Here is a 179,234-nt window from a genome sequence, read left to right on the forward strand (position 1 = left end):
GGACCGGCAAACCACGCACCCGCCCACGGGACCCGGCTGGCAGGCGCTGGCGGGACGGATCGGAGACCACCTCCTGGGCCAAACCTGCTGCCCCCACGCAGGGCTGTCGTACCGGCCCCACGGACCCGTCAAACGAGCCATCTCGAGAAATACCAAAGCCACGGCGCCACCAAACCCCAGGGGGGGCGGGGGGGGGGGGGGGGGGGGGGGGGGGGGGGGGGGGGGGGGGGACCAACCCAACCAGCCCGGCTCACCAATAGAAATCATCATACTCCACGGTCGGCGTTGACAGAATCAACCCGACCTTAACTTCAACGGCACATTGCGGCTGCCGTGACCATCGGCGGGCTACTGCAATTGGGCCCTCGAGCCGTGCGGGGCGCGCTGGCTTGCAAAGCCGCGCTCCGATGGAGCGTACGGTCTGCGCTGGGTCCCAGGAAAGTCCACGCAGAGGCTGCCGGTGTGGGCCGTGGGGATTGTGGATGGGGGCAAGCAATGGCGGAGACGCCGGGCAGAAAACTTCGTCGTGGCTCTGGTGGCGGTATCCGGCCAACTAGGCAGCGTCCGCGCCTCGGGCGGGTTTTGTAGGGAGCAGGCCCGGGGCCAGTCGCTGCCCACGCTTCCGCGCTGATGGCGGACTGGATGGCGTATGCCCGGAGCCTCGGGAGCTGAAGGAATGTCGGGTGGTGTGACGGGGCGTGGGGCTTCACAGGGTGTGGGCCGGAAATTGCCGCGGTTCACGGTCAGCAGGGGAGGGACCGAATCACGATGGTCCCATACGCGATGAACGCGGTCATGCTCAAGCAGCTCGTTCGCCATTGGGTGTGAGTTACGGCCCAGCCACCAGGGCGGCCGTTTGACAGGTCGGTCGCGGGGAAGAGCCGCGGGCCAGGGCCTCCAGCCCGGGGCCCGCCTGGACCAGGCACGGATCATCCCTAATGAGCAGCGAATGGTCCTCGAGCGTGCGCAGGGATCCGGTAGGCAATGGAGCGGTGGACGCCCAAGGCCTGCGGACCAGTTCGGTGTGATGGTCATGGGCGCCTGGGCGTCCGCCAGGATTTCGAGTGGCACGGGATGCCGCGCGCAGACGAGGGTTTGTGCAGTGCGCCGGGCCTTCCGCGGCGTCGCCAGTTGAAGCGATCGTGGCCCACGTATCATCTTTTCAGGCGGCCGGCAGGCTGAAGTACCTGGGTTCCACCAGCCATTGTTCCGTTATCAGGTAAGGCAGTTCAACTATTGAACTCCGGGAAAGGCCGGGGTTGCGTGGTGCCATTTCAAACGCACCCCGGGGGTCACGGATGTCGCTCTCCCGGACATTTGAGTCAAGTATCTCGTCCGCTCAAAAGAGTCTGATTCGGGCATTCCTCGCCGGGTTGTGTGCTCAGGTGCGCCTAGTGTCCCTCCGAGCTCGGCGCGGCACAGGGGTCTCGATTCAAAGCCGGCAGCGAGCGAGGTAGCGTCAACCGTGGAGGGTGGTGATGGTGAGCACATCCCTCCAGACAATCTCACCGACTCGGGCGGCCGCTGGCGCTGCGACACGGGCCCATAGTGGCGACACAGGAACTGGCCGGGAATTGTCGGTGACAGCTGCTGCCGGGCGCTCTCGGCCGAAGCCGCGCGATGCGTAGGCCCGGAATCCACGGCCTGGACGGCATCAGTCCTTGTGTCTACCCCAGCTAGGGAACGGGCCGTGCTGGTCCGCCACGACGGGGTGGCTGTGGGTGGAGCGCGGGCAGGGCAAGACAAGACTGCCCTCCGCACTAGGGCCGGGCTCTCTGGACGAATGGCTAGCGGTGATCGCGCGGTTCCTCGAAGCTTGAACGAAACACCCCGACGACAACCCCATTACTGCGCTAGTCCTGGTCCCGCGTCCGCGAGGAAGGCGGATGCGCTGCCCGATTGGAGTGGCGAGCACGCAGCGGAGCGGGGTATCTGGAGACTGCTGGCCACCCGGACACCTCCGTAGGCGCCTGACCTCATCGGCGTAAGTGGACCCCATGCGCGGGTGGCCGAAAGGGCCGGCGGCTGGGTGGACCGGAAACATCCACTTCGGCCTGGTGCGGCAGCCCAACCGCGGGCATTTGGCCATCAATCGAACTGCCCGACCTCGCCGAGCGGGCCAGGTGGCCCTGAGCAGCTGCTGAACGTCATGGAGGGAACGGGACATCCAGTATCCGCGGGGCTACGTGCTTCCGCCTGCGCTGGGACGTCCTGGTGGTGGCTAAGCGAACCGGAGGACTACACAACGCGGCCGGATCATCACGCCGCTGGAAGGAGCCGGCTTCGGCCGCCGAGATCCGCACCCACTATTCAGCTGGAATGGCAGACGAAATCGCCGTTCATCGGAGGAGGGCAGCTGGAGGCGGACGTTCCCGCTGTCATCCTGGGAGATCCTGGCCCCGTACACCCGTGCGCTGCTGCGCCAGTCCCCGGCCATCAACCAGAGTTTCCGGCGTTTCGGCGAGTGGTTCGCCATTGCCGGCGCCGAACCGTGGCGGGCCAGGCGCCTGCGCAGGGCGGCCCGTGCGCGGGGGAGGACGCGGCCGTGGCTCGACACGATCGACGACCTGAGAGAGGCCGGTGGACGTGCGGTCAGGCAAGCTGGCGTTTGAATCCGGCGAGGAGGGGCGCGAGAGGGAAATTCTTGACCCCCCAGCCTGCGCACCGCCACGGCCCCGCAGCACAGTACGAGACGAAGCGCGCACAAATACTACGCCGGGGCCTGGACTTCGCCCGGCTGGTTTGCCGCCTGCCGGACGGCCGGCCACGAATGTGACAGAACCGGTGAACACGCTCCGTCACGGCGGCCGGGAGTGAGTATCCTGGACAACCTCCGGCACTCAACGGCCTCCGGCCTGTATCGAGGCGATCTCGGCGCGCACCTCCAGGCCGGAAACGACGGACAGCGCGCCCCGCCCCGCACCCATTGAACTGTGCATTGGAAAGTTGATCCTTCCTTGGCCCGCCGGATTTTCCCTAAGGATTCCGACGGCGGGGAGTGGGGAGAGACGTACTACGGAATAAGAGGCATCATGGGGTCATTTGCGCTCACGCGGAACACACCTGTCACGGTTATTGTTCGGCCGCTCATTGCCGGCGGCCCGATTCCTGCTGGCGCCGCCGGTGTGGACCTGGCCGTCGTCCCTCGACGCCATTGTGAAGACGTCATGGCGGATACTCGCCGCGGCGGGGCTCCGGGAGTACCTTCGGGCGGTCGTCTTCCAGCGCGGCGCGCAAGCGTGCGAAGGTGGTGCGTGTGCCGACCATGGCGACCAGCCGGAAGATCAGCGGAAAGACGAAATAAATCGCGGTTGGCAGGAAAATCGCGGCGACGGCGGTAACGATCCAGCAGGACATATTGGCCAGGACCGAACGCTGCTCGGTATCCACCAGTGCCTTGAGGACGGCGCGCTGGACCTCGTCGCGACCGGGCACCGGGGCTGCTTCAGGAAGCTCCTGGTCGCTCCGCATCTCCACGAGTGCGCGGTCGTCCTTCCTAAATCTTTTCATGGTTGATGAATGTTTAGCGGCGCCGCTTTGGGAGGGGGTTAGCGCGCGCTAAGGGTTTGTCCCTAGGCTAGGGCCCGAGGGCAGGTTCTTGCCGGCCCCGAGGGGCAGCACCTAGTCACTCCGCCGCGAGCAATTCCTCGGCCCCGCCAAGATCGACGCTGACCAGGCGGCTGACGCCCTTTTCGATCATCGTGACGCCGAACAGGCGGTGCATGCGGCTCATCGTCACCGCATTATGCGTGACGATCAGGTAGCGGGTCTGCGTTTCGCGCGTCATCGCGTCGAGCAGGTCGCAGAACCGGTCGATATTGGCATCGTCCAATGGCGCGTCGACCTCGTCGAGCACGCAGATCGGCGCGGGATTGGTCAGGAACAGCGCGAAGATCAGCGCGGTCGCGGTCAGCGCCTGTTCGCCGCCCGACAGCAGCGTGAGCGATTGCAGCTTCTTGCCCGGCGGCTGCGCGAAGATCTCCAGCCCCGCTTCCAGCGGATCGTCGCTGTCGATCAGCGCCAGATGCGCCTCGCCGCCCTCGAACAGGCGCATGAACAGCCGCTGGAAATGGTCGTTAACCTGTTCGAAGGCAGCCCGCAGCCGCTCACGCCCCTCGCGGTTGAGATTGCCGATCGACCCGCGCAGCCGGCTGACCGCTTCGCGCAATTCCTCCTGTTCCTCGACATTCGCGCCATGCTCGCTCTCGATCCGCGCGAGTTCCTCCGATGCGACGAGGTTGACCGGACCGATCCTCTCGCGGCTGGCGGTGAGCCGGTCCATCTCATCGCTCTCGGTCTCGGCCGACTTGATCGCGTCCTCGTCGAATTCGAAGCGCTGCGGCAGCAGCGGGGGCGGGCACTGGAACCGCTCGCCCGAAATCCGTGCCATCTCGATCCGGCGGCCGTCCTGGCTTTCCGCGCGGGCAGAAAGGCCGGCGCGGTTCTCGCGCGCTGCGGCCAGCGCCTCGTTGGTCGCGGTGAAGCCGCGGTCGGCCTCCTGCGCCAGCGCATTGGCTTCGGCGACCGCCTGCTCGGCTGCGGACAGCTCGCGGGTCAGGCGCTCGCGTACCTGGTCGCCCTGTTCGATTTCGAGCATCAGCCCCTCGGGCTTGGCCGCGATGACCGCGCGCTCCTGCGTGATTTCCTCGGCGCGGGTCTCCATTTCGGACAGCCGCCGCGCCGCATCGCCGCTGCGCGCCTGCCAATTGGCCATGTCGCTGCGCTGCGCCGAGGCGCGTTCGCGCGCCACCGCCAGTGCCTGGTCGTGCGCCGCCAGCGCGGCAGCGCGCGCCTGCATCGCGGTGCGCGCGGCTTCGTTCTGCGCGCGGGCGGCTTCGAGCGTGGCGCGCCCCGCGGCAGGGTCGGGCAGCGCATCGCGCTTGGCCTCGGCTGCGGCAAGGTCGGCCTGCGCCGCGGCGACCAGCTCGCCATGCTCGGCCTCGCTCCGGTCCAATTCTTCGAGCCGCGAGGCCAGCCGCTCGCGCGCGGATTCGGCCTGGTCGAGCGCGCGCAGCGCCTGCCGCTCGGCCTCCGCCGTCCCGGTCAGCTCGCGCTCGGCGGCGACCAGATCGCGCTGCAAGCGTCCCAGTTCCTCGCTTGCCGTGTCCATCGCCGCCTGCGCCGCAGTCGCCGCGTCGCGCAGCGCGGGCAGGCGCGCGTCGAGCTCGGCAAAGCGGTTCTCCGCTTCCAGTCGCGCCGCTTCGGCCGATCCTTCGCCATGTACGACAAGCCCGTCCCAGCGCCGCAACCGCCCATCCATCGTGACCAGCGAATGGCCGGGGGCGAGCGTGCGTCCGTCGTCTGCCTTTGCCACATGCATCAGCGCCAGCGGCGCGCGCAATTCTTCTGGACAGGTCTCGACATGCGCGGACAGGCTGTCGGCGACGGGCGAGGGGGCCGCGGCCCCGGTCCAGTAGCGCCCCTCGGCATCGCCTTCGGGTAGGCCGAGCAATGCCTTGCCGTCTCGTCCCAGCGCCGCTGCGACCGCGCGTTCATAGCCCTTCGCCGCGCGCACACCGTCGATCGCCTGTTGCCGTCCGCTGCGCTTGGCCGCGGCGCGTTCGCGTGCTTCGCGGTCGCGGGTGAGCGCTTCCCATTCGCGTTGCACGCCGGACAGTTCGGCGCGCGCTTCGGAGAGGGCGGATGCGGCGCTATCGCGGCTGGCCTGCAGCTCGGCCTTGCGCGCTTGCATCTCCTCGAGCGTGCGCCGCCGCTCGGCCAGCGTCCGGGCGGCTTCCTCGGCTGCAGCCTTGGCGGCATCGACATCGGCGTCGGGATCCTCGCCCGCCAGCGCCGCGCGGCGTTCGGCCATCCGGCGCCCCTCCGCCGCAGCGCGGTCGAGCCGGGTCCTGATCTGCGCGATTTCCGCCTCCGCGACGCGCCATTCGGCTTCCACCCCGGCATTGTCGGCAGTCGCGCGCGCCAGCGCGAGTTCGGCGGCGCGGCTGTCGCGCTCGGCCTGCTCATGCGCGCGTTCGAGCGCGGGGCGCTGTTCTTCATCGCCCGCTAGCGCCTGTTCGCTCGCCGCCAGCTCGCGTTCGAGCCGCGACAGCGCTTCGGCGGCATCCTTGGTCAGCCGGTCGGCTTCGCCGCGGTCGGCCTCGAGCCGTGCCTGCTGCCGGTCGAGATCGGCGAGCCGCTGCTCCGCCGCTTCGAGCTGGCTGCTCAGCGCCGCCATGCGGTGGCCATGCGCGCTGGCATCGTCGCGGCGATCGGCTTGTTCGTCGCGCGCTTCGGCCAGCGCCTCGGCGGCACTGCGCTGCGCATTCTGCGCCGCATCGGCTTCCTGCTGCGCTTCGGCCACGCGCGCATCGGCCTGCGTGGCGGCGGCCTTGGCTTCCTCCGCCGCCGCAGCGGCTTCGCGCCAGCGCGCAAACACCAGCCGCGCCTCGGCGCTCTTTATCTCGTCCGACAGTTTCTTGTAGCGTTCGGCCTGCTTGGCCTGCCGCCGCAGCGAGGCGATCTGGCTGTCCAGCCCCGCCATGATGTCTTCGAGCCGTTCGAGATTGGTCTCGGTCTGCCGCAGCTTGCTTTCCGCATCGCGGCGGCGGACATGCAGCCCCGCGATCCCCGCTGCTTCCTCGAGCATCTGGCGGCGTTCGGTCGGCTTGGCGGCGATGACCTGCGCGATCTTGCCCTGGCTGACCAGCGCGGGGCTGTGCGCGCCGGTCGCCGCATCGGCGAAGATCAGCGCCACATCCTTGGCGCGCACATCGCTGCCATTGAGCCGGTAGGCGCTGCCCGCACCGCGCTCGATCCGGCGGACGACTTCCATCTCGTCGCCGTCATCGTCGGCGCCCTGCAACACGACTTCGGCGAAATCGCGTTGCGGGCGGCTTTGCGTGCCGGCGAAGATGACGTCTTCCATCCCGCCCGAGCGCATGGATTTGGGCGAGTTTTCGCCCATCACCCAGCGGATCGCCTCGAGCAGGTTGGACTTGCCGCAGCCATTGGGGCCGACGACCCCCGTCAGCCCCGGCTCGATATGCAAGGTGGCAGGTTCGACGAAGCTCTTGAAGCCGCTCAACCGGAGCTTCGAGATGCGCATCGTCGTCCTGTCCCCCCGGCGCCGGACTTACCTGGCGCCGGCGCGCTGGAGGATGGGTTCCAGCGCCGCCCAGGTGTTGGCATCGACATCGCGGCCGTTCAGCTTGAAGGTCGGCGTGCCCGAGATGTTGTATTCCTGGCTGTAGCGCTGCGTGTGATCGGCCTGTTCCTCGAGCTTGGCGACATCGGCCAGGCACTGGCGGCCCTGGTCTTCGCTGATCCCGCGCGCGGCGAAGAAATCGAGATAGCCGAGCTGTTCGGCGGCGACCACGAAGCGTTCCTCCATCGGGCGCTGCATGGCGGCTTCGAAAGCGGCCTGGTTGGTCTGGACCGGTTCCATGATGCTTTCGAAATTGCCCCACACCTGGTCCGACAGCGGGATGACCGCTGAGGCGGGACCGCATTGAGTCAACCGGCCCAGCATCAGGTCGATCGGCCCGTGAATCGCGAACTGGCGCAGTTCGAAGCTGACCACGCCGCTGTCGACATATTCCATCAGCGGTTCCGCGCCTTCCATCGAGAAGCGCGCGCAGGTGCCGCAGGTGAGCGAGCCGTATTCGATCAGCTTGAGCGGCGCGTCGGGATTGCCGACCAGCGTGCCGCCGTCTTCGGTCATGACCGCGGTGGTGCGCCATTCGCTGCCCTCGGGCGCGGGGATGGCGGCGATCGCTTCGCTTTCGATGTCGCCGGTTTCCTCGGCCGCGGACCCACAGGCGGCGAGCGCCAGGGCGAGCGGGGCGGCAAGGGCGAAACGCAGGGTCTTGGTCATGAATATCCTCGTGTCTGGACTGGAGAAGCTAGGCCCGGGGGTGCAGCCGTGAAAAGGCGGAGGCAGGCGTATCCACAGGGCTTTCCCCCGAAAACCGGTTCGAACGCGGTCAGATGGCGTCCTTGAGCTGCTTTTCGAGCGTGGGCCAGTCATGCGTACCCTCGAGCAGCTTGCCGTCGAGCACGAAGCTGGGCGTGCCGGTGATGCCATAGCGTTCGGCATCGGCAGCCGAACGGTCGGCCATCGCATTGGCCTTGGCCTCGTCCGACAGGCAGCGGTTCATCTCGGCGCGCGAATAGCCGCGCGTTTCCATGATGTCGTAGAAATCGAGATCGCTGGCGATCGCCTGCAAGCGGGCCGACAGCGAACCGAACTGCCAGCGCGATTTCTGCGCCTGCGTCGCGGTGCGCGCCTTTTCGATCCATTCGTCGTAGCGATAGGTGATCGCTTCGTGATTGCGGCCGAATTTCTTCGGGTCGCCGCAATGCGTGAGCAGTGCCGCGGTCAGGTCGACCGGGTCGCGGATCAGGTGGCGGATTTCATAGCTGATCTTGCCCGTGGGGACATAGGCCAGCTTGAGCGCGCCATCGCCCCGCCGCGCGAATTGTGCGCAATGCGAGCAGGTGTAGCTCATGAATTCGATTAGCTTGGTCTCGGCGGCGGGATTGCCGAAGCGGTGCCCGCCATCGGTCCGGTCGAGCATGGCCGCCCAATTGCCGCCCGGCAGGACCAGCCGTTCCTGCGCGCTGGCGGTGATCGCCAGCGTTCCGGCCCCGGCCAGCGCCAGCGCGGCCAATGTCAGCTTGTTCTTCGTCACGTGTCCTCATTCCCATTCTCTTGCGACCCCATGCTGCGCGCCAGCGATTCGAGCACGGTGCGCAATTCGGGGTCGCCGATGTCGCGCAGGCTGTCGCCCAATTCCATCGGAATGGGCTTGAGCGATGGCGGCGCCTTGGGCTTTTCCCTGTCGGGCGGCGGCTTAACCTCGCCTTGCCGCAGCTTGATCCGCGCGACCGCGCGATAGCCGAAGAAGCGGTTCACCCGCTCGATGATCTCGGGCAGCACCTGCTGCACCAGCGGCGCATGCGCGGGTTTGACCACGAGATGCATGATTCCCTCCGCTTTCTCGCCGGGAGGAAAGCGGATCATCTCGGGCGTGCAGACGCGCGCATGGGTCGGGCCGACGATCTCGGGCCAGCGGCTGACGACCGAGCTCTGGACGAAGCCGAACCGGCGAAAGGCGCTGCGTCCGATCTGCGGCATCAAATCGCTGATCGGCTTGGCCAGCCCCCCGCGCGGGCGGGAATACTGGCGGCCGCGCGCGCCCTTGTTCGAGCCCGGCGTGCCGGATCTGGTGGTGTCGCTTCCCATGGTGCGAAAGCTCATGCCATAAGCGCGCCGTGGCCGCTACTGTCTCCGAACATCTGCTCGACTGGTACGATGCGCATGCACGCGACCTGCCGTGGCGCGCGCGGCCCGGTGCGCCGCACTCCGCCGATGGCAGCTGGCCGTACCGGGTGTGGCTGTCCGAAGTGATGCTGCAGCAGACGACCGTGGCGGCGGTAAAACCCTATTTCGAAGCCTTCACCACGCGCTGGCCGACGGTCGAGGCGCTCGCCGCCGCGCCCGAGGAGGACGTCATGGCGGCATGGGCGGGGCTGGGCTATTACTCGCGCGCCCGCAATCTGGTGCAATGCGCCCGCGCCGTGGCGCAGCGCGGCGGGTTTCCGCAGACCGAGGCGGAATTGCGCGAATTGCCCGGGCTGGGTGCCTATACCGCGGCGGCGGTCGCCGCGATCGCATTCGGGCGGCGCGCGGTGGTGGTCGATGCCAATGTCGAACGCGTGGTCGCGCGGCTGTTCGCGATCGAGGCGCCGCTGCCGGGGGCGCGCAAGCCGATCCGCGTAGCCGCCGATGCGATCACTCCCGATGACCGCGCGGGCGATTTTGCGCAGGCGATGATGGATCTCGGCGCGACGATCTGCACCTCGCGCGATCCCAGGTGCCTGCTGTGCCCGCTCAGCCAGGCCTGCCGGGGCCGCGCGGCGGGCGATCCGGCGCGGCTGCCGGTCAAGGCGCCGAAGAAACCCAAGCCGCTGCGGCAGGGGCAGGCCTACTGGATCGAGCGCGACGGCGCGGTGTGGCTGGTGAAGCGCACGGGCACCGGCATGCTCGGCGGAATGCGCGCGCTGCCCGATGACGGCTGGAGCGCGCGCGGCGACGGATCGGGCAAGCCGCCGTTACAGGGCGTGTGGGAAAGCGCGGGTCTGGTGCGTCACACCTTCACGCATTTCGCGCTTGAACTGTCGGTGCACATCCAGCGCGATGCACCGGCGGCCGGGGGTAGCGGCGAATGGTGGCCGCTCGACCGCCTCGACGAAGCGGGGCTGCCGACATTGTTTGCCAAGGCCGCGCGGCTGGCGCTGGCAGATTAGATAAACCCGCCGCCCAGTGACAGGCGGATCGCCGCGATCAGCAGCACGACGATGCAGAAATTGCGCCCGCCATTGCTCGACGACATCTGCCCTACCAGGATGCCCACCACGATCAGCGGCAGCGCGAACCAATTGGCCCAGCCGAGCATCGGAATGGTCGCCGGAATGACGATTACGAGCGAGACGATCCCGAACAGGATGGAGAGGATGTTGAGCATGTGTTCTACATAGATAGGACACCGCGCTTTGACAACCGTTTCGATTCGCAATTGACGCTCCCGCATGCGTCCCGCACAAACGCGCGCACATACAGATACGGAGAGATACGCATGGCCTTTCGCGAGTTCGACACCCCCCAGGTCTCCCGCCGTGCGCTGCTGCGCGGGGGCGCGTGGCTTACCGCCGGCGCGGCGCTGGCGGGCAATCCGATGGGCCGCATGGCGCTGGCGCAGGGCGGCGCGGCGAACTGGCAGGCGGTCACCGCGATGGTCGACAAATACGTGTCGGAGCGCAAGGTCGCGAACATGGTCGCCACGCTCGGCTGGGGCGCGCGCGATCCGCAATATATCGCCCGCGGCACGCTCGCACTCGGCGGCCCGGTCAAGGCCGATGCCGACAGCCTCTATCGCATCTATTCGATGACCAAGCCGATCACCGGTATGGCCGCGATGATGCTGATCGACGAGGGCCGGCTCGGGCTCGACCAGCCGATCGCCGAACTGCTGCCCGCCTATGCCAATATGCAGGTACAGAAGACCTATGACGGGTCGATCACCGATGTGGTCCCCGCCGAACGCCCGATCACCGTGCGCCAATTGCTCACGCATACGGCGGGGCTTGGCTATGGCATCGTCCAGAAGGGGCCGATCACCACGGCCTATACCGATCAGGGGCTGATCCCCGGACAGGTGAGCCGCATCCCGATCCCCGGCATCGGCCGCGCAACCCCGGTCGAGGGGCTCGATGTCTTCGCCGACCGGCTCGCCACGCTGCCGCTGGTGCTGCAGCCGGGCAGCAAGTGGAGCTATTCGGTCAGTCTCGACCTGCTCGGCCGCGTGATCGAAGTCGCCTCGGGCATGGCGTTCGACGAATTCCTGCATAAGCGGATCTTCGAACCCGCGGGCATGACCAGTACCTGGTTCACCGTCCCCGCAAGCGAAGTGGGGCGCTTCACCACCAACTACGGCATCATGAATGGCACGCCGATCCCGATGGATCCGGCCAAGGCGTCGATCTACCTCGACAAGCCGCCGTTCCCCTTCGGCGGCGCGGGGCTGGTGTCGAGCCCGCGCGATTACGACCGCTTCCTCAAGATGCTGCTCGGCTACGGCGTGATCGACGGCAAGCGCGTGATGGGCGAGCTGGCGGTGCGCGTGGGCACCTCCAACCTGCTGCCCGAAACCGCCACCACCGAAGGCACCTGGGTCGAAGGCCAGGGCTTCGGCGCTGGCGGACGCGTGACCGACGGGTCCTATGGCTGGGGCGGCGCGGCAGGCACGGTCGCTTTCGTCAATTACAAGGCCGGGCTGCGGGCCAATCTGATGACCCAGTACATGCCGTCGGACAGCTATCCCATTCACGAAGGTTTCCCCGAAGCGGTGACCGCCGATCTGGCCGCGATGCAGGGGGCGAAGGCGTAAGCCGTGCTGTCGTTTACCGGGTCGCGGCTCGACCGCGCCGATCACGTCCGCGCCGATCCCGAGCGGCTCGCGGGCTATATGAACTGGAAGGCCCGGGTGCTCACGCTCGACGGGCTGATGCCCTCGCTCGACGAGACCAACCGGCTGGTCTGGGGCACGCTCGCCGATGTCCCCGAGGATGCCGAACTGTGCTTCCTCGGGCTGGATGAGGGCAAGGCCTGCTTCGCCGCGGTCCCGCCGCGCGGCGATGCGACCCCGCGCATGGCGAACCCGCAGCTGTGGTCGCTGATGTCCACCCTGCAACCCGACGATCTGGCGATATATGGCGGCGCGCGCAGCCTTGCCGACTGGCACGCACGGCACTGTTTCTGCGCGCAGTGCGGCGGCGACACCAAACTCGCCAAGGGCGGCTGGCAGCGCAATTGCACTGCCTGCGAAGCCAGCCATTTTCCGCGCACCGACCCGGTCACGATCATGCTGGTCGAACATGAAGGCCGGCTGATGCTGGGCCGCGGGCTCGGCTGGCCCGAGGGGCGCTTCTCCGCGCTGGCGGGCTCCGTCGAGCCGGGGGAAAGCATCGAGGAAGGCGTCGCGCGCGAAGTGCTCGAGGAAGCGGGCGTGCGCGTGCGCGACGTGACCTATGTCGCCAGCCAGCCATGGCCCTTTCCCAGCCAGCTGATGATCGGCTGCCACAGCCATGCCGACAGCGACGAACTGACGATCGACGAGACCGAAATGGCCGAAGTCGAATTTTTCACGCGCGAACAGGTCGGCGCGGCGCTGGAAGGGAACGGTCCCTTCGTCGCCCCGCCGCCGCATGCTATAGCGCATCACCTGCTGCAGTGGTGGATGGAAAGATGAGCGAACCCAGAACCTTGCGGATCGATATCTGGTCCGATGTCATGTGCCCGTGGTGCCTCGTCGGATGGGGCAGCCTGCAGAAGGGTCTCGCGCAGCTCGAGGGCGAGATCGAGGCCGATATCCGCTGGCATGCCTTCGAGCTCAATCCCGACATGCCGCCCGAGGGCGAGGAAAGCACCGCGCATATCGCGCGCAAATACGGGTCCACCCCCGACCAGTCGAAGGCGGTGCAGGGGCGCATGCGCGAAGCGGCGCAAAACGCGGGCGTATCGCTCGATTACCAGGGCGAGGATCCCGAACCGCCGCGGTGGATGTGGAACACCTTCGATGCGCACAAGCTGCTGACCTGGGCGGGCGAGGCGCACGGCCCGGAAAAACAGACCGAGCTCAAACTCGCTCTGTTCGAAGCGCATTTCAACCGGCGGCGCCAGATCGGCGACCACGCGGTGCTGCTCGACGTGGCGGACAGCGTTGGCCTCGACCGAGCGGCAGCCGAAGCCGCGCTGGCAAGCGAGGAATGGGCGCACAAGGTCCGCGCCGAGGAACGCGCGGCGTGGGATTTCAACATCACCGGCGTGCCCGCGATGATCGTCGAGAACAAGTTCATGATCCCCGGCGCGCAGCCACCCGAAGCCTATGCCGACGCGCTGCGCCGGGTGGCACAGAAGACCGCCGCCTGAACGCAAACGCCCCGCCGGTGAGGGCGGGGCGCTCGGTCATCGGTCGCGTCTGGAAGCTCAGCCGCGCGAATCCTGGATGGCAGACAGCGTCTTGTCGCCCTTCTGCGCGTCCTGCGCGGGATTGTCCGAACCCGTTTCGGGCTCGCGGTTTGCGGGATCGGTCGCGCGGTTGAGTTCACCCCGCTTGCCGACCTAGCGATTGACTTCGCCGCCGGAGGAACCCTGCTGCGAGGGGGTCGCATTCTCGGTCATCTCGGCGATCAGTTCGTTGTCGGGATGGCGTGATTGGCGTTCGGGCATATGCGTTTCTCCTTTGCCCAACCAACGGGGCGACCTGCCCGGATGTTCCGAGATTGCGCGGGTCAGGCGGCCCGTACCGAGTGGACGAACCCGCGCGAACTCGCATCGAGCGCGCGGGCGGTCCCGTCGAGCTGGTCGGCCGAGGTCAGCACCTGTTCGGCCGCCGCGCCCGTACCGCGCGCCATGTCGCCGATCTGCGCCAGATTGGTCCCCACCGCATCGACGCCATTGGCGGCGAGGTCGAGATTATGGGCCAGCTCGCGGCTCGACAGCGATTGCTCGTCCACCGCCTGCGCGATCGCGGTGGCGGTCATTTCGACCTCGCGGATGCGTTCGCCGATCCGTGCCAGCGCCTCCACGCTTTCGCGCGTCACCACCTGCATGCCGACGATCCGGCGGCCGACATCGCCGGTCGCCTCGCGTGTCTGCCGGGCCAGTTCCTTAACCTCGCTCGCCACCACCGCGAAGCCGCGCCCGGCCTCGCCGCCGCGCGCCGCCTCGATCGAGGCGTTGAGCGCGAGCAGATTGGTACGATCGGCAATCGCGCCGATCATATCGACCACTTCGCCGATCTCCTCCGCCACATTGGCAAGGTCGGCCATCTTGCGGTCGGCCACTTCGGCGGTCTGGCGTGCATCCTGCACCACGCCCGCCGAATTGCCCGCCTGCCGCCCGATCTCGGCGATCGACATGGCGAACTGGTCGCTGGCGGAGGCGGCTGCGGTCACGCCGACCTGCGTTTCGGCCATGTCGCGCGAAACCTGTTCGACGAAACCGATAGTGCGCGTCGCGGCGCCTGCCATGTCGGTAGAGGTGGCCTGCAGCTCGCGCGCGGCCTGCGCCACGCTGCCCACCGCTTCGCCCACGCCGCCCTGGAAGTTGTCGACCAGCCGCCGCAGCACCGCATTCTGCTCCGTGCGCGCCTTGCGCTGCAGTTCGGCCAGCGCATCGGCGCTTTCGCGGAACACCACCAGTGCGCGCGCCATTTCGCCGATCTCGTCCTCGCGGCCCGTGGCGGGGATCGCGATCGACCGGTCGCCGCGCGCCAGCCGCGTCATCGCGCCGGTGATCTCGGACAAGGAGCCGGAGACCTGCCGCGACAGGCCGCGCGCGCCGGCGATCACCAGCACGATGCAGCCCGCGATCATCGTCAGCGCCAGCACGATCGCCCATGTGCCCAGCGTGTCCAGCGCCTGCTGCGCGGCATCGGCCTGCAGCCGCAGCGCGGTCTCGATCTCTTCGGCCTGCTGGGCAAGCTGGCTGCCCGAAATATCGATCGCACCGGCCAGCGCGTCGCCGGTGGGCGAGGGGCCATGCGCATTGATCGAGGCCTGCAGTGCGCGCAGTTCGGGCGCGAACCCCTCGACCTGCGTCACCAGCCATTCCATCTGTTCGCGCGACTGGCTGCCGCCACCGTCGAGCGCGATCGTGGCGTCGATCTCGCGGCGCGCCTGGTCGAGCGTGGCGAAGGCCGAGGCGATCATCCGGGCCTCGCCCTCCGCCGCATAGCGCGAGGCGAAATAGCGGCTTTCGGCGATCGAGGTCGCCAATTGCGAGGCGGCCAGCGCGCGCGAAGCGCTGACCGAGGCATCGCCCGCACGCGTCGACAGCACCGCCAGCGTGCCGCCCAGCAGCAGGCCTAGCAATGTGAGGATCAGCGTGAAGGAAATGGCGAAGATCCGCACCTTGCCCGCGATGCTCGCGCGCATATGGGCTAACCGGCCAGCCAGCCGGCGACGCGGCGCGGGGCGCTCGTCGGCGGGCGGGGGCAAGGCGGTGGCGGGCTCGACGGACGGCTGCTCGCTATCGGCTGCGCGAGCGAAAGCGTGGGTAAAATTCGGCTGGGCGGTCATCGGGAAAGCCATGTGATTGGTGATGGCGCCCGATTACGCGCCAGCCCTTACCAAGGCGTAAACCATGACAAGAAAAAGCCCATAAAACCAATGACTTAATTCAGAAACGTCGCGGTCGCGTCGATGTCATAAAGCTTTGAATTCAGGCATTTGCATGATGAAGCGCGGTTTTCAGATCAAGCCCAGCCGTTCGAGCTTGCCCGCCAGCTTGCCGGGTAGCGCATCGCCAATGTCTTCGCCGGGTGCCAGGTCGCGCGGAACCTCGCCCTTGAGATAGCGCCAGCCCTGGTGCGCGCGCTTGGGGCGCGGGTGGACGCGGACCAGTACCGGTTCGAGGTCGATCGACCAGCGCCCGTCGGGGGTTTCGCTGAACCCCAGTATCTCGCTGCGCGCGACGATGCTGTGCTGGTGGATCCAGAACAGCGAACCGCCGATGCACTGTTCCCACTTCGTCGGGCGATAGCGCGTGGTCAGATTGGGGCTGCGCCGCGCGGCGTACCAGTTCTCGATATCGGCATAACTCTGCGCACCGAAGGCGATCTTGGTCAGGTTGAGCGGCATGGGGGTGAGATAGGGGATACCAGCGAAACCTCAACTCCCCCGTCGCCCCGGACCTGATCCGGGGCCGGTGCTTCTTTTCATCGGATGCGGGCGAGGCCAGGCAGCCCCGACCCCGGATGAAGTCCGGGGTGACGTGATGGGGACGGCAAAGTCACCACTTTCCTACATCGATCGATCCCCGGCAGGATGCACCAATGCGCGCATCTCTTCCCCTCCAGTTCCCGTATTTCCGCGGTTTCGCAGCGCAGCAACCACCCGCAGCTTTTTTCGCCCTGAACCGTGTAACACGCGGTCCATGTGTAGGCTTGCTACCCCGTCACCCCGCAGGCCACGGCGAGGCCGAGGAAGGCGAAGAAGCCCATCGAATCGGTGATCATCGTCACGAACACGCTGCTCGCCACTGCCGGGTCCTGGTCGAGCCGTTCGAAAGCGACCGGGACCAGCACGCCCGCCAGCCCCGCGGTGACCACGTTGATCACCATCGCCAGCGCGATCACGGCGCCGAGCAGGGGAGTGAAGATCACGCCCGTCGCCAGCCCCACCAGCACCGCGATGGTCATCCCGTTGAGCACCGCCACGCGCATCTCGCGGATCAGGATGCGGCGCGTGTTGCTGCGCGTCAGCTGGTTGGTGGCGATCGCGCGGACGGTTACCGCCATCGTCTGTGTACCCGCATTGCCGCCGATGCTGGCGACGATCGGCATCAGCACCGCCAGCGCCACCAATTGCTCGATCGCCGCGCCGAACAGTGCGATGATCAGCGAGGCAACCAGCGCGGTGCCCAGATTGGCGACCAGCCAGCGCACACGCGCGGAGTAAGCCTCGCGGATCGGCTCGTTGATGTCGCCTTCGCCCGCGCCGCTCATCAGCAGCGCGTCCTCGCCCGCTTCCTCGGAGATGATGTGGACCACGTCGTCGACCGTCATCTGGCCGACCAGCCGCTCGTTCTCGTCGACCACTGCGGCGCTGATAAGGTTGTACTTCTGGAACATCAGCCCGACCTCTTCCTGGTCGAGCATGACCGGGATCAGCGTCTGGTCGCGCTTCATCACATCGGCCAGCGCAATGCTGCGCGGCGCGCGCAGCACCCAGCTCAGCGCGCAGGTGCCGACCGGGTGGTGCTTCTCGTCGACCACGAAGACCTCGAAGAACTCGTCGGGCAGGTCGCGGCCTTCGCGCAGGAAATCGATCAGATCGCCGACGGTCAGATGCTCGGGCACCGCGACGAAATCGCGGCTCATAAGGCGGCCCGCGGTCTCCTCGGGATAAGCGAGCGCGGACTGGATCGCGATCCGGTCTTCGAGCTCGATCTCGGCGAGGATGGCGCGCTGGTCTGCCTCGTCCAGATCCTCGATCAGCTGGACCGCATCGTCAGTCTCGAGCTGGTCGACGATCTGCGCCACCGCCTCGGGCGGCAGCGCTTCCATCATGTCCTCGCGGACGTAATCGTTGAGCTCGGCGACCACGTCCGAGGTCATCAGATCGGTAATCGTCGCGGCGAGCTGGTAGCGTTCCTCGCGCTCGAACAGTTCGAGCAGATCGGCGATGTCGGCGGGGTGGAGCGGCTCGACCAGCTCGTAGACCGCCTTGCCGTCGCCTTCATTCAGCGCGTCGGCGACCGAGCGGACGAACTCCGCCTTGAGCGTGTTCTCCTCGTCCATCCGTTCGTCGTCGATCCGGTCGTCGGGGCGCGCCTCCTCGACGGGCGGATCGGCCAGCATCACATCGTCTTCGGGCGGCGTCGCATCGGCCATGGCCTGCGGTCTAGGCAGACGCGGCGGGATTGCAAGCAGAGGGTGACACGCCGTGCACAATCCCTATGTAGGCGGCCAACCAATCACAGGAGATACCCCGATGGCGGACAAGCTGACCTTCACTCTCGACACTGGCGATGGCGACAACAAGGACGTGGTCATCAAGCTGCGCCCCGATCTCGCGCCCGGCCACGTCGAACGCATCACCACGCTCGCGGGCGAAGGCTTCTACGACGGGGTGGTCTTCCACCGCGTGATCCCCGGTTTCATGGCGCAGGGCGGCGACCCGACCGGCACCGGCATGAGCGGCAGCGACAAGCCCGACCTCAAGGCCGAATTCAACAGCGAACCGCACACCCGTGGCACTTGCTCGATGGCCCGCACCCAGGTCCCCGACAGCGCCAATTCGCAGTTCTTCATCTGCTTCGACGACGCCGAATTCCTCGACGGCCAGTACACCGTCTGGGGCCAGGTCGAGAGCGGCATGGAACACGTCGACGCGCTCCCCAAGGGCGAACCGCCCGCGAACCCGGGTAAGATCGTGAAGGCGACTGTTGGCTAATGCCTGAAAAGCGCCGCCTTTGTCCTGCCGACAAGAAAGCACTGTCCTATGCCAAGGACAGGCGCAATTCGTTCGGTGAGAATGACAAGGCGGCGCGTAAGGCGATTCCTGCTCGCAAGGCCTGCGAAAACCGCAAGAACCGGCGCAAGGCAGTGCAAGCACTCGACACTTACGAGACGTTCGATGAAGCCTCCGCCGATCTGGTCGAAAGCTCTCTTACCAAAGACGTTGAGCGCGTAGGAGGGTGGAAGAAGAGTCCTGATCAAGCGTTGGCAGACCACATTGCTCAACAGAACGGTTCACGCGACTTTCGCGATGGGCGCAAGCAATGGGTCGGCACCAAGCTGATCGACGCCAAGGAACAGGGTCACACCTCGGTCTCCTATAGCTGGCGTGGGGCCAACGTTGATTCGAAGTTCGATTCAAACTGAGATACGCGCTCCCATGAAACCGACCACCACCCCTCCCAAGACCTACCGGGTCAAGAGCTTCGGCTGCCAGATGAACGTCTATGACGGCGAGCGCATGGCCGAGATGCTCGACGCGCAGGGCATCGCGCCCGCGCCCGAGGGCGAGGATGCCGATCTGGTGGTGCTCAACACCTGCCACATCCGTGAGAAGGCAGCGGAGAAGGTCTATTCGGACATCGGCCGCCTGACCAAGGGCAAGACGCAGGACAAGGCGCCGATGATCGCGGTCGCGGGCTGCGTCGCGCAGGCCGAGGGCGAGGAGATCATGAAACGCTCGCCCGCGGTGAGCATGGTCGTCGGCCCGCAAGCCTACCACCGTCTGCCCGAAATGCTTGGCCGCGCGGTGCAGGGCGAACGCGCGACCGATACCGATATGCCCGCGATCGCCAAGTTCGCCGCGCTGCCCGAACGCCGGCGGATCGGCCCGACCGCCTTCCTCACCGTGCAGGAAGGCTGCGACAAGTTCTGCACCTATTGCGTGGTGCCCTACACGCGCGGAGCGGAAATCTCGCGTCCTTACAGCGACCTGGTGACCGAAGCGCGCAAGCTGGTCGAAGCGGGCGCGAAGGAAATCACGCTGCTCGGCCAGAACGTGTCCGCGTGGGGCGGCGAGAACGATAGGGGCCACGCAGTCGGTCTAGCTGGGCTGATCCGCGACATCGCGGCGATCGATGGCCTCGCGCGTATCCGCTACACCACCAGCCACCCGGCCGACATGGACGACGAGCTGATCGCCGCGCATGGCGACACGCCCAAGCTGATGCCGTTCCTCCACCTGCCCGTGCAGGCGGGCAGCGACCGTGTGCTCAAAGCCATGAACCGCAGCCACAGCGTCGCCAGCTATCTCGAGCTGCTCGACCGCTTCCGCGCCGCGCGGCCCGACCTCGCGCTGTCGGGCGACTTCATCGTCGGCTTCCCCGGAGAGACCGATGCCGAGTTCGAGGAAACGTTGCAGCTGGTCGGCGAGGTTGCCTATGCGCAGGCCTTCAGCTTCAAATACTCGCCGCGCCCCGGCACGCCTGCCGCGACGATGGACGGGCAGGTGGCGAAAGAGGTCATGGACGAGCGCCTGCAGCGGCTCCAGGCCGCGCTCAACCGCGACCAGCTGGCTTTCAACCAGAACACCGTCGGCCGCACCTGCGAAGTGCTGGTCGAACGCAAGGGCAAGCTGCCCGGCCAGTGGCTCGGCAAGACGCCGTGGCTGCAGAGCGCGTGGTTCGAAGGCGACGTGCAGATCGGCGACCTCGTGCAGGTCGAACTGGTCGAGGCGGGCCCCAACTCGCTCGCGGGGATGCTGCGCGAAACCGTCGCTGCCTGATTACAGGGGGATGACTATCCACCGTCTCGCAGCGTGGACCAACTTGCGCGCGGTGCGTTGAAGCCTAAACTCCGAGTCGCATTCGAAAGGAGCCTATGGCCCGCAAACCTGTCCAGAAGGACGCACAGACCTTCTCCCCGCCGCCCTCTCCGCAGCGCGAAGTGCGCCGCGCACAGGTCGATCTCGGCTTCGACAACCAGAGCCTGCTTGGCGCGCTGTTCGGCCAGTTCGACGCCAATCTGGTGCAGGTGGAAAACCGCCTCGGCGTGTTCATCTCCGCCCGCGGCAACCAGCTGCATATCGAAGGCCCCGAAGACAGCGTCGCCCGCGCGCGCGACGTGCTCAAGGCGATGTACGACAAGCTGGCCGTGGGGCAGGATCTCGACGCGGGGGCGATCGAGGCGCTGATCACCATGTCGGACGAACCGACGCTCGACGGGATCGTCGGCACCGAACCGGGAAACGACAAGGGCGGCCCGCCGATCATGATCCGCACGCGGCGCAAGACCATCGTCCCGCGCAGCGCGATGCAGACGACCTATATGCGCAGCCTGGTGCGCGACGATATCATCTTCGCGCTGGGTCCGGCAGGGACGGGCAAGACCTATCTCGCGGTGGCGCAGGCGGTCGCGCAGCTGATCACCGGCAGCGTGCAGCGGCTGATCCTCTCGCGTCCGGCGGTGGAGGCGGGCGAAAAGCTCGGATTCCTGCCCGGCGATTTGAAAGAGAAGGTCGATCCCTACCTGCGCCCGCTGTACGACGCGCTCTACGATTGCATGCCGCCCGAACAGGTCGAGCGGCGGCTGGCCTCGGGCGAGATCGAGATCGCGCCGATCGCCTTCATGCGCGGACGCACGCTGGCCGATGCCTTCGTCATCCTCGACGAAGCGCAGAACACCACGCGCGAACAGATGAAGATGTTCCTCACCCGCTTCGGCCAGAACAGCCGGATGGTGATCTGCGGCGATCCGCGGCAGGTCGACATTCCCGGCGGCGACGGGATGAGCGGACTGGCCGATGCGGTCGGCAAGCTCGAAGGCGTGGACGGCTTCGGCACGATCCGCTTCACCGCCGCCGATGTGGTGCGCCACCCGATCGTCGGTCGCATCGTCGAGGCCTACGAGGGGCCGAGCGCCTAATGACAAAAACCATTATGTCGTCACCCCCGCGCAGGCGGGGGTCCCGCTACCTTCGGGCGTGACTTTCGAGAAAGGCGGCTACGTTTACATCATGGCAGACCGCTACCGCGGTACCATCTATGTGGGCGTGACTGCCGATATCGCCGCGAGGGCAGTGCAGCACCGCGAAGGGAAGGGCGGGTCGTTCATCCACCGGTATGGGCTCGCACGGCTCGTCTATCTCGAAGGCTACGATTACATTACCGATGCTATCGCGCGCGAGAAGGCGGTGAAGAAATGGAACCGCGCGTGGAAGATCAGGGCGATCGAGGAGCGGAATCCCGAGTGGCACGATCTGTTCGACACGCTGAACATGTAGCAGGAGCGGGATCCCCGCCTGCGCGGGGATGACGAAGGATTAGAACGGTGGATTTCGACATCGACATCGACGGGTGGCCCGCGGAGGTCGAGTGGGATGCGCTGACCGTGCGCGCGCATGCGGCGCTGTGCGGTGTCGAGCCGGCGCTGGGCAATCCGCGGCTGACCGCTTCGGTGCTGTTCACCTCCGATGCGGATGTCCACGCCTTGAACAAGGAATGGCGCGGCAAGGACAAGCCGACCAATGTGCTGTCGTTCCCCATGCTCCAGCGCGGCGATTTGCTCGACCTCGCCCCCGAGGGGCCGCCCGAAATGCTCGGCGATCTGGCGCTGGCCGCGGGCACCTGCGCGCGCGAGGCGGCGGACAAGGGAGTGCCGCTCGAGGCGCATGCGGCGCACCTGCTCATCCACGGTTTGTTACACCTTGCGGGCCATGATCATGTCGATTCGGACACGCAGGCCGAGGCGATGGAAGCGCTCGAGATCGCAGCGCTTGCAAAATTGGGTATCGCCGACCCATATGGGGACCGCAACTGACTGGAGTGCATAATTAGGGCCATGCCCGATTCGTCATCACCCGCGGGAGACGCGGAGAGTAGCAGCGGGCTCATGCTCGCCATCCGGAAATTCTTCGACCCCGACTACGGCGAACGCTCGCTGCGTGCGCAGCTGGAAGACGCGATCGACGAGCACGAGGACGAAAACGGCGACGACACGCCCGAGCATAGCGGCACAGGCGACCTGTCGCTGGTCGAGCGCCAGATGCTACGCAACCTGCTGCATTTTTCCGAGCACGATGCCGACGATGTCGCGGTGCCGCGCGGCCAGATCATCGCGATCGAAGCCACCGCCAGCTGGGACCAGCTGGTCGAGACCTTCGCCGAACATGGCCATTCGCGCATGCCCGTCTACCGCGACCAGCTCGACGATGTGATCGGCATGATCCACATCAAGGACGTCTTCACCATCCTCGCCCGGCGCGAGGCCCCGCCGAGCGACTGGACCGTGCTGATGCGTCAGCCGCTCTATGTCCCGCAAACGCGCAACGCGCTCGACGTGCTCGCCGACATGCGCGCGCAGCGCATGCATCTGGCGGTGGTGGTCGACGAGTTTTCGGGCACCGACGGGCTCATCACGATCGAGGACCTGGTCGAGGAAATCGTCGGCGAGATCGAGGACGAACATGACGAGGCGCCCGAGGAATGGATCGTCGATATCGGCGAGGGCATGTGGGACTGCGACGCCCGCGCCGAACTCGACGATGTCGCCGAGAAGGTCTCGCCCGCGCTGGCCGAGGTCGAGGAATCGGTCGATACGCTGGGCGGGCTGGCCTTCGTGCTGGCCGAACAGGTGCCCGAGGTCGGGCGTGTGCTCGAACATCGCAGCGGCTGGCGGATCGAGGTCACCGATGGCGACGAAACCCATGTGAAGCGCCTGCGCCTGCACGCACCCGAGGATTCTGCAACAGTCACGTGACGACAGTTGCAGATTATCGCACATTCGCCCTCGACAGCGACGAATTGCGACCATAGCGTGCAACCACATGGCTACCCGGCGACTGCCCCCCTTGCGCGCCCTCGAGGCGTTTGTTCGCACCGTCCGGCTCGGCTCCGCGCGCGGTGCGGCAGACGAGCTGGGGCTCAGCCCTTCGGCGCTGTCGCGGCGGATCGGCAATCTGGAAGAATTCGTCGGCAAGAAGCTGTTCACCCGCGCGCGCCAGTCGATGCAGCTGACCGATGACGGACACGCCTTTTTCGAAGCGGTGAACCCGCAGCTTGAAGCGCTCGCACGCGCGGTCGAAAGCCAGTCGGAGAACCTTTCGCTGCTGCGCCTGCGGCTGGGCGTGCTGCCGCTGTTCGGCACGCAGCGGCTGTTCCCCAAGCTTGGCGAACTGCGCGAACGCCATCCGCTGCTGCATATCGATATCGATACCGGCGCGCATCTGGAGGACCGGGTGGGCGACGTGCTCGACGCCGCGATCATCCTCTCGCGCGGGCCATCGCGCGGGCTGCATGCCGTCCGGCTCGATTACAACAAGGTCCACGCGATCTGCAATCGCGACCTCGCCGACAAGCTCGGGTCCACGCCCGACCGGGACTTGCTCGCCCGGCAGACTTTCCTGATCCACAACGAACTGCCCGAAAGCTTCACCGCCTGGCGCGCGGAAATCGGCTTCGCCGATCTCGAACCGGCGGCGATCGACCATTTCGATTCGGGCCAGATCATGCTCGAGGCAGCCGCGCAGGGGCTGGGCATCGCGATCATGCATGACGACCATATGCGCCGCGCGGCCGACAGCCGGCTGGCGACGCTGTTCGAAGTCGCGGTCGAAAGCCCCTATAGCTACTGGTTCGTGTGCAAGCCCACCGCGTTGGAAGAACGCCCGGTGCGGCTGTTCCACGACTGGCTGGTCAAGGCCGGGCTCTAGCCTCTAGCTTTCGCCGGTCTTTGCATCGGGCGCGAAATAGCGGATCGCTTCGACCGTATGGCGGAAATCGCGCAGCGGTTCGTCGAGCGTCGCGCCCAGTTCTTCCTCGATCTCCTCGCGCGCCTTTGCGGCGATCGCCTTGCGCCCGTGATATTCCTCGGGGCTGAAGGGCTCGAGATAGGTGATCCGCAGGCGGAACGAGCCCTTGCGCGCCATCACGCGCATCGCGTTGTTGAGGCCGTCTTCCTCGCCGATCCAGCCGATGAATTCGGACACCTCGCCATAGTCGAGCACCACCGGCTGGACGAGCACGCCCGGCGGCGGGGGTTCGAGCACCGACAGCATCGAGCTCTTGAACGGCAGCAGCGATTTGCCATCGGTGGTCGTGCCTTCGGGGAAGACGGTGACCGACCAATTGTCCGCCAGCGCCTCTTTCAGCGCATTGATCTGCTGGGCCACGTCCATGCGGTTCTCGCGCTTGACGAAGACGGTGCGGTTGAGGCGGCACAGCCAGCCGATGACGGGCACTTGGGACAGTTCGTATTTGGCGACGAAGGCGGTCCCCGTCGCGCCTGCCAGTGCAAGGATATCGACCCATGAGACATGGTTGGCGATAAAGAACACGTCGCGCCGCAGCGGCGTCCCGCGGATATGCACCCGCGCCCCGACGACCCAGGCGGTATAGCGCAGGAACAGCATCGGGAAGGGCGAGCCATAGGCGAACACCCGGTAGAGGTAATGCAGCGGCACGCTGACCAGCAGCCCAAGCAGGATACCCAGCGTGCGCAAGGCGAAGCGCAGCCATTCGCGCACGGTCAGCGGGGTTTTCTCGCCGCGCATCGCGGCCAGCCGGCGGGCGGACAGGCGGGCCAGCCGCCGTTCGGCCTGCGCGAGGCCCTTAGCCTTCGCGGTCGAGGCGGACGCCATAAAGTTCCAGCCGGTGGTCGACGAGGCGGTAGCCCAGCTTGGCGGCGATCTGCTTCTGCAGCGCCTCGATCTCCGGATCGACGAATTCGACGACCTTGCCGGTCTCGACATCGATCAGGTGGTCATGATGCGCCTCGGGCACCGCCTCGTAACGCGCGCGCCCGTCGCCGAAATCGTGCCGATCGAGAATACCGGCCTCTTCGAACAGCCGTACCGTGCGATAAACGGTCGCGATCGAAATGCCCGAATCGATCTTGTTGGCGCGTTCGTGCAGCAGTTCGACATCGGGATGGTCGTCGCTTTCCGACAACACGCGCGCGATGACCCGGCGCTGCTCAGTAATGCGCAGACCTTTGTCGGCGCACAATTGTTCAAGATCGATTTTCTGGTGCAATTTTGCTTCCTGCATGAAAAAACGCCCCGTACCCTTATCGGGCCGGGGCGTCTTGCTCAAGGCGAACCGAAGGGCTTTACGCTTCCTTCTTCTTACGGCCGCGCTTCTGGCCGGGTTTACGGCCCAGTCCGATCTTGACCGCCAGTTCGCGCCGCTTCTCGGCATAGGCGGGGGCGACCATCGGGTAATCGGCAGGCAGGTTCCAGCGCGCGCGATATTCCTCGGGGGTCATGTCGTAGGCGGTCTTGAGATGCCGCTTGAGCATCTTCATCTTCTTCCCGTCTTCGAGACAGACGATGTAATCTTTCTTCACCGACGAACGAATGGGCACCGCGGGTTCGGGCTTTTCTTCTTCGGGCTCGGTTCCGCCAAGCCCCGAAAGTGCGTTGTAGATGTTCGAGATCAGCGTCGGCACTTCGTCGACCGCGACGCTGTTATTGCTCACATGGGCCGCCACAATATCCGAGGTTAGCGTAATCAGGGTCTCGCCCATGTCGGTCTTGAAATCTTCCATCATTTACCTTCAAAAATTTGGGATGTTACCCGCGTCGCGACCCGCGCTCGCCGCATTGTATAAATTCGACAAGAAAATGCAACGACTGTTGGGAAAGGTTATTCTTGTCGCGCTTTTACAACTTCCGCGCGAAGGTGATGGCGTCCAGCCGAGTGCCATCCGCCGTCCGGTAATAATCGACCCGGCGACCGATCGGTTCGAACCCGCATTCGCGATAAAGTGTCTCGGCGGGATTATTTGCGCGCATTTCCAAGAATATACTCTCGGCTCCGCCGTCGAGTGCCAGGCGGGCGAAAGTCTCGATCAGTTTCCGGCCAAGTCCTCGTCCGCGCAATTCGGGGCGGACGCCGATCAGCAGCATCTCCTCTTCGCCCGGCGCGCGCTTGGCGAGAATGAAGCCCGCGGCGATATTCGTGCCGACTATTGGTTCGCCCTCGGCATCGAGCAGAATCGCGTAGGTGTGCGGCATGGCCAGCGAATTTTCGACCTGCTGGCGCGTCCATGCTTCGCGCCAGTGCGGGTCGAAGGCGGCCTCCATCACCGCCATCAGCTGGTCGAGCTCGCTCATCCCCCCGGCAGTTTCGCATCCGGGGCGCGCCCGTAAAGCGGGGCAAGATCGGCGCGCAGCAGGCTGTCGGGCAGGGCGGGCACATGGCGCGCATCGGGCAGGCGGACCGGATCGGGGGTGCGACCGGCAAGGTCACCGAGCTCTTCGGCCTTCGATCCTGCGAGCCGGTCACCAAGCGTTCGCGCCGCGGCATTGGCGGGCGGGAAGGAAGCGACTGCGCCCAGCGGCAGGCCGTCGCCGCCGAAGTCCTGCACGAACCATTCGCCATGCCCGCCGGTCATGCAGACGGTCACCGTCTGCCCGCTATCCCCCCGCGCCATCGCGGCGACCAGCGCCAGTGTCGGATAGCCGCGGACTTCGGCGTGCCAGGCGATTCCCAGCGCCCGCGCCACCGCCAGCCCGATCCGCACGCCGGTAAAGCTGCCCGGCCCGAGCGAGACGCGGATCTCGTCCGCGCGGCCCTTGCCCGGCAATTCGGCAATCATCGGGACCAGCCGTTCGGCATGGCCGCGGCCCAGCACTTCGTGGCGAGAATCGACCAGCGCACCGTTGTCGAACAGCGCAGCCGAACAGGCCTCGGTGGCAGTTTCTATCGCAAGGACGCGCATGACCGCGCACTGCCCCAGCAAAAGCGCGGCTGCAAGTCAGTCGATACGGTTGAACTTGTCGAAGTCGGGACGCGGGCTGCGCGCGAAGATGCTTTCGCGGTCCCCATAGCCGATGGCGCAGATGAAATTGCTGCGATGGCGCGGCTGGTCGGCGAAGAACGCCTTGTCGACCGCGTCATTGTCGAAACCCGACATCGGGCCGCAGTCGAGCCCCAGCGCGCGCGCGGCGATGATCAGGTAAGCGCCCTGCAGCGAGGAATTGCGGAACGCGCCTTCCTTGCGGCCTTCCTCGTCACCGTCGAACCAGCTCTTGGCGTCGGTATGCGGGAACAGCCACGGCAGTTCCTCGTGGAAATCGATGTCGTAGCCGATGATCGCGACCACCGGGGCCGAGGTGATCTTGTCCTTGTTGCCGTCCATCGCCAGCGCGGCCAGCTTGTGCTTGGCGGCGGCGGACTTGGCCCAGACGATCCGCGCAGGCTGCATATTGGCCGATGTCGGCGCCATCTTGAGCAATTCGTAGATCGCGTGGATCTGCTCGTCGCTGACCGGCTTGTCGAGCCAGCCGTTATAGCTGCGCGCTTCGCGGAAGATCAGGTCGAGCGCTTCGGACGAAAGGGTATCGGCCACGGGAAGAATTCCTTCGGGTGTCGGGGATCAGGCGGCGCGGACTTCGACGACCTCGGGCACGTAATGCTTGAGCAATCCCTCGATGCCATGCTTGAGCGTGGCGGTGGAGGACGGGCAGCCCGAACAGGCGCCCTGCATCTGCAGGTGGACCACGCCGTCGCGGTAGCCGCGATACTGGATATCGCCGCCGTCGCCCGCCACGGCCGGGCGCACGCGGGTTTCGAGTAATTCGTTGATCTGCGCGATGATGTCGCCATCTTCCTCGCGCTCTTCGACCAGCATGCCTTCGTCTTCGGGCGGAACCGCGATGCCCCCGGCGCTGCCCGGTGTGAACAGCGGTGCCTGCGCAACGAAATGGTCGAGCAGGATCGCCAGCACCTGCGGCTTGAGATCGCTCCAGCTCCCCCCGGGCGCGACCGTGACGGTGACGAAATCGCCGCCGAAGAACACGTTCACGACTTCGCCCGTGTCGAAAATCGCCTGCGCCAGCGGACTGGCCTCGGCAGCTTCGGGGGAGGCGAATTCGCGCGTGCCCTGCGCCATGACCTGCTGGCCGGGGAGGAATTTGAGGCTCGCCGGATTGGGCGTCGTTTCGGTCTCTATGAACATGAGCTAGGATGTAGGAAGCATGGGAACCGGGGGCAAGGAAGGAACGCTTGTCCGGCAAACATTCACCTAGCCTTCACAGGTCGCCCTCCTATATGCCCTTCATGACCCATTTTCCGCGCGCCATCCGGCGTCTCGCGCTCGTCCTTCCCGCTGCGCTGCTCGCTTCGCAGCCCCTGCTTGCGCAGGAACCGGCAGCGCCCACGCCGCAATATCTCACGCCCGCCGACGGCACGCCGTGGATCTACGAGGGCAGCGATGTCCCGCGCGACGAGGAATGGACCTTCGGCGAGCTGCCCAATGGTGTGCGCTATGCAGTGCGCAACAACGGCGTCCCGCCCGACCAGGTCTCGGTCCGCGTACGGATCGACGCCGGGTCGCTGCACGAGGAAGAGAGCGAGCGCGGCTATGCCCATCTGCTCGAACATTTGCTGTTCCGCGAAAGCAAGTATCTCGGCCCGGCAGAGGCGATTCCGACCTGGCAGCGGCTGGGCGCGACTTTCGGCAGCGACACCAATGCCGAAACCAGCCCGACGCACACCGTGTTCAAGCTCGACCTGCCCAATATCTCCACCACCAAGCTGGCCGAAAGCATGAAGCTGCTGTCGGGCATGGTGCGCAGCCCGGTGCTGAGCGATGCCAATGTCCGCGCCGAAGTGCCCATCGTGATGGCCGAGAAGCGCGAGCGCGGCGGTCCGGGCGAACGGGCGGGCAATGCCAGCCGCGAAGTGCTGTTCGCCGGGCAACGGCTCGCCACGCGCACCCCGATCGGGACCGAGGAAACGCTGGCCGCTGCCACCGGGGCGAGCGTGAGCGCCTTCTACAAACGCTGGTACCGGCCCGAAAACGTGGTCGTCGTGGCCACGGGCGACATGGACCCCAAGCAGCTCGCCGCCGAGATCGAGGCATGGTTCGGCGATTGGCAGGGCGAGGGGCCGCATGTGCCCGCGCCTGCATTCGGCGATCCGGTTGCCCCCGCGGGCGCCGATGCGGATAATCCGGTCGGCGAGATCGGCGTCATCGTCGAACCCGACCTGCCGCGTTCGTTCACCTATGCGGTGATGCGCCCGTGGCGCCCGGTACAGGACACGGTGGCCTATAACGAAGGCCTGCTGCGCGATGCCTTGGCGCAGGCGCTGATCAACCGCCGGCTCGAATCGCGCGCGCGGGCGGGTGGCAGCTATCTCTACGCGCAGGTGTCGCAGGACGATGTCAGCCGCTCGGCCGACATGACCTTCGTCAATTTCGCCCCGCTGACCGGCGACTGGAAGGCCGCGCTCGACGATATTCGCGGCGTTATTGCCGATGCGCTGGCGACCCCGCCGTCGCAGGAGGAAATCGACCGCGAGCTGGCCGAGTTCGAGATTGTCTTCACCAGCCAGGTCGAACAGCGCCGCGTGCTGCCCGGGCCGCGGCTGGCCGACGATGTCGTCAATGCAGTCGATATCCGCGAGGCGATCGCCGCGCCCGAAACCGTGCTGACGGTGTTCAATTCGATGAAGGCAACGCTGACGCCCGAACGTGTGCTCGACCATACCCGCGCGCTGTTTGCGGGCGATGTGATCCGTGCCGCCTATGTCACCCCGACTACGGGCGAGGCGAGCGAGGCTGCGATCCGCGCCGCACTCAATGAAGACATTGCTGCCGATGGCGAAGCGCGCATTGCCGCGCAGGCGATTTCCTTCGACGAATTGCCGCCGGTGGGGAGCCCCGGCGAAATTGCCACGCAGGCGCCGATCGGCGTGCTCGATATCGAACAGGTCGAATTTGCCAATGGCGTGAAGGCGATCCTGTGGGCGAACGATGCCGAACCCGGCCGCGTCGCGGTCAAGGTGCGCTTTGGTGCGGGCTATCGCGCGATCGACCCCGACGACGCGGTATACGCCAATCTCGGCTATGCCGCGCTGATCGGATCGGGGATCGGCGAACTGGGCCAGGAAGAGCTCGACGTGCTCGCCACCGGGCGCAAGTTCGGCTTCGATTTCCAGGTCGGCGATGGCGCCTTCACCTTCTACGCACAGACGCGCGAACAGGATCTGGAAGAACAGCTCTATCTCTTCGCGGCCAAGCTGGCGATGCCCGGCTGGGACCCGAACCCGGTAATCCGCGCCAAGGCGGCGGGCAAGCTGGCCTATGAAAGCTATGGCTCCAATCCCGGCGGCATCTTGCAGCGCGATCTCGAATATCTGGTGCGCGACAGCGACCCGCGCTTCCGCACCCCGACGCCCGAAATGTACGATGCGGCAACCCCCGCAGGCTTCCGCGAATTCTGGGAGCCCTTGCTCGCGCAGGGTCCGGTCGAAGTGCTGGTATTTGGCGAATTCGACAAGGCCGAAACGGTCGAAGCCCTGCGCCGGACCTTTGGCGCGCTGGCCCCGCGCGAGGCGCCTTCCGCCGCCGTGCTCGAGCGCGCGGTCGACTTCCCCGAAGCGGGTGCGACGGTGGTCCGCCATCACCGCGGCGATGCCAACCAGGCTGCCGCGGTCATCGCCTGGCCCAGCGGTGCCGGAGTCGAGAACCTGCGCGAATCGCGCCGTCTCGAAGTGCTCACCTCGCTGTTCAACAACCGCCTGATGGACGCCATGCGCGAACATGCCGGGGCGAGCTATTCGCCGGTCGTGCGGTCCGACTGGCCGAGCGATGTGAACAGCGGCGGACGGATTGCCGCGCTCGCCCAGCTGCGCCCCGAGGACGTGCCGGTGTTCTTCGCCGAAGCCGAACGCATCGCCAAGGAACTGGCAAGCGCGCCGGTGGGCGAGGACGAGTACAACCGCGTGGTCGAACCGCTGCGGCAATATGTCAGCCGCGCCTCGACCGGCAATTTGTTCTGGCTCTACCAGCTCGAAGGGGCGACCGTGGACGCGCGCCGCATCCCGATGCTGCGTTTCCTGCTGTCCGATTATACGCAGACGACACCCGCCGATTTGCAGGTGCTGGCGCAGAAATACTTCGGATCGCGCGAAGGCTGGCGGCTGGCGGTCATCCCGCAGGGGCAGGAAGTGGTCACCGCATCGGGCGGCGAGGACGCCGTCGCGGGCCGCTGAGGCCGGTCACTGCAATCGGCTTTTTACGCTGGCCAAGCAAATGCTGCTTGCGACATGATGCCGCCTCGTCTGCTACAGGCGGGCAATCTGGCGCCATTCCCGGCGCCGCAAATGGAAGAGACAATGGCGACCAACTGGGCACCCGATAGCTGGCAGGGATACGAGGCAAGGCACTTGCCCGAATATCTCGATCCGGCCGCGCTCGAGGCCGCGACGACCACGCTCGAAACGCATCCGCCGCTGGTGTTTGCCGGCGAAGCGCGCGCGCTCAAGGCCGATCTCGCCGAAGTCGCCGAAGGCCGCGCCTTCCTGCTGCAGGGCGGCGACTGCGCCGAAAGCTTTGCCGAGTTCCACCCCAACAACATCCGCGACACCTTCCGCGTGCTGCTGCAGATGGCGGTGGTGATGACCTTCGCCAGCAAGAAGCCGGTGGTCAAGGTCGGGCGCATGGCGGGACAGTTCGCCAAGCCGCGCAGTTCGAACACCGAAACGCAGGGCGATGTCACGCTGCCGAGCTATTTCGGCGACAACATCAACGGCATCGAATTCGACGCCGCGACGCGCACCAACGATCCGCAGCGCATGGTCCGCGCCTATTCGCAGGCGGCTGCCACGCTCAATTTGCTGCGCGCCTTCGCCACCGGCGGCTATGCCAATCTGCGGCAGGTCCACCAGTGGACGCTCGAATTCATGGGCCGCAGCCCGTGGGCGGACAAGTTTTCCGACGTCGCCGACCGGATCGGCGAAGCGCTCGATTTCATGGAGGCGTGCGGGGTCGATCCGCAGGTGGTGCCGCAATTGCAGCGCACCAGCTTCTTCACCAGCCATGAAGCGCTGCTGCTGCCCTACGAACAGGCGCTCACCCGCCGCGACAGCCTGACCGGCGAATGGTACGATTGCTCCGCGCATATGGTGTGGATCGGCGACCGCACGCGCTTCGAAAACAGCGCGCATATCGAATTCGCGCGCGGCATCGGCAATCCGCTGGGGATGAAATGCGGCCCCAGCCTCGAAACCGACGCGCTGCTCAGGCTGCTCGACACGCTCAATCCCGCGCGCGAGCCGGGCCGGATCACGCTGATCAGCCGCTTCGGCCACGACAAGGTGGAAGACGGCCTGCCGCGGCTGGTGCGCGCGGTGAAGGCCGAAGGGCATCCGGTGGTGTGGAGCTGCGACCCGATGCACGGCAATGTCGTCAAATCGGACAGCGGCTACAAGACGCGGCCCTTCGACCGCATCCTTACGGAAGTGAAGGGCTTCTTCGCGGTGCACCGCGCCGAAGGCACGCATCCCGGCGGAATCCATGTCGAGATGACCGGGCAGGACGTGACCGAATGCGTCGGCGGCGCAGTGGCGATCACCGACGAGGCGCTCAAGGATCGCTATCACACGCATTGCGACCCGCGTCTCAATGCCGCGCAATCGCTCGAACTGGCCTTCCTCATCGCCGAAATGCTCAATGAGGAACACGGTATCCGGCAGGCCGACGCCGCCTGAGCTTGCAGCCCGGGGGCGTGCGCGGGAACCGGGACGCCGGCCCCGCATTCTCCGGTAATGCGCGTCAGTCGATTGTTTGGGCATGCTTTTCCGCCCCCGGCCTTTAAACCGAAACTGAATTGCGCCATGGTGAACCGTGGTTGCCACCTTCCGGCGACTGCAGTTCAAGGGGACCGGCATTGAACCAGGTCCAGCCGCAAGCGCAGCCCGCGCTGGGAGAGGAAATCGAGAGTCGCTACGCCGCGACCCGCGCGCTGAGCGAGGCGCTTGCCGCTCCGCTGTCTGAAGCCGATGCGACGATCCAGTCGATGGAAGATGCCAGCCCCGCCAAATGGCACCTGGCGCATACGACGTGGTTCTGGGAAACCTTCCTGCTGCGCGACCATCTCGGCGGATATACACTGTTCGACGAGCGCTGGCCCTTCGTATTCAATTCCTATTACGAGGCAGAAGGCGAGCGCATCCATCGCTTTTCGCGCGGGATGCTGTCGCGCCCGACGCTGGCGGACATCCGCCATTGGCGCGCGCATGTCGATGCCGCGATGGAGCCGCTGTTCGCACGCCAGGAGCTCGCGCCGCTGATCGAACTCGGGCTCGCCCACGAACAGCAGCACCAGGAATTGCTGCTCACCGATATCAAGCACGCGCTGTTCCAGAACCCGCTCGGCGTGGCCTTGTGGGATACGCCGATGCCAGCCGCACAGCCGCAGGTGGATGACTGGCACGAACACCCCGGCGGCATCGCGCGGATCGGCCACCAGGCGGACGGCTTCGCCTTCGACAATGAAGGCCCAGCGCACCGCGTCCTGCTCGAACCCTTCGCGCTGTCGGCGCGGCTGGTCAGCAATCGCGACTGGGCCGAATTCATCGCCGATGGCGGCTATGACACCGCCAGCCTGTGGCTCTCCGATGGCTGGGCCTGGGTGCGCGAACACGGCGTGCGCGCGCCGCTCTACTGGAACGAGGGCGAGCAGTTCACCCATGCCGGCTGGCATGACCGCGATCCCGGCGCCCCGGTCACGCATATCTCCTATTTCGAAGCCGATGCCTTCGCCAGCTGGGCGGGCCAGCGCCTGCCCACCGAATTCGAATGGGAAGCGATAGCGCGCGGGCAGGAAGGCCAGGCGCCTGCGCACGACCCGCTCGGCGGCAACCAGCTCGACGAGGCCGCGCCGCCGATCCCGCGCGGCAGCAGCGGTCTGTTCGGCGATTGCTGGCAGTTTACCCGCTCGGCCTATCTGCCCTATCCGCGTTTCCAGCCCGCCGAAGGGGCGGTGGGCGAATACAATGGCAAGTTCATGAGCGGCCAGTTCGTGCTCCGGGGGGCCAGCTGCGCCACCGCGCGCGGCCATTCGCGCGCCAGCTATCGCAACTTCTTCTACCCGCACCAGCGGTGGCAATTCACCGGCCTGAGGCTGGCAAAGGACATCTGATGACTACCGAAAAGGGGATCGCGCTCGTCGAACGCGACGAGGACGGCGTCGACAAGGCGTTCCGCCAGGACGTGCTCGCGGGGCTGCGCCAACAGCCCAAGGCCATTCCCGCGCGGTGGTTCTACGACGAGGAAGGCTCGCGCCTGTTCGAAAAGATCACGCAGGTCGAGGAATATTATCCGACCCGCGCCGAGACCGAAATCCTCACCGCGCGCGGGGCCGAGTTTGCGAAGCTGATCGGGCCGGGCAGGGCGGTGGTCGAATTCGGCTCGGGCAGCTCGGTCAAGACCCCGCTGCTGCTCGAGGCGATCGCGCCCGCGGCCTATGTCCCGCTCGATATCTCGGGCGACTTCCTGCGCGAAAGCGCCGCTGGGCTGGCGCAGAAATTTCCCGGCCTGCCGGTCCATCCGGTCGAGGCCGATTTCATGCGCCGCGTGACGCTGCCCGAGGCGGTCGAACCGCTTGCCCGGCTGGGGTTCTTTCCCGGCTCGACCATCGGCAACATGGTCCCGCGTACCGCGGTCGACCTGCTGCGCTCGATGCGCGCGACGCTGGGCGCGGACGAAGGCGAGGGCGACAACGCGATGCTGCTGATCGGCATGGACCTGGTGAAAGACCGCAAAGTGCTCGAAGCCGCCTATGACGATGCCGATGGCGTGACCGGCGCGTTCAACAAGAACCTTGTCACCCGTATCAATCGCGAGCTCGATGGCACTGTCCCTGTCGATGCTTTGGAGCATGACGCGGTGTGGAACGACCGGCTGGCGCGGATCGAAATGCATCTGACAGCCACGCGCGATATCGACTTCGCGGTGTCGGGCGAAAGTTTCGCGATGAAGCAGGGCGACAGCATCCACACCGAGAACAGCCACAAGTTCACCCGCCGCAGCGCGAACATGCTGCTGCTCGCGGGCGGCTGGACCCCGGTCAAGCGCTGGACCGATGGCGCCAAGCGCTTCTCGCTCATCCTCGCGCGCGCCACCGAACAGCGCGAGGCGCCCTAGGGCGCGCGTATTCATGGACGCGACACCGGCGCGTTCCTATATCCCCGGTATGGATTTCGAACCCGTCTTCAGCGCCGCCGCGGATATGCTGCGTGCGATCCCGCGCTCCGAACTGCTGATCGCCGCGGTCGCGGCCATGGTACTCGGCTGGATCGGCGCGATGATCGCCAAGCGCTCGGCGCTCGGCGGGCTGCTGCGCGTGGGCAGCTCGCTCGCGCTCGGGCTGATCCTGCTGACCGTGGTGCTGCAATTGTCGCGTTTCGACCCGCGTTTCGATGTCGCGGTGCCGCAGATCGGCCTGCCCGAACAGCTGGTCGAAGGCGGCGAAACGCAGATCCCGCTGTCCGCCGACGGGCATTTCTGGGTCCGCGCCGAGGTCAACGGCGTGCCCGGCAACTTCATGATCGATACCGGCGCGACGCTGACCGCGATTTCCGCGCCGCTCGCCGAGCGCGCCGGGCTCGAGCCGCGCCGCGGCGGCATCCCGATCATGCTCGGCACCGCCAATGGCACGGTGCAGGCGCATGTCGCGACGATCGACAGCCTGACCTTCGGCAATGTCAGCGCCAGCGGGACCGACGCGGCGATCGCGGAAAGTTTCGGCGATTTCAACGTCATCGGGATGAATGTGCTGGCGCGGCTCGGTTCGTGGCGGGTGGAGGACAACACGCTGATCCTCGTGCCGCGCGCCGAGGATACGATTTCGTGAAATCCCCCGTTGGACCGCGCGCGCCGAAACGCTAGGCAGGCCGCGATGGATGGCCCGAACACGCTTCCGCCCCCGCCGCCGCTGGCGCAGCTGCTTGCCAGCGGACCCGCGGCGCTGTTTCTCGATTTCGATGGCACGCTGGTGGAAATCGCGCCGCGCCCCGGTGACATTCACGTTCCCGATGGACTGCTCGGCCGGTTGCACGCGCTGCGCGACCGGCTCGACGGGCGGCTCGCGCTGGTCAGCGGCCGCGCGCTCGACGATCTGACCGGGCACCTGGGACAGCCGGCGATATGCCGCGCGGGTTCGCATGGCGCCTCGCGCTTTCTTGCCGACGGCACGCGGCTCGGTGACGAACCCCAGCGCCTGTCGGACGCGGCGATTGCCGAATTGCGCGCCTTCGCCGAAGCGCATGGCCTGTTCTACGAAACCAAGACGCATGGCGGCGCGCTGCATTTCCGCGCCGCGCCCGAAAAGCGCGAGGCGACGCTGGCCTTCGCGCGCGAATTCGCCGCCGCGCGCGAATTATGCGTCACCAGCGGCAAGGGTGTGGCCGAACTGGTGCGCCCCGGCGCGACCAAGGCGGCCGCGGTGTCGGCCTTCATGGAAGTCGCGCCCTTCGCGGGCGCCGCCCCGGTGTTCATCGGCGACGATGTGACCGACGAGGACGGCTTCGCCGGTGCGGTCGAACATGGCGGTTTCGGTATCGCGGTCGGCGAACGCGCGAGCAAAGGGGCACGATACGGACTCGACAGCGTTGCTGCGGTGCACCATTGGTTGGAGATATGATGCAATCGGACCTCGAGCTTTCCCCGATCGGCAACTGCCAGGTCAGTACGCTGGTCGATAGCGAGGGGGCTTTCGTCTGGGGCTGCGTCCCGCGCGTCGACGGCGACCCGGTCTTCTGCTCGCTGCTCAACGACAATGCGCGCGATCGCGGCATTTGGCGGTTCGAGCTCGAAGGGCAGGCGCGCAGCAGCCAGCGTTACGAACGCAATACCGCGATTCTGATCACCCGGCTCGAGGCCGAGGACGGCAGCGCGGTCGAGATCCACGATTTCGCACCGCGTTTCGAACGCTCGGGCCGGATGTACCGCCCGGTGGCCTATGCGCGCATCGTGCGCCCGGTGGCGGGCGCCCCGCGGCTGCGCGTCGTACTGGTGCCGATGAACGGCTATGGTGCCTCGCTGGCCGAGACGACCAATGGCACCAACCACATCCGCTATCTGATCGGCCCGCAGGCGCTGCGCCTGTCGACCGATGCGCCGATCGGCTACGTCCTCGAAGGGCGCAGCTACCGGGTCGAGAGCGACCAGCATTTCTTCCTCGGCCCCGACGAGCCCTTCGATGGCAATATCCGCAGCGAAGTGCGGCGGATGGAAGCGATGACCGCGCGCTACTGGCAGCACTGGGTGCGCGGGCTGCATATCCCGCTCGAATGGCAGGAAGAGGTGATCCGCGCCGCAATTGCGCTCAAGCTGTGCCAGCACGAGGAAACCGGCGCCATCGTCGCCGCGCTGACCACCTCGATCCCCGAGGCTGCCAACAGCCAGCGCAACTGGGACTATCGCTACTGCTGGATCCGCGACAGCTATTACACCGTCCAGGCGCTCAACCGGCTCGGCGCGCTCGACGTGCTCGAGAAATATCTCGCCTATCTGCGCAACATCGTCGACCAGGCACGCGGCGGGCAGATCCAGCCGCTCTATTCGGTGATGGGCGCGGACCAGCTGCACGAATTCGAGGCCGAGCACCTCGCCGGCTATCGCGGCATGGGCCCGGTGCGCGTGGGCAATGCGGCCTACAAGCAGGTGCAGCACGATTGCTACGGCCAGATCGTCATGCCAACTGCGCAGGCCTTCTTCGACACGCGCCTGCTGCGCATGGCGGACGAGCGCGATTTCGAACATCTGGAAGAAGTCGGCGAGGCCGCCTGGGCGAAACACGACCAGCCCGATGCGGGCCTTTGGGAGTTTCGCACGCGGCAGGAAGTGCACACCTATTCGGCGGTGATGTGCTGGGCCGCCTGCGACCGGCTGGCCAATGTCGCCGCCCGGCTGGGCAAGGGCGACCGCGTGGTCCACTGGAAACAGCGCGCCGACGCGATCCGCACCAAGATCGACGCGAATGCGTGGAGCGAGGAGGGCGGGCATTACGGCGCCAGCTTCGAAAGCGACTATCTCGATGCCAGCCTGTTGCAACTGGTCGAACTGCGCTATCTCAAGCCCGACGACGAGCGCTTCCTCAAGACCTTTGCCGCGGTCGAACGCGACCTGCGGCGCGGCGACCATATGCTGCGCTACGCCGCCGAGGACGATTTCGGCGCGCCCGAAACCGCCTTCAACGTCTGCACCTTCTGGCTGATCGAGGCGCTGGCGCTGGTCGAGCGGCGCGAAGAGGCGCGCGAAATGTTCGAGGCCATGCTCAGCCACACCACCGCATCGGGCATGCTGAGCGAGGATCTCGACTACGAAACCGATGAATTGTGGGGGAACTTCCCGCAAACCTATTCGCTGGTTGGTATCATCAACTGTGCGGGTCTGCTGAGTAAACCGTGGAGCGAAGTACGCTGACCGATCAACCCCGTCTCGTTGTCATATCCAACCGCGTCGCGGTGCCCAAGGCGCGCGGCGCAGCGGGCGCGCAGGGGGGCTTGGCCGGGGCGCTCCTCGCCGCGCTCAGCGACCGCAAGGGATTATGGTTCGGCTGGTCGGGGCAGGAAAGCGAAAGCGGACGCACCGGGCATATCGACACGCAGACCAATGACGGCGTGACCACCGCGACGATCGACTTGTCGCAGCGCGATATCGACGAATATTACAACGGCTATGCCAATTCGACGCTGTGGCCGCTGTTCCATTACCGGCTCGACCTCGCGGAATACGAACGCGAGACGGGCAAGGGCTACGAACGCGTCAACGAACGCTTCGCCGACCAGGTCACGCCGCTGATCGAACCCGAGGATGCCGTCTGGGTCCACGATTACCACCTCATCCCGCTGGGTGAGCGGCTGCGTTCGCGCGGGCTCAAGAACCGCATCGGCTTCTTCCTGCATATTCCCTGGCCGCCGACGCGGCTGTTCGTCTCGCTGCCCTATCACGAGCGGCTGGTGCGCACGCTGCTCTATTACGACGTGGTCGGCTTCCAGACGCAGGAATGGCTCGAAAGCTTCCTGCATTATTGCGAGAACGAACTGGGCGCCGAAGTCGACGGCGAAAAGGGCACCGTCAGTTTCGAGGGTCGCACCACGATCGCGCGCGCCTATCCGATCGGGATCGACTGGGACCATTTTTCGCAGCTGGGCAATGCTGGCGAAGCGCGGCAGGCCCAGCAGCGGCTGCTCAGCTCGTCGCGCCGACGCACCGCGATGATCGGGGTCGACCGGCTCGATTATTCGAAGGGCATTCCCGAGCGCATCGACGGGATCGGGCGCTTCTTCGACAAGCATCCCGAGCGGGTGCAGGACCTAGTTTTCATCCAGATCGCGCCGCCCAGCCGCGAGGATGTCGATAGCTACCAGGCGATCCGCGCGGAGCTCGAACAGAAATGCGGCCGGATCAACGGCGCGCGCAGCGAAGTCGACATGGTCCCGATCCGCTACGTCAATCGCGGCTACAGCCATGAAGAGCTGTTCGGCTTCTTCCGCGCCGCCAAGATCGGGCTGGTTACCCCCTTGCGCGACGGGATGAACCTCGTGGCCAAGGAATATATCGCGGCGCAGGACCCCGAGGATCCCGGCGTGCTGATCCTCTCGCGCTTCGCCGGCGCAGCGGCGCAGATGCCCGATGCGGTGCTGGTCAATCCGCACAGCCCCGACGATATCGCGCATGCGATCCAGACCGCGCTCGACATGACGCTGGAAGAACGCAAGGCGCGCTACCAGAAGCTGATCGCCACCGTGCGCGACGACAATGTGCAGGACTGGACTGCCAATTTCCTGCGCGATCTAAGCGAGGCCTGAGCGCGAAGCTGCTCGCTGCGATTGCGCATGCCCTGCCGCGCTGCCACCGTCGCGCGCATGATTCGCGAACCATTTCTCGAGACGCAGGGCATCCACAATTTCCGCGATTACGGCGGCTGGCGCACGCGCGGGGGCGGGCAGGTGCGCACCGGGCTGCTGTTCCGCTCGGGCCACCATGTCGAGGCGACCGAAGAGGATCTCGCCGCGATCGCCCCGCTGGGCATCCACACGGTCATCGACCTGCGCGGGGAAAGCGAGCGTGCGGCCAATCCCTGCCGCCGGGTCGATGGGTTCGACGGGCAGGTGCTGTTCTATGAAGGCGAAACCACTTCCAGCCCGCCGCATATGGATATCGGCCCCGACACCAGCGCCGCCGATTTCGCGCGCGAACGCATGCTGGCGGTTTACACGCGCATGCCCGACAACCCGGCGATGATCGACATGTTCGGTCGCTATCTCACCATCCTTGCGCAGCGCGAGGGTGCCAGCCTCGTCCATTGCTATGCCGGCAAGGACCGCACCGGCGTGGCGGCGACCATGCTGCTGCACATCCTCGGCGTGGCCGAGGAAGACCAGCGGCGCGAATTCCTGCGCACCAACGACAGCCCGACCTTCGACGTCCTCGCGCGGCAATCGCTCCCCGGGATCGAGGCGCGGCTGGGCCGCAAGCTCGACGAAGGCGCGGCGAAGGACCTGCTCGGCGTGCGCGAGGAATATCTCGACCGCTATCTCGAGATCGCGACCGAGCGGCACGGCAGCTTCGACACCTATCTCGAAGCCGCGATAGGTGTGGATGACGCGCTGCGCGAGGCGCTGATCGCCCGCTTCGTGGCGTGACTCTGCGGCTGCGGCTTCCCATATAACCGCGAACACCCCTTCAGACTGACGGAAATTGACGACATGGCTACCCATCGCACCAAGATGCTCATCATCGGCTCGGGCCCCGCGGGCTATTCCGCCGCCATCTATGCGGCGCGCGCGATGATGGAACCGATCGTGGTGCAGGGGCTGCAGCCGGGCGGTCAGCTGACCATCACCACCGATGTCGAGAACTATCCCGGCTTCGCCGATGTCGTCCAGGGCCCGTGGCTGATGGAGCAGATGCAGAAACAGGCCGAACATGTCGGCACGCGGATGATGTGGGACACGATCGTCGATGTCGACGTATCGAACGGCTCGCCCTTTACAGCGACTGGCGACAGCGGCGACGAATATGTCGCCGACGTGCTGGTGATCGCCACCGGCGCGCAGGCCAAGTGGCTGGGCGTGCCGGGCGAGATGGAACTGGGCGGCAAGGGCGTGAGCGCCTGCGCCACCTGCGACGGGTTCTTCTACCGCGGCAAGAAGGTCGCGGTGATCGGCGGCGGCAATACCGCGGTCGAGGAAGCGCTCTACCTCACCAACCATTCGGACGATGTCACGCTGATCCACCGCCGCGACGAATTGCGCGCCGAGAAGATCCTGCAGGAGCGCCTGCTCAACCACCCCAAGATCAGCGTGATCTGGAACAAGGCGGTCGAAAGCTTCGAAGCCGGCCCCACCGGCGCGCTGGGGCACCTCAATCTGCGCGATACGCAGACCGGTGAAGACAGCATGCTCGAAGTCGATGGCGCCTTCGTCGCGATCGGCCATGCGCCCGCGACCGAACTGTTCAAGGGCAAGCTGCCGATGGACGAGGGCGGCTACCTGCTAACCGAGGCAGGATCGCCCAAGACCGATGTTCCGGGCGTCTTCGCCGCGGGCGATGTCACCGACCACGTCTATCGCCAGGCGGTCACCGCCGCGGGGATGGGCTGCATGGCCGCGCTCGATGCCGAGCGCTTCATCGCGGGTCTGGAGATCGACGCCGACGGCCACGCGCATGAAGCCGAGGCGGCGGAATAAGCTCTCTACACAGTCATTGCGAGCCGCCGGCGAGGCAATCCATCAACCGACCTTGCAGCGAGTTGCTACGCCGGAAGATGGATTGCCGCGGAGCCTGCGGCTCCTCGCAATGACTTGGTGTTGGCTTACATGGGGGTGCCGAACACCAACATCGCGGCATTGACCGACAGCGCGATCAGCGCGACGCTCGACAGCGCGAACAGCACGAAGCGCACCATCACCACATTCGCGGTCACCTGGACCAGCGAGTGGATGATCCGCAGCCCGACATAGATCCACGCGATCAGCGCGTTCATGCCGTCGCCCGCGCCGATCATCGCCAGCACCAGCGCAACCGCATAAAACACCGTCGGTGCTTCGTGCAGATGGTTGTAATTATGCGCTTTCCACTGGACCTCTGCGGGCAGCGTCTCGTCCAGCGACTTGGTCCGGCGCGCGTCATTGGGGTCGATCCCCGCCTGCGACATCGCCGGGATACGGGTGGCGTACATCCACAGCCACATGATCATCGTCCATACAACAAGCACGACGATGGGCTGGAGGATTTGCGATTGAATCATCGGATAGTCTCCGTCAGGCCAGCACGAGGCTGGGATCGTGGAACAGCGTCAGCGCAAGCGCGCGATAAGCGAGGTAGATCAGCGCGATCGTCGACGCGATAAACAGCAGGAAGCGGATTTTCACCACATTGACGGTTGCCTGCCAGATCGAATGGACGATCCGCAGCGCGACATAGATCCACGCGAATACCGTATCGAGCGCGCTCGCGCCCAGCAGCGCGATGATCACGCTGGCGGCATAGAACAGCGTCGGCTGTTCCATCAGATGCGCGTAATTGTGCGATTTCCAATTGATCTTGTCGGGGATCACTCCCTCAAGATCCTGTCCCCGGCCGCCCGGCTTGGCAGCGCCGAGCCCGCCGGCCTTGCTCAGCGCGGGCAGGCGCGTCAGCGCCATCCAGAACAGGATAAGTAACGACCACGCGATCAGCACCGCCGCGGGTGCGAGCATCTGGGCTAGCATGTGTGGATTCTCCCCTTTGACCCTTATCGGGCAAGAGTGCTGGCCCCGCGGTGGATTGTCAATTGCAACCTAGCGGGCGGGCGGCGCAGAGTCGCGCGCTGGAAATAGTCCCACCGTGCGGTCTCGAATTCGCAATCGAGCGCGTTGATCGTGCAGGCGCGGAGCAATGCCTCGTGCAAATCGGCACGCGGGCTGACGTGGAACCGTGCCAGCCAGCCGCGCAAGCCCTGCGCGAGCGGCGCGGGCATCGCCTCGAGCGAGCCGAAATCGACCACATGCAGCGATCCGCCGGGAGCGACGAGCCGTGCGGCCTGTTGCAGCGCGCGCTCCCAATCGGGAATCATCGACAGCGCGTAGGACAGCACCACCCGGTCGAAGCCGCCGCGCCCGAACAGCGCGGGGGCATCGAAGCGGCAGGCATCGCCCTGCGCCAGCCGCGCCCCGGTGCCCAGCGCGGCGCGCGCGCTCTTGAGCATTTCCGCCGAAATATCGAGTCCGTGAACCGCGGTGCCCGGCCAGCGGCGCTTGATCGCGCCAAGGTTGCGGCCCGTCCCGCAGGCGATTTCGATCACGGTCGCGCCATCGGGCGCCGCGAGCTGTTCGATCAGCCCGTCGCGGCCGAACAGGTAATATTTGCGCGTCATATCGTAGATATGCCGCTGGCCGCGGTAGATCCCGTCCATCAGCGCCGCCTGGCTGGCTGTCCCCGCCTCGCTCATCCGGCGAATTCGTACAGATGCACGCCGCCATAGATCGACGAGCGATCGCGCGCGGTGAGGTCGGCGGATCTCTGTGCGTGATAGGTCCAGCGCGTCGCCAGATCGTCTGCCAGCCGTCCGGGCAGCAGGCTCGGCTCGGCCGCGGTGCGGAACAATACGCGCGCGCGGGGACGGGCAGTGCGGGTGATCTGCGCCCACAATTGGTTGAGCTGGCGGTCGTCCATCCAGTCCTGCGCATCGAGCAGGACATAGCGGTCGTGGCTGCCCGCATCGCTCCCGGCGAGGTAATCCACCATATTGGCATGGCGCATATCGAGCCGGCCGATCCGCTGCTGCATCACCGGCCAATTGCCGCGCTGGAGATAGGGCGGCAGCGGGGCCCCCACGGTGCGGTCGTAACCGCGCCCAAAGGCCTGCCAGGCGAAGTAATTGTCATCCACCGGGAAATCGCAGGCGAGCTTTTCCAGCCGCCGCTTGAGCACCACCGCCATCTTCTCGTCACCCGCCAGCGCCTGGTATTGCGCGGGCGGGATGCCGAGGCCGAACAGCGAGGCGGGATGATCGGTCAGCCAGCGCACGAATGCCTTGTCGAACACCGGGGCCAGCTCGGCCTCGAAAATCGCGCGCTGCTCCGCCAGCGTTTCGGCCCTCAGCACGCGGGCGAGGTCGATGCGGTAGAATTTGGCCGCGAGATGCGCGATGCCGATAAACCCGCCCAGCAGGCCCTGGCGGTAGATTCCGCGGGTGAAATGGCTGATCCGCTTGCGCCCGGTAAGGTCGCGGCTTTCCCAGTATTTGCGGCTTTCCGCGTCCAGGTGCGGCGCGATCATCGTGCGGTAGATCGCGCGGTTTTCCTGGTGATCGGCCTCGGCGAAAAAGCGGCGGAAGCGGTCGTAGCCGGGCAGGTTGCGGATTGCCGCGATCTTGAGCTTGCCCAGCGCGACATGCGCCCGGTTGAGATCGACGGCGACCACTTCGGCAGGGTCGGCGGTGAGATAGGACAGCGCGTTGCAGCTGCCGCTGGCGATACACATCACGCGCATGCCGGGGCCGATTTCCAGCCCTTCCATGTCGATTACCGGGTCTTCCCAGATCTGCGCATAGACCAGCCCCTTGAAGGCCAGCGCGAACGCCCTGTCGAGCAACTTGTCGCCCGCTTTCGCATCCTTGCGGACCACCGCATCGTCGATGATCCGCTTTGCCACTGCCACCATGCGTGTCACGTCCCGAGAGTTACGATCGTCCGACGCCAATAGGGCGCGTGCGTGTCGCTCTCGTGACGGTGTCGGGTGCTAGGCGTTCAGCGTCTTAGCAAAGCTCGCCGCATCGGTGTTGCCGCCGGTCACCATGATGACCGTATCCGCGTCGACCGGGACCTTGCCCGAGAGCGCTGCCGCCAGCGCCGCCGCGCCGCCGGGTTCGACCACCAGGTTGAGCTTGGCAAAGGCAAAGCGCTGGGCCGCGCGGACTTCCTCGTCGGTCACGACCACACCGGGCTGCGCGCGGCCCTGCAACACCGACAGCACCACCGGCGCACTGGCATCGGGCTGCAACGCATCGCAGATGGTGACGGGCGGATTGACCGCGCGTACGACTTCGCCGGCTTCGAGCGCTTGCCCGACCACGTCCCAGCCCTGCGGTTCGATCACATGGATCGCGCTGTCGGGGCAGGCGAGAGCCAGCCCGGCGGACAGCCCGCCGCCGCCGCAACAGACGACCACGCGCGACGGCGCGCGGCCAAGCTGTGCCGCGATCTCGATGCCCGCGCTGCCCTGGCCCTCGATCACCCACGGATCGTTGAAGGCATGGACCAGCGTCGCCTCGCGTGACGCGACCTCGCGCGCGGCGACTTCCTCGCGATCCTCGCCAGGGCGGTCGTATAGCACGATCTCCGCGCCCAGCGCGCGGGTCGCTTCCAGTTTCACCGTGGGCGCATTGCGCGGCATGACGATCGCCGCCGCGATCCCCAGCCGCCGCGCCGCCCAGGCGACGCCCTGCGCGTGATTGCCCGACGATACCGCGACCACGCCGCGCGCCCTCTCCGCCGCGTCGAGGTTCGACAGCCGCCACCAGCCGCCGCGGATCTTGAATGCGCCGATCGGTTGCAGGCTTTCCGCCTTCACATGGCAGCGCACGCCGCCGACCTCGACCGGCAGCAGCGGTGTCGGCGGAAGCAATTCGGCAATGGAGGCGGCCGCGGCGAGAACGCCTTCGCGGGTCGGTTTGCGCATATCGTCTCGGATCATTTGGCCCCTGTAGCGCATTTCGCTAGGGGGCGCGCAAGATTCGAAATTCCACGAAAGAGGTTTACCCATGTCCACAGTCCTGGTGATCGGTGCGGGCGGCGTCAGCTCGGTCTGCGTCCACAAGATGGCGATGAACGCCGATATCTTCGGCGACATCCACCTTGCCAGCCGCACGAAGAGCAAGTGCGACAGCATCGCCGCGAGCGTGAAGGAGCGCACCGGGCAGGATGTGGCGACCTACGAGATCGACGCCGAGGAAGTCCCGGCGATGGTCAATCTGATCAGGAAGGTCGGCCCGAGCCTCGTGGTCAATCTGGCGCTGCCGTACCAGGACCTGCCGATCATGGATGCGTGTCTCGAAGCCGGGGTATCCTATCTCGACACCGCCAATTACGAACCCAAGGACGAGGCGCGGTTCGAATACCACTGGCAGTGGGCCTATCACGACCGCTTCAAGGATGCCGGGCTGATGGCGCTGCTGGGGTCGGGCTTCGATCCCGGCGTCACCAGCGTCTTCACCATGTGGCTCAAGAAGCACAAGCTCAAGACCATCCGCCAGCTCGATATCCTCGATTGCAATGGCGGCGATCACGGGCAGGCCTTCGCCACCAATTTCAATCCTGAAATCAACATCCGCGAAGTCACCGCGCCCTCGCGCCACTGGGAAAACGGCGAGTTCGTCGAGACCCCCGCGATGGGCAAGAAGGTCGAGTTCGACTTCGAGGCGGTCGGCCCGAAGAACATGTACATGATGTATCACGAGGAGCTCGAAAGCCTCGCCAAGTTCAACCCCGAGATGGAGCGGGCGCGCTTCTGGATGACCTTCGGCGATGAATACATCAAGCACCTGACCGTGCTGCAGAATGTCGGCATGACGCGGATCGACCCGGTCAAGTACCAGGGCAAGGAAATCATCCCGCTGCAGTTCCTCGCCGCCGTGCTGCCCAAGCCCGAATCGCTGGGCGAAACCACCAAGGGCAACACCAATATCGGCGTGATCGCGACCGGCGAGGCGCTCGACGGATCGGGCGAGAAGACCTTCTACATCAACAATATCTGCAGCCACGAAGCGGCTTACGAGGAAACCGGCAACCAGGCGGTTTCCTATACCACCGGTGTCCCCGCCATGATCGGCAGCGCGATGATGCTCACCGGCAAGTGGTCCGGCGAGGGCGTGTTCAACATGGAAGAAATGGACCCCGATCCGTTCATGGACATGCTCAACGCGCACGGCCTGCCGTGGCAGGTGAAGGAGCTGGACGGCCCGGTCGGGTTCTGATCGCGGTCGACTGCAACAGGCGAGGGTGGCGGTAACGCTTTTTGAAGTGTCTTTGCTGCCACCATCAGCCACTTAGTCGCGCTGGACTGCGGGCGTTGTTGACGCCGGACTTCGCTTCTTTGTAGCCCCGGGTCGTCTGTTCGGACAACTGGGCGGGTCTCCCGTCCGGGATCATTGAGGGGTCACAATTCCATGAAGAAATCCGTCGCGGCCGTCGCGCTGCTGGGGCTGTCTGCCTGCGCCAAGCCCTATGTCGGCACGCCGTACACCGCGCCTGCCGCACCCGTTACTTCGGTCGCCATCGTCGACGACACGCTGCCCGAAGACGCGGTCGCATACGAAGCCGCGTCGACAATGGGGAATTTCGGGCTGATCGGCGGGTTGATTGACGCCGGGGTCCAGGCCTCGCGCCGTGACCGGGTCAACGAAGCACTCGACAGCGTCAACCACACACCCGAAGCGAATTTCGAAAGCTATCTCGTCTCGGCGCTGGCCCAAAGCGGCATCGCCGCGGTCATGCTGGCCGGACCGGATCGCGAAAAGCGCGAACTCCTCAGCGACTATCCGGACGCGCCGCAGGGCACCCAGGCGCTGGTCGATTTCAACGTCACCGCCTATGGCTATGTCAATGCGGGCAACCAGAACTGGCGCCCGACGGTCTCCGCCGAGGTCAAGATGGTCGATGCGCTGACCGGCAAGACGCTGATGGAAAACCGTATCGTCTACAACGGAGTCGATGCGCAGGCCGGTGTGGTGACCATCGCTGCGAACCCGGCTTATGTGTTCGAGAACCGCGAAGACATGATCACGCAGCCCGAGCGGCTGGCCGCCGGGATCGACGATGCGCTGAGGCGGGTGGCGGACACCGCCGTCCGGCTGATGCGCTAGGCGGGGCCATGAACAGGAACCTGTTTATCGCGCTTGGTGCAGCCGCCCTTCTGGGTGGCTGCACCACGACCACACCGGCCATTCCGCCGACGCTGGCCTATGATCGGCCCGATTGCCCGACTGTGGTCGATACGGCCGGGGCAATCGGCCTGACGCCTGAAAAGGACAAGGCGATCTGGACGGTCGATGCCCATCTCGCCGGTAATGGCGCGTGCCTGCGGCGCGGCGCGGTGGCAGCGCCGTATCTCGTCTTCGCGCTCCCCGATGCAGCGCACGCCAAGATGGTCGAGATCGGTTCGGTGCTCGAACTGGAGCGGGTGCTGTCGCCCAAGGTCGTGCTGCTCGATGCCGCCGGTGCCGAAACGCGCAGCTTCCGCCGCGACCAGTACATGTTCCGCCCCGGGCTGCTGTCGATCCAGTTCGTACCGCAGGAAAACGAGCGGTATGGGCTGGTCACCGTCGATCCCGAACCGGTCGGCGAAAGCCACGATACGATCGTGTCGAACACGTCGACCACCACCGTCTACACGGGCTTCGGTGCCTCCAACTGGCGTAGCGGCCAGGAACGGATGATGTCGCGCGGGTTCTCCTACGAAGGCCCCGTGCGGGCGCTGGTCTATCGTCCCGACAAGGATGATTGAGCGGATCGCGAATTCCCGGCGGGGCGGGGCAGCAAGCGCTGCTCCGCCCCGTTTTCCTTGGCGGTATGCCGCGAGTTTGCGGCCAGAATCCCGCAACGGGTTGACGATTTGATCGAGTGATATAAATTGGCGCGTGAAGGGAGCCGCTTCATGGCCACGCTTGCGCACGTCGAACCGCTCGAACCCGTACCCGCAGCCTTTTCGCCCGAGGTAGTGGCGCAGCGCGAGGCGATCCCCGCGATCTATGGCTCGGTCGATTTCACGCGGCTGCCCGAACGCTTCTCCACCGATCTTGCCGACCAGGTCGAGATGCCCGCGCGCTTCGCCTCGCGCCGGGCCGAATTGCTCGCCGACAGCGAATGCCTCGCCACCATTCGCGCCTATACGATGACCGGCGACCGCACGGCGGATGCCTATGCCGCGCTGATGCCCCAATACGGCTTCCGGGCGCTGGTCGATATGCTCGACCGCGCCTGCGACGGGGGCCTCGAGACGGTTGAGGATGCGCCGCCCGAACTGTGTGCCTTCATCGCCGCGATGGAGGCGACGCCCGAGTGGCTCGACATGGAACTGGTCGAGCAGGGCGCGCGAACCGAGCGCAATGCGCATGTCCACCTGACCCCCTTCGTGCTGCGCGGCGCCTTCATCGCGACCTTCATGAACAAATACAGCGCGTTGCCGATGGCGCTGACCGGCACGCTGTCGAACAACACCGCTTCGCGCCGCGCCTATGAAACCGGCAGCTTCTTCACCTGCACGCTGATGCCCGGTGCGCTGCGCCGCTCGGGGGCGGGGTTCAAGGCGGCGGCCAAGGTCCGGCTGATGCATTCGATGGTCCGCGCCAACATCATGCGCAGCGGCAAATGGGACGTCGGCGTCTATGGCATTCCGATTCCGCAGGTGGACCAGATGCCCGCGGGGCTGATCGGCACCTATCTGATGGCGCGCGAGGTGCTCGACAGCGGCCGCGAAACCTTCACCCCCGAAGAACGCGCCAAGGTCGAACTGGCGCGCTATCGCTGCTTCCTGCTCGGCCTGCCCGAGGATTTGCTGAGCGTTACCCCGCGCGGGATCGAGAAATTGTGGCTGACGCGCTCGGCCACGCTGCGCGCCGAGTTTGAGCCCGAGACCTGCGGCGCGCTGCTACGCGCGACGATGGACGCCGAGATGACCCAGGGAGAGGGGGCCTTGGCGGGGGCGAAGCGCTGGATGGAGGGCGGTTTTTCGAAGCTGTTCTTCATCCAGCATTTCATGGGCGGCGACCGTGAACTGGCCGCCAGCGTGGGCGTTACGATGAGTGCCGCAGACCGGCTGGCGGCGCTGTGCGCGCTGGCCTTCGTCCACGGCCACATCCGCTGGTACAAGGCGCTCGCCGCTATTCCGGCTACGCGCGACTGGGCCGACCGGCGGCTGGTGGGCAAGCTGCGGCAGCTGCTCGAGACCTACGGTCACGCCGATTTCGTCACCGACGCGAGCCAGTACAAGCCCGCGCTGTAACCCGCGCGGGCAGGCTATGGAGCTTGCCCGCCGCTTGCCCTATGGGCCGCGCATGGCCCAGTCCCCACCCGCCAACCGCGGCACCTATGCCAAGAGCAGCGAGACGCGCAGCCTCATCCTCGATGCGGCGATCGTGGCCTTTGCCGAAAGCGGGCTGGAAGGCGCGAGCACCCGTGCGATCGCGGCCGCAGCCGGGGTCAACCAGCCGCTGCTGAACTATCATTTCGGGTCGAAGGACGCGCTCTATCTCGAATGCGCGCAGGCGATTCTCGAACGCTTTGCCGACGGCATGGCGGCCGCCACCGCGCCCGCAGTCGCTTTCCTTGCGCAGGGGCAGGGCGACCGCGCCACTGCGCACGATCTGCTCCGCCAGCTGATGGACGCGCTGGTCGAAACACTGGTCATGGGCGAGGAAGCGGCGCTGTGGGCGGGGTTCGTCGCGCGCGAGATGAACGCGCCGGGCGATGCCTTCGCGCTGCTCTACGAGCGGCTGTGGCAGCCGGGGACCGAACTGACCGCGCAGCTGATCCGCGCCGCGCGCGGCAGCGATCCCGACAGCGAGGACGCGCGTCTCGACGCGCTGCTGCTGATCGCCAACATGATCGCCTTCACCAGCGGCAGGCGCGTGTCGCAGGCGATCATGGGATGGAACGAAATCGGCGCCGAACAGGTTGCCGCCGTACGCCGCTCGATCGCCCGCCAGGTCGATGCGTTGGTGGCCGATACTTCAAGAGAGAATTGAACCCTATGGAAACCAAAGCCGGTGATCCGGGCGCCTTTGCGCAATTCGACCTCGACCGCGTCGACAGCCCCGCTTTCGTCGTCGACGCGGCGAAATTGCGCGCCAATTGCCAGATATTGGCCGAGGTGCGCGATGCCGCCGAGATCAAGATGTTCAGCGCGCTCAAGGCGTTTTCGATGTGGTCGACCGCGCCGATCATCGGCGAATATCTCGATGGCGTGTGCACGAGCGGATTGTGGGAAGCGCGGCTGGCGAGCGAGTTCTACGACGGCGAGATCGCGACCTATTCGGCGGCCTACAAGCCCGAGGAGCTCGACGAGGTCTGCCGCCTGTCCGACCATGTGATCTTCAATTCGCCCGGCCAGCTCGAACGCGCGACGCTGATCATGGAAAACGCGCGCGCCGCGGGGCAGGACTTCGATGTCGGGCTGCGGATCAACCCGCTGCACCCCACGGGCGAGGTGCCGCGTTACGATCCCTCCAGCCCGGGCAGCCGGCTGGGCTTCCCGCTCGACCAGCTGACCCCGGAAATCATGGCGCAGGTCGATGGGATCCATTTCCACAATCTGTGCGAGCAGGATTTCGAGCCGCTGCTGGCCACCTGGGACAAGGTGTTCGACGCGATCGAGCCGTGGTTCGGCCAGCTCAAGTGGATCAACATGGGCGGCGGGCACCATATCACCCGCGCCGATTACCAGCGCGAGGAGCTGATCGAGTTCCTGCGCGATGCGAAGGACGACACTGGCGCCGAAATCCATCTCGAACCGGGCGAGGCGGTGGCGCTCGATGCGGGCATATTGGTGGGCACGATCCTCGATACCGGTTTCAACGGCCTGCCCGTCGCGGTCGCCGACGTATCGGCCACCTGCCACATGCCCGACGTGATCGAGGCGCCCTATCGCCCCGCCATGCTCGGCGAGAGCAGCGACGAGGCCGTCCCCGCGGTGCGGATCGGCGGCCCGTCCTGCCTCGCGGGCGATGTGATCGGCGATTACCGGATCCCCGGCGGGGCGGAGGTAGGCAAGCGTTTCGCCTTCCTCGACCAGGCGCATTATTCGATGGTCAAGACCAACACCTTCAACGGCGTGCAGCTGCCCAGCATCTATCTCTGGGACAGCGACAGCGACCAGCTCGAGCTGGTCAAGGAGTTCGGCTACGACACCTTCCGCGACCGGCTGAGCTGATGCTGCGACCGCGCCATGGAACGCCAGGCGCGCTCGACCTTTGATACAGTGACATAGACAGGGCCGAACCGGCCGATTCCGCTTGCTTTATCGCGCATCTCGCTTATGTGCGCCGCTCCGCTGCCCCAAGGGGATCCGATCCGCAAGGCAGCCTTGTCTGAAACCTAGCCGTTTTGGGGGTCCCTTGAGTTGCACACATTTCCTGACGCCCGGTCCGTAGTTCGCGCGCTCCAGCCGGACGAACCGATCATCCTCAATCGCCCGCACGCCGCCGCGCGCGCCGCCCGTTTCTTCGTCGAGAAGTTTCCGGGCAAGTCGCTCTATGCGGTGAAGGCGAATCCCTCGCCCGACCTGCTGCAGGTGTTGTGGGACAATGGCGTGACGCATTACGACGTCGCCTCGATCGCCGAAGTGCGGCTGGTCCGCGCGACGCTGCCCGGCGCGACGCTGTGCTTCATGCACCCGGTCAAGGCGCCCAGCGCGATCCGCGAAGCCTATCGCCAGCACGGTGTGCGCACCTTCAGCCTCGATTCGGTCGAGGAACTGGAGAAGATCGTCGCCGCCTGCCGTGACGACGAGGGCGAGCCCGCGCAGGATTTGCGGCTGTGCGTCCGCCTGCGCGTGTCGAGCGAATATTCCGAACTCAGCCTCGCGTCGAAATTCGGCTGCGACCTGACCGAGGCGCCGCAGCTGCTGCAACAGGCGCGCCAGCATGCCGACTGGCTCGGCGTGTGCTTCCACGTGGGCAGCCAGGCGATGACGCCCTTTGCCTATGTCCAAGCGCTCGAACGCGTGCGCGTCGCCATCGGCGAAGCCTCGGTGGTCATCGACATGATCGATGTCGGCGGGGGTTTCCCGTCGGTCTATCCGGGGATGGAACCGCCGCCGCTGGAGGACTATTTCCAGATCATCCACCAGAACTTCTACAATCTGCCGATCGCCTACAATGCCGAATTGTGGTGCGAGCCGGGCCGCGCCTTGTGCGCCGAATACAGCTCGCTCATCGTCAAGGTCGAGAAGCGCCGCGGCGAGGAACTCTACATCAACGACGGCGCCTATGGCGCACTGTTCGATGCCGCGCATGTGGACTGGAAATTCCCCGTCCGCGCGCTCGAGGACGACCTCATCAAGCCCGACATGGATTTCGCCTTCTACGGCCCGACCTGCGACGATGCCGACTATATGCAGGGCCCCTTCGTCCTGCCCGAGGACATTCAGGCGGGCGATTTCATCGAGATCGGCATGCTCGGCGCCTATGGCGCGGCGATGAAGACCGATTTCAACGGCTTCGGCGCTGCCGACCGTGTGGTGGTCACCGATGAACCGATGGCGAGCCTCTACGACGGCAGCCGCCAGCGCCCCGCCGCCGACAATGTGGTGAGCCTGCGCTGAGCGGTCAGCCGTATTCGGCGCGGTGCGCGTCGAGTACTGGCTTCACCCGGCCCAGCGCTTCGCCGATCAGGTCGGGCAGTGTCTTCCGGTCGAGCGGCAGCACCGCATTGTGTGCGGCGGCAATGCGCTTTGCATCCGCCCAGTCGACGCCGAGCTTGATCGCCCATTCGCGGAACTGGTCCGCCGCGCCCGCGCGCGGTTCGAGCGCCTTGGCCAGCGTCGGGTGGAAGCCCAGACGGCCGGTGAAGGGCAGCAGCGACAGCGGAAAGCCCTTGCGCAGGTAGACGAAGGTATCGTCGACATGCACCGTCCCGCTGGCGCGGTGCAGCGCGAGAACCGAGGAGAAGTGGACGCTGTCGTCATCGGACACCAGCGTGACGCCGCGCGGCACCGAAAAGGCGAAGTCATCGGCATAAAGCTGCGCCAGCGCATCCTGCTCGCAGCGGACATCTTCCCACGGCAGGTGGGGCAGGATTTCATGATGCCGCGCGGTGCCATACAGCTTCGCCTGCGGGAAGGCAGTGTGCATCCAGTCGCAATGCAGCGTGTGGAACGGATGCAGGTTGATCACGGCCTCGACCTTCGCGCCGCCATCGGTCAGCGAGTCGACCTCGGCGCGGATTTCATCGGTCAGCGTATAGCTGTCGAGGAAGACGAAATTGCCGCTGGCGAGCCGCACCAGCGCGCATTGCGTCCCGACATCGAAGAAGCCGCCGATGCGAAAGCTGCCGCGGACGGTCCAGAAACCGCTGCCCAGGTCGACGAAGCGGTCGCTCATGCGAAGCCTACGAAGCGCGCGGCCTCGTCCACGCTCTTGCGCTCGCTCACCACCGCATTGGCGGGGAAGCTTTCGTCTGGCCAGCCCAGCGCGACCGCCTTCATGATCACCTGGTCGTCGGGGATGCCCGCATGTTCGCGCACCACGGGGCTCTGCATGATGCCCTGGCTGTTGATCACGCAGCCGAGCCCGCGGCTCCATGCGGCATTGACCAGCGCGGTGGTGACTGCGCCGCAATCGAACGGCGTGTCGTCGCTCCCCGACAATTCGCGGTCGTATGTGACGATGACGCAAACCGGCGCGTCGAACTGGCGGAAGCCGCGCAGCACCCAGTCCTGGCGCTTGTCCTTGTCGTCGCGTTCGATCCCCATCGCGCCGAACAATTGCTTGGCGACACCGACCTGGCGTTCGCGGTGGACGCCCGCAAAGGGTTCGCCGCGGCGGAACTCGCGGCTGTCGGGCTCGCCCGCGAGGATGCGTTCGGTATTGCCCTTGCGGATCCGGTCGAGCGGTTCGCCGGTGATGACGTGGAAATGCCACGGCTGCGTGTTCATCGAGGTGGGCGAGCGCATGGCGAGCGTCAGCACTTCCTCGATCACCGCGCGCGGCACCGGCTTGTCGAGATAGCCGCGGATCGAGCGGCGGCCCATCACCACCTCGTCATAGGTCATGTCCGGATTGCCGCTCATTCAGTCTCGCTCCCAATAGTGTTGCCGGTAGGACTAGCGTGCCACGCCAGCGCCGACAAATCCCCTACGGGATTGCGGGCAGGCAGGTTCCGATGTCCGGCGCGGAAAACAGCCGGCAGTCGAAGAACACCGCTTCGCCGCCATTGGCATTTGCCGCGGCGAAGCTGAACCGCAGGCTGCGGCGGTCGCTGTCGGTCAGCGGCAGGCTGGCCGGGACCTGCGCGGGATCGCTCCACCCCTGCACGCGGCAATAGCCGCCGCCCGCGCACAGGCTGCGCGCCCGGTCGACCAGCGCACCCGGCGAATCGCCCGGCGATACGAGGACGAAATGCACGCCTGCGCCCCGGCTGGGCTGGCCGGCGGATGCGGCTGCGCGCGGCGTCTCGCCCGCGGCACGCGCCACGCTGTCGCGGGTGATGCTGCGCACCGCCTCGCCGCTGCCCAGCAGGCCGGGCAGCGGATTGGCGGCGGCGGTGGCGAGCGCGGTTTCGCGCAGTCGCAGCGGATCGGGCTCGCCGCCGGTATAACGTGCCGAGAGCGCCTGCCGGCTGCCCCAGAAGCCGCGCCAGCGGAAGAAGATGTGCGGCCCCACCTTGGCCACCTTGTCGAGCCGGTCGCTCCACCACGGATAGACATAATCGGCATGGAAATGCGTGGCATTGCCGACGGGGGCATGCGTCGCGCCGCCGAGCATTGCCTCCGCCCGCGCGCGCGCCGCGCGCCATGCCGCATCGGAATAGCGCCGCGCGAGCGAGCCGTCGCAGGTAAAGCTGAACTGGCAGCCGGTGGGCCGCTGCGAGCCTTCGAACACCACGCCGCACACGCTGCCCGCAAAAGCAGGGTGGCGCACGCGGTTGAGGATCACCTGCATTACCGCGCGCTGGTCGCCATCGCCGCCGCCCGCCTCGGCCATGCCCGCAAGCGCGAGGCAGTCGCGTGCGCGCAGGCGGTCGGCAGCGCTGCCGCGGAAGGCGAAGGGAGACGCACTGCCGGGCCCGATCGCGGCGAACGCCACGCCTGCATTGCGCGCCTGCGCATCGCCCGCGGGTAGATCCGAGAGAACCACGGTGTCGTCGCCCGTCGCGGGAAGATCGGGCACCGGCATGGGGGCAGTTTCGACTTGGGCATCGCTCGCCCGCGGGTCGCTTGCGGGTACCGGCGTCCCCCCGAACAGCGCGAGCAGCAGGAACGGCAGCAGCACCAGCCCGGCAAGCGCCAGCAGCGGCGCGAGGGCGCGTTCGTCACGCGGGGCAGGGGCGGGGCCGTCCATGGCGGCTATCTAGGGAGGAATGCCTCGCCTACCAAGCTGTTACGATAGCCGCTCAGGGCGTGAAAAAGGGCTTGTCGCCGGCAATCGTGACGCGTTCCATCACGCGGCGCGCGGGGAAATAATCGCTCGCGGCGAAATGCTGGCATACCCGGTTGTCCCAGAACGCGACCGAGCCCGCCTGCCAGCGAAACCGGCACTGGATTTCGGCATCCTTGGCGGTGGCGAACAGGTGATCGAGCAGCCAGCGGCTTTCGCTCTCCGCCAGCCCCTCGATATGCGAGGTAAAGGCGGTGTTGACGTAGATCGCGCGTTCGCCGGTTTCGGGATGCGTGCGGATCACCGGATGGCGCATTGGCGGGTAGGTATCGTGCAGTTCCTCGGGCCGCTTGCCCAGCCGCTTGGCGAACACCCGCGCGATGTCATGCACCGCGGTCAATCCTTCGCAGAAGGCCTTCATCGGGTCGGACAATCGCTCGTAGGCGAGGTGCATATTGGCGAACAGCGTATCGCCGCCGCAATCGGGCACTTCGCGCGCCAGCAGGATCGAACCGAGCGAGGGTTCTTCGCGCCAGGTGACGTCCGAATGCCAGGCGTTTTCCTGTCCGCGGCTCTTGGGCCCATGCTCGATCCGCAGCACTTCGCGGTTCGGCTGGTCCTTCGGCGTGGCGGGATGGATTTCCAGTTCGCCGAACGCGCGCGCAAAGGCGATATGCTGCGCGGTGGTGATGTCCTGGTCGCGGAAGAAGATCACCCCGTGGCTGAGCAGCGCGGCGCGGATCTCGGGGATACGCGCGGCAATGTCGGCGCTGCCGAGGTCGATCCCGAGTATCTCCGCCCCGATCGCCGGGGTCAGCGGACGAATGTCGAGCGTGCCGGTATCGCGCGTCGCGCGGTCGGAAATGGTGGCCATATTCTCTCTCCCTGCCGCGGAGCATGCCACAGGCGGCACGCGATTGCATCGGCTTTCAGGGAGCGACGAATTTGCGCGCGCTGGCGCGGCGGTGCGGGCATCCGGGCCAGCAGCACGGGCGCTTCTTCCCGTCGAGCACTTCCTCGTGCAGCCGAGCGCGGCGCTTGGCGCGGGTGGGTTCCTGCCTGGCCGAGATCGTCCAGCAGATCCATTCGTTGCGTGCCAGCGGGGTCAGCGCCTGCCATTTCGTGGCCAGCGCCGGGTCGCTGTCGAGCAGTGCTTCGAGTTCGGGGGGAAGCGCGTGGCGGAAATCGGGATCAGCAGGTGCTGCCATTCCGGGTCAGGCGGCCTGCGCGAGTTCCAGATCCATGCGGTCCCAGATTTCGACCAGCGCGCCGACCAGATCGTCCATCATCGCCGGCGTATGCGCGGGGCCGGGGGTGAAGCGCAGCCGCTCGGTGCCGCGCGGCACGGTCGGGAAATTGATCGGCTGCACATAGACGCCGTATTCGGCGAGCAGGATGTCGCTGATCTTCTTGGCGCGGACCGGGTCGCCGACCATCAGCGGGACGATATGCGTGACGCTGTCCATCACCGGCAGGCCCGCATCGCGCATCTTGGTCTTGAGCAGTTCGGCGGCGGCCTGCTGGCCTTCGCGTTCCTCGTTGCTCGATTTGAGATGGCGCACCGCGGCCAGCACGCCCGCGACCAGCGCCGGGCTGAGCGAGGTGGTGAAGATGAACCCCGGCGCATAGGAGCGGATGCAGTCGACGATCTTCTTGTCGGCCGCGATATAGCCGCCCATAACGCCGAACGCCTTGCCCAGCGTGCCTTCGATGATGTCGATCCGGTGCGCGGCTTCGTCGCGTTCCGAAATGCCGCCGCCGCGCGGGCCGTACATGCCCACTGCGTGGACCTCGTCGACATAGGTCAGGGCGTTGTATTTTTCCGCGAGGTCGCAGATTTCGTGAATCGGCGCGATGTCGCCATCCATCGAATAGACGCTTTCGAAGGCGATCAGCTTGGGCGTGGCTTCGTCTTCGGCGGCCAGCAATTCCTCGAGATGGGCGAGGTCGTTGTGGCGGAAGACGCGCTTCTCGCAGCCCGAATTGCGGATCCCGGCGATCATGCTGGCGTGGTTGAGTTCGTCCGAAAAGATCACGCAGCCGGGCAGCAGCTTGGCCACGGTCGACAGCGTCGCATCGTTCGAGACATAGCCGCTGGTGAACAGCAGCGCGGCGTCCTTGCCGTGCAGGTCGGACAATTCGTCTTCGAGCTGGACGTGGTAATGCGTGTTGCCGCCGATATTGCGCGTGCCGCCACTGCCTGCGCCGACATCGTGCAGCGCCTCTTCCATCGCCGCGATCACCTTGGGGTGCTGGCCCATCGCAAGGTAATCGTTCGAACACCACACGGTGACCGGCTTGGGGCCATTGTGGCCCGCAAAGCAGCGCGCATTGGGGAAGGCACCCTTGTTGCGCAGGATGTCGATAAAGACGCGGTAGCGGCCTTCCTCGTGCAGCCGGGAAATCGCTTCGTCGAAGATCTGGTCGTAATTCACTGGCGTATTCGCCCGTATCTGCACCGCCCGTCCGCGGCTGACTGTGCCGGTCGCCCTAATCGAATACGTTGCAAATCGCTACCGCGATCTTTGCGAGTGGCTCGCAAGTCAGAAGGGACGCAAATCCTCGATCCCGAGCTGCGCGAAGGCCGGGGCAAGCCGTTTGAAATCATCGAGATCGCCGGTCGTCACGGCGAAATCGGGGGCGCTGCGGGCGAAGGACTGGCCCTCGGTGAGCGAGGCGATGCGCCGCGCGATCCCGCCAGCGCCATGGACGAAGCCGACGCCCGCGCCGAAGGCCTCGCGCAATTCGGCCTCGAGCAACGGGAAATGCGTGCAGGCCAGGATCACCGTGTCGAGCCGCTCGCCATGGTCCTGCAGCACGAGGCCCGAGGCAGCGCGCGCGACATCGTCGATATCGACCTCTTCGCCGCGCAATTTCGCCTCGCCCAGCGCCACGAGGTTGTTCGCGCCGAACCGCAGCAGCGTGCATTCGCGGGCAAATTGCCGTTCGAGGTCGTCGACATAGCGCTGGCGCACCGTCGCCTCGGTGCCGAGCAGACCGATCACCCCGCTCCGGGTCATCGCCGCCGCGGGCTTGATCGCGGGCACCGTGCCCACGATCGGCGTTTCAAGCACGTCGCGCACCATGCCCAGCGCGATCGTGCTGGCAGTGTTGCAGGCGATGCAGATTAGCCGCGGCTGGTAGCGTTCGGCCATCCGCCCGAGCAGCCCGGCGACTCGCGCGGCCACCTCCGCTTCGCTCTTTGCGCCATAGGGCAGGCCGGCCATGTCCGCGGCGTAGATCACCGGCGCCTGCGGCAGCAGCGCGCGCAGTTCGCCCAGTACGGTCAGTCCGCCGACACCCGAATCGAACAGCAGGATGGGGGAATGTTGGTCCAAAGCTCCAGATCCGTTCGAATTGGCAGGCCGGTATCGCAGATGGGTCTTGGCCTAACCCGGTACTTTCTTCTAGGTCGCTAGAACGCAAAAACGGCCGCGGGGCAACGCCCGCCTGCGGTGGTGGGACGCTCGGGGCGTAGCTTGGGGTATATCGTGCCAGCAGAAATGACCACCACCGTGCTCTGGGCGGCGCTGCTCGGCTATGCGATCGGCTCGATCCCCTTCGGGCTGCTGCTCACCCGCGCCGCGGGCATGGGCGATGTGCGCAACATCGGCAGCGGCAATATCGGCGCGACCAACGTGCTGCGCACCGGCAACAAGGGGCTGGCCGCGGCCACGCTGCTGCTCGATTTGCTCAAGGGGTTCGCCGCGGTCACGATTGCCGGGCAATTGTGGGGCGAAGTGGCGATGGCCTTTGCCGCAGGCGCGGCGGTGCTCGGCCACTGCTTCCCCGTCTGGCTCGGCTTCAAGGGCGGCAAGGGCGTGGCAACCAATGCCGGCGTGGCCTTTGGGCTCGCCTGGCCGCTGGGGCTGGCCTACGCCTTCGTCTGGCTCAGCATTTTGGCGATCTTCCGCATTTCCTCGCTTGCCGGAATGGCCGCGGTGGTCGCGGCGGCGGCCGCCGCGCCGCTGTTCGGCCATCCGCAGTTCTTCCCCGTGCTCGGCGCGATCGCGTTGCTGATCATCTATCTCCACCGCGAAAATATTGCGCGGCTGGCCAGGGGCGAGGAGCCCCGCGTCGGCGGCAGCAAGGACACTGCCGGGGGATGACCGGCGCGGCGACCTCGGCCCTGTCGCAGGACGAGGCGTTCGCCCGCATCCGGCTGCTGCGCTCGCCCAATATCGGGCCGGTCAGCTATGCCATGCTGCTGCAGCGCTTCGGCAGTGCGGTGCAGGCGCTCGAGGCGCTGCCCGATCTGGGCCGGCGCGGGGGGCGCCAGTACCGCGCCACCGCCGCCGAGACGGTGGAGCGCGAGGTCGAGGCGGTGCGCCAGGCAGGCGCGAAATACCTGTTCCACGACCAGCCCGATTACCCTGCGCTGCTCGGCCAGCTCGACAGCGCGCCGCCGATCCTCACCTGGCGCGGCGACCTCGCGCTGGCCGCGCGGCCCTGCGTCGCCATGGTCGGCGCGCGCAATGCCAGCGCGGCGGCGGTCAAGCTGGCGCGCGATTTCGCCAGCGGGCTGGCCGAGGCGGGGTTCACCGTGGTTTCGGGGCTGGCGCGCGGGATCGACGGCGCCGCGCATGAAGGCGCCTTCCCGCACACTATCGGCGTGATCGCCAGCGGGATCGACATCGCCTATCCGCCGCAGCACGCCGATCTGCAGGAGCGGATCGCCAGCGAGGGACTGCTGCTGGCCGAACAGCCGCCGGGCACCGAACCGCGCGGCAGCCATTTCCCCAGCCGCAACCGGATCATCGCCGGGCTGGCGGGCGGGACGCTGGTGGTCGAGGCGGCGATCAAATCGGGCAGCCTCATCACCGCGCGGCTCGCGGGCGAGGCGGGGCGCGAGGTGATGGCGATCCCCGGCAGCCCGCTCGAGGCGCGCAGCCACGGCTGCAACCACCTCATCCGCGAAGGCGCGGTGTTGGTGCAGGAACCCGCCGAGGTGGCCGAACTGCTGAGCACCTTCGCCGGCGAACCGCGCTCGACCTTTCGCGAACCGGCCAATGGCTTCGACTACACGCCCGAAGACCTTGCCCAGGCCGAACCCGCGGACATTGCCGGGCTGCTCACCGCCGCCCCCGTCGCAGTGGACGAACTGATCCGCCAGTCGGGCACACCCGCCGCGGCAGTGCAGCTCGCGCTGCTCGAACTGGAGATCGCCGGACAGCTTGAACGCCACGCCGCAGGACGGGTGAGCCTGAAATAAGCGTCCGGCCTGCCGGTCATCCCGCGGCGAGCTCGGGGGTGACGTTACGGAAAGCAGGAAAAATGGCGCATTCTTGCAATTCCATATGTCGTTCTTGTCATATCATGGTGTCTTCCCCGCCCGCGACTCGGGCGCCGAAAGCACACCAGATCAGACAGCGGGCGCTGTTCGCAGCGCGCGCGACGGGCCGCCTCCGTACCTCCTATACGGGCGGCCCGTTCTGCGTTTGGCGCTTGCCCATTGACGGATGCACTCTTACCCGGCCTTCCGGAAACGGGGGCACGATGGAACCGAGAGCGGTCGATTTTCGCACGATTGGGCTGGAGATGCTGCGACTGGCGCGCATGCTGCCGGTGCCGCTGACGCTGTATATCCTGTGCACGACCGCCGCCTACGCCGTGGAGGAATGGCATTACGGCGATGACTTCACGATGGTGGGCACGCTGATCATGCTGGTCGACGGCTATCTGGTCTATGTGCTGATCTTCCTCCTGATGGCGGAGGCGGGGCTGTTCGCGCAGGGCAAACGCGGCGGGTTCCTGGCCTATCTGGTCTTCACCGTCCTTTGGGGGCTGGCGATCACCTTCGGCCTTATGCTCCTGATCGTTCCGGGTCTCATCCTGATGGCGCGGTGGATGCCCGGGGTCTGCGATGTGCTGGTGCGCAATGACGGCGCGGTGCAGGCCATGAAGCAGAGTTGGGAAGCGACCAGCCGCTCGACCGGCGCGCTGATGCTCCACGCAGCGGGGGCATTTCTTCTGAGCGTGGCGGGCGGGGCGGTATGGGCGTTGCCCGCCAGCCTATGGGGGTCTGCGCCGCTGGCCTTCACGATCCTTGCTAACTTGCTTGCCGTGCTTGCCAGCGTCTGGCTGGTCCTGCTGTCGGTTGCGAGCTACGGGCTGCTGATGGCGCCAGCGGCCAAAGATGCGGCGGTGCAATCTCCCGCTTGACGGCGCTCTTACCCGGGCCCCATTTTCGCGCGTATACGCACGTACACACGTAAGGGACTGTTTTTACCTCCATGCAACTGGTCATCGTCGAATCGCCCGCCAAGGCGAAAACCATCGAGAAATATCTCGGCAAGGACTTCAAGGTTCTCGCCAGCTATGGTCACGTCCGCGACCTGCCGCCCAAGGATGGCAGCGTGCGCCCGGACGAGGATTTCGCGATGGACTGGGAGCTCTATCGCGACAAGCAGAAGCGCTTCAAGGAAATCAGCGACGCGGCGAAGGGCGCCGACCGCCTGGTCCTCGCGACCGACCCCGACCGCGAGGGCGAGGCGATTTCGTGGCACGTGCGCGAGCTGCTGGCGAAGCGCAAGACGCTGCCCGCCAAGGTTGACCGGGTGACGTTCAACGCGATCACCAAACAGGCGGTGACCGATGCGATGAAGGCCCCGCGCGAGCTCGACCAGCCGCTGATCGACGCCTATCTCGCGCGCCGCGCGCTCGACTATCTCTATGGATTCACGCTGTCGCCCGTACTGTGGCGGCGCCTGCCCGGCGCCAAGAGCGCGGGCCGCGTGCAATCGGTCGCGCTGCGGCTGATCGTCGACCGCGAGATCGAGATCGAGCATTTCCGCGCCGACGAATACTGGTCGGTGATCGCCAAGCTGCAGCAGGACGGCAGCGAGTTCGACGCGCGGCTGGTCCGGTTCGAGGGCAAGAAACTCGACAAGCTGACGCTCGGTGACGAGGGCAGCGCCGCCGCCGCGAAGCAGGCGGTCGAAACCGCCAACTTCACGGTCGAGGAAGTCGAGACCAAGCCGTTCAAGCGCAATCCCGCGCCGCCGTTCACCACCTCGACGCTGCAACAGGAAGCCGCGCGCAAGCTTGGTTTTTCCGCCAGCCACACGATGCGCTGTGCGCAATCGCTCTACGAAGCGGGCTCGATCACCTACATGCGGACCGACGGCGTCAGCATGGACGGCAGCGCGATTTCCGCCTGCCGCAAGGCGGTCGCCGATCGCTATGGCGGCCATGCGCTCCCCGACAGCCCGCGCATGTACAAGACGAAAGCCAAGAATGCGCAGGAAGCGCATGAGGCGATCCGTCCGACCGACTTCAACCGCGACCGTGCGGGCAGCGGCGACGAGGGCCGGCTCTACGACCTCATCTTCAAGCGCGCGATGGCCAGCCAGATGGCCGCCGCCTCGCTCGAACGCACCACCGTCACGCTGCGCGAGGCCACCGGCCAGCACGAATTGCGCGCCACCGGGCAGGTGGTGAAATACCCCGGCTTCCTCGCGGTCTACCAGGAAGGGCGCGACGACGCGGAGGACGATGAAGAGGGCCTGCTGCCCGCCATCGCCAAGGGCGACAGCCCGCTCAAGAAGGGCGTCGAAGCAAACCAGCACTTCACCCAGCCGCCGCCGCGGTTTTCCGAGGCGAGCCTGGTCAAGCGGCTCGAGGAACTCGGCATCGGCCGCCCCTCGACCTATGCCAGCACGATCCAGACGCTGCGCGACCGCGCCTATGTGCGGATGGAGAAGAACCGCTTCTTCGCCGAGGAAAGCGGGCGCCTGCTGACCGCCTTCCTCGAACGCTTCTTCCCGCAATATGTCGCCTTCGACTACACCGCCGGGCTCGAGGACGAGCTCGATACGGTCAGCGACGGGCGCGAGGACTGGAAGAAGCTGCTCGAGGCCTTCTGGCGCGACTTCAAGCCCAAGACCGAAGAGGTGATGGACAAGAAGCCTTCGGAAGTGACCGAAGTGCTCGACGAATTCCTGTCCGACTACCTGTTCCCCGAACGCGCCGACGGCAAGGACCCGCGCCATTGCCCGCTGTGCGAGACCGAAGGCCGCGAAGGCGGCCGGCTGGCGCTGCGTGGTGGCCGCTACGGCGCGTTCGTCGCCTGCGCCAATTACCCCGACTGCAAGTTCACGCGCCAGTTCGCCAAGCCCGGCGGCGAGGGCGATGACGGCGCCGATGACGGGGTGATGGGCGAGGATCCCGAAACCGGCCTCCCGGTCGAACGCAAGACGGGACGTTTCGGCCCCTACATCCAGCTGGGCGAGGGCAAGGAAGCCAAGCGCGCGAGCATTCCCAAGGACCTCGACGATTTCGATCTCGAATGGGCCCTGAAGCTGCTCAGCCTGCCGCGGATCGTCGGGACGCATCCCGAGACCGGCAAGGAAATCGAAGCCGCGATAGGACGTTACGGCCCGTACCTGCGGCATGATGGCAAATACGCCAAGCTGCAGAGCACGCGCGACGTGTTCGACACCGGCATGAACGCGGCGGTCACGCTGCTTGCCGAAGCCGCCAATCGCAAAGGCGGTGGGCGCGGCAAGGCCGAACCGATCAAGACGCTGGGCGAACATCCGACCAGCGGCGCCGAGATGAAGGTGATGCCGGGCCGCTACGGCCCCTATGTCACCGACGGCACCACCAATGCGACGATCCCCAAGGACATGAAGCCCGAGGACGTCACCGAGGCGCAGGCGATCGAACTGATCGATGCGCGCGCGGCCAAGGGTCCGGCGAAAAAGAAGAAGGCCGCGCCCAAGAAGAAGGCGGCGGCGAAGAAGAAGCCCGCCGCCAAGAAGGCCCCCGCGAAGAATAAGGCTCCGGCCAAAAAGGCAGCTGCCAAGAAGGCGGAGGCGGGCTGATGGCGAAGGAGCGTTTCGAACGCCACAAGCAGCCGTGGAAGTCCGAGGAAGCGGGGCAATTGCGGCTGCTCGCGGGCAAGGGCAAGGGCCTCAGGGAAATCGCCAAGGCGATCGGCCGCAGCGAGGAATCGACCAAGGACTTCGCCAAGAAGAACAAGATCGAGATCCTGAAGAAGCGGTAGGGGAGCGCCCGATCAGAGCCGTACGTAACCTACGGCGAGGCTGGCCGCCAGCGCCACCATGCTGGCCGCCAGCGCCCATGCCGCGGGGCGGGCCTGGCGTCCGCCATAGGCGAGCGTGACACCCAGTTTCACGCTCATATTGGCGAGGATCGTTCCCGCTATGGCGAGCGCGGCGAGCCGGGGTGCGATGGTGCCCGGCTCCAGCCCGCCGGCGGTGACGATGGCGGCATCGACGTCCATGCTGCCCATGAGCAGCAGCAGGACCGCGATCCCTTCTTCGCCGAAGCGCGTTTCGGCCCAGCGCGCGGCGACCGCAGCCACGGCCACGAAGGCGACGAAGGTCAGCGCGGGCAGCATGGCGATCGGATTGCCGGGCGGGGCGGGGCCGGTGGTCGCGGGCGCCGCGCGGTAGAGCCACAGCGCCGCAGCGAAGCCCGCCAGCAGCGCCGGGGCGACGAGGATTGCGAAATCGGCCAGCAGGCTCGTCGCCAGCACCGCGACCAGGATGATCACCCGCAGATACATGACCGCGCTGGCCAGCGCGATGCCCGCATTCTCCGCGCCGTGCCCGGCGCCTGCGCCAAGCCGCTGGGCGAATGAATGCGTCACTGCGGTGGAACTGTAGGCGCCGCCGATGACGGCGGTCGCAATGGTCCCGCGGCGCGCGCCGAACAGGCGGTTGGCGACATAGCCGGCGAAGGAAAAGCCGGTGACGATGATGACCACCAGCCACAGGGTGCGCGGCTCCCACGCGTCGTAGGGGCCATAGCGCCCCTCGGGCAGGAAGGGGAACACCGCCAGCGCGATCACCGCATAACGCGTGAAGGCCTTGATATCGGCCTCGTCGAGCGCGCCGACCCAGCGGTGGACTTCGGTGCGCAGCGCGAGGATCAGCGTGACCACCGCCGCGCCCGCGACCGCCAGTGCCTCTTCGCCGATCCCGGCGAGGAACCCCAGACCCAGCGTGACCATGGCGGCGACCGCGCTGGTTGCATCGGGCTTGCCGCTGTCGAGCACCGCGCGCGAATAGCCGATCGCTACAATGGCGGTGGCCGCTGCAAAGACGAGGCCCGAGGCCACCGCGAAGCCATGGCCCGCGATAACACCCGCCAGTCCCGCTGCCACGCCCAGCAGGGTAAAGGTGCGGACCCCGGCAACCCGCATGCCGGGGGTCTCGTCACGCAGCTTCCATCCCCGCTCGATCCCCACCAGCAGCCCGGCCGCGAGCGCGGCAGCCAACTGGGGGAGGGAATCGAGCGCGAGCATTGCCGGTGCGAAGAGCCCTAGCTCTTCCAGTCCAGCCCGATTTCCTCGAACATTTCCTTGTCCTCGCTCCACCGCTCGTCGGTCTTGACGTGGAGGAACAGGTGGACCTTCTGGCCGAGCAGTTCGGTCAGTTCCTTGCGCGCGGCCTCGCCGATGGCCTTGATTTTCGAGCCGCCCTTGCCGAGCACGATGGCGCGCTGGTTGTCGCGGATGACCACGATCTGCTGGTGGATCTCGACGCTGCCATCGGGACGCTGGATGTATTTCTCGGGCCGCACCGCACTGTCGTAGGGCAGTTCCTCGTGCAGCTGCTGGTAGAGCTGTTCGCGGGTAATTTCGGTGGCGAGCAGGCGTTCGCTGGCATCGCTGACCTGGTCTTCGGGATACATCCACACGCCTTCGGGCATCATGCCGGCCAGCGCTTCCTTCATCTCGGGCACCCCGTCGCCGGTGAGCGCGGAGACGAAATAGATATCGGCGAAGTCGACCTTGCCCACCAGGTCCTGCGCCAGCGCGAGCAGCGGTTCCTTCTTCGCCACATCGACCTTGTTGAGCACGAGGATCTTGCGTTCGGGGCGCTGCGCGACCTGTTCGAGCAGCGGTTCGAGCTCGTGCCGCCGCTGCTTGACCGGATCGACCATCAGCAGCACCGCATCGGCGGCTTCCGCGCCTTCCCAGGCCGCGCTGACCATCGCGCGGTCGAGCCGCCGCTTGGGCGCGAAAATGCCCGGCGTATCGACCAGGATCATCTGCGTGTTGCCGTGCAGCGCGATGCCCATCATCCGCGCCCGCGTGGTCTGCGCCTTGGCGCTGGTGATCGCGACCTTCTGGCCGACCAGCTGGTTGACCAGCGTGCTCTTGCCCGCATTGGGCGCACCCAGCACGGCGACCACGCCGCATTTGGTTGTTTCCTGCGTCACCCGAACGTCTCCATGAATATGCGTGCCGCCTGCTTTTCGGCTTCCTGCTTGCTGCCCGCGGTGCCTTCCGCCTCGCCGACCTTGTGGACCTTCACCCGCACGGTGAACCGCGCCGCGTGATCGGGGCCCGAACGGTCGACCAGCTCGTATTCGGGCGGGCGCCGCTGGTTGCCCGCGGCCCATTCCTGGAGCGCGCTCTTGGGATGCTTGGACTTGCCCGCACCGCTTTCCAGCGCGGGTCGCCACAATAGCTGGACCACGCTGCGCGCAGGCTCGAACCCGTTGTCGAGGAATTCGGCGCCCAGCAATGCTTCCATCACATCGCCGAGGATATTGTCGCTGTCGCGCCCGCCGTCGCTGCTCGCCTGCTTGGAAATACGGATATGCGGCGCCAGCCCGATGCCGCGCGCGACCTGCGCGCACATTTCGCGGCTGACGATGGCGTTGAGCCGCTGCGCCAGCTTGCCCTCGGGCGCATCGCTGCGCGCATAGAGCCAGTCGGCGATCGACAGGCCGAGCACGCGGTCGCCAAGGAATTCGAGCCGTTCGTAATCCTGTTTCTCGCCCATGCTGCCATGCGTCAGCGCGGCGAACCACAGCGTCTCGTCCTTCACCGTGAAACCGGTCTTGGCGAGCCAGTCGCGTGCGGCGGGCTCGAGCGCGCTCATATGTCGGCTCCGATGCGGTTCCAGCGCGCCGCGCTGAACCAGGTCCACGGCAGATGCCATTCGGCCGTCCCGTCGCTCGACCACAACACGCGGCTGGCGCGCCCGACCAGCAGTTCGGCATCGACCAGCCCGACCCCGCCATCGCGCACTGCGGGGAAGCGGCTGTCGAGCGAATTGTCGCGGTTGTCGCCCATCATGAACAGATGGCCCGCAGGCACGATCACCGGCTCGGTATTGTCGGGATCGACGCGCAGCGGATTGCCGCGCGCATCGGTCGCGATCTGGCCGGTCTCGTCGGTCAGCAGGCGCGCGCCGACATTGCCGAAATCGACCGTCAGATAGCTGCGGCCCGAAGGCAATGTCTCGCGGAACTGGCGATAGCGGCAAATCGTCCCGTCCATCACCACGCCCCCATCGCGTCGGCAACCGGTGTTGGCGCTCATCGGGATATCGGCCGCGCCGGCATCCTCCTTGGGCAGCGGGGTGCCGTTGAGGATGACCACGCCGTCCTGCACCGCCACCGTATCGCCGGGCAGGCCGATCACGCGCTTGACGTAATCCACCCCCGTTACCGGGTGCTTGAAGATCGCCACATCGCCGCGTTCGGGCAGGCTGGCGAAGAACCGCCCCTCGAACAGGTCGGGTTCGCCGGGGAGCGAATATTTCGAAAACCCATAGGGCCACTTCGCCGCGACGAGGTAATCGCCATTGCGCAGGTTGGGCAGCATGCTCTCGCTGGGAATGGTGAAGGGCGAGAAGATGAAGCTGCGGAAGATCAGCACCACGAGCACCAGCTTGGTGACGAACCACAGGAAGCTGCCGAGCGTCTCCTTGTCTTTCGGTTCGCTCGAACTGGTCGGGGGCGAATGCGGATCCAGGGCGCGGTCTGTCATGCGGGCTTCTCAATCATCGCGGAGTTCCCTAGTCGCGCACCTGCGGACACGAAAGGATTTTTGCACCATGACCTCTGCTGCCGATATCTGGGACCAGCTTGCCGCGCTCCCGCGCCCGACGCTGGGCGAATTGTTCAGCGCCGTTCGCGACGGCGGCGAAGGCGCGGACGAGCCGGGCGGCGCCGACCGCGTCGCCATGCTCTCGGGCCGGATCGCGCTCGATGAAGGCGGGATCCTGTTCGACTGGTCGAAGACGCATCTCGACCGCGCGGTGATCGCGCGCTTCGAACAGCTCGCCGAGGCGATGGACTTCGCCGGCAAGCGTGCCAGGCTGTTCGCCGGTGAAGTGGTCAATCCGACCGAAGGCCGCGCCGCCGACCACGCGACTTTGCGCGGCACGGGCGAAGGCGCCAAGGTCGAGGAAGCGATGGCGCTGATCGACCGCATGGGCATGCTGGTGGAGGCGATCCACCAGGGCGCGCTGGGCGAGATCGAGCACCTGATCCACATCGGTATCGGCGGCAGCGCGCTCGGCCCCGCGCTGGGGGTCGACGCGCTCGGCCGTGACCTCAGCTATTGCGATGTCCATGTCGTGTCCAACATCGACGGCGTCGCGCTCGAGGCAGCCTTTGCGAAGTGCGATCCGGCCAAGACGCTGATCGCGGTGGCCAGCAAGACCTTCACCACGATCGAGACGATGACCAATGCCGCCAGCGCGCTCAAATGGCTGGGCGACAATGGCGTCTCCGATCCCGGCGGGCGCGTGATCGCGCTGACCGCCAATCCCGAAGGCGCGGTCGAATGGGGCGTTGACGAAACACGCATCCTGCCGTTCCAGGAAAGCGTCGGCGGGCGTTACTCGATCTGGTCCTCGATCGGCTTTCCGATCGCGATGGCGGTGGGGATGGACGATTTCCGCGCCATGCTCGCGGGCGCCAAGGCGGTGGACGAACATTTCCGCGACACCGACGGCGCGGCCAACCTCGTCCTGCGCGCGGCCTTCGCCGATCTCTATTACACCCGCGTGCGCGGCTGCCAGACCCGCGCCGTGTTCGCCTATGACGAACGCCTCGGCCTGTTCCCCGATTACCTCCAGCAGCTCGAAATGGAATCGAACGGCAAGCGCGTCACCGCCGACATGCAGCCGGTCGATGGCCCGACCGCGCCGATCACCTGGGGCGGGGTGGGCACCGATGCGCAGCATGCGGTGTTCCAGCTGCTCCACCAGGGCACGCATCTGGTGCCGGTCGATTTCATCGCCAGCATCGCGCCGGGCGACGAGCTCGACCCCGCGCACCACCGCATCCTGCTGATGAACTGCTTTGCGCAAGGCGCGGCGCTGATGGCAGGCAAGCAGGGCGCGGACCCCGCGCGCAACTATCCCGGCGACCGCCCCAGCGCGACGATCCTGTGCGACGACCTCGACGCCGCCGCACTGGGCGCGCTGATCGCCTTCCACGAGCACCGCGTCTTCGCCAGCGCGGTGCTGATGGGCATCAACCCCTTCGACCAGTTCGGGGTCGAACTGGGCAAGCAGATGGCCAAGGCAATCGAACAGGGCGGCGAGCAATTTGACGCGAGCACCGAAGGGCTGCTGGCAGCGGCGGGATTGGCTTCCGACTGAGGCCGCAACCCACGCAATTCGGGAACTTCGCGGCATCCGGAGTTTTGATGCTGGTAACCGCTCACGCAGAGGCGGCACGTCGCTAGAAGTCGTATGAGACCCACCGGATGTCGGAAATTCCGTCGCACCCCCTGAGCCAGGCGCTTGGCACGCCCAGCGCCGAATTCGATACGCCCGATTCCTTCGACGGCGCCTCGGGCCTGCTGTTCGAGCAGGCGATGGCGCAGACGCGCATGGCGGTCTGCCTGTCCGACCCGACGCTGCCCGACCACCCGATCGTGTTCTGCAACCGCGCCTTCGAACGGCTCACCGGATATAGCGCGGACGAAGTCGTCGGTCGCAACTGCCGGTTCCTCCAGGGCGCGCGGACCGACCAGGAGCAGGTCGCCAAGATCCGCCAGGCGATCCGCGACGAGGAGGTCATCGTTGTCGAGATACGCAATTACCGCAAGGACGGCTCCAGCTTCTGGAACGCGCTGCATCTCGGCCCGATCTACGACGCCGAAGGCAAGCTCAAATATTTCTTCGGCAGCCAGTGGGATGTCAGCGACATCCATCTCGCCAAGTCCGAGGAACGCCACGCCAAGGCGATGGCGCGCGAAGTGTCGCACCGGCTCAAGAACGTCTTTGCGGTGATCGGCGCGATCGTGAACATCACCGGGCGGTCGATGGGTGCGCGCGATGTCGCGCGCAAGGTCAACGACCGGGTGCAGGCGCTCGGCCGCTCGTACGAACCCACGCTCGACGATGCCTTCTTCGGCACGATGGAGATCGGCCAGGCAGTGCGCTCGGTGCTCAAGCCCTATGATCCCGAAGGCGAGCGGTTTGTCTTCAACGGCAATGGCTTGCGCACCGAACCCAATGCAATCTCGGCGATCGGGCTGACGCTGCACGAACTGGCCACCAATGCGATCAAATATGGCGCGCTGTCGAACGACGTCGGCACCGTCGCGGTCGAATGGCTCCACGAGGAAGACAAGCATGGACGCAATTCGGTCATCCTCACCTGGACCGAACGCGGCGGGCCCGAAGTGAGCGCGCCGCCCGATGGCTCCACCGGGACCGGCTTCGATATTTCCGAAAGCCTGCTGCGGCATTCGCGCGGGGTGATCGAACGGCATTGGGACCGCGAGGGGCTGCGCGTGGAAATTGCGCTCCCCATCGGCCGCGCCAGTGCCGGCGGTGGCCGATGAACCGCGTCCTGATCCTCGAGGACGAACCGCTGATCGCGATGGATCTGTCGATGGCATTCGAAGACTGCGCCATCGCGGCGGTCACCGCGGTCACCTGCGCCGAAGCCAGCACGGCCCTGGCCGAACAGGCGATCGACGGCGCGGTGCTCGACGTCAATCTGGGCGGCGGCGAGACCTGCGAGCAGATCGCGCTCGTGCTGAAGGAGCGCGCGATTCCGTTTATCCTCAACACCGGCGATCTCGACCGGTCGGGCGAGCTGCTGCGGGCGATCGACGCGCCGGTGGTGGCCAAGCCAACCCCTGCCGACCGCGTGGTCGAACGGCTGATGGAGCACGCGCGCACCAGCTGATCCCGCCGCGCGGCGCGGCCCATGCTGCACTGCGGCATTGACTTATCGCGCGCCATGCCCCACATGCCGCCCCATCGAAGCGCGCTAGCCAGCGTGAAGCGGCGATCGGCTTACAGCGATCGCCCCGGCCGCGCCTCGGTTCCTTTTTCCAGACTTCCCTATTCACGCGGGTGGTTATTCAACCCCGCGAACGCGCCCGGATTCCGCGATGGAAGTCTGCGCGCGCCGCATCATAAATGCGAGTTTTCATGACACAGTTTTCCGATCTTGGGCTGTCGCAGCCCGTCCTTCAGGCGCTTGACCTCAAGGGCTATTCCACTCCCACGCCGATCCAGGAAGGGGCGATCCCGCCCGTTCTCGAAGGGCGCGACCTGATGGGTATCGCGCAGACCGGCACCGGCAAGACCGCCGCCTTCATGCTGCCCAGCATCGACCGGCTGCGCAACGCCGACAATCAGACGCCGTTCAAGTCCTGCCGCATGCTGGTGCTTGCACCGACACGCGAACTGGCCGGCCAGATCGCCCAGAGCGCCAAGGATTACGGCCAGCTGGCGGGTCTCAAGGTCCATTCGATCGTCGGCGGCACCTCGGTCAACAAGGACCGCAACAAGCTCCACCGCGGCACCGACATCCTCGTCGCCACGCCTGGCCGCCTGCTCGATCTGATCGACCAGAAGGCCTTCACGCTCGACAAGGTCGAAGTGCTGGTGCTCGACGAAGCCGACCAGATGCTCGACCTCGGCTTCATCCACGCGCTGCGCCGGATCAGCCAGCTGGTCCCCGAAGACCGCCAGACGCTGTTCTTCAGCGCCACCATGCCCAAGCAGATCCAGGAACTGGTCGGCAAATATTGCCGCAATCCGGTCAAGGTCTCGGTGACGCCCGAAAGCACCACTGCGGAACGCATCGACCAGTATCTCTTCATGGTCCAGCAGGACGAAAAGCAGACGCTGCTCGAAATGATGCTGTCCGAACGCCATCAGGTGCCGGGCAAGTTCGAACGCGTGCTGATCTTCGCGCGCACCAAGCATGGCTGCGACCGCGTGGTGAAGAAGCTGGCGCAGGTCGGCATCCCCGCCAACGCCATCCACGGCAACAAGAGCCAGCCGCAGCGCGAACGCGCGCTCGACGAGTTCAAGCGCGCCAAGACGCCTATCCTGATCGCGACCGATGTCGCCGCGCGCGGGATCGACATCCCCGGCGTGAGTCATGTGATCAATTACGAACTGCCCAACGTGCCCGAGCAATACGTCCACCGTATCGGCCGGACCGCGCGCGCGGGCAAGGATGGCATCGCGATCGCCTTCTGCGCCGAGGACGAGCGCGATTACCTCAAGGATATCCGCAAGAAGACCGATGCCGAGTTCGAACGCCTGCCGCTGCCGGACAATTTCCGCGCCGTGGTCGAAGGCGTCGGCCCGACCAAGCGCGCGGCCCCCGGCCAGCGCATGGCCAAGCCCAAGGTTCGCCCCACCGGCGACGCGGCGAAGCGGGCCAAGCCCAAGGACAAGCATCCCGCCCGCAAGGGCCGTCCCAGCGGCGCTGGCGGCCCGGGTGGCGGCGGCAATGCCGGTGCCGGCAAGCCCGGTGGCGGGCGCAGCCGCAATCGCCGGCGCAGCAGCGCCGCGCGCGCCTAACTATCAGGGGCGGGGCCGGTCGTTTCCGGCTCCGCTTCCTCGTTCATCAGCCGCAGCCGCGCGAAGGCTGCGGGCTGGTGGTCGGCCAGCCATTCGAGCATCCCTTCGCGGATGTCGCAGCGCAAGTCGAACAGCGTGGGCGAATCCTTTGCGCTCATCAGCAGCCGCACCTCGATTGCATCGCGCTTCGTGTCGGTCACCTGCACCACCTGCACGCGGCCGTCCCAGCGCGGATTGTCCGCGATCTGGCGTTCGAATTCGGCGCGGATCGGGCCGATCCGGGTCGCCGGGTCGAGATAGAGCATCACCGAACCCAGCAATTGCGCGGTCTTTTTGGTCCAGTTCTCGAACGCGCCTTCCAGGAACCGCGTGGTCGGCACGATCAACCGCCGCTCGTCCCAGATTTTGACCACGACATAGGTCGTGCGGATGTCCTCGATCCGCCCCCATTCGCCCTCGACGATCACCACGTCGTCGATATTGATCGGCTCGGTCAGCGCCATCTGCACGCCCGCGATCAGCGATTTGAGCGCGGGCTGCGCGGCCGCGCCCACCGCGAGGCCGGCCAGCCCCGCCGAGGCGACCAGTGTCACCCCGATATCGCGCACGCCGGGGATCGACAGCAGCACCAGCCCCACGGTCACGAAAATGATGATGAAGGTCGCGATGCGGCTCAGCATGGTCAGCTTGGTCCGCTGACGCCGCGCCGCGAGATTGTCCTCGACCGAGATGTCCGCGCGCAGCTTCATCGCCTCGATCAGCGCCTGCAATATCGCCAGCGCGATCCACCCGATCACCGCGGGCATGACGAAACCGGCGACGCGTTCCCACACCGTCTCGAAGGCGGGAATCTCGCGCGCGGTCAGCACCAGTGCCAGCGCCACCAGCGCAAAGCGCGTGGGCATGGCGAGCCGCCGCACCAGCATCTCGTCCGCTTCGCTCCGCGTGCGCCCCACCACGCGGCGCAGCAGGCGGAACACCACCCAGTGCAGCAGCAGCGCGGCCAACGTCGCGGCCACGGCCAGCGCCACCAAATTCCATGGTTGCGGCAGGATCGCCGTGCCGCGGGCGGCGTAATCGGCAAGCGTATCGGTCATGCGGTCTCCCGTTGGATGGCTGCGGACAGGTGCAGCATCCCCTCCCAGGGACTGGCCCTTCAATGGGCCGGCGGGGGGCGTGGTTCCCGCTTGCCCCTTGTGCCGCGCGAAGGCAGGCCCCAAGTGCGGCGCGCATTCACAACGGAGACAGGTTTTGGCGGCAGGCACCAGCGGCGAGTATGATTTCGACCTCTTCACCATCGGCGCAGGCTCGGGCGGCGTGCGCGCCAGCCGCGTGGCGGCGGCGCATGGCGCCAAGGTCGCCGTGGCCGAGGAACACCGTGTCGGCGGGACCTGCGTCATCCGCGGCTGCGTGCCCAAGAAGATGCTCGTCTATGGCGCGCATTTCGCCGAAGACCTGAAGGACGCGCGCAATTTCGGCTGGTCGACCGAGAACGCGACCTTCGACTGGATCACGCTGCGCGACAATGTGCTCAATGACGTCAAGCGGATCGAGGGCGCCTATACCAACACGCTCGAAAGTCACGAGGTGACGATCTTCAAGGAACGCGCCGAGATCACCGGCCCGCATGAAATCACGCTGGCGAGCGGCAAGGTCGTGACCGCGAAAACCATCCTGATCGCCACCGGCGCGCGCCCGCGCATGCCCGAATGCCAGGGCGCCGAACATGCGATCAGCTCGAACGAGGCGTTCCATCTCGACGAACTGCCCAAGAAGATCATCATCGCGGGCGGCGGCTATATCGCCAATGAATTCGCCGGCATCTTCAACGAGTTCGGCAGCGAAGTTCACATCGTCAATCGCGGCGACCGGCTGCTGCGCAGCTATGACGAGGCGGTGCGCGACCGGCTGCTGCAGATCTCGACGATGAAGGGCATCCAGTTCCGCTTCAACACCACCTTCGAATACATCAAGCCGTGTTCGGAAGGCGGCTATTTCGTGAAAATGTCCGATTGCGACGAGGAAAAGGCCGATCTGGTGCTGTTCGCCGTCGGGCGCATTCCCAACACCGAGGGGCTGGGGCTGGAGAATGCGGGCGTCGAATTGGGCGAGGGCGGCGAGGTCAAGGTCGACCGCTTCAGCAAGACCAATGTCGACCACATCTATGCCGTCGGCGACGTGACCGACCGCGTGCAGCTGACCCCGGTCGCGATCCGCGAAGGACAGGCCTTTGCCGACAGCGTGTTCGGCGATGGCGAGCCAGTGGCGGTCGACCACAGCTGCATCCCCAGCGCCGTGTTCAGCCACCCGCCGATCGCCGCGGTCGGCATGACCGAGGGCGAGGCCAAGAACCAGCTCGGCAGCGTGAAGGTCTATCTGTCGGATTTCCGCCCGATGAAGAACGTGCTCGCCGGGCGCAACGAACGCAGCCTGATCAAGATGATCTGCGACGGCGACAGCGGGCGCATCGTCGGCATCCACATGATCGCCCCCGAAGCTCCCGAGATGATGCAGGCCGCCGCGATCGCGGTGAAGGCGGGGCTGACCAAGGAAGACTTCGACGCCACCACCGCGATCCACCCGACGATGGCGGAGGAACTGGTGCTGATGCGCTAGGGCGCCGTCATCGGCCCCAACGCCCGAGCGGCGGGGAAGAGTCGACAGCTGCGCATTGCGAAGCGCTCGGCCCGGTGCTTAGGCCGGTACGATGGAACACCCGTCATCCGCCAGCTTTACGCGTCCCAAGCACGTCGACATCGAGCTTGTGTCGGTGGCTTATCGCAACCGCAGCTTTCCCGTGCACATGCACGACCAGTATGTGGTGGGCGTGGTCGAAAGCGGCGGCGAAACACTGACCATCGATGGCGCCTCGTATGTGGTCGGTGAAGGCGACATGATCACTATCGATGCGGGCACGGCGCATGCCAATGCCACACTCGGAGACGCGACCTTGCGCTATCGGGTATTCTACATTCGCGCAGACGTGGCACGGTCCTATGTCGGCCGCTCGGACCTGCGCTTTCCGGCGCCGGTGCGCTGCGACCCCGTGTGCGCCCAGCGGCTGCTGGAGTTGCACCGCTGGTTCGAAGCGGGGACCGGCGACAGGCTGGAAGAAGACACCGCGCTTGCGGAAATAGTCGGTATCGCGTTCGCCGCAGCTGTCGAACCGGATCGAGACGACCGGCTACCGGAGGCAGTTCGCCGGGCGAAGGGGTATATCGACGCGCGCTATGACGAGAATTTCGGTCTCGATGAACTGGCCGATGCCGCGGGTGTGACCAAGTACAATCTGGCGCGGAGTTTCACGCGCGCGCACGGCCTCAGTCCGCTTGCCTACCGCACGCAGCGGCGCATCCATGCGGCCAAGGAAATGGTGCTGGCGGGTGCGCCCCTGGCCGATGTTGCATCCGATCTGGGTTTCGCCGACCAGAGCCATCTCACGCGCCAGTTCCAGAGCATGGTCGGAATCTCGCCTGCCCGCTATCGTGAGCAATGACGTTCAAGACAGGTCTGGAGCGCCCGGCTAGGCCCCGTTGAAAGGCTTGTCAGGGACCATACCATGAAGAATTTTCGCTCGATTACCGCCACCTTTCGGTCGCGGACGCTGAAAACGGCTGCGCTGGCCGCAGCGGCCTCGGCCTGCGCTGCCCTTGCCGGCCCTGCGAATGCTGCCGAGGCGGGCCAGGACATTGAAGCCAATCGCCCGGCCGCGGGTGAAGCCAGCAGCCCATACGCGACCTTCCTCGCGAATTATGTCGAATGGGTGAGAACCATCGAAATCGAGGGGCAGGCGCGCGGCATCGCGCTGACGCCGGCGCAGGTCGAGCTGGCCACCCGGATCGGGATCGAGCATCCGGAAAAAGTGCGGTTGGTATACGTCGACGAAATACCCTTTCCATCGGAAGATCCGCAAATGCGCAAGATCGGCGAGGAGCTGGGGTTTGTCGGGCCGGGTATCACCAATAACGCGCAGGCGTTCGGTTATACCATCTGGGTGCGCAACGGTTTCGACCTGACATGGCCGCTGCTCGCCCACGAACTGGTCCATGTGCAGCAGATCGAGCGCAATGCGAGTTTCGGAGCCTTCGTGGAAAAATACATGAAGCAACTCATCGCTCACGGGCACGAAAACATGCCGCTCGAGGTCGAAGCCTACGAAGCCAATCGGATCCACGCCTCGCAACCCTGAGACGGGCCGTGCCGTTTGCCGCAATGCCCAGCGACCCGGATTGCGCCTACGGCGTTCCCGGCCTAGCGTGGCGCGGTTCAGCGGCGGGTGACAAGGGGAACTTGCGTGAAGGGTTATTGCGACAATATCGAGCAGCGGACTGTCGAGAACGACAATTTCCGCCAGGTTCTCTACACCGGCAAGCACCTGCAACTCGTGGTGATGACGCTGCCGCCGGGCTGCGATATCGGCGAGGAGGTCCATGAGGACCGCGACCAGTTCTTCCGCTTCGAGGAAGGCAAGGGCGTGGTCGATATCGACGGGGTGGAGAACCCGGTCGAGGATGATTTCGCGGTGATCGTGCCGGCCGGCGCGCGGCACAATGTCCGCAACACCGGCAGCGAACCGCTGCGCCTCTATACCGTTTACGGCCCGCCCGAGCATATGGACGGCGTGATCCACGCGACCAAGGCCGATGCCGAGGCGCGCCACCACGACGAGGAATGGGACGGCGGCACCACCGAGTGATACGCTGCCCCGCGCCGCAGCCGCGCAGGCGCATAGCCCGATCGCAGGAGCACAGCCTATGACCAGCACGCCCGATGCCTTTCACATCCGCGAGGCCGTCGCCTATTTCGATGCGAGCAAGGAGCTCGAGGAAGCGATCGACGAGCTGCTCAGTTCAGGTTTCGACCGTGCGGAGATCAGCCTGCTGGCGACCGAGAAGACGGTCGAGAAGCAGCTTGGCCACCGCTATCACAAGGTCGCCGAGCTGGAGGACGATCCCGCCGTGCCGCGCGCGATCTATATCCCCAAGGAATCGATCGGCGACGCGCAGGGGGCGTTGATCGCCACGCCGCTCTATATCGCGGCGGCGACCGCGATCGGTGCCATCGTGGCATCGGGCGGCTCGCTGCTCGCAGTGATCGTGGGCGCAGCGGTTGCGGGCGGGGCCGGCGGCGCGCTGGGCGCCGGTCTGGCGAAATTGGTGGGTGACCGGCACGCCGAAAACCTGCAGAACCAGCTTGAACATGGCGGGCTGCTGCTCTGGGTGCGCACCTGGGACAGCGGCGACGAACAACGCGCGGTCGACATCCTGACGAAGCATTCGGGTCACGATGTCCATGTGCACGGCGCGCCGCAGAACTAAACGCATGACAGGAGAAGTTCGGTGATCGGGAAGATGGTGGCACTCGGGCTCGCAGGGCTTGCCGGATACTCGCTGTTCAAGCGCAAGGACGCATCCCGCAATGCCGCCTTTGCGGAAGACCAGCCGCATAATTTCCATACCGACGTGCGCGATGCCGGTCCCGGCGCAATGCGCGATCCGGACGCGCGCGAATGGACCGAGACCGACGAGGATCTCGACGAAAGCTTCCCCGCCAGCGATCCGCCGGGTGGCTATTGATCCGCGCGCGGCGTGATCGGATGAACTGAATGCCGGCCAGGCTCGTCCAGATCTACCTGCCCGAAGACCGGGTCCGCGATCTGGAGACCATCCTCGGTCGCCACACGCGCCGGTTCTGGCGGGAAACCGTGCCCGGGGCGCAGGAAAAATACACCTGCATCGTCCAGCAACGCTATACCGAACGCCTGCTCGCCGATCTGGGCGAGGCCTTCGGAGACCTGCCGCAATTCTCCGCGCTGGTGTCCGAGCTGCAGGCGGTCCTTCCGGTGGTCGAAGAAACGCCGGTCACCGAATTGCCGCTGTCGGCCGACCTGCCGACCCCGACGCGGATCGAGCGGTTCTTCAGCCGCGACCGGCTCAGCACCGACGAACTCTACGACGACATCGAGGAAAGCCTGCACCCCGGGCCCGCCTATTTGCTGACGGTGACGCTGTCGGCGATCATCGCCGGCCTGGGGATGCGCAGCGGGCAGACCGCAGTGGTCATCGGCGCGATGATTATCGCGCCGCTGCTCGGGCCGACGATGGGGCTGGCGCTGGCGGCGACGGTCGGCAATGGGAAGCTGGGCCGGCAGGCGGCCGCGACGCTCGCCATCGGCTGCGTCCTCGCGGTGCTGGCGGGTGTCGTCCTCGGCATGACGGTGGCAATCGACCCGCTGGTCCCCGAACTGAAGAACCGCACGCTGGTCCAGCCCGCCGATATCGCGCTCGCGCTGGCCTGCGGCGCCGCGGGCGTGCTGGCTTTCAGTCGCGGCGCCTCGCTCGCGCTGGTCGGGGTGATGATCGCCGTCGCGCTGGTTCCGCCCCTGACCGCGGCGGGCATCTATACCGGGGCGGGCATTCCCGAAGCGGGCGCCAATGCGCTGTTCCTGTTCACCGTCAACCTCGTCTGCGTCAATGTAGCGGGGATCGCGATGTTCTTGATCCAGGGCCTGCCGCCGACCAGCTGGCGGATGACCAGCGGGATCATGCTGGTGTGGGTGGTGCTGCTGATCCTGCTGATGTCGATGATGGCGGGGCGGATTTTCCTCGGCTTCGGCTCGTGGGACCTCGTGATGGACTACCTGACCGCCAGCCGGTGAGGCGCGGGTAATCCGGCACCTGCCAGCGGCCGTTAGCCAGCGCGCGCGCGGAGCCGCTCCGCCGCCAGCATTTGGGGCGTCACGCCCACCGCGTGCAGTTCCTCGGGCCATGCGCTGCCCGCCACCAGCGCCTCTACCGCCAGCGCCATCGCGGGCGAGGTCTGCAGGCCGAAGCCGCCTTGTCCCGCCAGCCAGAAGAAGCCCCTCGCGGACGGGTCGAAACCCGCCACCGGCAGCCGGTCGGGCGCGAAGCTGCGCAGGCCCGCCCATTTGCTCGCCAGCCGCGAAACGGTGAGCGTGGTCGCTTCCTCCACCCGCCAGGCGGCCAGCGCGACGTCTTCTTCCTCGGGCTGCGCGTCGCAGGGCGCGCTTTCGCCTTCGTCCATCGGGCTGGCGAGCAGGCGGCCGCTGCCTTCGGGTTCGATATAGAAGCCCGGGCCGACGGTCTTGGTGAAGGGCCAGCCGGTGACGTCGACCGGCACATCGAAGGTGATGACCGTGCGCCGCAGCGGGGTGATGCCGAGCGCGGCGATGCCGCCCATCTGCGCGACCGTATCGGCCCACGCCCCCGCGGCATTGACCACCACCCCCGCGGCATAGCTTGCCCCCGGCGTATCGACGATCCAGCGTTCGCCCTCATGGCGCAGCGCGGTCACCGGCGCCTTGGCCGCGATCGATCCGCCCGCGGCGAGCAGCGCCTTGCGATGCGCCTCCAGCATTGCATGCGCGTCAAGCTTGCGCGCCTGCAGGTCGAGCAGCGCGCCGACAATCCCGCCGTCGCCCTCGCGCAGCACGGGCACATGCTCCTGTGCCGCGGCTACCGACAGCCGCCGGACATGCGGCGCCCATTCGCGGTAATTCGCCTCCAGCCGGTCGAGCGCTTCCTCCTGCCCCGCCAGCGCCACGAACAGCGCGGGGTGCGGCTGCGCGCCCGGCGCTTCGAACAGCGCGATGCTGGCGGCGGTCAGCGCGCGGACGAGCCAGGCATCCATGTCGAAATGCGCAAAGGCAGCGCTGCGGCCCGAGGAATGCACCCCCGGCGCGTCTTCCGCCTCGCACACCAGCGTTTCCCCATGCCGCGCCACCCGCGCGGCTGCCGACAGACCGGCTATTCCCGCCCCGATCACGAGGTAATCGACCTGTTTCATCGCAACTGCGTTGCCCCTTGCAACCATTCTGCCTAACTCTCCGCTTACCAAATGATGCGGGGGGCAGACAGATGGCAATGACAATATTGGTAACCGGGGGCACGGGCTATATCGGCGGCGAGGTAATCGACCAGCTGCTGGCCAGGGGGCACAGTGTCCACACCACTGTCCGCGACAAGGGCAAGAGCGAGCCGAGACTGCGTGCGCGCTGGAGCGAAGCCGGCGATCGGCTGGCGGTGTTCGAGGCCGATCTGATGAGCGATGCGGGCTGGGCCGAAGCCAATGCCGGCTGCGACGCGGTGGCGCATGTCGCCTCGCCATTCCCGCTCGCCGTGCCCAGCGACAAGGACGAGCTGGTGGTGCCCGCGCGCGAAGGAACGCTGCGCGCGCTCGAATTTGCCGACAAGGCGGGGATCAAGCGCTTCGTCCAGACCAGCAGCGCCGCGGCGATCGCTTATGGCCAGCCGGAAAAGGACCATTTCACCCATCTCGACTGGACCAATCTCACCGCGGGCGTGCCGCCCTATATCGAGAGCAAGACCGTGGCCGAACGCGCCGCGCGCGACTGGGTCGCGACCAAGGCGCCGACCATGGTGTTCTGCTCGATCAACCCGGTGGCGGTGTTCGGCCCGGTCTATGACGTCGACATGTCGACCAGCGTCGAGCTGGTGAAGAAGATCATCGACGGCTCGATCCCGCTGATCCCCAATATGGGCATCTGCGTGACCGATGTCCGCGATGTCGCCGAGGCGCATGTCCGCGCGCTCGAGGCGCCCGCCGAAAAGGTCCGCGGCGAGCGTTTCCCGACCTCGGAGAAATTCCTCTGGCTGCGCGAAATGGCCGATGTGGTCCGCGCGCGCGTGCCCGAACATGCGAAGAAGGTGCCCAGCCGCCCGATGCCCAACTGGCTGGTCCGGCTGCTCGCGCTGTTCATGGACGAAATGAAGCAGATCAAGGGCGAGCTCGGCAATGTCCGCGACGTCTCGGGCAAGCATACCGAACAGGTGCTCGGCTATACCTTCATCCCCGCCGAACAGACCATCGAGGACACGGTCCGCAGCCTGTTTGCCAAGGGTATCGTGAAGCCCTGAACCCACCGCCGCATTGCCAGCCCGCACCGCGCTCGGCAAAAGACGCATGAAACGAATCGTTGACGGGAAAATTACATGAACATGTTGGCGTCGCGCGGGCAATTGCGCGCAAGTTTCATTCGCTGGGCGCTGTTCACCGTCCCGCTCTGTGTGCTGCTCGGCTTCGTCGCCGGCCAGCTGGGCGGGCCCGACACCGCGTGGTTCCAGCAGCTGGAGAAACCGGGCATCTATCCCGAGCCCAAATGGTTCGGGATCGTGTGGACGATCCTCTATGTCATGATCGGCCTGTCGGTGGCGATCGTGGCCTCGGCCTGGGGCGCGCGCGGACGGACCGCCGCGCTGTGGGTCTTCGCGGTGCATTTCGCGCTCAACCTGTCGTGGAGCTACGTGTTCTTCGGCGCGCAGCAGATCTCGGGCGCGCTGATGCTGCTCGGCGCGATCGTGGTGACGCTGCTGGTGGTAATCGCGCTGTTCTGGCGCGTCCGCCGGCTCGCCGCGCTGCTGCTGCTGCCCTATCTCGCCTGGGTCTGCTTCGCCACCGCGCTGAATTACCAGTTCCTCCAGCTCAACCCCGATGCCGATGGCGGGTATGCCGAGGGCGCGGTCGAGCGGGTGCGGATTTAGGGGGGAGTCTTTGATTTTCGAACCCGCATCCACGGCTTCGTCCTCGGGGCTGTTCCTCCGCTTCGCTCCGGGCCCCTGCGGGCGGCCAGTCGGCCTTGCCTCGCCTACGGCTCGGATACCAACGCCACCATGCTGGAGTAGCGCTGGTCCCGTCCGCGACCAGCGGATGGCAAGCGCGACCGCGCGCCCGCAGCGATGCGACCGTCAGGTCGCATGAGCGAGGATAGCCTAAGGCCGCGAATGCGGCCGCCGGCGCTTGAGGCTAGACAAAAACCCCATCCCGTCCCATCTGAACCCTATGCAGAGCCAGAATCCCCTGATCGCCGATTTCGTCAAACTCGCCAATTCGGCAGCCGGCACGCTGGCCGGCATGGGCCGCGAGGCGCGCGACGCCGCGCGCGAACGCGCCAAGGAAAGTTTCGGCGGGATGGATTTCGTCAGCCGCGAGGAATTCGACGCGGTGAAGACCATGGCCAGTAAGGCCCGCGCCGAGGCGGAAGACCTCAAAGCCCGCGTCGAAGCGCTCGAAGCCCGGATCAAGTAGGCTTTGGCCGCTTGGCGGTCTGCGGGCAGAGACCTTATCTAGGCCCCTGCCTTCGCAGGGGCGACGGTTGGGATTATAGTCGCCATCATGGGACAAATCGCCCAATCTACTCTCGTCGCCCCTGCGAAGGCAGGGGCCCAGCTGACTTCTCGGTTCGCAGTCTGAACGATGCCGGGCGGCTGGGTCTATATCATGACCAACAGCCCGCACGGCACGCTCTACATCGGGGTCACCGCCGAGATAGCCGCGCGCATCCATGCGCATCGCGAAGGGCAGGGGTCCGAATTCTGCCGCAAGCATGGCCTCACGCGCTTGGTCTATGCCGAGCAGTATGAGGATATCCATGACGCGATCGCGCGCGAGAAGGCGATGAAGCGGTGGAAGCGGCAATGGAAGCTCAGGCTGATCCGGCGCGACAATCCCGACTGGAACGACCTGTTCGAGACGATCCTGTGATGGTGCAATTTCGCTGATCTTATCTAGGCCCCTGCCTGCGCAGGGGCGACAGACCACCTGAGATATCTCCGTCGCCCCTGCGAAGGCAGGGGCCCAGCTGATGTCGCAGCCCGCAATACGCCGCCCCACAAGTCGAATCCGCCGTCTTCGCAGGATCGATGCGAGCGGCTAAGGCCGCCCCATGCAGCTTTCCGCTCCCGCCATCCTGCTTGCCGCGCGTGCGCATGGCGAAACCGCGGTCATCGCGCGCATGCTGACCGAGCAGCACGGCATGGTCGCCGCTTATGTCGCGGGCGGGCGCGGGCGGCAGCTGCGCCCGGTGGTGATCCCGGGCAATATCGTGCAGGCCGAAATCCGCGCCAGGTCGGACAGCCAGCTGCCCTTCGCGCGGCTCGAACTGGTCACCAGCCGCGGGCCGTGGCTGGGCGAGCCGCTTGCCGCTGCGGCGATCAACTGGGTGACCGCGCTCACTGCGAGCGCGCTGCCCGAGCGCAATCCCTATCCCACGCTCCATTCCGCGCTTGGCGGACTGCTCGATGCAATCTGTTCGTCCGATAGCGCGCGGCAGTGGGTCGAGGCGCTGGCGGTCTATGAGGCGCTGCTGCTGCGCGAGCTGGGCTATGGCGGCCAGCGGCCCGCGATAGCCGACCTTGGGCAGGCCTTGGAAATTCTCGACCGGCAGGAAGCGCTGATCGCGCGCTACCTGCTTGCCGACACCCGCGCCGACGTCCTAGCTGCACGGCAACTCCTCAGGCAGCGGCTGGCACGGATGGTTTCCTGAGTCAGTCATTGCGAGGAGCCGAAGGCGACGCGGCAATCCAGCCATCTCGGGACTGGATTGCTTCGCTTCGCTCGCAATGACTGGATGATGGATGAAAATCGCACTATTCGCCGGCGACGGCATCGGCCCCGAAGTCATCGCGCAGGCGCGCCGCGTGCTCGAAACGCTGGACCTGCCCGGGCTGACGCTGTTCGAGGGCGATGTCGGCGCCGCCGCCTATCGCCGCCACGGGCACCCGTTGCCGCCCGAAACGCTGGATATGGCGCGAGCCGCCGATGCGGTGCTGTTCGGCGCGGTGGGCGATTTTTCCTGCGACGATCTGCCGCGCGAACTGCGCCCCGAACAGGCGATTCTCGGCCTGCGCAGCGAGCTGGGGCTGTTCGCCAACCTGCGGCCAGCGGCCGGCTTCCCGGGGCTCGAACACCTGTCCTCGCTCAAGCCCGAAGTCGCGCGCAGCATCGACCTGCTGGTGGTGCGCGAACTCAATGGCGACGTCTATTTCGGCGACAAGGGCGAACGCGGCAGCGATGGCGGGCGCGAGGGCTGGGACATGATGTCCTATAACGAAGCCGAAGTCCGCCGTATCGCGCACAGCGCGTTTCGCGCGGCGATGGGGCGCGGCAAGAAACTGACCAGCGTGGACAAGGCCAATGTCCTCGAAACCAGCCGCATCTGGCGCGAAACCGTGATCGCCGTCGCTGCCGAATACCCCGAGGTCGAACTCGACCACATGTATGTCGACAATGCCGCGATGCAGCTGGTCAAATCGCCGGGGCAGTTCGACACCATCGTCACCGGCAATTTGTTCGGCGATATCCTGTCGGACCAGGCCAGCGCCTGCGTCGGCTCGATCGGCTTGCTCGCCAGCGCGTCGCTGGGTGAACGGCAGACCGACTACGGCACTTTCGGCCTGTACGAGCCGATCCATGGCAGCGCGCCCGATATTGCCGGGCAGGGCAAGGCCAACCCGGTCGCCGCAGTGCTCAGCCTGGCGATGCTGCTGCGCCACTCGCTCGGCCGCGAACAGGACGCCGCGCGGATCGAACGCGCGGTCGAGGGGATACTGGCCGATGGCGTGCTGGGCGGCGACCTTGGCGGGACCGCTTCGACCGGCGATATCGGCGGTGCGATTGTTAGGAAGATCGTAACCACATCTTGAGGATTGCGGCATAACCGGGTCATGCAATGGATATGACACCGCAGACGCAGCCTTCCATGGCCGATCCCGCCCCTGCCAGCGCCAGCACGCTGGAGCTTGCGATCATCCTGCCGACGCTCAACGAGCGCGACAATCTCGCCCCGCTGGTCGAACGGATCGAAGGCGCGCTGGGCAAGACCGGCTGGGAAGTGCTGGTGGTGGACGACAATTCCGCCGACGGCACCAGCGACGAAGCGCGGCGGCTGTCGCTGTCCGACCCGCGCGTGCGCGTGCTCCAGCGGATCGGCCGCCGCGGCCTGTCGAGCGCCGCGATCGAGGGCTTTTGCGCCACTGCCGCACCCTATGTCGCGGTGATGGATGCCGATCACCAGCACGATCCGCAATTGCTGGTGGCGATGCTTGCCAGCGTGAAGGCGGGCGAGGCGGATGTCGCCGTCGCCAGCCGCTTTGCCGATGGCGCGAGCATGGAAGAATGGGGCCGCCCCGACCGCGAGAAGCTGTCGAGCGTCGCCAACATGCTGGCGCGCAAGCTCACTGGGGTCGACCTCAGCGACCCGATGAGCGGGTTCTTTCTGCTGCCGTCGGCCACCGCGCGGCGGCTGGTGCCCAATCTCTCGGGCATCGGCTTCAAGATCTTGCTCGACCTGCTCGCCACTTCCGAAACACCGCTCAAGGTGAAGGACTTCCCGATGAATTTCTCCGCCCGCCGCTCCGGCGAAAGCAAGCTCGACCGCGCGATCGCGCTCGATTTCCTCGCCGGTCTCTACGACAAGAGCTTCGGCCGCATCATCCCGACGCGCTTCGCGCTGTTCGGCACGGTCGGGGTCATCGGCATCGGCGTGCACATGGCGATCCTCTATGCCTTCCTGCTGGTGGCGGGGACGAGCTTCAGCTGGAGCCAGGCGGTCGCGACCTTCGGCGCGATGACCTTCAACTTCTGGCTCAACAATTTCCTCACCTATCGCGACCGCCGCCTGAAGGAACCCAACCGCGTGTTCTGGGGCTGGGTCAGCTTTATCGCCGCCTGTTCGATCGGCGCCTTCGCCAATGTCGCGGTGGCCACCACGCTCAACGACCGCGGCTTGCACGAAGTGCTCGCCGCGCTGGTCGGCATCGGCATCGGCTCGGTATGGAACTACGCCCTGTCGAGCCGCTTCGTCTGGGGTCGGTATTGAGCGCCAGATAGCCCGGGATTGCCACGGAGCCTGCGGCTCCTCGCAATGACTGGGGAAATAGAGCGCAGTCATTGCGAGGAGCGAAGCGACGCGGCAATCCAGCCGGCGGAGCAAAGGCGGCGCGGCGATATGCTAAGGCATTGGTATGGCCTATCGCGAGGACTTCCAACCGGCGGTGTATATCATGGCGAACCGCCGCAACGGGACGCTCTATACCGGCGTCACCTCGGACCTGCCGCAACGCGCATGGCAGCATCGCGAGGGCGCCGGCGCCGGGTTCACCAAGCGCTACGGCTGCAAGCTGCTCGTCTGGTACGAATGGCACGATGATATCGAGCTGGCGATCCTGCGCGAGAAGCAGCTCAAGGCTGGGTCGCGCCAGCGCAAGCTGGCGCTGATCGAAGCGTTCAATCCGACTTGGCGCGATCTCTATGGGGACATCGCTGTATAGCACTGGATTGCTTCGTCGCTGCGCTCCTCGCAATGACTTCTCGGAAGGGTGATCCTCTCAATAGCACAGTCATTGCGAGGAGCCGCAGGCGACGCGGCAATCCAGCAAGCGCACCGCACCTCCCTACCGCCAGCTTTCCATCCAGGTCCACACCGCGAAGCTGTCGGGGCCCACCAGCGGGGCGCCGCTGATGATCGGGTAGAACCAGCCGAACATCAGCACGCTGCCGAGGAGCGGCGCCAGCGCGCTCTTGCGCCAGCCGTTCTGCCATAGCGCATCGCACACCAGCGCCAGCGCGGCGAGCAGCGCCATGCTCGGCAGCGCATAGTGATAATAGAACTGCACCGGCTTGCTCGCCACGATCCAGAATCCCAGGCTCACCGCATAGACCAGCGCCACCGCCAGCGCGGTCCAGTGGCGGCGCAGTACGCCGTGCCAGGCGCACCACGCCAGCGCAGGCAGGCCGAGCAGCATGGTCAGCGGATTGCCGATCAGCATGATGCCGCGCTGCACCCCCGCGACCGGTTCGTAGAGATACCAGATCGAGCGCGCGTTGAGCACCCATTGCTCCCAGGTCGACTGGTAGGGATGCGCCTTGAGCACCTGCTCCTGCTGCGACAGCATGAACTGGTGGTGGAACACGAGCCCCTCCGAAATCGGGTGGACACGGAAGAAGAAGCCGGGTGCGAAGCTCGCCGCATAGACCGCCAGCGGCACCGCGCCGAGCCAGAGCGCGGCCTCGACCAGCGTAATCCCGGGTACCGGCGCGCCGCGGCGGCTGAAGAACAGGCGGCGGCGTCCCGCCAGCGCGCGCGCGGCGAGGAAGGCCAGGCCCGGCAGCATCGCCACTGCCAGCGCGTTCCATTTGGCGCCCATCGCCAGCCCCAGCGCCATGCCCGCCAGCACCAGCCGCCAGCGGCCTTCCTCGGGCTGGCGGATCGCCGCGGCGAATTGCCAGGCGGCAAGGCTGAGGAAGGCGAGGTAGAAGATATCCAGCATCGCGATGCGCGCATGGATGAACAGGTGGAAACCGGTCGCGAGGAGCAGGCCGTATGCCAGCGTGGCGAAGCGGCTCAGCGTGCCGAACCACAGTGCGCGCATTGCGGCGAACAGCGCCAGCGCGCCGAACAGCGTGGGCAGCAGCCGCCAGCCGACCGGATTGTCGCCGAACAGCGCGATCCCCAGCGCGATCAACTCCTTGCCGACGAGCGGATGCTCGCGATTGGTGAACTCGCCCAGCATCAGCAGCTCGCGCGCGGCGGGCAGGTAGTGGACCTCGTCGAAATAGGGGTGCGGCACCGCGGTCAGGTAGGGCAGGCAGCCGAGCCAGAAGACAAGCGCCAGCGCGGCGCACCAGCGAAGCGGATCCTGGACCTGTTCGGGGGCGCGGCTCATGCGGGGCGATTAAGCGAGCGTTTGCAAGGATACAACAGCCATTGCTTGCCGTTATCCCGGGGCCTGCCTAGACGCCCCTGTCATGAAGAAGACCACCGGCATGGACCGTTCGATCACCGCCAAATGGCGCCCCGCGACGCAGGCGGTGCGCGGCGGTACCTGGCGCAGCGAACATGGCGAGACCAGCGAAGCGCTGTTCCTCACCTCGGGCTATACCTATGACGACGCGCAGACCGTCGCCGACCGGTTCGCGGGCGAGGCTGCGGGCATGACCTATTCGCGCCTCCAGAACCCGACCGTCGCTATGCTCGAGGAACGCATCGCGCTGATGGAAGGCGCCGAGGCGTGCCGCGCGCAGGCGAGCGGGATGGCGGCGATGACCGCGGCGCTCTTGTGCCAGCTTTCCGCTGGCGACCATGTGGTCGGCGCACGCGCGGCCTTCGGCTCGTGTCGCTGGCTGCTCGACCATCTGCTGCCGCGCTTCGGGATCGAGACCAGCGTGATCGACAGCGCCGACAACGACGCATGGGAAGCCGCGATCCGGCCCAATACCAAGGTGTTCTTCTTCGAAACCCCCGCTAACCCCACGCTCGACATTGTCGATCTGGCGCATGTCTGCGGCGTGGCCAAGGCGCATGGCATCGTCACCGTGGTCGACAACGCCTTCGCCACCAGCGCGCTGCAACGCCCGCTCGATTTCGGGGCCGACGTGGTGGCCTATTCGGCGACCAAGCTGATGGACGGGCAGGGCCGCGTGCTCGCGGGCGCGGTATGCGGCTCGCAGCAATGGGTGGACGATGTGCTACTGCCCTTCCAGCGCAACACCGGCCCCAATTGTGCGCCGTTCAACGCCTGGGTGGTGCTCAAGGGGCTCGAAACGCTCGACATGCGTGCACGGCGGCAGAGCGAAAATGCAGTCGCGCTGGGCAAGTTCATCGAACCGCGCGTGCCCAGGCTGCTCCATCCCGGTCTGCCCAGCCACCCGCGCCACGAACTGGCCCGCAAGCAGATGGTCGCCACCGGGCCGATTTTCGCGCTCGACGTGGGCGACCGCGCCACCGCCTTCGCGCTGCTCGACGCGCTCGAACTGGTCGATATCTCGAACAATATCGGCGATACGCGCAGCCTGATGTGCCACCCGGCGAGCACCACGCATGCGGGCATGACGCAGGAGGCGCGCGACGAGATGGGCGTGACCGAAGGCTTGCTGCGGATCAATGTCGGGCTCGAAGACGTCGAGGACGTCAAGGAAGACCTCGACCGCGCGCTGGCCGCCGCGGGGCTCTAGCGCCGCCAGTCGTTGCGGGTTGCGAGCCGCTCCAGCTCGTCGCCCAGCGCATGCGCGGTGGTCATTGCGATGGCGCAGCCGGCATCGTCGGTCAGCACGCCGTGGACATCGAGCCCGCCGCCGCCGATCATCGCCATCAGCAGTCCTTCGTCGCGCGTCATCCCCGCCGCGCAGCACGGCGCGAGCAGGATCCGGCGCCGCGAGGTCCGCGCGAGATCGACCACCAGCGCGCGCGCCAGCACCAGCAGACGGCGGAACTCGGTCCCCCCGGCATCGAGCGCGAGCATGGTCGCGCGCGCATCGTGCAGGCCGTGCCCCGCAAGCCGGCGGACAAGCACCAGCGCAAGCGTCTGGTGCCGCCGCGCGGGGAGGGGGAGGTCGAGTGCGGTCGAATCGTGCGAATGGGCCATGCCGTCTCCTTTGCAGACCCGCATCGTATGCTAATGCAAATCATTCGCAACCCTGTACCGATCGGTCTATCCCCATTTTCCGCGAAGTCGGTCGCAGGATCGCCGGCGGCAGCGACAGGGCGGCGGCAGGAAGCGCCGGGCCGCTAGCGCCCGCGATAGGGCTCGCAGGCCACCCCGTCATTGTCGCGGTCCAGCGCGGGCCGGTAACCGGGCTGCCCGCGATAGATCGGCGCGGCGCCCGCCTGCCGCGCGGCGGTGCAATTGGGAAAATAGACCCCGCCCTGCAGCTGCGCGGTCGGCGCCGGCTGCGTGGTGCGCCGATTGCGATGGCAGTGATACTCGCCCGTCTTGCGGTTGTTGTGGCAGCCCTCGGCATTGAGACCCCCGGGATGCGCAAGCGCCGGCAGCTGGGGGCTGGCAAGCAGCGCCAGCGGGAGAAGCAGGGCGAAGCGTTTCATTCTCGCATCCCTACCACCAAACGGTTACCGCAGGGAAAAGGGAGAGGACCCGCATGACCAAGACGCTGGAATATATTTTCGATCTCGCCGCGCCGAACGGTTATCTCGCATGGTATCCGCTCAAGCAGATCATCGTGCGCACCGGGGCGCAGCTGGTGGTGACGCCGGTGTTCCTCGGCGGGATGCACAAGCTTACCGGCAATGCCCCGCCGATGATGCGTGACGCCGATGTGAAGGGCAAGGTTCCCTATGCCGCGTTGGAATTCCAGCGCTTCCTCGACCGGCACGGCATGGACCAGTTCCGCATGCACCCCGCGTTGCCGTTCAATTCGATCCTGCTCCAGCGCGTTCTGGTGGCTGCATCGGACGAGGCCGAACGCCAGGCGCTGGTCGAGGCGCTGCTGCCCGCAGTGTGGGAGCGTAATATCGATTGCGGCGATGCCGAAGTGGTCGGGGCCGAACTGGCGGCAGCCGGGTTCGACGCCGAGCGCCTGCTCACTGCGACGCAGGAACCGGGCGTCAAAGCGAAGCTGGCGGCCAATACCGAAGCCGCGGTTGCCCGCGGCGCCTTCGGCATCCCGACCTTCTTCGTCGATGGGGAAATGTGGTTCGGCAAGGAACGCCTCGAGCAGATCGAGGCCTATCTTGGCGGCGGCAGGCCCTAGATCGAGAGGTAGAGCATCGCCGGAAGCGGCGAACACAGCACCATCGCCGCCAGCGAATCGCCACCCTGATCGCGCACGAGGCGCCTGATGAATGCGAACAGCATATTCCGACTCCCCCCGTCGTGATCCAATCCGTCGGCCGCGCGACCCGAATGACTTCGGCAATGAATAGGTGCGACCCGTTTGTGCCTTGTGCAGCATAGCCCTTGGGAAAATCTCACCAGTCCCGGTAAACCGAAATTAACCCGATCCCGTGCTTGCCAGTCGCCGCGGACTGGTTAAGTCTGATGGCCAGGGGAATTACTTCGGGGGTCGCATGTCTCGTTTTTCGGTATTTGCAGCGCTGTGTGTTTTGTCCGTGGTCGGGGCACCTGCCGTTCTTGCGCAGAAGGCCGCACCGGCCACCGCCACCAGCCCGCAGGACACGCGTCCGCCCCCGATTCCGACGCGCTCCTTCGCTTCGCGCAGTATGTTTTCCTCGCTCCATCTCTCGCCCGACGGCAAGGCCATCGTCACGCATGTGACGGCGTCGCGAGGCAAGTTCCTGGCGGTGCTCGACGCAGCCGACCATTCGCTGCAGCGGCGTTACGCGCTCAACGATGACGATGACGTCGAATGGATTCGCTGGGCGGGCAACGACAAATTGCTCGTGTCGCTGTCCACGCTGGGGAGTTTCTTCGGCGACGAGGTGCGTTACACACGGTTGCTCCTGCTCGACATGGCGGCGGGGACCTCGGACATCCTTGGTAATGACGAACCCGTCGTCGAAGGCGACGACGTGATCTTCATCGCCGAGGACGGCAGCTATGCGCTGGTTTCGGTCCAGAAGGACGTTCGCGCTTATCCCTCGGTCTACCGGTACGAACTGGCGGCGGGGGGCAAACGGTGGCGGGTACAGGACCCTCGTCCTGGGGTGTGGTCCTGGCATGCCGATAGCAGTGGTGTCGTCCGCCTGGGTACCGGCTGGCGTCTCGGCCGGTTGCGGATTTACTATCGGTCGGGCCCCGATGCGGACTTGCGGCTTATCGAGAAGCTCAAGGCCGACGAAATCGAGGACAAGTTCTGGGATGTCGCGCAGATCGTTAGCGGGTCGGATCACGGCCATGTCCTGCATGAAGGCCCGAGCGGCAGGGTCGGGCTGTATATTTTCGATCTGTCCACCCGCGAGCCGGTGGAGCTGGTTTACGAGCATCCCGAGCATGACGTGGAAAGCGTGCTGTTTCGCGACGGCAAGCCTGTCGGTGCCTTCTTCACCGATGTTCGCGATCGCGCGCACTGGCTCGATGCAGGCTATGCCGAGACCTATGCGCAGCTCGAACGGTCGCTGACCCAAAACGAGATATGGGTCATTTCGCGCGCAAAGGACAATTCGCGGATGCTGGTGCGGGCGGGGAGCGAGGCCGATCCCGGGCTCATCTACAATTACGATGTCACCGGCAAACGCATGGAAGTGCTGGTCGAAATGCGCCCCGAGATCGACATTACACATCTCGCAGTGCCCAAACCCATTGCCTATACCGCGCGCGACGGTACGCGCGTCCACGGTTACCTCACGCTCCCCCGGGGACGCGAAGCCAGCGGCTTGCCGCTCATTATCCTGCCGCATGGCGGTCCCTACGGCATTCGCGACAAGCTGGATTATGACGACCAGGTGCAATTGCTCGCCAACCGCGGATATGCGGTGTTGCAGCCCAATTTTCGCGGATCGGGTGGGTATGGGCAGGATTTCTACGATCTCGGCGTCGGCCAGATCGGCCGCGGCATGCAGGACGATCTCGACGACGGGATGGATTGGGCGGTCGCGCGGGGCATTGCCGACCCGGCGCGGGTTTGCGTGGTGGGCGGATCCTATGGCGGCTATGCCGCGCTATGGGCGGTCATCCGCAATCCCGAACGGTACCGCTGTGCCGCCAGTTTTGCCGGCGTGACCGACTGGAACCTGATCCTCAAATACGATCGGCGGTTCTTCACGCGTGAGGCCAGCCGCAGATGGCGCCAGCGCGTCGAGGGGGAAGAAGAATTCGATCTCGACGACGTGTCGCCTTATCGCCACGCCGAGACGCTCAACCGCCCGGTACTGATCGCACAGGGCAAGAAGGACGATCGCGTCCCCTGGTCGCAGTTCCGCAAGTTCACCCGCGCTGCGCGGAAGGCGCCTGTCGCACCGGTGGAACTCGTGTTCGACGAGGAAGGGCATTCTTTCGACGAGCCCGAAAACGAGCAGCGATGGCTCGATCAGCTCACTGCTTTCCTGGCCAAGCATAACCCCGCCGACTGAGCCCGGTCGCGTATTGGTCGCAAACCGGGGCATGGAAAATTTCGTGCGTTTCCTTGCGCGGGGCGGTGGGGACGCTAGATTGTCCCTCGTGATCAAAGAACTATTCCAGCATGCCGCCATGACCGACGGGATTACCGTCCGCGTCGCGGTGAACTTCCTGCCCGAGCAATCGCGCCCGGAAGCGGGCAAGTGGTTCTGGGTCTATCACATCCGCATCGAAAACGGTTCGCACGAGCGCGTCCAGCTGATGACGCGCCACTGGCGGATCACCGATGGCGCGGGCATGGTCAGCCATGTCGATGGCGATGGCGTGGTCGGCGAACAGCCGGTGCTGATGCCCGGACAGAGCCATGACTATGTCTCGGGATGTCCGCTCGATACGCCGCATGGATCGATGGAAGGCTTCTACACCTTCCATGCCGAAGACGGCTCGCCGATCGAAGTGCGTATCCCCTTCTTCCCGCTCGCGGCGCCGGCCACGGCGAACTGACCCGTCCGGGTTAGCCGCCCGGGTCGAGTTCTTCTTCCATTTCCGCAGTAACCGGGCGTTCGAGCGAAGCCTTCGCCTCGGCCTCCAGCTTGGGCGTCAGCGCCGCTGTGCGCGGGGGAAGGGCAGTGCCGTCACCCAGCTCGCCATTGGCCTCGATATCCGCCAGCAGCAGCTTCATCTCGGCAATTTCCTTGACCTGCGCCTCGATGATCTCGTCGGCGAGCGCGCGCACGCGCGGATCGCTGATTTCGGCGCGTTCGCTGGTGAGGATCGCGATCGAGTGGTGCGGGATCATGGCCTTCATCCAGGCCTCGTCCTCGACCGTCTGCTGGCTGCGGACAAGGAACAGGAACAGGATGAAACCCGCGCCCGCCAGCCCCATGACGACAAGCTTGGTGGCAAGGCTCTTGTACATGCCCCACATGAAGCCGAGCATGATGATGATCATCGCCATGCCCATCATCAGCGCCATCCACATGCGGGTCTGGCTGAAGAAGGCGTGATCCGCTTCCCACAGCGCGGAGTATTTGAGCACGAACATGGTCACGATCGACGTCGCGATCATGGCGAAGAAAGTGGGCCATTTGCCGTGATGGCCGCCGCTGTGTTCACTATCCATCGGTTTTCCCCTTTGTTACCAGGGCCAACGGGCGAGCGACGGGGGTCGTTCCGAGCTGGGGCTAGTCGTCTTCCTGGTCCTCGCCGGCGCCGGAAAAGTTGAAGCTGCCGATCTTGATCTTGGGCTTGAGGCCGAGCCATTGGGCCAAATTGTCGAAATCCTGCGTCGCGGGATAATTGGCCAGCGCGGCGCGGCTTTCGTCGAGCCGCAGGATCAGGCTCTTCTTCTTGCGGCGCAGCGCACTGGTGGTGAGCGAGACGCGGCTGCCCCCGCCAAGCCGCCGGGCCAGGCGGAAACCCAGCCCCCAGGTCACGCCTTCATGCAGATCGTCATCGCTGGCGAGCACGCGCAGCTTGTCGGGCAATTCGGTGTGGCCAAGACTGCCGAACAGCGCGGCGCAGATCATGGCGCGGCCGCGCGCGTCGAGATCGATCCAGCGTTTGCCCAGCGCCCATTCGGCCGCATGGCTCTCGCGCAGATTGGGCTCGACCCGGTGAAGCGCGCCCGACAATTGCGCTGCGGCGAGCCGGAGGCGTTCGTTGAGCTTGCCATCGCCTTCGCTCAGATCGACCGTCCATGCCGCCAGCAGCGTCGCCTCGGTGATCGAGGAATCGCGCGGCGCGGCATAGGCGGTCACCCCGGCGAGCAGCGGATCGGCCTTCATCTGCGCAGGCTCGAGTCGGCTGTAGAGCAGGCCCTCGCGGATGCCCCATGAGGAGAACACCAGCTCGTCGGGCTCGATCCGGTCGAGCAGCGGGCGTAGCAGCGCCGCGGCATCGGGCAGGTAATGCGCGCGCATCGGGCTGATCCCGCTGATTTCGCGCAATTCCTCCGGATCGGCCGCGATCAGTTCGCGGGCCAGCCGCCGCGCATCGTCGGGCAGCAGCGTGAAGCCGTGCGGATCGGTCAGCGGAAAATCGAAGTAGCGCATCGCATAGGCCGCCAGCGCGCGCCAGGTGCCGCCGATCATATACATCGGCCCCGGGTGCTTCGCCGCCCAGCCGACCGCGGCGAGCTGTTCGTGCACCGCGGCCTCGAAGGCGTCGGCGCCGTCGCTGCGCAGCGCGGGCAGGCGCAGCGTGCCCAGCTGCAGGCTGGCTGCCTCGTGACATGCATTGTCCGCGACCGAGACCAGTTCGAGGCTGCCCCCGCCAAGATCGGCAACCACGCCGCGGGCGCCGGGGAAGGCCCCCAGCGCGCCCATCGCCGAAGCGGTGGCTTCCTCCTCGCCCGTCAGCAGGCGCGGTTCCAGCCCGAGCGCGGCGACCTGCTCGAGGAATTGCGCCCCGTTCTTGGCATCGCGCGCGGCGGCGGTGGCGACCGTCTGGACGTCTTCGATGCCCAGATCGCCGATGATCAGCGCATAGCGCGCTAGCGCGGCGAGCGCTTCGTCGGCCGCCTCATCGGGGATCCGCCCGGTCTCGGACAAATCGCGCCCGAGCCGCGCGGCGACCTTCTCGTTCCACACCACCTCGGGTGCGCGTGCAGTGCCTTCGTAGATCACCATGCGCACGGTGTTCGAGCCGATGTCGATGACCGCGCGCGGGGGCTGCATCAGCCGCCGCTGCCATTTGGCCGAGCGCGATCCGCTCACTGCGAGGACCCCCGCAGCGTCAGGCGTGGGACTTCATGGTCGGCAAGCGCGGCACCGCGCCCGGATAGCGATGGATTGGCCATGAAATACTGGTGGCAGTTGAAGCCGCCTTCCTCCTGTCGCAAGCGATGATACTGGCCGTCGGGACCGAGCTGCCAGCTTTGTTCGGTGTCGAGAATATTGGCGAGCATGACCTGGCCCAGGACCTGGTCGTGCACGGTCTTGTTGGTGATCGGGACCATCACCTCGACACGGCGCATCAGATTGCGGCTCATCGCGTCGGCGCTGGTCAGATAGACCTTCGCCTGCCGGCTGGGCAGCGCCTTGCCATTGGCAAAGGCCCAGACGCGCGAATGTTCGAGGAAGCGGCCGATCACCGATTTGACGCGGATGTTCTCCGACACGCCCGGCAGGCCCGCGCGCAGACTGCAGATGCCGCGCACCACCATGTGGATTTCCACGCCCGCCTGGCTGGCTTCGTAGAGCTTGTCGATCATCGGTTTGTAGGTGATCGAATTGAGCTTCACCCAGATGCCCGCGGGCTTGCCCGCATGCGCATTGGCGATCTCGGTGTCGATCAGCTGGTACAGCGTGTCCTGCAGCCCGATCGGCGACAACGCGATCCGTTCGAGATCGTCGGGCTGGATGTAGCCGGTGATGAAATTGAACATCTTGGCCGCATCGCGTCCCAGCGCGGGGTCGGCGGTGAAGAAGCTCAAATCGGTGTAGATCTTGGCGTTGATCGGGTGGTAATTGCCCGTCCCGAAGTGGCAATAGGTGCGGTAGCCATCCTCCTCGCGGCGCACCACCAGGCTGACCTTGGCGTGCGTCTTCCACTCGGTGAAGCCGTAGATCACCTGCACCCCGGCGCGTTCGAGTTCGCTCGCCCAGTGGATGTTGCGCTCCTCGTCGAAGCGCGCCTTCAATTCGACCACTGCGGTGACCGCCTTGCCCGCCAGCGCCGCCTCGATCAGCGCGGCGATCACCGGCGACTGGTCGCCCGCGCGGTAGAGCGTCTGCTTGATCGACACCACTGCTGGGTCGCGCGCCGCCTGGCGCAGGAAATCGACCACCACGTCGAAGCTTTCGAACGGGTGGTGGATGACGATGTCCTTCTCGCGGATGGCGGCGAAGCAATCGCCGTCATGCTCGAGGATGCGCTCGGGGTAGCGCGGGCTGAAAGGTTCGAACTTGAGGTCGGGGCGCGGCTCGTTGCAGATGACCGCAAGATCGGCGAGGCCGAGCATGCCGTCGCTCTTGACGATCATCGCCTCCTCGACCTCGAGCTGTTCGCGCAGCAGCGCTTCGGCGGTCTCGTCGCAATCCTCGTCGAGCTCGAGCAGCACGGTGCGCCCGCGCCGCCGCCGCTGGATCGCGGTGCGGAAATACCGCACGAGGTCCTCGGCCTCTTCCTCGACCTCGATATCGCTGTCGCGGATGACGCGGAACACGCCGTCGCCGAGCACCTTGAAGCCGGGGAACAGCTGGCCCGCAAAGCGCGTGACCAATTGCTCGATCGCGACATAGATCGCCTTTTCCCCCGGCACGCGCACGAAGCGCGGCGCGCCGCTGGGGATCAGCACCATCTCGATCAGGTCCGCCTTGCGCCGCCCGCGCTTGAGCCGGAAGATCACCCCGATCCCCTTGTTGGCGACGAAGGGGAAGGGGTGCGACGGATCGATCGCCTGCGGGGTGATCAGCGGGAGGATGTCGCTTTCGAAGTATTCGCCCAGCCATGTCAGCTGGTCCTTCTCCAGCCGGTCGATCGGCGCGAGCATGATGCCTTCCTCGAACAACAGCGTGCGCAGCGTTTCGAGGCTTTTCTGCTGGCGGTCTTCGAGCGTGAGCAACTGGCCGCGAATCGCCTCCAATTGCTGGCGCGGGCTGGCCCCGTCGATCGCCTGCGTCTCGATCCCGCGCTGGACCTGTCCCTCCAGCCCGGCGATGCGGACCATCGTGAACTCGTCGAGATTGCTCGCCGAAATCGACAGGAACCGCAGCCGCTCGAGCAGCGGATAGCGCTCGTTCTCGCTCTCCGCGAGCACGCGGCGGTTGAACGACAGCCAGCTCAGCTCGCGATTGGTATAGCGGTCCCGCGGCGCGGGCGGCGCCGTCATGTCGGCATCATTGGCCGGGATGTTTCGGGATGCTTCGACAGTCATGCTGGTGTGGCTTGGGCCATGATCCTCATGTGTGACGCTTGGGTTACAAACTGTCCTATCGTCTCGCTAAAGGAAAGGGATGACCGCTGCATCTTGTTTCCTGAGTGTGCCGCATTTAAGTCGCAATGCACCATGAAGCGTACTCACCTGCCTCTCAACGCCCTGCGCGTTTACGATGCCGCCGCGCGGCATCTGTCCTTCACCCGCGCTGCGGACGAGCTGGCAGTGACGCCCGCCGCCGTGGGCCAGCAGATCCGCGCGCTCGAGGATCACCTCGGCACCGTGCTGTTCCGCCGCACGAGCAAGGGGCTGGAGCTGACGCAGGAAGGCGCCGCGGGTCTCGATGCGCTGCGCGAAGGCTTCCTCAAGTTCGAGGAAAGCGTGTCCGCGATGCAGGCGGGCCAGGCGCTCGACAGTTATACCATCGCCTGTCCGCGCGAATTCTACGCGCAATGGCTGGCGCCGCGGCTGGCGCGGTTCGGCGAGAAGAACCCCGAAATCCGCTTTACCTTCGTCGCCGACGAACATGCCGATTTCACCGAGGCGAACCTCGATTGCGCGATCCGGCTGGTCGACGGTCCGGGCGAATTGCAGGGGATCGAGCTCGACGAGGCGCGCCGTGTCACCGTGGCTCGCCCCGAAAGCCACGGCGGGGCGCCCGACAAGTGGATCGACTGGGGCCTGCCGCTGCAGGACGGCGTGGCGGCGCATGTCACCGTGTCCAATGCCGGCCAGGCGCTGTCCTCGACGCTGGCGGGGCTGGGCAAGGCGATCCTGCCCGAACTGCTGGCGAAGGATTCGATCGACGCGGGCCTGCTCGAGGTGCTCGACGGCCCGCATACCGGGCGGCGCGCGTACTGGTTGGTCGCACCGACCCCGCAATGGCGGACGAAAAAGGTAAGAGCGCTTGTTGCGTTTCTTTCCGAATAATAACCCGCGCCAAACTATAAATAGATCAATCGGAAAAGAATGCGACTATGATTAGTTGAGTCGCTTACTCCGATTTTGGTCTTTTTCTTGTAGTTGTTCTATTTATTCCCCGGGTAATCGAACCCGGTTTCCTCACATGCTATACAAATTTTTGCCATTTGTTAACCATGGTGAAAAAGCCGTTCTTAACGGTGCGCTGGCTACCTGCTGTCCCACAGGGGGCTACCTATATGATCTGTATGCTGCGCAATCTCTGGAACGACACGAAGGGCAATACCCTGGCGATCTTCGCTGCGGCATTGATCCCGCTGGTCGTCGTCATCGGGAGCAGTCTCGATCTCAGCTTCGCCTATATGGCCAAGGCCAAACTGCAGAACGCCTGCGACGCCGCGGCGCTGGCCGGCCGCCAGTCGATGGACGGCAACAAGTGGACCACCGCGAACGAGACGGAAGCGAAGAAGTTCTTCCAGTTCAATTTCCCCGAAGGCACACTGGGCGCGCAAGACCTCAACTTCGAGATCGACACCGATCCCAACGACAATGCGCAGATCATCGGCGTCGCCAACGCGGTCATTCCGACCTCGCTGATGCATATCTTCGGGTACGACACCGTGCCGATCCAGGCCAATTGCGACGCCAAGCGCGACCTTGGCCATAACGATGTGATGCTGGTGCTCGATACGACCGGTTCGATGGGCAACCGGCCGTCCACCGGCGGCAGCCTCGACAAGATCGATCTCCTGCGCAACGGCACGACAGGTCTGTACCGCGCACTCGACGACAGCGGCAACGGATCGATCACCCGTTTCGGTATCGTGTCCTATTCGCATACGGTGAATGTCGCGCGCAGTTTGCGAAATATGGATATCCTGCAGGAGCAGGAACATTTCGAACGGGTTTACAAGCAACGGGTCTGCTACGACGTAAAGGTCAATGGCAACTGGCGGGACGACTATTGCACCGTCAACACCTACGATGACCGCGATGACATCAGGAGTTCGGGTTGGCGGTATCCGTCCAACAACCGGCGGAACTATACTTACAATGCATCCACCGAGTATGAATATCGCACTGTCGACATCGAAGATTCGAAATGGGGCAGAGGGTATCGGACTACCGAGCAGAACCTGACTGCTTTCCGGACCAGCGGCGACGGCTGTATCGAAGAACGGTCCAGCATCGGCCAAACCGTAAGCCCGGTCACGCTGCTCAAGACGGTCAGCCAGAACGATATCGATGCGGTCGCGGCCAACAGCAACGACACGACCTATCAGTGGGGACGCTACGATCCCGACAGCCAGGAAGGCGAGTCACAGAGCGGTTGCCCGTCGGAAGCGCAAAAGCTCAAGGTCTACAATAGCGAAACCGCATTCGACAACGCGATCGACGCTGCCACGGCGAATGTGACCGGCGGTACCTATCACGATATCGGCATGCTGTGGGGCGCGCGCTTCCTCTCGCCGACCGGGATGTTCGCTGCCGAAAACCCGACCAAGCATGGCCTTGTCCCGGTGAACCGTCATATCGTCTTCATGACCGACGGCGAACTCGACACCGGCGATACGCTGTACTCGGCCATGGGCATCACCAGGTATCACGAGCGGATCAGCGGGTCGGGTACGCAGGAAGAAAAACATGTCAGTCGGTTCCACTCGATCTGCAACCGGGTGAAGGCGACCGGCACCACCATCTGGGTGATCGCGCTCGACGAGAACGACACCGATGATATCGCGATCTGTGCCACCAGTGCTGCCCATTTCTACACTTCCGACGGTTCCGATCTGGAGCAGATCTTCGAAACGATCGGACGCGGCATCGGCAATCTGAGGCTCACCCGGTGAGCGGGCTGCGTACCAGCCTGCACCGGCTGCGCGGGGACGAGCGCGGTGCGACGATCGTCGAATTCGCATTCGTCGTCGGCCCCATGCTGCTGTTGCTGATGGGCGGGCTCGAACTGGGCTACAACAGCTATGTCCGGTCGACCATGCAGGGCGCGCTCAATGATGCAGCGCGGACCGCGGCGGTGGAATTCCCGATCATCAACGTGCCTGGCAGTACGGTCGAGGAACAGGTCGAAAACCTGATCGAGGAAACGGTCAAGCATGTCGCGCCCAATGCGTCGATCACGGTGACGCAGAAAAGCTATTTCGAATTCTCCGCCATCGGCAATCCGGAGAAACTGATGACCGACAACAATGGCAACGGGCAATTCGACGCCGACGATAACGATTGCTGGGAAGACGCCAACGGTAATGGCAGCTACGATACCGACGCCGGCAAGACCGGCAATGGCGGCGCGGACGACGTCGTGCTTTACAGCGCGTCGATCAGCACTCCGCGGATCCTGCCGCTGCAGAACTTCCTGCCCGGCGTCGGCCCGACCATGGAATACACGCTCCAGACCGCGGTCCGTAACCAACCCTATGACAAGCAGGCAACCGCGGCGGTGATCTGTGCTTGAGTCGTTGCGCACAATCGCCCGCGACACGCGCGGCCTGGCGCTGACCGAGTTCGCCTTCGCGGCGCCGATCTTCCTCATGCTGGTGCTGACCGGGCTCGAACTGTCGAACCTCGCGCTGTCGCATTTGCGGGTCAGCCAGATGGCCATGACCGTGGCCGACAATGCCGGGCGTGTGACCTCGGGCATCGATGAAGCCAATATCTACGAGGTCTTCACCGGCGCGGACTATGCCTCGAGCGGGCTCGATTTCGAACCCAACGGGCGCATGGTGCTCTCCAGTCTCGAACACAATGGCCGCTCGGGTTCGGACGAGGGACAAACGATCGTCTGGCAGCGCTGCTGGGGCGACGATACGTCGGTAACCCCGAGCTATGGCGAACAAGGCGATGGCAAGGACGACGACAGTCTCGAAGATGGGCTGGGCACGGGCAGCGACAAGATCACCGCACTCGAAGATACTGCGGTCATGTTCGTCGAAGTGACCTACGACTACCAGCCGCTGGTCTCGACCGGGTTTTTCGATCCGCCGACCATCCGCTACGAAAGCGCGTTCAACGTGCGTGGGCGGCAAAACAATGAAATCAGCAACACGCAGAACCTGACCCGGCTGACCTGCTGAGGCGCTTGCCTCGCGCCCGCTACGCGCTAGACCTGCGCCGATGACCGCGGTTCCCGAACTTCACACCCCGCGCTTCACGCTGCGCCCGCTGCGCCGTACGGACGCCGCCGCGCTGCTGCCCACGCTGGGCGATCCCGCGCAGTGCCGCTTCCTCACGCGCCCGGCCTTTGCCGACGAGGCCGAGCTGTGGGGCTGGCTCGCCGATCCCGCATGGGACGGGCGCAGCTGGATCGCACAGGATGCCCAAGGCACGGTCGCGGGGCGCTTCGTCGCAGTGCCGGGGCACGAGGCGCACGTGGTCGAGATCGGCTACATCACCTGCGCCGCCTGGCAAGGACAGGGCATCGCGCGCGAATGCACGGCGGCGCTGGTCGCGCAGCTCTTCGCCGAGGGCGCGCGCAAGCTCACCGCCGAGATCGATGCCGAAAACCACGCCTCGCTGCGGCTGGCGGAGGCGCTGGGCTTCACCCGCGAGGCGCTGCTGCGCGCACACGAGACGACGCATGAGGGGCTGCGCGACGTGTGCCTCTACGGCCTGCTCGCCAGCGACCCGCGCCCCGCCTGATCAGACGCCGGCGCCCGCCGCTTCGCGCGCGTCAAAATGCGCGAAGATCGCGGCGAGCCCGCCGGGGCGGCTTTCCTCGCGCAGCCGTGCCAGCGCGGGCGCAACCTCCACCCGGTATTCCGCCTGCGGTCCGTCCTGCGCGACATGCTCGCCGCCCAGCCGCTTGATGAAACTGCGCGCGGCCTCGTTCTCCGACAGCACATGCGCGCGAAACGCCTCGAGCTGGCCGCCTGCGGCATCGAGCAGCAGCGTCGCGGTCAGCAGCCGGCCGATCCCCAGACCGTGATAGGCATCGACCACGCCGACCGAAAATTCGGCAACCGCATCGCCCTTGTCGGGGCGCATCGCGTGGACCACGCCCATTGCGGGATGGTCGGGATCGGACAGGTCGAGCGCGCCCCAGGCGAGGTGGAGCACGCCATCGGCATCGAGCAATCGCTCGATCACCCAGTCGGGCGGGCTCGCGCCGCCGGAAAAGAACCGCAGATAGCGCGAGCGCGGGCTCATCCGCGCGATGCCGGCGCGCAGTCGGTCCTCGTCCTTTGGGGTGACCGTGCGGATGCAGATCGTGCGCCCGTCTTCCAGGCGCGTATGGATCGACGCCCCGCCGCAGCTATGCGAGATCAGATCCAAAGGGATATTCCCGCTTTCCGCCATTCATGACCTCCACCCGCACGGCGCGCGCCGCATCGGGGGATAGCCTAGGCGTATTCGCGGGCCTGTGCCAGCGGGGAAGGGGCACCCGCCGCAGCGGATGCCCCCGATACCGGCATCAGTCCTGCTTGACGCTCTCGCGGTCCCAGAACCGTAGCTTGCCGCAGGTCTCGATGAAGCTCGCCGCAGCATCCTTGCCCGCCGAGACATCGAAGAAGCCGTCGTCGCGGCGGCTCCACACGCCTGCATTTTCGAACAGCGGCTGGACCGCGGGGACATAGGCCACGAACTTGGCATGCGCGAAGGCATCGTTGACGAAGTCGATGCTCGGCTTGTCCTCGGCGTAGCGCTTGCCGCTGTCCTCGCCCATCACCACCGCGACCGCGTCATAGACCACCGAGGGGCCGCCATCGATCTTCTCGTCGGCTTCCATCATTTTGCCGTCAGACAGCTTGGCGCCCGCGACATGCGGGGCAATGATTTCCGCCATCGCGCCGGCATCCTTGGCCGCCTGCTGCAGCGCCTTCACGACATCCGCATCGGCGCCCTCGGCAATGTAGATACCCAGCTTGCGGCCCTTGAAGCTGTCGGGGCCGTTCTTGAGGATCGACAGCGCCGGGCTTTCGGGCAGGTCGGTGATCGGCTTGCGCGCAAAGGGCACCTTGTCGGGCAGTTCGGTCAGGCCGATGCCGTCCGCCACGTCCTGCGCCAGGCCTTCGTCGATATGCCGCAGATGGCCGACCATGCGCTTGCGGATATCCATCCGCTGCACTTTCGACAGTTCGAAGGTCAACGCATTGCCCATATGGGTCTGCTCGACCGGGGTCTGCGAGATGTAGAACTGCCGCGCCTGGCTGTAGTGGTCGGCAAAGGTCGGGCTGCGCTCGCGCACCTTGGCGCCGCTGATCTCGGCCGGATAGGACTGGAAGCCGCGTTCGGCCGACGCGCGCGGACCGGGATCCACGTCTGCGCCGTCGCCGCTGCCCCAGCTGTTGGGTTCGTAATTCACGCGGCCCTTGGGATTGTGCATCGCCATGTGCCCGTCCTGCTGGAAATGCCGCACCGGGCATTTGGGCGCATTGATCGGCAGGTGCGTGAAGTTGGGCCCGCCGAGCCGCTTGAGCTGCGTGTCGAGATAGCTGAAATTGCGGCCCTGCAGCAGCGGATCGTCCGAATGGTCGATACCGGGCACGATGTTCTGCGTGCAGAAGGCGACCTGCTCGGTCTCGGCGAAGAAATTGTCGACATTGGCGTCAAGCGTCAGCGTGCCGATGATCTCGACCGGGACCTGTTCCTCGGGGATGATCTTGGTCGCGTCGAGCACGTCGAATTCGAACTTTTCGGCAAATTCCTCGTCGAACACCTGGATACCGAGGTCCCACTGCGGATAGTCGCCCGCGTCGATCGCGTCCCACATGTCGCGGCGATGGAAGTCGGGGTCCATCCCGTTGACCTTGAGCGCCTCGTTCCAGACCACCGACTGCAGCCCGAGCGAGGGCTTCCAGTGGAACTTGACGAAATGCGCCTTGCCCTCGGCATTGACCAGCCGGAAGGTATGCACGCCGAAGCCCTCCATGAAGCGGAAACTACGCGGGATCGTGCGGTCGGACATGATCCACATGACCATGTTCATCGCCTCGGGGCTGAGCGAGATGAAGTCCCAGAAATTGTCATGCGCGGTCTGCGCCTGCGGGAAGCCGCGGTCGGGCGCGGGCTTGGCGGCGTGGATCAGGTCGGGGAACTTGATCGCGTCCTGGATGAAGAACACCGGGATATTGTTGCCGACGAGGTCCCAATTGCCCTCGCTGGTGTAGAACTTGGTGGCAAATCCGCGCACGTCGCGCGCGAGGTCGGGCGAACCCTTGTTGCCCGCCACGGTGGAGAAGCGCGTGAAGGTCGGCACCTTGACGCCTTCCTGGTTGAAGATCGCCGCGCGCGAATATTGCGGGATCGCCTTCTTCAGCTCGAAATGGCCGTGCACCCCGTAGCCGCGCGCATGGACCACGCGCTCGGGGATCCGTTCGTGGTCGAAGTGGAAGATCTTCTCGCGCGCGATCTGGTCTTCGAGCAGCTGCGGCCCGCGCGGACCCGCGCTCAGCCAGTTCTGGTCGTCGGCCACGGGGTGGCCCTGCGCGGTGGTCATCACGTGGTCGTCGTCTTGCGGCTTCTGGTGGTTTGCGCCGCCGTCGGAGAGGTCGAATAGGTCTGCCATGGGGTTCCTTCCGTCACATCGTCGGGGGTGGGGGGAGGGGGGACGATACGGGACATGAACCCGCGACCCGCCCAATCGTTGCAGAGCCCACAAAAGTTATACCGGGCGCGCCCTAACTTACCTCCCCTTCAGCCACGCCAGCGCGCCGCTCTCCATCCCCTTGAACTTGGGCCAGCCCGCGGGATCGTCGTCCAGCGGCGCGCAGGCGATCGCGGCGTCGCCGGGCAATTGCCACTTGATCCGGTGATAGAGCTTCGAGCGCGTCAGCGGCGAGCGGATCAGCCACAGCCCCTCGGCCAGCGGATGCCCGTCGCCATGCAAATCGAGCGGCGCCTCGGGCGTGGCCGCGGGATCGTGCCACACGAGGTAGAGCGTGGACGCCGCGCCCTCGTCATCGGTGTCGTCGGTCGGGGTTTCGTCGGATGTCATGCGCGCTCAACGCACGGACGGCGCCAAGGTTCGCGCCTCGCGCGCGGCCTGCCTCACAGCAGCGGCCCCAGCACCAGCGCGAGCAGCACGAAGCCGACCAGCCCGGCGATGAAGATCACGCGGTTGCGGCGCCGGGTGAGGATGATCTCCGCCCCGCGCGCCTTGTCGGCGTCGATATGGATGGGCTCGTCGGGGCGCTGCTGCGGGTCTGCCATGATGGTCTCCTTTACCCCTTCATTGCATGGGGCGGCGGGTTGGTTCCGAAAGTCGCGCCCCAAGCCCACGCCCCCCGGTCAGGCCTCCGCATCATCCTCCGCCGAGCCGCGCCCCGCGCGCACCGCGGCCGTCGCCTGCGCACCCACCTCGCGCAAGCGTTCGCGCTTGTCTGCCGCAGTCATCGCCGCCAGCGCGTCCTCGTTCGCGCGCATGTGCTCGAGCTTGGCGTTGAGCGAGGCGAGCACCTCCGCCTCGCCCGCGCCCGCCAGCGGCTCCTGCTCGGCCAGCACTTCGGCGCGGATGCTTTCATAGACCGGGTGGCCGGGCTTCAGATCGTGCACGCCATAGCGGTCGGGCAGCCGGTGGCGCAGCAGGAAGCGCAGCAGCGCATTGTCGGGCTTGTCCCAATGGCCGAGGATTTCGCCGCCCGAGACGATCGGCGTGCGCGTGCCCAGCAGCGCGCGCTCCATCGCGATGTCCTCCAGCCGCGCCGCCCCGCGCTCGAGCGCCGCATCCCAGGCCCCGGCAAACCCCTCCGCCCCCGGCCGCGCGCGCAGCTTGTAGAGCGCCTCGAGGCTCTTCCCGATCCGCTTGGCCGCAAGTTTGACGATGCCGGTGGCGGCGAGCGTGGCGACAAAGCGCCGCTGGAGCTCGGGCGTGATCGAATTGCGGCGCGGGGCGGTGTGGAGGAAGGGCGCGAAGGCGAGGAGGGGATCGTCGTCCTCGGGCTCGGGCGCGACATGCGCGACGACGGAGGTGGCCTGGCGGGCGATCTTGCGGGTGGGGGTGGTCATCTCTCACCCGTCACGGTGATTTGTGGCTTTTCATCAGTCATTGCGAGGAGCCGCAGGCGACGCGGCAATCCATAGAACTGCGCGCTGGATTGCTTCGCTGCGCTCGCAATGACTGGGGTGGAAGCGGCGTACAATATCTACGTGGCGCGCAATCAGAGGGCATCGCGCCGTCGCGGCGCGCACCGAGAAGCGAAGGCATTGCAGGTTTTGTGGGGCGAGGGTGATCCATGAACGCGCACAGAATGCAGAATTCGGGCGAGTAGGAAAATGCTTTCTAGCGCGCGAAACAAGCGCGACCGCGCGTCGACTGCTAAGGCCAAAGTCAAGCGACGCGAATGCGTTGCGCCCGGCGTTTGAGGAACGAGAATAAGGGGCTCGGCCCTCGCCGGGCACTATGAGAAGCTGCAGGTAACGTGGCAATCCAGTTAAGGTGCGGGACGCTGCTTGGAACTGCTTCGCTACCCTCGAAACGACTAAATTTTGTATAAGGTATTTGTGCAGGGCTCCTACCACCGGCGGAGATTAGTTCGCCCCATCATTCGATTTCTGGAAGAGAATTGAACAGACGCGTCAGTTTCAAATCCACAAGGGTAGACGGCGCCGAGCGAGACCGAAAAGCGGCCCTTAGAGGTACCAAGTGCGAGAAGGTCGAGAGCCGAAAGCGACTAAGATTAGTTCGGAATTAGAGCGGCAGCAATTGCCTGTGCGATATCATCGACAAGCGGGGCTTCGATGCCTCTTACAGTCACTTGTTCAGAAAAGGTCTGCTTAATCGAGCTGGGTATGCCTCTGGCGAACAACCAGTCGGGTGTCGCTCTTTCTGCGGAAACGAGTCGTTGATAGGGCCTTTGGCCTATCGCACCAAAATATTGACCGTTTACGTTGTGGAGCCAATCTTCAATGTCTGGCTCCGTCTCCCTGCCCGCGATCAACTCGCTGCATAATTCGGCGGCTTCTTCTGCGTCGTAAAGGAATTCAGCTGTAAAGAAGGCTTGGTTTCTTTTGATTCCATAACGATCAAGAAAAAGGGTGAATTCGTCTGTCATTGGTAAGCAGCGAGCAAACTTTCCTTCACCGAACTCTCTTTGCTGACTGGGGTGTGGATGATTCACGAGTCTAGAAAATGCGGTTCTCCCAGGCTTGTCGTTATCGAAAAGAAAATACGCGCGTTGGCTTGGATGAAGGCCACCGCATTGCATAACTGCCGCTATTATTCCATCGACATTTTCGGGCGCACCCCCAAGATCTCGAATTTCGATGTCATTGCCATCAACTAGTGCGGTGATCGCGTCCTCAAACATGCTGATATCGTGTACACCTTCTACCAATAGTGTCGGTCGCTCTAAGCTAGCCACGAATTCTTGTAATCCTTCGGCTTGGTCCTTGAATTTTGCTATCTGGTCTTGAAACTGTTTTGATCGGCGGATGAGGAAAGGTAATTGAAGTAACCCGGCATTCTCCATTCGAGACTCGGCCTGCTCGATACTGCTTATCTCGCTAGATGCATTGCTTGGGATGGGCGTTCCATCATTGACCAGCTGCTTTGATATGAAGTATCGTTGGACCTCAGCATTCTCATTTTCAGCCAAATAGAATGCTGGAGAATGACTGGTGATAAACACTTGCGTATCATCACGACTCGAAAATTTGGCGAACCGATCCGCTTCAATTTCAGCTGACTTCAAGTCAAGCGAGTTTTCTGGTTCTTCAAACCCCCACAAGTATAGTTTTGGTCTCGCTTCTATATCGTTTATGAAGCGTAACATTTCCGGAATATGGCGCGCTTTGATGCCGTCACCCTTCTGCCTAAGGAGTGAATGGCTGTCTTCTCCATGAGCGAAATCGAGATTTCGAAAAAGGCTTGCCATATCCGCGGGTGCGGAAAGCCGGGCCGGACCCTCGAACATCTCAGTAAGCTGTTCTGAAAGTGGACGGGTTCTCGTGCCGATTGCGTCAACAAATCGTTGGGTTGCTCCCTGAATTGCAACGCTTTCTGCAGCAGCCTCGTACATTCGCTCGATTAGGTCGGCGAAGACCTCCAAATCTTTGATGGCCGGGATATATGTAAAATCAATATCGTTGAAAAATCGCGTGAGGCGGCCTCTCTGCCCAGTTGTTTGGAGGTGCGGGAAAACTGTCTCGTTCATCTCCCCATCGCGATTCCATTGGCGTTTAACTGTTATTTCGTCGCCTAGGACCGCCGAATAGTTTTCAGGAACATTGAATGTAATTTTTATCCATATGAATTGGCGTCCCTTCGCCTGCCTCGCTGCCACTTTTCGTGCGTCAGAGATGTCGAGGTTGAAATCGAGCTCTTGCTCGGGCTCTATCTCATCGTTGAAGAAGAGGTTCAATGCGCGGAGAAAGTTCGATTTTCCACTGTCATTTCTTCCGAATACAACATTTAAATCGCCCACACGATTGAAATTCGCAGTATAAAGCGATCGAAGATAATTGATTTCTATCCTTTGTATCAGTTGCATTCATCGCCCTCCCTTTTGCTTGATCAGCCACAGTTATGGTTTGAGGTCAACATATGGTTCCGCGCCTCGCCTATCCTCCCTTGACCCCGCACCCCCATTCCACTGTGCGCCCACATCCGGTTTAGGAACCACATCGCGGGATTCCCTCGTCGGTTAGATAGGCTGAACATTGCCGGTCATGTCCGAGGACTTCCTCGCCCTCCCTAGGCACCGCACCACCCACCCGCTACGCCAGCACCCATGTGCAACCTCTACCGCATGACCAAACCCAACTCCGAAGTCGCGCGCTGGTTCGATGCGATCGACCAGCTTGGCGGGGCGAATTTCGGGGAGGAGGTCTTTCCCGGCTATCCCGGCGCGGTGGTGGCCGATGGGGCGCTGGTCTCGATGACGTGGGGCTTCCCGCTCAGCCGCAAGGGCGCGAAGGGGCAGCCGCTCAAGCCCAAGCCGGTCAACAATACGCGCGCCGACAAGCTCGACGGCTTCTTCTGGCGCTACAGCTTCGTGGAACGGCGGTGCCTGATCCCGCTTACGGCGTGGGCGGAGGCGGAAGGGCCGAAGGGCGGCAAGACGCGGAGCTGGCTTGCGCTTCCCGATGGCGGATTGCTCGCCGCCGCCGGGGTCTGGCGCGATAGCGACGAATGGGGCCGGTGCTATTCGATGGTGATGACCGAGGCGGCAGGCCCCGCTGCCGATTGTCACCACCGCATGCCGGTGATCCTCGCCCCCGATGACTATGGCACATGGACAAGCGGCGATGCAGAGGCCGCGCGGCGGCTGTGCCGGGCGTGGACCGGGCCGCTGACGCTCGACCGGACGCAGCAGCCGTGGGCGGGCGGCGCGGCGCAGGCCACGCTCCTGTAGGACCCTTGACCGCGGACCCCCATCCCACTATGTGCGCCCCCATCCGGTGTAGGAACCGCCTCGCGTGATTCCCTCGTCGGTCAGATAGAGCTGAACATTGCCGGTCATGTCCCGGGGCCTGGTGCGTCATGCACTCGGGCTCTTTTCTATTGCAGCGCACCTTCGGGAACGCTCGGGGCAGCCGTCAAAGTAACCCGGTGGCCGTGTGGGCCGTGGGTGGAGTGATTTCAGCTTAGACGTCATTCCAGCGAAAGCTGGAATCTCGTGCCGCAGGCGCAGTGCTTGTGGGCAGCGATCCCAGCTTTTCCCTGCCTTCGCAGGGACAGGCGCCGGGATGACGGGCTAAGCCAATCACACCGCCGATACCCCGCTAGTCGCCGCCATCACACGGTGAAGAGAGAACTCATGCCGACGATCAACCAGCTGGTCCGCAAGGGCCGCGTTCCGCAGAAGGCCAAGAGCAAGGTCCCTGCGATGGAACAGAACCCGCAGAAGCGCGGTGTCTGCACCCGCGTCTACACGACGACCCCGAAGAAGCCGAACTCGGCTCTGCGCAAAGTGGCCAAGGTCCGCCTGACCAATCAGCGCGAAGTCATCTCCTACATCCCCGGCGAAGGCCACAACCTGCAGGAACACAGCGTCGTGCTGATCCGCGGCGGGCGTGTGCGCGACCTTCCCGGCGTGCGCTACCACGTGCTGCGCGGCGTGCTCGACACGCAGGGTGTCAAGGACCGCAAGCAGAGCCGTTCGAAATACGGCGCCAAGCGTCCGAAGTGACCTGACGGCCTGCGGCGTCGGGTCATCCTGAACTCGTTTCAGGATCCATGGTGCCGCAAGCGAAGGTTTCGCAAGTTCTAGCGCCGCCCATGCCGCCCGATGGACCCTGAAACGAGTTCAGGGTGACGGGCAGGGGAGCGGGGCTTCAAAAGAAGGAATTCGTGACATGTCACGTCGTCGTCGTCCCGAGAAGCGGGAAATCCTGCCCGATCCCAAGTTTGGTGATCAGGTGCTGTCGAAGTTCATGAACAATTTGATGTATGACGGCAAGAAAGCCGTCGCCGAAGGCATCGTCTACACCGCGCTCGACGTGGTCGAGGCGAAGGCCAAGGCGAACCCGGTGGAAATGTTCCACACCGCGCTGGAAAACATCAAGCCGCAGGTCGAAGTGCGTTCGCGCCGTGTCGGCGGTGCGACCTACCAGGTGCCCGTCGAAGTGCGCCCCGAGCGCGCGCAGGCGCTGGCCATCCGCTGGCTGATCACCGCGGCGCGCGGGCGTCCGGAAACCACCATGTCGGCACGCCTCTCGGGCGAGCTGATGGATGCCGCCAACAACCGCGGCAATGCGGTCAAGAAGCGCGAAGACACGCACCGCATGGCGGACGCCAACCGCGCCTTCTCGCACTACCGTTGGTAGGGCGCCCCGCTTGTGAGGCCGGGGGAGGGGGGTTCCTTCCCCGCGGTCTTCAAGCGGTCATACTGATACCCATATGGGGCGTGCAGCTGCGCTAACCCCGAAACCGAGGAAATCCACATGGCTCGCGAATATCCGCTGGAGCGGTACCGCAACATCGGCATCATGGCCCACATCGATGCCGGCAAGACCACCACGACCGAGCGTATCCTCTACTACACCGGCAAGTCCTACAAGATCGGCGAAGTCCATGACGGCGCCGCGACGATGGACTGGATGGAGCAGGAGCAGGAACGCGGCATTACCATCACCTCGGCCGCGACCACCACGTTCTGGCAGAACGAGGACGGCAAGGGCGAAAAGCACCGCATCAACATCATCGACACCCCCGGGCACGTCGACTTCACCATCGAAGTCGAACGCAGCCTGCGCGTGCTCGACGGTGCGGTGGCGGTGTTCGACGGCGTGGCCGGGGTCGAACCCCAATCCGAAACCGTCTGGCGCCAGGCCGACAAGTACGGCGTCCCGCGCATGTGCTTCATCAACAAACTCGACCGCACCGGCGCCGATTTCTATTACTGCGTCCAGTCGATCATCGACCGTCTCGGCGCGACCCCGCTGGTGCTCTATCTCCCGATCGGCGCGGAAAGCGATCTGTCGGGCGTGGTCGACCTGGTCAACAACCGCGGTATCGTCTGGGAAAACGACGGCCTCGGCGCTGACTTCAAATATGTCGACATCCCCGCGGACCTGGCCGACAAGGCCGCCGAATATCGCGAGAAGCTGATCGAGACCGCCGTCGAACAGGACGACGACGTGATGGAAGCCTATCTCGAAGGCGAGGAACCCGATGCGGCGACGCTCAAGAAGTTGATCCGCAAGGGCACCATGGCGCGCGACTTCGTGCCCGTGATATGCGGCTCGGCGTTCAAGAACAAGGGCGTCCAGCCCCTGCTCGATGCGATCGTCGATTACATGCCGTCGCCGCTCGACGTTCCGGCCATCAAGGGCGTGCTGCCCGACAGCGATGAGGAAGACACGCGTGCATCGTCCGACGACGCCCCGTTCTCCGCGCTCGCGTTCAAGATCATGAACGATCCCTTCGTGGGCTCGCTTACCTTCACCCGTATCTACTCGGGTCACCTCACCAAGGGCAGCGTCCTGAACTCGGTGAAGGACAAGAAGGAAAAGATCGGCCGCATGCTGCTGATGCACTCGAACAACCGCGAAGACATCGACGAGGCATTCGCCGGCGACATCGTCGCGATTGCCGGCCTGAAGGAAACCACCACCGGCGATACGCTGTGTGATGCCTCCAAGCCGATCATCCTCGAGCGCATGGAATTCCCCGAGCCGGTTATCGAACTGTCGGTGGAGCCCAAGACCAAAGCCGACCAGGAAAAGATGGGCGTCGCGCTCAACCGCCTGGCTGCCGAGGATCCGAGCTTCCGCGTCACCACCGATCACGAATCGGGCCAGACGATCATCAAGGGCATGGGCGAGCTTCACCTCGACATCCTCGTCGATCGCATGAAGCGCGAATTCAAGGTCGAGGCCAATGTCGGCGCGCCGCAGGTCGCTTACCGCGAATATCTCGGCAAGCCGGTCGACGTCGATTACACCCACAAGAAGCAGTCGGGTGGCTCGGGCCAGTTCGGCCGCGTCAAGGTCAAGATCACCCCGGGTGAGCGCGGCCAGGGCTTCGTGTTCGAAGACAGCATCAAGGGCGGTAACATTCCGAAGGAATACATCCCGGCCATTGAAAAGGGTTTCCGCGAGCAGGCCGAAAGCGGCCATCTCGTCGGCTTCCCGATCATCGACTTCACCGTCGAACTGTATGACGGTGCCTACCATGACGTCGACTCGAGCGCGATCGCGTTCGAAATCGCCGGCCGTGGCGCCATGCGCGAAGTCGCTGACCGTGCCGGCATCAAGCTGCTCGAACCGATCATGAAGGTCGAGGTCGTGACCCCCGAGGACTATCTCGGCGACGTCATCGGCGATCTCAACAGCCGTCGTGGCCAGATCCAGGGCACCGACAGCCGCGGCAATGCACAGGCGGTCGAAGCCAACGTGCCGCTCGCGAACATGTTCGGGTACGTCAACGAGCTGCGCTCGTTCACGCAGGGCCGCGCCCAGTACTCGATGCAGTTCAGCCACTACGACGAGGTCCCGGCAAACGTCGCGGCCGAGGTCAAGGAGAAGCTTGCGTAAGCCAGCTTTGAGGTCTAGGGGCGGCGCCTGATTCAGCGGGCGCCGTTTCCTCCCCGCATAAATCCCAAATTTTTAAGACAGAGGTTATTGGAAAATGGCGAAGGAAAAGTTCGAGCGCAACAAGCCGCACGTCAATGTTGGTACCATTGGTCACGTCGACCACGGTAAGACCACGTTGACCGCGGCGATCACGAAGGTGATGGCCGAAACCTATGGCGGTGCAGCGGTTGATTTTGCAAACATCGACAAGGCGCCCGAAGAGCGCGAGCGCGGCATCACTATCTCGACCGCACACGTCGAATACGAAACCGACGCACGTCACTACGCGCACGTCGACTGCCCGGGTCACGCCGACTACGTGAAGAACATGATCACCGGTGCCGCCCAGATGGACGGCGCAATCCTGGTGGTGAACGCAGCCGACGGCCCGATGCCCCAGACCCGCGAGCACATCCTGCTTTCGCGTCAGGTCGGCGTTCCGGCTCTGGTTGTGTACCTGAACAAGGTTGACCAGGTCGACGACGAGGAAATCCTCGAGCTCGTCGAACTGGAAGTTCGCGAACTGCTTAGCGCCTACGACTTCGATGGCGACAACATTCCGATCATCAAGGGCTCGGCTCTGGCCGCTCTCGAAGGCCGTGACGACAACATCGGCAAGGAATCGATCATCGAGCTGATGAAGGCTGTCGACGAGCACATCCCGCAGCCGGAACGCCCGGTCGACCAGGCGTTCCTGATGCCGATCGAAGACGTGTTCTCGATCTCGGGTCGTGGTACGGTTGTCACCGGCCGTGTCGAAACCGGCGTTGTGAACGTTGGCGACGAATGCGAAATCGTCGGCATCAAGGACACCACCAAGACGACCGTCACCGGCGTTGAAATGTTCCGCAAGCTGCTCGATCGCGGCGAAGCCGGCGACAACATCGGCGCCCTGATCCGCGGCGTTGCCCGTGAAGACGTCGAGCGTGGCCAGGTTCTCGCAAAGCCCGGTTCGGTTACGCCGCATACCGAGTTCAGCGCCGAAGTTTACGTCCTGTCGAAGGACGAAGGCGGCCGTCACACGCCGTTCTTCGCGAACTATCGTCCGCAGTTCTACTTCCGCACCACCGACGTCACCGGCGAAGTGATCCTTCCCGAGGGCACCGAAATGGTGATGCCGGGCGACAACGTGACGATCAACGTCAAGCTGATCGCACCGATCGCCATGGACGAAGGTCTGCGCTTCGCAATCCGCGAAGGCGGCCGCACCGTCGGCTCGGGCGTCGTGGCGAACATCACGAAGTAAGCTTCGCTTACCCGTAACCAAATCGCTGGCCCGCTCCTCTTCAAGAGGGGCGGGCCTTCGGTTTTTCGGGGCCTGATCGGCACCAGAGGCACGGCCCGCCGTGTCATATTCCGCCTTATGGCTGCAGGGCGGAATTGAGGGGTTGCCAGATTGGGGACTCACCCGTATATGCGCGGCCACAGACAAGGATTCGCCGCTCGGTATTCCTTGGCACAACCAATTCAACAAAGGCCGCCCGTCCCGGGAAACCGGACAAAGCGGGGCGGGCTTTTCTTTTTTGTGGGCCGCTATCGGCCCATTGGCTCTTTCGCATCGGTGTAGGTAAATGGAAGCTCAGAATATCCGCATTCGCCTCAAGGCGTTCGACCATCGCGTTCTCGACCAGGCAACTGGCGAAATCGCCGACACCGCGCGTCGTACGGGTGCTCTTATTCGTGGCCCCATTCCCATGCCGACGCGTATCGAGAAGTTCACCGTGAACCGCGGCCCGCACATCGACAAGAAGTCGCGCGAGCAGTTCGAGGTGCGCACCTACAAGCGGCTGCTCGACATCGTGCAGCCCAACGCCCAGACCGTCGACGCGCTGATGAAGCTCGACCTGGCCGCGGGCGTGAACGTGGAAATCAAGCTCGCCTAAGAGTTTGCCGCAAGTTTCCGTGGATGCGGGACTTGCCGTCTGCCCGGCAGGACGTTAACCGGCCGGGATAGTTTCGGGGCGCTCGATAGCCCCGCCAGGCCGCAAGGCCCGGCAAGACATCGGGATACCGCCGGATTATCCGGGTCTGCGTCCCCCGTCTCGCTTCCCAGGCTTCGTGCCGCGGAAGCACTCAGCCCGGACGGGGCGACGCATCATAAAATGGGCTGGCAAGCACCTCGGATGGGCCGGGGTGCCTCTGTGTTAGGAGTTTTACGATGCGCACTGGCGTTATCGCAAAGAAAGTCGGGATGACCCGCCTCTTCCAGGAGGACGGTCGGCACGTGCCGGTTACCGTTCTTGCGCTGGAAAATTGCCAGGTTACCGCTCACCGTACTGCTGATCGCGATGGTTACTTCGCGGTCCAGGTCGGTTCGGGCGAAGCCAAGCAGAAGAATGTCAACAAGCCGCAGCGCGAAGCCTTTGCCAAGGCGGGCGTCGAGCTGAAGATGAAGGTCGCGGAATTCCGTGTCGAGGCCGAGGATGCTCTGCTTCCCGTCGGCGCGCGCATTTCGGCTGAACACTTCATTGCCGGCCAGAAGGTCGACATCACCGGCCACACGCAGGGCAAGGGCTTTGCCGGCGCGATGAAGCGCTGGGGCTTCGGTGGTCTGCGGGCTACCCACGGTGTCTCGCTCTCGCACCGTTCGCACGGTTCGACGGGTAACCGTCAGGATCCGGGCCGCGTGTTCAAGGGCAAGAAGATGGCCGGCCACATGGGCGACCGTCAGCGCACCCAGCAGAACCTCGAGATCGTCCGCACCGATGCCGATCGCGGCCTGCTCTTCGTCAAGGGCTCGGTCCCGGGCGCGAAGAACGGCTGGCTGCTGGTCAAGGACGCGGTCAAGATCGACCACGGTGAACTGCCGTTCCCGGGCGTGATGTATCGCAACCGCGACGAGTTCGAGCATGAAGAAGCCGCTGCAGGCCTGGTCGAGAGCTCGGCCGAGCACGAAGTCGGGACGGAAGTTTCCGCCGACCAGCAGGCCAAGCTGCTCAAGGAACAGGACGCCGGTGCCGACACCGAATCCACCACCGATACGCCCGCAGCCGACACCGGCGCGGACGATAGCAAGGAGGGCTGATCCGTGAAGGTGAAGGTCCAGAAAATCGACGGCAAGGCGTCGGGCGACATCGAATTGAACGATGACGTGTTCGGTATCGAACCGCGCGCCGACATCCTGCATCGTGTTGTCACCTGGCAGCTCGAGAACCGCCGCGGCACCGCCCGCCCGACGCGTGAGCGTTCGGACGTGGCGCGCACCGGCAAGAAGTGGGGTCGCCAGAAAGGCGGCGGCACGGCTCGTCACGGCGATCGCGCTGCTCCGATCTTCATCGGCGGCGGTAAGGCTCACGGCGCGCGCAAGCGTGACTTCGAGCAGTCGCTGAACAAGAAGGTCCGGGCACTCGGTCTCAAGATGGCTCTGTCGAGCAAGGCGAAGGATGGCCTCGTTGTCATCGACAGCCTCGAACTGACGGACGCCAAGACCAAGGCGCTCAAGGCTCACTTCGACAAGGCTGGCTGGAACGGCAAGGTCCTCGTGATCGACGGCGAAAGCGTCAATGACGGTTTCAGTAAGGCTGCAAGCAACCTGCCCGGCGTCAATGTGCTGCCGGCCATGGGTGCCAACGTTTACGACATCCTGAAGCACGACACGCTGGTCCTTACCAAGGACGCGGTCGAAAAGCTGGAGGCCCGTTTCAATGGCTAAAAAGCAGGAAGTGGAAGCGCGTCACTACGACGTCGTGCTCGCACCGCACATCACCGAGAAGGCCACGCTGGCGTCGGAACACAACGCCGTCGTCTTCAAGGTCGCCAACGATGCCACCAAGCCGCAGATCAAGGAAGCGATCGAGGCGATTTTCGGTGTCAAGGTAATGGGCGTGAACACCATCGTGACGAAGGGCAAGACCAAGCGCTGGAAGGGCAGGCCCTACAAGCGCACGGACATGAAGAAGGCCATCGTCACCCTGAAAGACGGCGATTCCATCGACGTCACCAGCGGTATCTGAGGGGCTAGAGAGAAATGGCACTCAAGAATTACAAACCCACGAGCCCGGGCCGTCGCGGCCTGATCCTCGTCGACAAGTCGGGGCTCTACAAGGGCAAGCCGGTCAAGTCGCTCGTTGAAGGCAAGCGCAAGACCGGTGGCCGCAACAACAAGGGTCATGTCACCTCGCGCGGCATGGCTGGCGGTCACAAGCAGAAGTACCGTTATGTCGACTTCAAGCGTCGCAAGTGGGACGTCGAAGGGACCGTCGAACGGCTCGAGTATGACCCGAACCGGACTGCGTTCATCGCGCTGGTGAAGTATACCGACGGCGAACTGGCCTATATCCTCGCTCCGCAGCGTCTTGCTGTCGGCGACAAGGTCATCGCTGCCGAGAAATGCGACACCAAGCCCGGCAACGCCATGCTGCTCGGCCAGATGCCGGTCGGCACGATCTGCCACAACGTGGAAATGAAGCCGGGCAAGGGCGGCCAGATCGCCCGCGCTGCAGGGTCCTACGTTCAGCTGGTCGGCCGTGACCGCGGCATGGTCATCGTGCGTCTCAACAGCGGCGAGCAGCGTTACCTGCGCGCCGACTGCATGGGCACCGTTGGCGCCGTGTCGAACCCGGACAACCAGAACCAGAACCTGGGCAAGGCCGGTCGTCGTCGCTGGATGGGCATCAAGCCGCTGACCCGCGGTGTCGCCAAGAACCCGGTCGACCATCCGCATGGCGGCGGTGAAGGCCGCACCAGCGGTGGCCGTCATCCGGTCACTCCGTGGGGCAAGCCGACCAAGGGCGCCCGTACCCGCAAGAACAAGCAGACGGACAAGATGATCATCCGTTCGCGCCACGCGAAGAAGAAGAGGTAATCCGACATGGCTCGTTCCGTCTGGAAAGGTCCGTTCGTCGAGCTCAGCCTTCTCAAGAAGGCTGAGACCGCTCAGGACGCGGGTGCCAACAAGCCGATCAAGACCTGGTCGCGCCGTAGCACCATCCTGCCGCAATTCGTTGGTCTGACGTTCAACGTCTACAACGGTCACAAGTTCATCCCGGTCTCCGTTTCGGAAGAGATGGTCGGCCACAAGCTCGGCGAGTTCGCACCTACGCGTACTTTCCCGGGTCACGCCGCCGACAAGAAGGGCAAGCGCTGATGAGCAAGCAGAAAGCACCCCGTCGCGTGGCGGACAACGAGGCGCTGGCCGTCGCTACCACGATCCGTGGTTCGGCGCAGAAGCTCAACCTCGTTGCCGGCCTGATCCGCGGCAAGAAGGCCGAAGAGGCGCTCAACATCCTCGCTTTCTCGAAGAAGGCGATGGCGAAGGACGCCACCAAGGTTCTTGCATCGGCGATCGCCAATGCGGAAAACAACCACAACCTCGATGTCGACGCACTGGTCGTTGCCGAGGCTTCGGTGGGCAAGTCGATCACGATGAAGCGCTTCCACACGCGTGGTCGCGGCAAGTCGACGCGCATCCTGAAGCCGTTCAGCCGCCTTCGTATCGTCGTTCGCGAGCAGGAAGAGGCGTAAGATGGGCCAGAAGAGCAATCCGATCGGTCTGCGCCTGCAGATCAACCGCACCTGGGACAGCCGCTGGTACGCCGAAGGGCGCGACTATGCCAAGCTGCTCAGCGAAGACATCAAGCTGCGCAAGCACATCGTCGACAGCCTGCCGCAGGCAGCGATCTCGAAGGTTGTGATCGAGCGTCCGGCCAAGCTGTGCCGCATCTCGATCTATGCCGCCCGTCCGGGCGTCATCATCGGCAAGAAGGGCGCGGACATCGAAAAGCTGCGCACCAAGCTGTCGAGCATGACCGACAGCGAAGTGAAGCTGAACATCGTCGAAATCCGCAAGCCGGAAATCGATGCCAAGCTCGTCGCCCAGGGCATTGCCGACCAGCTGATCCGCCGTGTCGCCTTCCGCCGCGCCATGAAGCGCGCTGTGCAGTCGGCTCTCCGCCTTGGCGCGGAAGGCATCAAGATCGTGTGCGGCGGCCGTCTCGGCGGTGCTGAAATCGCGCGTGTCGAATGGTATCGCGAAGGCCGCGTTCCGCTCCACACGCTGCGTGCCAACGTCGACTATGCGGAAGCCGAAGCGCTGACCGCCTACGGGATCATCGGCATCAAGTGCTGGATCTTCAAGGGCGAAATCTTGGCGCATGACCCGACCGCCCAGGACCGCCTGATGATGGAAGCCCAGACCTCGGGCGTCCGTCCGGCGCGCTGATTGCAGGATTAGGAAAGAACCATGCTGCAACCGAAGAAAACCAAGTACCGCAAGGCGTTCAAGGGCAAGATCCATGGCAAGGCCAAGGGCGGCACGACGCTGAATTTCGGGTCCTACGGCCTGAAGGCGATGGAACCCGAGCGGATCACCGCGCGCCAGATCGAAGCGGCTCGCCGTGCGATCACGCGCCACATCAAGCGTCAGGGACGTTTGTGGATCCGCATCTTCCCCGATGTGCCGGTGTCGAAGAAGCCTGCCGAAGTCCGTCAGGGTAAGGGCAAGGGCTCGATCGAATACTGGGCTGCACGGGTCAAGCCGGGCCGCATCCTGTTCGAACTCGACGGCGTCGCCGGCCCGCTGGCCGCCGAAGCGTTCGAGCGCGCAGCGATGAAGCTGCCGATCAAGACCAAGGTCGTTGCCCGCCTGGGCGACACCTCGCACCTGGGAGGCGAATGATGGCCAAGACCGAAGACCTGCGCCAGAAGTCGGACGACCAGCTGGCCGAAGAGCTGACCACGCTCAAGCGCGAAGCGTTCAACCTCCGCTTCCAGGCGGCGACGAACCAGCTCGAGGCCCCGGCCCGCATCCGCGAAGTGCGCCGCACGATCGCCAAGATCAAGACGCTGCAGAGCGAGCGCACGCGCTCGGCTGAAGCGAAGGCTTAAGGAGTAGACCATGCCCAAGCGTATCCTGATCGGGACCGTCACCTCCGACAAGACCGACAAGACCGTTACCGTGCTCGTCGAACGCAAGGTGAAGCATCCCCTCTACGGGAAGATCATCCGCCGTTCGAAGAAGTACCATGCCCATGACGCGCAGAACGAGTTCACCCTCGGCGATGTCGTGCGCATCGAAGAAACCAAGCCGATCTCCAAGACCAAGACCTGGCAGGTGATCGATCGCGTTACCGCAGGTGGCACGCAGGCTGTCGAGGCGAACCTCGACGTCGAAGCCGCCGGTAACTGAGCTTTTATTGACGTAGGAACTGCCGGGCAGACGTCCCGGCAAGCCATTGAGAAGGAACCGGATCGATGATCCAGATGCAATCCAATCTCGACGTCGCGGACAACAGCGGCGCCAAGCGCGTCCAGTGCATCAAGGTACTGGGCGGCTCCAAGCGCCGGACTGCTTCCGTAGGCGACGTGATCGTGGTTTCCGTCAAGGAAGCCCAGCCGCGCACCAAGGTGAAGAAGGGCGATGTCCATCGCGCTGTCATCGTGCGCACGAAGAAGGACGTCCGCCGCCCCGATGGCAGCGTGATCCGCTTCGACAGCAACGCCGCGGTGCTCGTGAACAAGAGCGAAGAACCGATCGGCACCCGTATCTTCGGCCCGGTCGTGCGCGAACTGCGCGGTCGCGGTTTCATGAAGATCATCTCGCTTGCTCCGGAGGTGCTGTAATGGCCGCCGCAAAGATCAAGAAGGGTGACAGCGTCGTCGTCCTGTCCGGCAAGGACAAGGGCAAGACCGGCACCGTCGCGAAGGTCATGCCCAAGGATGGCAAGATCGTCGTCGAAGGCGTCAACATCGCCGCGCGTCACCGCAAGCCGACCCAGCAGAACCCGCAGGGTGGCATCGACCGTTTCGAAGCGCCGATGCACATCAGCAAGGTTGCGCTGGCCGATCCGAAGGATGGCAAGCCCACGCGCGTCCGTTTCCAAGACCAGGACGGCAAGAAGGTTCGTGTCGCCGTAAAGTCCGGAGAGACTATCGATGGCTGATTATACGCCCCGCATGCGCAAGCGCTACGACGACGAGATCGTCAAGGCGATGACCGAGAAGTTCGGCTACAAGAACGCTCTTGAAGTCCCCAAGCTGGAAAAGATCACGCTCAACATGGGTGTGGGCGAAGCCAGCCAGGACAAGAAGAAGGTTCAGACTGCAGCCGAGGAAATGGCGCTGATCGCCGGCCAGAAGCCGGTTATCACCAAGGCCAAGAAGTCGATCGCGCAGTTCAAGCTGCGTGAAGGCATGCCGATCGGTTGCAAGGTCACCTTGCGCCGCGACCGCATGTACGAGTTCACGGACCGTCTGGTGACCGTGGCCATGCCGCGCATCCGAGATTTCCGCGGCCTCAACCCGAAGTCGTTCGACGGCCGTGGCAACTATGCCATGGGCCTGAAAGAACAGATCATCTTTCCCGAGATCAGCTACGACCAGATCGACAAGGTCCGGGGGATGGACATCATCGTAACCACGACGGCGAAGACCGACGAAGAGGCGCGCGAATTGCTCCGCCTGTTCGGTTTCCCGTTCCCGGCCGAAGTGTCGGAAGAGAAGGAGGCGGCGTGAGCCGCTAATAGAGGAACTTAAGTCCAATGGCGAAACTGAGTTCGATCAACAAGAACGAGCGTCGTAAGAAGCTCGTCAAGCAGTATGCGGAAAAGTTTGCGAAGCTGAAGGCTATCGCTGACGATGAATCGCTCGACGAGACCGAACGCCTGATGGCGCGTCTCAAGATGGCGGAACTGCCGCGCAATGCGAACCCGACCCGGGTGCGCAACCGCTGCTCCACCACCGGCCGCCCCCGCGGCTATTACCGCAAGTTCGGTCTCAACCGTATCGAACTGCGCGACCTCGGCAACAAGGGCCTGATTCCAGGCCTGACCAAGTCGAGCTGGTGAGGTAAAGACAGATGGCTATGACCGATCCCCTGGGTGACATGCTCACCCGCATCCGCAACGGCCAGCGCGCGAAGAAGGACAGTGTCCTTTCGCCCGCCAGCAAGCTGCGTGCGAACGTTCTCGAAGTGCTTCAGCGCGAAGGCTACATCCGTGGCTACAGCGAAGACGCTTCGGCCAAGCACGCACAGCTGCGGATCGAACTGAAATATTTCGAGGGCGAACCTGCTATCAAGCATGTCGCTCGCGTCTCCAAGCCGGGCCGCCGCGTCTATTCGGGTTCGAAAGAACTCCCGATCGTGCGCAACGGCCTTGGCATCACCATCGTCTCGACGCCCAAGGGTGTGCTTTCGGACGCCGAAGCGCGCACCGAAAACGTTGGCGGCGAAGTGCTGGCGGAGGTGTTCTGATGAGCCGCATCGGCAAAAGGGCGGTAGCGATCCCGAGCGGGGTCACTGCCAACATCGATGGCAAGACGCTCAGCGTCAAGGGGCCCAAGGGCACTCTCGACATGGGTCTGTCCGACCTGATCGAATACACGCTCGAAGACGGCGAGATCTCGGTCAAGCCGGCCAACGATACCCGCGCTGCCCGCAACCACTGGGGCATGCAGCGCACCATGGTATCGAATCTGGTCGAAGGCGTGACCGAAGGGTTCACCAAGGTCCTCGAGATCAATGGTGTCGGTTACCGTGCGCAGGCGCAGGGCAAGAAGCTCAAGCTTCAGCTCGGCTACTCGCACGATGTCGACCTCGATGTGCCGGAAGGCCTCGAGGTGAAGACCCCTGACCAGACCACTATCGAGATCAGCGGTATCGACAAGCAGGCCGTGGGCCAGTTTGCGGCGAATGTCCGCAAGTGGCGCAAGCCCGAACCCTACAAGGGCAAGGGCATCAAGTACCGCGGCGAGTATATCTTCCGCAAGGAAGGGAAGAAGAAGTAAGATGGCCAAGCTCTCTCTCTTTGAACGTCGCCGTCGCCGCGTCCGCACCGCGCTTCGCAACGTGTCGGGTGGCAAGCCCCGCCTGTCGGTGCACCGCACCGGCCAGCACATCTACGCGCAGATCATCGACGACGCCGCGGGCAAGACCCTCGCCGCCGCTTCGACGCTCGGCACGAAGAACTCGGGCGCCAATGTCGATGCGGCCAAGAAGGTCGGCACCGACATCGCCGCTGCTGCCAAGAAGGCCGGCGTGACCACCGTCGTCTTCGATCGCGGCGGCTTCCTGTTCCATGGCCGCGTCAAGGCGCTGGCCGACGCCGCTCGCGAAGGCGGGCTGGAGTTCTGATGATGGCTGACGAAAACAAGACCGAAAACACCGAAGCCGAAACCAAGGTCGAAGAGACCAAGGTCGAAGCGACTCCGGCCAAGGCCGAAACCGAAGCTCCCGTCACGAAGGAAGAGCCGGCTGTCGCCGACACGCCTTCGGAAGCAGCTGCCAACCAGAGCCCCGCACAGGGTGCCGAAGGTCAGCCGCGCGAACGCCAGGGCCGTGGTGGCCGTGACAATCGCGGTGGTGGCGGCGGTGGCCGTGGCCGTGGTGGCCGCGACAACAACCGTCGTGGCGGACGCCGCGAGGAAGAAGACGACGGCATCATCGAGAAGCTCGTCCACATCAACCGCGTCAGCAAGACGGTGAAGGGCGGTAAGCGCTTCGGTTTTGCTGCACTCGTGGTTGTCGGTGACGGCCAGGGCCGCGTTGGCTTCGGCAAGGGCAAGGCTCGCGAAGTGCCCGAAGCGATCAGCAAAGCGACTGCCGCTGCGCGCAAGAAGATGGTCCGTGTCCCGCTGAAGGAGGGCCGCACCCTCCATCACGACGGCAAGGGTCACTTCGGTGCCGGCAAGGTCACCGTCCGCACCGCGCCTCCGGGTACCGGCATCATCGCCGGTGGTCCGATGCGCGCCGTGTTCGAGAGCCTCGGCGTTGCCGACGTGGTGACCAAGTCGGTCGGCACCTCGAACCCCTACAACATGATCCGCGCCACTTTCGACGCGCTGACCACGCAGACTTCGCCGAAGTCGGTGGCCCAGCGTCGTGGCAAGAAGGTTGCCGACTTGCTCGGCCGCGGTGGTTCTTCCGAGGCCGAGGCTGAAGCCGACGCCGCGGCAGTCGTGGAGTAAGAACGATGGCCAAAGCGAAAACCGTCAAGATCAAGCAGATCGGTTCGCCGATCCGCCGCCCGGAAAGCCAGCGCCAGATCCTCATCGGTCTGGGTCTCAACAAGCTGCACAAGGTTGTTGAGCGTCAGGACACTCCCGAGGTGCGCGGCGCGATCGCCAAGATCCCGCATCTGGTGACCGTGGTCGACTAGACAACCGGGTCATACCGAATTGAAGGGCCGGGCAACGCGAGACGTTGTCCGGCCCTTTTTTATTGGTCCGCGGCTGCGCGGCAATGGCCGTAGACCACGACCTCGATGTCCCACCCCTCGAGCAGGGGTTCGGACGCCACCTTGCGGCAGTTCCGCTTGGCATAGGCGCGCACGAGCTTGCTGGTGGCGGTATTGGTAACCTTGGTGGTGCGGTCGACGATGGCGCCGGGGCGCTGCGCCAATAGCCGCTCGACCTCGCTGAGCGTGGCGATGTGGCTGACATCGCTCTCGGATGCCTGGTGCAAATGGTTGGGGAATGCGAGCGGCGTGGGAAACCGCGAACCGGTGAGCGTATAGAGCAGCGGCGGGCCGTCATAGATCAGCAGCGGGCCGTCGCCCTTACTCTGCTCGATGGCGGCGGCGAGCCTGGACATGGCGGTGCGGGCCTCGCGGGTTTCCGCAAAACCGAAGAACGGATGGAAAAGGACCGGCATCACCGCCGCAATGCCGAGCAGCACGGCCCCCGTTCTCGGCCAGGCGAGGCTCGCCGGGCCGAGCGCGCACAAGGGTACCAGCAGCGGCAAGGCGTAGTGCAGATAGAAGGCGGGGACCGAGAAAAACCCGATCAGCGCGGCCAGCAGCCATCCCGCGAAGAAGACGCGATAGATGCCCGAGATCCGGGTGAGGGCGACCATGCCGGCTGCGCCAAGCGGGAGCAACATCAGCGCGAGGATGAGCAGGCGCTGCATTCCGCCATTGTCTTCGACCGGTTTGCGCAGGTTCGAGAGGACCATCGCGGTCCAGTATTCATCCCAATAGCCGTTGACCGCATACCACGCAGCGAACAGCACGCTCGGCAACAGGCCCAGCGCGATCCAGCCCAGAATGCGCAGCATGGTTGTGCGGCTGACGCCGCCTGTCTTGATCTGCAGACCCGCTGCGAACAGGCCGAGGAACATCGCTTCGAAGACCGCGGTGGTCTTTATGGTGATCGCGATCCCGGCAAGCAGCATGGCCAGCGCCATCGCGCGCTGCGCGGGGCGGCTTTCGAAGCGGGGAATGCTGGCGAGGCTGAGCGCGGCGGCAGCGGCGATGAACAGATTGTAGAATACCGGGCTCTGGCCGCCGTGGCCGTGGAACAGGCAAATCGCGGTCAGATAGGTGCCGGCCCCGAGCAGCGCAGGTCCCCGCGAAGTCAGCCCCCGCGCCATGCCATAAATCGTCAGCGCGGTTGCCGCGGCGAAGATCGTGGCCGCGATCTGGTAGGTGACATACCAGTCCGAAATGGCTGCCAGCGCGCCGAACAGCAGGAAATGCCCGGGCGGTTTGCGGTCCCACACATCGACATAGGGGATCGCGCCATGCACCATTTCCACCCCGGCAGCGAAGTAGAAGGTCTCGTCGATATGAAGGTCGGGATGGCCGAAGGTGGCGATGCGCGTTACCAACGCGAAGACGAGGAGCAGTAAGCCGATCAGCGCTGCTTCCCGTCCGCCCATCGGCGGCGCGGACCTGTCAGCCCCCAGACCCCGGTTTTGCAGAACCATATCGCCCCATACCCTTGCCGATCGCCCTCGGCATCGCCACTATCAGGATCCGCCGAATTCGGGGTCGACAAGATCGGCCAAACAGACTATCGGCGCCCACTTCCCAACAGCGCGAACCCCGTGATGGGGCCTAGAAAGCGAAAGCGAGTGCACTATGAAACTTAATGATATCCGCGACAATGCCGGCGCACGCAAGAGCCGGATCCGTGTCGGCCGTGGCATCGGTTCGGGCAAGGGCAAGACTGCCGGCCGTGGCCAGAAGGGCCAGAAGGCCCGTTCGGGTGTAGCCATCAAGGGCTTCGAAGGCGGCCAGATGCCGCTCCACATGCGTCTGCCGAAGCGCGGCTTCAACAATCCGTTCGGCAAGGACTTTGCCGAAGTGAACATCGGCATGGTGCAGAAGTTCATCGACGCCAAGAAGCTCGACGGATCGAAGGTCCTCGACCACGAAACGCTGCGGGCCGCTGGCCTCGCGCGCGGTGGCAAGGACGGCGTCCGCCTCCTCGCCAAGGGCGAGCTCAAGGCCAAGGTCACCTTCAAGGTTGCCGGTGCCTCCAAGGGCGCCATCGAGGCAGTCGAGAAGGCCGGCGGCAAGGTCGACGTGATCCCGGCCGACAAGCCCGAGCACGAGAAGAAAGCTGCTCGCGCCGAAGCCAACAAGGCTGCCAAGGCAAAGTAAGCGGGATAATTCGGGGGGCGGGTTCGACAATCCGTCCCCCGCTCCCTATCTAGCCTTCCTGTGCCGGGAGGGACCGGCGCCAATTCAGGATTGAACAGATTCCCATGGCATCACGCGCCGACAATATCGCGAGCAATATGAGCCTCGCAAACTTCTCCAAGGCCACCGAGCTGAAGAACCGTATCTGGTTCACTATCGCGGCCCTGATCGTCTTCCGCTTTCTCAGCTTCGTTCCGCTTCCGGGCGTGAATCCGCTGATTCTGGGTGACCTCTACGATCAGACGCGGGGCGGGATCCTCGACCTGTTCAACACTTTCTCGGGCGGCAGCCTTGAGCGCATGAGTCTCATCGCGCTCGGCGTCATGCCCTATATTACCGCCTCGATCGTGGTGCAGCTGGCAGCCGCGCTGCATCCCAGCCTCGCCGCGCTCAAGAAGGAAGGCGGCGCGGGCCGCCAGAAGCTCAATCAGTATACGCGCTACGGCACCGTGTTCCTGTGCGCGATCCAGGGCTGGTTCCTCGCTTCGGGCCTCGAAAGCTTCGGCGCGCAGAGCGGGCTGCAGGCAGTGGTCGATCCCGGCATCATGTTCCGCGTGGGCGCGGTCATCAGCCTCGTCGGCGGGACCATGTTCCTGCTGTGGCTGGGCGAACAGATCACCAGCCGCGGTATCGGTAACGGGGTGTCGCTGATCATCATGGCGGGCATTGTCGCCCAGTTCCCGACCTTCGTCTCGAACCTCGGTTCGGGCTATTCGGAAGGCTCGATCGCCACCGGGATCATCGTCGGCCTGATCGCGATGGTCGTGATCCTGATCCTCGTGATCTGTTTCATGGAACGCGCGCAGCGCCGCCTGCTGATCCAGTATCCCAAGCGCGCGACGCAGCGCGGCATGATGCAGGCCGACCGCTCGCACCTGCCGCTCAAGCTGAACACGGCTGGTGTGATTCCGCCGATTTTCGCCAGTTCGCTGCTGTTGCTGCCGCTGACGATCACCCAGTTCGCCGGCAATTCGGTCGATACCGATAGCGCGGCGGGGGGTGTGCTCCAGTCGGTGCTGCAATATCTCCAGCACGGCCAGCCGCTCTATATGGCGCTGTATGCCCTCGGCATCATCTTCTTCTGTTTCTTCTACACCGCGATCGTCTTCAATCCCGAAGAGACCGCCGAGAACCTGAAGAAGAACGGCGGCTTCATCCCGGGTATCCGTCCGGGCAAGCGTACCGAGCAATATCTCGACTATGTGCTGACGCGCATCACCGTGATCGGGGCAATCTATCTGACGATCGTCTGCGTGCTGCCTGAATACATGATCGCACAGACCGGCGTTCCGCTGTTTCTCGGCGGGACCAGCCTGCTCATCGTGGTCAATGTGACGGTCGATACGATCAGCCAGGTCCAGTCGCATCTGCTGGCGCACCAGTATGGCGACCTCATCAAAAAAGCGAAGTTGAAGGGACGCCTGCGTTAAGGCACAGCACGGGCGAAGGGGACAATACGCGATGGACATTATCCTCCTGGGCCCTCCGGGCGCCGGTAAGGGAACGCAGGCTCAGCGACTGGTCGAGCATCATGGCATGCGCCAGCTCTCGACCGGGGACATGCTGCGTGACACGCGCAAGGCCGATACCGAACTGGGCCGTACGGTCGCCGACATCATGGATTCGGGCGGGCTCGTTTCGGACGAGATCGTTTCGGCCATGATCGATGCCAAGCTGACCGAGATGGGTCCCGAGATCGGCGCGATCTTCGATGGCTATCCGCGCACCGCTGCGCAGGCCGACCAGCTTGACGAAATCCTCGCGCGGCACGGCCGCAAGCTCGACCATGTGATCGAACTCGAAGTGAACGAGGATGCGCTGGTCGAGCGGATCACCGGGCGCTTCACCTGCGCCAATTGCGGTGCGGGCTACCACGACGTCTTCAAGCTGCCTGAGAAAGAGGGCGTGTGCGACAAATGCGGCTCGACCGAATTCAAGCGCCGTCCGGACGATAACGAAGACACCGTGCGTACCCGCATGCAGGAATATCGCGGCAAGACTGCGCCGATCCTGCCGGGCTACGAAGCACGCGGTATCGTCAGCAGGGTCGATGGCATGGCTTCGATCGAAGACGTGACCCACGCGATCGACGCGATCCTCGCGGACTGATCGACCCGCCGCTTCCAAACAGGCGCAACTTCGCTTAGGACGTCTCTCCGCACAGGGGAGAGGGTCCATGCGTCTTGTCACAACGGTTCTTGCCGCAGCCATGCTGACCGCGGCGATGCCGCTTTCAGCCACGGTTGCCGAGACCAGCGAACGCGGCTTCGTGACGCAGGACCAGGCCGATGTCGCGGCCAGCCCGCTGGATACATGGCTCGCGCTGATCAGGCCCGCCGCCTGGTGGAACGACGCGCATACCTGGTCCGCCGATGCCGCCAATATGACACTGACCCCGCAGGCGGGCGGCTGTTTTTGCGAGCGCGTGCCCGGCGAGGACCGCGAGGACGGTTTCTCGCTCGACGGCAGCGTCCAGCACATGACCGTCATCCAGGCCTATCCGCTCAGGAACCTGCGCATGCGCGGGGGGCTCGGCCCGTTGCAGGGCGAACCGGCCACCGGTGTGCTGACGATCACGCTCGAGGAAATCGCGGGCGGGACGCGGATCCGCTGGGAATATGCCGTCGGCGGCTCCATGCGCTACGAGGTTGCCTCGATTTCGCAGGCCGTCGATGGCGTGATGAGCCAGCAATTGCATGGCCTCAGGGACTATCTCGGGGCGCTCGAAGGGGCAGGCGGCGAAGCCGATGATCCGGCCGACGGGGAAGCGACTATCGAGGCGCAGATCGACGCCTTGCAAGACACGGAATAGCACAAGCCGACGAGCGCCCGGCGAACGGGCGCCGGGGTCGCAAACATCAACTCGCCCAACCGGGCACCAGGGGGGAATTGCGACATGGCATCCGTCTACGACAGGCACGTGGATCTTTCGACATTCATGGAGGGCGTGAAGAAGCGCAATCCGGGGCAGGACGAGTTCGTCCAGGCGGTCCAGGAAGTGGCGCAGGACGTCTTCCACTTCATCGAGGACAAGGAAGAATACCACGAGGCGCAGATCCTGCGCCGGATCGCCGAACCCGACCGGATCGTCAGCTTTCGCGTGTGCTGGGAGGACGACAATCACTGTATCCGCGTGCAGCGCGGGTGGCGGGTGCAGAACAACAATGCGATCGGCCCCTACAAGGGCGGGATCCGCTTTCACCCCAGCGTCAATGAAAGCGTGCTCAAGTTCCTCGCCTTCGAACAGACCTTCAAGAACTCGCTCACCGGCCTGCCGATGGGCGGCGGCAAGGGCGGGGCGAACTTCAACCCCAAGGGCAAGAGCGACAGCGAGGTAATGCGCTTCTGCCAGAGCTTCATGACCGAGCTCTACCGTCATATCGGCCCCGACACCGATGTGCCCGCAGGTGACATCGGCGTGGGCGGGCGCGAGATCGGGTATATGTTCGGCCAGTACAAGCGCATCACCAATCGCTGGGAAGGCGTGCTGACCGGCAAGGCGACCGAATATGGCGGCTCGCAAATGCGCCCCGAGGCGACCGGTTATGGCGCGGTCTATTTCCTGCAGAACATGCTGACGCACAAGGGTGACGCGGTCGAGGGCAAGAGCGCGGTGATCTCCGGCTCGGGCAATGTCGCGACCCATGCGGCGGAGAAGATCGTCCAGCTGGGCGGCAAGGTGCTCACCCTGTCCGACAGCGGCGGCTTCATCCACGATCCCGACGGGTTCGACCAGGACAAGATCGACTGGGTCAAGGATCTCAAGACCCGCCGCCGGGGACGCATTTCCGAATATGCCGACCACTTCACCTCCGCCTCGTTCCACGAAGGGCGGCGTCCGTGGGATGTGCCATGCGACCTGGCGCTGCCATGCGCGACGCAGAACGAACTGAACGAAGATGAGGCGCGCAGCCTGGTCGACAATGGCTGCAAGGCGGTGTCCGAAGGTGCCAACATGCCGACCACGCTCGACGGGGTGAAGGTCTTCCACGATGCCAAGATCATGTACGGCCCCGGCAAGGCGGCGAATGCCGGCGGGGTCGCGGTCTCGGGGCTGGAGATGAGCCAGAATTCCGAACGGATCGCATGGAACCACGAACGGTTGGGCCAGATGCTGACCGAGCTGATGGAGGGCATCCACGGCAAATGCGTCGAATATGGCGACCAGGGCGATGGCTATGTCGATTACGTCAAGGGCGCGAATATCGCCGGGTTCAAGAAGGTTGCCGATGCGATGCTCGCATTTGGAGTGATGTAGGGTTTTGACCTTCGCGGCGTCAGGCGCTACAAGGCCTGCAACACCTCGCGAGCCGCCCATCCGGCGGTCTCGTTGGTTTGCGTGTGCTGGGCGGTTGACGCCGCGGGCGAATCCCCCTAAGCGCGCTCTTCATTCGACATTGCGGTGAGTCCGGCGGCGACAGCCATATTGGGCGCCCGCCTGCCCATTTGTATCAGGCAGGTACCGCGAGCGTCGATGAATGGAGCGATGAGATAGGGTTAACCGGATGTCCGGTCCCTGTGGAGCATGGAGAAGTAAGTGGCTCGTATTGCCGGGGTAAATATCCCCACCAACAAGCGCGTGATCATCGCGCTCACCTATATTCACGGAATCGGCCGGACCAAGGCCGTCGAGATCGCCGACAAGCTCGGCATTGATCACGCGCGCCGCGTGCAGGACCTGTCCGACGAGGAAGTTCTGCGCGTTCGTGAAACGATCGATGAAGAGCACATGGTCGAAGGCGACCTTCGCCGTGACACGGCTATGAACATCAAGCGCCTTATGGACCTGCGTTCGTATCGCGGCCTGCGTCACCGTGTCGGCCTGCCCGTCCGCGGCCAGCGCACTCACACCAACGCCCGGACCCGCAAGGGCAAGGCCAAGCCGATCGCTGGCAAGAAGAAGTAAGCGGAGGGATTTCCCTACGCTTTTGCCTTCTTGATAGATTAGAGGAATACAGACCATGGCACGCGAACCCGGCCGCGTTAGGCGCCGCGACAAAAAGAACATTTCGAGCGGCGTTGCGCATATCAACGCCAGCTTCAACAACACGATGATCACCATCACCGATGCACAGGGCAATGCGATCAGCTGGTCCAGCGCCGGCATGATGGGCTTCAAGGGCAGCCGCAAGTCGACTCCCTATGCCGCGCAGGTCGCCGCCGACGACGCGGGCCGCAAGGCCGTGGAACACGGCGTGCGCACCCTCGAGGTCGAAGTGAAGGGTCCGGGCTCGGGTCGTGAGAGCGCACTGCGCGGTCTTGCGGCAGTGGGCTTCACCATCACCTCGATCCGTGACGTGACGCCGATCCCGCATAACGGGGTCCGTCCTTCCAAGCGTCGTCGCGTCTGATCCGTACCTGCCTGGCGGCTCGCTGACGCGGGCCGCCGACACCCTCTCACGGACCGGACGCTCTCGCAAAGAGCGCCGGTCCTGCCCGCATCCGAACCAGGGGATTTTCATGTCCGTCAACATCAAGAACTGGCAGGAACTCAAGAAACCCAATGTCCTTGATATCAAGGAATCCGGCGACAAGGCGCGCAAGGCGACCTTCGTGGCCGAACCGCTCGAGCGCGGCTTCGGCCTGACGCTCGGCAATGCATTGCGTCGCGTGCTGCTCAGCTCGCTCCAGGGTGCCGCGATCACCTCGATCAAGATCGAGAACGTGCTCCACGAATTCAGCTCGCTTGCCGGCGTGCGCGAAGACGTTACCGACATCGTCCTCAACGTGAAACAGATCGCGCTGAAGATGGAAGGCGAGGGCATGAAGCGCCTGCAGCTTTCCGCTACCGGCCCCGGTGAAGTGAAAGCCGGCGACATCGCCGTATCGGGCGACATCGAAGTGATGAACAAGGATCTGGTGATCTGCCATCTCGACGAAGGCGCGACGCTCAACATGGAGCTCACTGCCGACATCGGTAAGGGCTATCGTCCGGCCGTCATGAACCGCCCCGTCGATGCGCCGATCGGCCTGATCCCGGTCGACTCGCTGTTCTCGCCGGTCCGCCAGGTCAGCTACAAGGTCGAGAACGCCCGCGTTGGCCAGGAGCTCGACTACGACAAGCTTTCGCTGTCCATCGATACCGACGGCACTGTCACTCCCGAAGACGCCGTGGCCTATGCCGCACGCATCCTTCAGGACCAGCTGACGCTGTTCGTCCACTTCGAAGACGGTATCCCGCAGCCCAGCTCGGCCATGATCGGCCAGGCTGCAGAGCCGCAGGAAAGCGACACCAACCAGCTCAACCGCTACCTTCTCAAGAAGGTCGACGAGCTGGAACTGTCGGTCCGTTCGGCCAATTGCCTCAAGAACGACAACATCATCTACATCGGCGACCTGGTCCAGAAGACCGAGGCCGAGATGCTCCGTACGCCGAACTTCGGCCGCAAGTCGCTCAACGAGATCAAGGAAGTGCTCTCGTCGATGGGTCTGCGCCTCGGCATGGACATCCCCGGCTGGCCGCCGGAAAACATCGAGGAAATGGCCAAGAAGCTCGAACAAGAGCTGCTGGGTTAATATGAAGGTGCGGGGTCGGACATCCGTCCGACCCTTGCGGCACCAGCCCACTCCCCCACCCGGCCACCCATTCAGGATGCTGCCGTGGGTGGCCGGGTGGGGGAGTGGGCCGGCACCGCCCCGACCGCAAGGTCGGAAACAAACGGGAGGGTCGGCCCTATCCGACCAGCTACGGGCTACCTCGCACGGGCCCCTATCGAACGAAGGATGATTTGAAATGCGTCATAAAATTTCCGGCCGTAAGCTGCAGCGCAAGACCGGCCACCGTAATGCGATGCTCCGCAACATGGCCGCCGCGCTGATCAAGCACGAGCAGATCATGACCACTTTGCCCAAGGCGAAGGAAATGCGGCCTTACATCGAAAAGCTGATCACGCTGGCCAAGCGTGGCGGCCTGTCGAACCGTCGCCTCGCCATGAGCCGCCTGCAGGACGAAACCCAGCTCAAGAAGCTGTTCGACGTTCTGGCCGAGCGTTACGACGACCGTGAAGGTGGCTACAGCCGCGTGATCAAGGCCGGTTACCGCGGCAGCGACGCCGCCCAGATGGCCATCATCGAACTCGTCGACCGCGACGTGGACGCCAAGGGCCAGGATTCGGGCCCGGTCATGAACGAAGACATGGACCTCGAAGAGGCGTAAGCCGCATTCGAAACCAGACAAGCGGGGCCGGACAGGAAACTGTCCGGCCCTTTTGTTTTGCCTGCGCGAAAAGCCGTGCCACAAGGCGCGCATGATCAGACATGTCCTCGCAGCCGCCGCGCTGCTCGCCGCCACGCCCGCCGTTGCCCAATCGACTACGCAGGACGCGCTCGAGGCGCGCTATGACCGCGCGCTCGCTGCGGGCTACAAGGCGCTGTTCCTGTGCAGCGCCATCGCCAATGCGGAACGGATTGGAGCAACGAGAACGCCGGAAAGTGTCATGCGGTGGGAGTTGAGTGGCATCCAGGCACCGCTTGATGAGATCGTTGGGGAATTGCCTTACGTCATCGAGCGTTCGCCTGATGGCCCTGTTTCCTACGTTTCCGTTCCCTTCGGCGGCACCAGTTCCGTGCGCTATGCTGTGCACGACCCGGAGAAGGGATGTTCGCTTCGTCCGATATCCTACCCCGCTGCGGCCACAGTAGCAGAAGCAGTTGCTGACCCGGCGAGATCAGGTGGTGCTAACGACGCTGGCCAGAAGTCTTTTGAGCTAGTCATCGATTCCCAAGGGAAATCGCCGATCGCGCATGTCTCGCCTTTGGATGCTGTCTTCGCGGACGCATTTGCAGACAGCTATGGACCAGGAACCCGCACGACGGTTGTCTTAGTCAAGCGCGGCGGTGAGACGTGGGAGCGGTATCCGGCAAAGTGGGAAGACGTACCCCAGCGAACGTGGTCGGTCGCAAAGAGCTTTGCTGCTACCTTGGTAGGCGCTGCCGTACAGCGCGGCGACGCTAATGTTGCGTCATCGGCAGGTCTCGGTGGGGCTTCCCCGGACCCGCGCAACGAGATCACCATCGACCACCTGCTCCGCATGGCTTCGGGGCGCTATTCGGACACCCCGGGAAACCGCACCGATCCGCTCTATTTCGGAGGTTCGACCGTCGAAGAAACGGCACTGCACTGGCCGCTCGTCCATGTGCCGGGGACGGTTTACCGCTATGCCAACAACGATACGCTGGCCGCGGTGAAGGCGATCGAGATGACATTCGCCGATCATCCGCCAGCCCGGTTCTTCGCCAAGCTCGGCATGCACGACACCGTCGCCGAAACCGACTGGCGCGGCGACTATATCCTCTCGAGCCAAGTGTGGTCGACCGCGCGCGATCTGGCGAAACTGGGCCAGCTCTATCTCGACGACGGCATGCTCGCCGATGGCACACGCATTCTGCCCGAAGGCTGGGTCGACTATGTCTCCGCGCCCACCGGTCCGCAGCCCGACAGTCCTTTCGGCTATGGCGCGGGGTTCTGGCTGCTCAACCAGTCCGACGGCGTCCCGGCCGACACATTCGCCGCAATGGGGAATCGCGGGCAGTTCATCGTAATCGTGCCAAGCATGAACGTCGTGATCGTACGCCGGGGTGAAGATCCAACCGGATCACGCTTCGATATCGCTGCGTTCACCCGTGATGTGCTTGAAACGCTTGAGGATTAGGCGTTCATAAAAAGAGCTATATACCTGAACAATCCCTGTCGCCAGAGTTCAGCGTCACCTCACGCAAGTCCCTCTAGAACCCTTCTCATAGCCGAGGCAATCCCGCCGCGGCACCGACGAGGAGGACCTCGAGATGCAACAATTGACCAAAACGTTTGCGAAGGGTGGGATCGCAACGGCTGCCGTCGGCGCGCTGGCGCTGGCCGGAGCCACGCCCGCCCAGGCCCGCGGTGATGATGACGGGATTTCGGTCGGCGAAGTGATCGCCGGCGCAGTGATCATCGGCGGCATCGCCGCTATCGCCAGCGCGGCCAGCAAGGACCGCGACCACTACCGCGACGGCCGCTATTACCGCGATGGCCAACGCTACAACAACGGCAATGACTACCGCCGCACCGCCTATGCCACGCGCGGCAACCCGCGTTCGGCAGTCGAGCGCTGCGTCAGCGCCGCCCAGACCGATGCGCGCCGCTATGGCTATCGCATCGCCCAGGTAACCGACATCCGCGACGTCGACGACACCCGCTATGGCTGGAAGGTCAAGGGCACGATGGTTGTCGACGGGCAGCGCGGTTACAACTCGCGCTATGACCGCCGCGATCGCCGGTACAGCGACCGCGACAGCGGCAGCTTCACCTGCTCGATTGAGCGCGGCCGCGTTACCTATCTCGACTTCAGCGGTATCCGCGGACTACGCTGATACTCGCTTTACGGACCACCCAGGGCGGTTCAGGCTTCATTTAGCCTGGGCCGCCTAGTCCTGTCCGATCGATAATCGCGCGCCGGGTGGGGGCGTGACCACTGGGGTACCAGGCCATGCCGTCCATCAAATCGCTTTCCGCCGCGCCCGCGCTGCTTGCCGCGCCCGCGCTGCTTGCCGCGCTCTCGCTGACCGCCATGCCGGTGCAGGCCGCCGACTTGCCCACGCCCGCAGCGCCCGTGGCGGCGCATTCCGCCCCCGCGTGGATGCCGGGCGATGACGACGCAGCGGGACACCGGCGGTATCGCCACCGCCGCGATCGCGGCGTCGATGCGGGCGATGTGCTGGCGGGTATCCTGATCATCGGCGGAATTGCCGCCATCGCTAATGCGGCGAAGGGCTCGAGCGAACGCTATCCGCAACGCGACAGCCGTTATCCCGAACCGCGCCGCGGCGGGGTCAGCTATGATGACGGGCGCGGGATCGACCGGGCGGTCGACATGTGTGTCGAAGAGATCGAACGCAATGCCCGCGTTGAAACCGTCGATGCGGTCAATCGCGATGCGCGCGGCTGGACCGTCAGCGGCGCGCTTTACGACGGGCAGGGGTTCAACTGCGCGATCGGCGCCGACGGCCGTATCGAATCGATCGGCTATGGAACCGGCGGCTCCAGCTACGACAGCTACGGCAGCTATGACGACGCAGCGCGCCTTGAAGGTGAGGATCGCCAGTATGACGATGCCTATTACGCCGCCATGCGCGCGCGTAGCGATTCTGCGCAGCCCGCCTATCCGGGTGGTCCCCTGCCGGGGGATGAGGATGCGGTCGATGCCGATCTCGAATACGGCACCGGCTACCGGGGCGCTGAGCGCTAGTCGCGCTGATAGGCGGGGAGTGCCAGGTTCCACCTGATCGCGGCCAGTCGCAGGCCATAACCCGCGGCGGTTGCGCCCACCCAGACCCATTCACGCATGATGCCCGCGACATCGCCGAGCACCGTCACGCTGGCCGATAAGGCTGCGGCGGTGACATAGAGTTCGGGCCGCATCAGGATCGATGGACGTCCGGCGACCACGTCGCGGATGATACCCCCCACGCAGCCGGTGATGACCCCCATCAGCGCGGCGGGGACCGGCGGCACACCATATTGGAGCGCCTTGGCCGAACCGAGCACGGCATAGGCCGCCAGTCCCAGGCCATCGGCAATCGACAGGAAGCGGCCCGCCCACCAGCGTGTGGGGATGAACCACGCGAACAGCGCCACCGCGAGGCACACGCCCGCGACCCCGCCATCGTGGATCCAGAAAACCGGCGCACCGATCAGCAAGTCGCGCACCGTGCCCCCGCCGACACCGGTGACCAGCGCGAAGAAGGCCAGCGTGACGAAGGTCTGCCGCTCCTTGGCGGCGACCAGCGCCCCGGTCAGCGCAAAGATCGCCACCCCGGCAAGGTCGAGCCAGTCGAGCAGCGGTGTCAGGACTTCCGTATTCATTTGGCGCCCACCCGCACACTACGCCGGCGGAACATCAGGATGCAGCCGAACAGCGCGCCGATTACCGACAGCAGGGCGAAGAAGATCAGGATCGGGTGATGCGTGTCCTCGCGCGTCTGCAAATCCATGATGTGCAGGCCCCAGACGAAATCGAAGGTTCGCCACCAGCGTGTGCGCACCGCCTCGATCTGGCCGGTTTCGGTACCGACATAGACATGGGTGCCGTCCGCCAGCGCCACCTGCCAGACCGGCAGTGGGCGGCGGAAATCGAAGGGGACGTCCTCGGCTGCAAAGCGCGCGGTCCCGGTGACCTTGTCGCCCCCCTCGATACCTTCGGCCACGATCAGCCGCGCCTCGACCTCGGACAGCGGGCCCATCGCGCTGCCATCGGGGCGGTATCGCGCGGTCGTCCCGTCCATATAGGCGATGCGCGTAATCGTCTCGCCGCGTTCGACCTGCGTGGTGACCGCGCGCACCGGCCGGGTGCTTTCGGCGGGCAGCGAGACCGCGATCTCGGTATCTGCGGGCAGTGCACGCTCGGGCACGTCCTTGCGCAGATGGTTGCCGCGCACTTCCTCGATCGGCTTGGCCACCATGACCAGCCCGGTCACGGTCCACATCAGCACCGGCAGACCGACCAGCCAGCCCAGCCAGATGTGCCACCGTGAAATGCGCTGCATGATGCGCGGACGTTGCATTGCGTCGAGGCTCCCTAGCCGTGGAGGATCGTGCCGATCGCTTCTGCCGCGGCAATGCAATCGAGATCCGCCCACCTGCGCGAGATGACCTGCATTCCGCAAGGCAAGCCGCCCGTTTCGCCCACAGGCAAGACGGTGGAGGGGAGGTTGGGATAGGTCGCCAGCCCAGCCCAGCACAGCGCGGTCGCCCCGGGCTGGTCGGAGCCATTGATGGTCGCCATGCCATCGAAGAGGCGATCCTCGCGGTGGGAGAAGGCCAGCAGCGGTGCAGGCGGGGCAAGGACGAAGTCGTAGCTGTCGAACAGCGCGGCCCAGGCGATCTCGCTGCGCGCCTGCGCATCGCGCATGTCGAACCAGTTGGTCGCGCTGGCGCGTTGCCCGTCGGGGCCGGGCATGCCGCGCGCGAGTGTCACGTTGAGCATGCGCATGTAATCGGCCTGCTGCGCGGCGAGGTCGGGGACGAGGTCGCTTGCGCGATCGACGCTGATACCCGCGCGCTCGAGCTCGGCCGCCGCCGCTTCGAGCGGTCCGCGCACTGCATCGTCGGTCGGGCAGGAGGGGTGATCGAGCAGCAGCAGGAAACGGCTGTCCTTGAACGGTTTGGTGCGCGCGCGCAGCGGAACCGTCTGTGTCAGTTCGACCAGCAGCCGCAGGTCGGCGGCATTGCGCGCCAGGGGCCCTACGACAGACAGCGCGCCGTCATGCGCCTCCTGCCCCGCTGCCACCGGGTGGACATGGCCGCGCTTCGAGATCAGCCCCCAGCTACTCTTGTGCCCCCAGACGCCGCAGAAATGCGCGGGGACGCGGATTGACCCGCCGATATCGCTGCCGAAGTCGCAGGGCACCATCCCGCTCGCGACCGCCGCTGCCGAACCGCCCGAGGACCCGCCGGGAGACAGCGCGTGATCGTGCGGATTGTTAGTCCGGCCATAGACCGGATTGTTCGATTGCCAGTCGGCGAGGTCGGGCGGGACATTGGTCTTGCCGAGGATGATCGCGCCGGCAGCTTTGAGCTGGCGGACCACCCAGGCGTCACGCACGGCGATCGTGTCGGCATATTCGCCGTGACCCCAGCAAGTCGGCAGGCCGCTGACATCGAAGCTTTCCTTGATCGTCATCGGCACGCCGAACAGCGGCTGGTCCTGGGGCAGCCGCCCGGCGGTCATGGCCTTCGCCTGTTCCTGCGCGCGGTCGAAGTCGGTCACCACCACCGCGTTGATATGCGCGTCGAGATGTTCGATCCGCGCAATCGCCGCTTCGACCGCCTCGAGCGGCGACATCTCGCCATGGCGGATCGCGCCCGCGATCTCGATCGCCCCGGGTTTCGTGGTCAGTGTCGGATAGGCCATGCTCGTTCCTCCCTGCGCCAATGTCGGATAAGCGAACCGCGCGGTCAATCGCGCTCTTGCGCAGGACACATCAGCGCCGCATGGCGTTTTCCAGCGATAGACCGAACAATTTCAGAGGATATCCCATGCGTCGCGCCATCCTGCCCCTGTTGCTCGCCAGTGCTGCCTGCACGCCTGCCGTCACCGACACGCGGATTGAACCGAACGCGGTGCCGCCTGCCGCCGCGGCCCCCGATGGCTACGATCTCAAGGAACAATACGCCAAGCTGACGGTGATCGAGATGGCGCCCGACACCTCCTTCCTCACCGGGGAAGAGCGCGAGGTGGTCAACCTGCTGATCGAAGCGAGCGGCTATATGGACGAGATCTACCTGCGCCAGCGGGGCGCGGATCTGCCGCAGCTACGCGAGACGATCGCGCGTAGCCGCCGCGCCGACCGCGACATGCTGGTGGCGATGTTCGACCGCAATTTCGGTCCATGGGACGAGGTCGCCGAGCTGCACCCCTTCTGGGGGACGCAGGCGATGCCGGAAGGGGCAGGCTTTTATCCGCAGGACCTGACGCGCGCGGAATTCGACGCCTATCTCGCGGCCAATCCCGACCAGCGCGAGGCACTGACCAGCCCCTATACGGTGGTCAAGCGCAGCGGCGAGGGCTTCATCGCCGTCCCCTATTCGCAGGAATATCGCGAATGGCTGGTGCCCGCCGCACGCCTGCTCGAACGGGCGGCACAGCGGACGTCCAACCCCAGCCTGAAGAAATTTCTCTCGCTGCGCGCGGCCAGCTTCCTGACCGACGACTATTTTGCCAGCGAGATGGCGTGGATGGACCTGCAGGATACGCCGATCGAGGTCGCGATCGGTCCCTACGAGGTCTATACCGACCGGCTGTACGGCACCAAGACCGCCTTCGAAAGCTTCGTGACGCTGCGCAATCCCGAAGAAAGCGCCGCGCTGGCGAAGTACAAGAACTACCTGCGGACGATGGAAGAGAACCTGCCCATCCCCGACGCGGACAAGAATTTCCAGCGCGGGTTCGAAAGCCCGATTGCAGTGGCCGATCAGGTCCATGGCGGCGGCGACAATGTCCCGGGTACGCAGACCATCGCCTTCAACCTGCCCAATGACGAGCGCGTGCGCGAAGCGAAGGGGGCCAAGAAGGTGATCCTGGCCAATGTGCTCGGCGCCAAATACGACCGTATCCTCGCCCCGATGGCCGATGTCGTGCTCAAGGATGACCAGGCAGCGCTGGTGGCGAAGAAATACATGGAAGCCAACACGCTGTTCCACGAGCTGTCGCACAGCCTCGGGCCGGGCACGATCACCGTCGATGGCCGGCAGACCACGGTGAACGAGGAACTGCGCGACCAGTATTCGGCGCTCGAAGAATCGAAGGCCGATGTGATGGGCATCTGGAACATCCTGCTGATGATGGAGAAGGGCGAAATCCCCGCCGCGGAAAAGCCCGAACTGTTCTCGACCTATTTCACCGGCCTGTTCCGCTCGATGCGGTTCGGCACCGAAAGCGCGCATGGCCGCGGCGCCAAGCTGCAATATGGCTATCTCCAGCAGAAGGGCGCATTCGCCTGGGACGCCGCGGCGCAGCGGTACACGGTGGATTCTGCAGCGATGGAAGCGGGTATCCGCGATCTGCTGAGCGCGCAGCTGATGCTGCAGGCGCGCGGCGATTATGCGGGGACCAAGGCGTTCTTCGATCGCCATGCGGTGCTCGACGATGCCGCCAATTCGCGGTTCGCGGCGATGGCCGATATCCCGGTCGATATTGCGCCGGTCTATCCCGACGGGGTCTGAGGGGCCTGACGCGCGAGCGCCAGTGCCAGCCCGTATCCGAGGATCGGCGCGGCGCCGTAGCCGATCAGCACGCTTGGATAGTTGGACACCAGCGCCGCGAGCGAAAAGCCGAACAGCGAGCCTGCCAGCGCATGGCGCACGGGTTTCTCTGCAGGAAGAGCGTGGGCGATCAGCAGGAAGCTGGCGAGCAATGCGGCGGCGAGACCGAGCGCGGCAAATGGCTGGTGCAGCGCCAGGTCGACCAGCACGCGCTCGACGAAGGGCTGGGCGGGTAATTCGCCGCGCAGCCCCGCGCTGATACTGGCGAGAAAGGCGATCCCCGCGACCGGCACCATCCGCCAGTCACCATTTGCATTGTAGAGCCCGATGGCGGCCATCATCACCGCGAGGCCGGGCGCCGCGTCGGGCTGCAGGCTGGCCGCGAGCAGCGCTGCCAGCAGGATCGGCGGGGCGTAATCCGCGTCCCGCGCCGCCAGCACCACCAGTGCCGGAACGACCAGCGCACCGGCATGCAGCGTGACCGGCCCCAGCGGCAGCCAGCGCGCTATGCCGTTGAGGTGGGGGCCGCTGAGGAGCGGGATGAACAGCAGCGCCAGCAGCAGCACCGCCAGCACACGTTGGCGGCTGCCGGTCAGACGTATCCGCACAAGGGCTGCAACCGGTAATGCCAGCAGCAGGGCCAGCACATTGCCGACCGGATAGGCCAGCGGAGCGCCGCCAAAGCCAAGAAAGATCAGACCCGCCAGAACGGGCGTGCCGAGCGCGAGGACGATTGCCGCGCGCCCGGCCATTCAGCGGCCCTCGCTTGTCGCAGGAAGGGCCGCTGTCTTCGCCATCCGGTCAGATGTGGATCGGCTTGCCCTGGACCGCCATCGCCGCTTCCTTGATCGCTTCGGAATGCGTCGGGTGCGCGTGGCAGGTGTAGGCGATATCTTCGGATGTAGCGCCGAATTCCATCGCCTGCGTCGCCTGCGAGATCATCGTCCCGGCAACGCTGGCGATCGCCCAGACGCCGAGCACGCGGTCGCTTTCGGCGTCGGCGATGATCTTCACGAAACCGTCGGGTTCGTGATTGGTCTTGGCGCGGCTGTTGGCCATCATCGGGAACTTGCCGACTTTGACCTTCGACTTGTCGCCGCCCATCTTCTCGATGGCTTCTTCCTGCGTCAGGCCGACACCGGCAAACTCGGGCCAGGTGTAGACCACACCGGGGATGAGATCGTGGTTCACGATGCCCGTCTGCCCGGCGACATTCTCGGCGCAGGCAATGCCTTCATCCTCGGCCTTGTGCGCCAGCATCGGGCCAGGGACTACATCGCCGATTGCCCAGACGCCGTCGACCTTGGTGCGGAAATCGTGATCGATCTCGATCTGGCCGCGCTGGTTGGTTTCCAGTCCGATCGCGTCGAGGCCAAGACCCTCGGTATTGGGGCGGCGCCCGATCGAGACCAGCACGCAATCGGCGTCGAGCGTTTCCGCTTCGCCGCCCGCGGCGGGTTCGAGCGTCAGCGTGGCTTTCTTGCCCTTCACCGTGCAGCCGGTGACCTTGGTCGACAGGCGCAGTTCCATGCCCTGTTTCTTGAAGATCTTGGCGGCTTCCTTGCGGAGATCGTCGTCCATGCCGGGGAGCAGCTTGTCGAGATATTCGACCACGATTACCTCGGCGCCGAGACGACGCCAGACCGAACCGAGTTCGAGCCCGATCACGCCGCCGCCGATGACGACCATTTTCTCGGGCACCGATTTGAGTTCGAGCGCACCGGTCGAATCGACCACGATCTGTTTGTCGTTATCGACCTCGACGCCCGGCAGCGGAGTGACCGAAGAGCCGGTAGCGATGATCACGTCTTTCGCGGTGAAGGTTTCCTCGCCGACCTTGACCGTATGCGCGTCCTGGAAGGTGGCATGGCCCTTCTTCCAGTCGATCTTGTTCTTCTTGAACAGGAATTCGATCCCGCCGGTCAGGCTCTTCACGGCATCGCGGCGCTGCGCGTGCATCTGCTCGAGATTGAGCTTCGGAGTGACGTCGACACCGAGCGCGGCCATCGAACCATTGCTCGCCGCGTCGAAATATTCGGATGCGTGCAGCATCGCCTTCGACGGGATGCAGCCCACGTTGAGGCAGGTCCCGCCCAGCGTATCGCGGCTGTCGGCGCAAGCGGTCTTGAGGCCGAGCTGGGCCGCGCGGATTGCCGCGACATAGCCCCCGGGGCCCGCACCGATGACAAAGAGATCGTAGTCATATTCAGCCATTATTTCTTCCTCAAAGGTCGATCAGCATCCGGGTGGGATCTTCGATCGCTTCCTTGATGATCTTGAGTGCAGTGACCGCCTCGCGGCCATCGATCAGGCGGTGGTCGTAGGACAGCGCGATATACATCATCGGGCGGATGACGATCTCGCCATCGACCACTACCGCGCGGTCCTCGATCCGGTGCAGGCCGAGCACGGCGCTCTGCGGCGGGTTGATGATCGGGGTCGACATCAGGCTGCCGAACACGCCGCCGTTGGAGATGGTGAAGGTGCCGCCCTTCATGTCGTCCATCGTCAGCGTGCCGTCCTTGGCGCGCTTGCCGAAGTCGGCGATGTCCTTCTCGATCCGCGCGAAACCCTTGTCCTGCGCATCGCGGATGACCGGGACGACGAGGCCGTTGGGTGCGCTGACCGCGACCGAGATGTCGACATAGTCGTGATAGACGATCTCGTCGCCTTCGATGTAAGCGTTGACCGAGGGGACGTCCTTCAGCGCCAGGCAGGCGGCCTTGGCGAAGAAGCCCATGAAGCCGAGCCGGATGTCGTGCTTCTTGGCGAACATGTCCTTGTACTTGCCGCGCGCTTCCATCACCGCCGACATGTCGACATCGTTGAAGGTGGTCAGCAGCGCGGCGTTTTCCTGCGCGCCCTTGAGCCGCTTGGCGATCGTCTGGCGCATCCGCGTCATCTTGACGCGTTCCTCGCGGCGCTCGCCGCCGGTGGCGGCGGGCGGTGCCGAGGATGCAGCCGGAGCCGCGCCGCCATCGCGCTTGGCATTCGCCGCAGCGATCACGTCTTCCTTGGTCAGGCGGCCGTCCTTGCCGGTGCCCTTGATGGTCGAGGGATCGACGCCGTGTTCGAGTACTGCGCGGCGCACCGCGGGCGACAGCGTCTGTGCGGCGTCCGACGAGGCGGCGGGGGCGGGGGCGGGCGTTTCGGCGCGCTCCTGCTTGCCTTCGGCGCGTTCTTCCTGCGCCCGGCCGGCTTCGGCACCCTTGGCGGCAGGCGCAGCGCCTTCCTCGATCACCGCGATGACCGCATCGATCTCGACCGTGTCGCCGACCGCGACCTTGAATTCCTTGATCACGCCGGCGACGGGCGAGGGGGCCTCGACCGCGACCTTGTCGGTTTCGAGGCTGACGATCGGTTCGTCGACCGCGACCGCGTCGCCGACCTTCTTGAGCAGTTCGCCGACGGTCGCTTCGTTGACCGATTCACCCAGTGTGGGAACTTTGACTTCGGTGGCCATAATCTCGCTTTCCCGAGTTACTTGCAGTCACTGCGGACGTTCGGCGCGCTGCCGTTGAGTCCGAGTGCGATGTTGACGAGGGCTTCTTGCTGCACCTGGTGGCGGCTGGCATAACCCGTGGCGGGCGAGGCAGCGACTTCGCGGCCGGCATAACACGGACGCATGCCCGTCTTGCCTGCGGCCTCGGCGGCTTCCTCGATCAGGCGATCGACAAAGAACCACGCGCCGTTGTTCTTCGGCTCTTCCTGGCACCAGACGATCTGCTCGAGATTGGTCATGCGTTCGAGACGCACGGCCAGCGGTTCGCCGGGGAAGGGGTAGAGTTGCTCGATCCGGACGATCGAGACGTCTTCAAGCTCGGCCTCGTCGCGGCGCTGCATCAGGTCGTAGGCGACCTTGCCGCTGCACAGCACGAGCCGTTTGACCTTCTCGTCGGCAATATCCTTCATGTCGGACTTGATCCGCATGAAGTGCTGATCGCCCATGAATTCCGCCGCATCCGACTTCGCCAGCGGATGGCGCAGCAGGCTCTTGGGCGTCATGATGACCAGCGGCTTGCGGAAGCTGCGCAGCATCTGGCGGCGCAGGACGTGGAAGTAATTGGCCGGCGTGGTGATGTTGCAGACCTGGATATTGTCGTTCGCGCACAGCTGCAGGAACCGTTCGAGCCGGGCCGAGCTATGCTCGGGGCCCTGGCCTTCGTAGCCGTGCGGCAGCAGCAGGACGAGGCCATTGGCGCGCAGCCATTTAACCTCGCCCGCAGCGATGAACTGGTCGATCACGATCTGCGCGCCATTGCCGAAATCGCCGAACTGCGCTTCCCACATCACCAGGCTCTTGGGATCGGCCATGGCGAAGCCGTATTCGAAGCCGAGCACGCCATATTCGGACAGCGGGCTGTCATAGACCTCGAACTTGCCATGCGGCAGCGTGGTCAGCGGGATGTATTTGCGCTCGTCCTTCTGGTCGACCCAGACCGCGTGGCGCTGGCTGAACGTGCCGCGCCCCGAATCCTGGCCCGACAGTCGCACGCCGAAGCCTTCGGTGACGAGGCTGCCGAAAGCGAGCGCTTCGGCGGTGGCCCAGTCGAATCCTTCGCCGCTGGAGAACATTTCCTCCTTGGCCTTGAGCACGCGGCCGAGCGTCTTGTGGATGGTCAGGTCGTCGGGCACCGAGGTGAGCGTGCGGCCGAGGCTGTCGAACAGCTTCTTTTCCAGCGCGGTTTCGACATTGCGCCGGGCGGTCTCGGGGTCGGCGGGCTTGTTCATGCCCGACCACCGGCCACCGAACCAGTCGGCCTGGTCGGGCTTGTAATCCTTGGCCGCTTCGAACTCCTGTTCGAGGTGGTCGATAAACTCGGCGCTCAGCCCGTCGGCAAAGCCCTTCTCGATCACGCCTTCTTCCTCGAGGCGCGCGGAGTAGATCTCGCTGACCTTGGGATGCTGGCGGATCTCGTCATACATCAGCGGCTGGGTGAACTTGGGTTCGTCGCCCTCGTTATGGCCGAAGCGGCGATAGCACCACATGTCGATCACGATGTCGCGGCCGAAGGTCTGGCGATATTCGACCGCCAGTTTGCAGGCGAAGGTCACCGCTTCGGGATCGTCGCCGTTCACATGCAGGATCGGCGCCTGCACGCCCTTCGCCACATCGCTGGGGTAGGGCGAGGAGCGCGCGAATTGCGGGCTGGTGGTGAAGCCGATCTGGTTGTTGATGACGAAGTGCAGGCAGCCGCCGGTGTTGTAACCGCGCACGCCCGAGAAACCGAGGCATTCCCACACGATACCCTGGCCGGCAAAGGCCGCGTCGCCGTGGAGGAGGACGGGCAGGACCTGTTCGTGCTGCTTGAGATCGTCGCGGATCGCCTGCTGCGCGCGGCTCTTGCCGAGCACGACCGGGTTCACCGCCTCGAGGTGGCTGGGGTTGGGCACCAGCGACATGTGCACGTTGATACCGTCGAATTCGCGGTCGGTGCTGGTGCCGAGGTGGTATTTCACATCGCCCGAACCGCCGACATCGTCGGGATTGGCGCTGCCGCCCGAGAATTCGTGGAAGATGACCTTGTACGGCTTGCCCATGACATTGGCGAGCACGTTGAGCCGGCCGCGGTGGGCCATGCCGTAGATGATCTCGCGCGTGCCCAGCTGGCCGCCATATTTGATCACCGCTTCGAGCGCGGGGATCATCGATTCGCCGCCATCGAGGCCGAAGCGCTTGGTGCCGACGTATTTCTTGCCGAGGAATTTCTCGTACTGCTCGCCGCGGATCACGGCGGCGAGGATCGCCTTTTTGCCTTCGGGGGTGAACTGGATCGTGTCTTCGGGCGTCTCGAACTTGTCCTGCAGGAACCGGCGTTCCTCGGTGTCCGAGATATGCATGTATTCGAGACCGACATTGCCGCAATAGGTCGCGCGCAGCACGTCGAAGAGCTCGCCGATGCTGACCCATTCGAAGCCGAACACGCCGCCGACATAGACCTCGCGGTCTTCCTGGCCGCCAAAGCCATGCCATTCGAGCGTCAGATCCTCGGGCACTTCGCGGTGCGATAGGCCGAGCGGATCGAGATTGGCCGCCAGATGGCCGCGCACACGATAGAGGCGGACGAGCAGCATGGCGCGGATCGAATCGTCCGCCGCCTGCTCGATCGCCTTGGGATCGAGCGCCTTGCCCGCCTTTTCCGCCGCCTTGGCCACCGCCATCCGCATCTGCGTGGGGTCGAGCGCGGCGGTCAGATCCGCCTCGCTGTCGACCACTTCGGCAAGCCAGCGGGGGTTGCCCCAGCTCGGGCCCTGCTGTGGGCCTTCCTGGTCGCCCAGCTCGGGGAGGAAATCGTGGCTTTCGTTGCCCATCCGGGTCACCTTCTCGTGCCGACCTTCTGTCGGCTCTCTATGGCAATGCCTCAGCCGCGCGGACGGTCCCGAAACAGGGGGCCGTCCGCGCTGGCCGTCAGGCGAGTTCCTTCAGCAGCGCGTCGAGCGTGGTGCCGAGTTCGCTGGGCGAGGGGGAGACGCGGATGCCCGCGGCTTCCATCGCGGCGATCTTGTCGTCGGCGCCGCCCTGGCCACCCGAAACGATGGCGCCGGCATGGCCCATGCGGCGGCCCGGAGGCGCGGTACGTCCGGCGATGAAGCCGACCATCGGCTTCTCGCGGCCCTTGGCGGCTTCCTGCTTGATGAATTCGGCGGCTTCTTCTTCGGCGCTGCCACCGATTTCGCCGATCATGATGATCGACTTGGTGTCGTCATCGTCGAGGAAGAGGTCGAGCACGTCGATGAAATTGGTGCCGTTGACCGGGTCGCCGCCGATACCGACTGCGGTGGTCTGGCCGAGGCCGACCATGGTGGTCTGGTGCACGGCTTCATAGGTCAGCGTACCCGAACGGCTGACAACGCCGACGCTGCCCTTCTTGAAGATCGATCCGGGCATGATGCCGATCTTGCATTCGCCGGGGGTCAGGACGCCGGGGCAGTTCGGACCGATCAGGCGCGACTTCGAGCCTTCGAGCGCCCGCTTGACGCGCACCATGTCGAGCACGGGAATGCCTTCGGTGATCGCGACGATCAGCTCGATCTCGGCATCGATCGCCTCGAGGATCGAATCCGCGGCGAAGGGCGGCGGGACATAGATGCACGAAGCGGTCGCGCCGGTTTCGGCCTTGGCTTCGGACACGGTGTTGTAGACCGGCAGGCCGATGTGGGTGGTGCCGCCCTTGCCGGGGGTCACGCCCGCAACCATCTGCGTGCCATAGGCGAGCGCCTGCTCGGTGTGGAACGTACCGGTATCACCGGTCATCCCCTGGGTGATGACCTTGGTGTTCTTGTTTACGAGGATGGACATCAGAATTCCTTCATTTACTTGATTATCCAGGCGGCAAAAGCACCTGCAGCGATAATCGCGTACTGGAGAACGAGAGAGCGAAAGCGGTCGCGCCCTTTCTTGCGGTCAATTGCGAGGGTGGCGAGTGGAGGCATCAAAAGCGCAACGATCAAGTAGGGCTTGTACCAGGCAACTGCGAAGGCGAGTGCGAACAGCAACGCCAACAGCAACAGCTCAACTACGGCGAGGGTTACGCCGTATTCCCCCAATGGAGATCGTCCAACGCGCTTAGGATATCCTCCCATCGCTATCACGCCAGCGAGCTATCCAGGCCCTTGCAGGCTTCGAGCAGCTCTTCGACCGCATCGGTCGAAACCTTGAGGTTGGACTTCTCTTCGTCCGATAGTTCGATTTCGATCACCTCTTCGGTGCCGCCCGCGCCGATCATCGTCGGCACGCCGACATACAGCCCGTCGAGGCCGTATTTGCCATCGACATAGCTGGCGCAGGGCAGGATGCGCTTGGTGTCGCCGAGATAGGCTTCGGCCATCGCGATCGCGCTGGTGGCGGGGGCGTAATAGGCCGAGCCATTGCCGAGCAGGCCGACGATTTCGCCGCCGCCCTTGCGGGTGCGATCGACGATTTCGTCGATGCGGCTTTCCGAAACACCCTTGATCTTGGCGAAGTCGTTGACGGGGATGCCGTTGATCGTGGTGTAGCTGGTCACGGGGACCATGGTGTCGCCGTGGCCGCCGAGCACGAAGGCGTTCACGTCCTTCACCGAGACGTCGAATTCCCAAGCGAGGAAGGTGGCGAAGCGCGCGCTGTCGAGCACGCCGGCCATGCCGACGACCTTGTTGTGCGGCAGGCCGCTAAACTCGCGCAGCGCCCAGACCATCGCGTCGAGCGGGTTGGTGATGCAGATCACGAATGCGTCGGGCGCGTTGTTCTTGATGCCTTCGCCGACCGACTTCATCACCTTGAGGTTGATGCCGAGCAGATCGTCGCGGCTCATGCCCGGCTTGCGCGGCACGCCCGCGGTCACGATCACCACGTCGGCGCCGGCGATGTCGGCATAGTCATTGCTGCCGGTGATCTTGGCGTCGAAGCCTTCGACCGGGCCGCACTGGCTGAGGTCGAGCGCCTTGCCCTGCGGCATGCCTTCGGCGATGTCGAACAGGACGATGTCGCCCATTTCCTTCTTCGCCGCGAGGTGGGCGAGCGTTCCGCCGATCATGCCGGAGCCGATAAGGGCGATCTTCTTGCGTGCCATGGAAATGAGGGTCCTTGTTCCTGCCGTGCGGGACAGAGATGATGCCCGGACCGAAACTGGGCCATGCGTCAAGTGTCCCGCAGAGGAGGCATGGCACCCGGTCGATTGCGGTTGCGCCCTAGGCCCGCGCCGGAGGGATTGCAACCGCGAATGCTTGCAGTCCCCAAACTATGTTTGCAAATGGTTCGCAGTTGCAATAAGCGCACGAATTCAAGGATATACTGGCGGTGCGGGCAAACGGGATGGCAGATCGCAAATCCTGTGGGCTTCGCCTGGCTCCCGCTCGCCACGCGGCGTGCCGCCGCGACGCGAGCGTGCATCGCTGGCACGGATTTGCGCCCATGAGCACCTAAGCGGGCGGGTATGTCACCTCCGGAAGAATGCTTACCCCGCTGCGCTGCGGCTCAGCGGGCGAGCAGCGCGTCGATCGCGATCGAACCCTCGAGATTTTCCGCGAGACGGCGGTCGAGCGTGCGGCAGACCCCGAGCCACCATTCATACGCCTCGGTATCGCCGGTAAAATGCGCCTGCTCGGCTTGCTGCCGCGCGGCGTCGGCGGCGCCCATGCCGTGTTCGGCAAAGTGCCGCAGCGCCGCGCGCATCATATGGTCGAAGCTCGAGGCTTCCGCCTGCATATGCGCCGCATCGCCATTGTCGTTGGCAGCGCGGGCGAGCGCCTTTTTCGCCAAGGCGCGGGCGATCGGCGAATGCGCGGCGGAACGAGCGGCGGCGAAATGGAGGGGCATGCCTCTATCCTTGTGAAGCGGCTGGGGGATCATTCTGTCCTACCCGGCCACCGCTAAGCTTCGGTTCCGCAGCATGGTTGTGAAGACGTAAAGGATTGCCTCCGCGCAAGCGACACGGTTACTTCCGGCCCGGCTCGCTGATCCATTTGCCCGAATTGGCATATTCCTCCTTCACGCGCCCCGATTGCGGCAGCTTGGTGCTCGCGGGGGCGGCAGTCGTCGCACCCGTCGCGCCTACCGGGGCCGTCGACGCCGCGCCGAGGCTGATCGTGTCGTTCGATGGCGGGGCAGGGGCCACCGGACCCGGCACATCGAGTTCCGCCCGCCGGATATTGGGTGCAGCCAGCGGTTCGCTGCCGGCATAGGCATCGGTAAAGGCGCCCGCGGTGCCCGCGCCGCCCTTCCAGCGATAGAACCGGTGCGCGCCGATCGCGCCGATGAAATCCAGGCTCGCCGCCCAATAGGGGTTCACGTAATTGGTGTGGTAATGCGTCGCGAGGCCGATCGGCTGGTACACCTCGCCCGCCAGCGCCCCCAGCGCGACCGACTGCGCCACCGCCCAGGCCCGGCGGGCGGGCGTGCGGCGAAGCGATCCGTCACAGGTGAAGCTGAACTGGCAGCCGGTTGTGCGCTCCGATCCCTGGAACACCACGCCGCAGATACTGGCCGGATAGGCGGGATGCGCGACCCGGTTGAGCACGACTTGCGCCACCGCCTGCTGCCCGGCGTAGCTTTCGCTGGCCGCCTCGTAATAGACCGCCATCGACAGGCATTGCAGCGCGCGGGCCTTGTCGAGCCCGCTGCCCGCCTGCCGGAACGCCTGCGCCGCAGCGCCTGCCCCGTGGCTTTCGGCAAATTCGACCGTTTCGAACGTGCCCTCGCTCTGGCGCAGGTCGCTGACATCGATCGCCAGGCGCGGGGCATCCTCGAGATAATAGAACGCCGAGCCGGGGAAACTGTCACCCGGGGTTTCGAACGGCATGGGGGCGAAGGCGACGCGTTCCTCGGCAAGCCCCATCGCGCTTTTCAGATCCGCCCATTCGCCCTGTGCGGCAACCGTAGGCAGTGCGATCGCGCCGGCGAGCAGCGCCCCGCGCGAGACCAGCTTGCGCCGCTTTTGGCGGCGCGCCTCGAACCGCCTGGCGCGTGCGGACGGCGCGCGCGGGGCACGCCTGCTTCGATCCGCTCTGGCCTTCGATTGACGCAATTCGCTTCCTGCTTTCGTCCGCTGCAATAGCCCAACCTGGTCCATATCCATAGCCGGACGGGCGCACCATCCCGCATCGGGACGTAAGGTGCGCTCGCCATATAACTACCAGATAGTGCTTAACGAAGGATCGTCTTGTGCATTGCGGCATCGCGCGTTAGTCGGGCGGCCGAGTCACGGGTTGGCCTGTTCGCGCAGGCCCGAAGAGGGAAGGAGGTGCAAACCCTCCGCTGCCCCCGCAACTGTGACCGGGGAGCGATCCCGCTACATGCCACTGGGCCTTGCGTCCGGGAAGGCGGCGGGAAAGCGTCGATCCGGGAGCCAGGAGACCTGCCCATGACCGTCGTTCGGCCGCGGGCGGGGTGTATCGTAGGCAAACGTGGAAGGAGCAATTCTGCTCCCTCCCGTCATGGACGGCGATTCGTCTATGATAGGAGGTTACGTGTACAAATATCTGTTTTTCCTGACGGCTTCGGCCATTCCCGCTGCGGCATTGGCGCAGAGCCCGAGCGAACAGGCGCTGGCCGAGATCGTCGACCGGCAGGATGCCGACGGGGCCGCGACGGCCGAAGTCTATGCTTCGGCGGCAGTGCCGCGCGACGCCGCCGTGATCACGGTTACCGCCAATGGCCTCGGCACCGATCTGCGCAACACCGGCCAGTCGGTCACCGTTATCGACCGCACCGAAATCGAGACCATCCAGGGCGCCGATCCGGTGCGTGCGCTGAACCGCGTTCCCGGCTTGTCGCTGTCGCGCAGCGGCGGGATCGGCACGGTGACCAGCGTCAATGTGCGCGGGGCGAATGCCGATCAGCTGCTCGTGCTGGTCGATGGCGTGCGCGTGGCCGACCAGGCCAGCCCCTCGGGCGGGTTCGACTTCGGCAATCTGCTGCTCGGCACTGCGGGCAAGGTCGATGTGCTGCGCGGTTCGAACAGCACGATCTGGGGCTCCGAAGCCGTGGGCGGCGTGGTCGATGTCTCGACCCGGACCGAGCGCGGGCTTAGCGGCAGCATCGAATACGGCGCGCGCGACACGCTCTTCGCCAGCGCGGCGGCGGGCGCGGGCAATGACGATGTGTTCTTCGGCCTCACCGGCTCGTGGTACGAAACCGACGGGTTTTCGGCAGCCGCCTCGGGCACCGAGGCCGACGGTTCGCAGCAATTCGCGCTGGGCACGACAGCCTTCGTCAATCTGACGCCAAGCCTCGAGCTGTTCGCGCATGGCAATTTCGCCGAAGGCGAGGTCGAGATCGACGGCTTCCCCGCACCCACCTATGTGCTGGCCGATACCGACGATACGCAGAAGACCACCCGCTATTGGGGCGATGTCGGGCTGGCCTATTACGGCAACGACCTCACGCTGCGCGCCGTTTACAGCCGTTCGGACACCGAACGCGCCAATCGCAATGGCGCGGGCGCGGAGACCTTCGCCAGCGACGGCAGCTCCGAACGCGTTTCGCTGCGCGGCGAATACCGCCTGCTGGGCGGACTGGCGCTGGCCTTTGGCGGCGACCACGAATGGACCGCGTTCGAAACCAGCTTCGATGCTTCGGCCGAAACCGAGATCAGCGGCGCTTATGCGCAGCTTGGCTGGGTGATGGGGCGGTTGGCAGCGCATGCCGGCGCGCGCGTGGACGACCACGAACAGTTTGGCACGCATGTCAGTTTCGGGGGCGATGTCAGCTATGGCTTCGGCAGCGACTGGCGGCTACGCGCGAGCGTGGGCGAAGGCTTCAAGGCGCCGACGCTGTACCAGCTGCTGTCTTTCTACGGGAACACGCAGCTCGAACCCGAGGAAAGCACCAGCTACGATCTCGGGATCGAGAAGGGCCAGCGCGGTTCGGGCCTGCATCTGGCGCTCACAGGGTTCCGCCGCGACAGCGACAATCTGATCGGTTTCGGCTTTACTGCCGAGCGCCCGTCGGGGGTCTATCTCAACACGGCGCGCGCGCGGGCGCAGGGTATCGAGGCCGAAGCCGGCATCGACCTGCTGCGCGGGCTGCGGCTGGCGGGGATCTATTCCTATGTCGATGCCGAGGACCGCACGACCGGGCTCGACCTTGCGCGCAGGCCCAACCATTTCGGGACGATCTACGCCGACTGGCACAGCGCTTTCGGCCTCGGTCTGGGCGCGGACTTGCGCATCGTCGGTCCGAGCTGGGATAATGGTGCCAACACCAACCGGCTCGACGGATACGAACTGTTCGACCTGCGCGCTTCCTTCGGGATCGGCGACAATCTCGAACTGTTCGGCCGGGTAGAGAACGTCTTCGATGCCGATTACCAGACCGTGGCCGGTTATGGCACTGCCGGGCGCAGCGTGTTCGGCGGGATCAGGGCGAAGATGTGAAACCGCTGATCGTCGCATCGGTCCTGCTGCTCGCCGCTTGCGCGGGGGGCGGGGCCGGTGCGCCGCCTCCCGAACGCGGGCCGACGATCGTCAGCCTCAATCCCTGCACCGACGCCATCCTTGCCGAGGTTGCGGCTCCCGGACAATTGCTGGCGATTTCGCACTACAGCAAGGACCCGCGCGCCAGCTCGATGGAAGCGGCAGTCGCGGCGCGGTTCGCGGCGACTGGCGGGACGGTCGAGGAAGTGCTCGCGCTCGATCCCGACGTGGTGGTCGCGGGCAGCTTCCTCGCCCCGGCGACCCGCGCGGCGCTGGCGGAACTGGGGATGGAGGTCGTCACCTTCGATATCGCTGCCGATGTCGCTGCCAGCAAAGAGCAGATCCGCGATCTCGCCGCGCTGGCGGGCGATGAACCCGCGGGCGCGCGCCTGATCGCCCGCATCGACGCCGCACTTGCTGCCGCCGCACCTGCGGATGGCGAGAGCGTCGCCACGCTGCTGTGGCAGCCGGGCGGGATCGTCGCCGGAGAGCAGACACTGGTCAGCGACTTGCTGGTCCGCACCGGCTTCGCCAATGCCGCCCCTGCGCGCGGGCTGTCGCAGGCGGATTATGTCGCGCTCGAAGACGTCGTCGCCGCACCACCCGAAGTCCTGTTGATCGCGGGCGGCGAACTGGGGCAGTCGCACCCGGTTCTCGGCCGCCTGGGCGATATGCACCGGGCGCGGTTCGATACCAGCCTGCTCTATTGCGGCGGCCCCACGATAATCCGCGCGGCCGAGCGGTTGGCCGCGATCAGGGCGGCCGCATCGTGAACCGCGCGATCCCGATCTTCGCCGGACTGTTGGCCATCGCATTGCCCCTGTCGCTGCTGGCGGGGCGGGTCTGGCTCGACCCCGCGAGCACGCCCAATGCCGCGCTGATCCTCGCCGAATTGCGCCTGCCGCGCGCGGTGCTGGCCATCGTCGTCGGCGCGGGGCTGGGCGCGAGCGGCGCGGCGATGCAGGGGTATTTGCGCAATCCGCTGGCCGACCCGGGCCTGTTCGGTATCGCGCCGGGCGCGGCACTGGGCGCGGTCGCCGCGCTGTGGTTCGGCTATGCCGCTGCGCCCTATCTGCTCCCCGCCTTCGCGCTGGTCGGCGCGGGCGGCGCCATGGCGCTGCTGGCCGCGATTGCCGGCCGGACCGGCGGAATCGCGCTGTTCACGCTCGCCGGGCTGATGGTCGCCAGCCTTGCCGGGGCGCTGACCGCACTGGCAATCAGCATGGCGCCCAATGCCTTTGCAATGAGCGAGATCGTCATGTGGCTCAACGGCGCGCTGACCGATCGCAGCTGGCGCGATGTCTGGGTGGCCGCGCCGCTGGTGGCGCTGGGTATCGTGGTGCTTGCGCGCGCGGGCACCGCGCTCGATGCGCTGACGCTGGGCGAACCGGTCGCCCGTTCGCTGGGTGTCGATACCAACCGCCTGCTGTGGCTGCTGATCGCGGGGGTCGGGCTGACGGTCGGGGCCAGCGTCGCGGTGGCGGGCATCATCGGCTTCGTCGGGCTGATCGTGCCGCACCTCGTGCGCCCGCTGACCGATCGCCGACCCTCGCAGCTGATCCTGCCCAGCGCGCTCGCGGGCGCGCTGCTGGTGCTGGTGGCTGACAGCGCGGTGCGCGTGCTGCCGCTGGTTACCGAATTGCGGCTGGGCATCGCGCTCAGCCTGCTTGGCGCCCCCTTCTTCCTGTGGCTGCTGCTGCGCATGCGCCGGGGGCTGGCATGAGACTGGCGGCGGCACAGCTGTCGATTGCCGAGCGGCTAGACCGGGTTTCGCTGATCCTCGAACCCGGCACGATAACCGCGATCTGCGGCCCCAATGGCGCGGGCAAGTCGAGCCTGCTCGAAGCGCTCGCCGGACTGCTTCCGGCTGGTGACGGGGCGGTGTTTCTCGACCGGCAGCAGATCGCCGCGCTGCCCCTGCGCGAGCGGGCACGGCGTATCGGGTATCTGCCGCAAGCGCATGAAATCGCGTGGGATGTGCCCGTTCGCAGCCTGGTCGAACTTGGCCGGCTGCCGCATGGTGACCGGCTGGCGGCACCGGTCGATGCCGCGCTCGACGCGCTCGACATCCGCGACCTCGCAAACCGCCGCGCGCAGTCGCTGTCGGGCGGCGAGACCGCGCGGGTCCTGCTGGCGCGGGTGCTGGCGGGCGAACCGCAATGGATCCTCGCCGACGAACCGCTCGCCGCGCTCGATATCGCGCACCAGCTCGCACTGCTGAAGCATTTGCGGCGGGCGGCACAGGGCGGGGCGGGGGTGGTGCTCGTGCTCCACGATCTCGCGCATGCGATGAACCATGCCGACCGGGTGGTGGTGCTCGACCGCGGCGTGGTGGCCGCCGACGGCGCATGCGAAGACGCGCTCGACCAGCAGGTGATCGAGCGCGTCTGGAAAGTGCCGGTCCGGTGGATCGGCGAACCGCGCCACCGGGCGTTGGTCAGCCGGTGATCAGTTGACCGTGCGCGGCGGCAGCTTGCCGTCGGAAGCCTCGCTGTCCGCCGCTTCGTCGCCCGCGATCAGGCCGCGCGCTTCGAGCATCGGGGTTACGTCGGGCTCGCGCCCGGCGAAGTTCCGGAACATCTCGAAATAGTCCATGGTCCCGCCCGTGCTCAGCACGGTCTTGCGATAATGGTCGCCATTGGCGCGCGTGAGCCCGCCATTGTCCATGAACCACTTGCGGCTGTCGCGGTCGAGCATCTCGGTCCACAGATAGCTGTAATAACCAGCGCTATAGCCGCTGGGCGAGCTGAAGATGTGGTTGAAATAGGTCGTCCGGTAACGCGGCGGGACGAGGTCGATTTCCAACCCCAGCTGTTCGAGCGACTGGCGCTCGAACTGGCTGACTTCTTCCGGCGTATCGATCGCTGCGGCTTCTTCCTGCGACAGCGCGGCCCACTTCATGTCGAGCAGGGCAGCTTCGACCACTTCGCCGAAATCATAGCCCTGGTTGAACTGCGAGGCCGCCTCGAGCTTCTCGATCATTTCGGCGGGGATGGTTTCGCCCGTCTGGTAGTGCTTGGCATAGTTGGACAGCACTTCGGGATAGGTCGCCCACATCTCGTTGACCTGGCTCGGATACTCCACGAAGTCGCGCGCGACCGCGGTGCCCGACAGGCTTTCATAGCGCTGGTCGGCGAAGAAGCCGTGCAGCGCGTGGCCGAATTCGTGGAACAGCGTGTTGACGTTGTCGAAGCTGACCAGCTGCACTTCACCCTCGGGTGCCTTGGGGATGTTGAGCACGTTGTAGATCACCGGCTTGGTGCCCCACAGATCGCTCTGGTCGACGAAGTTGCTCATCCACGCCCCGCCGCGCTTGGACTCGCGCTGGAACGGATCGAAGTAGAACAGCCCCAGTTCGCTGCCGTCACGGTCGAACACGGTGTAGGTCGTCACATCGGGGTGATAGACGGGCAGGTCGCTGCGCTTCTGGAAGGTCAGGCCGTAGAGCTTTTCGGCGGCATAGAACACGCCGTCCTCGAGCACGGTATCGAGCTGGAAATATTCTGCCATCGCATCTTCGTCGAGGTCGTAGCGTTCGGCCTTGACCTTGTTGGCATAGCGGTACCAGTCCCACGGCTGGACTTCGAAATCGCCCCCTTCGGCAGCGATCGCTTCGTTGAGCATGGCTGCTTCGCGGCGCTGCGTATTGGCGAGCGCGGGGACCATGCGTTCCATGAAGCCGAGCGCGGTGGCGGGCTTTTCGGCCATGCGGTCCCACATTGCGTAGCTGGCCCAGTCGGCTTCACCGAACAGCGCGGCCTTCTCGGCGCGCAGCGCGGCGGTCTTGGCCACCAACGGACGCGTGTCGATGTCTGTCGTGCCATTGGCGCGGTTGTAGCTCGCCATGAACAGCTTCTCGCGCGCGGCACGGTTGGTCATGTTCGGCAGCAGCGGCTGCTGCGTCGTGTTCTGCAGCGCGATGGCGTATTTGCCCTCGAAGCCCTTTTCGGCAGCCAGATCGGCGGCGGCCTTGATGTCGGATTCGGACAGGCCGGCGAGGTCTTCGCGGCTGTCGAAGATCACTGGCTGGTCGGCCATGGCGGCGCGCGCCTGCTGGCCGAACTCGGTGGTGATTTCGGACAGTTCGGAATTGATTTCCTTGACCCGCGTGCGCTGTGCTTCGGTCAGCAGCGCGCCGGCATGGACCATGCCGTCATAGGTGTCTTCGAGCAGCGCCGCGTCTTCGGGCGTCATCGTCATCGCGGCACGGTTGTCATACACTGCCTTCACCCGCGCGAAGAGTTCGGGGTTGAGGACGATCGAGTCGCCATGCGCGGTCAGCTTGGGACTGATCTCGGTGTTGATTTCGTCGAGCCGGTCGGTGGTGTTCGACCCGGTCACGGCGAAGAACACGCGCGCCACGCGGCCGAGCATGCGGCCCGACTTTTCCAGCGCCACGATGGTGTTTTCCATCGTCGGCGGGGCGGGGTTGTCGATGATCGCCTGGATCTCGGCCTTCTGGATGGCCATGCCCTGCTCGAATGCGGGGATGTAATCGTCTTCGGAGATCTTCGAGAAATCGGGCGTCTTGAACGGCAGCGTGCTGTCCGCGGCGAAATAGCCCGTGCCGCTCGGGATCGCGGCGGCGTCGGCGCTGGGTGTGGCCATGGTGTCGAGATCTTCCCCATATGCGGTGGTGCAACCGGCGAGCAGTGCTGCGGTTGCGACGGTGGCCAGAATCTGGGCCTTCATGCTTGTCCCCTCAGGATGATGTGAAACGCCCGGCGGACGCCCGGCGCACTATTGCGATCATGGGAGTGCGATAGGACCGCTTCGCGACCGCGCGCAAGCGCGCAGACGTCGCCGGTCGGCGCTGCTCCTACATTAATCGAACGGAATGCGGTCGCCCTGGTTCCGCTCGGCCCGGTCGCGCGCGGTCGCCAGCGCTTCGTCGAGCGCCTGGCGATTTACCGTCACCAGCCGTGGACGTCCGCCGTCCCGGTCGACCACCAGCCAGACCGCCCCGAGGGTGAAGAACCCGCCCTGGTCCTTCGCCACGCTCATCTGCGACAGGTCCAGCCGCTGCAGCAGCGCGATCATCGCGGGATCGAAGATCTCGTCGAACACCGCCTCGACTTCCGCGCGATCCTCGATTTCGCGGCGATTGCCCGCGGCATCGATATACAATAGCGGGAGCCCGATCTCCTCAAGCATGCGGCGCTTGTTTCCGCTCCTGGCAGCATCGCGCAGCGCCGCGATCGCGGCATCGAACTGGCTGGCGCTGGTCCCCGTAGCGCAGGAAATCGCTCCGCCGTCGACGAAGTCATGCGTGCGGTCGAACTGCGCACGCGGTTCCTCCTGGCTCGACCAGACCAGCAGCAGGCAGTCCTCGGGCGAAGCGGTCTCGCTCAGCAGGTCGGCCGGATCCTCCGCGTCGGGCGCGCCTGCGGGCGAACAACCGCCAAGCGCCAGCCCAAGGGCCGATAACAGGGGGAGAGGGTTGCGCATCATGGGTCGGGGGCCAGCGGATAGCGCACCACCGCCTCATAAACCGACCCCTCGGGCCGCAGGAAGCTTTCGTACAGGATGTACGAATCCGCGGTCCACGGACCAAGCCGCAGGCCCGCCGTCCGGGCGAGGAAGGGGCCGAGCGGCGCGGTCGCGCGGTTGGTGCGTGCCAGCGTGATATGCGGATGGTATTTGCGGTGTTCGGGCTCCAGCCCCGCCGCGATGCAGATGCGTTCCACGCGCTGCTGCAAGCGGTTCAGCTCCTCCGATGGCGCGATTCCGGCCCACAGCGTATGCGCAACCCCTTTCCGTTCGAACGCCCCGGTTCCTTCAATCGTCAGATCGAACGCGGGGCCGCTGGCTGCGCGCAACCGCTCGGCCAATTCGTCCGCCGCATGGGTATCGACTACGCCGATATAACGCAGCGTCAGGTGCAATTGGTCGTCGTCCTGCCAGCGGGCGTTGTCGACGCCTTCCATCAGGTCGATCAGCGCATCGCGGATCGGGGGCGGGGGACGGAGGCCGACGAAAAGGCGGTGGGACATGGAATGATCACGCCGCTCGCTCGGCGCATTGCAGGGGTTTCACAGGGCCGCTGCCGGCCTGCCCGATGGTAGGGCGCAAGTCCGTACCGGACAAGGCTATCCGCGCTCAGGCCGCATTGTGCGCGCCGCTTTCGCGCGGGTTCTCATAGGCGGCATCCATGAAGATGCTCATCCGGCGATCGCTGCGGTGCTCCAGCCCCTTGGCGAAGGCGCCACCGGCATGCGTGTAGTTGAGCTCGTCGGCAATCGCTTCGTAATCGCCCGCATCGATCGCCGCGTTGAGGCGCGGGCTTTCGCTGGGCGAGACATTGCCGATCCCGACATTGTAGACGAGGTCGAGCAGCGCATCGAATTCATGCTGGTGCAGCGGAAGATCGCCGACCAATTGGCGCACGCCCTGTTCGGCTTCGGCCAGATCGGCATCGAGAAAGGCGAGCACGCGCTTCTCGCTCACCCGGTCGCCGACCCGCAGCCGGTCGCGCGGTCGGACCAAATGACCGACCCCGACGGTGGGATAGCCGGCGACATCGCGGTACACGGTATAGCGGACACCTTCCTCCTCGATCAGCGCCTGCTTGAACGTATCGCTCGCCGTTAGCAGCGGGGCGGGTTGCCGGACGCCTTGCGCGGGGTCGAGGACCATGTTTGCCGAACTCGGCTGCGGGGCCTTGGGCGGGCCGGTGAAGGCCGTCAGGCCGAGCGCCCCGGCACCCAGCATCAGCGTTGCATGCTTGCGAGTGGAGCTGCGCGGCCGGACATCGAATGCCTTGGCGGCAGCCTGCCGGGCCCGCCGCAGCTCGCGGCGATGCTGGCGCTCACGGCGGAGGCGTTTGAGGAAGCTTTCGGGTCTTTCACCGCTCTTCCCGCGGAGCGTGGTATGCGACCAGTCGACCTCGTCCAGCGGACGGTTGAGATCGTCGAGGATCGTCTTGAGCGTATCGTCTGTGTTCGCGCTTGGGGCGGACGCGTGGCGCGTCCCGCCGGCTTGGTTCCTGTCGTGCGCGGTGTCCTTGTCCATAAGGCGGGCACCTTTCATTGCGTAATCTGTGTCACACCGGCGCTGCGACCTGCACATGCGATTTCATGTGCTGTGGCGCGGTGTTGGTCTCGTCTATGGAACGGTTGGCAGGGGTGCTTTGGTCCCCGTTTCGTCGCTGCGAGGCAACGGTCGAGCGGTCAGGCGGCGCGCTCAGGCGGCGCGGCGGACCTGGTTTCGGCCCGTGTTTTTCGCTTCGTAACAGGCTATGTCCGCGCGCAGCAGCGCATCGTCCATGCCTTCGCCGAACCGCCAGCTGGCCAGCCCGATCGAGGCCGAGATGGCAATGTCGGGATATTGCTCGAACTGGTCCTCCAGCCCGGCGATCCGCAGCCGCAGCCGTTCGGCCGCTTCGGCAACCTCGACATCGTCGAGTCCGCGGACAATGACGAGGAATTCCTCCCCGCCGAGGCGGAAAGCATGGTGTTCGCTGGTGCCGCCGACCGCATGGCACCATTCGCGAATCGTATCGGCGGTTGCGATCAGCACGTGGTCGCCCACGCCATGGCCGAAGGTGTCGTTGATCGTCTTGAACCGGTCGAGGTCGATGGTGAGCAGATGACGCGAGAGCGCGCTGTGCTCCATCCGCGTTTCCTCGAACAGCTTGCGGCGGTTGAACAGCCCGGTGAGCGGATCGCGCCAGCTGAGGAATTCGGCATGCGCCAGCGCATCGGCCAGATCCTCCGACAATTGCCGGTTTTCGACCAGCATCTGCGCGGCGCTGCGGATATGCAGCCCGGTGGAGGAGCTGTAGATACGGATGCCGATGACCAACAGCGCCAGGATCGCGATCAGCGCCGGATGCTGGACGCCGGGATGGAACAGGTAATATCCGAAAGTGGTCAGCCAGAAACTCGCCAGCATGGCATCACGCGCGGCCGGAAGCGCGGCCAGCGTGACCGCAATCAGCGTCGCTGCAACCAGCACTACACCGCGAACCAGATTGACCGCCACTATCGAGCCATCGGGCGGCGGGGGCCACAGCATCAGCCCCAGCGTCACGCCCGTCAGCGACATGGCGAACACCACGATCCAGCGCGCAGAGCGCATCGGTTGGCGCGCGCGCGCCAGCTGTTCCAGCCGCGCGGCGGCCTTGCGGGTGTAGAGAAACGAGCAGAAACGCAATGCGAGCAGCACCGTCATGGGCAGCGGATTGGGCATTGCCGCCACCCCGACCGCCATCAGCGCGAGCGCGATCAGGCTGGCGGTGAGCGAACGCTGCTCGCGTTCGAGCATGGCGATCACCGCCTCGCGCTCGATCTCGTAGGGATCGACCGGGACGCGGTTCATCAGGCCGGCGCTATTGCCGTCGAATTGCTCGTCGATGTGCACCGGCTGCGACCTTGACCCTTTTCTCGCGCGTAGGACCGCGTTTTCTAGCGCCCAATCGTTAACGATTTCGCGCCGGATATTCACGATGTCCCCGTAACCGGCGCCGCATGACGGGCAAGTGCGGCGTGCGGCAAATACGCTCGCACGCCGCCTTCATGGTTACCAAATCCGTGCGCGGTCCTCGGGCGCGATATACATCGCATCATCCGGCGTGATGCCGAAGGCCTCGTACCACGCATCGACATTGCGCAGCGGGGCGATGGTACGATAGCGCGCGGGGCTGTGCGGGTCGGTCGCGACCTGGTTGCGCAAGCTGTCCTCGCGCGCCTTGGCCCGCCACACCTGCGCATAGGCGAGGAAGAAGCGCTGGTCGCCGGTCAGCCCGTCGATCACCGGCGCCTCTTCTCCGCCGAGCGACTTCTTATAGGCATCATGGGCCACCAGCACGCCCGCCAGATCGGCGATGTTCTCGCCCATCGTCAGATCGGGATTGATGAAGCTGCCCGGCACGACTTCGAAGGCGGCATATTGCGCGCCGAATTTCTTGGCCTCGGCCTCGAACCGTTCGGCATCGCCCACGGTCCACCAGTCGCGGATCGCGCCGCTGGCGTCGATCTTGCGGCCCTGATCATCGAAGCCGTGGCTGATTTCGTGGCCGATGACCACGCCGATCGCGCCATAATTGACCGCGGGGTCGGCCCAGGGATCGAAGAAGGGCGGCTGGAGGATGCCGGCGGGGAAGACCATCTTGTTTTCCAGCCCGCCGTTATAGGCGTTCACCGTCTGCGGGTTCATGCCCCACTTCTTGCGGTCGACCGGCTTGCCAAGGTCGCCCATCTCGTAATCGGCGTTGAACTGCGAGGCAGCGATCATGTTGCCATAGAGATCGTCGGGCGACATCGGCAGCTGCGAATAGTCGCGGAATTTTTCGGGATAGCCGACCATGACGTCCATCCGCTCGAGCTTGTCGAGCGCGGCTTCCTTGGTCTCGGGGCTCATCCAGTCGTTTTCGCCAATCCGGTCACCCATGGCGAGTTTCAGGTTGGTGACCAGCTCGTCCATCCGCGTCTTGGCGATCTTGGGGAAATATTCATCGACATAGGCTTCGCCGACCAGCTCGCCGAGCGAGCCGTCGATCGTGTCGACTGCGCGCTTCCAGCGCGCGCGCTGCTCGCTCGTCCCGTTGAGCGCGCTGGTGTACTGGAACCGGCTCTCGACCATCTTCTGGTTGAGATAGGGCGAGGCCTGATGCGTTACCTGCGCCTTCTGCCACAGCTTGAGCGTGGCCAGATCGGTGCTGGCAAACAGCGCCGCAATCGCCTTCACCGCGGTGTTGTCGGTAACGATGATGCGCTCCTGCGGCGGAATGTTGTGACCCGCGAAGAACGCGTCCCAATCCATGCCCGGCGCATAGGCGGCCAGTTCGCTGCCCGACATCGGGTTGTTGATCTTCTCGATCTGGCGCTTCTGTTCGGCATCCCAGTTGAGCTGCGCGACATAGGTCTCGAAAGTCATCACGCGGCTGGCCGCTTCGCGCGGGCTGGCTTCGCCGATATGGCGGAAGGTGCGCTCGAGATAGGCGAGATAGGCACCGCGCTGGTCGGCGAATTTTGCGTCGAAATAATATTCCTTTTCGGGCAGGCCGAGCCCGCCGGAGAACATCCACAGCGCGTTCATCGTCGGATCGTCGGGGTCGGCATAGGGGCCGGCACCGAACAGCGAGCCGCCGAACTTGCCATAGGTCGCGCCCATGTAGCGAGCGAAAGCGCTCTTGTCCGACAGCGCATCGACCTGTGCCAGATCGCGCATCAACGGCGCGAGACCCGCGCGCTCGATCGCCGCCTCGTTCATGAAGCTGGTGTAGAGCGCGCCATATTGCGTGCCTGCAGGCGCTTGAGTGATCAGCCCGTTGACCTCTTCGGTCACATCCTCGCGCAGATTGTAGAACGAGCCGACCGAGGGACGGTCGTCGGGGATTTCGGTCCGGTCGATCCATGCGCCCGAGGCATAGCGTTCGAAATCCTCGCCCGGGTCGGCGGCGGTGTCACGCGCGGTGAGGTCGAGCCCGAAGTCGCCGATCTTGGCCTGGCCGGTGACGACGATGGTGTTGGCGTCGGTTTCCTCGGCGAAGGACGGAGAGGCGAGAGCCAGCCCCAGCGCGAGCGCGGAAGCTGCCGTCGCGCGGGCGAAATTTCGAGTGGATGGCATGTGTGATTCCCCTGGGTTCTAGATCGTGCAGGGGCTTAGCTTTCGCCGAACAGAGACGACAACCATTGTCGTCGAACGCGCAAACGCGTTCGGCAAGCTACTTGCGGTTCGTAACCCCTAGTTCTCGTCTTCAGGTTCGCCGTCCGGCTCTGCTTCGCCTTCCTCATTCGCTTCATCGGCGCCAGCAGCAATCGCAGGATCGACCTCCACGGTCACCGCTTTGGGATAGGTCAGGACGAGAAAAAGCTCTTCCCCGTCCCCAAGTTCGGTCAAAGGCCCACCATCCTTGATGAAGCCGATCCCACCTTTTGCGGAAAGTATGGCTCCAGACACGCTGGCGCTTTCTTGAACGGCATTTTTGAAAAAGTCCTTTGCAGACTGCGCGCTGGTGAAAGCATTGGCGAAAAAGACGTTCATGGCAGGCTCTCCTCAATACTCGTCCCATTTGGCGACGCCTTTGTTGAATTTTGCGTTTCTCAAGAACGCCGGCGCACTGCCTTCGATGGCGGTTATGCAGGTTCCTTGCTCACTGCATGCATTGACCAGTGCAGTGCCGAAGGGTTGATTGATCGCATCGACCAGCCCCTGCATTTTACGTTTGAGGATAGTCTTGTCGGTCGCGACGACCTTGGCCTTGAGCTTGTCCAGCGTCGTGTCGAAGTTCTTGCCCATTCCCACGCCGAACTCGGTGTTGGCCGGAAAGAGCGAGTTCACGTCGAGCGGCGTGTCATTGGCGTTGATCGTGGCGGCGTTTGTAGAAACCAGCGCCGCGCCGCCCTTGGCGGAAAGGATCTGCGCGGCCATGCCGGTAGCGAAATACTGTGCCAGGCCGCCGTTCACATCTACGTCCGTGCTGGCCCCCGCACCGAATTCCGCTCCGAAGCTGGCAAGTACCGAATAGCTGTCCAGATTGCCGCCCTTGATTGAAACGAAAGAGCACGGGTGAATGGCATAAATGCCTCCCGTCACTTCGATAGGATCCGTGACCGGACAAGGCCCTAGCCGGTTGTAGCCATCCTCGCTCGTATCCACTGTATTGGCCAGCAGGGGCATCACAACCGCTTCCTGTCTGTCGTAGCCTACGATGATTTCGGGCACCTCGCCGGTCGATGCACCAGCCTTGATGCCAAATGTCGTATTGGTGCCGAAATACATCGTATTGCTGTGCCGTGTCGCTTAGACACAGCCCGCTGCGAGCGGCAGCAGGGCTATGGCTGCAAGGTATTTGTGTGGTCGACTACGCATGGCGAACTCCCCTCAAGTGCCGACAGGACCTTGGCCGCATTCTCGGCTTCGGCCGCGGACCGGATGATCACCAACAGCTGGCAATCGCGCGGATCGGCAATGACCCACTGGCTATCCGAGTAGCCAAGCCAGGCGCCGCCTGCGGGCAGTTCGTCCCAGCCAAATCCTACACCGGTCCGTTTGACCGCCACCGCACCGCCCGTTGTGCGCGGCAGTTCAACGCGGACCACGCCGATTCCGGTGATCGTCTCGCCGCCGCCTTCACCCACCGTTACGTGGGTGCAGGCGGACAGCAGGCATGCAACGGTCGCGACAAGTCCGGCGTGGCCGGCGGATGATTGTTCTCGAACGCTGCTATGCACCTTGCGCGCGGGCCATCGATGACAGCGCATCAATCGGCGTATTCGCGCACCGGCCCGGACCGTTTTCCCCATTATCCGGCTCCCTCTATGTGAGGAAAACACTCGATAGTTGGGATCGTCAAGTCTTCGATTAAATACTGGCGGGAACCGTATGGGCGATTTGGGCGGGAAGAAAAGGATTTCATCGTCCTGTAGGCGGTCGCCATTCCCTGTCGCTAATCTTGATTGTCGGGTGATGCCCTGCAATTCTGCGCAATTGGTCAGCAAGTTGGACTACCGCACGAATCCGCCGCGAGATGTTCCCGCGGCGTTGATATTTGCATGATGCGCCCCACATTCCCGGAACCGCCGGGCCGTCTGCTCGCTCGACACATACCGCCCCCCTTGACCCTAGCGAACAATTCAGGAACACGCGTCCTTCATGGCCCTCACCAAAATTTCCGTCCGCGGCGCGCGCGAGCATAATCTCAAGGGCGTCGACATCGACCTGCCGCGCGACAGCCTGATCGTGATCACCGGCCTCAGCGGCTCGGGCAAGTCGAGCCTCGCCTTCGACACGATCTATGCCGAAGGCCAGCGGCGCTATGTCGAGAGCCTGTCGGCCTATGCGCGCCAGTTCCTCGAGATGATGCAGAAGCCCGATGTCGAGCATATCGACGGGCTCAGCCCCGCGATCTCGATCGAGCAGAAGACCACCAGCCGCAACCCGCGCTCGACCGTCGCCACCGTGACCGAGATCTACGACTACATGCGCCTCCTGTGGGCGCGCGTCGGCGTACCCTATTCGCCCGCCACCGGCCTGCCGATCGAGGCGCAGACCGTCTCGAACATGGTCGACCGGGTGATGGAATTGCCCGAGGGGACACGCATCTACCTGCTCGCCCCCGTGGTGCGCGGGCGCAAGGGCGAATACCGCAAGGAACTGGCCGAATGGCAGAAGGCGGGCTTCACCCGCGTGCGCATCGACGGCGAGCTCCACGCGATCGAGGACGCGCCCGCGCTCGACAAGAAGTTCAAGCATGACATCGAGGTGGTGGTCGACCGGCTCGCGGTGAAGGAGGGCATCGAGACCCGTCTCGCCGACAGCTTCGAGACCGCGCTCAAGCTCGCCGAGGGGCTTGCCTATGTCGATCTCGCCGATGGCGCGGTGCCCGGGCGCGAGGACGAGGGGGCCGCGGCCGGCGGCGCGATGAAGGGCGCGGGGCTGCCCGCCAACCGCATCGTCTTTTCGGAGAAATTCTCCTGCCCGGTCAGCGGCTTCACGATCGAGGAAGTCGAACCACGGCTGTTCTCCTTCAACGCGCCGCAGGGCGCCTGCCCGACCTGCGACGGCATCGGCGAGAAGCAGCTGTTCGACCCGCAACTGGTCGTCCCCAACGAAGCGCTCAGCCTCAAGAAGGGCGCAGTGGTGCCCTGGGCGAAGAGCAATCCGCCGTCGCCCTATTACATGCAGGTGCTCGCCTCCCTGGCGAAGGAATACGAGTTCGACCTGACCACCCCGTGGCAGGAGTTCGACAACGAAATCCGCGACATCATCCTCCACGGCACCAAGGGCCGCGCGATCCCGCTGACCTTCAAGGACGGGCGCAAGAGTTACACCGTCAAGAAGCCGTTCGAGGGCGTGATCGGCAATCTCAACCGCCGCATGCTCCAGACCGAGAGCGCGTGGATGCGCGAGGAGCTGGCCAAGTTCCAGACCGCTCAGCCTTGCGAGACCTGCAACGGCAAGCGGCTCAACCCCAAGGCGCTCAGCGTCAAGATCCCCGGCCCCGCGGGCCCGACCGACATCGCCACCCCCACGCAGATGAGCGTCGCCGATGCCAAGGCGTGGTTCCTCGGGCTCGACGGGCACCTGACCGACCAGCAGGCGCAGATCGCCAAGGCCATCCTCAAGGAAATCAACGAGCGGCTGGGCTTCCTCGACAATGTCGGGCTCGACTATCTCAACCTCGACCGGACTTCAGGTACGCTGAGCGGGGGCGAGAGCCAGCGCATCCGCCTCGCCAGCCAGATCGGCAGCGGCCTCTCGGGCGTGCTCTACGTGCTCGACGAACCCAGTATCGGTCTCCACCAGCGCGACAACGACCGGCTGCTCGAAACGCTGAAGCGTCTGCGCGACCTCGGCAACACGGTGATCGTCGTCGAGCACGACGAGGACGCGATCCGCGCCGCCGATTACGTGGTCGATCTCGGCCCCGGCGCGGGCGTCCACGGGGGTGAGGTGGTTGCCGAAGGCACGCTCAAGCAGGTGCTCAAGAACAAGAAATCGCTCACCGCCGCCTATCTCACCGGCCGCCGCGAGATCGCGGTCCCCGCCACGCGCCGCAAGGGCAACGGGCACCAGCTCACCGTCCACGGCGCGCGCGCGAACAATCTCGCCAACGTCACCGCCAGCCTGCCGCTGGGCACCTTTACCTGTGTCACCGGCGTCTCGGGCTCGGGCAAGTCCAGCTTTACCATCGACACGCTCTACGCCTCCGCCGCGCGCGAACTCAACGGCGCGCGCATTGTCGCGGGCGCGCACGACAAGGTCACCGGGCTCGAATATTGCGACAAGGTGATCGAGATCGACCAGTCGCCCATCGGCCGCACCCCGCGCTCCAACCCCGCCACCTACACCGGCGCCTTCACCCAGATCCGCGACTGGTTCGCGGGCCTCCCCGAAAGCCAGGCGCGCGGTTACAAGCCCGGGCGCTTCAGCTTCAACGTCAAGGGCGGCCGCTGCGAGGCGTGCCAGGGCGACGGCCTCATCAAGATCGAGATGCACTTCCTGCCCGACGTCTACGTCACCTGCGAACAATGCGGCGGCAAGCGCTACAACCGCGAAACGCTCGAGGTGAAGTTCAAGGGCCATTCGATCGCCGACGTGCTCGACATGACGATCGAGGATGCGGAGGAATTCTTCAAGGCGGTCCCGCCGATCCGCGACAAGATGCACATGCTCAACGAGGTCGGCCTCGGCTACGTCAAGGTCGGCCAGCAGGCGACCACGCTGTCGGGCGGCGAGGCGCAGCGCGTCAAGCTCGCCAAGGAACTCGCCAAGCGCAGCACCGGGCAGACGCTCTACATCCTCGACGAGCCCACCACGGGCCTGCATTTCGAAGACGTGCGCAAGCTGCTCGAAGTGCTCCACCGGCTGGTCGAGCAGGGGAACTCTGTCGTGGTGATCGAGCATAATCTCGATGTCATCAAGACGGCGGACCATGTGCTCGACCTTGGGCCGGGCGGCGGTGTGCGCGGGGGTGAGGTTGTGGCGCAGGGCACGCCGGAGGAGGTTGCCGCTGTTCCCGAAAGCTACACAGGCCACTATCTCCAACCGATGCTGGAGAGAGCAAAGGAGGCTGCCGAGTGACGGGCGAAGATTTCGAGGCGTTCATCACGTACATGGGCTGGAGCGAACGCGAAGTTGCGCGTGTTATGCAACTGAGCCGCAACAGCGTGGCAAAGTACAAGAGGGAGGGAGCTAAGGCCGACATCGACTTCGCGTGCGCTGCCTTGGCAGCGGGCCTCCCCAAGTGGTCTGAGAGGGAAAAGTGAGCACCACGCTACGCTATAGTATCTCGAGGCTCTCCTGAGCCTGTCAAAGATTTATGCTGGGGCGGCAGCGGGAGGCGGGGGAGTAATGCATGCCTAACTCAAATTAAATTCTCGGTTTTGATAGGAGTGTGGTAAATGCGTCCCCGGTTGGGGGTGTGTATGAGAAATAGATATTTTGCAGTCTTAAGCTTCGGCATTTTCTGCGGAGCCTGCGCGACGATGAATGCACCGGCAAGCCAAGTAAGGATTGTCGGAAGTGCTGAGAAGGTCATTTGGGCCTACGAAAGCAGTCTCCCATCTCGCAACAAAGCCGCGATCAAAGCGCATTTGCAAAGATACGAACAACCTCGAGGTCTTCCCGTTTTGCTGCGCGCGCAGCCAGGCGATTACATCTATGTCGTCCCGGTCTGCGGCAATGTCACACAGTGGGACAGGGCTGGATCAAAGCAAGTTTTGCCCGAAACGTTGTCGATCACGGTCCATTGCTGATGTTCGAGAACCTCACACGTGTCATTGTTGGTGCTGCTGCTGTGATCGCAGTGGTACCCGGCGCGGGACTGCTGTTGGGCGGCCTCGAACTCCCTGTGGAATTCAACGAACTGCTCGGCTTGATGGCCGCAATAGTAGGGCCACTCGTCTTTCTGGTAGTTTACCTCGCAAGACCGTGGTTTATGAAGCGCCGACGCTCGTTGCTGATCACTGCGGTTACCGTGCTCGGCATTGCGGGACTGGCCATCGGCTTTGCCGCCAATACCTATACTTCCGTGCACAAGGGCGAATACCGCTACATGGAAGCGGGAACGGAAAAGGTGGAGCTTTACATGACTCCAGATTCGATGAGCGATCCCCTGCAGCGAAGGATCGACCGCGAAGGAGGCAATATCACAAATGCCATCATGCGCGAGAAATCTACGTTGACGATGCTGAACGAAGAAGCATGGCCTGTCCGAGCCAAGGCGACGGCCCTCTTCTTGCTTGCGCAACTCATGCTGATTACCGCTTTTCTGACGGCCGCATGGGCGGTGGCCGCAATGGCGGCGAAAGACAAGCAATAGGGAAATACGAAACGCGTTTAGCTATACTTGCTTGGCGGGCTGGTGGGCCAGCGCAACACCGTGGTGGTGATCGAGCACAACTTCGACATTAGCAAGACAACGGGCCATTTGCTCGACCTCCGCTCCAGGAGCGTGCCGCGGTTGAGGGGAGATATTCGGGGCGGTGTCTTAAGGCCAAGCTTGAGAGGCAACGGGAAGCGCGGAGTAGGACATCAATTCTGGTGAGAATAAGATGATCTCTAGCTGACAACATCGGTCGAAAGACTTAGAACCATCGTAGTGCCATTTATTCGAGAGTGCGATGCGATTGGTCCGTGCCCAAATAACCAATTATCGAGCCATCAAAAATCTTGAGATTGACGTTGGTCAGCAAACCAATATCATAGGTCCCAACGGGATTGGCAAGTCATGCGTGCTGAAGGCCATCGACCGTTTTTTCGGCAGCTCATCACGGGTAGAGATTGAGGATTTCCACGAGCGAAACGTCGCCGACCCCATCGATATCGCCCTGACATTTGAGGACTTTTCTGACGCTGAGAGGCAAGAGTTCGAGGGGAAAATATTTAACGATCAGATGGTGGTCGTTCGAAGATTTTTCGGAAGCGCCAATCCGCGCGAAAATGGCAAATACTATGGTCAGTCGCAGCGTTATCCTGGCTTTCAAGAAATTAGACAGATTGAGGGAGCTACCCCACGAAGGCAAGCATTCAACGAGCTTGCCGGAACAGAGGGTTATGAAGACTTAATCCCTGCGGCAAATGCTCAGCAGCTAATTCAGAATATGGAAGCCTGGGAAGCTGATCATCTTGATCAATGCGAACTGCAATTAGACGACGGTCAGTTTTTCGGATTCTCCAATGTTGGGAGGGGTGTACTCAATAAGTACATTTCGTTCGTGTTCATTCCGGCAGTCCGAGACGCTGGCGTGGACTCGGTTGACGGGAAAAACAGTGTAATCAGTCAGTTGATCGAGCTTGTGGTCAAATCCGTAGTCCAAAAAAGAGAGGATGTGAGGAATTGGCAGGCTCAGGCAAGCGAACAATATGCAGAGTTGGTGAGTCCCGAAAACCTAGGCGAGCTTGGCGAGCTGTCTGGCGAGCTTTCAGAAACGCTTCGGGTTTTTTACGGCGATGCCAATGTACAGTTATCGTGGCAGCCCCCAGGTGAGCTATTAGTCTCTTTGCCGCTGGCTGACGTTTCACTCGTCGAGCAAGGATACGCTGGACCAGTTGAAAACAAGGGGCACGGCCTTCAACGAGCTTTCATCTTCACGTTGTTGCAGCACCTTGCGAAGGTGTTAGCAGTGGAGACCGAGGATCAGATCGACGAGGAGGGCGCTGAAGCTGTTGAGCCGATCGAGGTGGCAGGTGGCGAAGCCGTACAATCCCACAGGGTCATCTTGGCGATTGAAGAGCCAGAGCTTTATCAACATCCGATCAAGCAGCGGCACATAGCCAGAGTTCTTAGAGATATCGGCCAGGGGCAAATTCCTGGAGTACTATCCCAGACCCAAGTAATTGCTTGCTCCCATTCGCCTCACTTTATTTCGACAAGAGACTTCCCCGAAATCCGGGTTGCGAGGAGAGAAACTCTCCCGGGAGAGGGGCATCCTCAATGCGTTACACGTCGTATCCAATATCAAGACGTAGTTCAGCTTTTGAGTGCTGCCTATGAGGGTGGGGGATATGATGAAGCCGGACTTATCGCTCGACTTCACATCCTCAATGAATCAGTCAGTGAGGGATTCTTTAGTGAGAAGGCGGTGCTTGTTGAGGGGGTTGGCGATCAAGCAGCCATCCACGCAGTTGCCGAGAAAAATGGTATTGATCTTCAAGCAAGAGGTGTCTCCGTCCTGCCGGTTGGCGGTAAGGCAAATATCGATAAGAGGGAGTGTGGAATTAGGAAGATTATGGAATAAGTAGATTTGGGGTGGATGATTAGGGATTGGTGATTTTTTGGATATTTTGGGATGTATAAGGGGGGTTATAAGATTAGGAGAATAAGGAGGTAGTTTTAGGGGAGAGGGATGGTTAAGTTTATTTAAAGAGAATTAGGGGTATTGTATGTGATATAGAGGGTGAGAGGTTGGGATGGGGTTTTTGTTTTAAGGGGTTTTTTAAAGATGTAAGGAGGTTTGAGAAAAGGATGTTAGGGATTGGAATTTTAAGTGTTTTGAGGTAGTTGAGTTTGTTGATGGGGTTTATTTGTGATTTGGAAATAGTGGTATTGAGTGTATGTGTATGGAATGTGGGTAAGATAAGATGGTGTGAGTATATGGTATAAGTAAGGGGGATTGGTGAGATGATGTGGGATTATGAGAGGGTAAGTGATGTGGTAAGGAGGGTGTAATAGAGGTGTGATAGAGGTGGGTGAGAAGAGATTATTTATTAGTTATTTAGTTTTTTTTTTTGATAGATAATAGGGGTGATGGTATGAATTGTAAGTAGAAGATGAAGATTATATTGGAGTTAAATATAAGTGTAATTTGTGGTGTTTAAGATGATGGGGAGTGGGGAAAAGGAGTATAGAATGGGAAGAGGATAGTTTATGAATAGTTGGATGAAGAAGAAAGATTGAGGTGATTGGAAGAGGAGGAGTGGATAGTTTTTGGGAGATGTATGTAGGATTTTGGTGGATAGGGGTTTGGATTTAAGAGAGTGATTTAAGGGGGGGGATTAATGGGGGGGGATGGGAGAGAGGGGGATAGGGATGGAATTGGGATTTAGTAGTTTGAGTGTTGTGGGGTAGTATGTATATTGTGTGATAAGGGAGGTGGAGAAAGGGAATTTGAGAAAGTTGTTGATTTTAGGGGTTTGAGAGAATATAATAGTGTTAAAGGGGAAATTTGGGGAGTTGGGGGTTAAAATGTGTGTTGTGGAAGGTAGGGTGGGTTAGTGGGGGTGGTGTTTTGGGGGATTGGGTTGTGAATTAGGAGTGATGTGGGAAGGTAATAATTTTTATTTAGTTATAAGAGGAGTGTGAGGGGAATGGGGGTATGAGGATTGTGAGTGAGTGGGGATTTGTAAAATGTTTTTTAGTATGGAGATGTGTTTTTGTAAGTAGTAGTGGATGTTGGTGGAGTTAGGGGTAAAGTAGTGTTAAAATAGTAATTGGAGATAGAGGTTATGTGGAAGGGTGGGTGATTAGGGTTAATGGTGATAAGAAAAATTGGTATGAGAAAGTGAAGTGTTTTTAAATGGGATTAGATGGGAGGGGTTTGTATGTATTATTGTAGGAGGTGTGTAGAATTTGGAAAAGGAATTGTGAGAGGTTGTAGAAGGGAATGATGAGGGAGGGGTGTTAAGTGAGTGGTTTTAAATGTGGATTTGGTGGGATGTAATTAGAAGAAATGAAGATTTAGGATGTGATGATAGAAAGAAGAAAAGAGTGGAGTGAAAGTGATTAGAGTAAAGGAATTGGAAGAGTATTATTTGTTTAGAGTTAAAGTAAGGGGATATGAGGAATGTAGGAAGGAGATAGGTGAGAATTATATATTTTGGTTAAGTGGGGTAGATATGAAAGTATTGGTGGTGATGGTGTGGTATGGTGGGTTTGGAGGGATGTAGTAATAGGATAGAATATGAAATGTGATAGGTATAATGAGAGATGTGGGGAATGGATAGTGATTAGGGATGATAGGATGAGTGGGGGGGTTATGGGGTAGAGTAAGGTGATTAGAGTGGTAGTTGGGGATGAGGGGAGGGAGGGAAGGATGAAAGGAAATAATGGAGTTTATGGGATATGATTAAGGAGAGAGTAGGAAGTTGGTTATATTATTTTGGGTAGGTGGTGTTTTGATTTGTGTTTTATAAAGAAATTAGGGTGTGAATTTTTATAATGGTAATAAGAGTTGGATGGAATGGGATTGTGGTGAGGTAATAGTAATGTGAGTTGGTGAGAGTAGGGGGAAGGGTTGGGGTTAGAGGGATGTTAAAGAGGGGGAAGGAAATTAGAGGGGGGAGAAGAGGTAGAAAGAGTGAGGAGTGAGGAGGTGTTATAGGTTTAGAGAGAGGAAGGGGGAATGGGGGAAAAAGATGGGAAGTTTTTGGTGTGAGTTAGTAAATAATGAGTGAGGTTGGTGAAAAAGATTAGAGAATGATAGGAGTTTTTGTAGATTGGATGATGTGATGGGTGGAGTTGGGATGAGGGTTTGTAAGGAGAGTTATGGTATGTATTTGTGAGATGTAGATTGAAGTGGTGGTTTTGAAAGGAGGTGGGGGAAAAAGATGATGGATGTTGGGGTGAGATTGTGGGGTGGGAATAATTGAGATAATTGAATGAATTAGGAGGAGTTGTTGGATAGGTTATTAGTATGATTTGAGGGATAATGGGGATAGTTTTGAATGAGGTGGAGATAATTTGGGTGGGAAGGGAGAATAGAGAAAGGGGAAGAGGATAGGAAGTTTATAATAAAGAGTTGAAATAATATGATTTAAGAATAATGAAGGTAATGATTAATGTGAAAGGGAGTGATGGATTTGGAGATTGGATAATTATAATAGGGGAAGAAAGATAAAAATGATTGTGAGTTTAGAGGGTGAGTGGGAAAAGTGGGGAGGGAGGAAAAATGTGAAATTAAAAATATGAAAGTTTTGTAGGGGAGTATGCATGGATATTAGGTTTAAGATAAAGATGATAATAGGTGAGGATATGAGATTGGTGGGAGAGGAATGGGGAGGGGGGGGGTTGTATGGATTGAATGATGATGGGTGGGATGGAGGATGGAGGGTATGGTGTGTTTATAGGGGGGGGTATGGTTTATGTGATGGGGTGGGGGATATTGGATAGGTGGGGGGTGTTGTAAGGAATGTAAAATTGATTGGAATATAGTTTAAATGGGAGATTAGAGTATTGGGATGTTTATAAGTAGGTTGATTATGTGTTATGGGAAAGTTTGATATGATTAATAATGGGAGGGTGGGAATAGTGGAGAAAAATTAGTGAGGAAATATATGAGGAATTGATGAGATTTATGATAATTATTTTATTGGGTGGAGATTTAGGGATTTTGTTGAAGTGAGGGGTTAGGTATTGGGATTTGTAGAGGGGGAATGTTAAGATTATAGGGTAGGGGAAATGTTTATATATGTTGGTGGGATTGAAAATGGATTTTGGATTTTAGATGGGGAGTGTGAGGATGGGGGATGGTGTAAGGGGGGATGGTTTATGTGAGTATAGTTGTTAGGAGATATTGATGATGATAGGGAGGAGGAAGAGGAGAGAAAGATATAGAAAGTTTGAATGAGGTTTAGTATTTGTGTGAGTGGGGAGTATGTATATATAAATTTATTTAATGGGTAATTTTAAGTGATTTAATGTTGGTTGGGTGGGTATGATGGTAGATAAAAAAGAAAAAGGATAAAATTGGTTTAGGGATAGATTTTAAGATTGTAGGGTATAGGATTAGGGGGATATAGTTGTGGTAATATTGGTAAATGAAGTATATAGATATGGAGGGATGATGGTAGAAAGGAAAGAGGTAGGGAAGTTTAGGGATGTATGGATGTTATAAATTAGGGGAGAGGATTAATAAATGGTATGTGAAAGAGTTAGGAAAAGGTAGATGAATAATATGAAGGGAGAGAAGAGATTATGAGGGGGGTAAGGTGAGGTATTTTAATTAAGAAGAAGAAAAGGAAAGAAAGATGTAAGATTAAAAAAGTGATTATAAATAAAAAATGGATAGTTATGGAAAAAGGAGGGGTTGTATGAGTTGTAGATGATAATATATTGGGAAAAGAGATGTAATAAGGTATAGGATATAGGAATAGTGAGGGGGAGTTTGAGGAAAGGGGAGAATTGGTTAAAGGAAAGTAGAGGGATGGAAGGATAGGGTAAAGAAAGAAAGATAAAAATTTAATAGGGGAGGAAGAGGAATAAGGTAATAAGTAAAAGAGGTATGGATGAGGGAATGAAATAAATAAGGTTTTTAGAAAGGAAGAGGAGGATGGAGTTATAAAGATGATTTGAAAGGTTAGTTTAATAGAGTGAGGAGGGAGGGAAGGGGTAGATGGGAAGAAATTTGTGTGTGGGGGGAAGGTAGTTTAGAATTGGATGAAATGATGGTGTTGAAAAGAAAAGATTTGAAAGAGATTGAGGGAAAAAGGTAGGGTAGTAAAAAGGTTAAAAAAGAGGGATTTAAGGAATGAGAATGAGGTTAGAAGGGAGTAAGTAATATAGGATAGTGAGAGATGATAAGGGAATGTGTGGATAAAAGTAAGGGAGTGATAAAATATGGAATG

General features: G+C 64.3%; 177 protein-coding genes and 1 riboswitch. Of the genes, 109 read left to right on the top strand and 68 right to left on the bottom strand.

Annotated elements, in window-relative coordinates; all coding sequences use genetic code 11:
• Nucleotides 1-3,165: 3,165 nt before the first annotated feature.
• The 5 genes from J2S32_RS00005 to J2S32_RS00025 all read right to left on the bottom strand — a co-directional run bounded on the left by J2S32_RS00005 (nucleotide 3,166) and on the right by J2S32_RS00025 (nucleotide 9,202).
• On the bottom strand, nucleotides 3,166-3,510 hold the full coding sequence (locus tag J2S32_RS00005) for a hypothetical protein (RefSeq protein ID WP_253514919.1): 345 nt from the start codon (nucleotides 3,508-3,510) through the stop codon (nucleotides 3,166-3,168).
• Between the two features lie 115 nt (nucleotides 3,511-3,625).
• Nucleotides 3,626-7,048, bottom strand: a complete 3,423-nt coding sequence (locus J2S32_RS00010; protein WP_253514921.1) for a chromosome segregation SMC family protein — start codon at nucleotides 7,046-7,048, stop codon at nucleotides 3,626-3,628.
• Nucleotides 7,049-7,075: 27 nt separating this feature from the next.
• A complete protein-coding gene (locus J2S32_RS00015) occupies nucleotides 7,076-7,816 on the bottom strand; it encodes a thioredoxin domain-containing protein (RefSeq protein ID WP_253514923.1) in 741 nt (246 codons plus the stop codon).
• 109 nt (nucleotides 7,817-7,925) lie between these two features.
• Nucleotides 7,926-8,633 (bottom strand): thioredoxin domain-containing protein, encoded by a 708-nt coding sequence (locus J2S32_RS00020; RefSeq protein ID WP_253514924.1) that lies wholly within the window; start codon nucleotides 8,631-8,633, stop codon nucleotides 7,926-7,928.
• A complete protein-coding gene (locus J2S32_RS00025; RefSeq protein ID WP_420493531.1) occupies nucleotides 8,630-9,202 on the bottom strand; it encodes a DUF721 domain-containing protein in 573 nt (190 codons plus the stop codon). Before J2S32_RS00025 ends, J2S32_RS00020 begins: the two co-directional genes overlap by 4 nt.
• Nucleotides 9,203-9,216: 14 nt before the next feature.
• Between J2S32_RS00025 and J2S32_RS00030 the strand changes: the two genes are divergently transcribed.
• Nucleotides 9,217-10,251: an A/G-specific adenine glycosylase gene (locus tag J2S32_RS00030; protein WP_253514925.1), complete on the top strand. Its 1,035-nt coding sequence runs from the start codon at nucleotides 9,217-9,219 to the stop codon at nucleotides 10,249-10,251.
• Here the strand turns inward: J2S32_RS00030 and J2S32_RS00035 are convergent.
• A complete protein-coding gene (locus J2S32_RS00035; RefSeq protein WP_253514926.1) occupies nucleotides 10,248-10,469 on the bottom strand; it encodes a hypothetical protein in 222 nt (73 codons plus the stop codon). The two genes, J2S32_RS00030 and J2S32_RS00035, sit on opposite strands and share 4 nt — an antisense overlap.
• Before the next feature lie 111 nt (nucleotides 10,470-10,580).
• On the opposite strand from J2S32_RS00035, the gene J2S32_RS00040 reads away from it, so the two are divergent.
• From J2S32_RS00040 to J2S32_RS00050, 3 genes are all read left to right on the top strand, one after another.
• Complete coding sequence (locus tag J2S32_RS00040) at nucleotides 10,581-11,891, top strand: serine hydrolase domain-containing protein (protein WP_253514927.1); 1,311 nt, start codon at nucleotides 10,581-10,583, stop codon at nucleotides 11,889-11,891.
• Between the two features lie 78 nt (nucleotides 11,892-11,969).
• Nucleotides 11,970-12,752 carry an NAD(+) diphosphatase gene (gene nudC / locus J2S32_RS00045; protein WP_253515173.1) on the top strand — a complete coding sequence of 261 codons (783 nt, stop codon included), beginning with the start codon at nucleotides 11,970-11,972 and terminating at the stop codon, nucleotides 12,750-12,752.
• Nucleotides 12,749-13,432 (top strand): DsbA family oxidoreductase, encoded by a 684-nt coding sequence (locus J2S32_RS00050; protein WP_253514928.1) that lies wholly within the window; start codon nucleotides 12,749-12,751, stop codon nucleotides 13,430-13,432. Before nudC ends, J2S32_RS00050 begins: the two co-directional genes overlap by 4 nt.
• A 362-nt stretch (nucleotides 13,433-13,794) precedes the next feature.
• Here the strand turns inward: J2S32_RS00050 and J2S32_RS00055 are convergent, their stop codons facing one another.
• The 3 genes from J2S32_RS00055 to mgtE all read right to left on the bottom strand — a co-directional run bounded on the left by J2S32_RS00055 (nucleotide 13,795) and on the right by mgtE (nucleotide 17,900).
• Entirely contained in the window at nucleotides 13,795-15,585 is a 1,791-nt protein-coding gene (locus J2S32_RS00055) for a methyl-accepting chemotaxis protein (protein WP_253514929.1), read from the bottom strand.
• 171 nt (nucleotides 15,586-15,756) lie between these two features.
• A complete protein-coding gene (locus tag J2S32_RS00060; RefSeq protein ID WP_253514930.1) occupies nucleotides 15,757-16,146 on the bottom strand; it encodes a DUF1489 family protein in 390 nt (129 codons plus the stop codon).
• A 308-nt stretch (nucleotides 16,147-16,454) separates the two neighbouring features.
• The gene (gene mgtE / locus J2S32_RS00065; RefSeq protein ID WP_253514932.1) at nucleotides 16,455-17,900 is read right to left on the bottom strand and encodes a magnesium transporter; all 1,446 of its coding nucleotides are present in this window, start codon (nucleotides 17,898-17,900) and stop codon (nucleotides 16,455-16,457) included.
• A 100-nt stretch (nucleotides 17,901-18,000) separates the two neighbouring features.
• Between mgtE and J2S32_RS00070 the strand changes: the two genes are divergently transcribed.
• From J2S32_RS00070 to J2S32_RS00105, 8 genes are all read left to right on the top strand, one after another.
• Nucleotides 18,001-18,462, top strand: coding sequence for a peptidylprolyl isomerase (locus J2S32_RS00070; RefSeq protein WP_253514934.1), 462 nt, complete (start codon nucleotides 18,001-18,003; stop codon nucleotides 18,460-18,462).
• Nucleotides 18,462-18,893, top strand: a complete 432-nt coding sequence (locus tag J2S32_RS00075) for a hypothetical protein (RefSeq protein ID WP_253514936.1) — start codon at nucleotides 18,462-18,464, stop codon at nucleotides 18,891-18,893. The genes J2S32_RS00070 and J2S32_RS00075 overlap by 1 nt, the downstream gene beginning before the upstream one ends.
• Nucleotides 18,894-18,906: 13 nt before the next feature.
• Nucleotides 18,907-20,250, top strand: a complete 1,344-nt coding sequence (miaB, locus tag J2S32_RS00080) for a tRNA (N6-isopentenyl adenosine(37)-C2)-methylthiotransferase MiaB (RefSeq protein ID WP_253514938.1) — start codon at nucleotides 18,907-18,909, stop codon at nucleotides 20,248-20,250.
• A gap of 95 nt (nucleotides 20,251-20,345) precedes the next feature.
• Nucleotides 20,346-21,389 carry a PhoH family protein gene (locus J2S32_RS00085; RefSeq protein WP_253514940.1) on the top strand — a complete coding sequence of 348 codons (1,044 nt, stop codon included), beginning with the start codon at nucleotides 20,346-20,348 and terminating at the stop codon, nucleotides 21,387-21,389.
• A 58-nt stretch (nucleotides 21,390-21,447) separates the two neighbouring features.
• Entirely contained in the window at nucleotides 21,448-21,747 is a 300-nt protein-coding gene (locus J2S32_RS00090) for a GIY-YIG nuclease family protein (RefSeq protein ID WP_367398960.1), read from the top strand.
• Nucleotides 21,748-21,794: 47 nt separating this feature from the next.
• Nucleotides 21,795-22,283 (top strand): rRNA maturation RNase YbeY, encoded by a 489-nt coding sequence (gene ybeY / locus J2S32_RS00095; protein ID WP_253514945.1) that lies wholly within the window; start codon nucleotides 21,795-21,797, stop codon nucleotides 22,281-22,283.
• Nucleotides 22,284-22,304: 21 nt separating this feature from the next.
• Nucleotides 22,305-23,222: a hemolysin family protein gene (locus J2S32_RS00100; RefSeq protein ID WP_253514947.1), complete on the top strand. Its 918-nt coding sequence runs from the start codon at nucleotides 22,305-22,307 to the stop codon at nucleotides 23,220-23,222.
• 67 nt (nucleotides 23,223-23,289) lie between these two features.
• Complete coding sequence (locus tag J2S32_RS00105; RefSeq protein ID WP_253514949.1) at nucleotides 23,290-24,174, top strand: LysR substrate-binding domain-containing protein; 885 nt, start codon at nucleotides 23,290-23,292, stop codon at nucleotides 24,172-24,174.
• A gap of 3 nt (nucleotides 24,175-24,177) precedes the next feature.
• On the opposite strand, the gene J2S32_RS00110 is transcribed toward J2S32_RS00105, so the two are convergent.
• From J2S32_RS00110 to J2S32_RS00140, 7 genes are all read right to left on the bottom strand, one after another.
• Nucleotides 24,178-25,101, bottom strand: coding sequence for a lysophospholipid acyltransferase family protein (locus tag J2S32_RS00110; RefSeq protein ID WP_253514951.1), 924 nt, complete (start codon nucleotides 25,099-25,101; stop codon nucleotides 24,178-24,180).
• Complete coding sequence (locus J2S32_RS00115; protein ID WP_253515174.1) at nucleotides 25,073-25,495, bottom strand: Fur family transcriptional regulator; 423 nt, start codon at nucleotides 25,493-25,495, stop codon at nucleotides 25,073-25,075. The genes J2S32_RS00110 and J2S32_RS00115 overlap by 29 nt, the downstream gene beginning before the upstream one ends.
• 76 nt (nucleotides 25,496-25,571) lie before the next feature.
• Entirely contained in the window at nucleotides 25,572-26,009 is a 438-nt protein-coding gene (locus tag J2S32_RS00120) for a MucR family transcriptional regulator (RefSeq protein WP_253515175.1), read from the bottom strand.
• Nucleotides 26,010-26,124: 115 nt separating this feature from the next.
• Nucleotides 26,125-26,577: a GNAT family N-acetyltransferase gene (locus tag J2S32_RS00125; protein WP_253514952.1), complete on the bottom strand. Its 453-nt coding sequence runs from the start codon at nucleotides 26,575-26,577 to the stop codon at nucleotides 26,125-26,127.
• A complete protein-coding gene (gene tsaB, locus J2S32_RS00130) occupies nucleotides 26,574-27,185 on the bottom strand; it encodes a tRNA (adenosine(37)-N6)-threonylcarbamoyltransferase complex dimerization subunit type 1 TsaB (RefSeq protein ID WP_253514953.1) in 612 nt (203 codons plus the stop codon). Before tsaB ends, J2S32_RS00125 begins: the two co-directional genes overlap by 4 nt.
• Nucleotides 27,186-27,221: 36 nt before the next feature.
• Complete coding sequence (locus tag J2S32_RS00135; protein WP_253514954.1) at nucleotides 27,222-27,815, bottom strand: malonic semialdehyde reductase; 594 nt, start codon at nucleotides 27,813-27,815, stop codon at nucleotides 27,222-27,224.
• Nucleotides 27,816-27,842: 27 nt separating this feature from the next.
• Nucleotides 27,843-28,424, bottom strand: a complete 582-nt coding sequence (locus J2S32_RS00140) for a NifU family protein (RefSeq protein ID WP_253514955.1) — start codon at nucleotides 28,422-28,424, stop codon at nucleotides 27,843-27,845.
• Between the two features lie 101 nt (nucleotides 28,425-28,525).
• On the opposite strand from J2S32_RS00140, the gene J2S32_RS00145 reads away from it, so the two are divergent.
• The 10 genes from J2S32_RS00145 (at nucleotide 28,526) to trxB (ending at nucleotide 41,953) form a co-directional block, all read left to right on the top strand.
• The gene (locus tag J2S32_RS00145; RefSeq protein ID WP_253514956.1) at nucleotides 28,526-31,465 is read left to right on the top strand and encodes a M16 family metallopeptidase; all 2,940 of its coding nucleotides are present in this window, start codon (nucleotides 28,526-28,528) and stop codon (nucleotides 31,463-31,465) included.
• A 123-nt stretch (nucleotides 31,466-31,588) separates the two neighbouring features.
• Entirely contained in the window at nucleotides 31,589-32,962 is a 1,374-nt protein-coding gene (locus J2S32_RS00150) for a class II 3-deoxy-7-phosphoheptulonate synthase (protein WP_253514957.1), read from the top strand.
• Between the two features lie 179 nt (nucleotides 32,963-33,141).
• Nucleotides 33,142-34,395, top strand: a complete 1,254-nt coding sequence (gene egtB / locus J2S32_RS00155) for an ergothioneine biosynthesis protein EgtB (protein ID WP_437181910.1) — start codon at nucleotides 33,142-33,144, stop codon at nucleotides 34,393-34,395.
• The gene (gene egtD / locus J2S32_RS00160) at nucleotides 34,395-35,399 is read left to right on the top strand and encodes an L-histidine N(alpha)-methyltransferase (protein WP_253514959.1); all 1,005 of its coding nucleotides are present in this window, start codon (nucleotides 34,395-34,397) and stop codon (nucleotides 35,397-35,399) included. The genes egtB and egtD overlap by 1 nt, the downstream gene beginning before the upstream one ends.
• A 13-nt stretch (nucleotides 35,400-35,412) precedes the next feature.
• The gene (locus J2S32_RS00165; protein ID WP_253514961.1) at nucleotides 35,413-36,108 is read left to right on the top strand and encodes a retropepsin-like aspartic protease family protein; all 696 of its coding nucleotides are present in this window, start codon (nucleotides 35,413-35,415) and stop codon (nucleotides 36,106-36,108) included.
• A 45-nt stretch (nucleotides 36,109-36,153) separates the two neighbouring features.
• Entirely contained in the window at nucleotides 36,154-36,897 is a 744-nt protein-coding gene (gene otsB, locus J2S32_RS00170) for a trehalose-phosphatase (RefSeq protein WP_253514964.1), read from the top strand.
• Entirely contained in the window at nucleotides 36,894-38,681 is a 1,788-nt protein-coding gene (locus tag J2S32_RS00175) for a glycoside hydrolase family 15 protein (protein ID WP_253514966.1), read from the top strand. The genes otsB and J2S32_RS00175 overlap by 4 nt, the downstream gene beginning before the upstream one ends.
• Nucleotides 38,663-40,069, top strand: a complete 1,407-nt coding sequence (locus J2S32_RS00180) for an alpha,alpha-trehalose-phosphate synthase (UDP-forming) (RefSeq protein WP_253514968.1) — start codon at nucleotides 38,663-38,665, stop codon at nucleotides 40,067-40,069. The genes J2S32_RS00175 and J2S32_RS00180 overlap by 19 nt, the downstream gene beginning before the upstream one ends.
• A 57-nt stretch (nucleotides 40,070-40,126) precedes the next feature.
• Nucleotides 40,127-40,906, top strand: coding sequence for a tyrosine-protein phosphatase (locus J2S32_RS00185; protein WP_253514970.1), 780 nt, complete (start codon nucleotides 40,127-40,129; stop codon nucleotides 40,904-40,906).
• A gap of 63 nt (nucleotides 40,907-40,969) precedes the next feature.
• A complete protein-coding gene (gene trxB / locus J2S32_RS00190; protein ID WP_253514971.1) occupies nucleotides 40,970-41,953 on the top strand; it encodes a thioredoxin-disulfide reductase in 984 nt (327 codons plus the stop codon).
• A gap of 125 nt (nucleotides 41,954-42,078) precedes the next feature.
• Here trxB and J2S32_RS00195 read toward each other — a convergent pair whose 3' ends face one another.
• The 5 genes from J2S32_RS00195 to J2S32_RS00215 all read right to left on the bottom strand — a co-directional run bounded on the left by J2S32_RS00195 (nucleotide 42,079) and on the right by J2S32_RS00215 (nucleotide 45,941).
• Nucleotides 42,079-42,513 carry an MAPEG family protein gene (locus tag J2S32_RS00195; protein WP_253514972.1) on the bottom strand — a complete coding sequence of 145 codons (435 nt, stop codon included), beginning with the start codon at nucleotides 42,511-42,513 and terminating at the stop codon, nucleotides 42,079-42,081.
• 13 nt (nucleotides 42,514-42,526) lie between these two features.
• Nucleotides 42,527-42,976, bottom strand: a complete 450-nt coding sequence (locus tag J2S32_RS00200) for an MAPEG family protein (RefSeq protein ID WP_253514973.1) — start codon at nucleotides 42,974-42,976, stop codon at nucleotides 42,527-42,529.
• Between the two features lie 23 nt (nucleotides 42,977-42,999).
• A complete protein-coding gene (locus tag J2S32_RS00205; protein WP_253514974.1) occupies nucleotides 43,000-43,695 on the bottom strand; it encodes a class I SAM-dependent methyltransferase in 696 nt (231 codons plus the stop codon).
• Nucleotides 43,692-44,909 (bottom strand): DUF3419 family protein, encoded by a 1,218-nt coding sequence (locus tag J2S32_RS00210; protein ID WP_253514975.1) that lies wholly within the window; start codon nucleotides 44,907-44,909, stop codon nucleotides 43,692-43,694. Before J2S32_RS00210 ends, J2S32_RS00205 begins: the two co-directional genes overlap by 4 nt.
• A 78-nt stretch (nucleotides 44,910-44,987) precedes the next feature.
• Complete coding sequence (locus J2S32_RS00215; RefSeq protein WP_253514976.1) at nucleotides 44,988-45,941, bottom strand: threonine ammonia-lyase; 954 nt, start codon at nucleotides 45,939-45,941, stop codon at nucleotides 44,988-44,990.
• 67 nt (nucleotides 45,942-46,008) lie between these two features.
• Between J2S32_RS00215 and J2S32_RS00220 the strand changes: the two genes are divergently transcribed.
• The 7 genes from J2S32_RS00220 to J2S32_RS00250 all read left to right on the top strand — a co-directional run bounded on the left by J2S32_RS00220 (nucleotide 46,009) and on the right by J2S32_RS00250 (nucleotide 53,564).
• Nucleotides 46,009-47,220 carry a saccharopine dehydrogenase family protein gene (locus tag J2S32_RS00220; RefSeq protein WP_253514978.1) on the top strand — a complete coding sequence of 404 codons (1,212 nt, stop codon included), beginning with the start codon at nucleotides 46,009-46,011 and terminating at the stop codon, nucleotides 47,218-47,220.
• Between the two features lie 192 nt (nucleotides 47,221-47,412).
• Nucleotides 47,413-48,108: a hypothetical protein gene (locus J2S32_RS00225; protein ID WP_253514980.1), complete on the top strand. Its 696-nt coding sequence runs from the start codon at nucleotides 47,413-47,415 to the stop codon at nucleotides 48,106-48,108.
• Nucleotides 48,109-48,116: 8 nt separating this feature from the next.
• Nucleotides 48,117-48,749, top strand: coding sequence for a hypothetical protein (locus tag J2S32_RS00230; RefSeq protein ID WP_253514982.1), 633 nt, complete (start codon nucleotides 48,117-48,119; stop codon nucleotides 48,747-48,749).
• A 150-nt stretch (nucleotides 48,750-48,899) separates the two neighbouring features.
• Entirely contained in the window at nucleotides 48,900-50,246 is a 1,347-nt protein-coding gene (locus J2S32_RS00235) for an oxygenase MpaB family protein (RefSeq protein WP_253514984.1), read from the top strand.
• Between the two features lie 52 nt (nucleotides 50,247-50,298).
• Nucleotides 50,299-50,988 carry a CerR family C-terminal domain-containing protein gene (locus J2S32_RS00240; protein WP_253514986.1) on the top strand — a complete coding sequence of 230 codons (690 nt, stop codon included), beginning with the start codon at nucleotides 50,299-50,301 and terminating at the stop codon, nucleotides 50,986-50,988.
• Between the two features lie 5 nt (nucleotides 50,989-50,993).
• Nucleotides 50,994-52,172: a carboxynorspermidine decarboxylase gene (locus J2S32_RS00245; protein ID WP_253514989.1), complete on the top strand. Its 1,179-nt coding sequence runs from the start codon at nucleotides 50,994-50,996 to the stop codon at nucleotides 52,170-52,172.
• 189 nt (nucleotides 52,173-52,361) lie between these two features.
• Nucleotides 52,362-53,564, top strand: coding sequence for a type III PLP-dependent enzyme (locus J2S32_RS00250; protein ID WP_253514991.1), 1,203 nt, complete (start codon nucleotides 52,362-52,364; stop codon nucleotides 53,562-53,564).
• 4 nt (nucleotides 53,565-53,568) lie between these two features.
• On the opposite strand, the gene J2S32_RS00255 is transcribed toward J2S32_RS00250, so the two are convergent.
• The 7 genes from J2S32_RS00255 to murI form a co-directional block, all read right to left on the bottom strand.
• Nucleotides 53,569-54,342, bottom strand: coding sequence for a hypothetical protein (locus tag J2S32_RS00255; protein ID WP_253514993.1), 774 nt, complete (start codon nucleotides 54,340-54,342; stop codon nucleotides 53,569-53,571).
• Nucleotides 54,339-55,031: a nitroreductase gene (locus tag J2S32_RS00260; protein ID WP_253514995.1), complete on the bottom strand. Its 693-nt coding sequence runs from the start codon at nucleotides 55,029-55,031 to the stop codon at nucleotides 54,339-54,341. Before J2S32_RS00260 ends, J2S32_RS00255 begins: the two co-directional genes overlap by 4 nt.
• 64 nt (nucleotides 55,032-55,095) lie before the next feature.
• Nucleotides 55,096-56,301 (bottom strand): cell wall hydrolase, encoded by a 1,206-nt coding sequence (locus J2S32_RS00265; RefSeq protein WP_253514997.1) that lies wholly within the window; start codon nucleotides 56,299-56,301, stop codon nucleotides 55,096-55,098.
• 52 nt (nucleotides 56,302-56,353) lie between these two features.
• A complete protein-coding gene (locus J2S32_RS00270; protein ID WP_253514999.1) occupies nucleotides 56,354-57,211 on the bottom strand; it encodes a TauD/TfdA dioxygenase family protein in 858 nt (285 codons plus the stop codon).
• A 55-nt stretch (nucleotides 57,212-57,266) separates the two neighbouring features.
• On the bottom strand, nucleotides 57,267-57,545 hold the full coding sequence (locus tag J2S32_RS00275; protein ID WP_253515001.1) for a YdeI/OmpD-associated family protein: 279 nt from the start codon (nucleotides 57,543-57,545) through the stop codon (nucleotides 57,267-57,269).
• Between the two features lie 6 nt (nucleotides 57,546-57,551).
• Nucleotides 57,552-58,772 (bottom strand): 5-aminolevulinate synthase, encoded by a 1,221-nt coding sequence (hemA, locus tag J2S32_RS00280; RefSeq protein WP_253515002.1) that lies wholly within the window; start codon nucleotides 58,770-58,772, stop codon nucleotides 57,552-57,554.
• Between the two features lie 108 nt (nucleotides 58,773-58,880).
• Nucleotides 58,881-59,675, bottom strand: a complete 795-nt coding sequence (murI, locus tag J2S32_RS00285) for a glutamate racemase (RefSeq protein WP_253515003.1) — start codon at nucleotides 59,673-59,675, stop codon at nucleotides 58,881-58,883.
• 165 nt (nucleotides 59,676-59,840) lie between these two features.
• Here murI and plsY point away from each other — a divergent pair, with 165 nt between their 5' ends.
• The 5 genes from plsY (at nucleotide 59,841) to J2S32_RS00310 (ending at nucleotide 65,344) form a co-directional block, all read left to right on the top strand.
• A complete protein-coding gene (plsY, locus tag J2S32_RS00290; RefSeq protein WP_253515004.1) occupies nucleotides 59,841-60,446 on the top strand; it encodes a glycerol-3-phosphate 1-O-acyltransferase PlsY in 606 nt (201 codons plus the stop codon).
• A complete protein-coding gene (gene dprA / locus J2S32_RS00295) occupies nucleotides 60,443-61,549 on the top strand; it encodes a DNA-processing protein DprA (RefSeq protein ID WP_253515005.1) in 1,107 nt (368 codons plus the stop codon). Before plsY ends, dprA begins: the two co-directional genes overlap by 4 nt.
• Before the next feature lie 284 nt (nucleotides 61,550-61,833).
• On the top strand, nucleotides 61,834-62,499 hold the full coding sequence (locus J2S32_RS00300) for a hypothetical protein (protein WP_253515006.1): 666 nt from the start codon (nucleotides 61,834-61,836) through the stop codon (nucleotides 62,497-62,499).
• A gap of 71 nt (nucleotides 62,500-62,570) precedes the next feature.
• Nucleotides 62,571-65,162 (top strand): type I DNA topoisomerase, encoded by a 2,592-nt coding sequence (topA, locus tag J2S32_RS00305; RefSeq protein WP_253515007.1) that lies wholly within the window; start codon nucleotides 62,571-62,573, stop codon nucleotides 65,160-65,162.
• Nucleotides 65,162-65,344 (top strand): hypothetical protein, encoded by a 183-nt coding sequence (locus tag J2S32_RS00310; RefSeq protein WP_050599265.1) that lies wholly within the window; start codon nucleotides 65,162-65,164, stop codon nucleotides 65,342-65,344. Before topA ends, J2S32_RS00310 begins: the two co-directional genes overlap by 1 nt.
• A 12-nt stretch (nucleotides 65,345-65,356) precedes the next feature.
• Here J2S32_RS00310 and J2S32_RS00315 read toward each other — a convergent pair whose 3' ends face one another.
• From J2S32_RS00315 to lepB, 4 genes are read right to left on the bottom strand one after another with little or no spacing between them, the layout of a single operon-like run.
• Nucleotides 65,357-66,610 (bottom strand): MgtC/SapB family protein, encoded by a 1,254-nt coding sequence (locus tag J2S32_RS00315; RefSeq protein ID WP_253515008.1) that lies wholly within the window; start codon nucleotides 66,608-66,610, stop codon nucleotides 65,357-65,359.
• A 17-nt stretch (nucleotides 66,611-66,627) separates the two neighbouring features.
• Nucleotides 66,628-67,530: a GTPase Era gene (era, locus tag J2S32_RS00320; protein ID WP_253515010.1), complete on the bottom strand. Its 903-nt coding sequence runs from the start codon at nucleotides 67,528-67,530 to the stop codon at nucleotides 66,628-66,630.
• Nucleotides 67,527-68,198 carry a ribonuclease III gene (gene rnc, locus J2S32_RS00325; protein ID WP_253515013.1) on the bottom strand — a complete coding sequence of 224 codons (672 nt, stop codon included), beginning with the start codon at nucleotides 68,196-68,198 and terminating at the stop codon, nucleotides 67,527-67,529. Before rnc ends, era begins: the two co-directional genes overlap by 4 nt.
• Nucleotides 68,195-69,091, bottom strand: coding sequence for a signal peptidase I (gene lepB, locus J2S32_RS00330; RefSeq protein WP_253515014.1), 897 nt, complete (start codon nucleotides 69,089-69,091; stop codon nucleotides 68,195-68,197). Before lepB ends, rnc begins: the two co-directional genes overlap by 4 nt.
• Before the next feature lie 67 nt (nucleotides 69,092-69,158).
• Here lepB and pgi point away from each other — a divergent pair, with 67 nt between their 5' ends.
• From pgi to J2S32_RS00350, 4 genes are all read left to right on the top strand, one after another.
• A complete protein-coding gene (gene pgi, locus J2S32_RS00335; protein ID WP_253515015.1) occupies nucleotides 69,159-70,715 on the top strand; it encodes a glucose-6-phosphate isomerase in 1,557 nt (518 codons plus the stop codon).
• Between the two features lie 107 nt (nucleotides 70,716-70,822).
• Complete coding sequence (locus tag J2S32_RS00340) at nucleotides 70,823-71,908, top strand: PAS domain-containing protein (protein ID WP_253515016.1); 1,086 nt, start codon at nucleotides 70,823-70,825, stop codon at nucleotides 71,906-71,908.
• Complete coding sequence (locus J2S32_RS00345) at nucleotides 71,905-72,258, top strand: response regulator (protein ID WP_253515017.1); 354 nt, start codon at nucleotides 71,905-71,907, stop codon at nucleotides 72,256-72,258. The genes J2S32_RS00340 and J2S32_RS00345 overlap by 4 nt, the downstream gene beginning before the upstream one ends.
• A 248-nt stretch (nucleotides 72,259-72,506) precedes the next feature.
• Entirely contained in the window at nucleotides 72,507-73,895 is a 1,389-nt protein-coding gene (locus J2S32_RS00350) for a DEAD/DEAH box helicase (RefSeq protein WP_253515018.1), read from the top strand.
• Here J2S32_RS00350 and J2S32_RS00355 read toward each other — a convergent pair.
• Complete coding sequence (locus J2S32_RS00355) at nucleotides 73,892-74,992, bottom strand: mechanosensitive ion channel family protein (RefSeq protein WP_253515019.1); 1,101 nt, start codon at nucleotides 74,990-74,992, stop codon at nucleotides 73,892-73,894. The genes J2S32_RS00350 and J2S32_RS00355 overlap by 4 nt on opposite strands.
• Before the next feature lie 154 nt (nucleotides 74,993-75,146).
• Between J2S32_RS00355 and gorA the strand changes: the two genes are divergently transcribed.
• The 7 genes from gorA (at nucleotide 75,147) to J2S32_RS00390 (ending at nucleotide 80,553) form a co-directional block, all read left to right on the top strand.
• Nucleotides 75,147-76,511, top strand: a complete 1,365-nt coding sequence (gene gorA, locus J2S32_RS00360; protein WP_253515020.1) for a glutathione-disulfide reductase — start codon at nucleotides 75,147-75,149, stop codon at nucleotides 76,509-76,511.
• 91 nt (nucleotides 76,512-76,602) lie between these two features.
• Entirely contained in the window at nucleotides 76,603-77,391 is a 789-nt protein-coding gene (locus J2S32_RS00365) for an AraC family transcriptional regulator (protein WP_253515021.1), read from the top strand.
• Nucleotides 77,392-77,454: 63 nt separating this feature from the next.
• On the top strand, nucleotides 77,455-78,084 hold the full coding sequence (locus tag J2S32_RS00370) for a hypothetical protein (RefSeq protein WP_253515022.1): 630 nt from the start codon (nucleotides 77,455-77,457) through the stop codon (nucleotides 78,082-78,084).
• A gap of 105 nt (nucleotides 78,085-78,189) precedes the next feature.
• Nucleotides 78,190-78,591 (top strand): cupin domain-containing protein, encoded by a 402-nt coding sequence (locus tag J2S32_RS00375; protein WP_253515024.1) that lies wholly within the window; start codon nucleotides 78,190-78,192, stop codon nucleotides 78,589-78,591.
• A gap of 58 nt (nucleotides 78,592-78,649) precedes the next feature.
• Nucleotides 78,650-79,213, top strand: coding sequence for a hypothetical protein (locus J2S32_RS00380; protein ID WP_253515026.1), 564 nt, complete (start codon nucleotides 78,650-78,652; stop codon nucleotides 79,211-79,213).
• 21 nt (nucleotides 79,214-79,234) lie between these two features.
• Nucleotides 79,235-79,471, top strand: coding sequence for a hypothetical protein (locus J2S32_RS00385; RefSeq protein WP_253515028.1), 237 nt, complete (start codon nucleotides 79,235-79,237; stop codon nucleotides 79,469-79,471).
• Nucleotides 79,472-79,500: 29 nt separating this feature from the next.
• Entirely contained in the window at nucleotides 79,501-80,553 is a 1,053-nt protein-coding gene (locus J2S32_RS00390) for a TIGR00341 family protein (RefSeq protein WP_253515030.1), read from the top strand.
• 32 nt (nucleotides 80,554-80,585) lie between these two features.
• Here the strand turns inward: J2S32_RS00390 and J2S32_RS00395 are convergent, their stop codons facing one another.
• Nucleotides 80,586-81,701, bottom strand: coding sequence for an NAD(P)/FAD-dependent oxidoreductase (locus J2S32_RS00395; protein WP_253515032.1), 1,116 nt, complete (start codon nucleotides 81,699-81,701; stop codon nucleotides 80,586-80,588).
• A gap of 71 nt (nucleotides 81,702-81,772) precedes the next feature.
• On the opposite strand from J2S32_RS00395, the gene J2S32_RS00400 reads away from it, so the two are divergent.
• From J2S32_RS00400 to J2S32_RS00435, 8 genes are all read left to right on the top strand, one after another.
• Nucleotides 81,773-82,792, top strand: coding sequence for an NAD-dependent epimerase/dehydratase family protein (locus J2S32_RS00400; RefSeq protein WP_253515034.1), 1,020 nt, complete (start codon nucleotides 81,773-81,775; stop codon nucleotides 82,790-82,792).
• Between the two features lie 75 nt (nucleotides 82,793-82,867).
• Entirely contained in the window at nucleotides 82,868-83,416 is a 549-nt protein-coding gene (locus J2S32_RS00405; RefSeq protein WP_253515036.1) for a TspO/MBR family protein, read from the top strand.
• Nucleotides 83,417-83,714: 298 nt separating this feature from the next.
• Entirely contained in the window at nucleotides 83,715-83,960 is a 246-nt protein-coding gene (locus J2S32_RS00410) for an accessory factor UbiK family protein (RefSeq protein WP_253515038.1), read from the top strand.
• Between the two features lie 168 nt (nucleotides 83,961-84,128).
• A complete protein-coding gene (locus J2S32_RS00415) occupies nucleotides 84,129-84,416 on the top strand; it encodes a GIY-YIG nuclease family protein (RefSeq protein WP_253515040.1) in 288 nt (95 codons plus the stop codon).
• Nucleotides 84,417-84,597: 181 nt separating this feature from the next.
• Entirely contained in the window at nucleotides 84,598-85,197 is a 600-nt protein-coding gene (gene recO, locus J2S32_RS00420; RefSeq protein WP_253515042.1) for a DNA repair protein RecO, read from the top strand.
• Nucleotides 85,198-85,288: 91 nt separating this feature from the next.
• Nucleotides 85,289-86,356: a 3-isopropylmalate dehydrogenase gene (leuB, locus tag J2S32_RS00425; protein ID WP_253515044.1), complete on the top strand. Its 1,068-nt coding sequence runs from the start codon at nucleotides 85,289-85,291 to the stop codon at nucleotides 86,354-86,356.
• Between the two features lie 32 nt (nucleotides 86,357-86,388).
• Nucleotides 86,389-87,531 carry a glycosyltransferase gene (locus tag J2S32_RS00430; RefSeq protein ID WP_253515046.1) on the top strand — a complete coding sequence of 381 codons (1,143 nt, stop codon included), beginning with the start codon at nucleotides 86,389-86,391 and terminating at the stop codon, nucleotides 87,529-87,531.
• 145 nt (nucleotides 87,532-87,676) lie between these two features.
• On the top strand, nucleotides 87,677-87,982 hold the full coding sequence (locus tag J2S32_RS00435; protein ID WP_253515048.1) for a GIY-YIG nuclease family protein: 306 nt from the start codon (nucleotides 87,677-87,679) through the stop codon (nucleotides 87,980-87,982).
• A gap of 123 nt (nucleotides 87,983-88,105) precedes the next feature.
• Here J2S32_RS00435 and J2S32_RS00440 read toward each other — a convergent pair whose 3' ends face one another.
• On the bottom strand, nucleotides 88,106-89,377 hold the full coding sequence (locus J2S32_RS00440) for a phospholipid carrier-dependent glycosyltransferase (protein ID WP_253515050.1): 1,272 nt from the start codon (nucleotides 89,375-89,377) through the stop codon (nucleotides 88,106-88,108).
• Between the two features lie 82 nt (nucleotides 89,378-89,459).
• On the opposite strand from J2S32_RS00440, the gene J2S32_RS00445 reads away from it, so the two are divergent.
• Nucleotides 89,460-90,665, top strand: coding sequence for a trans-sulfuration enzyme family protein (locus tag J2S32_RS00445; RefSeq protein WP_253515052.1), 1,206 nt, complete (start codon nucleotides 89,460-89,462; stop codon nucleotides 90,663-90,665).
• Here J2S32_RS00445 and J2S32_RS00450 read toward each other — a convergent pair.
• Both J2S32_RS00450 and J2S32_RS00455 read right to left on the bottom strand, forming a co-directional pair.
• Complete coding sequence (locus J2S32_RS00450) at nucleotides 90,662-91,075, bottom strand: DUF6628 family protein (protein ID WP_253515054.1); 414 nt, start codon at nucleotides 91,073-91,075, stop codon at nucleotides 90,662-90,664. The two genes, J2S32_RS00445 and J2S32_RS00450, sit on opposite strands and share 4 nt — an antisense overlap.
• A 143-nt stretch (nucleotides 91,076-91,218) precedes the next feature.
• On the bottom strand, nucleotides 91,219-91,533 hold the full coding sequence (locus tag J2S32_RS00455) for an excalibur calcium-binding domain-containing protein (protein ID WP_253515055.1): 315 nt from the start codon (nucleotides 91,531-91,533) through the stop codon (nucleotides 91,219-91,221).
• A 53-nt stretch (nucleotides 91,534-91,586) separates the two neighbouring features.
• On the opposite strand from J2S32_RS00455, the gene J2S32_RS00460 reads away from it, so the two are divergent.
• The 3 genes from J2S32_RS00460 (at nucleotide 91,587) to apaG (ending at nucleotide 94,966) form a co-directional block, all read left to right on the top strand.
• Nucleotides 91,587-92,198 carry a 2-hydroxychromene-2-carboxylate isomerase gene (locus J2S32_RS00460; RefSeq protein ID WP_253515056.1) on the top strand — a complete coding sequence of 204 codons (612 nt, stop codon included), beginning with the start codon at nucleotides 91,587-91,589 and terminating at the stop codon, nucleotides 92,196-92,198.
• A gap of 358 nt (nucleotides 92,199-92,556) precedes the next feature.
• Entirely contained in the window at nucleotides 92,557-94,476 is a 1,920-nt protein-coding gene (locus J2S32_RS15775; protein WP_253515057.1) for an alpha/beta hydrolase family protein, read from the top strand.
• 91 nt (nucleotides 94,477-94,567) lie between these two features.
• The gene (gene apaG / locus J2S32_RS00470) at nucleotides 94,568-94,966 is read left to right on the top strand and encodes a Co2+/Mg2+ efflux protein ApaG (protein ID WP_253515177.1); all 399 of its coding nucleotides are present in this window, start codon (nucleotides 94,568-94,570) and stop codon (nucleotides 94,964-94,966) included.
• 10 nt (nucleotides 94,967-94,976) lie between these two features.
• Here apaG and J2S32_RS00475 read toward each other — a convergent pair whose 3' ends face one another.
• From J2S32_RS00475 to J2S32_RS00485, 3 genes are all read right to left on the bottom strand, one after another.
• Complete coding sequence (locus tag J2S32_RS00475; RefSeq protein WP_253515058.1) at nucleotides 94,977-95,585, bottom strand: DUF305 domain-containing protein; 609 nt, start codon at nucleotides 95,583-95,585, stop codon at nucleotides 94,977-94,979.
• A 61-nt stretch (nucleotides 95,586-95,646) separates the two neighbouring features.
• Nucleotides 95,647-97,179, bottom strand: coding sequence for a Ppx/GppA phosphatase family protein (locus tag J2S32_RS00480; RefSeq protein ID WP_253515059.1), 1,533 nt, complete (start codon nucleotides 97,177-97,179; stop codon nucleotides 95,647-95,649).
• Nucleotides 97,176-99,341: an RNA degradosome polyphosphate kinase gene (locus tag J2S32_RS00485; RefSeq protein WP_437181911.1), complete on the bottom strand. Its 2,166-nt coding sequence runs from the start codon at nucleotides 99,339-99,341 to the stop codon at nucleotides 97,176-97,178. The genes J2S32_RS00480 and J2S32_RS00485 overlap by 4 nt, the downstream gene beginning before the upstream one ends.
• 132 nt (nucleotides 99,342-99,473) lie before the next feature.
• Here J2S32_RS00485 and J2S32_RS00490 point away from each other — a divergent pair, with 132 nt between their 5' ends.
• The 5 genes from J2S32_RS00490 to J2S32_RS00510 all read left to right on the top strand — a co-directional run bounded on the left by J2S32_RS00490 (nucleotide 99,474) and on the right by J2S32_RS00510 (nucleotide 103,916).
• On the top strand, nucleotides 99,474-100,271 hold the full coding sequence (locus J2S32_RS00490; RefSeq protein ID WP_253515060.1) for a LysR family transcriptional regulator: 798 nt from the start codon (nucleotides 99,474-99,476) through the stop codon (nucleotides 100,269-100,271).
• A gap of 230 nt (nucleotides 100,272-100,501) precedes the next feature.
• The gene (locus J2S32_RS00495; RefSeq protein ID WP_253515061.1) at nucleotides 100,502-102,112 is read left to right on the top strand and encodes a TadE/TadG family type IV pilus assembly protein; all 1,611 of its coding nucleotides are present in this window, start codon (nucleotides 100,502-100,504) and stop codon (nucleotides 102,110-102,112) included.
• Entirely contained in the window at nucleotides 102,109-102,732 is a 624-nt protein-coding gene (locus J2S32_RS00500; RefSeq protein WP_253515062.1) for a TadE/TadG family type IV pilus assembly protein, read from the top strand. Before J2S32_RS00495 ends, J2S32_RS00500 begins: the two co-directional genes overlap by 4 nt.
• Nucleotides 102,725-103,351: a TadE/TadG family type IV pilus assembly protein gene (locus J2S32_RS00505; RefSeq protein ID WP_253515064.1), complete on the top strand. Its 627-nt coding sequence runs from the start codon at nucleotides 102,725-102,727 to the stop codon at nucleotides 103,349-103,351. Before J2S32_RS00500 ends, J2S32_RS00505 begins: the two co-directional genes overlap by 8 nt.
• 40 nt (nucleotides 103,352-103,391) lie before the next feature.
• Nucleotides 103,392-103,916: a GNAT family N-acetyltransferase gene (locus tag J2S32_RS00510; RefSeq protein ID WP_253515066.1), complete on the top strand. Its 525-nt coding sequence runs from the start codon at nucleotides 103,392-103,394 to the stop codon at nucleotides 103,914-103,916.
• On the opposite strand, the gene J2S32_RS00515 is transcribed toward J2S32_RS00510, so the two are convergent.
• The 6 genes from J2S32_RS00515 to J2S32_RS00540 form a co-directional block, all read right to left on the bottom strand.
• Nucleotides 103,917-104,573 carry a GNAT family N-acetyltransferase gene (locus J2S32_RS00515; RefSeq protein WP_253515067.1) on the bottom strand — a complete coding sequence of 219 codons (657 nt, stop codon included), beginning with the start codon at nucleotides 104,571-104,573 and terminating at the stop codon, nucleotides 103,917-103,919.
• 115 nt (nucleotides 104,574-104,688) lie between these two features.
• Complete coding sequence (locus J2S32_RS00520; RefSeq protein WP_253515068.1) at nucleotides 104,689-106,782, bottom strand: catalase; 2,094 nt, start codon at nucleotides 106,780-106,782, stop codon at nucleotides 104,689-104,691.
• Between the two features lie 117 nt (nucleotides 106,783-106,899).
• Nucleotides 106,900-107,211 carry a hypothetical protein gene (locus J2S32_RS00525; protein WP_253515069.1) on the bottom strand — a complete coding sequence of 104 codons (312 nt, stop codon included), beginning with the start codon at nucleotides 107,209-107,211 and terminating at the stop codon, nucleotides 106,900-106,902.
• A gap of 53 nt (nucleotides 107,212-107,264) precedes the next feature.
• Nucleotides 107,265-107,426 carry a hypothetical protein gene (locus J2S32_RS00530; protein WP_253515070.1) on the bottom strand — a complete coding sequence of 54 codons (162 nt, stop codon included), beginning with the start codon at nucleotides 107,424-107,426 and terminating at the stop codon, nucleotides 107,265-107,267.
• A 78-nt stretch (nucleotides 107,427-107,504) separates the two neighbouring features.
• Nucleotides 107,505-108,221, bottom strand: a complete 717-nt coding sequence (locus tag J2S32_RS00535) for a hypothetical protein (RefSeq protein WP_253515071.1) — start codon at nucleotides 108,219-108,221, stop codon at nucleotides 107,505-107,507.
• Between the two features lie 671 nt (nucleotides 108,222-108,892).
• Nucleotides 108,893-110,704 (bottom strand): ATP-binding protein, encoded by a 1,812-nt coding sequence (locus tag J2S32_RS00540; RefSeq protein ID WP_253515072.1) that lies wholly within the window; start codon nucleotides 110,702-110,704, stop codon nucleotides 108,893-108,895.
• Nucleotides 110,705-110,962: 258 nt separating this feature from the next.
• Between J2S32_RS00540 and J2S32_RS00545 the strand changes: the two genes are divergently transcribed.
• The 25 genes from J2S32_RS00545 to rpmD all read left to right on the top strand — a co-directional run bounded on the left by J2S32_RS00545 (nucleotide 110,963) and on the right by rpmD (nucleotide 126,325).
• Complete coding sequence (locus tag J2S32_RS00545; RefSeq protein WP_437181912.1) at nucleotides 110,963-111,568, top strand: SOS response-associated peptidase; 606 nt, start codon at nucleotides 110,963-110,965, stop codon at nucleotides 111,566-111,568.
• A gap of 405 nt (nucleotides 111,569-111,973) precedes the next feature.
• On the top strand, nucleotides 111,974-112,345 hold the full coding sequence (gene rpsL / locus J2S32_RS00550; RefSeq protein ID WP_006831873.1) for a 30S ribosomal protein S12: 372 nt from the start codon (nucleotides 111,974-111,976) through the stop codon (nucleotides 112,343-112,345).
• A 166-nt stretch (nucleotides 112,346-112,511) separates the two neighbouring features.
• Nucleotides 112,512-112,982, top strand: a complete 471-nt coding sequence (gene rpsG / locus J2S32_RS00555) for a 30S ribosomal protein S7 (protein ID WP_253515075.1) — start codon at nucleotides 112,512-112,514, stop codon at nucleotides 112,980-112,982.
• Nucleotides 112,983-113,099: 117 nt separating this feature from the next.
• Nucleotides 113,100-115,193, top strand: a complete 2,094-nt coding sequence (gene fusA, locus J2S32_RS00560) for an elongation factor G (protein ID WP_253515077.1) — start codon at nucleotides 113,100-113,102, stop codon at nucleotides 115,191-115,193.
• A 94-nt stretch (nucleotides 115,194-115,287) separates the two neighbouring features.
• A complete protein-coding gene (tuf, locus tag J2S32_RS00565) occupies nucleotides 115,288-116,478 on the top strand; it encodes an elongation factor Tu (protein ID WP_253515080.1) in 1,191 nt (396 codons plus the stop codon).
• Between the two features lie 325 nt (nucleotides 116,479-116,803).
• Complete coding sequence (gene rpsJ, locus J2S32_RS00570) at nucleotides 116,804-117,115, top strand: 30S ribosomal protein S10 (protein WP_006831877.1); 312 nt, start codon at nucleotides 116,804-116,806, stop codon at nucleotides 117,113-117,115.
• A 275-nt stretch (nucleotides 117,116-117,390) separates the two neighbouring features.
• Complete coding sequence (gene rplC / locus J2S32_RS00575) at nucleotides 117,391-118,257, top strand: 50S ribosomal protein L3 (protein ID WP_253515082.1); 867 nt, start codon at nucleotides 117,391-117,393, stop codon at nucleotides 118,255-118,257.
• A gap of 3 nt (nucleotides 118,258-118,260) precedes the next feature.
• Nucleotides 118,261-118,884: a 50S ribosomal protein L4 gene (gene rplD / locus J2S32_RS00580; protein WP_253515085.1), complete on the top strand. Its 624-nt coding sequence runs from the start codon at nucleotides 118,261-118,263 to the stop codon at nucleotides 118,882-118,884.
• Nucleotides 118,877-119,185: a 50S ribosomal protein L23 gene (locus J2S32_RS00585; protein ID WP_253515088.1), complete on the top strand. Its 309-nt coding sequence runs from the start codon at nucleotides 118,877-118,879 to the stop codon at nucleotides 119,183-119,185. The genes rplD and J2S32_RS00585 overlap by 8 nt, the downstream gene beginning before the upstream one ends.
• A 14-nt stretch (nucleotides 119,186-119,199) precedes the next feature.
• Entirely contained in the window at nucleotides 119,200-120,036 is an 837-nt protein-coding gene (gene rplB, locus J2S32_RS00590) for a 50S ribosomal protein L2 (RefSeq protein WP_253515089.1), read from the top strand.
• A 6-nt stretch (nucleotides 120,037-120,042) separates the two neighbouring features.
• Nucleotides 120,043-120,318, top strand: coding sequence for a 30S ribosomal protein S19 (gene rpsS, locus J2S32_RS00595; RefSeq protein ID WP_253515090.1), 276 nt, complete (start codon nucleotides 120,043-120,045; stop codon nucleotides 120,316-120,318).
• Nucleotides 120,318-120,695, top strand: a complete 378-nt coding sequence (gene rplV, locus J2S32_RS00600) for a 50S ribosomal protein L22 (protein ID WP_253515091.1) — start codon at nucleotides 120,318-120,320, stop codon at nucleotides 120,693-120,695. The genes rpsS and rplV overlap by 1 nt, the downstream gene beginning before the upstream one ends.
• A gap of 1 nt (nucleotide 120,696) precedes the next feature.
• Nucleotides 120,697-121,392 (top strand): 30S ribosomal protein S3, encoded by a 696-nt coding sequence (gene rpsC, locus J2S32_RS00605; RefSeq protein ID WP_253515092.1) that lies wholly within the window; start codon nucleotides 120,697-120,699, stop codon nucleotides 121,390-121,392.
• A gap of 21 nt (nucleotides 121,393-121,413) precedes the next feature.
• A complete protein-coding gene (rplP, locus tag J2S32_RS00610) occupies nucleotides 121,414-121,848 on the top strand; it encodes a 50S ribosomal protein L16 (RefSeq protein WP_253515093.1) in 435 nt (144 codons plus the stop codon).
• Nucleotides 121,848-122,057 carry a 50S ribosomal protein L29 gene (rpmC, locus tag J2S32_RS00615; RefSeq protein WP_253515180.1) on the top strand — a complete coding sequence of 70 codons (210 nt, stop codon included), beginning with the start codon at nucleotides 121,848-121,850 and terminating at the stop codon, nucleotides 122,055-122,057. Before rplP ends, rpmC begins: the two co-directional genes overlap by 1 nt.
• A gap of 10 nt (nucleotides 122,058-122,067) precedes the next feature.
• Complete coding sequence (gene rpsQ / locus J2S32_RS00620; RefSeq protein ID WP_253515094.1) at nucleotides 122,068-122,358, top strand: 30S ribosomal protein S17; 291 nt, start codon at nucleotides 122,068-122,070, stop codon at nucleotides 122,356-122,358.
• Nucleotides 122,359-122,423: 65 nt separating this feature from the next.
• A complete protein-coding gene (gene rplN / locus J2S32_RS00625; RefSeq protein WP_067464754.1) occupies nucleotides 122,424-122,792 on the top strand; it encodes a 50S ribosomal protein L14 in 369 nt (122 codons plus the stop codon).
• Entirely contained in the window at nucleotides 122,792-123,112 is a 321-nt protein-coding gene (gene rplX, locus J2S32_RS00630; RefSeq protein ID WP_253515095.1) for a 50S ribosomal protein L24, read from the top strand. Before rplN ends, rplX begins: the two co-directional genes overlap by 1 nt.
• Complete coding sequence (rplE, locus tag J2S32_RS00635) at nucleotides 123,105-123,683, top strand: 50S ribosomal protein L5 (protein WP_253515096.1); 579 nt, start codon at nucleotides 123,105-123,107, stop codon at nucleotides 123,681-123,683. Before rplX ends, rplE begins: the two co-directional genes overlap by 8 nt.
• Before the next feature lie 26 nt (nucleotides 123,684-123,709).
• Nucleotides 123,710-124,015, top strand: coding sequence for a 30S ribosomal protein S14 (gene rpsN / locus J2S32_RS00640; protein WP_050599045.1), 306 nt, complete (start codon nucleotides 123,710-123,712; stop codon nucleotides 124,013-124,015).
• Between the two features lie 11 nt (nucleotides 124,016-124,026).
• Nucleotides 124,027-124,422: a 30S ribosomal protein S8 gene (gene rpsH / locus J2S32_RS00645; RefSeq protein WP_067464745.1), complete on the top strand. Its 396-nt coding sequence runs from the start codon at nucleotides 124,027-124,029 to the stop codon at nucleotides 124,420-124,422.
• On the top strand, nucleotides 124,422-124,955 hold the full coding sequence (gene rplF / locus J2S32_RS00650; RefSeq protein ID WP_253515098.1) for a 50S ribosomal protein L6: 534 nt from the start codon (nucleotides 124,422-124,424) through the stop codon (nucleotides 124,953-124,955). Before rpsH ends, rplF begins: the two co-directional genes overlap by 1 nt.
• Nucleotide 124,956: 1 nt before the next feature.
• The gene (rplR, locus tag J2S32_RS00655) at nucleotides 124,957-125,301 is read left to right on the top strand and encodes a 50S ribosomal protein L18 (protein WP_253515100.1); all 345 of its coding nucleotides are present in this window, start codon (nucleotides 124,957-124,959) and stop codon (nucleotides 125,299-125,301) included.
• Nucleotides 125,301-126,134, top strand: coding sequence for a 30S ribosomal protein S5 (gene rpsE / locus J2S32_RS00660; RefSeq protein WP_253515102.1), 834 nt, complete (start codon nucleotides 125,301-125,303; stop codon nucleotides 126,132-126,134). The genes rplR and rpsE overlap by 1 nt, the downstream gene beginning before the upstream one ends.
• A gap of 5 nt (nucleotides 126,135-126,139) precedes the next feature.
• Nucleotides 126,140-126,325, top strand: a complete 186-nt coding sequence (gene rpmD / locus J2S32_RS00665) for a 50S ribosomal protein L30 (RefSeq protein ID WP_253515105.1) — start codon at nucleotides 126,140-126,142, stop codon at nucleotides 126,323-126,325.
• A gap of 59 nt (nucleotides 126,326-126,384) precedes the next feature.
• Here the strand turns inward: rpmD and J2S32_RS00670 are convergent, their stop codons facing one another.
• Nucleotides 126,385-127,824 carry an ArnT family glycosyltransferase gene (locus tag J2S32_RS00670; protein ID WP_253515108.1) on the bottom strand — a complete coding sequence of 480 codons (1,440 nt, stop codon included), beginning with the start codon at nucleotides 127,822-127,824 and terminating at the stop codon, nucleotides 126,385-126,387.
• A gap of 202 nt (nucleotides 127,825-128,026) precedes the next feature.
• Here J2S32_RS00670 and rplO point away from each other — a divergent pair, with 202 nt between their 5' ends.
• From rplO to J2S32_RS00730, 12 genes are all read left to right on the top strand, one after another.
• On the top strand, nucleotides 128,027-128,551 hold the full coding sequence (rplO, locus tag J2S32_RS00675) for a 50S ribosomal protein L15 (protein ID WP_253515109.1): 525 nt from the start codon (nucleotides 128,027-128,029) through the stop codon (nucleotides 128,549-128,551).
• Nucleotides 128,552-128,655: 104 nt separating this feature from the next.
• Nucleotides 128,656-130,020, top strand: a complete 1,365-nt coding sequence (gene secY, locus J2S32_RS00680) for a preprotein translocase subunit SecY (protein ID WP_253515110.1) — start codon at nucleotides 128,656-128,658, stop codon at nucleotides 130,018-130,020.
• 31 nt (nucleotides 130,021-130,051) lie between these two features.
• A complete protein-coding gene (locus J2S32_RS00685) occupies nucleotides 130,052-130,699 on the top strand; it encodes an adenylate kinase (protein ID WP_253515111.1) in 648 nt (215 codons plus the stop codon).
• Between the two features lie 67 nt (nucleotides 130,700-130,766).
• Nucleotides 130,767-131,402 (top strand): SRPBCC family protein, encoded by a 636-nt coding sequence (locus J2S32_RS00690; RefSeq protein WP_253515112.1) that lies wholly within the window; start codon nucleotides 130,767-130,769, stop codon nucleotides 131,400-131,402.
• A gap of 84 nt (nucleotides 131,403-131,486) precedes the next feature.
• Nucleotides 131,487-132,848: an NADP-specific glutamate dehydrogenase gene (gene gdhA, locus J2S32_RS00695; protein ID WP_301298434.1), complete on the top strand. Its 1,362-nt coding sequence runs from the start codon at nucleotides 131,487-131,489 to the stop codon at nucleotides 132,846-132,848.
• Between the two features lie 279 nt (nucleotides 132,849-133,127).
• Nucleotides 133,128-133,496, top strand: a complete 369-nt coding sequence (gene rpsM, locus J2S32_RS00700; protein ID WP_253515113.1) for a 30S ribosomal protein S13 — start codon at nucleotides 133,128-133,130, stop codon at nucleotides 133,494-133,496.
• Nucleotides 133,497-133,551: 55 nt separating this feature from the next.
• A complete protein-coding gene (rpsK, locus tag J2S32_RS00705) occupies nucleotides 133,552-133,941 on the top strand; it encodes a 30S ribosomal protein S11 (RefSeq protein WP_253515114.1) in 390 nt (129 codons plus the stop codon).
• Between the two features lie 109 nt (nucleotides 133,942-134,050).
• The gene (locus J2S32_RS00710) at nucleotides 134,051-135,106 is read left to right on the top strand and encodes a DNA-directed RNA polymerase subunit alpha (RefSeq protein ID WP_253515116.1); all 1,056 of its coding nucleotides are present in this window, start codon (nucleotides 134,051-134,053) and stop codon (nucleotides 135,104-135,106) included.
• A 217-nt stretch (nucleotides 135,107-135,323) separates the two neighbouring features.
• Nucleotides 135,324-135,746, top strand: a complete 423-nt coding sequence (gene rplQ / locus J2S32_RS00715; RefSeq protein ID WP_253515118.1) for a 50S ribosomal protein L17 — start codon at nucleotides 135,324-135,326, stop codon at nucleotides 135,744-135,746.
• Between the two features lie 91 nt (nucleotides 135,747-135,837).
• Nucleotides 135,838-137,241 carry a serine hydrolase domain-containing protein gene (locus tag J2S32_RS00720; RefSeq protein WP_253515120.1) on the top strand — a complete coding sequence of 468 codons (1,404 nt, stop codon included), beginning with the start codon at nucleotides 135,838-135,840 and terminating at the stop codon, nucleotides 137,239-137,241.
• A 133-nt stretch (nucleotides 137,242-137,374) separates the two neighbouring features.
• Nucleotides 137,375-137,941: a hypothetical protein gene (locus tag J2S32_RS00725; RefSeq protein WP_253515122.1), complete on the top strand. Its 567-nt coding sequence runs from the start codon at nucleotides 137,375-137,377 to the stop codon at nucleotides 137,939-137,941.
• A 116-nt stretch (nucleotides 137,942-138,057) separates the two neighbouring features.
• Entirely contained in the window at nucleotides 138,058-138,816 is a 759-nt protein-coding gene (locus tag J2S32_RS00730) for a hypothetical protein (RefSeq protein WP_253515124.1), read from the top strand.
• Here the strand turns inward: J2S32_RS00730 and J2S32_RS00735 are convergent.
• From J2S32_RS00735 to J2S32_RS00745, 3 genes are read right to left on the bottom strand one after another with little or no spacing between them, the layout of a single operon-like run.
• Nucleotides 138,813-139,433, bottom strand: a complete 621-nt coding sequence (locus J2S32_RS00735) for a trimeric intracellular cation channel family protein (protein ID WP_253515126.1) — start codon at nucleotides 139,431-139,433, stop codon at nucleotides 138,813-138,815. The two genes, J2S32_RS00730 and J2S32_RS00735, sit on opposite strands and share 4 nt — an antisense overlap.
• Nucleotides 139,430-140,131 (bottom strand): PepSY domain-containing protein, encoded by a 702-nt coding sequence (locus J2S32_RS00740; protein ID WP_253515128.1) that lies wholly within the window; start codon nucleotides 140,129-140,131, stop codon nucleotides 139,430-139,432. Before J2S32_RS00740 ends, J2S32_RS00735 begins: the two co-directional genes overlap by 4 nt.
• 14 nt (nucleotides 140,132-140,145) lie before the next feature.
• Entirely contained in the window at nucleotides 140,146-141,480 is a 1,335-nt protein-coding gene (locus tag J2S32_RS00745; RefSeq protein ID WP_253515131.1) for an amidase family protein, read from the bottom strand.
• 125 nt (nucleotides 141,481-141,605) lie between these two features.
• Between J2S32_RS00745 and J2S32_RS00750 the strand changes: the two genes are divergently transcribed.
• Nucleotides 141,606-143,291, top strand: coding sequence for a dipeptidyl-peptidase 3 family protein (locus J2S32_RS00750; RefSeq protein ID WP_253515133.1), 1,686 nt, complete (start codon nucleotides 141,606-141,608; stop codon nucleotides 143,289-143,291).
• Here the strand turns inward: J2S32_RS00750 and J2S32_RS00755 are convergent.
• From J2S32_RS00755 to J2S32_RS00795, 9 genes are all read right to left on the bottom strand, one after another.
• Nucleotides 143,273-144,082 (bottom strand): hypothetical protein, encoded by an 810-nt coding sequence (locus tag J2S32_RS00755; protein ID WP_253515135.1) that lies wholly within the window; start codon nucleotides 144,080-144,082, stop codon nucleotides 143,273-143,275. The two genes, J2S32_RS00750 and J2S32_RS00755, sit on opposite strands and share 19 nt — an antisense overlap.
• Before the next feature lie 49 nt (nucleotides 144,083-144,131).
• Nucleotides 144,132-145,544 carry a dihydrolipoyl dehydrogenase gene (gene lpdA / locus J2S32_RS00760; RefSeq protein WP_253515136.1) on the bottom strand — a complete coding sequence of 471 codons (1,413 nt, stop codon included), beginning with the start codon at nucleotides 145,542-145,544 and terminating at the stop codon, nucleotides 144,132-144,134.
• Between the two features lie 10 nt (nucleotides 145,545-145,554).
• Nucleotides 145,555-146,793, bottom strand: coding sequence for a 2-oxoglutarate dehydrogenase complex dihydrolipoyllysine-residue succinyltransferase (gene odhB / locus J2S32_RS00765; protein ID WP_253515137.1), 1,239 nt, complete (start codon nucleotides 146,791-146,793; stop codon nucleotides 145,555-145,557).
• 17 nt (nucleotides 146,794-146,810) lie between these two features.
• Nucleotides 146,811-149,642, bottom strand: coding sequence for a 2-oxoglutarate dehydrogenase E1 component (locus J2S32_RS00770; protein ID WP_253515184.1), 2,832 nt, complete (start codon nucleotides 149,640-149,642; stop codon nucleotides 146,811-146,813).
• Between the two features lie 97 nt (nucleotides 149,643-149,739).
• Nucleotides 149,740-150,630, bottom strand: a complete 891-nt coding sequence (sucD, locus tag J2S32_RS00775) for a succinate--CoA ligase subunit alpha (protein WP_253515138.1) — start codon at nucleotides 150,628-150,630, stop codon at nucleotides 149,740-149,742.
• 14 nt (nucleotides 150,631-150,644) lie between these two features.
• Nucleotides 150,645-150,914, bottom strand: a complete 270-nt coding sequence (locus tag J2S32_RS00780) for a hypothetical protein (protein ID WP_253515139.1) — start codon at nucleotides 150,912-150,914, stop codon at nucleotides 150,645-150,647.
• Between the two features lie 5 nt (nucleotides 150,915-150,919).
• Entirely contained in the window at nucleotides 150,920-151,882 is a 963-nt protein-coding gene (mdh, locus tag J2S32_RS00785) for a malate dehydrogenase (RefSeq protein ID WP_253515140.1), read from the bottom strand.
• 404 nt (nucleotides 151,883-152,286) lie between these two features.
• On the bottom strand, nucleotides 152,287-152,628 hold the full coding sequence (locus J2S32_RS00790) for a hypothetical protein (protein ID WP_253515142.1): 342 nt from the start codon (nucleotides 152,626-152,628) through the stop codon (nucleotides 152,287-152,289).
• Nucleotides 152,629-152,746: 118 nt separating this feature from the next.
• The gene (locus J2S32_RS00795) at nucleotides 152,747-153,835 is read right to left on the bottom strand and encodes a cell wall hydrolase (protein WP_253515144.1); all 1,089 of its coding nucleotides are present in this window, start codon (nucleotides 153,833-153,835) and stop codon (nucleotides 152,747-152,749) included.
• 161 nt (nucleotides 153,836-153,996) lie between these two features.
• A riboswitch (cobalamin riboswitch) is annotated at nucleotides 153,997-154,187 on the top strand.
• Nucleotides 154,188-154,277: 90 nt separating this feature from the next.
• Between J2S32_RS00795 and J2S32_RS00800 the strand changes: the two genes are divergently transcribed.
• The 4 genes from J2S32_RS00800 to J2S32_RS00815 are packed head-to-tail and all read left to right on the top strand — an operon-like array spanning nucleotide 154,278 to nucleotide 158,672.
• The gene (locus J2S32_RS00800) at nucleotides 154,278-156,185 is read left to right on the top strand and encodes a TonB-dependent receptor plug domain-containing protein (RefSeq protein ID WP_253515146.1); all 1,908 of its coding nucleotides are present in this window, start codon (nucleotides 154,278-154,280) and stop codon (nucleotides 156,183-156,185) included.
• A complete protein-coding gene (locus J2S32_RS00805; protein WP_367398961.1) occupies nucleotides 156,182-156,997 on the top strand; it encodes an ABC transporter substrate-binding protein in 816 nt (271 codons plus the stop codon). The genes J2S32_RS00800 and J2S32_RS00805 overlap by 4 nt, the downstream gene beginning before the upstream one ends.
• The gene (locus J2S32_RS00810; RefSeq protein ID WP_253515148.1) at nucleotides 156,994-157,947 is read left to right on the top strand and encodes a FecCD family ABC transporter permease; all 954 of its coding nucleotides are present in this window, start codon (nucleotides 156,994-156,996) and stop codon (nucleotides 157,945-157,947) included. Before J2S32_RS00805 ends, J2S32_RS00810 begins: the two co-directional genes overlap by 4 nt.
• Nucleotides 157,944-158,672, top strand: a complete 729-nt coding sequence (locus J2S32_RS00815; protein ID WP_253515149.1) for an ABC transporter ATP-binding protein — start codon at nucleotides 157,944-157,946, stop codon at nucleotides 158,670-158,672. Before J2S32_RS00810 ends, J2S32_RS00815 begins: the two co-directional genes overlap by 4 nt.
• Here the strand turns inward: J2S32_RS00815 and J2S32_RS00820 are convergent, their stop codons facing one another.
• The 9 genes from J2S32_RS00820 to J2S32_RS00860 all read right to left on the bottom strand — a co-directional run bounded on the left by J2S32_RS00820 (nucleotide 158,673) and on the right by J2S32_RS00860 (nucleotide 168,400).
• Complete coding sequence (locus J2S32_RS00820) at nucleotides 158,673-160,916, bottom strand: M3 family metallopeptidase (RefSeq protein WP_253515150.1); 2,244 nt, start codon at nucleotides 160,914-160,916, stop codon at nucleotides 158,673-158,675. It lies immediately after the preceding gene.
• 132 nt (nucleotides 160,917-161,048) lie between these two features.
• On the bottom strand, nucleotides 161,049-161,675 hold the full coding sequence (locus J2S32_RS00825; RefSeq protein ID WP_253515151.1) for a hypothetical protein: 627 nt from the start codon (nucleotides 161,673-161,675) through the stop codon (nucleotides 161,049-161,051).
• The gene (gene thpR / locus J2S32_RS00830; protein WP_253515152.1) at nucleotides 161,672-162,217 is read right to left on the bottom strand and encodes an RNA 2',3'-cyclic phosphodiesterase; all 546 of its coding nucleotides are present in this window, start codon (nucleotides 162,215-162,217) and stop codon (nucleotides 161,672-161,674) included. The genes J2S32_RS00825 and thpR overlap by 4 nt, the downstream gene beginning before the upstream one ends.
• 106 nt (nucleotides 162,218-162,323) lie before the next feature.
• Entirely contained in the window at nucleotides 162,324-163,235 is a 912-nt protein-coding gene (locus J2S32_RS00835; protein WP_253515153.1) for a lysozyme, read from the bottom strand.
• 171 nt (nucleotides 163,236-163,406) lie between these two features.
• Nucleotides 163,407-164,585 carry a GGDEF domain-containing protein gene (locus tag J2S32_RS15780; RefSeq protein ID WP_253515155.1) on the bottom strand — a complete coding sequence of 393 codons (1,179 nt, stop codon included), beginning with the start codon at nucleotides 164,583-164,585 and terminating at the stop codon, nucleotides 163,407-163,409.
• Between the two features lie 159 nt (nucleotides 164,586-164,744).
• Nucleotides 164,745-166,793, bottom strand: coding sequence for a M13 family metallopeptidase (locus tag J2S32_RS00845; RefSeq protein WP_253515157.1), 2,049 nt, complete (start codon nucleotides 166,791-166,793; stop codon nucleotides 164,745-164,747).
• Nucleotides 166,794-166,910: 117 nt separating this feature from the next.
• On the bottom strand, nucleotides 166,911-167,210 hold the full coding sequence (locus J2S32_RS00850; RefSeq protein WP_253515159.1) for a hypothetical protein: 300 nt from the start codon (nucleotides 167,208-167,210) through the stop codon (nucleotides 166,911-166,913).
• A 12-nt stretch (nucleotides 167,211-167,222) separates the two neighbouring features.
• Nucleotides 167,223-167,948, bottom strand: coding sequence for a hypothetical protein (locus tag J2S32_RS00855; protein WP_253515161.1), 726 nt, complete (start codon nucleotides 167,946-167,948; stop codon nucleotides 167,223-167,225).
• 53 nt (nucleotides 167,949-168,001) lie between these two features.
• A complete protein-coding gene (locus J2S32_RS00860) occupies nucleotides 168,002-168,400 on the bottom strand; it encodes a hypothetical protein (RefSeq protein ID WP_253515164.1) in 399 nt (132 codons plus the stop codon).
• A gap of 421 nt (nucleotides 168,401-168,821) precedes the next feature.
• Between J2S32_RS00860 and uvrA the strand changes: the two genes are divergently transcribed.
• The 5 genes from uvrA (at nucleotide 168,822) to J2S32_RS00885 (ending at nucleotide 176,558) form a co-directional block, all read left to right on the top strand.
• Nucleotides 168,822-171,752 carry an excinuclease ABC subunit UvrA gene (uvrA, locus tag J2S32_RS00865; RefSeq protein WP_253515165.1) on the top strand — a complete coding sequence of 977 codons (2,931 nt, stop codon included), beginning with the start codon at nucleotides 168,822-168,824 and terminating at the stop codon, nucleotides 171,750-171,752.
• Complete coding sequence (locus tag J2S32_RS00870; RefSeq protein ID WP_253515166.1) at nucleotides 171,749-171,937, top strand: hypothetical protein; 189 nt, start codon at nucleotides 171,749-171,751, stop codon at nucleotides 171,935-171,937. The genes uvrA and J2S32_RS00870 overlap by 4 nt, the downstream gene beginning before the upstream one ends.
• 488 nt (nucleotides 171,938-172,425) lie before the next feature.
• Nucleotides 172,426-172,992, top strand: coding sequence for a hypothetical protein (locus tag J2S32_RS00875; protein WP_253515167.1), 567 nt, complete (start codon nucleotides 172,426-172,428; stop codon nucleotides 172,990-172,992).
• A 301-nt stretch (nucleotides 172,993-173,293) separates the two neighbouring features.
• Nucleotides 173,294-174,910 (top strand): ATP-dependent endonuclease, encoded by a 1,617-nt coding sequence (locus J2S32_RS00880; RefSeq protein WP_253515168.1) that lies wholly within the window; start codon nucleotides 173,294-173,296, stop codon nucleotides 174,908-174,910.
• Nucleotides 174,911-176,384: 1,474 nt separating this feature from the next.
• Entirely contained in the window at nucleotides 176,385-176,558 is a 174-nt protein-coding gene (locus tag J2S32_RS00885) for a hypothetical protein (RefSeq protein WP_253515169.1), read from the top strand.
• The last annotated feature ends 2,676 nt before the right edge of the window (nucleotides 176,559-179,234 follow it).

It is taken from the genome of Qipengyuania citrea (assembly GCF_024171405.1).
GTDB lineage: Bacteria > Pseudomonadota > Alphaproteobacteria > Sphingomonadales > Sphingomonadaceae > Qipengyuania > Qipengyuania profunda.

What these genes read in the sequence shown, in the direction of transcription:
- J2S32_RS00215 (WP_253514976.1), bottom strand. Translation starts at nt 45,941, where the DNA reads ATGATCCGAGACGATATGCGCAAACCGACCCGCGAAGGCGTTCTCGCC.
- rpsH (WP_067464745.1), top strand. Translation starts at nt 124,027, where the DNA reads ATGGCTATGACCGATCCCCTGGGTGACATGCTCACCCGCATCCGCAAC.
- J2S32_RS00880 (WP_253515168.1), top strand. Translation starts at nt 173,294, where the DNA reads ATGCGATTGGTCCGTGCCCAAATAACCAATTATCGAGCCATCAAAAAT.
- J2S32_RS00270 (WP_253514999.1), bottom strand. Translation starts at nt 57,211, where the DNA reads ATGGCCACCATTTCCGACCGCGCGACGCGCGATACCGGCACGCTCGAC.
- J2S32_RS00050 (WP_253514928.1), top strand. Translation starts at nt 12,749, where the DNA reads ATGAGCGAACCCAGAACCTTGCGGATCGATATCTGGTCCGATGTCATG.
- J2S32_RS00125 (WP_253514952.1), bottom strand. Translation starts at nt 26,577, where the DNA reads ATGAGCGAGCTCGACCAGCTGATGGCGGTGATGGAGGCCGCCTTCGAC.
- trxB (WP_253514971.1), top strand. Translation starts at nt 40,970, where the DNA reads ATGGCTACCCATCGCACCAAGATGCTCATCATCGGCTCGGGCCCCGCG.
- J2S32_RS00720 (WP_253515120.1), top strand. Translation starts at nt 135,838, where the DNA reads ATGATCAGACATGTCCTCGCAGCCGCCGCGCTGCTCGCCGCCACGCCC.
- mdh (WP_253515140.1), bottom strand. Translation starts at nt 151,882, where the DNA reads ATGGCACGCAAGAAGATCGCCCTTATCGGCTCCGGCATGATCGGCGGA.
- J2S32_RS00120 (WP_253515175.1), bottom strand. Translation starts at nt 26,009, where the DNA reads ATGGAAGATTTCAAGACCGACATGGGCGAGACCCTGATTACGCTAACC.
- J2S32_RS00055 (WP_253514929.1), bottom strand. Translation starts at nt 15,585, where the DNA reads ATGACCGCCCAGCCGAATTTTACCCACGCTTTCGCTCGCGCAGCCGAT.
- J2S32_RS00255 (WP_253514993.1), bottom strand. Translation starts at nt 54,342, where the DNA reads ATGAGCGACCGCTTCGTCGACCTGGGCAGCGGTTTCTGGACCGTCCGC.
- J2S32_RS00340 (WP_253515016.1), top strand. Translation starts at nt 70,823, where the DNA reads ATGTCGGAAATTCCGTCGCACCCCCTGAGCCAGGCGCTTGGCACGCCC.
- J2S32_RS00485 (WP_437181911.1), bottom strand. Translation starts at nt 99,341, where the DNA reads ATGACTGTCGAAGCATCCCGAAACATCCCGGCCAATGATGCCGACATG.
- J2S32_RS00455 (WP_253515055.1), bottom strand. Translation starts at nt 91,533, where the DNA reads ATGAAACGCTTCGCCCTGCTTCTCCCGCTGGCGCTGCTTGCCAGCCCC.
- J2S32_RS00075 (WP_253514936.1), top strand. Translation starts at nt 18,462, where the DNA reads ATGCCTGAAAAGCGCCGCCTTTGTCCTGCCGACAAGAAAGCACTGTCC.
- J2S32_RS00850 (WP_253515159.1), bottom strand. Translation starts at nt 167,210, where the DNA reads ATGAACGTCTTTTTCGCCAATGCTTTCACCAGCGCGCAGTCTGCAAAG.
- rpsQ (WP_253515094.1), top strand. Translation starts at nt 122,068, where the DNA reads ATGCCCAAGCGTATCCTGATCGGGACCGTCACCTCCGACAAGACCGAC.
- uvrA (WP_253515165.1), top strand. Translation starts at nt 168,822, where the DNA reads ATGGCCCTCACCAAAATTTCCGTCCGCGGCGCGCGCGAGCATAATCTC.
- rplC (WP_253515082.1), top strand. Translation starts at nt 117,391, where the DNA reads ATGCGCACTGGCGTTATCGCAAAGAAAGTCGGGATGACCCGCCTCTTC.
- J2S32_RS00750 (WP_253515133.1), top strand. Translation starts at nt 141,606, where the DNA reads ATGCGTCGCGCCATCCTGCCCCTGTTGCTCGCCAGTGCTGCCTGCACG.
- J2S32_RS00585 (WP_253515088.1), top strand. Translation starts at nt 118,877, where the DNA reads ATGGCTAAAAAGCAGGAAGTGGAAGCGCGTCACTACGACGTCGTGCTC.
- J2S32_RS00475 (WP_253515058.1), bottom strand. Translation starts at nt 95,585, where the DNA reads ATGGATAGTGAACACAGCGGCGGCCATCACGGCAAATGGCCCACTTTC.
- J2S32_RS00545 (WP_437181912.1), top strand. Translation starts at nt 110,963, where the DNA reads ATGACCAAACCCAACTCCGAAGTCGCGCGCTGGTTCGATGCGATCGAC.
- mgtE (WP_253514932.1), bottom strand. Translation starts at nt 17,900, where the DNA reads ATGGCCGATGCGACGCCGCCCGAAGACGATGTGATGCTGGCCGATCCG.
- J2S32_RS00140 (WP_253514955.1), bottom strand. Translation starts at nt 28,424, where the DNA reads ATGTTCATAGAGACCGAAACGACGCCCAATCCGGCGAGCCTCAAATTC.
- J2S32_RS00205 (WP_253514974.1), bottom strand. Translation starts at nt 43,695, where the DNA reads ATGAGCGAGGCGGGGACAGCCAGCCAGGCGGCGCTGATGGACGGGATC.
- J2S32_RS00105 (WP_253514949.1), top strand. Translation starts at nt 23,290, where the DNA reads ATGGCTACCCGGCGACTGCCCCCCTTGCGCGCCCTCGAGGCGTTTGTT.
- rplE (WP_253515096.1), top strand. Translation starts at nt 123,105, where the DNA reads ATGGCTGATTATACGCCCCGCATGCGCAAGCGCTACGACGACGAGATC.
- J2S32_RS00235 (WP_253514984.1), top strand. Translation starts at nt 48,900, where the DNA reads ATGGCCACGCTTGCGCACGTCGAACCGCTCGAACCCGTACCCGCAGCC.
- J2S32_RS00735 (WP_253515126.1), bottom strand. Translation starts at nt 139,433, where the DNA reads ATGAATACGGAAGTCCTGACACCGCTGCTCGACTGGCTCGACCTTGCC.
- J2S32_RS00400 (WP_253515034.1), top strand. Translation starts at nt 81,773, where the DNA reads ATGGCAATGACAATATTGGTAACCGGGGGCACGGGCTATATCGGCGGC.
- J2S32_RS00175 (WP_253514966.1), top strand. Translation starts at nt 36,894, where the DNA reads ATGATGCAATCGGACCTCGAGCTTTCCCCGATCGGCAACTGCCAGGTC.
- J2S32_RS00395 (WP_253515032.1), bottom strand. Translation starts at nt 81,701, where the DNA reads ATGAAACAGGTCGATTACCTCGTGATCGGGGCGGGAATAGCCGGTCTG.
- J2S32_RS00355 (WP_253515019.1), bottom strand. Translation starts at nt 74,992, where the DNA reads ATGACCGATACGCTTGCCGATTACGCCGCCCGCGGCACGGCGATCCTG.
- rplP (WP_253515093.1), top strand. Translation starts at nt 121,414, where the DNA reads ATGCTGCAACCGAAGAAAACCAAGTACCGCAAGGCGTTCAAGGGCAAG.
- rpmC (WP_253515180.1), top strand. Translation starts at nt 121,848, where the DNA reads ATGGCCAAGACCGAAGACCTGCGCCAGAAGTCGGACGACCAGCTGGCC.
- tuf (WP_253515080.1), top strand. Translation starts at nt 115,288, where the DNA reads ATGGCGAAGGAAAAGTTCGAGCGCAACAAGCCGCACGTCAATGTTGGT.
- rplV (WP_253515091.1), top strand. Translation starts at nt 120,318, where the DNA reads ATGAGCAAGCAGAAAGCACCCCGTCGCGTGGCGGACAACGAGGCGCTG.
- J2S32_RS00010 (WP_253514921.1), bottom strand. Translation starts at nt 7,048, where the DNA reads ATGCGCATCTCGAAGCTCCGGTTGAGCGGCTTCAAGAGCTTCGTCGAA.
- J2S32_RS00690 (WP_253515112.1), top strand. Translation starts at nt 130,767, where the DNA reads ATGCGTCTTGTCACAACGGTTCTTGCCGCAGCCATGCTGACCGCGGCG.
- J2S32_RS00370 (WP_253515022.1), top strand. Translation starts at nt 77,455, where the DNA reads ATGAAGAATTTTCGCTCGATTACCGCCACCTTTCGGTCGCGGACGCTG.
- J2S32_RS00825 (WP_253515151.1), bottom strand. Translation starts at nt 161,675, where the DNA reads ATGATGCGCAACCCTCTCCCCCTGTTATCGGCCCTTGGGCTGGCGCTT.
- J2S32_RS00530 (WP_253515070.1), bottom strand. Translation starts at nt 107,426, where the DNA reads ATGGCAGACCCGCAGCAGCGCCCCGACGAGCCCATCCATATCGACGCC.
- rplQ (WP_253515118.1), top strand. Translation starts at nt 135,324, where the DNA reads ATGCGTCATAAAATTTCCGGCCGTAAGCTGCAGCGCAAGACCGGCCAC.
- J2S32_RS00770 (WP_253515184.1), bottom strand. Translation starts at nt 149,642, where the DNA reads ATGGGCAACGAAAGCCACGATTTCCTCCCCGAGCTGGGCGACCAGGAA.
- odhB (WP_253515137.1), bottom strand. Translation starts at nt 146,793, where the DNA reads ATGGCCACCGAAGTCAAAGTTCCCACACTGGGTGAATCGGTCAACGAA.
- rplB (WP_253515089.1), top strand. Translation starts at nt 119,200, where the DNA reads ATGGCACTCAAGAATTACAAACCCACGAGCCCGGGCCGTCGCGGCCTG.
- recO (WP_253515042.1), top strand. Translation starts at nt 84,598, where the DNA reads ATGCAGCTTTCCGCTCCCGCCATCCTGCTTGCCGCGCGTGCGCATGGC.
- J2S32_RS00460 (WP_253515056.1), top strand. Translation starts at nt 91,587, where the DNA reads ATGACCAAGACGCTGGAATATATTTTCGATCTCGCCGCGCCGAACGGT.
- rpsK (WP_253515114.1), top strand. Translation starts at nt 133,552, where the DNA reads ATGGCACGCGAACCCGGCCGCGTTAGGCGCCGCGACAAAAAGAACATT.
- J2S32_RS00440 (WP_253515050.1), bottom strand. Translation starts at nt 89,377, where the DNA reads ATGAGCCGCGCCCCCGAACAGGTCCAGGATCCGCTTCGCTGGTGCGCC.
- tsaB (WP_253514953.1), bottom strand. Translation starts at nt 27,185, where the DNA reads ATGCGCGTCCTTGCGATAGAAACTGCCACCGAGGCCTGTTCGGCTGCG.
- J2S32_RS00300 (WP_253515006.1), top strand. Translation starts at nt 61,834, where the DNA reads ATGGAACCGAGAGCGGTCGATTTTCGCACGATTGGGCTGGAGATGCTG.
- J2S32_RS00790 (WP_253515142.1), bottom strand. Translation starts at nt 152,628, where the DNA reads ATGCCCCTCCATTTCGCCGCCGCTCGTTCCGCCGCGCATTCGCCGATC.
- J2S32_RS00820 (WP_253515150.1), bottom strand. Translation starts at nt 160,916, where the DNA reads ATGAAGGCCCAGATTCTGGCCACCGTCGCAACCGCAGCACTGCTCGCC.
- plsY (WP_253515004.1), top strand. Translation starts at nt 59,841, where the DNA reads ATGACCACCACCGTGCTCTGGGCGGCGCTGCTCGGCTATGCGATCGGC.
- rpsS (WP_253515090.1), top strand. Translation starts at nt 120,043, where the DNA reads ATGGCTCGTTCCGTCTGGAAAGGTCCGTTCGTCGAGCTCAGCCTTCTC.
- J2S32_RS00490 (WP_253515060.1), top strand. Translation starts at nt 99,474, where the DNA reads ATGAAGCGTACTCACCTGCCTCTCAACGCCCTGCGCGTTTACGATGCC.
- J2S32_RS00405 (WP_253515036.1), top strand. Translation starts at nt 82,868, where the DNA reads ATGAACATGTTGGCGTCGCGCGGGCAATTGCGCGCAAGTTTCATTCGC.
- J2S32_RS00445 (WP_253515052.1), top strand. Translation starts at nt 89,460, where the DNA reads ATGAAGAAGACCACCGGCATGGACCGTTCGATCACCGCCAAATGGCGC.
- thpR (WP_253515152.1), bottom strand. Translation starts at nt 162,217, where the DNA reads ATGTCCCACCGCCTTTTCGTCGGCCTCCGTCCCCCGCCCCCGATCCGC.
- J2S32_RS00430 (WP_253515046.1), top strand. Translation starts at nt 86,389, where the DNA reads ATGACACCGCAGACGCAGCCTTCCATGGCCGATCCCGCCCCTGCCAGC.
- J2S32_RS00015 (WP_253514923.1), bottom strand. Translation starts at nt 7,816, where the DNA reads ATGACCAAGACCCTGCGTTTCGCCCTTGCCGCCCCGCTCGCCCTGGCG.
- J2S32_RS00145 (WP_253514956.1), top strand. Translation starts at nt 28,526, where the DNA reads ATGACCCATTTTCCGCGCGCCATCCGGCGTCTCGCGCTCGTCCTTCCC.
- J2S32_RS00230 (WP_253514982.1), top strand. Translation starts at nt 48,117, where the DNA reads ATGAACAGGAACCTGTTTATCGCGCTTGGTGCAGCCGCCCTTCTGGGT.
- leuB (WP_253515044.1), top strand. Translation starts at nt 85,289, where the DNA reads ATGAAAATCGCACTATTCGCCGGCGACGGCATCGGCCCCGAAGTCATC.
- J2S32_RS00710 (WP_253515116.1), top strand. Translation starts at nt 134,051, where the DNA reads ATGTCCGTCAACATCAAGAACTGGCAGGAACTCAAGAAACCCAATGTC.
- rplX (WP_253515095.1), top strand. Translation starts at nt 122,792, where the DNA reads ATGGCCGCCGCAAAGATCAAGAAGGGTGACAGCGTCGTCGTCCTGTCC.
- rpsL (WP_006831873.1), top strand. Translation starts at nt 111,974, where the DNA reads ATGCCGACGATCAACCAGCTGGTCCGCAAGGGCCGCGTTCCGCAGAAG.
- miaB (WP_253514938.1), top strand. Translation starts at nt 18,907, where the DNA reads ATGAAACCGACCACCACCCCTCCCAAGACCTACCGGGTCAAGAGCTTC.
- J2S32_RS00350 (WP_253515018.1), top strand. Translation starts at nt 72,507, where the DNA reads ATGACACAGTTTTCCGATCTTGGGCTGTCGCAGCCCGTCCTTCAGGCG.
- J2S32_RS00165 (WP_253514961.1), top strand. Translation starts at nt 35,413, where the DNA reads ATGGACGCGACACCGGCGCGTTCCTATATCCCCGGTATGGATTTCGAA.
- J2S32_RS00040 (WP_253514927.1), top strand. Translation starts at nt 10,581, where the DNA reads ATGGCCTTTCGCGAGTTCGACACCCCCCAGGTCTCCCGCCGTGCGCTG.
- lpdA (WP_253515136.1), bottom strand. Translation starts at nt 145,544, where the DNA reads ATGGCTGAATATGACTACGATCTCTTTGTCATCGGTGCGGGCCCCGGG.
- J2S32_RS00845 (WP_253515157.1), bottom strand. Translation starts at nt 166,793, where the DNA reads ATGCCATCCACTCGAAATTTCGCCCGCGCGACGGCAGCTTCCGCGCTC.
- J2S32_RS00085 (WP_253514940.1), top strand. Translation starts at nt 20,346, where the DNA reads ATGGCCCGCAAACCTGTCCAGAAGGACGCACAGACCTTCTCCCCGCCG.
- J2S32_RS00415 (WP_253515040.1), top strand. Translation starts at nt 84,129, where the DNA reads ATGCCGGGCGGCTGGGTCTATATCATGACCAACAGCCCGCACGGCACG.
- J2S32_RS00210 (WP_253514975.1), bottom strand. Translation starts at nt 44,909, where the DNA reads ATGGTGGCAGTGGCAAAGCGGATCATCGACGATGCGGTGGTCCGCAAG.
- topA (WP_253515007.1), top strand. Translation starts at nt 62,571, where the DNA reads ATGCAACTGGTCATCGTCGAATCGCCCGCCAAGGCGAAAACCATCGAG.
- nudC (WP_253515173.1), top strand. Translation starts at nt 11,970, where the DNA reads ATGAACTGGAAGGCCCGGGTGCTCACGCTCGACGGGCTGATGCCCTCG.
- rpsC (WP_253515092.1), top strand. Translation starts at nt 120,697, where the DNA reads ATGGGCCAGAAGAGCAATCCGATCGGTCTGCGCCTGCAGATCAACCGC.
- egtD (WP_253514959.1), top strand. Translation starts at nt 34,395, where the DNA reads ATGACTACCGAAAAGGGGATCGCGCTCGTCGAACGCGACGAGGACGGC.
- J2S32_RS00685 (WP_253515111.1), top strand. Translation starts at nt 130,052, where the DNA reads ATGGACATTATCCTCCTGGGCCCTCCGGGCGCCGGTAAGGGAACGCAG.
- dprA (WP_253515005.1), top strand. Translation starts at nt 60,443, where the DNA reads ATGACCGGCGCGGCGACCTCGGCCCTGTCGCAGGACGAGGCGTTCGCC.
- rpsG (WP_253515075.1), top strand. Translation starts at nt 112,512, where the DNA reads ATGTCACGTCGTCGTCGTCCCGAGAAGCGGGAAATCCTGCCCGATCCC.
- secY (WP_253515110.1), top strand. Translation starts at nt 128,656, where the DNA reads ATGGCATCACGCGCCGACAATATCGCGAGCAATATGAGCCTCGCAAAC.
- otsB (WP_253514964.1), top strand. Translation starts at nt 36,154, where the DNA reads ATGGATGGCCCGAACACGCTTCCGCCCCCGCCGCCGCTGGCGCAGCTG.
- J2S32_RS00525 (WP_253515069.1), bottom strand. Translation starts at nt 107,211, where the DNA reads ATGACATCCGACGAAACCCCGACCGACGACACCGATGACGAGGGCGCG.
- J2S32_RS00435 (WP_253515048.1), top strand. Translation starts at nt 87,677, where the DNA reads ATGGCCTATCGCGAGGACTTCCAACCGGCGGTGTATATCATGGCGAAC.
- J2S32_RS00780 (WP_253515139.1), bottom strand. Translation starts at nt 150,914, where the DNA reads ATGGGAGGATATCCTAAGCGCGTTGGACGATCTCCATTGGGGGAATAC.
- rplO (WP_253515109.1), top strand. Translation starts at nt 128,027, where the DNA reads ATGAAACTTAATGATATCCGCGACAATGCCGGCGCACGCAAGAGCCGG.
- fusA (WP_253515077.1), top strand. Translation starts at nt 113,100, where the DNA reads ATGGCTCGCGAATATCCGCTGGAGCGGTACCGCAACATCGGCATCATG.
- J2S32_RS00100 (WP_253514947.1), top strand. Translation starts at nt 22,305, where the DNA reads ATGCCCGATTCGTCATCACCCGCGGGAGACGCGGAGAGTAGCAGCGGG.
- J2S32_RS00240 (WP_253514986.1), top strand. Translation starts at nt 50,299, where the DNA reads ATGGCCCAGTCCCCACCCGCCAACCGCGGCACCTATGCCAAGAGCAGC.
- J2S32_RS00345 (WP_253515017.1), top strand. Translation starts at nt 71,905, where the DNA reads ATGAACCGCGTCCTGATCCTCGAGGACGAACCGCTGATCGCGATGGAT.
- rplR (WP_253515100.1), top strand. Translation starts at nt 124,957, where the DNA reads ATGGCCAAGCTCTCTCTCTTTGAACGTCGCCGTCGCCGCGTCCGCACC.
- J2S32_RS00220 (WP_253514978.1), top strand. Translation starts at nt 46,009, where the DNA reads ATGTCCACAGTCCTGGTGATCGGTGCGGGCGGCGTCAGCTCGGTCTGC.
- J2S32_RS00260 (WP_253514995.1), bottom strand. Translation starts at nt 55,031, where the DNA reads ATGAGCGGCAATCCGGACATGACCTATGACGAGGTGGTGATGGGCCGC.
- J2S32_RS00035 (WP_253514926.1), bottom strand. Translation starts at nt 10,469, where the DNA reads ATGCTCAACATCCTCTCCATCCTGTTCGGGATCGTCTCGCTCGTAATC.
- J2S32_RS00225 (WP_253514980.1), top strand. Translation starts at nt 47,413, where the DNA reads ATGAAGAAATCCGTCGCGGCCGTCGCGCTGCTGGGGCTGTCTGCCTGC.
- gdhA (WP_301298434.1), top strand. Translation starts at nt 131,487, where the DNA reads ATGGCATCCGTCTACGACAGGCACGTGGATCTTTCGACATTCATGGAG.
- J2S32_RS00745 (WP_253515131.1), bottom strand. Translation starts at nt 141,480, where the DNA reads ATGGCCTATCCGACACTGACCACGAAACCCGGGGCGATCGAGATCGCG.
- J2S32_RS00515 (WP_253515067.1), bottom strand. Translation starts at nt 104,573, where the DNA reads ATGGCGGAAAGCGGGAATATCCCTTTGGATCTGATCTCGCATAGCTGC.
- rnc (WP_253515013.1), bottom strand. Translation starts at nt 68,198, where the DNA reads ATGAGCGCGCTCGAGCCCGCCGCACGCGACTGGCTCGCCAAGACCGGT.
- rpsN (WP_050599045.1), top strand. Translation starts at nt 123,710, where the DNA reads ATGGCGAAACTGAGTTCGATCAACAAGAACGAGCGTCGTAAGAAGCTC.
- J2S32_RS00310 (WP_050599265.1), top strand. Translation starts at nt 65,162, where the DNA reads ATGGCGAAGGAGCGTTTCGAACGCCACAAGCAGCCGTGGAAGTCCGAG.
- J2S32_RS00070 (WP_253514934.1), top strand. Translation starts at nt 18,001, where the DNA reads ATGGCGGACAAGCTGACCTTCACTCTCGACACTGGCGATGGCGACAAC.
- J2S32_RS00835 (WP_253515153.1), bottom strand. Translation starts at nt 163,235, where the DNA reads ATGGACAAGGACACCGCGCACGACAGGAACCAAGCCGGCGGGACGCGC.
- J2S32_RS00200 (WP_253514973.1), bottom strand. Translation starts at nt 42,976, where the DNA reads ATGCTAGCCCAGATGCTCGCACCCGCGGCGGTGCTGATCGCGTGGTCG.
- J2S32_RS00245 (WP_253514989.1), top strand. Translation starts at nt 50,994, where the DNA reads ATGGAAACCAAAGCCGGTGATCCGGGCGCCTTTGCGCAATTCGACCTC.
- J2S32_RS00540 (WP_253515072.1), bottom strand. Translation starts at nt 110,704, where the DNA reads ATGCAACTGATACAAAGGATAGAAATCAATTATCTTCGATCGCTTTAT.
- sucD (WP_253515138.1), bottom strand. Translation starts at nt 150,630, where the DNA reads ATGTCCATCCTCGTAAACAAGAACACCAAGGTCATCACCCAGGGGATG.
- pgi (WP_253515015.1), top strand. Translation starts at nt 69,159, where the DNA reads ATGACCTCTGCTGCCGATATCTGGGACCAGCTTGCCGCGCTCCCGCGC.
- J2S32_RS00185 (WP_253514970.1), top strand. Translation starts at nt 40,127, where the DNA reads ATGATTCGCGAACCATTTCTCGAGACGCAGGGCATCCACAATTTCCGC.
- J2S32_RS00060 (WP_253514930.1), bottom strand. Translation starts at nt 16,146, where the DNA reads ATGCCGCTCAACCTGACCAAGATCGCCTTCGGTGCGCAGAGTTATGCC.
- J2S32_RS00510 (WP_253515066.1), top strand. Translation starts at nt 103,392, where the DNA reads ATGACCGCGGTTCCCGAACTTCACACCCCGCGCTTCACGCTGCGCCCG.
- J2S32_RS00380 (WP_253515026.1), top strand. Translation starts at nt 78,650, where the DNA reads ATGACCAGCACGCCCGATGCCTTTCACATCCGCGAGGCCGTCGCCTAT.
- J2S32_RS00670 (WP_253515108.1), bottom strand. Translation starts at nt 127,824, where the DNA reads ATGGGCGGACGGGAAGCAGCGCTGATCGGCTTACTGCTCCTCGTCTTC.
- lepB (WP_253515014.1), bottom strand. Translation starts at nt 69,091, where the DNA reads ATGACAGACCGCGCCCTGGATCCGCATTCGCCCCCGACCAGTTCGAGC.
- rpsE (WP_253515102.1), top strand. Translation starts at nt 125,301, where the DNA reads ATGATGGCTGACGAAAACAAGACCGAAAACACCGAAGCCGAAACCAAG.
- J2S32_RS00815 (WP_253515149.1), top strand. Translation starts at nt 157,944, where the DNA reads ATGAGACTGGCGGCGGCACAGCTGTCGATTGCCGAGCGGCTAGACCGG.
- J2S32_RS00410 (WP_253515038.1), top strand. Translation starts at nt 83,715, where the DNA reads ATGCAGAGCCAGAATCCCCTGATCGCCGATTTCGTCAAACTCGCCAAT.
- J2S32_RS00195 (WP_253514972.1), bottom strand. Translation starts at nt 42,513, where the DNA reads ATGATTCAATCGCAAATCCTCCAGCCCATCGTCGTGCTTGTTGTATGG.
- J2S32_RS00390 (WP_253515030.1), top strand. Translation starts at nt 79,501, where the DNA reads ATGCCGGCCAGGCTCGTCCAGATCTACCTGCCCGAAGACCGGGTCCGC.
- J2S32_RS00275 (WP_253515001.1), bottom strand. Translation starts at nt 57,545, where the DNA reads ATGGCAGCACCTGCTGATCCCGATTTCCGCCACGCGCTTCCCCCCGAA.
- J2S32_RS00740 (WP_253515128.1), bottom strand. Translation starts at nt 140,131, where the DNA reads ATGCAACGTCCGCGCATCATGCAGCGCATTTCACGGTGGCACATCTGG.
- J2S32_RS00025 (WP_420493531.1), bottom strand. Translation starts at nt 9,202, where the DNA reads ATGAGCTTTCGCACCATGGGAAGCGACACCACCAGATCCGGCACGCCG.
- J2S32_RS00315 (WP_253515008.1), bottom strand. Translation starts at nt 66,610, where the DNA reads ATGCTCGCGCTCGATTCCCTCCCCCAGTTGGCTGCCGCGCTCGCGGCC.
- rpsJ (WP_006831877.1), top strand. Translation starts at nt 116,804, where the DNA reads ATGGAAGCTCAGAATATCCGCATTCGCCTCAAGGCGTTCGACCATCGC.
- J2S32_RS00495 (WP_253515061.1), top strand. Translation starts at nt 100,502, where the DNA reads ATGATCTGTATGCTGCGCAATCTCTGGAACGACACGAAGGGCAATACC.
- J2S32_RS00875 (WP_253515167.1), top strand. Translation starts at nt 172,426, where the DNA reads ATGTTCGAGAACCTCACACGTGTCATTGTTGGTGCTGCTGCTGTGATC.
- J2S32_RS00520 (WP_253515068.1), bottom strand. Translation starts at nt 106,782, where the DNA reads ATGGCAGACCTATTCGACCTCTCCGACGGCGGCGCAAACCACCAGAAG.
- J2S32_RS00725 (WP_253515122.1), top strand. Translation starts at nt 137,375, where the DNA reads ATGCAACAATTGACCAAAACGTTTGCGAAGGGTGGGATCGCAACGGCT.
- rplF (WP_253515098.1), top strand. Translation starts at nt 124,422, where the DNA reads ATGAGCCGCATCGGCAAAAGGGCGGTAGCGATCCCGAGCGGGGTCACT.
- rpmD (WP_253515105.1), top strand. Translation starts at nt 126,140, where the DNA reads ATGGCCAAAGCGAAAACCGTCAAGATCAAGCAGATCGGTTCGCCGATC.
- J2S32_RS00265 (WP_253514997.1), bottom strand. Translation starts at nt 56,301, where the DNA reads ATGGACGGCCCCGCCCCTGCCCCGCGTGACGAACGCGCCCTCGCGCCG.
- J2S32_RS00855 (WP_253515161.1), bottom strand. Translation starts at nt 167,948, where the DNA reads ATGTATTTCGGCACCAATACGACATTTGGCATCAAGGCTGGTGCATCG.
- J2S32_RS00110 (WP_253514951.1), bottom strand. Translation starts at nt 25,101, where the DNA reads ATGGCGTCCGCCTCGACCGCGAAGGCTAAGGGCCTCGCGCAGGCCGAA.
- J2S32_RS00365 (WP_253515021.1), top strand. Translation starts at nt 76,603, where the DNA reads ATGGAACACCCGTCATCCGCCAGCTTTACGCGTCCCAAGCACGTCGAC.
- rplN (WP_067464754.1), top strand. Translation starts at nt 122,424, where the DNA reads ATGATCCAGATGCAATCCAATCTCGACGTCGCGGACAACAGCGGCGCC.
- J2S32_RS00730 (WP_253515124.1), top strand. Translation starts at nt 138,058, where the DNA reads ATGCCGTCCATCAAATCGCTTTCCGCCGCGCCCGCGCTGCTTGCCGCG.
- J2S32_RS00450 (WP_253515054.1), bottom strand. Translation starts at nt 91,075, where the DNA reads ATGGCCCATTCGCACGATTCGACCGCACTCGACCTCCCCCTCCCCGCG.
- J2S32_RS00150 (WP_253514957.1), top strand. Translation starts at nt 31,589, where the DNA reads ATGGCGACCAACTGGGCACCCGATAGCTGGCAGGGATACGAGGCAAGG.
- J2S32_RS00005 (WP_253514919.1), bottom strand. Translation starts at nt 3,510, where the DNA reads ATGAAAAGATTTAGGAAGGACGACCGCGCACTCGTGGAGATGCGGAGC.
- J2S32_RS00535 (WP_253515071.1), bottom strand. Translation starts at nt 108,221, where the DNA reads ATGACCACCCCCACCCGCAAGATCGCCCGCCAGGCCACCTCCGTCGTC.
- J2S32_RS00755 (WP_253515135.1), bottom strand. Translation starts at nt 144,082, where the DNA reads ATGGCCGGGCGCGCGGCAATCGTCCTCGCGCTCGGCACGCCCGTTCTG.